Origin of the sequence: Methanobrevibacter sp. TLL-48-HuF1 (genome assembly GCF_023617305.1) — an archaeon.
Taxonomy (GTDB): Archaea; Methanobacteriota; Methanobacteria; order Methanobacteriales; family Methanobacteriaceae; genus Methanocatella; species Methanocatella intestini.
This window is the reverse complement of record NZ_CP081485.1, coordinates 114,696-345,381: the sequence shown is the minus strand read 5'-3', so window position 1 is coordinate 345,381 and position 230,686 is coordinate 114,696. Positions and strand designations below refer to the sequence as shown.

Genomic DNA, 230,686 nt, shown 5'->3' with positions numbered 1-230,686 from the left:
CTCTTCAGCTTTCCTTAGTGTTTCCTGTGAGGTTTTGTATAATTTTTCAGGATTTTTAAAGTTTTCCAGTCTGATAACCTTTATCCGTTTAAATAAATCCCTGTTGTCCAGACGGGTAATCATATCCCGTACAAATGGGTTTTCGCTGTTTCTGTAAATGCTGACCATATCCATATCATCATATTTGTACATGTCATTTTCGTCTATTTCTTTTGAGTTTATTAGCTTTTTTAAACCTCTTCTAAACATTGAATTGGCAATACGTGTTGTATGATGTTGATATACACTTGGATACATGAAATATCTAGATACTAAAGCTCCTTCAGCAGCCTGAACTCCTTTTATATCTAATACTAAGTTTTTGGTTAGTTTCAGATTAGAGATTATTCTTTCATAATCAATGACTCCGTAAGCTACTCCGGTATTATATGAATCCCTTAAAAGATAATCCATTCGGTCTACATCCAATTCTCCAGACACAATCGGACCTAATTTGCCTTCTCCGGAGATTATCTTATTTATTTCTTTAATATCAAATTTTTCTTCCAGATAATCTCGCATTGATGTTTTGGAAATAACATACTTTGTTAATTCTTCATGAGGAAATGACAATACTCCTTCAGACACATGTGAAAAAGGACCATGTCCAATATCATGAAGCAGAGCAGAGATTCTAACAAGTTCAATTTCATCTTTACTTAGCTCTAATTCGTTAGCTAATTTGGATCCAAGATTCATTGTTCCGATTGAATGCTCAAAACGGGTGTGATTTGCACCAGGATAAATTAAGTTAATTAATCCTAATTGTTTAATTCTTCTTAAACGTTGGAATTGAGGCATGTCCAATACTTTTTGTTCAAATTTGTTTAAGCTAATGTCTCCATAGACACTATCTCTAATGAATTTCTTTTTTTCACCCATTATAATCACCAATTTGAATATTCATTCCATAAATCACTTAAATTTTCTTTTGTATTATTAAAAATGTCAGTAATATTTGTATCATCAATCCAATTTGTTTTGTTGGTTAAATTAGTATCATTAATAATTTTAGGTTTCGGGATGTATGTAGGAACATAATCCACTTTTTGAGGTGTGAAATTATCATCTTCAATAGCTAGCAGAGTATTGTCATTGGGATTTTCTATTAAAATAATATTTGCAGCTATTGAACTTGCAGCAAATGCAATAATTGCAACAATAAAAAACACAATTAATTTTGCTTTTGTTTGCCCTCTCATAATAACACATTTTTTCTTTTTGAATTTGCAAATTTAAAGTTTTCTTTTATTTAATTTTAAAGATTAACTGTTATTTATTTATATATTTATATATTATTAATATTTTTTATTGAATTTTTTTAAAGCATCATATTTTTTTGAGATCCATTTTACCAAAACCTTTATATACCTGTAAGTTCAACTACTATATATCGGAAGAAGGATTCCGACTTCCGACTTCCGTTCAATCAAAATTCATAAAAATTTAAAAAAATAATTTTGATTTATTGTTATTAATTTATTTAAAAAGAGAAAAGATATAATGGATATATTTAGCGCAGGAGATACAGCTTGGGTTCTTGTTTGTAGTCTTTTAGTACTTTTAATGAGTATTCCGGCTGTCGCATTCTTTTATGGTGGTTTAAGTAAACGTAAAAATGTTTTAAATACTATGTTTTTAACCTTTATCGCATTTTCAATTGTAAGTGTTATTTGGGTTATCTTCGGTTATCAGTTTGCCTTTGGAACTCCGTCACTAGGAGGATTTATAGGAAGCCCTTCCAATTTCTTCTTAAGTGGAATCGGACTTGATGATTTAAGCGGAACTATTCCAACACTATTGTTTGTTATGTTCCAACTTGCATTTGCAGGTTTAACAGCAGCATTGATTTCTGGTGGTGTTGTTGGAAGAATGAAAACAAAAGCTTGGGTAATTTTCATCCCGATTTGGGCTTGTCTTGTCTACATCCCTATTGCTCACTGGGTATGGGGTGGAGGATGGTTAATGAATATGGGAGCACTTGATTTCGCAGGTGGTACTGTTGTACATATTAATTCAGGGGTTTCTGCATTAGCTATCGCACTTGTATTAGGTAAAAGAAAAGACATTTCATTATTACCACATAACTTAGGATATGCAGTATTAGGTGCAGCACTTCTATGGTTCGGATGGATGGGATTCAATGGTGGATCCGGTTTAGGTGCAAATGGTCTTGCAGCAAATGCAATTATTGTTTCAAACGTTGCAGCTGCAGCAGCTTTAATCGTCTGGACTATATTAGATACAATTGTTGTTGGTAAACCAACTGTTCTTGGAGCAATTTCTGGAGGAATTGCTGGTTTAGTAGCTATTACTCCAGCAGCAGGATTTGTTGATGTTCCTGGAGCATTAGTAATTGGTGCAGTAGCTCCTTTAGTATCTTACTTTGCAATTTACTACTTAAAAGCAAAACTTGGTTACGACGATGCATTAGATGTATTTGGTATACACGGTATGTCCGGTATATGGGGAGCAATTGCTACTGGTATCTTTGCAGCACCATACATTAATGAAGCAGCAGGATTATTATATGGAAACCCATATCAGGTTGTAATACAAATAATAAGTGTAGTAGCTACTATTATTTACGCATTTGTAATAAGCTATGTCTTAGCTAAAGTACTTGATAAAGCTATGGGTGGTATCAGAGTAGAAGACGAAGATGAAGTTGTTGGATTAGATGCAAAACTTCACGAAGAATCTGCATATAATTTTAACTAGAAGGTTTTAAAATGAAAAGTATTGTTGCAATTATTAGACAGGAAAAGTATCAGGACGTTAAAAATGAACTTACAGCTGTTGGCTGTCAGGGGATGAATGTTTCTGAAATTAAAGGAAGAGGCAGTCAAAAAGGTATCAAAGAATCATATAGGGGATCCAGTTACTGTATTGACTTAATTCCAAAAACACGTATTGAAATTGTCACAAAAGATGAAGGTGTAGATACTATTGTTAAAGCCATCCAAAAAGGTGCAAAAACAGGTAACATCGGTGATGGTAAAATCTTCATTTACCCGATTGACAATGTAATAAGAATCAGAACCGGTGAAGAAGGAGACAGTGCTGTATAAGCACTTTTCCTATCCTTATTTTTTAATATTTTATAACTACACCATAAATATCACTTGAATCAACCCATGTACTTATTCCTTTTGTTTCATATAGAACACCATTGATTTGACTGTATTCTACATTTTTATTATCACTTACAAGGTGAATTTGATTATCATTAACCTGGTCAACTCTTTTTATAATGTTTCCATATTCTGAAGAATTGGCAACTACAATATCTCCAATATGAACATTTTGTGTTTTATTAACTAAAACATCTTGTCCGTCCTGCAGGGTTGGAAGCATGGAAGTTCCATCAACCTGAAAAATAACAGGAACATTATTTTCGCCTAAAGAAGAATCAATATTGATATTGGAGGTATCAAGGCCATGACTTAAGCATATGTCATGAATTCCTGATTTTAAAGTATCTATATTTGTGTTTGGCTGGTTCATTGATTCAAGAGCATAGTTACAAATTTCATTGTTAAGTTCATCAGTATTAATTTCAGTGTTTAATCCGGGATGTGTTGATGCAGTTACATTTTCTCCATCTATATAAACATCAACAGATCCGTTATCTTCTGTTAAAAATATTCCTAAAAAAATAGCTAAGATAACTATTAAAATAAAAGCTAAAATACACTTTTTAGCCATTTTAATCACCTATTCTATAAGATTTAAATCCATATTAAGCAATGATTTCATAGTTTCAATATCAATTTGCCCAGGAGCTGTAACATCTGTTCCTGCAGCAAAAGTAATTGGGGAATCAAATTTGGAAGCCATAACTCTGGTGTAGCTACCTAAATCACTCATTGAAATAGCTATTGTATTTTCACAATGTGAAAGAATAGCTAATATTTTTAAAGTATCATCCAAATCATTAGGCATAAATGCCACTTTAGCTATGTCTCCAAGTTTATGTTCTTTTTCAACAATATACATGATTTCATTAATTTCAGGAGTTTTATGAAAATCATGATATGAAACAATGGTAGTTACTCCGGTATCATGTATCTGTTTTATATATTTATCATCACTTTGAAGTTCAATGTCCACATAATCAACTAAAGGAGCACATTTTAATAAAATATCAATTCTTTCTTCTTCTGTTCCTTTAAAAGAACCGCCTTCAGATGAAATTCTATTGGTAGCTATCATTGGAAAGTTGATTTCTTCAATGATTTCCTGTATATCTTTAAAGTTAGGATTGTCCAGTGCATCTATTCTAAATTCAAGTACATCAGCACCTTTTTCAATACAATCTTCAGCTACTTTAATTACATCTTCCTTTTTTGCTTGAAAAATGGGTATTGCTATTTTAGTTTGTGGATACATTAATTATATTTTTTGAGTGATGTTATTAATTAATTTTTTCAATTTTAAAAAAAAGAATAATAGGGTTTTAATAACCCTTTTTTAAGATATTTTTATTGTGTTTCCTGTTTGGAAGTCATTCCAGTAGGAAGTTATGATGTATTCGCCGCTCATTAATCTGATTCCTAAGCTTGCTATACCGTCTTTATTAGTAACTTTGTGATAGAATACACCGTTTACGTTAAATGATACGTTTTGGTTAGCTAATGGTTTACCTTGACCGTCTAAAGTTAAAGCAGTGAAATTGCTGCCGTCAAGGTACTTCATGGAGAGATCTTTTGTTACTAAAGTTGGCATGACAGTGACTTTGTTTCCAATATCCAATCCGTCATACATTGTTGTAATAGTGTAGTTTCCTGGTCTTAAAGCTATTCCTAAGCTTGCAACACCATTTTCATCTGTTTTTTTGTGATAGAACACACCGTTGATGTTAAATGTTACTTCTTTGTTTACTGCTAAAGATCCGTCTTTGTTGTAGACAGTTGCTTCAAATCTGGAAGCATTTAAGTAATATTTGGTTAAGTCATTTTGCATGATTAATGATTTTACAGTTATGTTAAATCCTTTTTCTTCGCCGGTTACAGGGTTGTAAGCAGTTAAAATGTAATTTCCAGGTCTTAACATAATGCCTAAATCAGCCATACCATCTTTATCAGTCTTTTTGGTATAGAAAACACCATTAATATTAAATTTGATTTCCTTATTAGCTATTGCTTTTCCAGTGCTGTCAGTAAACTTAGCATAGAATCTGGTATCATTCTGATACATTTTAACTAAATCTTTACTTATAATAGTCGGATTAATAGTTACAGTAATATTCTTACTTACTTTATCATGTATTTCTGAACCGTTATATGAAACAGTAACCTGATAAACATTAGATACTAAGTTTAATCCCATGGAAGCAGTACCGTTAGCATCAGTGGTTTTATTGTAAGTTTGACCATTGATGGTAAAGTATAATGTAGCATTGACTATTGCTTTTCCTTTGAAATCTGTTAATTTAGCAACTAAACGTGTTCCGTCATGATAAATCATTACAACATCATTAACATCTAAGTTTACATTTACATTTGGAATTACAGTTATGTTTCCTTTTTTAGTTATGGAATCATATTTAGCATCACCAGAGTAAGTTGTAGTGATATTATGATTTCCAGCACTTAATCCAAAAATATTTACTTTTGCAATTCCATTAGTTACATTTGCAGTGTATTTTTTACTGTTGATTTCAACAGTGACTGTTCCAGTTGCATCTTTAGGTAAAACCACACTAATAGTGGAGTTTACTCCTTCTTTAAATTCAGGAACAGTAATGTTCATGTTATAGTCTGATATTTTGGATACTGTGAATTTGGTTGTGTTTTGATTAGGATTATAATTGTTGTCTCCAGCGTATTTAACAGTTACAGTGTAATTGTTTGCTTTAAGATCAGCTATTGTTTTAACTGCTTTACCATCTACAATAGCTACAGTGTAATCTTTACCGTCAACAGTAATAATTACATTGCCGGTGGCATCAGAAAGTATATTTACGGTTACTGTTGCGTTTTCACCGACTTTTATGTCATTAACATTAACAGTGATATTTGAATCTGCTTTAGCTACAGATATATTTTTAGTAATTTCAATAGGTGTGTATTTGTTATTACCTGTATATTTAACAGCAATTGTATAATTATTAGCAGTTAAATCTTTAACAACTTGTGTAGCTTTACCATTTTTAATAGTTACTGTGTAATTTTTACCGTCAACTGTGATAATTACTTCACCAGTAGCATCAGCAGGTAAATTAACTTCAACAGTTAAATCTTCACCAAATATTATATTATTAACTGTGATATTTAAATCTGGAGTTAATTGAGAAACTTTAAATACTGCAGTAGCCATACCCTGAGCTTCATCCCCTACAAATGATGCAGTAACATTATAAGTGCCTACTGCCAAATCAGAAATGATAAATATAACAGTTCCGTTAACATTATGTTTAGTGTAGTTTTTATTATTTACATTAACAGTAACATTACCAGTTACGTTCGCCGGTAAAATTACACTAACAGTAGCATTTTCACCACAAACAATATCATTGGCTGTTATGTTAAATTTTAAATCAAGTTTGTCAACTGTAAATGTTAAATTATCTTTAGAGGGGATATAGTTTTTATCTCCTCCGTATCTTACTTTAATGTCATAAGTTCCCGGCATTAAAGTAAGTTTTAATGTTGCTTGTCCATTTTCTATTTTTTTTAGATATTCTTTTCCTTGGAATGTAAATACAACATTTCCAGTTGCATCGGGGTTAATTGTTGAAATAATAGTTACATCGGTTTTATTTATTTCTTTTACACCTAGTGTAAGTGTTGTGGTGTTTCTAGAAGTTATTGTTATGTTTTTGGAAGTTTTGTATCCTATTGTTGAAATTATATGGATTAATGTTTCTTTTTGAGTTATATTTAATTTAAAAGTAGGTTCGGGTCCAAATTCCTTTTCAAATACTTCATTTACATATAATTTGTAAAATGTTTTATTTAGAATATCTTTGTCATATCCATCAGGATTTTCCAGTTCTATGATTACTTTAAATTCACATTCTTTGTTTATTTCAATGTTTGAATGAGTTGGAACAATATTGAATGTTTTAAGTTTGATAGTTGAATTTAAGTAAGTGTTATTTTTAAGAATTGCAGTTGTATTTGTACCGGTTTTTAATTTTATTGTTAATGTGTCTGCAGCACTAGTATGATTTATGAATGTATTGTTGATTAATTCAATGTCAGGATCATCACCATATCCTTCTACATAATATGCACATATTGCCTGTCCAATTGGGGCGCTGTTATTGATAAATTTTGTATTATGTATTGTTAATCCTCCTTCATCCATAACAGATATTGCTCCTCCACGTCCGGTATTTTTACATATGTTGGCATTGTTTTCAAAAAGACTGTTGTTTATGGTTATGTAATATTTTGTAAGATAATCACATGCTCCAATTGCTCCTCCACCATTGTTGGTTGTACAATTGTTGCCTGTAAATGTTGTGTTGTAAATTTGTAAGTAACTGTAGGTGTATAATGCTCCACCGTTCCAACCTGCCACATTGTCTGTGAAGTTGGAGTTGTATATTGTTGTATTTGCTCCACCGTGAGTATGTATTGCTCCAGCCCACCAAAATGCACTGTTTTTGTAAAATGTGGAATTTTTAACTATTAATTGTCCACAATTGTTGATACATCCAGGTTCTACATGTGCATAGTTGTCTTCAAAGTAGCAGTTTTCAACTAACATTCCTGCAGTTGTACAGTTTTTTGTAGGGTCTTCTGCCGGGTCGTATATGCTTAAAACTCCAAACTCAGTAGTTATGTTTTTAAAACTGCAGTTTTTTACAGTTGCATATCCGCGTTTTAAATAATAAACACATCCGTGACCTGTTCCACTGTTAATATTATAAAATGTAGAATTTTCAAGTAAATTATCCTTTGAATTTCCTCCCATTTGTATAAACATACCACTTTCGGCAGGTATATTTTTTTCAAGATCCATCCATTTAAAAGTAGTATTTAATATTTTTAAACTGATTTTAGAATCATCTTCAGTTACTATTGGTGTATAGTAAATGGATATTGGGTTAGGGTTTGTGTCTCCAAAATAGGACCCTTCGCTACCGATGATTGTAACATTATTTTTAACTATAATTTGTTGGCTATAATCAGTTCCATTATCCGGATAAAAATTAGTATTTTCTTTCAGATGAATTATATAATTTTTATCTGATTTTTCACAATATGTTTTTAGTTCGTTCCAATTATTTGCATAAACTGTGTTGCCGGTATCTGTTAGAATACTCTGATTTTCATTATTTATGCCTGTGATTTCAGCAGAATATGTTTCCATATCTGTATCGTTGCTTAAATCACTTGCACTTGCACTGCTTATTCCACAGATAAATGCAAATAATATAAGTAATATTAATAAGGGCTTATATCTCATTTTTATCAGCTTTTTTAATCTATTTCTTTATAAAATACATTTTAATTATCTTAAATTATATTTTATATATAATATTTTATAGTTTGAAGTTTATTTAATCTTTTCTCTTTTAATGGCCGAATTTTATTTTAAAAATTGTTTGGTTTATTTTTTCTAGTTTAAATGGAAGTGTTTAAATAGGATTTATTTTCATATTATTAATTAGTACATCATATTTTAATTTTAATAAAATTAAACTGATGTATTGTCTTTGGTGATTAAAGATGAAATTTAAGAAATTTATTTTAATCACAATGATGTTTTTAGTCATGTTATCAGTAGGTGCTGTTAGTGCTGTTGATGATGTAAACTCTACAGACAATGTCTTTGTAGATGGAACTAATGATATTAGCTGTGATTTACAAAATGAGTATAATGATGTTGAACAGGTAAGTAATGATTATATGATTGTAGATAGTTCAAATTATTTAAGATACTTTGATGAGAACGGAACTTTAAGGGAAAATGTTGATTTGTGTTTTATGGGTAATTTCAGCAATCTGAGGTTTAGTTCTTTTGTAATTGATAAGTCTATTGGTCTTGATTTTAATAATGCTAATTTTAATAATATTGGTTTTACTCTAAAAGCGAATGATTTAACTTTAAAAAATGCAGTTTTTAATTATGATGTAAGTGGAGGTACTGTTATTTCACTAGAAGGTACATCAAATGTAATTATTGATAATGTTACAATTGATTATAAAACTTCCTCTGATTCTAATTCATATGCTGTTGATTTAATTAATTCCAATAATGTTCAATTATTGAATAATAATATTCGTTATTTTACTAATGTTACCAATACAAATGTTTATAATTATGTTATTAAAGTGGTTGGTGGTAGTAATAATTTAGTTAGGGGAAATAAAATTAATGCATTTCTTCCTTTGAAAGATTGTGATTTTAGCATACCTTTCCCAAATACTGATATTGATTTAGTTGCAGGTGTTGCTGTCCAGTCATCAAATGGATTTAAATTTTTAAATAATGAATTAAATGTATCAGTTAGTGCAAGAGACAGTAATTTGTTTTATCCTACTTTAGACTCTTTTTTAATGGTTGAATCAAACAATTCTGTTGTTGCAGGTAATAATATAATAGAATTAGATTCAACAACAGAAACTGGGTCTGCTAATTATTTGTATGGTATTGATATTTATAAATTAAATAATATTTCAATTTGGAATAATACTGTTAAAATGAATACTAATGGTGGAAGTATTATTGTAAATGGATCAGGTAGTGCATATCCAGTTCAAATTACAGGACCTATTAATGATTGTAATATTTACAATAATACATTAATTACATACAATAATGGTCCTAATCTGGGAATTTATTCTCAAAATTTCTATGGTGCAACTTATTTAAATATTTATAATAATTTTATTAATGTAACTGGAAGTGCTGCTCTTCATAATTGGGCATTAGTTTCAGGTATGGAATTACAAGACACCTTTGATATAGTTCATGATAATATTATTTATGTTACAAATAATGGTGATTATGCTGACTCCAATAATATTTATGGTATTAGTTATTCCCAATCAACTTCTTCATCTCATTCTTTTGATGTATATAACAATACTATTTTTACAAATGGTAATTATGCTGTTTATTTAAATGGAGTATCCAATACTAATGTTACAAATAATGGATTGTCTGCTTATATTAAAACTGGAAATGATGCAGTTTATATTGCTGGAAGCAATAATAACATAAATGGCAATTATAATCCTAATCCAACTCCTAATAGTGATGTTTTAAATTTACCTATTTTGAAAGCTAATTTTAGAAATGAAATTATTTCAGAATCTGAAAATAGTGAAAAAATAGTGTATGTTGCTGTGAATAAAAACATTACTGCAGATGGAGGTAATGGAAGTATAGACAATCCATTTAATACTTTAAGAGCACTTTCTAATTATATTAAAAATAATCCTGCAAATTATATTATATATTTTATGGGGGGAAATTATATAATTAAAGCGGGAGATGCGTTGATTCCAGGTGATGCAATTAAGGGATATAATGTTACAATTAAACCATATAATAATGAAAAAGTAATTATATTTAATGATGAGTCTAATGGTTATTTCATTGAATTCAGCTTTGTGAATAGTTTTAAAATTTCAGATATATGTTTTGAAAATATAGGTAACGGTTTTATAGAGTTTAGTAAGTATGGAACTAGTTATGTTGATAATTGTACTTTTAAAAATTCCAAACAAATCTCAGTATTTAGTGCTAGAAATAAACTGATTGTAACAAACTGTAATTTTATTAATCATTCTGGTTCAGAATTTATGTTTTCCATGGTTTCTAAGGCAAGTACTGATAATATTACAATGAACTATTGTAATTTTATTAATATAACCACCCGTACTTGGTTTGATACAACTGGAAAAAATTTTTTAAATTTAAATAATTGCTGGTTTGGTTATAATAATGTTAATATTAATAATGCTAAAGTAATTGTTTCCAATAATGCTTTATTTAGCATATCTGAAAATCAAATTGCACCTGGATTATTTGAAATTACTGGTAAATTGATGTGGAATGATACTACAATGGATGGTATTGATAAGTTAGGTTTAAAAACTGTTTATCTGTCATCTCCTTCTGGAAATTTCAGTGACAACAATCCTGTTTTGAAAAATGGTACTTTTACTGTAATTTATAAAAGTGATTCAACTGCCCATAATATAACTGCTGTTTTAGATAATGAAGTTCAAAATTTATTATTTAATGAAATTAACATGTCTGTAGAAACAACTGATATTGTTTGTGGTGAAAATGCTACTGTCAGTGTAATTTTACCGGCGAACGTAACTGGTAATGTTACTGTTAATGTAAATAATAAAAACTACACTAAAAATAATGTTAACGGAACTGTTATATTTACCATTTCTGATTTGGCAGTAGGCACTTATAATGTTACTGCATCATTTGTAGGGGATGAAGCTCAGGGTATGGCTACTGCAGTATTTAAAGTTTCCCAATTAACTCCAGATTTAAATATCACAGTTAATAATATAATATTTGGTGAAGATTTAACTGTTGAAGTTAATTTACCTGCTGATGCTACTGGTGAAGTAATTATCACAGTTGACGGCAAAAATTACACAGTAACTATTAAAAATGGTAAAGCTACACAAGTTGTTAAAGATTTAACTGCTAATAATTATACAATTGCTGTTAAATATACAGGTAATAACAAATACACACCTATTGAAATTACTAAAAATATATCTGTAGCTAAAGCAGATGCAAATCTTGATGTATCTATTGCAGATGTTGATTACAAGAACATATTCACTATTGAAGCTGTTTTAATGGGTATTAATGGTGTTAAATTAACTGGTGATGTAATTATTAATATTAATAATAAATTATACACTGTTAAAGTTGTTGATGGAAAAGGCACTACTGCAGGTGATGCATTAGCTGCAGGTACTTATAACTTCACTGCTACATGGACAGGAAATAACAACTATAACAATATTAAGTCTGAAGGTGTTTTCAAAGTTAACAAAATAGATTCAAATATAACTGTTAATGCTGATGATATTAAAGTCGGTGAAAATGCAACAGTAACCGTAAATGTGCCTTCTGATGCCACCGGCAATGTAATTATTACTGTTGACGGTAAAGATTACACTGTAGCTATTGTAGATGGTAAAGCAGTTAAAACAATAGCTGATCTTAAAGCAAACAATTACACTGTAACTGTTAAATACGCTGGAGACAACAATTATAATCCTAATCAAAACACAACCAAATTCACAGTATCCAAAATATCAGACTATAACATGAACATTACTGTTCCTGAATTTAAAGAAGGAGTAAACTCCACTATTAGTGTGGTTTTACCTAAAGATGCAACTGGAACAGTCACTGTTGAAATCAACAGTAAAAAATACACTGCAAATGTAACTAATGGAATTGCAAAAGTAAATATTTTTGGATTAAGTGCTGGAAATCATAATATCACTACAACTTACTCTGGTGATGCTAAATATGATTCCATAACTAAAAAAGGAAACATAACTGTAATTCCAAATGTAAATGTAAACTTAGATGTTAATGATGTTGTAATGATTTATCATGACGGAACACGTTTAGTTGCTAAATTAACAGATTTCAAAGGAAAAGCAATAGTCAATGCTACATTATACTTTACCATCAATGGTCAAACTTACAATAAAACCACTGATGCTAACGGTACTGCTTCCATGGGATTAAACTTAGCGTCTAATGTGTACAAAGCTACTGTTTCATATAAGGGTTCAGATAAGTATAATGCAGTTTCTAAAAACATTACTGTAACTATTAATCCAACTATTATAAGTAAAGATTTAGTTAAAATGTATCAGAATGATACCAGATTCTATGCTAAGTTTACTGACAGCACTGGAAAAGCAATAGCTAATAAGGAAATCAAATTTAATATTAATGGTGTTTTCTATACCAAAAAGACTGATAAAGATGGTATGGCTGATTTAGGCATTATGTTAAGACCTGGAAATTACATTTTAACTGCTTACAACCCTGTAACCGGCGAAGAAAAAGGATTTAACATAACTGTAAAATCATTAATCATGCAAAATGACTTAACCAAATATTACTTAAATGCTTCCAGATTTGAAGCAACTGTCTACAACAAAGACGGATCTTTAGCAGTAAACAAAGAAGTAACATTTAACATCAACGGTGTGTTCTATCACAAAAAAACAGATGAAAATGGTGTTGCAAGCTTAGGAATAGCTTTAAGACCAGGAAACTATACCATTACAACAATGTATGACGGATTGGATATTGGAAACAAAGTTAATGTATTGCCAACTTTAGTAACTAAAGATCTCTCCATGAAGTACCTTGACGGCAGCAATTTCACTGCTTTAACTTTAGATGGTCAAGGTAAACCATTAGCTAACCAAAACGTATCATTTAACGTAAACGGTGTCTTCTATCACAAAGTTACTAATAAAGACGGTATAGCAAGCTTAGGAATCAGATTAATGGCTGGTGAATACATTATAACTTCCTACTGGAATGACTTCCAAACAGGAAACACAATAAAAATCAGTTCTTAAAGAGAATTCACAATTCTCTTACTTTTTTTCTTTTTTAACTACTTAAAATTAACAACTTCTTTTAAAAAGGAGTATGCTTTGATTTTTTAATATTTTTTTTTGACATACGATTTTTTCGGTTTTAAAGGCAATAATATTAATTGTTTTAACAATAAGATTTTTGGGTACATAGAGAGTCAAAATATTTCAAGCTTTTTGATTTTGTATTATATTTTTTTGAATTTCATTAATCTGAAAATCCTTTCATCATTCCTTAAATTATATATTAAATAAAGGACATAATATATAACAATAAAATAAAAATTATTTTATTTATTTTTATAATCAATTATAAAAGGTGTTATTTTGAAAATTACAGCTATAGGTGCAGACATTTCTAGGAATGACGTGTCCTGTAGTAATACATTAGTAGAAAATATTGAATCTGACCTTTACAAACTTAAAGCTTTAGGTGCTAGAGATGCTGCCTTAACAAATGTAACTGGTGATGATGTAGTTATCAGTGCATTTGTAGAAGATGATTTACTTGAAAATGTTAATGAAGGTATTGTAAATATATTAAAGGACAATGCTGAAAATTTAGGTGACCTTTCAGGAATATCTCAAAGTCCGGATACTGCCGGTGAAGGCATATCTTATGCTGAAGCTAGTATTCGTCAAGACAGATATCCTGATGCTATCGTTTTAGGTTTTGATACCTATGGTGGAGAGTCATTTGTAGGAGATGCTGCCAATTCAGCTATTGAAGCAGCTAAAGGAATGAAAAATATGACTGATGTTTCTGATTTAATAGAACCTAAATCCAAAAAAATTCCAGGTGTAGGTTATGTTTCACCGGAAACTGATGATCCTGTAATAGTAGCTACTGTTGAAAATATAGAATCAGTTAGTGTAATAGCGGGTGCAATGATTGGAGCAGCACTTGGAAATAAAAATGTATATCTGGTTAAAAGAGGCACTAACTGTAATGTATTGCCTGGAAGTGTCATATTTTCTGCTACGGCTTTTATGAATGGAAATGTAATTGATTTAGCAGTTCCATTTGAAAACAAAACAAGAATTTTACGTTAAATAGGTGGTTGTTTTATGATTTTATTAGATAATGATACAAAATGTTTGGTTCAGGGGATTACTGGAAAACAGGGATCTTTTCACACTGAACAAATGTTGGAATATAATACAAATATTTTAGCAGGTGTAACTCCTGGAAAAGGCGGTCAGGACTTTTTAGGTGTTCCTGTTTTCAATTCAATTGAAGAAGCAAAAGAGGAAACTGGTGTTAACTCTTCAATTATTTTTGTACCTGCAAAATTTGCAAAAGATGCGGCATTTGAATCTATAAGACATTTGGATTTGGTTGTTATTATTTCAGAACATATTCCTGTTCATGACAGTTTAAAAATAATGAATTATGCTCGTGAAATGGGTACTACAGTTATAGGTCCAAACACTCCGGGAATCATAACTCCAGGTGTTGGTAAACTGGGAATTATGCCGACTCATATTTTTAAAGAAGGTAATGTTGGAGTAATTTCAAGAAGCGGAACTTTAACTTATGAAGTAGCCAGCCAGCTTACCCGTGGGGGAATTGGTCAAAGTACCTGTGTTGGTATAGGTGGAGACCCTGTAATCGGTACAAATTATATTGATATTCTTAAAAAATTTGAAGCAGATGAGGACACTGAAGCTATTGTTTTAATTGGTGAAATCGGAGGTAATGCTGAAGAAAATGCAGCAGAATTTATTAAAGACAATATCTCCAAACCGGTAGTTTCATATATTGCAGGTAGAACTGCACCACCAGGTAAAAGAATGGGGCATGCAGGAGCTATTATTCATGGAAGTTCAGGTACTGCAGAAAGTAAAATTAATGCATTAACTGATGCCGGTGTAAGTGTAGCTAAAATGCCATCAGAAATTGTAGATTTAGTAAGGAAGTCAATTTAAATGAATTCTAAAGAAATTATTGATAAACTGTTAAATGGTGAAATGAAATTATACCAGGTAGACAAATATGTTTCACCAAAGGAAGCCACAGATATCAGAAGAGAATTTATAGAAAAAACAGCTGGCTGTGAATTGCCACATATGGCTAATTATTCTCTGGACATGGAAAAGGCATCTGCAAGAAACATTGAAAATCCGATTGGAACAATCCAGCTTCCTGTAGGTGTAGCAGGTCCGTTAAAAATCAACGGAGATTACTGTAAAAGAGAGGTTTATGTTCCCTTAGCTACATCTGAAGGAGCACTTGTAGCATCAATTAACAGAGGTGCATCAACAATTACAGCATCTGGAGGAGTAAACGCTCATGTTATTTCAGATATTATGACTAGAGCACCGGTAATCAAAACCTCTTCAGCAACTGATGCTTTAAAAATTAAACAATGGTTTATTGATAATTTTCAGGAACTTAAAGAAATTGCAGAATCTACCACTTCTCATGGTAAGCTTTTAAAAATTGATCCGATTTTAATTGTTGGAACTTATGTTTATCCACGTTTTGTTTACTCTACTGGAGACAGTATGGGTATGAATATGGTTACTATTGCTTCAGAAAAGATTTTGGATAAATTGGCAGAAGAAACAACCGGAAGACACATTGCATTAAGTGGAAATGTTTGTGTTGATAAAAAGCCTGCAGCAATTAACATGATTGAAGGAAGGGGAAAAAGTATTGTTGCAGATATTTTAATTCCTGAAGAAATAGTAAATAAAAAACTTAAAACAACTGCTGAAGCTATTGAAGAAGTGAATATAGCTAAAAATTTAATAGGGTCTGCAGCAGCAGGTTCTATGGCATATAATGCTCATTATGCAAATATGGTTGCAGCAATCTTTTTAGCAACAGGTCAGGATGCTGCACATGCAGTAGAAGGTTCTTTAGGTATTACAACAGCTGAAAACAGAAACGGGGATTTGTATTTTTCAGTAAACCTGCCTGATGTACCAGTAGCTACTGTTGGTGGTGGAACAAGTTTGGAAACTGCTCATGAAGGTTTGGATATTCTTGGTGTTGCAGGTTCCAATAAGGCTCGTGAATTTGGTGAAATTGTTGCAGCTACTGTATTGGCTGGAGAATTATCTTTAGTTGGTGCTCTTGCAGCAGGACATTTGGCGAGAGCTCATCAGGAACTTGGAAGAGGATAATATGGATGAAAATATATTTTATCCAGAATTAACTTTGGAAACTGATGATATTATAATGGAATTGGCTATAAAAAAAGATTATTCTAAAATCAGAGATTCAGATAAAAGAAAAGAAGAGTTTATAAAAGATTTGCATGACTTTATTGATGAATTCAGTCAGGCTGATGAATCTTTGGACTTTATAAAATATTATGATGATTAGTATTTGGAATCCAGTTTTTCAAATACTTTTTTAATATCTACTTTTGTTTCAAAACAGCCTGTTTTAGAAAGTAAAACTCCTTGAGGGCAATAATCAGAAAGCAGCATCATCATCTGATTTAAATCTTCATGACAGGCCACTCCAATAACTGCTTTAAAGTTGTTTTCTTTAACTATTTTTTTAACAAAGCTGGATCCTGGAACTATATATAAACTGTATCCCAATTTGTCTGCTTTTTTCTTAATAACTCCAATGGAACATTTACCGCATTCTGTACATATCACTCCTTCTTTTTGAAGTGCCGCCTGACAGTCCCTGTGTCTTAAACAGTGAGGTAAAAATATTAAAGTTTCCTCTGCAGGTATTTTTTTAAATTTTTCCCTATTTACATCATCTCTAACTTCGATGCTGATTCTGTCAATCATGTCATCGTCTATTTTTAACAGTCTAGCTATTGTTTTAAAAGGTGAGTAAAATACATCTACAACAAAAAGAATGAATCTTGGAAATAGAATTATGTTCTTTTTAAGCAGAATTTTACCAAGAGTAATAGCTATTATAAATAATATAATAATTAATATGATTATAAAGACTATTCCCTGTCCCAGTATTGTGTAAATAAAATCTAAAAGTTGCATTTTAATCTAAAACTTTTCAATTGTGTAATTATCAAATTCTTTGTTTAATTTAATCCCAGTTTCTGTTTTATCAATTTCTAAACCGGATAGTGAATCACAAGAACATAAAACGTCCTGTTCAGGGTGTGTTCCAGGGGTAATATTGCAGTTTAGACAGACTCTAGCACCTACAGATAGAACAGTTTCTAATCGTTTAGTAGATGGGTGATTTTTGTTTAGAATTACAAGTGGTGAATTTTCCACACGAGTTAAATATGCCTGAGAGCGAATAGCTCGCCTGTCTTTTTTAAAGTTAGATACAGCTATTAAGTCATCTTTTTCTAAGAATTGGACAATTTCTTCATTGTCCTGTGTAGCTATAAATAACATTTTATTTTCCTGTGCTACTTTTATAATTCCTACAATTCCAGTTTCCCCTTCCAGAAATAGAATTTCATCATTATTAAAATCAATAATCAAAGTACCACCTAAAAAATAAAAATAGAGTAAACAATTGCAGGTTTACTCTTTACATTCAACATTGTCACTTTGGCAGGATGGGCAAATTACTTTTCTGCCAAGGCCTTTGAAATCGTTTCCACAATCTAAACATCTGTATCTTTTTGTTTTTAATTTTTTCAAATCAATGTCCGCCATTGGACCTCCTGTAGAACACATTGTAAATCACCTATTATTTCAATATATATAATATATGTTATTATGTTACTATTTATTATTTGCCATTTTAATTTAATCAATGTAAATAGTATTATCAGATATATATTTATTTGTGCATTCTAGATGTTTTGTTAATGTCCCATTAATTATTAATATAATTACGAACAGAATATATCTTGATAAATTTATATTTAGGTGATTTTTTTATGAAAGCAGATGCTACTAAAATTACTGATGGAGTATATTGGGTCGGTGTATTAGACTGGGATTTAAGAGATTATCACGGTTACAGTTTAGATGGAACTACATACAATTGTTATTTGGTATTTGGTGAAGATAAAGTAGCTTTAATTGATAACGTATATCCTGGAACCTCTGCACAGTTATGGGGTAGAGTAAAAGATGCATTCCAGCAAGAAGGAAGAGAATTTAAAATAGATGTAATTATTCAAAACCATATTGAAAACGATCACAGCGGTTCCCTTCCTGAATTTGTTAAAAAATTCCCGGATGTTGAAGTTTATTGTTCACAGATGGCTGTAAACGGATTAAAAAATCATTTACCCTCTTTAAAAGACTATGATTTTAATGTTGTAGGAACTGGAGACAGTTTAGATTTAGGTGGAAAAACTTTAGCATTTGTAAATGCACCAATGCTTCACTGGCCGGACAGCATGTTTACATTATTAGTTGAAGACGGAATATTATTCTCTAATGATGCATTTGGTCAACATATCTGTTTTAGTGAAAGGTTTAGTGATGAGGTAGAAGAAACAATCCTATTAAATAATGCACAAAAGTTCTATGCTAATCTGGTTGTTAACTCTTCTTTAATGTATAATAATAAGATGAAAGAATTAGCTGATCTGGATTTAGTCAGTAAAGTTAAGATGATTGCACCTTCTCACGGTCAAATCTTTAAAGATCCTTCATTAATTATTAACAAATATAATGAATGGGCCAACGGTGTATGTAAGGATAAAGTAACTTTAATTTATGACACTATGCACCATTCAACCCAAAAAATGGCTAAATCTATTGCAGAAGGTATTATGTCTGAAGGATTTGAAGTTAAAATGTACTTCCTGCATGAAGATGACAGAAGTGATGTTGTAACTGATGTTTTAGACAGTAAAGCAATCTGTTTAGGTGCACCTACCATTATGAACAAGGCATATCCAAGTGTTGGAGACATTATTTATTATTTGGATGCTCTTAACTTTAAAGCAACGGGATACACCAAAAAAGCAGTAGTATTTGGTTCTAAAGGATGGGGTGGAGGAGCTAATAAAAAAATGAGTGCTGAATTGGAAGCTGCAGGTTTTGATGTTGTTGATCAATTTGACACTATTTTCATACCTGATGATGATGTTTTAGATCAATGTTATGATTTAGGTAAAAAATTAGCCCAATCTTTAAAAGATGAATAATTTTTTTTTATTTGTCTTTGAGGATGTGACACGAAATCACATTTTTTTCTAATTTTAATTGACTAATTTTTCTTTAATTTTATATACTATGAAGTATAATCTTTTATTATAGATATTAATATTTATGGTTGTTTTATTCATGGTTTTAAAAGATGATAATATTAATCAGACTATGTTGGTCCCTATGGACTTGCGAAATTTGATTCCTGAAGATCATCCGTGCTATTTTATTAAAAATGTGGTTGATTTAATTGATTGTTCAAAAGCAAACCAGGAATTTCGTGGAAAGCCTGGTGAATCTGCTTATCCTCGAGAATTATTGCTCAGGCTCATTTTAATGAGCGTATTTGATGGTGGATTGTCTTCAAGAGAAATAGAGAGAAAAACAAGAACTGACATTGCATATATGTATCTTGCAGCAATGGAAAAACCATCATATCGGACAATTGCACGATTTAAAGTCGATTATACTGATTTAATCGACGAAGCATTTAAAACAACGATCAAAATTGCAAAGGAAAATGATTTAATAAAAATACATCATTTGAGCTTGGATGGAACTAAAATCAAAGCAAAAACATCAATTAATAAATTAATCGATGAAAACCAAATCAAAATCATGAAAGAACACTTCAAAAAAAGTATTGAACTTGATCAACAAGAAGATGAGGAACTCGGAGATGAATCTGGAAATTCAGTTCCAGAATCATTAACAGACAAAGAAAAATTCAAAGAAACAGTAAAAGAAATTCAAGAATCTTCTAAAAATAATAGAAACAAAGATAAATTGCGTTCTTCAAGTTTAAATCTTTTAAAACAAGCAGAAAAAAATCCAGAAAAAGTTTTAAAAAAACTCAACGAACTCGAAGAAAAAGTAAAAGAATCACCAAAAGATGTAATAAGCATTAACGACCCAGATGCTCGCTTAATGATGAATAAAAAAGGCAAATGGGAATGGGATTACAACGCACAAATCATCGTGGACGAATACAAAGGAATAATCCTATCTTCATACATTACACAAAATCCAACCGACCATTTCGAGCTGATTCCATCAATAGAACAATTAGAAAACAATTTAACCAGAATTTATGATGAATTGCCCTCCAATTTCCAATTCAGTGCCGATAATGGATATTCAACAGATGAAAACACAACATATCTTGAAGAAAAAGGCTTAGACGGATACATATCCACCAGAAAACTCTCAAGAAAAGAAAAAAAATATAATCTATGGGAAAAACCATTCCAAAAAGACAATTTCTGCTACGATGCAGAAATTGAAACCTATATCTGCCCTTTGGGAGAAAGTTTATATCGAAGAAGAACATACGAATACAAAAACAAACAAAGAATAACCTACTGGACAAACGAATGCAAAAACTGCATCATGAAAGAAATCTGCTGCAAGAAAAAGAACTACAGAACAATCCAAGACTATGGAAACCCTTCCAAAATCAGAATGCAACGGAAAATGGAAACAGACTGGGCACAAAAAATCTACAAAAAACGATCAAAAACAGCAGAACTACCATTTGCACACATAAAACAAAATATGAAACTCCATGAATTCACAACAACAGGAATAAAAAACACAAACACAGAATTCAAACTATATACAATCGGACACAACCTAAAAAGAATATACAATGAAATAAACACAAAAAACAACTAAAATAAGAAAAAAAATTATAAAAAATCAGAAACACAAAATTCAACTAAAAATTTTGCGTCACATCCTCTCTTTATACTTTTTTTAAAAAAATAAGAATGAAAGTTTTTATAAACTTTCAAAATTTAATTTTATTTTATAGTTAACCAATAATAAAACGTTTAACTATAACAGTTTGGGAAACAAATGATTCTCCGAATGTTGCAGTACATATATGGTATGTAGTTCCCCAATCTGCATTAATATATATGATGGCATCGATTATACCAAATTTGTTAGTAGTGCCTTTATAAATGATTCCATTTATATTAAATGTTATTAGTTGATTAGCTAAGGGGTTTCCTTTTTCGTCAAGAGTTGTTGCTCTGCATTGAGCATAAGCCTTTCCATCACCAATAGACATTACAGGTATAACATATCCCCCAGGCAGTATTACATTTGATGCATTATTTAAATCTAGCAGTTGTATTCTTGACACTACATTAATGTTATTGGATTTTTCTTCACCTGTAACCAGGTTGTAAACCGTTACAATATAGTTTCCAGGATCTAGGTTAATATTTAACTGAGCTACTCCTTTTTCATTGGTTTTACGTTCGGAGAATATTCCATTTATATTGAAACGCACGGTTTTATTAACTAAAGCTTTTCCAGTTTTATCATACAATGTAACTGAGTATTGTGTTGCATTTTTAAAGTATTTTGTAAGGTCGCTACCGTTAATACTTGATAGAACAGTTATATTATTAGTTATTGTTTCATTGGTGGTTGGATTGTATGATATTATTGTATAGTTACCTGATTCTAAATTAATATTTAATTTGGCAGTACCCTTATTGTCAGTTGTTTTAATATAGCTTACTCCATTAACACTAAAAGTTATATTTTTATTAGTTAGTGGAGTTCCATTTTCATTATAAAATGTAGCACAGAATCCTTTATCATTTTTATAATATTTCTCTAAGTTATTTGAGATTATAGATGATTTATTTCTAAGTTCATTAGATGGGGCTATTGATTCATCTATTAAAACTTCATTTAATGGATTAATATCGTTTGTAGTATTAACATCAATATTTTGTGCACTTACACTTGAAATGGAAAATAGTGCTAATGTTAATAGCAATATTAAAACTATTTTCTTAAGTTTCATAATAATCACATTTTTTAATGTAAATTAATTTTTACATTATGTAATGTATATATTACATTTTATATTATATATATGTTATGCAATTTTGAATATGCTAAAGTTTTTATATAACCTCAAACTCATTATTAATATATAAAACTTTTTGATTTTATATTGTTTTTTTATAGAAATTTATTAATTAAGGTGATATGATGGCAAATCAACCAATATTCATTCTTCCTGAAGGTACTGAAAGGTATTCTAAAAGAGATGCTTTAAGAATGAATATTACAGCAGCTAAAGTTTTAAAAGATATTGTAAGAACTACTTTAGGTCCTAAAGGAATGGACAAAATGTTAACTGATTCATTAGGTGATGTTATTGTTACTAATGATGGTGCAACTATAATGAGAGAAATGGATATCACTCAACCTGCTGCTAGAATGCTTGTAGAAACAGCTAAAAAACAAGAAGACATTGTTGGAGACGGAACCACTTCCGTTGTTGTAATAGCTGGTGAATTATTAGTTAAAGCTCAAGAATTATTAGAAGATGGAATTGCAACTTCTGTTATTGTAAAAGGTTACAGAAATGCAGCAGCTAAAGCTATTGAAATTTTAAACAATGTAGCTATGGATGCTGATGATAGGGAAACTCTTAAAAAAGTAGCTATGACTGCTATGACCGGTAAAGGATCAGATTATGCTAAAGATAAATTAGCTGATTTAGTAGTAGATGCAGCTTTAAGAATAGCTGAAGATGGTGAAATCGATATTGACAACATCAATATCCAAAGAATTTCCGGAGATTCAGTTGAAGATTCATTTTTAGCTGAAGGTATTGTTATGGATAAAGATCCAGTATCTAAAAACATGCCTACTGATGTTGAAGATGCTAAAATTGCTTTAATTAAATATCCTATTGAATTAAAAGAAATCAACACTGATGCTAAAATTGATATTACAGACCCTGCACAATTTGAAGCTTTCTTAAACAATGAAGAAGAAATGATTAAAGATTTAGTAGATAAAGTTGTTGCATCTGGAGCAAATGTCTTATTCTGTCAAAAAGGTATTGACGATATGGCACAACACTACTTAAACAAAGCAGGAATCATGGCTTATAAAAGAGTTAAAAAATCCGATATGGAAAGAATCAACAAAGCTACTGGTGCTCAGTATGTAACTGATATTGAAGATTTAACTGCTGACAAATTAGGTTCTGCAGGTCATGTATATGTTGATAAAATATTCGACCACAAATTAACTTTCATTGAAGAATGTGAAAATCCAAAAGCATCTTCAATTGTACTTAGAGGAAGTACTCGTTATGTAACTGAACAAATTAGCAGAGCATTAGATGATGCTTTAGGTGTTGTAGCAGCTACTATTGAAGACGGTAAAGTTCTCATTGGTGGAGGAGCTTGTGAAATTGATTTAGTAAAAGGATTAAGAGCATATGGTGAATCTGTAAGTGGAAGAGAACAATTAGCTATTTTAGCTTATGCAAATGCAGTTGAAGTTATTCCAAGGACTTTAATTGAAAATGCTGGTTTGGATACCATTAATTTAATTGCAGAATTAAAAGCTGCTCATGAAAACTCTTCAACTACTGGTATTAATGTATTTACCGGTAAACTTGTTGACATGGAAGAAGCTGGTGTTATTGAACCACTTAGGATTAAAACACAAGCTATTAAAGCTGCTAGTGAAGCTGCTGAAATGATATTACGTATTGATGATATGATTGCAGCTAAAAATGCATTAAACTCTCCAGGTCCCGATGAATCTGGAAATGATGCTAGCGGAATGCCTCCAATGGGTGGTATGCCTGGAGGTATGGGTGGTATGCCACCTATGATGTAAAATTATTTACATCTTTTTTTATTTTCTATTTTTCTTGCTTATTTTTCAATTTACTAAATTTTTTAGTTTGTTTTTTTATATAATTCAATTCAAATTAGTTTTTTTATTTTTTATAAATTGTTTGTCATTTTATTTTAATTTAAATGAAATTTTCATAATCTTTTATAATTTCATAATCTTATAAAACTTAAAAGATTACTTGTTGTAATTTTAACTTATTATCCTTTAAATCAATATAATTTTTATTAATTTCTTAATATTCTGGGGTTTTAATACTTAATTTTTTAAATTAGAACTATTTAAGCAGTTTTATTAAATAAATAGATTTATATACAATATTCTTAATATAATTAAGTACTGAAAATAATTTTTTAATTTATAGTTAAATTAAATTTATAATGGAGGTAAATGATTTTGAAAAAACGTGTAATAATCTTTGCACTGGTGATTCTAACTGTATTTTTGTCAGTTAGTGCAATCTCTGCAATGGATGTAAATACTGTTGACTCAAATTCTACAGTATTAACAGCTCCTGATGATTCTATATCTGTTAATGAATCAAATAATAATGTTGTTTCTTATAGTAATGTTATTGAAGAAAATAGCAATAATGTAATTGGAGAGAGCAACCAACAAAAAGCTGTTAATTTAGATGCTCCTAGTATAGAAATGTATTATAAGAATGGTACTAGGTTCATGATTAATTTAACTGATGAAAACGGAATTGGATTAGCTAATCAATCTATAAGTATTGTAATTAATGGTGTTACTTATAATAAAGTCACTAATGAAAGTGGTTTAGCTTCTATGGGTGTAAATTTATACTCTGGTTTGTATAATGTTACTGTGAATTACAAAGGAACAAGCGAATATGCTCCAGCTAGTACTACTTCACTTATTAAAGTAATTCCAACTATAAATGGTGATGATATTACAAAGTTCTATAAAAATGGAACTCAATATTATGCTACTTTTTTAGATGGTTATGGCAATCCTTTAGTTAATACTACTGTTAAATTTAATATTAATGGTGTATTTTATACTCGTGATACTAATGATAAAGGTGTAGCTCGTCTTGGTATTCAACTTCGTCCTAACACTTATATATTAACTGCATATAATCCTAATGATGGTTATGAATGTGCAAATACTGTTAAAGTATTGCCTACCGTTGTAGCTGATGATTTAAATAAATTATATTTAGATGAAAATCAATTTTATGCTACTTTCTTACATGGTGATGGTACTCCTTTAGTTAATACAAGTGTTGCTTTCAATATTAATGGTGTACTTTATCATCGTGATACTAATGACAAAGGTGTAGCTAAACTTAATATTAAGTTATATCCTAAAACATACATCTTAACTGCATACCATCCACTTGATGGATATGATGTAGGTTACACTATTACTGTTGTTGATTCTGTTAACACTATTATTAAAACACAACACTATGATTTTATAGCTGATGATAATAAAGTTGTAAGTATTACATTATATGATCAGTTTAATCATACTGTAAGTAATCAAAGTATCAGTCTTAATGTTGGTGGTGTTACATATACAAGCACTACTGATAGTAAAGGTATAGCTAAATACAATATTAACTTAGCTACTCCGGGTAATTATACTGCAACTTATAACTTTAATAAAAATGGTGGGTATTTAGCGTCTAGTACATCAAGCACTATTTCTGTTTATGAAGGTAAAGATGTAGTTTTCACACCTGAAGATAATGTAGTATTAAAAGGTGATGCATTTTCAGTTTTAGTAAAAGATGAAGATGGTAATTTAGTAATTAATAAAAATGTCTACTTTAATATAAATGGAGTTAATTATTTAAGGGTAACTGATAAAAATGGTGTTGCTAGTATAAATCTTAGATTAGATGTTAAAGTATACAGCATATCATATACATTGAATGATACCGGTTACAAAAAAGTCACTGGATCAACTATTGTATCTTTAATAGATACTAATAAAACAGTTATTCATGGTGATGATATTACTGTAGGTAAAAATGCAGGTCAAAAGTTCAATGTTTTATTGACTGCAGGCGGAGTTCCTATAGTTAATAGAAATGTAATTATTAATATAAATGGTGTAAATTATACTAGAACTACTGATAACAAGGGTATTGCTAGTTTAACTATTAGTTTAAATACCGGTACTTATTATATTACTTATTCATTTAAAGGAGATTCTAAATTAGCTCCAAGTAATGGTGAGGCATATTGTATTGTTGTAGATAGAAAAGATTCATCATTTACTGTTAATAGTGGTACTGTATTTACTCAAAATTCAAATGATGAATTTAAAGTTTTACTTAAAAATGGTGATGGCAATCCAATATCAAATGAAAAGGTTATATTTACAATTAATGGTGTAAATTATACCAAAACAACTGATGCTAAAGGAATTGCTAGTTTAAATATAAAATTAGGAACTGTAGGTACATATGAAATATCATATAAATTTGCAGGAAACAATGAATATTTAGGCTGTGAAGGCACTAGTTCAATTGTAATAACTAAATACATTAATAATGGAAACGGATACTGGGTTCAAGGAGCTAATATGTATAATGTAGACTTAACTAGTCTAGCAGCTTCTGGAACAGGTAATATTTTCTTAAATTTCTATGCATTCACTAAATATGGAGAATCTAGTGTATTATCATGGATTAAGCAAGCTAATTCTTATGGTATCAAAGTTCATATATGGATGCAGGTATTTTATGATGGTGGATGGCTTTCTCCATTAAATAGTGACGGATCCATGAACACAGCTTTATTCAATGAGAGAATAGCTGAAGCTAAAAAATATGCTGCACTTCCTGGTGTGGCTGGTGTTCACTTTGATTATTTAAGATATCCTGGTACTGCATATAAACATCCTGGTGGAACTGAAGCTATAACTGAATTTGTAAAATTAGCTACAGCGGCTATACGTAGTGTTAATCCTAATTGTTTAATTTCTGCAGCAGTAATGCCTGAGAAAAATGATGCATATGTATATGGTCAGGATATTCCAGTTATCAGTAAGTATTTGGATATTATAGTTCCTATGGCTTATAAAGGAAATTATAATTCAGGAACCAGTTGGATTTCATCAATCACTCAATGGTTTGTTGAAAATTCTAATGGAGCAGCAATTTGGGTAGGTTTACAAACATATGTCTCTGATAATGATATTACAAAGTTGTCAGCCTCAGAGTTGTCAAATGATGCTCAAGCAGCATATAATGGTGGTGCAAGTGGTGTTATGATGTTTAGATGGGGTGTTTGTAACTTTATTGATTTCAATAAATTAAACACTCATAATGTTACTCCATCTTATGGCGATTCTGTATCTGTAAGTTCTATTGTAGGGGCTTCAGCATCCTTAAAGAAATATATTGAAGCTAATGGTGTATTGCCAAAGTTTATAACTATTGGCAATTCTAATTATACGATGCCTCAGTTTTTATACTTAATGACTAAAGCTACTGAAGAAATAGGCAACAGTGATTCCAAAGCAATTACTGCTATTTTAGTTAATGCTTCATCTAAAACTTCTGGTGATGTAATCAATAAGCAGTTAGTAAAATCTGAATTTGTATCATTAGCTAAAACATTAGCTGATTATATTGCTGCAAATGGTGTAGCTCCAGGTAATATTTCAAGTACTTTAGGTGATATTAAATATGAATCATTAATTTATGCATATGCAAGGATTTTATCATATTATAACTCTAACAGTGCATTTCCTAACTTTGTCTTTGTTACAAATTTATTGGACAATTATTCCTTAACAGTTACAATGAAAGTAAGTGCTGGAGGCACATCTTACAATCCTGGTGTGTTCTACACTACTGTTTGGTTAAATTATTGTCCTCAATGCGGATATTACGGAACTTTATTAATTAATCCAAAAGGTACTGCAGAAGGAGAGCTTACCTGTGCATACTGTGACTGTGATTACTGTGGTGTTTCTGGTAAGGAGAAAATTTCATCTTCTACTAATGTGTTAACTAGATTAACTGAAAGTATTCCAGAATCTTCAGGTAAAGTAGGGGATAATATATCTATAAATGCCATATTGTCTGCGGCTAAGGTTTTAAAAGCACATATTCAAGCAAATAATGCATTGCCTGATTATGTAATTTTAAATGATGAACAGTATACTTTATCTCAATTCTTATACTTGATGAGTAAAGCTATTGTGAATATTAATGGTGGTAATTTAGGAGATATTGCTGTTGTTGGAGCATCCAGTCCGTCTACTCCAAGTGGTGACAGAATAACAAGTAACCTTAATAAAACTGAATATTTGGATGTTGCATCTAGAGTTTCTCAGTTTATCATTAACAATGGACAAGCTCCTAATTATGCATCTTCAAGTGCAGGTAAAATAAGCTATTCTGAATTATTAGATGCATTTTCAAGAATATTGGCTTATTATGCTGATAATAGTAAAACATTACCTAATTCAGTATTTATTAATAATACTATGGATTCTGGAGCTTCAGTAAAAGTTGCTGATAAAGCAAAAGATTTGGTCAGAGGTATAGATTCTACATGGGATAAGGCAGATGCTTTATTTAAATTTGTTAGAGATAACATTGCCTATAAAATGTATTTTGATACAGTTTATGGTGCTGAAGGTACTTTAATTAAAGGTTATGGAAACTGTTGTGACCAAGCACAATTATTGGTGGCAATGGCAAGATCTGTTGGTTTAACTGCTAGATTTGCTACAGGTAAATGTGTATTTACAAGTGGATTGGATGTTGGTCATGTCTGGGTTCAATTTTACATTGATGGAAAATGGGTTGTTGCTGATCCAACAAGTACCAGAAACTCTTTAGGCGTAATTAAGAATTGGAACACTAATTCTTACATTAACAAAGGAACTTATGATGTTTTACCTTATTAACTCAATTTTTTGAGTTAATACTTCTTTTTTTTATTTTTAAAATTTTTTTTAATATTATATTTAGGCTATCCCAAACTTTTTATACTCTTAATTCCAATATATAATTGTTTAATCTAGGTGAAATCTTATGGCAAATGATGGAATTAGTGAAAATATTGAAGAATATTTGGAAGTTCTTTATCGTAATGGTAGTAATAAAGAACAAATCTCTACTACAACTTTATCTAAGGAATTAGAGATTGCACCTGGTAGTGTAACTCAAATGCTTAAAAAATTAGAAAAGTTAAATTATGTTAATTACATTCCATATAAGGGAGCTTCTTTAACTGATGAAGGGATGAAGATTGCTCAAAAAATAACAAGGAAGCATAGGATTCTTGAAAAATTTTTAATTGAAGTTTTAAATATTAAACAAGAAAATGTACATGAACAAGCTTGTAAAATGGAACATACATTATCAGATGAAGCTGAAAGAGCACTTTGTACAATGTTACATCATCCAGATTTAGGTCCTAGTGAGAGTATTATCCCGGCCTGCGATTTGGAATTCAGTAACTGCAGTCAGTGTTTCTCAGTAAAGGATTTTGATCAAGTTATAAACAGGAAATTTAATTTATTATCTATTTCAGAATTAAATTCAAGTACGGAAGGTATTGTATCTTTTATTCGTGGAAATTCTGAACTTTTAGATAAAATTTCTGATTTAGGAATATCTGTTGGGTCAGATATTTATTATCATGATTATCATGATGATTCTGATGTTTTCGTAGTGTCTATTGGTGATAAAAACATTGAATTATCAAGGGACATGGCAAATAATATTTTTATAAGAGTTTAGCTCTTATTTCTTTTTTTCTAAAGATATATATAATATCGTAACCATAAATAACTCCATTAAATATAATTTTTTTCTTTTGATGGTGTTTTAATGCGCGGAAATTTATCTAATGATATTGTATCTATAAAAATTGAAGAAGGTAGTAAAAGACCGATAGCTTTACATGAAAAAAGTCTATTTGGTAAAATTGAAGCAGATACTTTGAATCTTTCTTTAATTGAAGCTTGTTATTTACTTGAAAAAGGTCGTTTAGATGTTTATGAAGATGAAATTAAATGTAGTTTAGATTATTTTATTGACCTTTTGAAAAATAAGGAGATTTATGGAAAATACATTGTTTTTCGTGATTTAAAAGACCGGGGTTATGTTATTAAAACCGGATTTAAATATGGTTCAGATTTCCGTTTGTATAATAGGGGAGGAGGTCCAGGAAAAGGGCATTCTGACTATTTGGTTAAAATTATTTATGAAACTTATGAGATTAATGCACTGGATTTCTCAAGTTATGTTAGAGTTTCTCATGGTGTTAATAAGAAACTTCTTTTAGCTATTGTAGATGATGATTTGGATATTACATACTATAATGTTGAATGGACAAGACCATAAGTTTTAATTAAAGAAATGATTTATATTTTTATAGGTAATTAGATTTACTATTATAATTTTTAATTATATATTTAATTTAATGTAGTTATTGGAAGTAAGGTGATTTATTTGATAGATCCATGGGCATCATCAAGTGTAGATTATGATAAGTTAGTTAATCAATTTGGAATTCAAAAATTTTCAGACTTAATTAATGATGTAGAAAATCCTCACAGATTAATGAAAAGGGGAGTAATTTTTGGACATAGGGACTTTGATAAGGTCAATAATTTAATTAATAAAAAGGAAGACTTTGCAGTTGTTGGCGGAATGATGCCAAGTGGACAAATGCATATTGGCCATAAAATGGTTGTTGATCAATTGAAATGGTATCAGGACAAAGGTGCAATGTTGTCTATTTTAATAGCTGATTTGGAATCATATGCAGCCAGAGACATGAGTTTTGAAAAGGCAAGAGACATAGCTGTCAATGAATATTTAACTAATTATATTGCATTAGGTTTGGATTTGGAAGAAGATAATGTTAATGTTTATCTTCAATCTAAAAACGATACTCTTAGAGATTTAGCTTTTAAAGCTTCTAAAAAAACTAATTTCAATGAATTAAAAGCTATTTATGGATTCAACCAGTCAACAAATATTGCTCATATTCAGGCACCTCTTGTTCAGGTAGCGGATATTTTACTTCCTCAACTTGAAGAATTTGGAGGTCCTAAAAGGGTTGTAGTTCCTGTTGGGGTAGATCAGGATCCTCATATAAGGCTAACAAGGGATATTGCACATAAACTTAATGATGAATATGGATTTTTGCCTCCGTCTTCCACTTATCACAGGTTCCTGACTGGTTTAAGTGGAGATAAAATGAGCAGCAGCAAACCTTCTACAGCAATTTATTTAAATGAGGACAGTAAAACTGCAGCTAAAAAAGTTAAAACAGCTAAAACCGGTGGTAGGGAAAGCTTAAAAGAACAGCAGGAATTAGGCGGTCAGGTAGATAACTGCGTAATTTATGAAATGTTTGTATATCATTTAATAGATGATGATAAGGAACTTGAAAAAATACGCCATGACTGTTTAGACGGATCTTTACGCTGTGGAGACTGTAAAGCAAAAGCCAGCGAATTAATGGTTGAAATGTTTGACGAAATTCATGACAGACAGGATGAAGCTCGTGAAATAGCTAATAATCTGATATAATGTTAAATATTAGAAATGAAATTAAATTAGCTTTTTTAGAAAATAAGACAGCTATTTATATTTCAGTTATCCTTTTACTAGGTACTTTAATTGCAGGTTATATATTGCACCCTTATTTGCAGAGCATATTTGATCCGGTTGTAGATAAGTTAACTGAAGATGTAAAAACTGGTGTTATAACTTTAACATTTCAAACAATTTTTACAAATAACATTTTAATTGTTTTCAGAATGTTTTTATTGGGAATATTCTTCTGTTTTTCAGGAGTTATTCTTGCATACAACGGTTTTTTTGTAGGTTATTATATAGCTGATTCTCAAAATCTTTTTAAGGTTTTATTATACATTATACCTCATGGGATTTTTGAATTTTCCTCATGTATAATAGCTACTGCATCAGGATTTGTACTCTTCCATTTTTTATTCAGACTGATGTATAATATAGCAAAGCCTGATTTTGATTATGTCAGATTGGAAGATAAATTTTATAATTTAACATTTAAGGATAAATTAGTATACTCACTGGAGAAAAATTATGACAAATTAAAACAGTCATTGATTTTACTTGGTGCTGCGGTTATTTTAATGGCAATAGCTGGTGTTATTGAAGTTTATTTAACTGTACCAATTGCAAATTTTATTCTTTCAATTTTTGGTTAAATTTTTATATTGATGATTATTAAAATAATATGTAGTGATTTTTTATGATTAGATGTGTTTCATGCGGAGAAGAATATGATAATGATGAGATAATTTACACTTGTGAAAAATGTGGATCTGTTCTCGAACTTGTTAGTGATTTTGATGTTTCTAAAGATATCTTTGACGGCAGAAAAGATACTTTATGGAAATTTAAAGAATGTATACCTGTTGATGAATCTAAAATAGTTTCCCTTAACGAAGGAGGAACTCCATTTTGCAAATGTGACAAATTAGGTGATGAATTAGGTATCAATTTATATGTTAAAGTTGAAGGATCAAATCCGACAGGAAGTTTTAAAGACAGGGGAATGACTGTTGGTATGACTAAAGCTATGGAATTGGGAGTTCACACTGTCGGATGTGCTTCAACTGGAAATACTTCAGCATCTCTTGCAGCATATGCAGCTAGAGCAGGTTTACGTTGTATTGTATTTTTACCTTCTGGAAAAGTAGCTTTAGGAAAATTGGCACAGGCTATGTTCCATGGTGCTGAAGTAATGTCTATTAACGGAAACTTTGATGAAGCACTTGAAGCTATGACTGCTCTTGCATTAGAAAAACATCTTTACTTGTTAAATTCAATTAACCCTTACAGACTTGAAGGTCAAAAAACAATCGGATATGAAATATTAAGGGATTTAGGTTGGCAATCTCCAGACAGAATTATTTTACCTGTTGGAAATGCAGGAAATATTTCAGCTATCTGGAAAGGTGTTAAAGAGTTTTACGAAGCAGGTTTTGTAGATAGTGTACCTATGATGACTGGAATTCAAGCTGAAGGTGCATGTCCAGTTACAAATGCATTTAAAAAACATGCTGACAGAGTTGTTCCAGTAGAAAATCCGGAAACAATAGCTACTGCAATTCGTATAGGTGCTCCTGTAAGTGATATTAAAGCTTTGAGAGCTATTTATGAATCTGACGGATATTCTGAAACAGTCAGTGATGAAGAAATATTGGACGCTCAAAAATTATTAGCTAGAAAAGAGGGAATTGGTGTTGAACCTGCTTCTGCAGCTTCAATTGCAGGTCTTAAAAAATTATGTGATGAAGGTGTTGTAGATAAGGGAGAAACAGTAACTTGTGTTGTTACTGGCCATTTACTTAAGGATCCGAATACTGCAATTGATGCATGTACCAAACCAAAACAGGTAGATGCAGATATTGACACTTTAAGGAAAATTTTAATGAATAAATAGATTTATAGCTATTTAAATCTTTTTTCTCTTTTTTTATTTTTAATTTTTTTATAAATACTTTATATTTTCATATTTTTATCTGATTTTTTATTTTGATTACTCTTTGAAAAACATTTTACTTTTCAGTAAGTAGCACCTTAAAGATAGGATAGTTCACTTTATTATATTGAAATTTTGTAAATTTAAGGAAAATATACCAATATATTTATATATGGGAAAGTTTAAACTATCTATATAAAAAAATGAGGTGTTAATTATGGAATTACCAATTGCTCCTGTAGGCAGGATATTAAAAAACGCTGGTGCTCAAAGAGTCAGTGATGACGCAAAAATCGCTTTAACCGAAGCTATCGAAGAATGTGGAAACGAAATCGCTCAAAAAGCTGTTGGATTTGCACGTCACGCAGGTAGAAAAACTGTTAAAGCAGAAGATATTAAATTAGCTATCAAATAGATTTGTTAATTAAGTATCTGTTTTAGATAGTAATTTTTTAATTGCTATCTTCTTTTTTATTATATTGTTTTATTTTTGTACTTTTTTTCTAATTTTCACTGATTTTAAAAATAAATAAATGTTTTTTTCCCATCTAAAAACACAAATTGTATACAATATTAATTATTTTTTTTATGATGATTTTTGTTGGATTAATTTGTTATCCTGTCAAATTTGTGGTGGTGTAGATGTACTATCCTTGAAAATAAGAATTTAATTGTTGTTAATTTGAAATTATGTCTGCAAAAAATATTCAGCATGGAAATTAGTTAATAATATTAATATTAATTAATAAAATTATATATTGATTGTATGAATGAAGAAGAATTTTTGTTATTAAAAAACATTGCATCATCTTTAGAAAGAATTGCTGATTCATTAGAAAAGAATGAAAATAATGAAGTTAATGATAAATTTGATGTGGCTGTTGAATCTAGTGAAGATAACCATGAAAACGCAGATATGGACTCTGGTTGCAGCATCAAAGAAATTGATGTCAGTATATTGATTGATAAACTGCAGGAGAAAAACATCACTGTTAAAACGTACGTTGATTCTTTTCAGGAAAACACTTCACTTGACAACATCGCATATTTTATGGGAAATCGGTACAAAGATATCAGAAAAGTTTATGAAACTATCAAACGTCATTTAAATAAACCTAATGGATTTCATTTAGATTTAAAGAACTCAACACAAAGCGAAATTTCAGCTTCATGCCAGCTATGCACCACTCTTTACGATATAGCATTTTTATCAGAATACAAATACGATAAGTCACCAAGATATTTTATTCATGCAACACCAAATAAAATTCCGATTGCAATTAATTTTCTTACCGGGCACTGGCTGGAGGTCTTTATTCGAAAAACAATACAGGATTCATTAAAATCATTACCTGTAGCTATTGAATATACATATTTAATTAATCCTCAGATTATTCTTCCAAATGGAAATGATTTTGAATTAGATGTTGTTTTTTTAATAAATGGTGAAATATACTGGGTTGAAGGAAAAACCGGAAATTACCAGCATTATATCAACAAATATTCTCATGTGGCAAATATGCTAAATTTGGATAAAAATCATTCATTTTTGGTTTTAACTGATGTAATTAACCCAAACACTATCTATATTTTGAGTAAAACTTTTGACATGACCATAATTCCTGTTGAAGAATTTGAAGAAGAAATAAAATATGTTTTTCATGAAAATTTAATGCCATAACTTTTTTTTAGATTTAAAAAGTGTATGGATATTTTTTAACTGAAAAATGCATTTAATCTTACTAACAGAGATTATTGGGAAAATACTAAAGACAGTTAAAATAAAAAAATCTGATTCATAAAAAACACAGGAAAGTGAAAAAAAATATTTTTGTCTGTGTCTATGAATCAATAGCTGTTTTACACTTATAATTGGGATTTTTTTGTATTTTGGATTGTCTCAGTTTTTTTAGTAATTTAGTTTACACTAGATTCAGGAAGTTTTAATTCAGATGAATTGATTTTCCCTTTTAATTCTTTGCTTCTTTGTAATATATAATATTCCATTTGATTATTGAATTCGGTTTCATCTTTATAGCTTCTATAAATGATATATAGGGCATAGATTCCTAAAGTTATAACACTAACAAACCATGTTATAATCATTTTTCCTACTTTTCCGTTTAAACCATAAAATAAACCTGCAATAAATATGCTGGTCCACCAGTATTTTTTTTGGTTAGTAGTTCTTATATAATTTAATTCATCCATATCTTCGGCATTTGCAATTTTTTCTTTTAACAATGTCAATTCTTCATCGAAAATCATATAATCACATCTATATATCTATAATTTAATGCTTTAATCAGATATATAATTTTTGTAAGACATAATAAAGTAAAAAGTCATGTTAATTTGTTGCTGTTAGTGAAAAATAGATAAAAAAAGAAAGGTTTTAAAGTTTATTCAATAGTGATACATTCATTTGGACAGATGTCTGCACAGCTTTCACAGTAACTACATTCATCAGGTTCATTTATGGTTAATTTTTCATCTTCAAGAATTAAAACTTCCATTGGACAAACATCTGCACAGTCACCGCAATTATCACATTTATCATTGTTTATTATAATATCAGCCATTTTTTAACCTCCAATAAAAATAAAAATGAGCATGTTTTAGCATACTCTGTGGCCACAGCATTTTTTAGGGTCATGTGGGGTATTTGGATTGTGGTGGTCAGGATGTGGTTTTCCACAGGTTAACGGTCCTCTTCCACGGGCAGAACCGCAGCATCCACCCATTCTTTTATTGTGGTTTAATATGGAATCAATATCCAAATCTTTTACTTCACCAATATATTCAATTGTTTCGCTGTGGCATTTTGGACAGATATGGTGCTCACCATTTAAGGTTATCCAATTGAAACCGCATTCTTTACAAACATATTCTAAATTATCAGCCATTTAAATTATCTCCTTATTGCATAATCTTCTTTGTAGTGATGAACCGCATTTGGGACATATTTTAGTTCTGCATGGTATTCCCCTAATTTTTGCTTCACTGTAACTGCAATTAGGACAGCTGCAGGTGTCATCTGATACATTATTTTTATTATTTGCATTTAATTTACGAATATTTGTTGATTTGCAATCTGGACATTCTTTGTATTCTTTTTCTGGATTTGACCATTGAAAACCACAGTCTTCGCATAAATATTTATTTGGATCAATCATTGTATCACCTTTGACAATAACTATTGGTCGGCCTTCAATCAAAGAAGTAGACAGTTTATGTCTTGCAGAATTTAGAATTCTGTGGAATGTTGATTGTGAAATTCCCATGAACTCTGCAGATTCTGTCTGTTTGATGTTATGATAATCTTTGAATCTGATAGCTTCAAATTCATCTACAGACAGTTCTATCGGTTTTAGATTTTTATTTAATTCATGTCTGTGACATGTAACTACTCTTCTCATTCTTTTAGGTCTTACCATGATTTTGTCCCCAAATGTCTTTAGGTATTATGAATATATATTCATAACTTTATATAAAGGTTAGCTTTTGCCGGTGAAAATTAAATTAAAAATTTTTAAGATCTGAAATTGCAGTCTTTGATGGCTTTAGGATTAGCTTTTTTCAAAAGTATTAAAAAGTATAGATTACTATTATTAAATTGGTAAACTTATTTTTAGGAAAAAGTATGGAAAACATTTATATGTAATAAAAACATACTTAATACTGTCTAGTTCTCTAGAATTATTTCATTAATTACTAAATTTTTATTTTTAGTTTTGCTAAAAATTATATGAAATTCAGAAGTATTTGTATTGAAAGTTTAATCCCTCTTTTTTTTATTAATGGGATTATATTTAGTGATATATGAATGTATTCAAGAATTAGTATTATTAAAAACTATAAAATTATTCGCTCATTGAATAATTTGAGTAATTTCTATAGTTAAAATAATATAACTATATATAATTACGAATATTATAATTCAAGGAATTATAATATCTGCCGATGGATGGCATAGCCAGATGAAAAAGGAGGTATATATTATGGCAAAAGCAATTTATGTAAAATTTGATACACCTGAAGAATTAGCTAATCAAGCTGAAGAAGCATTAAAAACCGCACAAAACAGTGGTAAAGTAGCAAAAGGAACTAACGAAGTAACTAAATTTATCGAAAGAGGAGATGCAGCACTTGTTGTTATCGCAGAAGATGTTGATCCTGCTGAAATTGTTGCACACATTCCTGTTCTCGCTGATGAAAAAGAAATTCCTTACATTTACTTACCTACTAAAGAACAAGTTGGTGGAGCTGCAGGTTTAACTGTTGGTACTGCATCTGCTTGTATTGTTGACGCTGGAGATGCTGAAGGCGACGTAGCTGAAATTGTTGAAAAAATCGCAGAATTAAAAGAATAGATCTTCTTTTTGAAGATTAAAAGGTGATTTATATGGAAGAAGCTACTCCTGCTGAAGTCATTAATGTTTTAAAAAGAACTGGTATGACTGGAGAGGTTATGCAAATTAAATGCAGAATCCTCGATGGTAGAGACAAAGGAAGAATTTTAACAAGAAACATTATGGGTCCTGTAAGAGAAGGAGACATTTTAATGTTACTTGATACTATTAGAGAAGCTAAGGAAATTAAAACTCCTTAAGAAGGTGTAAGAACATGAGGACTTGTTCATTCTGTAATAAAGAAATAGAAGAAGGTACAGGAAAAATGTACGTTAAAAAAGATGGTTCTATTTATTTCTTTTGTAGCAGTAAATGTGAAAAAAACATGATTAAACTTGGTAGAGTTCCAAGAAAAGTTAAATGGGTTAAAGAATGATTCAAAAAAGTTTTGTAATGATGAAACCAGACGCAGTTCAAAGACGTCTTATGGGTAAAATATTATCCTGTTTTGAAGAAAAAGGTCTTCAAATCGTTGCTGTAAAGTTAATGCAAATTAATGAAGATTTAGCAAAAACTCATTATGGAGAACATGCAGATAAACCATTTTTCGGTAGTTTAATTGAATACATTACATCTTCCCCATCTCTTGCTATGGTAATTGAAGGAGAAGAAGCTATCAGTACTATCAGAAAATTAGTTGGAGCAACCAATCCTTTAGAAGCAGATCTCGGAACAATTAGAGGAGATTTTGCTATGGATACAGGTAGAAACATTATTCATGCTTCTGACTCTCCAGATTCTGCAGAAAGAGAAATCAATTTATTCTTTAATGAAGATGAAATTTGCGATTACGAAATCGTTGATAACAAATTAATTTACGAATAATTATTATTTAAGATAACATGAAAATCAGATCCCCAATTGTATCAGTTTTAGGACATGTAGACCACGGTAAGACCACTTTATTGGATTATATCAGAGGAAGTACTATTGCAGCTAAGGAAGCTGGAGGTATTACTCAGCATATCGGTGCTACTGAGATTCCTAATGATACTATTGAAAATATCTGTGGAGATTTCATATCCAAATTAGCTATTAAAGATTTAATTCCTGGTTTGTTTTTCATTGATACTCCGGGACATGCAGCATTTACCAGTTTAAGAAAACGTGGTGGTGCATTAGCTGATTTAGCTGTATTGATTTTAGATGTTAATGACGGATTTAAGCCACAAACTTATGAAGCATTAAACATTCTTAAAATGTATAAGACTCCATTTATTGTTGTAGCTAATAAAATCGACAGGCTTTTTGGTTGGGAAGTTCATGAAGGTGCCTCTTTTAGGGAAACATTTTCCAATCAGGCTAAAAGTGTTCAGCAGGATTTAGACAATAAAATTTATGAAATTGTCGGTGAACTTCATAAAGAAGGATTCCAGTCTGAAAGATTTGACAGAGTAAGTAACTTTGCTTCCCAGATTAGTATTATCCCAATTAGTGCTAGAACTGGTGAAGGAGTTATAGAAGTTTTAGCTATGCTTTTAGGACTTGCTCAAGAATATTTAACTGAACAACTTGAAATCGATGAAAATGCTCCAGCTAAAGGTACAGTTTTAGAAATTAAGGAAGAAACTGGTTTAGGAGTTACTCTTGATGCTATTATTTATGACGGTGTTTTAAGAACCAATGATGAAATAGCTTTAATGCTGTCTTCAGAAGATGTATTGGTAACTAAAATCAGATCTATTTTAAGACCTCTTCCTCTTGAGGAAATGAGGGATTCTAAAAAGAAATTTAGAAAGTTGGATGAAGTTGTTGCAGCAGCAGGTATTAAAGTAGCTGCACCTCATTTAGATGATGTTGTTTCTGGTTCTCCCCTTAGAGTTTTAAGTGAAGATACTGATGTTGAACAGGAGATTTTAAATGAAATTGACAACATTACTATTGATACAGAAGATGAAGGTATTTTAGTTAAAGCAGATACTATTGGTTCACTGGAAGCTGTTGTTAAGCTATTAAGGGAAATGAATATTCCAATTCGTGCAGCGGATATTGGTGATGTAAATCGTAGGGATATTATTAATTCTTCAATTGCTTATGATGAAAATGAACTTCATGGAGCAATTATTGCTTTTAATGTAAATGTTCATCCGAATTCTGAAGAAGATCTTAATAATTCTGAAGTCAAGCTCTTTTCCGGAGATGTAATTTATCAGATTATTGAAGAGTATGAAGAATGGGTTAAGCAAAAACAGGAAGATAAGAAAAAGTCATTTTATGATGTTATTATTAAACCTGCAAAATTTGTGTCACTTCCAAAATTAGTGTTCCGTCAAAGTAAACCTGCTATTATAGGTATTGAATCTTTAAGCGGAACTCTTAAACAAGGTCAACAGTTGATTAATAAAGATGGCCATGTTGTTGGTTCAATAGCTAGTATGGAAGATAAAGGTGAAACATTACCTGATATTTCCAGAGGTCAAAGGGTGGCTATGGCTATTAAAGATGCTATAGTTGGAAAAGACTTTGAAGAGGGAGACGAGCTATATGTTGATATTCCTGAAAAACATTACAAATACATTGAAAGGGAATTTAAGGATAAATTGACTGAAGATGAATTTGAAACCTTATATGAGTTTTTGGAAATTAAACGTAAGCAGGATCCTGATTGGGGAAGTTTTGGTCTTTTTGAATAATAAATATTTTTTTATAAAACAATTTAAAGGAGGAATACCATGGCATTCAAAGTAGTTGTATCTCAAAAAGAGGTAACTCATCAGATTGAAGTTGAAGATGGCAAAGCTCTTAATGGTTTAGCTATCGGTGATGAATTTGATGGTGGAATCGTTGGTTTAGACGGTTACACTTTAAAAGTAACTGGTGGTGCTGATAAAAATGGATTTACCATGAAAAAAGACGTACCAGGTACTAGAAGAATCAAAAGTTTATTAAGTGGTGGTATTGGTTATCATCCTAAAGCTGACGGTGTAAAAAGGAGAAAAACCGTAAGAGGAAATACCATTGCTGATGATATCGTACAAGTTAACACTGTTGTTGTTTCAGCTGGAAGTAAAGCTATAGCTGATATTCTTGGTGTTGGCGATGAAGAGGAAGAATAGTTTTACTATTTTTCTTATTTTAACTTTTAAGTTAAATTTAAAATTATAATAAAAAGGTGGTTATCTGTGAACATACAGTCAGATGTAAACATAGGTTTAGTTGGTCATGTGGACCACGGTAAGACTACTCTTACCAAAGCATTGTCAGGAATATGGACTGATACTCACAGTGAAGAAACAAAAAGAGGTATTTCAATCCGTTTAGGTTATGCAGACATTGAATTCAGAAAATGTCCAGATTGTGATGAACCTATGTGTTATACTACTTCTAAAACTTGTGAAAACTGTGGAAGCGAGACAGAATTAGTTAGAAAAGTATCATTTGTTGATGCTCCAGGTCACGAAACCTTAATGGCGACTATGTTATCTGGTGCTGCAATAATGGATGGTGCAGTTTTAGTAATTGCTGCAAATGAATATTGCCCACAACCACAAACTAAAGAACACTTAATGGCTCTTGATGTTATTGGTGTTAAAGACGTTATTGTAGTTCAAAATAAAATTGATATTGTTTCAAAAGAAAGAGCTATTGAAAGTTATCATGAAATTAAAGAATTTGTAAAAGGTACTTGTGCAGAAGATGCTCCAATTATACCTGTATCTGCTCAACAAGGAGCTAATATGGATATTTTAATTGAAGCTATGCTTAAAAGAATCCAGCCACCAGAAAGAAGTTTGGATAAAACTCCTTTAATGCATGTTGCAAGATCTTTTGATATTAACAAACCGGGTTCCGGTGCTGCTAAAATCAAAGGTGGAGTTATTGGTGGAACTTTGGTTCAGGGTACTTTCAAACTTGGAGATACTATTGAAATAAGACCTGGAATTACAAATAACAATAAAAGAATAACCTTAAAATCTGAAATTATTGGTCTTGAAGCTAATGGAAAAGATGTTGAAGAAATAGGTCCTGGAGGACTTATTGGTGTAGCTACAAAATTAGACCCTTCATTAACTAAAGCTGATTCATTATCTGGTTCTGTTGCTGGTGCAGTAGATACCTTACCTGATGTTTTAGACAGTTTTACAATGGAAGCACATTTACTTGATAGAGTAGTAGGTACAAAAGAAGAACGTGATGTAGCTCCAATTAAACTTAAAGAACCTTTAATGATTAATTGTGGTACTACAACAACTATTGGTGTTGTTACTTCTACTAAGAAAAAGAATATTGAAGTTGCTCTTAAATTGCCTGTTTGTGCCAGTCCCGGAACTAGGGTAGCTTTAAGTCGTAGAGTAGGAGCTCGTTGGAGATTAATTGGTTATGGAATTATTATATAGAGGGAAATAATGGAGTCTAAAGAAGTTGTGATTGATACCAATTTTTTTATGGTTCCTTTTCAATTTAATGTTGATATAATCGACGAACTTGAAAAAGCACTGCCTTCATATAAATTAACTACTCCAAGCTTTGTTATTAATGAACTGAAAGGTTTAAAAAGAAATAATAAAGGTAAAATTAGGCTAAATGCAGATTTAGCTCTAAAGTTAGCTAATTCTTCCAATATTGAAATAAAGGATATTTCATTAGAAAATAATGAAACTGTGGATGATGCGTTACTTAGAGTTTCAGAAGTTTTAGCTACAAATGATATTGAATTAAAAAAACGTGCTAAAAAGAAAGGTATAACAGTAGCATATCTAAGACAGAAAAAGTATATAGCTATTGATGGAAAAATATAAAAATTAGACTTATTAATTTATCATAAAATTAATTATAGGTGATTTAAGTGAATTTATGGAGTGAAATTGAATCAGGTTCTGATATTCCTGATGTTGTAACAGCAGTTATTGAAGTACCTAAAGGTTCAAGAAATAAATACGAATATGATAAGGAAAAAGAAGCTTTCATGTTAGATAGAGTATTGTACTCTCCTGTTGTTTATCCGGCAGATTACGGTTTTATACCTAAATCTATATATGATGATGGCGATCCTATGGATATTCTTGTTCTTATGGAACAACCTACATTCCCAGGATGTCTTATTGAAGCAAGACCTATTGGAATTATGGGTATGATTGATGGTGGAGATAAAGATTACAAAATCTTAGCTGTACCAGAAGATGATCCACGTTTCAGTGATGTTCAAGATATTAGTGATGTTCCATCTCATTTATTAAAAGAAATTGAACACTTTTTCTCAGTTTATAAAAATCTTGAAGGAAAAGTTGTTGAAACTAAAGGCTGGGAAGATAAAGAATCAGCTAAAAAAGAACTTTTAAGATCTTTAGAAATGTATAAAGAAAAATACGAATAGAGGGATTGTTTTGTATTACATGACTAAAATTGAGGATACTGTAAGAATACCACCTTATAGATTTGAAGATCCTCTTGAAGAGGTAGCTATTCAAACTTTAAATGATACATATAATGGCCGTTTAGATAAAAAATTAGGTTTACTTATTTGTGTTAATGAAATTGAAGAAATTGGTGAAGGTAGACTCATCATGGGAGATGGAGCTTCTTACCATAATGTTGTGTTTAATGCAATATTCTTCAAACCTGAACAGCAAGAAGTTATTGATGGTGAAGTAATAGAAATAGCTGAATTTGGTGCTTTTGTCAGAATTGGACCTATGGATGGTTTGGTTCATGTTTCTCAAGTCACTGATGATTATATTAATTATGATTCTAAAAGAGGAGCACTCCTTGCAAAAGAATCTAATAAAACTTTAGATGAAGGAGATTTAGTTAGAACAAGAATTGTAGCTATCAGTCTTAAAGACAACTCTACTAAAAATACTAAAATAGGTCTTACTATGAGGCAAAATAATTTAGGTAGATTTGAATGGATTGAAGAAGCTAAAAATAAAAGTAAGAAGGCTAAATCATGAATGCATGTACAGTTTGTAAATATATTACTAATAATGAACGTTGTCCAGTTTGCGGTAACCCAACTTCAGATAACTGGAGCGGTCTTTTGATAATTACAAAACCTGAAGAATCTGAGTTAGCTAAGGAATTGAATATAGATTTAGCTGGCGAATATTGTTTAAGAGTAAGGTAGAAGGTTTTATTGTGTTACGTTTAGATGCAGAATTAAATAAGGATACTATTTCAAAGCTTAAAAAACCATTAGGTAAATTATATCCTGACTTTGAAGATGCTATTGAAGAAATTAAATCTTCTGAGTTTTTAATTTCTGTTGGTGATGCAACTTTTAATAATCTTACTAAATATGAATTATATCCTGATATTGGTATAATTGATAATTTAATTCAAAGAAAAAATCATAATCATGAAGTTATCAAGGCAGAAAATATTTTAAAAGCTAAAAACCCTGCAGGAACCATTACAGATGATCTATGGGAAACCATAGGCCAAGCTATGGAGTTATCTGGCGATGGAAATTGTCATGTAATTGAAGTAGACGGGGAAGAAGATCTTGCAGTTCTTCCTTGCATCTTAATGGCTAGTGATGAGACTACTATCTTGTACGGTCAGCCAAATGAAGGTTTGGTACTTTTAAAAGTTTATGATGCTAAAGATTATGCTCAAAATCTTATTGATACCTTTATTAAAGAATAAAAATTTAAAAGAGGGTTAATTATGGAAATTGATATTTTTGAAGATAAGGAAAATAAAGTTTTTAACAGAAGAGAAGTAAAATTCTATGTTGAATATGAAGGAGAAGCTACTCCAAAAATTATTGATATTAAAAGTAAATTAGTAGCTTTATTAAATTCTAAAAAAGATGCTACTGTTGTAGATAATGTGCAACCTCACTACGGTGAACCTAAAGCATTAGGTTATGCTAAAGTTTATGACACTGTAGAAGATTTAGAATACATTGAAACTAAAAGTGTAATAGCTAAAAATACTGAAGCTTCTGAAGAAGCTGAAGAAGACGAAGAATAAGGTGATTTTAATGGTAAAAAAATCTGATCTTTACAAAGTAGACGGAGATAAAATCGAAAGAAAAAACCCAGTATGTCCTCGTTGTTCTGATGGTGTATTTATGGCTGATCATGGTAATAGATATGCATGCGGTAAATGTGGATACACTGAAATGAAAAAAGATTAAATAATCTTTTTTTAACTATTTTTTTTATAAAATTTATTTTTAAGAAGGGAGTCTTGTGAATTTAAGAAGTGGTAGACTTAAAACAGAAATGACTGATGAAGCTGCTGAATATACTTCATCACTTGAATTTGATAAAATTATTTTTGAAGCTGATATTAAAACCAATTTTGCACATACTTTAATGTTAAAAGAAGAAAATATTATTGATAGTGAAATAGCAGATAATATTTTAGGTGCTCTTGACCAATTAAAAGAAGATGGCTATAATGAGCTTGTTTTCGACCCTTCTGTTGAAGATATTCACATGGCTATTGAAAATTATGTTACTGATAAAATAGGTCCAACTGCAGGTTTTATGCATACAGCCAAATCACGTAATGACCAGGTAGCTACTGATGTCAGATTAGTTCTTCGTGATAAAATTACTGAAACCCAAATCGGAATTTTGGAATTTATGGAAGGATTAGTTGAAAAAGCAGGTGAGCATTTGGAAACTGTCTTTATTGGTTATACTCATCTTCAGCATGCACAGCCAATTACAATAGCTCATCATTTAATGGCTCATGTACAGGCACTTAAAAGGGATTATGAACGTTTGGAAGACACTTATAAACGTGTTAATTTAAATCCTTTAGGTTCAGCAGCTATGACTACAACCAGTTTTCCTATTAACAGGCAGTTAACTACTGATTTGCTTGGTTTTGATGCTTATCTTGAAAACTCAATGGATGGTGTTTCTTCAAGGGATTTCATTTCAGAAACAGTTTTTGATTTGTCTGCATTATGTACAACCTTATCCAAAATCTGTGAAGAACTTATTTTATGGAGCACTTATGAATTCGGTATTATAGAAATGGCTGATGAATATTCATCTACATCATCTATTATGCCTCAAAAGAAAAATCCGGATGTTGCTGAACTTGCAAGAGCAAAATCAACAATTGTCAATGGTGAACTTGTAACTATTTTAACTATTTTAAAAGCAATTCCTTACACCTATAATAGGGACTTACAAGAAATTACTCCACACTTATGGAATGCAGTTAAAGTAACTCAGGACACTTTATCAATAGTTACAAAAATGTTGCTTTCTGTTAAATTCAATGAAGAGAGATGTTTGGAATTAGCAGGAACTAATTTTGCTACAGCTACAGATTTGGCAGACATTATGGTTCGTGAAAAACAGATTCCATTTAGAACAGCTCATAAAATTGTTGGAAGGATAGTTAATGAAGCTACTGCCAGCGGTTTAAAAGAATCAGACATTACATCAGAATATATTGATGATATAGCTTCAGAACTTGGTTTTGAAAAATTAGGTCTTGAAGATGATTTGGTTCAAAAAGCTTTGAATCCTTTGGAAAATGTTAAAATGAGAACTGTTCCGGGTGGTCCTTCTCCTGCTATGGTTGAAATAGCTAGAGATAATATTAAAGAATTTTTAAATGAAGAATTTGAGAAAAAAGGAATTTAATCTTTTTCCAACTCTTCATTTTCATCTGTGTTTTCCTGAGGATGTTTTTGTGATTCAAGATATGCTTCACGTATTTCTTCAGATAACTCCTCATTACCTTCTATAATTGGGCCTGTGTAATCACAGTCATAACATTCCCATGTTGACCAGTTTTGAGGAATAATCCATTTCACTCTTTTTGATCCACAACGTGGACAGATTTTAAATAACATATTCATTAATTTTAACTATTCCATATTTAATCTTTTGTATTATAGAAACTCCAGATTAAATCAAGAGCTTCCCCTACTTCCAGAGCTGAAGACCTTGTTTCTCTTAATATTCTTTGAATAGAATATTTTTTTAAATATGGATATTTTCTATGGACTTCATATAGTAGAGGACATCCAAATCCGCTAAATGACTGTAAATTAAATTGCTGTGACAGGGATTTGTTTTCCTGTTTTCCAACAGCTAAACTGGCAGGTAAATTAAGGCGATACAGGTCTTTTTCTTGCAGGGTTATACATTGTGTTCCTGTTGAGAGCATATCTCCAAATATGGCTATTGGAATATTATTGTTTATTGCATATTGGTTTATTAGCTCTTCAGTATGTTTGGAGCATCTTCCGCAGGGGTGAAATCTTCCATTTAGTGATTCTCGGATTATTTCACTGTAATCGGCTTTGATATATTCATGGTCTACATTTAATTCTTCAGTTAATTTTTTAATGTTTCTTTTATATTGATTTGGTAAAATGATAGTTCCAGGATCAATTGTAATAGCTATTGGGTTAAATCCAAGGTATTTTGCTAAAATTAATGAAAAGCTGCTGTCAACTCCACCTGATAGTGCAACTACTGCTTCTGTTTTTTCAGATTCTTCAAATGTATTGTTTTTAAAATAGCTGTTATAATCAAAGCTGTAGATGTTTTCTAATTTAGTATTTAGAATTTTTTTCAGGTTTTGGATTCCTGTTAAATTAGAGCTAAAGTTATCTAAAGTTTTTTTGGAAAGTTTAAGTTTGTATTCTTTAGTTAGGTAATCTCCGTAACTTTCTACATGGATGCTGTTTATTTTTAATTTTTCTTTTAGTTTTCCAACTACCCATCCGCCTTTTCCAATAATTGCAGATTTGTCTGGTCGGTCTTGTGTTATTATCCATAATTCCTTTTCTTTTTCGTTGTAATAAATGTCTTTAATATGAATTTCAAGTTCTTCATGACCTATTTCTTTTCTTACCTGATTTATTTCTTCTAGCAATTTTTCTTTAGTATACAAGTTTTTCACCAAATTTGCAATATTTTCTTGATTATCTAGTAAATAATATATACTAAGATGTTATTAAATATAGTTTAATAGATATCATATTTTTAAATTAAATAAAGGTGCGATAAAATGGTTAAGTTTTTAGGAGGATTGGGTGATAATCGAGTAAGAAATGTAGAAACACCTACTTTTCTACCTGAGGACAATATAAGATTTGGTGTAGAATATTCTCCGGACTCCAGGCCTCCAGTTATTGGAAGAAATCATACAATTCGTTCTAATTCAATTATCTATAATGATGTTGTAATTGGAGATAATTTCAGAACAGGACATAATGTTGTTATTCGTGAAAATACTAACATTGGAGATGATGTTTTAATTGGAACAAACACTGTAATTGAAGGTGATGTTATAATTGGAAATGATGTCAGCATTCAGTCTAATGTTTATATTCCTACTAATTCAGTAATTGAAGACAATGTTTTTATTGGACCTTGTGCTTGTTTTACTAATGATAAATATCCTGTAAGAATTAATTATGAATTGCAGGGACCAAAAATAAGAAGAGGAGCTTCTATTGGTGGCAATACTACATTTTTATCTAATGTTGAGATTGGTGAAGGATCTATTGTAGCTGCTGGTGCTATTGTTATTCATAGTGTCCCTCCGTTTTATTTAGCTATTGGAACTCCTGCAAGAATCAAGCCTCTTCCTGATCATTTGAAAGTTCCAAACAAATTATAGTTTGTATATTTTCGAACAAATTTCGAAAAGATTATATAGTAGTTTTAATAACATAAATAATTGTTTAAATTGAATAATTTAAATTGGAATAAATTTTAGAAAGGAGATATTATGTCTAAATGGAAATGTAGTGTATGCGGATATATTTACGACAGTGAAAAAGGCATACCAGAAAAAGGCATTGAACCAGGTACTGAATTTGAAGATTTACCTGATAACTTTAAATGCCCAAGATGTGGTGCTGGTAAAGCGTTGTTTAAACAGTTATAAGTTTAGACGAAAGAATAAATTCTAAATAATTTAAGGAGGAGTTATTATGGCTTACGTATGTAAAGTATGTGGATATGTTTATGAAGGCGACGATTTTGAAGACTTACCTGATGACTGGGTATGTCCTCTTTGTGGTGTGGGAAAAGACCAATTTGAAGAACAATAACTATTTATTCTTCATTTTATCTTTTTTAAAACCTGCTTATTTTTAAAATTAACCTTAATCTTATTGTGGAATTTTTCAAATATTTCTTTTATATTCCTATTATTTTTGGAAACTAAATCATAGCTAATTTTATCACTGAAATCTTTTTGAATAATTGTTAACTTGTTGTTTCTGATTTCTCTTTCAATATCTTTTAAATCAGAATAATTAAATGTAATATTATAAACATCATAATATTCAACTTCAATTATTTCGCTGGCTTCAATAGCTTCAAGAACAGATTTGCTGTAGGCACGAACTAAACCTCCTGCTCCAAGTTTAATTCCTCCGAAATACCTTGTAACAACTGCTGTAACATTATGCAAATCATTTTTCCTTAAAGCATTAATCATAGGTTTGCCTGCAGTTCCGCTTGGTTCACCGTTGTCATCATAACCTTCACCGTCATTTGTAATGTATGCTGTGCAGTTATGGGTAGCATCATGATATTGCTGATTTAACTTTTGAATAATCTCCTTACTTTCCTTTTTGGTTTTAGTTGGAAATAAAGAGCAGATAAACTGGGATTTTTTAATATTTATTTCACTTTGAACAGCTTTTTCAATAGTTTTCATAATATCAAATACTTTTATATATTTTTGGAGACATAATTTAAGTTAATTAATTATAATATTAAGGTGGTATTTTGTCAAGTAAACCTGCTACATTATTGGTAGTTTTTGTAATATCTGTTGCGGCATTTTGCATAGCTAGTGTTTTTGGAGCTATGACTGGTGAAATAAACATTTTACCAAATGAAACAGATTTATTAAATTCATCAGATAATATTACAGATAATGCATCTGTAAGTGATTCATCATCTTATGATTCTGGAAATGATTATAGCTATTCATCAGGTGATTCAGGAGCTAGTTCATCTCAAAGTTATGATTCAGGATATAGTCATGATTCTTCTTCAGGTACTCATGATCAGCTTCCAGATGGGAGTCCTTCTGAAAATCCGGATGAGGGTTCTTCTAATTCTGGTGGAAATGAAGAGCATAACTAACTCATTTCATTTCTCTTTTTTTTAAAAATCCAAAAGCTTTTCAACATCAAATACAACAGAGTTAATAGCTAAATCAAAGAGTTGTTTTCCATAGACTTCATCAACATAAACTCCATTTTCTTCAACATCTCTTGCACCTTCTTCAATGTTAGGGTCATTTTCACGGGCTTGCTTGAAACCATATAGACCAACTTCTTCATATTTACTTAAATCTGTCTGGTTTTTAATTTCAGCTTCATTGACTATTCCTAAAACCTTTGCCATTGAAAGTTCGCCGCTGCCTCCATGGGGACCTTCTGTTGAAATAATTTTATTATTAAAAATAATAGTCAAACCTGTTTCATCTTCAATATCATACAGTTCAGTCATTAAAGGAATATTTCCTCCATGTGAATTTACAATAACGATTTTTTCAATATCCAAATATTTTTTAGCAGAATTGAGAGTTTTAATTACATTTCCCTTTAATTCATCTAAAGAAACATGCACTCCATGATCTATTTCATCTAATTCATAAGCAGGAAATATTATTCCCAAAAATTTAGCTCCGCTTTCAAGTGATGCCTGAAATGCAATGTGAGCACCGATTTTAGCATCAGTATCTATAGGTAATGCAGGACCATGATTTTCCAAGTGTGATCCAAGAGCTATTATTCCAATTTTATGAACTCCGGGATTTTTAATTTTTCCTGCTCTGTATCTTAATTCTGCCATTTAAATCACCAAATTATAATTCAAAGTTCCAAATGTCGTCTCCAACATAATGTTTTGTTTCAATAGCTTTACCAGAATCATTTTCAACCATTTCTTCACCAGTAATTAAGCTTATTCCAATAGCTAATGGTTTTCCATGTGTTTCATCAATAATTAAAACAATGTCTCCAGGATTGATGTTTTCATCAGCAGCTACAATTCCCGGACTCATAATATCGGCACCATTACTTACAAAACGGATAGCACCCATATCTACTGTTACTTTTTTTCCATGGATTTCATTAGCCAGTGCAGCTTTTAAGGTTGGAAATGGCTTTTCATCAATTAATATGATGTAAGGTTCACCATCAACTAAAATAAATGAATCAGGTTCGGCTTCAAGTATTTCTACATTTTTCTTATTTTGCAGCAGTTCACCATATTCTTCTAATTCTTTTTTAATTTCTTTAATTTTCTTTTTTTTCAGGAAGTTTCTTTTTTTAACTTTTATAGTCATATTTTTTCCATACCTTAAATTTTGATATGATGTATTATCTGATTTTTATTTATTATATTCTTTGGTTATGAATTCAGTTAAATTTTTTAATGACTTTGTTTAAAATAAATTTAGATGTCTTATATAGTGTAAATTACGGTTAAATTAGTGATTTATATTATTTTTTGGGCTTAAGGGTGTCCGCCAAAATTGATTTTTGATTTTTCGTCAAAAAAATTTTTGGGCTTAATTTTTATTATTTTTAATATATTTCAATTAATTTTTGTTTATTTTATTTTATTTGGTTTAATTATTTTTTAAATTATTGTTTAGTTTTATTTTATTCTTATTTTTGATTTTTAATGGTTTTAAGACAGTTAAGTTTATATACTTTGTTGTACATATTTTATATTAGATATAAGTTGTTTTGGTGTTGTTATTTATGGTTAAAAGAAAGTTTGATAGGAATCAGGCAAAATTGGGCATTAATACTCTTGATTGGAATGTTCCGGAGAATCATATTTCTCGTTTTGTTGTTGAATTTGTTGAAGAAGTTTTTCCACTTTTAAATATCAAAGAACCCAAGAAAAAGAAAGGAAGAGACTCCCTTCCAGTGGATTCCATGTTAAAATTGCTTATTTATGCCAAAATCCAACATATTGATAGAACATCAATAATTGCAGATATGGCGCGATACCATGATATATTTAAATACGTGTGCGATGATATTAGACCTTCTGAAAGATCAATCCAAAGATATCGAAGAGAATATGGCCATTATTTTGAAGTATTGCTGCAAATGACATTAAAAAAGGCCTTTGATGAAGGATTCACTGAATTTAATCACGTTGCCATTGATGGAACCATCAAAAAAGCATACAATTCCAACAACAACACCATTACAAAAAAAGAAACTCAAATATTGATCGATTACTACGAAGGACGACCTATTGACCCTGAATGTCTTGAAAAACTTCACAAACCTGCTCAAAGATTATTGGAAAAGAAAGACATAGATGATGAAGATAAATTAGAACTATTATATGGAATAAAAACACAATTTACATTCACAGGACAGGATAAAATTCCAGTAAATGATATAGAAGCAAGATTTATGAAAGGAAAGAAAGGAAACTTCATGGTTGCTTATAATATCCAATCTGCAGTCGATTATGATACCAAATTAATCTGTGCAATAAACGTCACACAAAACCCGACAGACCACTACGAACTACCAATAATCGCAGAAAGAGCAATAAGAAACATTAACACCACACCAAAGTATATAAGTGCCGATACAATATACTTAAACCAAATATCACTATCATACTTAGCAGATAAAAAAATAGATGGTTTAATACCAAATAGAAAGCAAAGTAAAGAAAAAATAGGAAAATTAAATCCAAATCCATACCATAAAGACCATTTTGAATATGATTATGAATTAGATGCATTCAAATGCCCAAAAAATCAATATATGCACTTTTTCGCAAAATACATCGAACCACACAAAGATCCAGAAAAACCAGACAAAATAAAAAGACTCTACAACAATTATGAAGCCTGTAAAAACTGCAAAGCACGAAACAAATGCTTAACAGGCAAACAAACACACAAAACCATCACAGAATACGGATCAGAAATGCAAAAAGCAATGAACGAAAAAATGGAAAAACAGGAATATAAAGACGAATATAGCAAAAGATCAAGCGTTGAAGGACCATTTGGAATATTCAAAGAACAATTCCAAATAGAAAAAGAAGTAGTCATCGGAATGGTAAAAACAGAAGAAAGAATAAACTTAGATGCATTAGCATATAATTTAATACGACTACACAACATAAAACAAGAAATAAAAAACACAACAGAAGATTTAGAAGATTTCTGCGAAAGCACATCCATTAAAAACCAATTAAAACTTGATGTAACAATATTTTAAAAAAAATCAACAAGTCAGCCAAAATTCAATTTTGGCGGACACCCTTAAATCAAACTAAACATTTATATAGTAGTAAAAGCATATAATTTAATATTAGTTTTAATTAGGTTTTGTCTTATCTAAACTTGATTATATTATGTCTAATATTTAAGAAAGTGATTATTTCCAATTGCTTTTAAATTATAAAATACAATAAAAAATTATAGTAATATAAGGTGATAAAATGAGCGGACAAAATGTTCAAAGACCACTTGATGCTTTAGGCAAATCTGTAAACTCTCCTGTTTTAATAAAACTTAAAGGAGATCGTGAATTTAGAGGAATACTTAAAAGTTTTGATTTACATATGAACTTAGTTCTTAATGATGCAGAAGAACTCCAAGACGGAGAAGTTACTAGAAGACTTGGTGTTGTGCTCATTAGAGGAGACAATATTGTCTATATCTCACCATAAGTACTATTTTAATTCTAATATTTGTAATAAACGAACTGATTAATTAGGAGGTGTATCAGTGTCAAAAGGTACTCCATCAATGGGTAAAAAGAATAAAAAAACCCATATAAGATGCAGAAGATGTGGAAGAAACACTTACCACATACATAAAAAAGTTTGTGCTTCTTGTGGATTCGGTAAATCTAAAAGGATTAGAAGATACAGCTGGCAAAACAAAAAACCAACTACTAGAAAAAGATTAGTTTAAGTTGGTAAAATCTGAAGATTATTTATTTAATCTTCATCAATTCTATTTTTCTATTTTTATAAAAACTTATTTAGCGATTTATTGGATTATTTTTTATTAATTAAAATTTTTATTTTCAAAATAATTTTTAGGATTTAACGCATGTCTGAAAGGGAAGTTTTCATAGCAAAAGAATTAGGCAGTGAAATAAAGTGACCATTTAATTAGAAATCTTTTTAAAAATTTAAATAAATTTGACAGAGTTATAATGAATTTTGAAGATGTTAATGTTATAAGTTTATCTCCAGCTTATGAATATGTACTTCAGAGAGTGGCTGCTGAATTTGAAATTGTTGAGATTAATGTTCCTGAAAATATTCAGGGAATATTTGACATTGTTATACCATTTCATAATCTGAATACTGTTGCTGTTAAACAGGAATTAAGTGAAATTGAAAACTGGCCGGATATGAAATATAAATTTTCTGATTTTACTGCAGAAGGAAAGCGAAGAGAGGTAAATAAGATTTCTCAGGAATTAAGGGCAAAACAGGAAGAACTGGTTCAGGTTAATTATGCACTTGATGCTCAAAAGTTAGGGTTTTATGATCCGGAATATGTTTCGAAAAACTATGGGGATTTTAAAGATAAATTAAATTTAATTCGTAAAAAACAGAAGGAATTAGTTTTTGATAATCAAGCTACTGTAATTAATAAAAATAAGGAAATCAGAGGACATTCATTAACTGGCAATATATTTTATTCTTCTATTGTAAAGCTAATGATTAGAAATTTCAATATTGAATCAGAAATGATTATTAGCAATGTGAATTATTTAAATAGATTAAATTCTATAAAAAGATTGGAAAAATCTTTTGATTATATAAATGGATTACATAGAGTATTTAACATTGCATTATCTAAAAAATATCTTGATTTAAAGATTCAGGAATTAAATCTGGTTTCTGATTTTAAATTAAAAGCCAGTGAAGTTGATGATAATTTTACTGGTGATGAAGTATATCATAATTTAACTTTGGAGCTGATTGACAGCAAGTCTTTTAAATTTCTAATCAGGGGATTAACTAAAGATGAATGGTATCAATGTAAAAACAGAAGGTTAGATGACGGAATTGCAATTGAGCGATATGTCTGTGAAAAATGTTTATTGAACTTTGATAAAAAACACTTACCTAAAAATATCTTTGATTTATTGCCTGTAGAAACAATTGAAGAAATTTTTAATTTAATCTGCAATTTTTCAGGAATCTGGCCATAATTTTTGTGTACCTAAAAAATAGTTACATTTATAAATAAGTTATGTAATAACATCATGCAATGGAATAAGTTATTTCATTAAATTTCATAGGGGGTTTTTAATTATGACTCAATTAAAAGAGATTGTTAAAAAAGAAAACATAAACTTAGATGAATATGTAACCTTTGTAACAGATAATCAGGAAGTATTGGCAGCTAATGTTAAATATGTAAAGATTAAACAAAGGCAAGATCATTTAATGGGTATAACATTTACCATAAACCCTAAACAACTGAAAGATGTTAATGAATTTTTTGATTCATTAACTTCCGGTGAAAGAATTTATTACAATATTAGTCAAACTGGCTATATTCCTGTAAATTACAGGGGAATGTTGCCGATTTCTAAAAATGTAACACATAATCCTGAGGAAACATTTTCAATAACTGTCATGGTAGACCCAGCTATTAATATCCCTAAAGATACTTATGAAGAGCCTACCTGCGATAATTGTGTGTTTCATCATATAAAATAATAGGTGTAAAAGATGGATGATAACGAGATAAGCCCTTATATAACAATGACTAAAGTTCGTTCTGGTGAAAAACTGCAGATTGAACAGAAATATGTTAAAATCAGAGAGGGACAAAACAAATTAATGGCCGTTAGTTATCAAGCTCCAATTTATGAAATGGTTGAACTTGAAAGGTTTTTTGAAGATTTTGCCCCTTCTGAAAAAATAAAATTTAATATTGGTGGAACTGGAAGCATTGGCGTAAATTTCAGAGGCATTATTGAAGGAGGTCAAAAGAATTTCAGCAAAAATATTGACCATAAAATAATACTTTTGGAAGAGTATAAATGTCCTAAAAAAGATGAATATGCTATTCCTAAAAGGTCTTCCAAGTTTGTACCTAAAGTAGCTCAGAAATCCAAATAATATGATAATTTATTATTCTGCAACTGGAAACTGTAAATATGTTGCAAATAGAATAGCTAGTAAAAAACACGAGATATTGCAAAATCTATGATTGGATATAATGATTCTGTTTATTTGGAAAAAGACGAGTCTTTAGGTATTGTAGTTCCTACTCACTTTTGGGGCCTTCCCACATTTGTTGAAGGGTTTTTATCAAAGATTAATATAATATCTGAAGATAAAAATCCTTACATTTTTTTTAATTGCTACTTTTGGAACAAGTCCAGGGTACTGCTGCTGATATCTTGCTGAGTTAATTGAATCTAAAGGGTTTAATGTATCTGCTAAATTCAGTATTCTAGTGGTTGATACATGGACGCCGGTTTTTAATTTATCAGATAAAGATAAAATTAATAAACAGACTTTAAATTCTGATAGGCTGATTGAAGATGTAATTTCTAAAATTGCAAGTAAAAATCAGGGGGATTTTGTTAAAAGAAAGTTACCTAAATTTGTCTGTGATATTTTTAGAAAAATCAGCAAATCCGGCAGAAAACCGGTTATTTGCATATTGATGAAAAATGTATTGGATGGGGATTATGTAAAAACAACTGTCCAGCTGATGCTATTGAATTACAGATGAAAAAACCAGTATGGATTAAAAATGAGTGTGTTATGTGTTTGAGGTGCCTTCATCTGTGTCCCAACTTTGCAATTCAATATGATAATAGAACCAAAAATCATGGACAGTACTTAAATCCACATATAGATTCTCTGGATTAATCGATTACACTTGGAACTTCATCTTCTACAGCATCCCATAACTCTGTAGCCCATCCCTGTGAACCGTCAATTACCATATCCAGGAGTCTTACTTTCCCATCTTTGAAACGGAATAGTCTGTAGTCCTGCTGAGATTTTTTAGTAGTTCCTTCTTTATTGCAATCAAGGTATAATCCTTCATCATATTCTTCTTCAAAGTCCCCTGCTTTTACAAAGTCTCCAACAAGTGAATATCCGTTTTTTACTGTTTTATCTAGTTTTTCAACAGTTTTTAACCATCCGCCCTGTGCTCTAAATTTTATATCAGGGTCAATTCTTTTTATTTCTTCGAACCAATTTAATTTCATAATTACCAAATCCTGTTATTTCTAATATTGGTTATTTTTGCATTATAAAAAGAAAGCAAGAGCATTTGAAAAATAATATTTTTTTATAACAATAGTTATATATACTTCTTTTTACAACTATATATTTATATAAACCTAAAAACAAAATTTATTAACATATTTAAAGAAATCTGGTCTTATTATGAATTTATTAGAAAAATTTAACATAGTCCCAAAGGATAAACATCTCTATGATGTTGCATTTACTCATGGGTCTTACGGAACAAAACACGGTTTGGATTATACATATGAAAGATTAGAGTTTTTAGGAGATTCTGTTTTGAATATGATTGTTTCAGAATATTTATATAAACAATATCCTGATTATGAAGAAGGTAAATTAACTAAACTGCGAGCAAATTATGTTTGTCAGGCAGCATTAATTTATTATTCCCATGAATTAGGTTTGGATAAGCATATCAAAATATATGGTGATGACAGCAAAATAACTGAAAATGAGGTTTTGTCAATTACTGCAGATGTTTTTGAATCATTTTTAGGAGCAATATTTTTGGATCAGGGTATAGAATTTGCAAAAAATTATATTTCAAAAATAATATTTCCATATATTGATGCAAAAAAAGTATTTTTCTTTGATTATAAATCAGTAATAAAAGAATACGGTGACGCTCAGGAAGTGGATATTGAATATAAAATACTTGATGAGTGTGGTGTGCCTCATAATAAAACATTTATAATATCTATATTGATTGATGGAAAGGAAATGGGTGTTGGTAAAGGTAAAAATAAAAAAGAAGCTGAACAGGCCGCTTCAAAACAGGCTATGAAAAAACTGAAAATACAGAAATATTAGGTGTTTTAAATGAAAAAAGAATCAGTTGGAGTTGTTCAAACAAAGTATTATAATATTGAAGAGCCAATTGAACTAGAAAGTGGAAAGACTCTTGATAACATCACAGTAGCTTATGAAACTTATGGTGAACTTAACAAAGAAAAGGATAATGCAATTTTAATATGTCATGCATTATCTGGAGATGCACATGCAGCAGGATGGCATGAAGGAGATAAAAAACCTGGATGGTGGGAAATAGTAATAGGTCCTGGAAAAGCTTTGGACAGTGAAAAGTACTTTATAATTTGTTCTAATGTATTAGGTGGATGTAAAGGAACAACAGGTCCATTATCAATTAATCCAAAAACGGGTAAAGAATACGGTCTGGATTTTCCGGTTATTACAATAAAAGACATGGTTAAGGTTCAAAAAAGATTGATTGATGCATTTGGAATTGACAAGTTATCTGCAGTTGTTGGAGGTTCAATGGGAGGAATGCAAACCTTGCAATGGCTTGTTTCATATCCTGAAATGATGAAAAAAGCAGTTGCAATAGCTACAACAGCACGATCTTCACCACAGCAAATAGCATTTAATGAAGTAGGTCGCCAGTCAATAGTAGGTGATCCAAACTGGAATGGTGGAAATTATTACGGAACAGGTAAAATTCCAAAAGAGGGACTGTCAGTAGCTCGTATGATAGCCCATATTACTTATTTAAGTGATGAATCAATGTATCTTAAATTTGGTAGGGATTTGCAGGATAAGGATGAAATTACATATGATTTATCAATGGATTTTCAGGTTGAAAGTTATCTTCATCATCAGGGAGCAAGCTTTGTAAAACGTTTTGATGCAAATAGCTATTTATATATTACAAAAGCAGTAGATTTATTTGATCTTGCCCAAAACAACTCATTAATTGATGGTTTTAAAGATGTTAAAGCAAAAGTTGAAATTATTTCAGTAGATTCAGACTGGTTATATCCTGTTGAACAGGGAACAGAAATTCTGACTGCTCTTAATGCAAATGATGTTGAAGTAAGCTTTTCAGAACTTAAATCTAATTACGGTCATGATGCATTTTTACTTGAAAAAGGTCAGCTTAACTATATTTTATCCAAATTCCTGTCAGATAATATAGTTGAAGATTTAATGCTTACAGATGTAGCTACAATCACAGAACAGGCACAAATAGAAGAAGCTGCAAAATTAATGTTTAACCGTAATGTTACTCATATTCCAGTAGTTACAAATGATAAAAAACTGATTGGAATAGTAACCAGCTGGGATTTGTCTAAAGCAATAGCTACAAATTCAAATGATTTAAAGGAAATAATGACAAAAACAGTTAAATTCTGTCATGCAGATGACTCTATTGAATCAACAGCACGTAGAATGAGAAAATTGGATATTTCATGTCTTCCAGTTGTAGATGATGATTTCAAACTAAAAGGAATTATTTCTACTGATCAAATAAGTCATTTAGTATCAGAATATAGGTAGAAAGGTAAAAATCCTTTCTAGCTAACTGCTTTTTTTAATGCCTGGTCAATATCAGCTATCAAATCTTCAGCATCTTCAATACCTACAGACATTCTGATAAAGTCGGGTGTAATTCCCCCTTCAAGCTGTTCTTTTTCACTCATATTGGAATGAGTGGTACTGGCCGGATGAATAACTAAAGATTTTGCATCACCGATATTAGCTACATGACTTAAAAGCTCAACACTTTCAATAAACTTCTTACCTTCTTCCAAGCCACCTTTAATTCCAAAACCAACAATTCCACCATAATTGCCGTTTAAGTATTTTTCAGCCATTTCATGGTTTTCATTATCTTCAAGACCAGGATAATTAACCCAGGAAACAGCTTCATGATTTTGCAGAAATTTAGCTATTTCCAAAGCATTTTTACAGTGCTGATTAACTCTTAAGGAGAGAGATTCAATACTTTGCAGGATTAAAAATGCATTAATCGGACTTAAAACAGTACCTAAATCTTTCATTAAATGCACACGGGCTTTGGTGATGTAGGCTTTATTTCCAAAAGCTTCACTATAAATTAAACCATGATATGCTGGATCTGGTGTAGTGAACTGTGGAAATTTACCATTTGCCCAGTTAAAAGTACCTCCATCAACAATAACTCCACCCATGCTGGTTCCGGTTCCTGATAAGAATTTAGTGGCAGAATGAACAACAATATCTGCACCATGTTCCAAAGGCCTGATCATTGTAATAGCTGAAGTATTATCAACAATCAAAGGCAAATCATGCTTATGAGCTATTTTAGCTATTTCTTCAAAATCAGGAATGTCTAATTTCGGATTGCCTATAGATTCGCAGTAAATTGCTTTGGTATTTTCATTTATTGCATTTTCATAAGCTTCCAGATCATGTGTAGGTACGAAATTTACTTTGATTCCCCAGTTAGGCATGGTATTTTTAAATAATGTAAATGTACCTCCGTAAAGATTATTTGATGCTACAATTTCATCTCCTGAGTTAGCTATATTTAAAATAGCCAGTAAAATTGCACTCATACCTGTTGACTGTGAAAGAGCTCCAACACCTCCTTCAATTGCAGCCACTCTTTTTTCCAAAACATCTAATGTAGGATTTGATATTCTGGTGTATAGATAACCTTCTTCTTCAAGAGCATATAATTTTTTAGCTTTTTCAGCACTTTCAAAAGCATATGAGCTGGTATGGTATATAGGTGTAGCTCTGGCGCCGGTAACAGGATCCACTTTTTCACCTGCATGAACTTCCAGAGTTCGTTGTTTGTATTTTCTTTGTTTATTCATATTATTCCTCAACTTTTATTTTTGTTAATCAATTATTTAATTAATTAGGGTATAATTTATGGATTATTAGGTGAACTTAATATTCTGAACGAATTTTATATGCATTATCTTTTTTGTTAAACATTTCATAATTATTTTTCATATTTTTTAGCTATAACATAATTGAATATTATTGTTATTTTGAATAATATGCAGTTAAAACTGATTATGTATGGTATTTTTGTCATATTGGGGGGGGAAATTATATATTGTTTAATTGATTGAGGTTATTTATAATGCTTCATATAATTAACTTTTTTAATTATAATATTTTGTATAGCTGAATAGAAACATATATACATCATATGTTCCAAATATAATCCTGTAGAATTTTCATGTTCACATAATAATTTACATGAGAAAATTTTTTGAATTCTATAATTGGTGAGTTGATAAAATGGTTAAAAAGATATTTGCTGTTGTTGGATCGGCTTTATTATTCTTATTAATAATTGGAGCTAGTTCTGCAGCAGACATTGATATAAATAATGATGGAACATTTAGCGATGTTCAGAATGGAATAAATCAGGCTCAGTCTGGTGATACAATTTATTTAAACAATCACACGTTCACAGGATCCGGCAGTGAGATTTCTGTAGCTGGCGGATGGTTTTCTAATAAAGATAAGATTACTATTGACGGTTCTATTAATCCAAACAAAGGTGGAACTGGTAATGAAATGTCTACATTAGATGCAAAATCAAGTTCCCGTGTGTTTAACATTGGAGCCAGCAGCATAACTCTGAAGAACATTATAATAACTAATGGTAAATATTCAGGACGTGATGCAAATGGTGCTGGTGTTTACAGTTCAGGTTCTAATCTTGTTTTGGAAAACTGTGTTATCAGTAACTGTGAAGCATCATCTAGCTCAAGAGGAGATGTTCATTCTGCATTATATTCAGAAAATACAGTAACATTATCTCGTTGTACTTTGGTTAACAATAAAGCTACCAGTACTTACAATACTGTAACAAATAGTTATGTTGTCAGAACTGCAAGTTTTGACGGGTCAATGACTGACTGTATTGTTCGTGATAATTATGTTTCTTCTATAGGGGCAATGGCTATTGGAATTACAATTGTTGGTTCCAGCAGCAATAAAGTAAGTAACACTAAATTTATGAACAATTATGCCACATCAACAAAGGGAAATGCCTTTGGTGCTGCATTACAGGTATTGGGTACAGTTTCTAATTGTACATTCGAATATAATCATGCAAATTCGGATGTTAATAACTCTCATGCAGGTGCACTTTGTTTCAGACCGGGAAGTACTGTTTATAACTGTACTTTTATAGGCAATATTGCATATAGGGGAGCGGCTACCACTTTCCATGCAAACGGTGAATTGAAAGATTGTATCTTTATTAACAACACTGCAACCGGTTTTGGTGGTGCAATCTCTACCGGATATGACGGTACTACAGGTCAAAATGTAAAAATTTCAAATTCTTATTTTGAAGGAAACGCTGCACCTATCGGTGGTGCTATTACTACTCATGGTAATGATATAACTGTAGATAACTCCACATTCCTATCAAATAAAGCTGCTGATAATGGTGGAGCTGTTTATGTTGTTGATGATGGAATAACTGTTTTAAATTCTAATTTTGGAAATAACTCTGCTAAAAATTATGCTGGAGCTATTTATGTAAAAGGAAATAATGTTAAAATTCAAAATGCAACATTTGTAAATAATTCTGCACACTTCGCAGGTGCTGTGAGGGTGGAAGGAAGTTATGTTAATGTTTTGAACGCTACTTTTATAGGAAATAAAGCTATTTCTGATGGTGTTTCAAAATCTCAAGCAGGAGCTTTAGGAATCAGTGGAAATAATGTTAATATAGACAGTTCTTACTTTGCAAATAACACTGTAGAAGGTGATGCAGGAGCTATAGGTGTAAAAGGAAGTCATATAAAAGTAACCAATTCACAGTTCTACTCCAACCATGCTAATCCATTTAACAATGATTTAAATACTGGTTTAGGTGGAGCTATATATACTATGGGTAATAATGTAACTTATGATAATGCAATATTCAGATATAATACAGCTGTTAACGGTTCTGCTTTATTTGTAGACGGTGTAGCTTCTCTTAAAAATATTGTATTTTACAGAAACCAGGCTTATACTTATGCATTGCCTATTATTGTTCAAAATCCGAAAAATCCTTATGGAGTAACTGTTAATGTTACTGTAGTGATTATTGGTGGAAACAATATTGCAAATGCAATACATCATGTAGGTCAGCTTAATGATATTTCATTTGATAATGTAACTTACTTATTTAATGTAAACGGAACAATCATGAACAGAACAACCGGAGCAGATGAACTTCATCCGGTTGATGGTGTGGAAAACAGTAAAAACGGTACTTTAATCTATAGGGATGAACGTGAAAATACTCAGTCAATCAATCCGATTGTTATTTATGATGAAGACGGAAACATTATTTACAATGAAACTTTAATCTCTTCAATTTATGGTGATGTCAGGTTTTCATTAAGCGGTCTTGCTCCTGGTAATTATACCATTAAAGCAGAACATCCTGAAGATCTCTTCTATAAAGCTATCAAAAATGAAACTAATTTTGAAGTAGTTGGTTTTGTTGATTTGGATGTTGATATTACAACTGATAAAAATTATTATGGATTGGACGAGGAAGTTGAATGGACTATTAGTTTAACTAACCATGGTCCGCATACTGACAATTATTGTTATGTAAATGGAATTAAACTTGATGATATTGTTGGTTTTACTCCTTCAAAAGGTACTTTTGATGTAGCTACAGGTATATGGAAAATAGGAAAATTAGCCAAAAATGAAGTTGTTACTCTTAAAGTTAAAACAAAAACTACAAGTCTCGGTACTGTTACTCTGACTGTTAATGCAGTAAACAGTACTGAAGATACTAACATAAGTAACAATGTAGCTACTAAAACCATATACATACAAGAACTGCCTAAGGTAGTTCCTACAAAGGATGTAAATGTTACAAACCCTAACTATGGTGATAAAGTTAAATATACAATAGTGGTAAGTAATGTTGGTAAGATTACTGCTGATGTAACTTTAACAGATACTCTTGATAAAGGTTTAATATTTACTGGTGCTAGTGGTAATTATGAATATGATTCTACCACACGTACTGTTACATGGAATATTGATGGTTTAGCTGTAGGTCAAAACTTAACATTCTATGTATATGCTACTGTAGATGCTTATGGTGTTTTAAACAATACAGTTACTGTTGGAGACAATACTGTTATAAGAAATGTAACTGTTCCTGAAATTACTCCTGATAAAACTATTGATAATGATTCACCTAACTTCGGTGATAAAGTATCATATACTGTCACTGTTACCAATGGCGAATTTGAAGCTAATAATGTTATTGTTAAGGATGTTGTTGGGAACGGATTAACCGTTACTGATATTAGTGATAACGGTCAATATGATCCGATTACCCGTACTATTACATGGATTGTTGATTTAGCTAAAAACGAAGTAAAAACATTCACTGTTGAAGCTACTGTTTCAGGCTATGGAAATATATCTAACAAAGTTGTTGTTGGAAATAAAACAATCTTTAAAAATGTGGATGTACCTGAAATTACTCCTAAAAAAGATGTTAACAATACAACTCCTAACTTCGGTGAAAATGTAGCTTATACTATTGTTGTTTCTAATGACGGCATTAGTGATGCAAAACAAGTTGTAATAACAGATACTCTTGCGAAAGGTCTTAAATTCCTTGGAGCTAATTATAATGGTGTTTATGATGAAAATACACATACTGTAACATGGACTTTGGATATTGATGCAGATAAAACTGTAGAATTAAAAGTAAATGTTACTGTGGAAGATTACGGCGTTTTAGTTAACAGGGTGACTGTTGGAGATAAAACAAGTTCTGTAGATATTGCAGTTCCGGAAATTATCCCTGATAAAACAGCTAATGTAACTGATGCTAACTTTGGTGACAATGTAACCTACACTGTTACTGTTACTAATGACGGTGATGTGGATGCTAGTCAGGTTGTCATTGTTGACCAATTAGGTAACGGCCTTAAATATGTCAGTTCTTCAGATGGTGGTGTTTGGGATGAAAAAACCAACACTGTTACTTGGATTGTTGATTTGGCTGCAGGCAAAACCAAAACATTAAATGTTGTAGCTACTGTGGTAGGGTATGGTAATGTAACCAACTCTTTAGCTGTAGGCAATAAAACTTCTAAAATAAACGTTAATGTTCCTGAAATTACTCCAAATAAAACTGCAGATAACAAAAACCCTAATTTTGGCGACAATGTAACTTATACTATTGTTGTTTCTAACGATGGTGCTGCTGATGCTAAGAATGTTGTTGTAAAAGATATTCTTGCTCCTGGTTTCAAGTTCATTGAAGCTAATTATGGTGGTGTTTATGATGAACTTACCCGTACTGTAACCTGGATTGTAGATGTTAATGCTAAAGGTCATGTTGATTTAACTATTAAGGTTATTGTTGAAGATTACGGTGTTTTAACCAACAATGTAACTGTCGGAAATAAAACAAGTTCTGTAAACATTACAGTTCCTGAAATTATTCCTAACAAAACTGCAGACATTGAAAATCCTAACTTTGGTGATGAAGTAACATACACTGTTAACATTACAAATGTCGGCAAATCCAATGCTGTCAATGTAGCTGTTCGTGATGTTTTAGGTGAAGGTTTAGAACTTATTTCAGCAGACGGAGGAGTATATAATCCGATTACCCGTACTATTACATGGACTGTTAATCTAAATTCAGGTGAAACCAAATCATTTAAAGTAGTTGCTAAAGTAATCGGATATGGGAATGTAACCAACTCTTTAGTTGTAGGTAATAAAACCTCTGCTGTAGATGTTAATGTTCCTGAAATTATCCCAAGTAAAGATGCTAATAATAAAGCTCCTAACTTTGGTGATAGCATAGATTACACAATTACTGTTAATAACATTGGTAAAGCAGATGCTAAAAATGTTGTTGTTGTAGACCATTTAGTTAAAGGATTGAAATATATCAGTTCTTCTCATAATGGTGTTTATGATGCAGCTACTCATACTGTTACATGGGTAATTGATATTGCTGCAGACAGTTCATTTGATTTGACTGTAACTGCTGCTGCTAATGAATATGGTGTTTTAACCAATATTGTATCTGTTGGAGATAAAAGTGCTTCTGTAGATGTAAATGTTCCTGAAATTATTCCTGACAAAACTGCAGACATTGAAAATCCTAACTTTGGTGACAATGTAACATATACTGTAACAGTCACTAATGGCGGAAATGCAGATGCTAAAGCAGTTGTTGTTCATGATGTTTTAGGTAAAGGTCTTAAATTTGTTTCAGCTACTGGTAATTACACCTTTGATGAAGCTACTAACACTATTACATGGATTGTTGATGTAGCAGCAGGTAAAACAGAAACATTTAATGTTGTAGCTACTGTTATCAATTATGGTAATGTAACTAACTCTTTAGTTGTCGGTAACAAAACATTCAGTAAAAATGTAACTGTACCTGAAATTACTCCGAACAAAACAGTAGACAATGAAAATCCTAATTTCGGTGATACTGTAACTTATACCGTTACTGTTAAAAATGAAGGAGATGGAAATGCTGCTGATGTAGTTATTGTTGATACTCTTGGTAAAGGTTTAGAATATATCAGTTCTACTGGTAACTATGATAATAAAACCAATACAATTACCTGGAAAGTTAACCTGGCTTCTGGAGAAACTAAAACATTTACTGTTGTTGCTAAAATCGTCGGATACACAGATGTAACCAATGAAGTAACTGTTGGTAATAAAACAGCTATTGTAAATGTAGATATACCTGAAATTATTCCTACTAAAGATGTTAACAATACAACTCCTAACTTTGGAGATACAGTTGAATACACTGTAACTGTTAACAATAATGCAAATACAGCTGCAAAACAAGTTGTCATAGTTGATACTCTTGGTAAAGGTTTAAAATTCATTAATGCAAGCCATAACGGTAAATATGATGAAGTTACAAGAACCATTACATGGATTGTTGATCTGGATGCTGGTGAAAGTGTTGTATTTAGTGTAAATGCTACTGTTGAAGCATATGGAAACATAAATAACACAGTAGTTGTAGGAAACAAGTCATTTACTAAAAATATTACAGTGCCTGAAATTACTCCAATTAAAAAAGTTGAAATTACTAATCCTAATTTCGGTGAAGAAATAACCTATTTCGTTTCTGTTTTCAACAGTGCTGTTGTTGATGCTAAGAATGTAGTTGTTGTGGATCATTTGGATAAAGGATTGAAATATGTCAGTTCCTCCAATAATGGTGTTTATGATGCAGCTACTCATACTGTTACCTGGATAGTTGACATTGATGCAGACAGTTCACTTGACTTGACTGTAACTGCTGTTGCTGAAGCTTATGGTGTTTTAACCAACATTGTATCTGTTGGAGATAAAAGCGCTTCTGCTGATGTGACTGTTCCTGAAATTATTCCGGGTAAGTCTGTTGATGTTGAAAATCCTAATTTCGGTGATACTGTAACTTATACTGTTACTGTTACCAATAATGGTGTTGGTGATGCTAAACAGGTTGTTGTTAGAGATACTCTTGATAAAGGATTGAAATTTGTTAAAGCTACTGGTAAGTATACTTTTGATGAATCTACTAATACTGTTACATGGATTGTTGATTTGGTTAATGGTGAGTCTCAAACTTTCTATGTGACTGCTGTTGCTGAAGCTTATGGTGTTTTAACCAACATTGTATCTGTTGGAGATAAAAGTGCTTCTGCTGATGTGACTGTTCCTGAAATTATTCCGGGTAAGTCTGTTGATGTTGAAAATCCTAATTTCGGTGATACTGTAACTTATACTGTTACTGTTACCAATAATGGTATTGTTGATGCTAAACATGTAGTTGTTGTGGATCATTTGGATAAAGGATTGAAATATGTCAGTTCCTCCAATAATGGTGTTTATGATGCAGCTACTCATACTGTTACCTGGATAGTTGACATTGATGCAGACAGTTCACTTGACTTGACTGTAACTGCTGTTGCTGATGAGTATGGTGTTTTAACTAATGATGTAACTGTTGGAGATAAAACTGCGTCTGTTGATGTGATTGTTCCTGAAATCACTCCTGATAAAACAGTTAATATTACTAATCCTAACTTTGGCGATAAAGTGGAATACACTATCACAGTTAGCAATAATGGTGTTGGTGATGCTAAACAGGTTGTTGTCGTTGATACTTTAAATGAAGGATTAACCTTTGTAAGTGCTTCTGATAATGGTGTTTGGAATCCTTTTAAACGTACTGTTACTTGGACTGTTGATTTGGCTAAAGGTGAATTTAAAGTATTTAATGTGATTGCTACTGTTTCAGCTTATGGAAACATACTTAATACTGTTGTTGTTGGAGACAAATCAAGTTCTGTAAATATTGCAGTGCCTGAAATTATTCCGGGTAAGTCTGTTGATGTTGAAAATCCTAATTTCGGCGATACTGTAACTTACACTGTTACTGTTACCAATAATGGAATTGTTGATGCTAAGAATGTAGTTGTTGTGGATCATTTGGATAAAGGATTGAAATATGTCGGTTCTTCTAATAATGGTGTTTATGATGCAGCTACTCATACTGTTACCTGGATAGTTGACATTGATGCAGGCAGTTTTATTGATTTGACTGTAACTGCTGTTGCTGATGAGTATGGTGTTTTAACCAACATTGTATCTGTTGGGGATAAAAGTGCTTCTGCTGATGTGTCTGTTCCTGAAATTACTCCTGCTAAAACAGTTAATATTACTAATCCTAACTTTGGCGATAAGGTAGATTACACTATTAAAGTTACTAATGATGGTATTGGTGATGCTAATAATATAGTTGTCAAAGATGTTTTAGGTGAAGGTCTTAAATTTGTTTCAGCTACTGGTGAGTATACTTGGGATGAAGATAGTCGCACTATTATCTGGATTGTTGATTTGGCTAAAGGTGAATCTAAAATTTTCCATGTAATTGCTGTTGCTGAAGCTTATGGTGTTTTATCTAACAATGTATTTGTTGGGGATAAAAGTGCTTCTGCTGATGTGACTGTTCCTGAGATTAATCCTGATAAAACAGTTAATGTTGCTAATCCTAATTTCGGTGATGATGTGACTTATACTGTTACTGTTTCTAATGATGGTATTGGTGATGCAAACAATGTTGTTATTGTTGATAGACTTGGTGAAGGTTTAACCTTTGTAAGTGCTTCGGATAATGGTGTTTGGGATCCTGTTAAACGTACTGTTACTTGGATTGTTGATTTGGCTAAAGGAGAAAGTAAAGTATTTACTGTTAATGCTACTGTTAGTGGTTATGGAAATGTTTCTAATTCTTTAGTTGTTGGTAATAAGACAGCTTCTGTTAATGTGACTGTTCCTGAGATTATTCCTGATAAAACAGTTAATGTTGCTAATCCTAATTTCGGTGATAATGTGACTTATACTGTTACTGTTTCTAATGATGGTATTGGTGATGCAAACAATGTTGTTATTGTTGATAGGCTTGGTGAAGGTTTGACCTTTGTAAGTGCTTCTGATAATGGTGTTTGGGATCCTGTTAAACGTACTGTTACTTGGATTGTTGATTTAGCTAAAGGAGAAAGTAGAACTTTCTATGTAAATGCTACTGTTAGTGGTTATGGAAATGTTTCTAATTCATTAGTTGTTGGTAATAAGACTGCTGGTGTTAATGTGACTGTTCCTGAGATTAATCCTGATAAAACAGTTAATGTTGCTAATCCTAATTTCGGTGATGATGTGACTTATACTGTTAGCGTTTCTAATGTTGGTATTGGTGATGCTAAAGCTGTTGTTGTTCGTGATGTTTTAGGTGAAGGTTTAGTTTTCGTTAGTGCTTCAGATGGTGGAGTATATGATGAAAATACACGTACTGTTACTTGGATTGTTGATTTAGCTAAAGGTGAAAGTAAAGTCTTTACTGTTAATGCTACTGTTAGTGGTTATGGAAATGTTTCTAATTCTTTAGTTGTTGGTAATAAGACTGCTGGTGTTAATGTGACTGTTCCTGAGATTATTCCTGATAAAACAGTTAATGTTGCTAATCCTAATTTCGGGGATAATGTGACTTATACTGTTACTGTTTCTAATGATGGTATTGGTGATGCAAACAATGTTGTTATTGTTGATAGGCTTGGTGAAGGTTTGACCTTTGTAAGTGCTTCTGATAAGGGTGTTTGGGATCCTGTTAAACGTACTGTTACTTGGATTGTTGATTTGGCTAAAGGAGAAAGTAGAACTTTCTATGTAAATGCTACTGTTGATGCTTATGGAAATGTTTCTAACTCTTTAGTTGTTGGTAATAAGACTGCTGGTGTTAATGTGACTGTTCCTGAGATTAATCCTAACAAGACTGTAAGTATTGAAAATCCTAATTTCGGTGATAATGTAACTTACACTGTTAGCGTTTCTAATGATGGTATTGGTGATGCTAAAGCTGTTGTTGTTCGTGATGTTTTAGGTGAAGGTTTAGTTTTCGTTAGTGCTTCAGATGGTGGAGTATATGATGAAACTACCCGTACTGTTACTTGGATTGTTGATTTGGCTAAAGGTGAAAGTAAAGTCTTTACTGTTAATGCTACTGTTAGTGGTTATGGAAATGTTTCTAATTCTTTAGTTGTTGGTAATAAGACTGCTGGTGTTAATGTGACTGTTCCTGAGATTATTCCTGATAAAACAGTTAATGTTGTTAATCCTAATTTCGGTGATAATGTAACTTACACTGTTAGCGTTTCTAATGTTGGTATTGGTGATGCTGAAGGTGTTGTTGTTCGTGATGTTTTAGGTGAAGGTTTAGTTTTCGTTAGTGCTTCAGATGGTGGAGTATATGATGAAAATACACGTACTGTTACTTGGATTGTTGATTTGGCTAAAGGTGAAAGCAAAGTATTTACTGTTAATACTACTGTTAGTGGTTATGGAAATGTTTCTAATTCTTTAGTTGTTGGTAATAAGACTGCTGGTGTTAATGTGACTGTTCCTGAGATCATTCCTGATAAAACAGTTAATGTTGCTAATCCTAATTTCGGTGATAATGTAACTTATACTGTTACTGTTTCTAATGATGGTATTGGTGATGCAAACAATGTTGTTATTGTTGATAGGCTTGGTGAAGGTTTAACCTTTGTAAGTGCTTCTGATAAGGGTGTTTGGGATCCTGTTAAACGTACTGTTACTTGGATTGTTGATTTGGCTAAAGGAGAAAGTAGAACTTTCTATGTAAATGCTACTGTTGATGCTTATGGAAGTGTTTCTAACTCTTTAGTTGTTGGTAATAAGACAGCTTCTGTTAATGTGACTGTTCCTGAAATTAACCCTAACAAGACTGCAAATATTGAAAATCCTAACTTTGGCGATAATGTAACTTACACAGTCACTGTTACTAATGATGGTATTGGTGATGCAAACAATGTTGTTGTTAAAGATACTCTTGGTAAAGGATTGATATTTATTAGTGCTACTGGTAATTATACCTTTGATGAAGCTACTAACACAATTACATGGATTGTTGATTTAGCTAAATGCGAATCCAAAACATTTAAAGTAAATGCTACAGTTTCAGAATATGGAAATGTAACAAATACTGTAATTGTTGGCAATAAAACATTTAACAAAAACGTAACAGTTCCTGAAATCAATCCAAACAAAACAGTTAACAATGAAATTCCTAATTTCGGTGATAATGTAACTTACACTGTTAGAGTCACTAATGATGGAATTGGCGATGCTAACAATGTAGTTGTCTGCGATATTTTAGGTAAAGGATTAAAATTCTTAAATGCAGATGGAAATTTCACATATGATGAAAAAACTGGTACAATTACTTGGATTGTTGATTTAGCTAAAGGCGAAACTAAAACATTTAATGTAAATGTTACTGTTTTAAGCTATGGTGATTTATCTAACAAAGTAGTTGTCGGAAATAAAACAGTTATCAAAAACATTACAGTACCTGAAATTAACCCAGGAAAAGAAATTAACATTGAAGTTCCAAACTTCGGTGATAATGTAACATACACTGTAATTGTAAACAACACCGGAAAAGTCAATGCCACTAATGTTGTTGTAGCTGATAAATTAGGTGAAGGTTTAACTTTTGTTAATGCTTCAGATGGTGGAGTATACAATGAAACTACCCGTACAATCACTTGGATTATTAACTTAACTGCTGGTGAAACCAAATATTTATATGTAAATACCACAGTTTCAGCATACGGCAATATAACTAACAGTGTAATTGTCGGTAATAAAACATTTAACAAAAACGTAACAGTTCCTGAAATAATCCCTGTAAAAGAAGTTAATTCCTCTGATATCCATATTGAAGATGAAATAACTTACACTATTGCTGTTTCAAATCCTGGAAAAACCAATGCAACAAATATCGTAATTAAAGATGTACTTCCTGAAGGATTAAAATTCATTAATGCTTCAAATGGCGGAGTATATGATCCAGCTACTGGAATTATTACATGGATTGTAAACATTACAGCTAATTCAACTGTTGATTTAACTGTTGTAGCTAATGTAACTAAATCAGGAAATATTACAAATACTGTAAATGTTGGAAACAAAACTGCTAACTGCACTATTGAATCAAAGGATATTGCTGATTTGGAAATACACATAGTTGCTGACAAATCTGAAATATACATTGGGGACTCTGTTGTCTGCACAGTTACTGTCATAAATAATGGACCAAGCGATGCAATAAATATAATTGCTAATGTACTTGTACCAAATACTTTAAGCATTATTTCATATAATGCAACAAAAGGAACATTTGACATAACTTCTGGCAAATGGTATGTAGGAAACTTAACAAATGGTGAAAAAGTCGTATTAACATTTGTAGCTAAAGCATTAAATGAAGACAATTCAACAGTATATGTCAATGTAACAAGCGAAACATTTGAGGTAATCTTGGAAAACAACTACGACAATGTAACTGTTAAAGTCCTTAAAAAAGCAGCTCCAATCGGTCCGGATAAACCAGTTCATCCAGACGATTCATCTTCAGCTGATGATGGTTCATCTTCAGATGCAGGTAGTGAATCTGTAAGCTTACCAAATACAGGAAATCCACTAGCAATATTGCTCTTATGTATTTTAAGTGTAATATTCGCGGGATCTAGAAAAAGAAAATTATAATTTTCTCATGATTTGGGTTTAATTACTCAAATCAGCTTTTTTTTATTTTTTTAAGATTAGCTATTTTTTCATTTGCTATTAATGGATTGCTCTTATTATTTTCTTAGAAATTAACAGTAACTTGTATATAATCAGCACAACAAATATTAAAAATAATTTAAGTATTGTTGTGATAATATGGCTAGTCAAAGTGAAGCAGCTTTAGAAAATAATTTAATTAAAACTTTAGTTGATGGAGGTTATGAGCAAGTTTTAATTAAAGATGAAAAAGAGTTAGAATCTAATTTTAAACAGCAATTGGAAAGATTTAATAACACTACTTTCACTGATGATGAGTTTAGAAAGATTCTTATTCATTTGGAAGGAGGTTCTATTTTTGAAAAAGCTAAGAAGCTCAGAGACCAATATGAACTTTCTCGTGAAGATGAAACATTCTATGTTAAATTTTTAAACAAAAAAGAATGGTGTAAAAATATTTTTCAAGTTGCAAATCAAATTACAATGGAAGGAACATATAAAAATCGTTATGATGTAACTATTCTTATTAATGGTTTGCCTTTAGTTCAAATTGAACTTAAAAAGAGAGGTGTTGAACTAAAACAGGCTTTTAAACAAATTCAAAGATATCAGCTACATTCATTCCATAATCTTTTTAATTATGTACAGATTTTTGTAATAAGTAATGGTGTAAATACTAAATTTTTCTCAAATAACTCAGAACTAAATTATAACTTTACATTTTTCTGGAAAGATAAAAATAATAACAATATCAATAATTTAGAAGATTTTGCAACTACATTTCTGGAAAAATGCCATTTATCTAAAATGATTTCACAATACATTGTTTTAAATGAAACAAAAAAATCACTGATGGTTTTAAGGGCATATCAGTATTATGCTGTTGAAGCTATTCTTGAGAGTGTTTCAAATAAATCTAACGGATATGTATGGCATACAACAGGTTCTGGTAAAACTTTAACTTCATTTAAGGCTTGTCAAATATTAACCAGTAAAGAAGATACAGATAAGGTAATGTTTATTGTTGATAGAAATGATTTGGATTATCAAACAACTAAAGAGTTTAATAGTTTCTCAGCAGGAGCAGTAGATGGAACAGATAATACAAATGCTCTTATTAAACAATTAAAAGGTAAAAATAAACTTATTATCACAACAATACAAAAGCTGCATCGTGCTGTAAAAGGTAGGGCAAAACAATTAGAAAACTATAGAAATCTTCGTATGATTTTAATGTTTGATGAATGTCACAGATCCCAGTTTGGAGATATGCACAAAGACATTACAAATTTCTTTACTAATATTAACTATTATGGTTTTACAGGAACTCCAATTTTTGCTGAAAATGCAAATAAATCAAGAACTACTGAAGATTTATTTGGAAAACGCTTGCATTCCTATTTAATTAAAGATGCTATTCATGATGAAAATGTTTTAGGATTTGCAGTGGATTATGTTGGAACATATAGGAGCAGGGTTAAAACTGATATTGAAGTTGAAGCTATTGATACAAGGGAAGTTATGGAATCTGAAGAAAGATTGGAGAAAATTGTTGATTATATTATTAAATATCATAACAATAAAACATATCACAAAGAATTTACAAGTATGTTTTGTGTTTCATCAGTTCCCGTTTTAAATAAATATTATAAGATTTTTAAAAAGAAAAATCCCGATTTAAAAATTGCAGCTATTTATTCTTATGGGGATAATGTAGATTTGGAAGAAGGCAATAAACATCCTCGTGATAACTTAGAAAGCCATATTGCAGATTATAATAAAATGTTTGGAACTAATTATTCAACAGATGATTTTGGTTCGTATTATGTTGATGTAAGTAAAAGAAGTAAAAACAAGCAAATTGATATTCTTTTAGTTGTCAATATGTTTTTAACTGGTTTTGATAATCCTTTATTGAATACATTATATGTTGATAAGAATTTGCAGTATCATGGTTTAATTCAAGCATTTTCAAGAACAAATAGGATTGATAATGTTAAAAAAACACAGGGAAATATTGTCTGTTTTAGAAATCTTAAAAAAAGAGTTGATGAGGCAGTTAGACTTTTCTCAGATACTAATGCTATGGGTTATGTAATAACTTTACCTTATAGTGAATATGTTGAAAAATTTAATTCCTGTGCAAACAGACTTTTAAAGTTAGTGCCAGATGTACAGGATGTTGATAGTTTAGAAGATGAAAAAGACATTGAAAAATTTGTTTTAAACTTTAAAAATATTCTTAGGGTTTTAAATAGGATGACTACATTTGCAGAATTTAGTTATGATGATTTAAAATTAACAGAACAAACTTTAAATGACTATAAAAGTAAATATTTGGATTTATATGAAGTGCTTGGTCGTAGTGAGAGTCCTAAAAAATCAAGTATTTTAGACGACATTGATTTTGAAATAGAACTTACAAGGCAAGATAACATTAATGTTTCATATATAATAAATCTTTTAAAAGATTTGGATCCAAAAGATTCTTCATTTAAGAAAGATGTCAGATTAATTCATGATTTAATGCAAGCTTCACATGAACTTAAAAGTAAAGCAGAGCTTATTGATAAGTTTATACATGAAAATATTGTAGAAGCTAATGGTCAAATAGATATTGATGAAGAATTGCCACAATACTTTGAAAAAGAGAAAAATAAAGAAATTGATGAAATGGTAGCTTCTGAAAACTTATCTAATGAGGAAACTAGGAAAATCATTGAAGAGTATGAATATAGTGGTAAATTACGTGATGATGATATTAAACAGTCATTCAATGAAGATATTGGATTTTTAGAACGCAGACATAAAGTTAACTTGTTAAAAAGTAAAATAATTGATTTGGTAGATAAATTTGCATTGATTTAATTTTTCTTATTTTTGTCCTAATTAATTAGGACAGAAACATTTATATGGTAAGAAGTGTAAATTATAATTTGTCCTACAAAAATAGGACAAAATTAATTTAAGAATAAAAAAACTTGCCATGTAAATATGACAAGTAAATTGATTGCACTTTAATCTATTTATTTCAACATTATTAAATCTTTGTTTAATCATGGAATTCAAATAGAAATATAAAATTTGTTTTCATATTTACAGGCAGTTTTTTTCTAAATAAGAAAACAAAGGTCTTAAAATGAACAAACAAACTACTCAACAAAAAGTACAAGAATTAAATGATGACGGAATAACTTTTGATAGATTTAATGATAAATTAGTAATTCATAACAATAATCAGGAATATCTAATTTCTGATAATGTATTGGAGGTTATTATACAACATGGAATTAAAAAAACTGTACTTAATGAAAAAGATATATTCAATCTCTTCAGAAAATATGAAATATATGAACCATTAACAATTGCAGACTATGAAAGGGTATTGGAAGAACATGAAATTCTTAAAAATGAAATACCAAATGCTGAATCAATAGAAAACAGTGATGCTGTAAAATTTGGATTAAACTATTTCATCAACCATGAATATGATAATGGGGGATTATACCAAACACTGAAAATCATCGATAGTTATGATGAAATTTCTGTAATGCCATTAATAGGATTTCAGTTTGAAAACAATTATCGGGCTAAAATATTAGAAATATTTGGAATAAACGATTTTGGAAATTTTTCAAGAAAATTATATAATAAACAATATGTTTTACTTGAAAGTGAATTTGATAAACTGTTACTGACAAGAAATAAATATGCAAGGGTTGTAAATGGAGTTAGATATAATGGAATAGATGAAGTTCCCTTACACAAGATAATGGAGTACGGGGAAATTTATAATAATATTTATCGTAACCTTCGTGTGAAATGCGGATATAAATTTAATCAAAAACCTTCAACATACAAATTAATAAATCCCTTATCTTTAGTTAAATATGCTAAAATAGAATATCATGATAAGGTTGGTTGTGAATTCAGACCTATGGGATTAAAATGTTCTATATAAAAAATTTGGGGGAATTTAAATAGAAATAAAAAGATTATCACAGATAGCTGATGTTTTTTCAGGAGTTAGATTATCTAGATATGGTGATGAGCATGGAGAATCACAAGTTGTGGTTCACAAAACCTACTCTGATAATTTTTTAAAGTTTGACTGTGAATCTAAAACAGTTTCAGATAATTATCTTAAAAAATTTGAAAAATACTTTTCAAAAGAAAATGATATTATTGTTCATAGTTTTGATCTAGATAAAGTAACTAAAATTACAAAAAAGGGAATCATAATTCCAAGCGATTATATAATCATAAGATTACATGAAAATATAGATTCTGATTTTATGGTTTTTCTTTTAAAAAGTAGTATATTCCCGCGTGAACTAAATAAGTTAAGAGAAGGTTCAGCGGGAAAATGGATTAAAATTAATCATATGAGGGAAGTTAAACTACCAATTCCAGATTACAATAATCAAAAAGAGTGTGGTAAATTATTAAGATTATTAGAAGATAAAATTCAATTAAAATTAAAATCAGTAGAAAACAATAAAAAAGCACAAAAAGCAATATTGGATAAATTAGTGGGGGATTAATAAATGTCAGACAAACAACAAAATTTAGAAACAAAATTATGGGCAGTAGCAGATGTATTACGCGGAACAATGGATGCAAATGAATTTAAAAATTATATTTTAGGATTTATTTTTTACAAATATTTATCTGAAAAAATTGAGTTAAGATTAACAAATGAATTAAAACAGGACGGTTTAACTTTTGAACAGGCATATGCAATAGATAAATTCAAAGAAGATTTAAGACAGGAAGCTATTGAAAACTTGGGATATTTCATAGAACCTCAGGATCTTTTTTCAAATTTAGTTAAACAGGCCAGTGTTGGAGATGAGGACTTAATTCAGAATGTTGAAAGGGCATTTAAAAAAGTGGGAGATTCTTCAATTGGTGGAAAAAGTGCTCAGGATTTTGAAAATCTTTTTGATGATGTGGATTTACAGTCATCCAAACTTGGAAGAAAAGTATCCGATAAAAATAAGTTAATTGGACAAATAATAAAACACTTGTCTGAAATAGATTTTGAACTTGAAAATGATGAAAATGACATTCTTGGAGATGCATATGAATATCTGATAAGTCAATTTGCATCAGATGCCGGTAAAAAAGCAGGAGAATTTTATACTCCTCAGGAAGTAAGTAAAATTTTAGCAAAATTAGTTACAGTAGGTAAAAGCAGATTAAAATCTGTTTATGATCCAACATGTGGTTCAGGTTCACTTTTGCTTCGTGTAAGTAAAGAAGTAAGAGTAACAGACTTTTATGGTCAGGAACTAAACCAAACAACTTATAACTTAGCTAGAATGAACATGATTCTTCATGATGTAAACTTCAATGATTTTGATATTCGCCAGGGAGACAGTTTAGAGGAACCTTTGTTTATTGATGAGCGATTTGAAGCAATAGTAGCGAATCCACCATTTTCAGCAAATTGGAGTTCAGATAAAAAATTCTTGGATGATGAAAGATTCAGTGCAGCAGGAAAATTACCTCCAAAATCAAAAGCAGATTATGCATTTGTAGAACATATGATTTATCATTTGGATGAGAACGGAACAATGGCAATAGTATTACCTCATGGAGTATTATTTAGAGGAGCAGCTGAAGGAACAATTAGAAAATTTTTGGTTGATGAGAGAAATTACCTTGATGCAGTAATAGGATTGCCCGCTAATCTTTTTTATGGAACAAGTATTCCAACATGTGTTTTAATATTTAAAAAATGTCGTGAAGAAAATGATGATATATTATTTATAGATGCATCTCAAGAATTTGAAAAGGTTAAAAATCAAAATAAATTAAGGGAATCAGATATTGATAAAATAGTTAACACATACATCAATCGTGAAGAAATAGACAAATACTCACACAGAGCTTCACTTGAAGAGATTAAAGAAAACGATTTTAACTTAAATATTCCTCGTTATGTTGATACTTTTGAAGAAGAAGAACCAGTAGATTTAGATGAAGTATGCAAAGAACTTGAAAAGATTTCTGAAGAAATGAAAGAAGTTGATGCAGAAATTAAGAAATATTGTGATGAATTGGGTATTAAAGCACCATTATTTTAGGGATTGATTTTGTATGAGTGAAGAAAAATTAGTTCCTAAATTGCGATTTAGCGGATTTACTGATGAATGGAAAAAATCTAATTTAGGAAATATTTCATCTAATGAAATGTATGGCATGAACTCTGCGGCAAAAGATTATGATGGATTTAATAAGTATATTAGAATTACAGACATATCTGAAACATCAAATAAATTCATTCCAAATCCATTAACCTCTCCTGATGGAGATTTGGAAGATAAATATAAATTAAAGAAAGGAGATATAGTTTTTGCTAGGACTGGTGCAAGTACTGGAAAAACTTATCTTTATGATGATAATGATAGAAATTTATATTTTGCAGGTTTTTTAATTAAATTTCATATTGATAATGCTAATCCAAAGTTTATTTTTTATAACACTCTGAAGGAGGAATATTTAAATTGGGTAAGCATAATGTCTGTACGTTCAGGTCAACCAGGTATTAATTCTAATGAATATAAAAAATTACCTATAATTTTACCTTCTTTAGATGAACAAAATAAAATTTCAAATTTTTTAACTTCGATCGACAAGAAAATTGATTTATTAGAAAGGAAGCATCAATTTTATCAAGAATTCAAGAAGTATTTGATGCAACAGATTTTCACACAGAAATTAAGATTTGCAGATAGTGATAGCTGTTGGAAAGAAATTTCATTAAAAGATATTGGAACCTTTTACAGAGGACACTCTTATAATTCTACTAATGTTGCAGATGAAGGATTATTAGTATTAAGGTCAAATAATATCCAGGGCAATGTTTTAGATTTTTCAGAAGATGGACTTCAATTTGTTGATAAAGATTGTAAAAAAGAATTAGAATTACAGAAAAATGATATTGTGATCTGTATGAGTAATGGAACTAGAAGATTAGTTGGAAAATCAGCAGAATACACCGGCAATTATGAGAATAAAGTTACTGTTGGAGCTTTTTGTAGTATTTTCAGAACTGAAAATAAATTAGCAAAATATTTATTCCAAACAGAAAGCTATAAAAAAAATTTATATTTAATTTTAGCTGGAACTAACATCAATAATCTTAAAAATTCTGATTTAGAAAAGTTTAAATTTAATATACCTACAAATGAATCAGAAATCAATAAAATACATGATTTATTTGTTTCAATTGATAATAAAATTGATTATAATAAAAAACAATTAGAAGAAATAACATTATTTAAAAAAGGTCTTCTCCAGCAAATGTTTGTTTAAATTTTATTTATGGATAAAAATTAAATTATAAAATAGAACTATTAGGACTTTAAAATCTTAATTCTATTTTATAAATCTTTTTTTAACTTAAATATTTTCTATGTGAGTTTTTCACATTGTTCTGATTAACCATAGCATAGTGCATTGTTGTATCTATTTGTACATGTCCTAATAGTTTTTGTACTTGTTCTATTGGCATTCCTTTGTCAATTGCATTTGTTGCCATAGTTCTTCTGAATTTATGGGGGTGGACTCTTTTGATATTGGCTTGCTTTCCAAGTTCACGTATTCTTCGCTCAACACCATTTATTCCCAAACGATTGTATGGTTTTTTAAATGAGACAAATAATGCAGGATTTTCATCTTTACGTGTTTCTAAATAGTTCATTAAATGTATTTTTGTTTTAGCATCAAAATATACAGTTCTTTCACTATCACCTTTTCCCAAAACAATACATTCACGTTCATTAAAAAATACATCATCTATATTTAAGTTTACAAGTTCTCCAACACGTATTCCAGTTGAATTTAAAAGTTCAACCATTGCAAGATCTCTAATATTATTACAGGTGTCTCTTAATATTTCGAAGTTTTCATCAGTCAAAACTTCTTTTACAGTTTTTCTTGTTTTTATTTTATGAATACGTCTTACAGGATTTTTGACAATATAGTCTTCGTCTTCTAACCAGCTAAAAAAGCTAGATAAAACTCTTCTTACATTGTCGATGGTTATTTTGGATGAATTTGTTTCTTTTTTATAGTTTGCAAGATAGGTTCTTAAATCGTCTGTTGTAATATGTTCTATTTTCTTTTTAATTTTATCAAGCATTTTTATTATTGTTGTCCTATAATATGTTACTGTTCTTTGTGAGCAGCCTTCTACTTGTTTTGCTGATAGAAAATTTAAAACAAGGTCTTGATTTTTCTTAGATTCAATTGATGTTAAAATTTTGTCTTTTTTTATTACATCAAAATGTTCTAAATTTTGTTTTAAAGTATTTTCTAATTTTTTCAGCTGGTTTTTATCTAAAAAAGGTTTCATGTCTGTTTGAATATTGGTTATAATTTTAGTTTTCATTAAAACACCATTTTTAGATATGTTTCTTATTTTGTAATAATGATAAAATTAATTGTACAACAAACATTTGCTGGAGTAATCCTTTTTTAAATTCTTGTGTTATATTAATGCAATTATTAATATTTTCCAAAGTTTTATCGGCATCTACTAATAATTTTCCAATTTGTTGCTGTTCAGGCAAACTAGGGACATTTACTTTCTCAATACAATAATCTTTGAAATAAATATGGGGAATAGATGACCCATTAACATATTTTAACAAATTTAATGTTTGTAAAAGATAATAAAGAAAATGAATATCAAAATTCTTTTTAGGCAATAGATATTGGGAAGTATTCACAATAGATGAATTCTTTTCATGATAACTTAAATTTCCAACTCCTGAACCATCTTTAACAATAGAAATATAATCGGTTTCCATTTCACAAAAATCAATATTCTTTAAAAATCCACTGGCCCCATATAATGGATAGGTTCCAGTATTATCCTCCAATTGATTAATTGAAATACTAGATGATTTTACACTTAATAAATCTTTTAATTTATATTGTTTCCATTCATCTTTAAAATCAAATCTTAATTTTTGTGCAAAAATCTGTTGCATCAAATACTTTTTGAAATCTTGGTATGATTCATATTTTCTTTCTAATATTGTTATTTTTTTGTCTATTGAAGGGTGTCCGCCAAAATTGATTTTTGATTTTTCGTCAAAAAAATTTTTGGGCTTAATTTTTATTATTTTTAATATATTTCAATTAATTTTTGTTTATTTTATTTTATTTGGTTTAATTATTTTTTAAATTATTGTTTAGTTTTATTTTATTCTTATTTTTGATTTTTAATGGTTTTAAGACAGTTAAGTTTATATACTTTGTTGTACATATTTTATATTAGATATAAGTTGTTTTGGTGTTGTTATTTATGGTTAAAAGAAAGTTTGATAGGAATCAGGCAAAATTGGGCATTAATACTCTTGATTGGAATGTTCCGGAGAATCATATTTCTCGTTTTGTTGTTGAATTTGTTGAAGAAGTTTTTCCACTTTTAAATATCAAAGAACCCAAGAAAAAGAAAGGAAGAGACTCCCTTCCAGTGGATTCCATGTTAAAATTGCTTATTTATGCCAAAATCCAACATATTGATAGAACATCAATAATTGCAGATATGGCGCGATACCATGATATATTTAAATACGTGTGCGATGATATTAGACCTTCTGAAAGATCAATCCAAAGATATCGAAGAGAATATGGCCATTATTTTGAAGTATTGCTGCAAATGACATTAAAAAAGGCCTTTGATGAAGGATTCACTGAATTTAATCACGTTGCCATTGATGGAACCATCAAAAAAGCATACAATTCCAACAACAACACCATTACAAAAAAAGAAACTCAAATATTGATCGATTACTACGAAGGACGACCTATTGACCCTGAATGTCTTGAAAAACTTCACAAACCTGCTCAAAGATTATTGGAAAAGAAAGACATAGATGATGAAGATAAATTAGAACTATTATATGGAATAAAAACACAATTTACATTCACAGGACAGGATAAAATTCCAGTAAATGATATAGAAGCAAGATTTATGAAAGGAAAGAAAGGAAACTTCATGGTTGCTTATAATATCCAATCTGCAGTCGATTATGATACCAAATTAATCTGTGCAATAAACGTCACACAAAACCCGACAGACCACTACGAACTACCAATAATCGCAGAAAGAGCAATAAGAAACATTAACACCACACCAAAGTATATAAGTGCCGATACAATATACTTAAACCAAATATCACTATCATACTTAGCAGATAAAAAAATAGATGGTTTAATACCAAATAGAAAGCAAAGTAAAGAAAAAATAGGAAAATTAAATCCAAATCCATACCATAAAGACCATTTTGAATATGATTATGAATTAGATGCATTCAAATGCCCAAAAAATCAATATATGCACTTTTTCGCAAAATACATCGAACCACACAAAGATCCAGAAAAACCAGACAAAATAAAAAGACTCTACAACAATTATGAAGCCTGTAAAAACTGCAAAGCACGAAACAAATGCTTAACAGGCAAACAAACACACAAAACCATCACAGAATACGGATCAGAAATGCAAAAAGCAATGAACGAAAAAATGGAAAAACAGGAATATAAAGACGAATATAGCAAAAGATCAAGCGTTGAAGGACCATTTGGAATATTCAAAGAACAATTCCAAATAGAAAAAGAAGTAGTCATCGGAATGGTAAAAACAGAAGAAAGAATAAACTTAGATGCATTAGCATATAATTTAATACGACTACACAACATAAAACAAGAAATAAAAAACACAACAGAAGATTTAGAAGATTTCTGCGAAAGCACATCCATTAAAAACCAATTAAAACTTGATGTAACAATATTTTAAAAAAAATCAACAAGTCAGCCAAAATTCAATTTTGGCGGACACCCTGAATTAATAAAGTTAGAAATAACTTTTTGTTCATCAACAGAAGGTATCTGAATAGGTATTGAACGAATTAATTTTAAATTTAAACCACCACGACCTCCATCTGAACTTGATAATGCTCTAAGATAATCATATTTAGATTCAAGATAATAGAATAAAAATTTGTAATACAAATTATCATTAGGAATAATTGACGCTATTGATTGATTTGTACATAATTCAATTTTATTTATTGCTACAGTACCTCTTGTTTTTCCTTGACCTGCTAAAGCAATTAAAACTGAATTTTTTGGGACTAATTTAGTACTTGAATTATTATATCCTTCAGAAGTAATAAATTTATCAGTGAAATAGACATATTTCTTATGAACTTCACCTGAAGATAACCAAGGTATATTTCCCCCATCCCAATATTCTTCTACTGATGTTTTAGGAGTTGCTCCAGCAACAACATTTTCAACCAATTCCCCTAATTTGTATTTTTCAAAATCAGAATGTTCGAAATCAAATCGCAATATTACTTTTAACTATTATTTAATAATCATTAAAAAAACTATTTTTATATATGGGATTATAAAAGAAACTAGTGCTGAATTTTTTAGTTTTCGGATATTTTCTGTTTTTTAGTTGAATCCATATGCTGATTTGGATTTCTAAAAACACATTTGAATTTCATAATAAATGTCATATATTTTAATACAATCATTACTATAACTATTAATATTGATTGTAGGTGAATTCATGTTCAATAAAAAGTATTTTATTTTAGTTTTTTTTGTTTTTCTGATAGCTATAACTTCAGTCAGTGCGCAGGATGATGCTGTAGCTAGTCAGGATTTAAATGAATTGTCATTTAATGATAATGTGGTGTTGGATACTAACACTGATGCAGAACACTATGCAGACGGTGCCGTAAGACAGGACACAGGTCAGACTGCTGATGATTTGATTAATTTAAGTGAATGCAGTTCAGCTGTTCTTCAGGTAAGTGATAATGAAGGAGTTATTTGTGTCAGGCGTGATGCTGCAAATGCTGCTGATATTTATATTGAAAGCGGTAGCTGGGGAGATATTGGTTATCTGAAGCAATATAAAACCAGTGGTGATTATTTTTCACATGCAATTGTCACATCCAACGGATGGCTTATTGGTAATGGCGGTGTAACTGACGGTTCGGCATTTCGCCAGATTGAAAGCATAGCTTCTGAAATGGTTGTCACCAATCAGATTACAAATGATTATCTTTCAAGAATTTATAAGATAATGTCCAGATATTCTTTAGGTCATTTTGTAATTAAGGCGGCTGACGGAACCTATGGTGTTGTTTTCAGTAATTTGTATCATGTTTCTAAACTGCAGCCAGGACAGTATGTTTTATGTCCTAATGTTTATTCCATGTCTCAAAAAGGCAGTTATGACAGCAGTCTGAATCCGGTTGATGCTGCTATTAAAAAAGTTTATACTGACAGCTATGGTGTCAATAGGAGGAATATAATGACTTATCACTGGAAGCTGACTGCTTCTTCTGATGGACTGTCCTATGGAGTAGATTCCTATGCATCAAATGATGACGGTAGAGGTGTTGGCCGATCAACATCCCATATGGCAGATAATGTTTATTACTTCAGTAATTTCCATTCAAGAAATTCCCTTCCCTTAGCCAGGGATAAAGTGTTTTTGGGAACTCATGTTTTTGGCGGCAGTATTGAAGTTTTCAAATTACTGACTCCTGTCAGTTCATGTCTTGTTGGAGATAATATTGAGCTGAAATATCAGGTTAACTATATTGCTCATTCAAGTCCGATAGTTCAGTTTGATATTCCTGAAGGATTTGATTTTAATAATGCAACTGTATCTAAAGGAAGTTACCGATTGGATTCTGGTCGCATTGTAGTTTGGAATTTAAATGACTGTGATATGAATAATTACATCACAATTTCTCTTAAGGCACTTAAATCAGGACAAGTTGATTTATACCATTCACTGGATAATAATTTTGTCGGAAGCGATAAGCTATTTGCAAATGATTATGGTGCCGTACTTTGGGTAAATGATGTAAACAAATATTATAAAGGTCCTGAAAGGCTTAATGTATACTTAAAAGATGTTAATGGTAATCCTATTGCTGGTGAAAATGTTATCATTAATATCAATGGTGTTGATTATAAAAAAGTTAGTGATGATAAAGGCGCTGCTTCACTGGCAGTTAATTTGGAGTCTGGGGAATATCCGGCTAAAGTAACTTATAATGGACGTTTCGGCAGTGATTCTAAAGAAGTCAATATAAACGTATCAAAAACTATTGAAAGTAAGGATATTGTAAAGATGTTCAGAAATGCAACACAGTATTATGCAAAATTCATTGATACTTCAGGAAATCCTTTAGCTAACAGGGCAGTTACATTCAATATCAACGGTGTGTTTTACACAAGAAACACTGATGATTCAGGTTATGCAAAATTAAACATTAACTTAAGACCAGGAACCTACATTTTAACGGCATACAATCCTGTAAACAATGAGAAAAAAGGTTTCAACATAACTGTCAAAGCACTTATCTGTGAAAACCATGATATAGTCAAATATTATAAAAACAGCACACAATACACAGCAAAAGTCTATGATAAAGACGGAAGCTTAGCTGTTGGTAAAACTGTAACATTTAACATAAACGGAGTATTTTATAACAGAACAGTTGATGAAAATGAAACAGTAACACTAAACATCAATTTGAATCCCGGAAAATATATTGTAACTGCAATATATGAAGGATATGATGTGGGAAACAATGTGGTTGTTAAAAGTGTCCTGCTTACTGATGATTTGTCCATGAAGTTTAAGGACGGCAGTAAATTTAATGCAACTGTTCTTGACGGTCAGGGAAAACCCTTAGCTAATCAGACAGTGATATTCAATGTAAACGGAGTATTTTACAATAAAACAACAGCAGATAATGGTGTTGCAAGTTTAAATATCCGACTTCTCAGGGGAGAATATATCATCACTTCAATATGGAACAGTTATCAGATTGGAAATAAAATTACAATCAGTTAGGAGAAATCTTCTCTTAACTCTTTTTTTATTTTTATTAACTTATTTCAATAATTTAACCATTCCAAAACCCATTGAATTTTTCTCACCTATTCCGACATCATAAGCAAATTCAATCAGGTCCAGGTCACCTTCTAAAATAAGATCATTATAATCCTCCAGGAGGATGGAAATTTGATGTATCTAGTTCCACTATATTTAATACATAATTTGAATGCATTTTAATACTGCCGCAACTATTTCCATTATTATCTTCAAGTATCGCATATATAGTATCGGCATCATAATATTTGTATTCTACTATATGACAATCATATTTTTCACAATATTTCTCAACAGTCATGCCATGTTGTGTTTGGATATCTGCATAAATATAAATGCCTATTCCTACAATAGCTATTACTGCTATTAATCCGATTACAATTAATTTTTGAGTTTTCATTTTTTATCAAATCACTTATTATTTTTTTATTTCACTTTACTGTGTAAGGTAATTGTGTAGAATATTTGAAACATCACAATCCTTATTTTAATGGATAACACTTCACAGTATACAATCCACTAGCCATTTATATTATTTCTGTAGTGGGGATTTTATAAAAATTATTTAGTCATGAATATTAAATGGATTGATAATCTTCAAATATGCAATCATTTAGTACAACATTGTATAGCTCTTTTATTGTTTCATAATATAAATCTGTTTTCGATGGTAATTATTTCTTATTTCTTCAAGTATTTTTTTAAAGATTACTTTATTTTCTAATGTGTTGAAATAATACTACCTTATTAATATGTCTATTAGAATGGTAGAAAATTTTAGTTATCTTATTTTATTATCAAATTCCCTTACAAAGTATTTTTCTAATGTATCTAAATATTCTGATTTTGCATATTTAATAAATTTATTTGCATAGTTATATACTCTTTTAATACCCTTAGGTTCCACATATACTGATATCACATATGATTATCCAAATTCTTTTTGTATTTGTGGATATGATACATATTTTCTTGCATTCCTAACTCCAAACTTCTATTATGTTATTTAATAATTGTTTTGCTATTTGTTGTTTATTTATTTATCTGAAGAATATAATAAAGTAATTTTTCTAGGGTTTTTAGTTACTCCAACATAAATTAAGCTAATAGTATCAATTCCAAATGAATCTCCAAGTATTTTAGTAAGATTTATACTATTTATTAACAAAATTATATCCTATGGAATACTCATAAATTAATTTTAATAATATGTGCTATAATTGGCTACTCATAATTGTGGTGAAGAATAAAACTATAAATCCCTATACTTTCTTCCTTCAGCTCCAGTTATATCTTTCTTAACTTCATATAACAGCTTGTTTGATATATATGTTTTATTATATCACATTAGCCACTGTCAAACAGTGAGCAGAATTATGTATAACTTGATTTTACATTAATTGTACTGGGTAATGAGTAGTTAAACAAAAATGTTTATTTATTTAATAGATTATAATAGTAGTATTAAAAGGTAGTAATGGATATTAAGGAGTGAATTTTAATGTTGGATGATTTTGATTTTGATAAGGAAAGTCCGTTTCAACCAGGTCATCCAGTCAGTCCATATTATTTTAAAGGAAGAACTAAAATAGTTAAAAAAATTTTAAGATACTTGAATAAAGCAGAAAAAGGTGATGTTCAGCATTATTTTATCACTGGGGAAAAAGGTATGGGTAAAACATCTTTAGCAAGATATGTTCAGGACTTTGTTCAAGACAAAATGGTGGGAGTATATATTTCAAATAAAGGAAATCATTCTTTAGAAAATTTAGTAAAACAAATTTTAGAAGAGTTGATTAACTCTGCACCAAAAGATTCCATAAAATCTAAAATTAAAAATATTTTTGGAGATTATGTTGAAAGTATTGAAGTTAAAGGAAATAAATTCAATTTTAAACTAGATGAGTATGCTTCTAGAGATATTGTTGATAATTTTTTATATTATTTGAATAAATCATATGAAGAATTATGTACTGAAAAGGGTATTTTTTTAATTATTGATGATATTAATGGTTTATCTGAATCAAAAGAGTTTGTCGATTGGTATAAAAAGTTTGCAGATTCTATTGAAATGAAAGATTATAATATTCCATTATATATTCTATTAGCCGGATATCCTGAAAAATTTAATAGTCTTGTAAATCAGGATGAATCTTTTTCAAGAATTTTTCATTATAATCATATTGATTATTTAAATTCCAAGGAAATTACTGAGTTTTTTCAGGATACTTTTGATAGTGTAGGAATTAAATGTGATGATGACTCTTTAAAGTATATGGTAACTTTTTCAGAGGGTATTCCTTTGATGATGCAGGAAATAGGAGATTCTGTTTTTTGGGAAGTTGAGGAAAATATTGTTAATAAGGAATATGCAATTAAAGGTATTGTTGAAGCAGGTAGATTAATAGGTAAACGACAGATAAAACCAGTTATGGATAAATCTATCCGTAGTAAGAATTATGAAAGTATTTTAATGAAATTAGGTGATAAAGGATTTGACTCATTTAAGAAAAGTGATTTTGAAAAATTCTTATCAGCTTCTGAAAAAAAAGTTTTTTCGAAGTTTCTTCAAAGAGCAACAGAACTTCATATTTTAGAATCTATTGGTAAAGAAAAAAGCGGTGAATATAAATTCAGCAATAGATTATATTTAGTTTATTTCATGATTTTAAATTTAGAAAAAGAATATAATTTAAATGGATAAGGAAGTTAAAAAAGATTAATGAGTTCATTACACTTAATAAATGGTTTCCAAGTAAAATTCACACAACTTTTTGCTTGCAAATAAATAAAGAGAAATAAATTGAATTATAATAAATAACTGTTAAATTAATATTATAAAAAATAGGATATGTAAGGTAATATGTGTTCAATAGTTGGTCTTCAGGGTAATTTCAAAGCTAATGATTTAATAGCTATGTTAAAAACCTCAAAAAGTAGGGGAAAAGATGCTTCCGGAATATTTTTAGACGGTAAAATACAAAAAGGGATTGATTTAAACGATTTTGATGATAACAACACTTATTCTTTAGGTTTAGGTCATAATCTGCTGGCTGTCCATAATTTGGAAAACAGGACTTCTCACACTCAGCCAATAGCTAAAAACAGTTTAACTTTGGTTTTCAATGGTGAGATTTATAATTATTCTTCTCTAAAGAATTTGCTGGCTAAATTAACAAAAAATAAAGATATTTCTTCTGATTCTGAGTTATTGCTTAATTTAATTGATTTTTATTATGGGGATGATCTGCTTCAGGCAGTTGAAAAAACAAATAATCTCTTAGACGGGGATTATGCCTATGCTGTTACAGACGGCACTAACCTGGCTGTCTCAAGAGATCCATTAGGTGTCAAACCTTTATTTTACACACAAAATGCTTTTGCTTCTTCAAAACAGTGTTTGAAAGGAGATATCAAAACATTAAAGCCGGGGCATATACTTTACAACTGGAAAGAAATAGCTCCTAAAACGGATATTTTCCAGAAGAGGTTTGAAACCGACAACAGAAAACTTGAAAAGCTTCTTAAACTGGCTGTTTTAAAAAGGGTTGAGGATTTGAATGAAGTTGGAGTAATATTTTCAGGAGGTGTTGACAGCTCTTTGATAGCTTTGCTGCTTCGGGAAATATCTTTAAATAAAAATCTTAAAGTTACTTTGTATGCTGTCGGTAAAAAGGATTCCAAGGATGTAGTTGCTGCTAAGTGTGTAGCCGAGTATTTGGGTCTTCCTCTAAAGGTTCATGACATTACGGAAAGTATTGTAAAGGACAGTCTGAAAGATGTTGTTCAGGCAATTGGTGAAAATAATCTGATGAAAATCGGAGTTGGAATGACTGTTTATCTTGCTTCTAAAATGATAGCTGAAGATAACATTAAGGTAGCTATTTCAGGTCAGGGTGCTGATGAGCTGTTTGGTGGATATAACAGATATCTGAATAGCTATATGGAAAATACTTTAGATGATGAGTTAAGACATGATCTGGCTAATATGTATCATGTTAATCTTGAACGAGATGATGCATGTTCAATGGCAAATGGCGTTGAGCTGCGTCTTCCTTTTTTAGATAAAAATCTTGTTGAATTTGCTCTTAATATTCCGGTCAGATATAAGATTTCAGGTTCTGATGATAAGCTGCGCAAAAATATTTTAAGAAAACTGGCTTTTAACTTGGGACTGGATAAGCAGATTGCTTACAGACCAAAAAAAGCAGCCCAGTACGGTACCGGAATTGATAAGATTTTAAGAAAAAAAGTTTTAAGGGATATTGATATTGGGGAGTATTTAAAATAGAGTTTAAAACTCTATTTAAGGACAGTTACTCCATACCCCATATCTAAGCCTGTTACCGGTTCAATAGCTGTTATGATATATTTTCCAGGCATCAGATTTATATTTAAAGTAGCCAAACCGTTATCATCGCTCTGGCAGATATAGAAAACACCGTTTATGTTAAATGTTACATTTGTATTAGATAGCGGATTACCGTTTCCCTTAACAAAGCTTGCATTGAATTGTGATGCATTTAAATATGTTGTTAAGTTTTCAGCTATAATTGTAGGTAAAACTGTAATGTTAAATCCTATATCCAATCCGGTTTCAGGATTAGTAGCTGTTAGGGTGTAATTTCCAGGTCTTAAGTTTATATTTAACTTTGCAACACCGTTACTGTCAGTTTCACGGGTGTAGAAGACTCCATTAATATTAAATGTTACATTTGTATTAGCTAGTGCTTCTCCATTGCCTTTAACAAACCTGGCATAAAACTCTGTTCCGTTTTTATAATATTTAACAAGATTATCTCCAATAATTGCAGATAAAACAGTTACTGTGTTTGTTTTATTTATTCCGTTGAAGTAAGTTGTAATATTATAAGTTCCAGGTCTTAAGTTAATATTTAGGTAAGCTGTTCCATTTTCATCACTGGTTTTTGTGTAATTGACTCCATTTATGTTAAATGTCACATTTACATTAGCTGCGTTAACATTTGCACTGAATTTTGAAGCATTTTTATAATATTTTACCAAATCGCTGCTTTTAATTGAATTGGCTATTGTGTAAACTTTCAAACAGATTATATTTTCAGATGTATTCCATATTTTGCCGTCGGCACTTATAAATGATGTATAACCGTCATTGTGTACTCTGGTATTTATTGATAATGGAACATTTACACCTTTAATTACAGCTCTAAAAAGGTCTCCTTTGTTAACTGGAATGTAATTATTTAATTTAATAGTTGAAAAACCGCTAAATGCGCTTATTCCACTTTGTGTGTGTTTTAATATATCATTTACATAGATGCTGATTTCGTATTTTTCACCACTGTTGTTGAAGTAGGTTCCAACTGCAGCTATCAAATCATTTTCAAGGGCTTCAAATTCATTGGCATAATAAATATGACTTAAATTGAAGTTTTCATATTTGTCCATTCCGCTAATATCAATCTGGTAGTTTTTATTATATGAAACAGTGTTGTTTACAATAACACCTATTGCAGGATAACCCGTACAAATTGTATCATAATATGAAATGTATAAATATCCTTCGTCACCAAAATCAGTTCCCCAGCTGTTTTTAAGGATAAATGCACCGTCTCCAGGTGGAGTTATCATGAAGTTGTCTTTGCTGTAACTGTCATCCCATCCGACAAGAAGAACTGCATGGTTTGCCTCTTCAGTTCCATTATAATATTGTGCTGCGGTTTTTGAATTGTAGTATGGGGCTTGCTGCTGAGCATTGTAGGCAACCCAAAGTCCGCCATATTTAATTAAAGCATCTTTCAGCTGATTGTTGTCAGTTGAATTCATACGTGGGTGAACAAAAATCATGTCCTGAACATGAATGTCTTCGTTAGTGGATATTAATGGGGATATTTTTCCAAGTTCATCATAGGAGTCGTATCTGCTTGGAAACATTCCAAGCCAGCTTAATAAATATCCTGCTCCCATAAATTCGGTTCCGCCTTCATTTTCTATGGTATGACCGTAAAGGGAGTATTTAATCATACTGTTTTGAACATTGTTTTCAGAAAAATCATATTCAGTATCTGTTGCTTTAAGAAGAGCTGATTCTAAAGATCCGCAGGTTCCGAATGTCCAGCATGCACCTATTGCACCCTGATTTTTAACTGAACTTACCCATCCGAAGTCACGTAAATCAAATCTGGAAGGAAGTTTAGTTAAAGTTATTGTATTGTTTACTAAAGTTAATGTAATTCCGGAGCCGTCAACAATTGTTGCATAGATTGTATTATTTAATGAAATGATGTCATCAGTAAAATTGCAGTTTAGTGCAGTGTAGTTTTTATCAAATGCAGAAAAAATTCCTGTTGTGTTAAATTGGGAATTATTGGTGAAATAGTTTTTATTCATAAATAATGATGTGTCATAGGTGTATATTGCCCCGCCGTCAAATGCAGCAAAGTTATTTGTGAAACTGGAATTGGTTATTGTTGCATTTGTCATGTCCAGATATAAGCCGCCTCCATTTGATCCCCTGGCATCATCATTTAATCCGCGGTTGTCTGCAAAATTGTTATTGTTTAATTTTAAATTAACATATGATGCATATATTGCTCCGCCATCATAAAAAGCGGTGTTCTGTGTGAAATTACAGTTTTCAACAGTTAAACTGCCTTCAAGCTGAAGTATAGCTCCTCCAAATTCTGCATATGAGTGTGTAAAAGTTGAATTTGAAATTTCCACATTTTCAACTAAATCAAAGTATAGGCTTCCTCCGTTTTTTTCGCAGCTTATATTTTTAAATTCAGAGTTTTTAATTATAACTTCTTTTGATTCTTTAGATCCGATAGCTCCTGCAGTTTTGTTGGATTTTAAGTTGGTGAATTTGGATTTGTCAATCATAACTTTGGAACCTGTAGCATAAACTGCACTGGCATAATTTGAGTTTAGATTAACAAAATCAGTATTGGCAATATTTGCATTTGCACCTATAAGATACACTGCACCCCAGTCTGAATGGGATGTTCTGATTTCGCTATTGCTTATTTTAATATCTCCGTAAGCTCCAAAAACAGCACTTCCTTTTTCGGAAGTTGTATTTATAAATGAGGAATCTTCAATAGTTAAGCTTCCCCCACTTATCAGACATGAGCCTGCCTGAGTTGAATTCATGTTTTTAAAGGTTACATTATTTAAAATAATATTGGAATCTTTGGCATATATTCCTGAACCGTATGATGATAATCCGTCAGTTAAAATAAGATTGTTTATTGTTAGATTACATTGAGTTACAAGAAGTATTCTTGCATGATTGGATCCGTCAACAGCATATCCGTTCCCGTTAATTACAAGTTCTCTGTTGTTTATTGTAATTCCCTCAGAATATTTGCCGTCGGCAGTGTCATTATAAACATAATTATGATTTATGTTTAATTCATTACCTGATTCATCTATTGCTGTTTGCAAATCTGTAAATGTATTGCTTTCATTAGCCGAAACACAAGTTAAAGATAACAGCAAAACAAAAGATACAACTAAAATACTTAGTTTGGTTTTATTTAACATTTTACCCACATTTTTAATTTTTTTTTAGTTCTTATGAACATTAATATAATATTAATTTATGATTATTAAATGATGTCGCCAATACAAATAATATTTTTTACACAAAATTGTGTTTTGTCTAAGAAAAGTGATGATATAATTTTAAGTTGGCAAAAAGCCCAAGTTTTAATAAACATTTATTAATATTAAAAAACAAAATTATTTTTATTATTATTGAATTAATCATAGGAGATTTATTTATGAAAATTGAAAAAGATGCAGAAAATATTTTAAACAAGTTTTCAAAAACTTTAGAGGATATTCCAGATCTTGAAGAAACTTGGTATATTACTGATAATTTAAATCTTACTCGTGAAGATAAATCTCATGAGAAACATCCTGAAAAAATTTTAAGGAATGCTCATATTGACAAAGAAGGTAAACTTGTTGTTAAAAGAGCAGATTGGGTTAATTAGGGGAATTTTTTATGAAAATGGATTTGGTTTTAGAACTTATGGATGTTCCGGGACAGCTAGTTTCTGTTTTGGATCCGATTAGTGGCCTTGGTGCAAACCTGGTTACTGTAATCCATAAAAGAGATTCTAAAAATGAAAAAGGAATGATTCCGGTTCAGCTTACTCTTGAAGGTGAACGTGATAGTCTTGACAGGGTTATTGAAAGATTCAAAGAGTTGGGAGTTTCCATTATTGCAATGGACGGAGTTGTTAAAAAGGAAGTTGTAAGCACTATTTTAATTGGCCATATTGTGGATAATGACATTAGAGACACTATGGATAAAATTAATTCTTTGGAAGGTGTTTATGTAGTTGGATTTGATATTAAATTAGATGGAGAATCTAAATCTTCTGCTTTAATTAATATTGAAACAGACTTTGGCATGAAAGAATTTGTATTTGATAAGATTGGTAAAATAGCTGCAGAAAAAGATTTACTTATGATTAATGAAGTTTAGGGATAATATGAAAGAATGTAAAGTCATAGTAATGGGATTTGGTGCAGTTGGTCAAGGTGTGGCTAGGGCAATCTCATTAAAAAAAGACATGATTAAAGAAAGATTTGATGTAGAATTAAAAATAGTAGCTGCTGCAGATTCTTCATCTTCTGCAATTTGTGCTGACGGATTAGATGAAGAACTGCTTGTAAATACTAAAAATGAATTTGGAAAGTTATCCAATTATCCGGAATATGGCAGTACTATTTCAGGTTTGAATGTGTTGGATGCTGTGGAATATGACTGTTTGATGGAAGCAACTCCAACCAATATAACTGATGCAGAACCTGCACTGTCTTTAACTTTAAAAGCATTTAAAGCTGGAAAAGATGTTGTAACCTCCAATAAAGGACATTTAGCTTTAAAATTCAAAGAAGTTGTATCTGAAGCTGAGAAAAACAATGTTGAATTTAAATATGAAGCCAGTGTTGGTGGAGCAATGCCTATTATTAATTTCACAAAAGAAACACTTTCATCCTGTGGAATCAAATCAATTGTAGGAATATTGAACGGTACCACCAATTACATTTTATCAAGAATGGCATCAGAAGGTTCCTCCTATGATATAACCTTAAAAGAATCTCAAGAGTTAGGAATAGCTGAAACAGACCCAACTCAAGATGTTGAAGGTATTGATGCAGCTTGTAAAACTGTAATTTTAGCTAATTCACTTTTAGGAATTGATGCTACTTATGATGATGTTGATGTTGAAGGTATTTCAAATATTACTTCACAGGCTATGGATTTGGCCAGAAAAGAAGGTTATTTAATTAAATTAATAGCTGAAGTTTCTAAAGATAAATTACAGGTATCACCACGTTTAATTAAAAAAGGCAGTGCATTTGACTTAAGCGGAACTTTAAACATGGCTACTGTTCGTACTGACCTTGCCGGTGATGTTAGTGTTATTGGACTTGGAGCAGGATCTCTTGAAACTGCTTCTGCGATGTTGACTGATTTGATTAGTATTTTAAAAGTTAAATACTAATTTACTTTTACTTTTTTTGATGATAATATGAAATATGTAATTTTTATCCCTGACGGTTCAAGTGACTATCCAATTGACGAATTAGACGGTAAGACTCCACTTATGGAGGCTGATACTCCAAACATTGATAAAATGGCAAAAGCGGGTTTTGGAGGTTTAACCAATAATGTTCCTGATGCATACACTCCAGGTTCTGATGTGGCCAATATGAGTATTTTCGGATTTAACCCTGCAAATTATTATACTGGTCGCGGACCACTGGAAGCAGGCAGTATGGGTATTGAAACTACTGATAAGGATGTAATTTTCAGATGCAATACCATTACCCAGAAGGACAACCATATGGATGATTTTAATGCAGGTCATATTACTTCTGGGGAAGCTGAAATACTTATGGACAGCTTAAATGATTATTTCAATGAAAAATATGATGATTTTAAAGGCAGATTCTATTCAGGAGTCAGTTACAGACATCTGTTTGTATATTCCTGTGACAGTGCTGAAGATGCTGAGCTATTGGCTGATTTGAAGACTATGCCTCCTCATGATATTGCAGGTGAAGACTTAAATGAAAATACTTCAGGCGACAAATGGGATGAAAAATTACTTGATTTCATTAAAAAGATTATGTGGGAATCAGGAGAAGTTCTTGAAAATCATGAAGTCAATAAAAAAAGAGTAGCTGATGGCAAAAAACCTGCAAATATGGTATGGCTATGGGGTCAGGGAGTAACACCAACTTTACCTAATTTTAAAGATGTTTACGGATTGGATGCAGCAGTAATCACTGGTGTTGATTTGTTGAAAGGAATTGGTGCTTTTGCAGGCTTTGACATTATTGATGTTCCCGGAGCTACCGGATACTTTGATACTGATTATGAAGCTAAAGGAAAATATGCAATTGAAGCTTTAAAAAATCATGATGTAGTCTTTGTACACATTGAAGCTCCTGATGAAGCAGGACATGCATCAGACACTGCTGAAAAAGTTAAAGCTATTGAACAAATTGACAAGCATATTGTAGGTCCGGTTTTAGACAGTTTAAAAGGTCAGGATTTTAAGGCAGCTATTTTGCCCGATCATCCAACACCGGTTTCAGTTGGAACCCACACAAGAGATGATGTACCTTTAATAATATATTCCTCTGATAAAACAGGTGATGAGAGTGAATCATTTGATGAACAGAGTGTTCTTAAAGGTAGTTTGGATAAAAAAGAAGGATATAAATTAATGTCCAGACTAATTAATGATGATTTTTAGATAAATCATTTCCTTAATCATTTTCTTTTAATGTTGTTAATCGCAACAGTTATATATCTGGAAATTTATAATTTATGTTGTAATTTACAACAATAATTTTATTTTTTATGGTGTACCAAATATGGAATCTTTAATTAAAACCCCGAAACATTATTTATTTTCCAATAAAGCATTATTTGCTTTGTTTTTACCGTTGCTTATTGAGCAGGGACTTGAATTTTTTGTAGGGTTTGCAGATTCTGTAATGGTTGCATCTTTAGGTGAATCAGCAATTTCAGGTGTTTCATTAGTTGATTTTCTAATGCAGCTGCTGATTTTCGGATTTTCTGCACTGGCTACCGGAGGAGCAGTAATAGCCGGTCAGTATTTAGGAAACAATAAGCCAAAAAAAGCTAGAGGAGCATGCAATCAGCTTGTATGGTTTTCCGGAATTTTATCAGTTTTTTTAATGCTATTTGTTTTAATAGCCAAATCCTTTTTAATAAGCACTTTATTTGGTCAGATTGAAGCAGATGTATGGAATTATGCAGATACATATCTGCTGTTTATGGCTTTTTCAATACCGTTTATAGCTATTTACAATGCAGGTGCAGCAATTTACAGAACAAGCGGAAATGCAATTCTGCCAATGAAAATAATGGTTATCTGTGATATTTTAAATGTTATAGGTAATGCATTCGGTATTTATTATTTGGGTTTAGGTGTTGAAGGAGTAGCTGTTCCCACTGTACTTTCAAGACTGGTTGCAGCAGCAGCTATAATGCATTTCACATTAGATGAAAACTTCAAACTGCATATTAAAAGAACTTTAAAACATAAATTTGATTGGAAAGTTCTTAAAAAAGTGCTGAATGTAGGTATTCCCTACGGTATTGAAAACGGTTTATTCCAGTTTGGCCGTGTGCTGGTTTTAAGTTTAGTTTCAACTTTTGGAACAGTCGCTATTGCAGCTAATTCTGTAGGTTATGCAATTGGAGTATTTTCAGTATTGCCCGGTTTTGCAATTAATCTTGGAATGACTGCAGTAATCTCAAGATGTGTTGGAGCAAATGATTATGAACAGGCCAGATATTACAATAAAAAGATTATTTTAATTGTTGTTGTCTGTCATATTATTGTTAATGCATTAATATTTGCCCTATTGCCGGTTATTTTAGGTCTTTATAATTTATCTCCTGCTACTGCAGCACTGTCTGCTAAAATGATTATCTGGCACGGTACACTTGGAATTTTAATTTGGCCAATAGCATTTACACTGCCTAACCTGTTTAGAGGTGCTGGTGATGCAAAATGGGCAATGGCAGTAAGTTTAACAGTAATGTTTACCTGCAGAATAGGTTTGTCTTACATTTTAGCCATAAACTTTAACATGGGAGTATTTGGAACATGGGTAGCTATGTTTATTGACTGGTTCGTAAGAGGCGGATTATACATCTACAGATACTTCAGTAATAAATGGACGGAATATAGGGTGGTTACATGAATCTGATTATATATTTTTCAGCTGAAGGCCATACAAAAAAAGCAGCCTTTAAATTACATGAATTAATAAGCAGTGAAATTTTTGAAATTAAAACGGAAATTCCATATCCTGATGACCATAAAAAACTTTTAGAAGCAGCTAAAAAGCAATGGAAAAACCGCGAAGTTGTAGAACTGGAAAATGATATAAATATAGATAAATTTGATACAATATATTTATGTTATCCCAATTGGTTCGGAACACTTCCATTAGCTGTAGCCAGCTTTTTAAAAAGTCATGATTTTACAGATAAAAAGATAACAGCTATCTGTACTCATGGTGGCAGTGGACTTGGCAACAGTCTGAAAGATATTAAAAAATTAGCTGCAGGTGTTAATATTAAAGGCAGTTTAGCAATTTATTCAGAAGATATAAAATAAATTTATATATTAAAAACATTAAAAATTATGTTGTAATTTGCAACAGTTTGTGATATTATGGTATTGTTTAGAGGAGATATTAAGTGCAAGTCACTTCAAAGAAGAACGTCAATCAGTGTAATTTTACCTGCAGACAACATACATTACTTGCAGGGTACTGAAGAAATAGTAGAAAAGCCATATAAAACATTATACCTGCTGCATGGGCTTTTTGGTAGTGATGATATATTTTTGGCAAACACTACGATTCAGAAATTTGCAGAAGACCATAATATTGCAGTTGTCTTGCCAAGTGGAGAAAATAGCTTTTATGTAGACCAGAAGGACTCTCACAAGTATTACGGTGAGTTTATAGGTCGTGAACTTGTTGAAATGACAAGAAACATTTTCCCCCTGTCTCATAAAAAAGAAGACACATATCTTGCAGGTTTTTCAATGGGAGGATATGGAGCTATTAGAAACGGATTGAAATATCATGGTACTTTTGGATGTATAGGTGCAATTTCTGCAGCTCTGCTGAGTGATGATTTGCATAATTGGGGCGAGGGAGATGATTTACTCTCTTCAAGATCTTTTGCCCAGTCCTGTTTTGGTGATTTGGATAAAGTAATCGGAAGTGACATGGATCCCAAATTTTTAATCGATGATTTGATAGCTAAAAATATTGAAATTCCAAAGATTTTCATGGCAGTTGGAGATAATGACTTCTTATATAATGAAAATATGGATTATTATAATTACTTGAAATCAAGAAATGTTGATGTAGAATTCAGATGCTCTTCAGGAGAACACACCTGGGAGTTTTGCAATGATTATATTAAAGAATTTATAGAATGGCTTCCATTATAAAAAAGAGATGATAATATGAAAAAATTCGGTTTTGGATGCATGAGATTACCATGTAACAGTGACAATCCTGAAGATATTGACATGCCTCAGGTATTTGAAATGGTTGATAAATATATTGAAAGCGGATTCAATTACTTTGACACTGCATACGGATATCATGAGGGATTAAGTGAAGTGGCAATTAGAAAGGCAGTTATTGAAAGATATCCGAGAGAAGATGTAATAATAGCTGATAAATTACCTGTGTACATGCTTAAACCTTCACATAACCTTGAAGAAATATTCAATGAGCAAAAAGAAAGATGTGGTGTTGAGTATTTTGATTATTACATGCTGCACAATCTTACAAACAATTTCTACAATGGAATTATTCCTCAGTTAAATTGTTTTGAGTTTGCAGAAAAGTTAAAGGAAGACGGATTTATCAAACACCTCGGAATTTCATTTCATGATGATGCAGACACTCTTGATAAAATATTAAAGGAACATCCTTCTATAGAATTTGTGCAGTTGCAGATAAACTATCTTGACTGGGACAATGAGGGAATTCAGTCAAGAAAATGCTATGAAGTAGCCAGAAAATACAATAAGGATATTATTGTAATGGAGCCTTTAAAAGGAGGATCACTGGTAAATATTCCAGATGAAGCAGGTAAAATACTGACAGATTCAAATTCTGATTTGTCACTTGCATCATGGGGAATCAGATTTGCAGCCGGTCTGGAAGGTGTTTTAACAGTACTGTCCGGAGTAAGTACATTGGAACAGCTTGAAGACAATTTAAGCTATATGAAAGATTTCGCTCCATTAACTGAAGATGAACAGAAGGTTATTGGAGATGTTGTTGAAATTATTAATGATTCAATAGCTATTCCATGTACTGGGTGTGATTACTGTTTGGACGCATGTCCTACAAACATTCCAATTTCAAAGTTCTTTGCTCTTTACAATGATGTTAAACAATCTATTGAACTTCAGTTTTTACATTATTTCTACTATGATAATTTAGCAAGGAAAAATGCACCTGCATCTTCATGTTTGGAATGCGGGGAATGTGAAAAAAATTGCACTCAGCATATAAAGATTGCTGATGAACTTAAAAAGGTTAAAGACTTGCTGGAAGTTGATTTGGAATCTATGTTATGGGCTCTGTCAAGGACTTTGGTGATTTGAATTTTTAATTTTTAATTTCAAAAAATTTTTTAAATGCTTTTTTGGGTTTTATTTTTTAAAATAAGATAGTAAATTTAATATATTAAGTGGAGCTAATATATTAATATGAATAAAGACAATACAAAAGCTCCATGTTCTATATTGGAGGATAAACAACTTAAACTTTTCGATTTTTTTGAAGAATTTTCTGAATATGAATCTTATGGGGAGAAATTAAGCAATGGATGTTTAAATTCGGATGATAATTTAATTAGGCTTACTAAACATGGTAATTTTTATTTTAAATATAAATATGCATTTTGTCCTGATTGTTATTCCTCAAATGTTGTTAAAAATGGGAATTATGTTCGTAAATTGTATTTTTTAAATGTTGGAGAACAAAAATGTATTATTCAGAAATATAAATGTAAAAAATGTGGTAAAATTTTTTATACTGATATTAAATCTATTGTTGATGAAAATTGCAATATTACAAAGCCTGTAATAGAATATATCAATGAAATATACTCTGTTTCTGGAAATAGTATTTATAAAATTCAGTATATGCTCAAAAGATTCTTCAATGTAGATATTTCACATCAAAGTATTGAATCTTGCATAATATCTGATGAAAATGATGATATAAGTGTGAATGAATCTTATTCTGGATATTATTTGTTTGATAGTCTTTGGACTAAAATTAACGGTGTTTGGAACTATTTTTTAGTCTTATTTGATGTTAAATTGAATTCTGTTGTTTCTATGGATCTGGTGGAATCAGAGGATATTGGAACTATATATAAGTTTTTAGATGATTCCCTACGTAATCAGCCTAAGATTTGTATTGTATCTGATTTAAAAGATGAGTATCATCCAGCAATTGAAAAAGTTGGGGTTAGACATCAATTCTGTATGTTTCACACAAAACAAAAGATAAACAGGAACATTAGAGAGGATAAAAAAAGAAATAATTATTCTGATGAAGAATTGGAATACTTAAATTATTGTAAACAATTAGTTTTTGATGTTTTAGATGCTAATGATTTAGAATCTGCTAAAAAAGGTAGAGATTATCTTATTAGTATACAAAACAATTTGCCGAAAGTTATTTTTAATTTATTGTGGTTTTTCATCATTCCTTACTTTAAAACAATAACATTTCATCTTGAAAATAGTAATGTTCCAACTACAAGTAATAAAATTGAAAATTTCTTTCAAAAAGTTTTCCCTAAGCATATTAAAAAAACATTAAGAACTTTTGAAGGAGCTAGGACAAGATTTTCTCTCAAAACCAAATACTGGGTGCAGAGAAACTTCCGAGGCATTCATCACCAAAGTTATTGACAGTGCCATGTTATGATAGCAAAGTATTTATAAATAATGCTATAAATGTTACTATCGGAAGAGTTTTACTCTTTCTGATTTTTGTTTAAAAGAATTTATCTGAGGTGATTGGTCATTCCACCACCCAACCCGATGGCTGATTGCCGGAATTCTTTTAGGTAAAAATTAGGTAGCTATACAATTACACCACCCAAGTATAGCTACCATAATTTAATCTAATTTTTTTCAAATTATTATATATATTATGAATAACTAAACTATAAATGTATATAATTTTATTTTTTTATAAAAATGGAGAGGATTTTTCTGACAAAGTATATTATTATAACTGGTGGGGTAGTTAGTTCTATTGGAAAAGGAATTACTTCTGCATCTATGGGTCGTATTTTAAGATCTTATGGTTTAAAAGTAGCTGCTATTAAAATAGACCCTTATTTGAATTGGGATTCAGGAACATTAAACCCTTATCAGCATGGTGAAGTTTTTGTAACTAATGATGGAATGGAGACTGACTTGGATTTAGGTCATTATGAAAGATTTTTAGATGTTGAACTGCCTGGTTTATCTAACATTACTACAGGTAAAGTTTATAAATCTGTTATTTCTAAAGAAAGGGAAGGTAAATTCTTGGGGGCTTGTGTTCAAGTTATTCCACATATTACTAATGAAATTAAAGAAATGATCAGGTTAATCTCTGATAATGGAGATTATGATGTTGTTTTAATTGAGTTAGGTGGTACTGTTGGGGATATTGAAAGCCAACCTTTCCTGGAAGCTTTAAGGCAACTTAGAAATGAAGAAGGGCATGATAATGTCATGTTTGTTCATGTTACATTTATTCCATACCTGAATGCTGCCGGTGAATTTAAAACCAAACCAACACAACATTCTACAAAAGAATTAAGAAGTATGGGTATTAACCCTGATGTTATTGTATGCAGATCTCAGGAACCGATTGATGATGCTTTAGAAGGAAAAATAGCTCATTTCTGTGATGTGAATCAGAAAGCTGTTGTAAACACTCCTGATGCAAGTACTATTTATGAGGTTCCATTGGTTTTAGAGGAAAATAACATTGGTGAATTAATTGTTAACAGAATAGGATTGGATATTAAACCGGATTCCTCAAAACTTGATGACTGGCGTAAAATTGTAGAATCTCTTAAGATTGAAAGTCCTGTTGTGAATATTGGAATTGTCGGTAAATATGTTGAGCTTGAAGATGCATATATCAGTATCAGAGAATCTCTGCAACATGCTGCAGCTAGTGCAGGTGTAAAAGCCAATATCATTTACATAAGTTCTGATGTTGACAAGTTGGATGAAGGTGTTATGGGCAATCTCCATGGTATTCTTATTCCTGGAGGATTTGGAGAACGAGGATTTGAAGGCAAACTTGATGCTGTAGATTATGCTATTGAACATAATGTTCCACTCTTCGGTATCTGTTTAGGAATGCATTCTATTGTAACCCAATTTGCAAGACGCAACGGATATCCTGAAGCTAACAGTGCAGAATTTGACAGCAATAATCCTCACCCAGTTATTGACATGATGGAAGAACAGAAAAAAGTTAAAAACATGGGTGGAACTATGCGTTTAGGTTCTTATGACTGTAAGCTTATTGAGGGAACTAAAACATATGAAGCTTATAATAAGGAAGATATTGCAGAACGTCACAGACACAGATTTGAATTTAACAATAATTACAGGAAAGATCTGGAAGACAAAGGTTTGATTATTTCTGGAGTTAGTCCTGATGACTTCTTAGTTGAAATTGTGGAATTGCCAAATCATCCATGGGCTGTCGGCTGCCAGTTCCATCCGGAATTTAAATCAAGACCGAATAGGCCACATCCATTATTTAAATCATTTTTAGAAGCTATTTGTGAGTATTCTAAAAACTGATTCTCTTCATTTTTTCATTTTAAAAACAATTTTACACTCTTATTTTCTAGCTAATTAATATATTTCTTAGTTTATACTAGAATTATGGATTTTAGTATTATATTTTTAGTTCAAATTATAGTTACATCTTTATTTTGTTGTTTGGCTGCAATTTTTGATGTTAAAACAGGAATTATATCTAATAAGCTAAATTTCTCTCTGCTTATTTTCGGATTAATTTCTAACCTGTTTTTGTCAGTTCTTTCTACTAACATTAAATACATTTTATGCTCAATAATTTCAATGTTTGTAACATATATAGTAACTTTGCTTTTTTGGAAATTAAAAATTTGGGGTGGGGGAGATGTAAAATTACTCACAGCTATTGCTACAGTTATACCATTTGGCATAAATGTTAACTTTTTAAATATTTATCCTCAGCTATCAGTTTACCCCTTTTCATTTACAGTAATTATAAACAGTATTTTAGTAGCATTTCCATTTCTGCTGATTTTTACTGGTTATCTGGTATTAAAAAACACAATATTTAACTCAAATAAGGATATGTTATTTTCATTTTTAAATATAAATTCCATATCTCTATTTTTAAAGTTAAATCTAAATAAATTAATACTGGTTAAAGACCTGAAGGAGGGAATGATTGTCAATGACTATTATTTTAATAATGAAAAGATAGCTATTTTAATTAATGACATCAACGGCAATTTAAAAGTTTATAAAACAAAAGATAATCCGGATTTTGACTACTACTTCAAATCCCAAAGTGCAGGGGGAATAACCCTTCAGGATATGTATTTGTTAAAGATTATGAATGCTCAAAAAATCATATCCAACAACATTTCAATAAAAATAGGATTTCCATTTGCACCAGCAATACTTGCAGGATTTTTAATATCTGTTATTTATGGTGATTTGATGATGCTGTTTATAAAAAAGTTCTTTCTGGTGATGTGATGCTTAAAGAAAATAACGGCCAAATTTCAGTTGAATATCTCTTTATATTTGCAATAGCTTTAATTCTTTTAACTGTTTTTACTCTGCCTTTAGCTAATCTGGCTATTGAAAAAACAACAGACATTTCAGATACCATAAATGTCAAATCCCAGTTATATAAAATAGCTGATGGAATTAATCAGGTATATGGTGAAGGTCAGGGTGCAAAACAAAGTGTTAATCTGGAACTTGATCAAAGCATTAATGTCAATATCTACAAAAAACATCTATCAGCAGGTGTAAAATTCAATGACCATTCATCTAAGCTGATTAAGGTAAATCATGATGCGGATGTTATCAGCGGAATTCTAAATTTAAATAAAGGTAAAAATACTATTGTTATTGAATGGCCTGCTGAGAGTGAAAATATATTTATCTCTAAAAAGTAAATTAATAATGTATGTGTGAGGTTAATTTATGAGTAATCTAGATAATGCTAAACTTAAAGAGTTAATGAAAATTGAACCGGAATCTATGAGTAAAGAAGAATATGAAAGTTTTGTATATGAATTTAAAAATGCACAACTTTTACTTCCTGTTGAAATATATTCTAAAACTCAAAGTGATAAAATAAATGAACCTCTTAGATTTAAACCTGTTACAATTGAAGAAAATGGGTGCAAATGCATTCCATTATTTACCGACAATGTTGAACTGAAAAAAAACAATCCTCCAGTTTCTGTAATAGCTATTTTCATGAAAGATTTAAAGGATATGCTGGAAGATTCATCAGAAATTGATGAAATCATGATAAATCCGTCTAGTAAGGATACAGTTTGCATTGATTTGGATTCATTTTTTGACTTATTTGCCATAAAGAATAATTCTAATGATTGGATTTTTGAAAAGGCCCGACCTTTAAATCAGGAAGTTAAAGTTTATTATCGTGAATTCGAACCTTTAATGAAAAAACAGGCTATTGACGGTGTTTATTCTTCTAAAAATCCATTTAAAGCCAGTGTAAATATGCATTTTGAAGATCATATTCCTTATTTAAATGTTTTAATACTTCCAAAAGACACTAAAACTGTTTATTTGGGAGGTATGATGGATCCTGAAATGAGTTGCGATATTCTTCTAGCTCCTGAAACGGAATTTAAATTTATAAGTCAGGAAGACGAACATACAATGATTTGGAAGTGTGTTAATCAGAAATTTTATGATTGATTAATTCTTATTTATTCTTCTTTTTTTAATGGGATATAATCCATTATTCTATCCAAAACTTATTTAAATCACTTGTTATCTTAAATAGTAATATTTATTAATTGGCGCGTGAATTTATGGATATTTTAATTGCTATTGTATATGTTATTTTATTCCTTATACTGATGGTATTTGTTTTTTCTATAGGAATGTTAAAGCCATTTATGCCTAAAAAAGAAATAGTCCTTGTTCTTGTTGTAGCTTTTCTTATAGGTGCTATTGGTGGGGCATTTTTCTTGGAACCTTTATATGAGGAGTTTCCATCGGTTGTAGGCGAACTTGAAAAGAATGTTCCAGGAAATGAAGAAACATTATATTTGGATTTGTCTTCTGCCACAGATGTAGGTGAATTGGAACAGAATTTATCTAAAATTGAGGGTTTTAAGTCATTTAATGAAACTGGAATAACCTTTTTCTTATGGAGTTTTAATGACCGGGAATTATCTTATTTTAATAGTGTAATAGGCAATATTGATTCTCATTATGCAAATTATACAGTTGAACCTTCTGGTAGAATTAATATTACTTTAGAACCGGGTTACACATCTAGTTCTGCATTGCAATCATTTTCTGATTGGTATAAATTGGTTTATGGTGATTCTATTGCTTATGCTCAAATACATGCTAAGTTAGTTGTATCATCTGCTTCTTTAGAGGAATTTGAAAATGCTTTATTGGAAAGAGGAATTGTTGCAACTCATATTGAAGGACCAACACAGGATGTTATTAATCAGACTAATCAGTCTATGTTATCTGATAATGAATTTATAGCAGTTTCAGGGGTTGTTGGTGTAATTGTTTCTATTGTTGGAATTTACTTCGATGCAGTTGTTGTCAGTTATAGGAAATTCAAAAAGTTCCTTAATAAAAAGGTTAAAAGGTAGTATTTGATGAAAGTAGCTGTTTTATTTTCTGGAGGCAAAGACAGTACTATGGCATTATATAATGCTTTAGAAACAGGGGAAGATGTTAAATATCTTCTTTCTATGAAATCTGTTAATGATGAATCTTACATGTTTCATGTTCCGAATATTCATATAACAGATTTGCTTGCAGAAGCATTGGATATTCCAATTATTACTGCACAAACTCAGGGTATTAAAGAAGAGGAACTTGAAGATTTAAAAATGGCTTTTATAAAACTTAAAGATTTAGGTGTTGAAGCTATATATACTGGTGCACTTTATTCAGTTTATCAAAAATCAAGAATTGAAAAATTAGGCGGTGAAGTTGGACTGGAAATTATATCTCCGTACTGGCATGTAGATGAACTTGAATACATGCGAAAGATAGTTTCTTTAGGTTTTGAAGTTATAATAAGTGGTGTTTTTGCTTATGGCCTTGATGAATCATGGCTAGGTAGAAAAATCGATGATAAAGCTATTGATGAATTAGTTGAAATCAACAAAAAAGTTGGTATTAATTTAGCTTTTGAAGGTGGAGAAGCAGAAACACTAGCTATTGACGGTCCAATCTTTAAAAAAAGAATTAATATTTTAAAAGATAAAAAAACATGGCATTTGGATAGTGGTTTGTATATTATTGAAGAAGCAGATTTAGAAGATAAATGAATTTAAAGTGTGGTGTTTTCTTTTAAAAATTCATTTATTTCTTTTTCATAGCTTTCAAGATCTTTTTCATTAATAATGATTTTATCAGATAATGAGATTACAGTTCCAATACCGAAATCCAATTCCATCTGGTCTCTTTTTAGGAAGTCTTCATAATTTTTAGAGTCATCTTCTCTGTTTCTTTCCTGCAATCTTTTAAAACGTATTGCAGGATTTGCAAAAATAGAAAGAATTATAAAATTATCAAAGTTTTCTTTAAACATTTTTACTTCAAAAGGGCTTCTGATTCCTTCTACAATAATTGTTGTAGCTAATTTGTCTTCAATCATTTGTTTGATTTTTTCAATAGTCAGCTGTGCTACAATATATTTTCCATGCTCTTTTCTAAGGTTGGTTGCAGTTTCCTTTGAGCTTTCTCCTCTTTTTTTAGCTTCTTCACGTATTATGTCTCCCATACTTACAACTACTGCTCCTTTTTTAGTTGCAATTTCAGACACTAAACTTTTTCCAGATCCAGGCAATCCTGATATTCCCATTATTTCCATTTTATATTCCTCGTTTTAATTATTTTTAAATAGTTTTAGTGATTCTTTAAGGTTTTCCTTGTTGTCAAAGTCATTTACCATGTTTATTAAAAGCTGTTTGTCCTGAGTTTTCAAGTCTTTAGCAATTTCTGTCATAAACGGAAATGCACGTACAACATTGTCTACAATTGAAATGTTTGAAGTTTGTGAAGTTCTAGATAAAGGATTCAAATCGATAGTGATTGTTTTTTTACCTGTTTTACTTAGAATTTCTGCTCTGTCTCCATCCTCTAAAGGTACAAGAACAGTGTCTGCTGAATAGATACCTGTTTTGCTGGCTGAAGCTCTTTCATTTTTAATGCTTTTCAGGTATTTGATGTCGTCATCTTTTGTTCCAAGTATTTGGCTGTATCCATGTTTCTTGTAGAGCTCAGTTATTTTTTCTACTCTTTCATCAGTTCTGTAAAACAAGTTGATTTCTATTTTGGCATTTACGGTTTTTGCAAATTGAATTACTTCATCAATAGCTAAAGCAGTTGTATTTCCATTTACGGATATGACGGGATTTTCAGATAATAATATGGTAGCTACTGCCGCATACATTGCTCTTTTAGCGGGGAATGTGGTTTTTTCACCAAGAAGATAGTCAAATGCTTCTCCTCTCCCATGTGCAATCATTGCAGAATCTGCCAAATATCCTTCCTTTTGGGCTTTAACTATTTTGTCTCTTAAAACTAATGATTCATAACGTGGATGTGATTTAGGTATCATATTCAAACCTCTTTATTTTAAATCTATTTCCATTTGTGCTAGATAACCTAGTAATGTAGTTGTAATGAGAGTTAATATAATCATAGAAATTACATGAATCGGATAATCGTCAATCAGGATATTTGTTTTATTGCGAAGTATAAAAAATACAAAATCACAAATAACATCCATTAAAATAAAGATTATTCCAATTTTAAATCCTTCAATAACTTCATTTTCATTTATATCTCTAATGTAGAGGATTCCAAAAAAACCGGTTACTACGATAATAGCTATTGGAGCAACAATATTGATGTATGGAATGTTGTCACTTATCAAGGGGCTAAATATTGCTGTAATTAGATATACAAAAAACCATATTAAAATTCCGTAGATTATACCTAATTTTAGCTTCATTATTGCAACCTTAATATTTTATATATTAACTAATTTTAATATTAGTTTTAAAATATTATTATAGTTTTCTAAAGAATTTTTTTTTTAAAAATAGTATTTTTTGGGATTATAAGGCAAGTATTTGAGAGTTTCCTTGCCTTATAATGTGTTTGTTTTTACAAGTTTTTTAGAGAAATGAATTTTAAAATTGGCTGTTTTTTTATCTATCTCTGACTACTAATAATTGCTGAAGTTATTAGTAGTCAATTTACTATTGTATCAATCTACTATATAAACTTATTTGTATTTTATTAAAATTCAATTATACTTTAATTAATAATATATACAATAAATGACTAAATTAATGTAAATGACACAAAGAGAAGAACACGAAAGGTATTTGTTGGAAGCAATATTGTCAAATTCAATATCTTCAGATAACCCTTCTGAAAAAGCTAAAGAAAAAGCTAGGAAAACTTCACCATCTTATTTTAAAGCATTGGAAGAAAATCTGCTAGTCAAATATGAAAATAAAAAGCTGTCAGATATTAACGGAAGTAAAATAATAGATACTGATGCTGGTGAAACATTATGTATAACTGAAAGTGAAAAAATAAACTTCAAATTAGCTGAAAATAATTTTAAACAACAGATGAACCACAATCTTAAATTACTTCCAAGAATAGGTGTTAAAACAGAACAAAACCTAAAAAATGCAGGATATGACACTATTGAATCTCTTGCTAGTCATGACAGATACAGATCATATGCAGACAGATTCATAGCCAATATTGAAGAGATGTCATTTAAGGATGTTTTGGGATTACTGAATAAAAACAAGTACGGTAAAAAGTGCAGAGATAATTTAATTAAATGTGCAAGTATTCCTGATGCAGAAAACTTTAAATTTATGGATATTGAAACATTAGGTTTATCAAATGTTCCGGTTATTCTGATTGGTGTAGCTGAAATTAAAAACAATAAAATAACCTCTTCACAATATTTCTTAAGAGACATTTATGAGGAACCTGCAGTTTTGGAAGCTTATCTGTCTCATTTGGATGAAGATTCAGTTCATGTAACATTCAACGGATCAATGTTCGATGTTCCATTTATTAAAAACAGATGCAGCTATTACAGAATGAATCCCCATTTGGATTTGCCACATCTTGATTTGCTGTATTTTGCAAGAAATCTGTGGAAAGACAGTCTGCCGAACTGCCAGCTTCAAACAATTGAAAAGGAAATCTTTGGAATTGAAAGAAAAGATGACGTTCCTGGCCAGTACATTCCGGGTTATTATCAAACATACTTGACTGAAAGGAATATAGGGCCGATAGTTCCGATTATAGAACACAACAGACAGGATATTGTTTCTCTGGCCAGCTTTTTGATGAAAATGTATGATATAGTAAATGAAAGCTGATGATTTTATAGATATGTTATGTAAAATAAACTATTTTTATTATAAAATATAATAAGTATCAAATGAGGAATTACAATGGGATTTTTTGATAGATTTAAAAAGAACAAAAATGCAAATAAAAAAGTAAAAAGGGTTGAAAGAAAAAGAAAAGCAATTGATAAACAGCCGGACATTGAAGAATCCCAGTTAGCTTTAAGAGAAATAGCTGTTAACAGTAAAAATAGACATGAAAGGGCACAGGCTACAGATTCAATTACAAATCAGTATGTAGCATTGGATATAGCCAAACATGTAACTGACAGAGCTATAAGATTAATAGCTGCAAATAAAATTCAGGATGAGGATCTTTTGTGGGATGCAGCTGAAAATGCTGAATTTTATGATGTCAGAAGCTTTGCTTATGAAAGATTAGGTGAAAACAACAAGTCAATAGCTGAGATTGTCATTAATCAAAAAAAGAATAGGCATGTAACTGAAATCTTTGAAAAAATCGAAGATGAGGAAACCTTAAAGGATATTGCTATTAATGCTATTGACAGGAAATTCAGAAAATTATCTTTGGAAAAAATTGACAGTCAGGAAATACTGGAAAGCATTGCATTTGAAGCTAAAGATAAGGAAATCAGAAAAATGGCAGTTAATAAAGGCAATTTTTATAATGAAGAAGTGCTTCAGAAGGTAGCTGTTGAAGATAAGGATGACGGTGTAAGAATAGCTGCTATAAATAAAATTAACGATGAAAACAAATTAGTTGAAATAGCTAAAAATGAAGAAAATACAAAAGTGAGAAATGTTCTTTTAAGTAAAATTGTAAATCCCAAATTATTGGAAGATATTGCACTTAACTCCCAAACTGCTGATATTCGTTTGGATTTGGTAAAAAGGTTAAATAATGAAGCTTTGCTTGAAAAAATAGCTTTGGAGGATAATGATACTGTTGTTAGAACAGAAGCTATTAAAAAACTTGATAATGAAGAGATTTTAACTAAAATAGCTAAAAGTGAAGCAGACCGCTTAGCCCGCCAGAGTGCCGTTAAAAAACTTACTTCTCAGGAAACACTGGTCAATATAGCTCTTGAAGATGTAGATTCATTTGTAAGAGCACATGCTATTAACAATCCTAATCTGACTGATGAGAAGTTGTTTGTTGAAATAGCTGTCAACACTCCTTTTAAAGAGACTGCTGATGAAGCTATTGAACATATCAGCAAAGAATCTTCATTTATTCAGATTTTACATAATGCAAAATTAGAGGAAGTTAGAAAAGAGACTTTATCTCATATTGATGATATTAAAGTCCTGATTGAAATAATTAAGGAAAATGAAGATACCGAATTTTCTCTAAAAGCTTTAAATAAAATCGATGATGAGGATATTTTACTTAAAGTTTATGAGGCCAATATTGCAGAGGAATTGTCTGTAAGAGCTGTTTCTAAAGTTAAAACACAAAAGCCTTTAATTGAATTAATTAAAAATGAGCCTTCCTGGAGAATTCGTGAAGCTGCTGTTAAAAATATTTCAAATAAGAAAGTTTTAAAGGAAGTTGCTGCAAGTGATGAAAACGAATATGTAAGAAGCGTTGCAAAAAACAGAATTTAAAAAAGAAAATAGCATGGCTATTTTCTATAAATAAAATTCACTTTCTTTTCTTTGGTTGAAGTTAGTTAGGAATCTTTCTTTCATTCCTTCAAATAAGTCTCCGGTAAAGTATCTTGCATCTTCAGGACATGTATATATGCAGGCAGTACATGCACTGCAAAGATCAGCATCTGTTTGTCCAGGGTCCATATCAGGAATAGCTTCTTCAGGACAAGATGAAACACACTCGTAGCAGTATGTACATAATGATTCGTCACAGATTGGAGTTAATTGAACTTTTTTATATTCGCAGTACGGTTTATTGCCCGGAACTTCAATGTCTTCAAATTCTTCAGAATCTAATTTTTCCCTGCATTTTTCTACAAATTCATTAAGCTTTTCTAAATCTTTTTCATCCGGTCTGCCTGCTGCAACATCTGTTACTATTGAGTGCTGGCTGACTGTTGCACCGGTTCCTACGATGGTAAATCCGTTTTCTTTTAATATGTCGTTTAACTCAAGGAGTGCATCTCCGATATTTATGTTTCCGTAGTTTACGACAGCTATTACAGGGATATTTTCTCCTTTAAAGTTCATTAATTTTGTACTGGCTGTTTTCGGAAGTCTTCCTGCAAAAATAGGCATTCCTACAATTACTAATGTGTCATCATCAAACTCTTTTGGAGAATTTCCACCAGCTACATTTAATAAGTCGTATTCTTCTTGCGTGCCTTCAAATTTATTGGCTATTTCATCTACTATTTTCCTTGTTGTACTTGATGGGCTAAAATAGATTTTAGCAATTTTTGTAAATGTTTTCATACTCTCACCTTTGTTTTATTAATAATAATTATGTATTATTTAAATGTGTTGTTTAAATATTATTTAATATTTTATACTATAATTGTATTTTTGTATAGTTTTATTTGGTATAAATTAGATTATCTAAACAAATTTTTGTTTTAATTTGCTTTTAAAGTATTTTGTTTAGTTTGATAAAAAACTTTAAATGATATTACGACACATATATTATATTAATATGATTATGTTAGCATAAGAGGTGAAAAATATGGGTAATAAGAAAACAGCTATGGTAGGAACTCCTTGCCAAATTTTAGCAGCTACAAAAATTAATAGATATGAAGAAAAAACCGGCGGTTCTCCTATTGATGTTAAAATAGGTTTGTTTTGTATGGAAAACTTCTCATACCAGTATCTTAAAAGATATTTAAAAAGTCAGGGTATTGAATTATTTGAAGTTAAAGAATTTAGAATAGAAAAAGGACAATTTGTTGCATATTTAATAGATGGTAATGTATTTAAAATACCAATAGCTGAAACTGAACCTTTTACTCGTAAAAATTGCCATATCTGTACTGATTATACTTCTGATGTTTCAGATATTTCTGTTGGATCTGTTGGTTCTCCGAAGTATCAGTCAACTGTTATTGTAAGAACTGAAAAAGGTAAACAAATAATTGATGCATGTATAGCTGAAGGATACATTGAAGCTGAACCGATTTCCAAAAAAGGTCAGGATTTATTGGAAAAAATAGCTAATCAGAAAATCACTAAAAATACAAGGATTTACAAGAAACGGGAAGCTATCGGAAGACCTGTTTTATCAAAAAGACAAATATCTGAAGAAGAGTTTTATGATGAATGCAGCAAATGCCAATTTGATAACTTGCAAAACGATGTAATCAGTGTAGGAGCATGTGTTTTATGCGGTGCATGTGAATATGTCTGTCCAATTGAAGCTATTCAGATAAACAACAGAAAACCGGTATCAATAAAAGAATGTGAAGAAGAATGTCATGCATGTTACTTTGCATGTCCTAGAACATTTATCAGTGATGCAATATATCCTGAAGGAATTGATGAACAGCCGTTAGGTGAATACCTTGAAATTTACTCTGTAAAAGCAGATTCAATTATGGGTCAGGACGGTGGTGTAGTATCAGCTATTTTAGTATACCTTCTTGAAAATGACATTGTTGATGAAGTTTCTGTTGTTGGTGAAGATAAAGATGCACCTTGGAGACCTGAATCTTATCTTACATCTAAAATCCAGGATGTTATTAAAGCTGCTGGAACCAAATACAGTACAACTACAATTGGATTTAAGGCATTAACAAATAAGAAGTAAATCTTCTTACTTTTACTTATTTTTTAAACTATTTATAATATAAAAAATACATTTATTTAGTGGTGATATGATGGAATTAATGAAAGAGCTTTCTTTAACTCCAGGTGTTTCTGGATCTGAAGAAAAAATAGCAAACATTATTAAAAGAGAATTAAAAGATGTTGCTGATTCTATTGAAGAAGACAGTATGGGTAATGTAATAGCTACTAAAAAAGGTGAGAAAAAAGCACCTACTGTAATGTTAGCTTCCCATATGGATGAAATCGGATTGATGGTCAGATATATTGATGAAAAAGGATATGTCAAATTCTCAACAATCGGTGGAATTAATGACCAAATGCTAATGAATCAGTCTGTAATTATTCACAGCAGCATTGGAGAAGATGTTCCGGGGGTTATTGGCTCAAAACCACCTCATGTTACAAAACCTGAAGAAAGAAACAAAGTTGTAAAAGCAGACGACATGTTTATTGATATCGGTGCAAAAGACCAGGAAGATGCAGAAAAAATGATTCGTATTGGAGATAAAATAAGTTTCAGAGCCTGGTTTGAAGAATATCCAAACGATTTAATTATGGGTAAAGCATTAGATAATCGTGTAGGCTGTTATGTAATGATGGAAGTTTTAAAAAGAGTAAACACAAGAGCTACTGTTTACGGTGTAGGTACTGTACAGGAAGAAGTAGGTCTTAAAGGAGCAAAAACTTCTGCATTTAAATTAAATCCTGATATGGCTATTGCATTAGACGTTACCTTATCCGGAGACCATCCTGGAATTAAACCTGAAGAAGCACCAGTGGTAATGGGTAAAGGTCCGGCTATAATTTTAGCTGATGCAAGCGGACGTGGAATCCTTACTCAACAATCAATTAAAGACTTGCTTATTAAAGCAGGTGATGAAAATGAAATTGATTACCAGTTAGAAGTAAGTGACGGCGGAACAACTGACGGTACAGCTATTCACTTAACAAGGGAAGGAATTCCAACTGGAGTTTTATCAGTTCCAACTAGATATATACATACTACTGTAAGTGTCTGCAGTATGAAAGATGTTGAATCAACTATTCAGTTAATTACAGAAGCTATAAACTCTTTATAGCTTTTTTCAATTTTTTTTGGAGATTATAAAAAATGTTTAAAACTACTGTCACACCAAAATTTGGAGATCTTGATGGTTTAAGGCATATTAACAACAATACATTAGGTGATTGGTTTGAAACCGGGAGAAATGAATTATTCAGAATATTCACTCCTGATTTAAAAGTTGATTATGAACACTGGAAATTAATTTTAGTTCATAATGATTATGATTACTTAAAACAAATTTTTTTAGGTCATGATGTTGAAATAAGGACCCATCTTTTAAAAATAGGAAACAGCTCTTTTACATTAGGTCAGGAAGCATGGCAAGACGGAAAATTAAAAGTTAAAGGAACTTGTGTTCTTGTTCACTTTGATTTTATGGAACAAAAATCAGTTCCAATACCTGAGGATATCAGATTGCAGCTTGAAAAACATTTAATTCCTGTAGATGAATTTGGAAAAGAATAATTATTTAAATCTGTCATCAGATTTTTGAGATTTAGCCTTTTTATGGTTATTCTCAAACCAACCTATTTTTAAATCATCAATTGTGTCTTCGTATAACTGAGGAACATAAGGCTTAATGTCCAGTAATGGTGTGTCATTCAGAACATCAATATTTGAGATGTATATGGTATTTCCTTCAATTTTATCTAATTTTACTACAGAAGAACCTATGCGGTTTGGTCTTTTGGGAGATCTTGTTGCGAAAACTCCGTGTGTGTTATTGTCCATAAAAGGTTTTACTTCCAGCAGATATCCTTCAACTTTATGGAGCAGGTAAAGCAAATGTATGTGGGAAAAATCTTCCAAATCCTTTAAACCTGCTGCATATTTTTCATCAAGTACTATTTTTCCTTTAATGCCTTTTGCACCTGTTGGCTGTATAGGCATACCTTCAATATTTTCAAACTCGGTATGTATAGTTCCAATAGATTCTAATTCGATTTTCATATTTTTTAATTTAAATTTCAATTTATTTAAAACAATCGAATCTGTATTAAATAGGAATTTTAATAATGATTCTGGCTTTTTGGTTGTAGAATTTGGATTATATATTGGTATTGGTGATAAAAAATAAGTTTGTAGGTAATTATTCTTTACCTACAATAATTTCAGTTGATTTGATGATAGCTGTTGCATCATCTCCTTCTTTTAAACCGAGTTTTTCAACGGATTCTTTGGTAATTAAAGCTGTAATTTCACCAGGTTCTTCAACTTGGATTTTAACACTAGCCATAACTCCACCAGTTTTAATGTCGGTTATTTTTCCATTCATTTTATTTCTAGCACTGATTTCCATTTTAAAATCTCCTTAGGATATTTTCAATAATATATTAACATCGAATTGCATATAAATCTTTCGTTTTATGGAATATTAAAACTTTTTACAACGATTACATATTTTTTTACATATCGATATTTAAAGTATTATTTAAATACAATATATTAATATGAATAAAAAGGTTGTATTTTTAATAAGCTTATTTTTTCTGCTGTTAACAATACCATTGGCTGCAGCTGATGATAATATAACTCAGGAAAATTTATGGTATGTAAAAGCAGGATCTGATGATGGAGACGGTTCCAGCAGCAATCCATTTAATTGTTTAGATTCAGCATTAAACAAAGCTAATGATAACGATACTATTATCGTCAATAATGGATATTACAATGGTCCTCATAATAACGGACTGGAAATATCAAAGAATAATCTGAATATTATTGGCTGTGAAAACACTGTTTTTACCGGGCAAAATTATGAAAACTTTTTTAAAATAACAGGCAATAACATAACAGTTAAAGGAATCACATTTACTGAAGGGTATGGCGGAATAACTGTAAATAAAGATGCCAGCTTAAAAATCATGGATTCAAAATTTATTGAAAACAGCGGAATCAATGGAATATGCATTGATAATCACGGTAATTTAACAGTAATTTCCAGCTATTTTTCAAATAATACAGCAATACGTGATGCAGGATGCATATCCAGTCTTGAAAGGAGCCATACAACAATAATTAACTCTACATTTGAGTTTAATAGTGCTGGAAGAAATGGAGGAGCACTTAAAATAAATGATTCTTATGCAGATATTTTCAATTGCAGTTTTATTAATAACACAGCTTCAGGTAATGATAATTATGGTGGAGCTGTTTATCACTGGACAGGAATAACAAGAATTTATAATTCATCATTCATTAATAATACAGCAGGCAAATGTGGCGGAGCAGTTTATACAAACGGAAAAAATGGATATGGGATTTTTGAAAGTTATAACTGCGAATATTTAAACAATACATCTCCGGAAGGTGGGGCAATTTATATAAGAAGTACAGGGGGTCAGATTAACTATTGCGGATTTATCAACAATACCAATACAATCTATTATGAAAATTTCAGGGAAAAAATGGATTTAAATGATAACTGGTGGGCAGATAACAATCCGAATTTCAGTAATTTAATAAACGGTCAGATAAGCATTAAAAACTATACTGCTGTAAAACTGAATATGGATTCTGAAGTTAAAGTTAATACGCCAACAGCTATTAGGTTGATATGGAACAATGCAGTTTTTAAAAGAAATGCAATATTTAAAAGCACAGGTGGGGATATAATCGGAAACATATTCCAGACAAATACTTCAGGTAAATATGTAATAACAGCTATTGTGGACAATGAAATCTTAAATACAACTGTTGATGCAGTTCAAAATGCATTTTTAAGTCTTAATGATCTTGAGATGTATTATAAAGACGGTTCCCGATTAATGGCTAATTTGTCTGATAATTTCAAAAAGCCAATAGCTAATGCTATAGTAACATTTAATATCAATGGAGGAGTTTATAATCGAACAACAGATAATGAAGGTTTGGCATTTTTAACAGTCAATTTGAAAGCTAATCACTATCTGGTTAATGTAAGTTATAATGGAAACTTCATTTACAATCCAACTGAAGCTAGCGGAAAAATAAATGTCAAATCAACTGTTTTAGCTCGAGATACTGTTTTAATGTATCAGAATGGTACAGAATTCATTGCTGAATTTTTAGATAATACTGGATGTGCATTAGCTAACAGCAAAGTTAAATTCAATATTAATGGTGTGTTTTACACTCGTGAAACTGATGGTAAAGGTGTAGCTAAATTAGGAATTAAATTAAGGCCGGACAATTATATTTTAACTGCCTATAATCCGGCAAATTCTGAAGAAAGAGGATTCAATATCACTGTAAAAAGTTTAATTGCAGCTTGTGATTTAACAAAATATTATTTAAATGCTTCCAAATTCAATGTAACACTTTATAATAAAGATGGAAGTTTAGCTATTAATAAAAATGTAACATTCAATATAAATGGAATATTCTACACCTGTGAAACTGATTTAACTGGTTCAGCTAGTTTAGCAATCAATTTAAGACCTGGAAAATATGTTATTACAACAATCTTTGACGGACTTGAAATAGGAAAGCAGGTTAATGTATTGCCGACATTAGTAACGCAAAATCTTATTATGGACTATCTGGACGGCAGCAGATTTACAGCACAGGTGCTTAACGGTCAGGGCAGACCACTAGCTAATCAAAATGTTTCATTTAATGTAAATGGAGTGTTTTATCATAAAATTACTGGTGCTGATGGTTTAGCTAGTTTAAATATTCGGTTAATGTCTGGAGAATACATCATAACCTCAATATGGAACGAATTCCAGACAGGAAATACCATAAAAGTTAGTTAATAATAAAAATAATTTTAATTATATGAAAATACCTGAGTTAAAATAGCTGTTGCATCATATCCGAAGACTGTCTGAAGTGCGAAAAATAAGAAAATCAGTGCCAGAACAACAAAAATAAACTTAATGTTTTTTACTATTAAGTAAATGACTAAAAACAGGATTATTAATTTAATAAAAAAAATTAGAGGTATAAAAATCAACCTCCAGCCAGTATTGTTTTGCTTCCATTATCTGAAATTTCTTCTTTTTTAAACTCAACATCATATTTTACTTTTTCAATTACTTCTTTTAGTGCATCAAGTGACTCTCCTCTATGGCCACCTAATACAGCAACTAAAAACAGACTGTCTCCTGTGTAAAATTCTCCAATATAATGTATTACAGATATTTCAAAAACATTGAATTTGATTTTTGCATCTTCAACAATATTTTCAATGTCTTTTAAGGTTTTTTCTTTATCGGGTGTAGTCAGTATGAGTTTTTCAAGGTTCATATTTTCTTCTTTTCCACGAACAATACCTTCAAAAGTAAAGATAGCTCCAGAATAATCTACTTTGTTTGATTTTTTCAAATCAGCTATTAAATCAGCCATTGTTACTTTATCTTCTTTTGCTTCAATAACTCTAACAACCATTTTTTTAATCTCCAAGTTCACTTATTTCTTTTATAGCTAAGTTTTTTAATCTTTCAACACCATTTATTTCTTTTACAACATCTATTGTAGCTTGAGGAACAAGTTCCTGCCAGTTTTCATCTTTAAGCATTCTTTTTCTAATTTCTGTTCCGGATAAGTTCATTCTGTCATAAAGCGGAGGATTTCTGACTTCAAACCCTTCTTCATAAAAGAGCTGTTTAACTAATGAATTTCCAGAATAAACAACAGAAAAAGGAGGCGTCATCATCTTAACATGAGCAACCCATATTGCATTAAAATTAATATCTTCCATTGGTATGATGTAGTAGCTACCCGAATCGATATTATTTTCAATTAGTGCATGATTTAACATCACTACACGTTCTCCTGCAGTAAACGGGTCTTTTAATTCATGACTTTTTTGAGCACTGCCGATTCCTATTATTATTTCATCTACTTCTTTCAGTGTTTTTTTAATGACTTCAATATGTCCATTATGGACTGGCTGCATCCTGCCGATTAATATTCCGCGAATTTTTTCCATATTAATCACTTTTTCAAATTATCTAATGTGTAAATTAGTTTTTCTGCAGTATTATGTTTTTCTTGCAAGGAATTTGTAATACAGGTTTCCATTAATAATGTGTTTATTCCTTGAGCAGCTATTGGCTCTGTAACTTTATGAGGACTTGTACCTTCTGTAAAGTTAAAATTCTCAATACTTAAATTATCCGCTATTATATGAGCATATTCATTTGATTTTGCACTATTATTTGATATTGAATAAATAAAATTGGAATATTCATATTTAGGATCAATTTCATGAACATCAATTACAACAAATGGATTATCTGCTTTTATATTGGGAACAATAAAGTCATGAGCTAAATTTTCACCAGCAGGTCTTGTGTCATCACGTGAAGTTAGATTATCATTTGCAACAACATAGTAAATTACGAATTTTTTAGTTAAATTATTCGTTCCGTTTTCTCCTGTAATATTAGCAATCGTTTTATTTACTTCTTCATGGATTTCATGTTCTCTAGGATGAACTCCAAGGATTACCCCAACAGTATCATTAGAAGAATTGTTTCCGGCTATAATTTTATAAACTGTTCCGTTTTCATTATTTCCCACAGTTGTCATATTATAGCAGTTTTCATCATCACTTTTTTTTTCAGGGTGGCTGATAACAACTGCAGTGTTTATCAGTACAACACCTATTAGAATGATTAAAATTAATTCGTACTTTGCTTTTTTATTCATAATTAACAACTAAAATTCTTTGTTTAATAAGTTATTGTTTTTAGTATAATAAAAGTTTTTGTAAAATTATATAAAACATGTTGATTAAAATTAAATTATAGTAAACTTATTAATGGAGTTTTATAATGGAAAAAAAGAATATGATGATAATAGCCGCAGTTGTTATTTTGGCTATTGTAATTGTTGTAGGTTTTATTTTTATTTCTGGTAATTCTAATGATTCATCTAAAGGATCAACTTCATTTTCTTCTCCTTTCATGGTGGGTAGTTTTGTAGGTAATGTTTCTTTAGAAAATGATTCTCTAGATTATGCTCATGCGTATAAAGATAAAGCTCATGATATAGAATATAATATTACTACAATGGATAATGCATCTGCATTAATGGAAATTTATGAATTCCAGGGTATTGGTACTCCGGAAAAAAGAACTTTCAATGGTCAGGAATGGAATATTTACTTTGGTGAAGCTGTTCCTAATAGTGGAGATAATAATTCTACAAAATCCAATGATACAATGGGAATTATTATTTGTGAAGTTCAAAAAGAAAACCAGGGTTATGTTATTAATGTAATCTTTGGAAATAATTCAGATGTTAACTTTACTAAAAATACTTATGGTGATTCATATATTGATTATGTGGAACCATTACTTAAATCTATTAGTTTAAAAGAAAGCAAGGATGTTCCATCTGTAGCTGATCAATTCGGATTGTCTCAGGATGAATTTAATCACCAAATTGATTTAATACATCAATATGAAGCAGGAAATACTTCTGTATTGGAAGGCAGTGTTTAAATGAAAATTACAGTTTTTCATGCAAATGAATGTGATAGAAAGAAATGCACTTCTATTAAAATGGAAAAATTAGGTAAATGTAAATTAGTATATAATATTAATAAAATACCTAGTGGAGCTGTTGTGTTAAACCCATTTGCCCAAAAAGCTGTTTCATACGAAGATTACAGATATGTTCACAGAAGAGGAATTGTAGGACTTGACTGTTCATGGAATGAAGTATCAAGTTCTAAAAAATTCTTCTCTTTATCTAAATATCATAGGTCTCTTCCGTTTTTAATAGCCACTAATCCTGTTAATTATGGGAAACCATGTATTTTATCTACTGTTGAAGCTATTTCAGCTACTTTATATATTACTCGTTTTAAAGATGAAGCAAAAGATATTTTAGATGGTTTTAAATGGGGACATACATTTTTAGAATTAAATCATGATCTTTTAGAATCTTACAGTGAAGCTGATACTAGTAAAGACGTTGTTCGAGTTCAAAACGAATTTTTAGAATCTAAAGAATAATTTTAGATTTTTATTTTTTTTTAAAAGCCGCTTTTTGATTTTTAAGTCAGTAAAATTACTGCAGATAATATTTTATAGTCTAAATTCTAAAACTGATATTATAATTTTATTTTAAGGATTTTTTGATTATGAAACATATGGAAAAGTTGCTTTGGTGATTAATCACCGGTAAAAAGGAGGCATCAACAGAGCTAAAATTATTAAAAAGATTAATGAAAAGCCATGTAATGCCAATCAATTAGCTGGTGAACTTAATTTGGATTATAAAACTATTAAACATCATTGATTTATATTACATTAGCTATTGCAGCTGTTGTTGGATTTTCAAGAATCTATTTAGGTGTTCATTATCCGATAAATGTTTAGGCGGTAGTGGTGTAGGTGTTTTGTCTGGTTTTGTTGCTTTAAAATTAGGAGACTATGTATTTAAAAATTTAGGTGTATATAATGGCAATTACTGAAGTTTTATCAATGTTTGTAGTTCATGTTATTGAAACATTAGGTTATTTTGGTGTTTTTATAATGATGACATTAGAAAGTGCATGTATTCCTTTTCCAAGCGAAGTTATAATGCCTTTTGCAGGCTTTGTAGTTCAGGAAGGGCAATTAAGTTTTCTTGGAATTGTAGTTATCGGAACTTTAGGAAATCTTGTTGGATCTTTAATAGCTTACTTTGTTGGTTTGAAAGGCGGAAGACCAATTTTAGAAAAGTATGGAAAATACATTTTAATTACTGAAGATAAACTGGATTTGGTTGATGATATTTTTAATAAATATGGGGCAGCAGCAGTATTTGTTGGGCGTATTTTACCTGTTATAAGAACTTTCATTTCCCTACCTGCTGGTATAGCCCGTATGGATATTAAAAAGTTTACACTTTACACAGCACTTGGATGTTTGCCGTGGACTTTAATACTTGCATATTTAGGTGTAATATTAGGTCAAAACTGGTCTGTTCTTACTAAGTATTTCCATATTCTTGATGCGGTTTTAGTTATTGCTGTTGTAGGTTTGATTTTATATTGGTGTTATAAATTTAAGAAATAATGAGGGTTTTAACTAAACATTTAAATACTATTAAAACAAAATAATTTATTAATAGTTATGATAATTAAAATTCTTATTTTTGTTTCATAACATATTTTCTTTAATTAAAATTACATTTTTCATGATTATAAGGAGGAGTTATTAATGGCAAGATTTGAAGAAGCAGAAAACAGAATGTTTAATGTTAAAATCTGTTTAAAATGTAATGCTCGTAACCCTGCTGCTGCAACTACTTGTAGGAAATGTGGGTACACAGGTTTAAGGTTCAAAGCAAAAGAACCAAGAGGATAATCTTATTCTCTTTACTTTAATTTCTTTTTTTTAAGGCTTATGTCTTTTTTAATATAATAATTACTTTATATGTTTATTTCTGATATTTTTTAGGTAAAAATCCTTGCAGTTTAGCTAATAAAATCATTTTATTAGATTTTGATTGCTTTAAGTGCTAAAATAGCTAAAACTGAGGTTAGTACAAAATACAGTTTTATGTTAAAGTTACTATTCTAACTGCTGAAGATGCTGATGTCTGCACTTTATGTTTGGATAATGTTTACTTGTTTAATAAAAGTGAGGATAATGTTTATCGTCTTGGTTTAAAGGATAATGTGCATCGTATTAGTGATTTGGATAATGATAGTATGTTGTCTGTGTATCCTAATTGCCGTTGTACTTATTTTGAGTGTCTGAGACAGTAAAACTGGAGGTAGTGTTGAGCCTGAAGTAATTAACCTAACACTATTGAATGAATTGTCTGCTACCAATAATTTAAATAATAATTACACTAAATATATTCTAACGATAAACTAGGCATTCCTAATGCAGATAGGTATGCTATTGAAGTCAAAGAATTAACAGATAAAGAATTCTTCCTTGACAAATTAAAAAAAGCAGCAGCATCACAACCACCAAATAAATCATAGAGAGTAGACATTCCCGATGATACTTCATTCTTTGATAATTGTAGAATGTTCATCACCAAGAATGGGAGTACAATAGCTATTCGTGATGATGGGGATATTATAAGTGTCTGTGCAAATAATTCCGGCAATGTAAAAGACAGTAGTAGTTCTTTATTAAAATTCGCAACAACAAAAGGCGGAACCAAACTAGACAGTTTTGCAGGTAATTATGAGTTTTATCGCCATTGTGGTTTCGAACCAGTAACTCATGTTGAATTTAATGAAGAATATGCTCCACCAGGATGGATAAAACAAAGAGATAAAGCAGAGCATGTAATATTCTTTAAATATACTGGTAGACAAAGTAGATATACTAAACCTGAACAGTTTTATGAAGCAGTTTCCCCAGTAACTGGTGACGATGCTTATGATAAAGCATATGCAATCAGGGATGAGAGCCAAAACACACAATAGAATAAGAGGAAGAGTAATAATGAAATCTGAAACTAATAAAGAATCAAAATATCCTATGACCTATGAAGAATTCAAAGAAAGAGTTATTGAATTATTTTTAGGAGAAGCTGATTCTCCAAAGGATTTAGAATTTAGAATGTATCTTCTAAATGAATATGGAGATGACATAATAAGGGGAGAATACGAAGACGCATGTTATTATTATGATGATCCTAAAAGTCCAGATAATGAATTCACTGATGAAGGTTTGCTTATGCAACCAGTCCGTATACTTGAAATGATTTAAAGTAGAAGTAATGATATTATTTTTCAATGTTTATGTATCCTTTCTTAATCACATAATCTGAATTATCATTTGGAGTATAAAAAAAAGGGGGGGTTTTTTTTGTTCTGTTTTATTTTAGTTTCTTGGGTTTCTTCTGGAATTGTATTCACCTCCTTTTAATTTATATTTATAATGTATAATCCTTTCATATAATCTATATTTTTTTTTCTAACTGTCTACTGTGAATATTGAAGAAGATTAAAATATGTATTTTTTTGGTTTTCTTCAAAAAAATATCATTTTTTTTATCGCCTAAAAAAAATAACTAAAAAAACCGGAAAAAACATCTTTTTAATATATAGTAATGGTGGGGGTGAATAGTTAACACAACCCCCCTTACTATTAAAAAAAAGATTCCTAATATAATAATGATCATGACACTTAAAAACAACCAATTCCGCGTCTACTTACCTTAACCAAAAACCAACAAACAAAATATAACTTAAACGAAGACGGGACACTAAACATAATTGGAATAGCAAGTACAACAACCCAAGAATTGTAAAAATGATATTATACAATCACCAGCTGTAAAAGCATTGAATGTACTTGTTTTATGAGGTCTGTAATAAAATATTAAAAACATAATATAGAATTATTAGATGAAAAAAGAACAGAGAGTAATAAAATCTCTAACTGATGTAATTAAACATTAATTTAATATAATATTGTTTACACAAATAGTTATATTAAGATATTTAGGGATTTTTATGGAAATGGTCGAAGAACATATTAAAGGCATATTAAAAAATAGGAAAATTCATTTTACTTTAATTGATCCGGATGAACAAACACCTCAGGAAGCTTTAAACATAGCTGAAGAAGCTATTCTTGGTGGAACTGATGGAATTATGATTGGTGGATCAACTGTTAATAATGATGAAGTTGATGAAACTTGTAAAATATTATCTGAAAATATAGAAGTTCCAATTATTTTATTCCCTGGAAATATTAATAGTGTAAGTAAATATGCTGATGCAATTTTCTTTATGAGTTATTTAAACTCTACTAATCCTTATTGGATTTATGGTGCTCAGGCATTAGCTGCACCAATTGTAAGGCAAGCAGGAATTGAAGTTTTACCAATGGGTTATATGGTTGTTCAACCTGGAGGAACTGTTGGCTGGGTAGGAGATGCTAAATTAGTACCTAGAAACAAACCAAAAATACCTGCAGCTTATGCAATGTCTGCTGAACTTTTAGGAATGAGATTTTTCTATATTGAAGCAGGTTCCGGAGCAGATAAACCAATTCCACCAGAAATGGTAGGATATACTAAAAAAGCTACTGAAGACATGATAATTATTGTTGGTGGAGGTATCCGTGATGGTGAAGCTGCATATACAGCAGCAAAAGCTGGCGGAGATATAATTGTTACAGGAACAATTGTTGAAGAAACCAATGATGTTAGAGGTAAAATTGAAGAAATTACATCAGCTATCAGAAAAGCTTCAATAGAATAGTTTTCAGACACTCTTACCTAATTTTTTTATTATTTAACTAACTTATTTTTATTAGAGATTATGTTAAATTCATTATATATTAAAGCAGCTAGTAAAAGAGGATCCATTAAAGAAATTATCCCGGAACTTGAAGGAAATTCCATTGTTTCAGATAATTGGAACGAAAAAAACATTACAGGCAGTGATGATGAATTTTCAATTGGCGCTGGTGACGGCAGTTTCAATAAAAAGAAATTTTTAGGATTTAACTTTTATGCAGTAGCTGCCGAGTCATTGATTTTTGACGGACAACTTAAAACAATTGAACAAAGTGACATTGATAAATTTCCTTATTTGTCATATTTGGATGAATTTTTAAGTAATTATATGTCTATTTTTGAGCTTAAATGCTGTTTAAGTTCTCTTGAAGAATATAATGTGGATTATTATTTAATAGACGGATCTATTTATGGAGATTTGCAGAATCCATTTCCAAGAGGTGTTGAAACATCTGCCAAGGCTAAAAAAGATTTGATATCTGCTACATTAAATGATTTTGAAGATATGGTTAAAAATCCCTCTGATAAAAGTGTTTATTCTCCAAAATTATTTAATAAATATTTTAAGATCTATCAGGAGCAAAAATATCCTTATATTTTGTATTTAACAACTATTGAAAGATTAATAGTCTTAAAAGAGATTTTAAAGAATCCTAAAAAAATGATAGCTATTTCTAAAAGTTCTTCAAATAATGATATTTTCCATAGTAATATTCCGGATATAGCTATTTTTGATAAATACACTCAAAAACAGGGTATTTCAAGAGTAATTCGTAAAAAAGTATCAAAAGATATTAATACAACTTTTCCAGTTTTTGATGAATTTTTTAAGGATTTAAAATTTACAATTTTTTATTTAAGATTAGATGATTATAAAAATGTATTGAAAGTGGAGCTTCCTTATGATGCTTCTATGGCTGAAATTGAAGAAATTGCCGCAAAACTTAAAAAGTTTTCAACAGATGGATATCCATATCTGCTTAAAAAAGCACATAATGATGTGGTTATTTCAGATAAAAACATAAAAGAGCTTATTAATATAGCTAAAGTTCGTGAAAAATCAGGTAGGGAAATGTTATAAATTAAAGGTGTGATATTGATGATTATAGGAAGATGTATAGGGGAAATTTCATTATTGGAAGTTGATTTTATTTCAAATTCAATGCCTCAGGTTGGAGAATATGTTTCCATTAAATATGACGGGAAAAATGTGTTGGGAATGATTGAAAACTTAGTTAGAGGTAATGTAGCATTAAATAGTGAAATATATGATGTAGATGACATTGAAACAATAACTAAGGTTAGCGGAAATGATTTATATGTTAAGGGAAAAGTTCGCTTACTTGGTGATGTAGATGATAATTTAAAGCTGCCAAGGATTCCTGCACCTCCAGGAACTCCGATTACAAAAGCAGATGATGAACTTCTAAAAAAAGTATTTAACTTGAAAAATCCGCTGAAATTAGGGACATTAGTTAATCAGAGTGATGTTGAAGTTAATGTGGATGTAAATTCTATTATGAACAGGCATTTAGCTATTTTAGCTATGACTGGAGCAGGTAAATCAAATACAGTATCTGTTTTAATTGATGGATTATTAAAATACAATGCTCCTGTTTTTGTTTTTGATATGCATGGAGAATATGTTGATGCCACCTTTACAAATGGTAAGGTAAATGTTATTGATCCTGTAATAAATCCTATATACATGTCCTTTTCAGAAATTAAAAATTTGGCTAATATTAAAGGTTCGGCTCATATTCAGGAAAGATACTTCAGAAAAGCATTTAATGAAGCTCGTAAGGTTATAAGCAGTGGTGGATCTAGCTCAAAAGACTTTTTAGAAATTATTTTTACAATTTTAGAAGACAAGTACAATGATGAAAACAGTAGTTCCAATGAAAAAACTAAAATCATGGATGTTATGAATAAGGTTGATGATTTAAGAGAAAAATATGATAATCTTTTCAATATAAATAAAGGCAATATTTTAGGAACTATTAAAATAGGTAAAGCCAATGTTTTGGATTTAAGTCAGGCTGATGAATCAACTGCTGAAGTTCTTGTAAGTCATATTATGAGAAATTCATTGCAGTATAGGAAAAATGCAGTTCATAAAACAACCAATAAAACCTTGGATTTCCCGGTATTTTATATTCTTGAAGAAGCACATATTTTAGCTCCTAATAAAAGAGATTCCAACTCCAAATTCTGGATTCAAAGAGTAGCAAGAGAAGGACGTAAATTCGGTCTTGGATTATGTTTGGTAAGTCAGTCTCCAAAAACAGTGGACCATGATGCATTATCTCAAATGAATAACATGATTATTTTAAGATTAGTTGAACCTGAAGATCAAAGGCATGTACAATCAGCTAGTGAAAGCTTATCTGGTGATTTGGTAAAACAGTTACCTTCCTTAAATGTTGGTGAAGCTATTTTAACAGGACTTATGACAAATGTTCCGACACTGGTTAAAATCGATGAATTTAAAGGTCGCAGACATGGTGGAGACTTGGATATTGTATCTATGCTGGATAATTTTAAGGAAGATGAAGCTGAAGAAATCAAAAAACAGGAAGAATACATTCTTAATTTAGGTTACGACTATTGATTTAATCATATTACTTTTCTAATGCTACCATAATATTAAATATTACTATTAGCTATATAATTAATTGTTAAATGCTTTAATTTTAGAGTGTTTGTTGGTTATATAAAAAATTTAAAAGGTAATATAATGAAATTTGCACATTTGGCAGATACTCATTTAGGTTATAGACAATTCGGCTTACTTGAGCGGGAAAAAGACTTTTATGAAGTATTTGATAAAATTATAGATAAAATAATCGAAGAAAAAGTTGATTTTGTAATACATAGTGGAGATTTGTTTGATTCAGCAAGACCATCACCATCTGCTCTTTTAGCTTTTCAAAAAGGTTTGCTTAAATTAAAAGGTGCAGGAATACCAATGTATGCTATTGCCGGAAATCATGATGTTGTAAATCGTAATGGAGCTATACCTCCTCAGGTATTATTTAAAAAATTTGGTTTAAAATTAATAAGCACAATTAATACGAATTATATGCATGATGATGTTTTTATTGCAGGATTGCCATTTCTTCCAGCTTCCCAAAACAAAAATCTTAAAAGCAAATTAGATGAATTGTCCAAAAAAGCAGAAAATCATGAAAAATCTATTCTTGTTTTACATCAGGGAATTGACAAATATTTCAATTTACAGTATGAATTGGAAATTGGAGATATTCCTGATAATTTTGATTATTATGCATTAGGCCATATTCATAATTATATTTGTGATGATTTTGGTAAAGGAAAACTGGTTTATCCTGGATCAACTGAAACATGGAATGTTAATGAGTTAATAGACCTTAAAAAGAATGGTAAAGGTTTTATTGTAGTGGACTTAGACGGACCAAAAATGAATGTTAAAAGAATTAAAATGGATATTCCTCGTGAATTCATTGTAAAAACTATTGATTATAGGAATTTAGGTGCTGAAATAGATTCTATTAAAAATACAATAAAAGACTTTGATAAACAGCCTATTTTAAATCTTAAAATCAACAACATTGATTCAAATATAGGGGAAATATATGAATTTATTAATAGGGAACTTGGTGATTTGGCATTAATGATCAGGCCTACATTTAATGTACTTGATAGGGAAGTGGATGTTAATGCTATTATTAATGATAAAAATGCTTTAGGTCCTAAAGAGCTTTTAATTGATGAATTAAAAGAGTATGATAGTGAAGATGTCAATAATTTAGCTATTGAATTATATGACTTGCTTTCAAAAAATAAAACAGATGAATCTGAGGATTTAGTTAATCAATTTTTCAATGAAAAATACAATATTATAAATGATGATTCTGGTGATGAAATAACTGAAAATAAACCTGAAGACGATCAGGTAAGATTTAGTGGGGCTCTTCAATGATTTTTACAAAATTAACATTAAACAATTTCAAATCCTATAATCATGAAGTTATTAGATTTGGTGATGGGATTACAGTTATTGTAGGGGAAAATGGTGCTGGAAAATCTACTATTTTAGAAGCTATTAGTTTTGCATTATTCAAACAACATACTGCTAAAAAAATTGATGATTTAGTGAGAAATGGCAGTAATGAAAACATGTATGTTGATTTGGAATTTATTTCTAATGGTAAGGAATATAAAATTCATCGTGAAAAAACCAAATCAGGTTTAAAATCAACAATTCTTAAAAAAACCACTTCTAAAGGTCAATTTATTCCATCATGTGCTGGAGATAAAGAGGTAGCTAATGAAATTCAGTCTATTTTGGATATTGATTCAGATTTGTTTTTAAATGCAATTTACATAAGGCAAGGAGAAATTGCAGAATTAGTTGATAAAACTTCCTCTGAGAAAAAACAATTAATTGGAAAATTATTAGGTTTGGATTCTCTGGAAAAAGCCTGGAAAAACTTACAGCCTATTATTAGCAATTATGAAAAAGCTCAGTCAGAACTTAAGGGTAAGTTATTTTCATCTGAAGAGTTAAAAGAGGAATATAATCATAAAAAAGCATTATTGGATAGTCTTAAAGAAAAAGGGCTTGCTTTAGAAAAACAGATTGAAGAAGTTAAAGAGATGAAAGCTGAAAAGCAAAATGAAAAAACCAATATGGAAAGAGAAAAAGAAATCTTTGATAACTTCAATAATAATTTAGATGCTGAGAAAAAAAGATTGGATTCTCTTGAAAATGATAAAAGAGCACTTCAGGATAATTTAGATGAAATAAAAAAAGCCGAAGAGCAAATTGTAAGATTGGAAAAATTTGTTAAGAAATTACCGTTATACTTGGACTTTGAAAAATCTGTTACAAGTATTCAGCAGTTGGAACTTGATAAACAAAAAATTGAAAAAGATTTAGATTCAATTGCAACACAGGAAGAACTTTTAGCATCTAAAAAAGAAGGATATAATAAATTTTTAGTAGCCGATGAGAAAATTGAAAAATTAAACAATCAAAAAATTAATCTTGAAAAAGAATTAGCTACTCTTACCCAACTTGAAAAAGATAAAAAGCAACTTCTTAAATCAATTGAAGGAAATAGAAATGAAATTGAAAGTTTTTTTTCTGTAACTAAAGATAAATTATATGATAGTGGTTTGTCTCAGGATATTTTAGCTGATGTTGATAATTTCAGTCATTTAGAAGAGGTTACCAACAACTTCAGTGAGGAAGTTTCTAATAAAGTTAAAGATTTAAGTCTTGAGATTATTTCTAAAAATGAGGAAATTGTTAAATTTAAACAAGCTATTGATACAGCACAAAAACCTTTAGATGAATTATTGGATGTTGAAAATAAATGTCCTGTTTGTAAATCTGATATTAATCCTCAAAAGAAAAATGAATTAATTGATTCTTATAATAGTGAAATTAATGTTAATAAGAAAGCTATTGTAGAAAATAATGAAAATATTCGTCTTTTGAATAAAAATAAAGATAGTTTTGAAGAAAAATATAATAAACTTCAGGATTTATCTAAAGATATTATAGGATATAAAAATAAATTTGACAATTTAGAAAAAGATTTGGTTAAACTTAATGAGATTGATGAAGGATTAGAATCTAAAGAGTACACTAATAATAAATTAGGTGAACTTATACTGGATATATCTAAAGAAAAAATTGGCCGTGAAGAAAATAAAGAAGATTACAATGCATATATAAAATCAAAAGGAGCACTAGATGTTTTAAGTAGTAAAACTGAACTTCAATATAAATTAAATCAGGTTAATAATGAAATTGATGTTCATGTTAAAAATATCAAATTAGCTATTGACCAAGATCCTCATTTAAGCGGTGATATGAGTACTGCTGATTTACAAGCACGTATTACTGATTTAAAAAATAAGGAAGAAGAATTTAATCAACTTAAAGGTTTTGTTCAAAATAAAAAAGCTTTTGAATCTCAGTTAACTTCTAAAAAAGATGATATTGGTGTTTCACTTAATCAAATTGAAATCTTGAAAAATAAAATAAATGCTTCTGTTTATGATAAAGAAAAATATGAAAAAGTAATTTACTTTTACGAAGTTTATGAAAGAAGATATGATGAGTTTACAAATGAGCTTTCAGGAATTAAAGGTCAAGCTAAAGAATTAATAGCTAATGTCAATGATTTAACAGAAAAAATATTAACTAACTATAAATTCCAACAAGAATATAAAAACACTACAGATTATATTGATTTATTGAATCATATTAGAACATTATATTCTAAAAACGGTATACAAAAAGAGTTAAGGAATCGTTCAAGGCCTGTAATTCAAAAATACACTAAGGACTTCTTTGATGAATTTAACTTTAATTATTCTGATTTAACATTGGATGAGGACTATGAAGTAACTGTATTTGGTCCTGAAGGTGAATCTTCAATGAGTATGGTTAGTGGTGGTGAAAAAATAGCTATTGCCCTTGCTTTAAGACTTGGTATTACTCAGGCTATGGCAAAAGGTGATTTGGACACTATTCTTTTAGATGAACCTACAATACATTTAGATAGCTTTAGAAGACATGAATTAATTAATCTGTTAAAAGACATGACTGTTTTACCGCAAATGATTATTGTGACTCATGAAAGTCAGCTTGAAAATGCTGCAGATAATTTGATTAAAGTAGAAAAAGATAATGGTATTTCAAAAGTATCTAGTTAGATACTTTTATTTAATTTTTTTAAGTGATTAATTTAGATTCTGCCTATTTCCTCAGCATTTTTTATTGCATCTATAATACAGTTAGCATTCCATCCTACAATTGTTGATGCTTCTTTTTCCAAGTTTTCAGGAACTTCTTCAAGTCCATGTGGTCTTACAAGAACTATGGGAATATTATAGTTTTCACTAGCTTTAATTAAATCATTAAAAGTTTCTTTATTGTAATTATATAAACCTGCTAAAAGTATTATAACATCTATTTTTTCAAAAAATTCTTTATTGGCTGTTGAATAAGACCCGGAAATAGATTCTTTCCATAAAAAATCATTTTTAGAATACATTTGTTCAATAAATTTCATATATTCCTTATTTTTGTCATAACCGTTACTAATGATAAGACGATATATTTTATTATCATTTTCCTCTTCAAACATTATTTCACCTTTTAAATGAATTATGAATGTTATAATATTTATACTTGAATAACAATATTTTATACTGTTATAAATAATAATAAAGGTATTTTTTTATGAAAGCAGCAGTTATAGGTTTAGGTGTAGAAGGAAAAAAAGCAGTTAATTCTCTTTTAAATCATGGTTGGGATGTTTATGCAACTGATTTAAATAGTAAAGTTGATTTATCAGATTTGGAATTACCTATGATTTCAATGAATTTGGTTAGTGGTGATGAAACTGTTTCTATTGTTTCTGATAATTTAACTGTTGATTTAGGTTTTTCAAATTCACATGCAATTGAAGAATGTGATGCAATAGCGATTAGTCCCAGCATGTATGGGGGAGCTTTTGCAAATAAATTGCTTGAAAAAGGTAAACTGTTAAGTAATGTTGTAACTAAGCATAAAGACCTTTTTACTATTGGCATTACTGGAACTAATGGTAAAACTACTAGTGTTCATATGTTAAAAACTATTTTGGAAAATGCTGGTAAAAAAGTTTTAGTCGGTGGAAATGGTGGTGGAGGCTTTTCAGGTTACTATGATTTAGTTTTAGAAGCCTCAAACGACGATTATGATATATTACTTGTTGAAGTTTGTGACATGACACTTGATTTTTGCAATTATTGTTTTGATTTTGACATGGTAGGTCTTACTAATATTGGTAATGATCATATGAATGTTCATAAGACAATAGCCAATTATAAAAATACTTTAGTGAGATTCTTTGAAGGAAAAACGATTTTTACAGCTTTTAATCAAGATTTCAATGCTGATTTTAAAGAAGTTGCTGATAAAACTATTCCTTTTTTTGAATATGATGAAAAGTTACAGGTTTGTGGTAGATTCAATGCATTAAATGCTGGTTTGGCTGCAGCTATAGCTACTGAATTAAAAATATCTAAGGATAGTATTATGAAATCTTTAGCTGATTTTAAAGCAGTTGAAGGTAGAATGAATGTTTATAAGATTAATAATGCTTCTATTTTTGTAGGTAAAACTGATAATTCTGATGCATTAACTTCAGTTTTAAGTGAAAATGATTTCTATGCATTATTTATAGGCACTCCTAGAGCTAATGAAGAACATAGATTAAGTATTTTAGATGAAGCAGTTAAATATAATCCTGAAGTCATTGTTCTGTTTCCGGGATTAGATGATACTATTGATATGGGATTGTATCGTTTAAATAGTCTTGGTTATGAGGGCAGAATTGAGATAGCTAACTCATTAGATGAGATAATTGCCCTTATTGCTGAATTCTCTCATGAAGATGCACTTTTCATTGGAGGTAACGGTCAGGAAGCTATTATTGAAATCCAGGAAAGAATAAGGCTCTTGTCTGAAAACCTTTAGTTTGTATTCATTGAAATGAAAATATATAAATATAATAGTAACTAAATATACTATTGTTATATTATTATTGAAGGTGTTAAATAATATGAGTTATAAATGGAGAAGTACATCTATTAAGATAATATTGGCATTATTCTTTATTTCTTTACTTTTATTCGCATTTTCTTTTGTAAATCATAATACATACACTGGTGAATCCTTTGCAAATGAATATAATTTGCCTATTGGCCAATCTATGTTTGAAGGGGATTCTATTTTAGGTGAGAATCAGTCAATTCAGGTACCTTTATTAGGTAATCTGCCTTTTATAGCTCACCAGATTACCAGTCTTGATTTGCAGGGTATATTAATAACTTTAACAACAGGAACTGTTCCATTTGACTTTGCTACAATATCTAGTGAAGGTATAGATTCTTATGGTAAAGCACAGGGCTTTGAAGGTCCAGGTTATTTAACTTATGAAGGTAATCAGTTAGCTGTTAAAGCGCCACATACTTATGTATGGGGTTACAGTGCACCTTATAAGGTTTTAACCAAAACATCTGATGGTGTTGATGTTGTAGAAAATGGTACTGTCGTTAAATCAATTCCTACTTCAGAAATTAAAAACACTGATTTTGGAAGTAAGTATTACAATACTACAACTATTCAAAATTGGTATAATTATGATTCTGACAAATCTAATTTCACATTAGAGCGAGGAATTGTTAACTTTTCTGATGGAAGAAATGATATAAGTGCTGGTAATGTATCAATTATATTTGGTAACAATGTATCTGATTATGTAGCTGCATATCCTGATGGCACTCCTATTGTATTGTATATGGGTAATGTTACAGAAGAGGATGGTGAAGTTTATTCTACTTCTTTAGGTTCTCACCCTGAATATGGGGATGGGGTAAGAGAATTTAATGCAAGATCTTTTGTAGATGCATGGAATAATACAGTAATTCCACCAAATTCAAGTGGAAATGGAAAAGCATATATTGATTTTGGTTCTGCTTCTGACAGTAATGCTCCTGGAGGTAGTGCTTCTCATGGAGTATGTCCGCCAGCTAGGGTATTAAGAGCAGCTGTTCTTGCTGAAGGATTTGGATTGCCAGTAGGTATGTGTGGAGATAATGATGCAGTATTATTTGGATTTAATCCTTCTGAAGATATTAAAGTTACAAATAATCATGATTATCCAGTTAAAATAGTGATGTGGACTGAAGGTTCAGGTCCGAGTATGGCAATTTACGGTAAGATAGAAAGATTTATTCCAAGTTGAAGATAATTATTTATCTTTTATTTTACTTTTTTTTAGTGTTTATTATGACAGTTTCAGCTATTATTACCGCTGCAGGTAAAAATTCCCGTATGAGAAAAGATCAGATTTCTAGAAATATTTCAGTAAAAAACAAACTTATTCTTCCGTTTCATAATAAAACTGTTTTAGAGACAACTATTGACAATGCATTATCTTCAAATGTAGATGAATGTATTGTGGTATTAGGCCATTATAGTGATGAAATAAAAGAAGCTATTTTTGATAATTATAAAGACTCTGTAAAATTTGTAGAAAATAATCCTGTTGATGTAGGTTTATCAGTATCTCTTTTAAACGGTTTAAAAAATATCAGTTCTGATTTTGCACTTTGCATAACTGGAGACCAGCCAACAGTATCAAGTGAAACGTTTGATGAAATGATTAATGTTTGTAAAAATTCAGATAATCCTGAAAAAACAATAGCTATTTTAAGACGTAGAAAAACAGGTTTATTAGACACTGCTGAGGGATTAGGAATGCCTTTTGTAGCATTTAAAGATAATTTAATAAAATATTTGGAAAATGAAAATGATAATTTAAATCCAATTTTAAGAAAAATATTTGATGATGGTTATACTTTTTATGGTATAAAAGAAAAAAATGAACTGGAATTATTAAATATAAATCATTATGATGATTATTTAAAGTTATTCGATAACTTTTAGGTTTGAAATAACTTCTTCTAATTTTTCACCACTAATTCCAATAGTCATTTCATTGTCTTTAATATCTGCTGCATTTCTGGAACCGTCACAGCCTAATGTGAAATTAACTCCACCAGTTATAAACGGATTAGCTAAAGCGTCACCACAAAGTGATTGGATACCTGCAAAATTAGGTCTGACTTTATCTCCTGAAGAATAAACAATAGTTTGAGCTAATTTCATTCCGCCAACAGGTTCGGTAATTATTAAAACTACATCGGGTTTGAAAGTAGCTTCGTCTAAAGGTGAATATACAATTCCCCAATATCTTTCTTTTATTATTGAAAGTTTTTCAGTAGCTGCTTTTGCAGTTTCCAAATCTTTAAATCTTCCTAATTCAAAATATTTTTCTCCACTAGCTAATTTAGGAGGCATATCTCTAAGACCAATAGCTCCAGCTCCACCTAAACAGGCTTGCTGTTCAATAGTACTATAAAATTTTTCCCCATATGATGCTTTTCTAATCATTTCACAATGTCTGACCTTTTCATCTATTAGATCATAGCCTTCAGGAAGTTCATCTTCACTAGCTAAAAGTTTAACAGCTACTGCTTTACAGGTTAGTTTAACATTGTCTTCAAGTACTTTACTATACTTTTGATTGGTTTCTAAACTACTCATAATATCACTTACTTTATATATTTATTTTAAGGAATAGTAAATTCTTTTGTTTTTGTTTTTTTATTTTTACAGAATGTTTTGAAATCACATGCATCACAGGTTCTTTCATCCCCCTGTGCTTTCCATGCATCCTGAATTTTACAGCCTTTAATTTCTTTAATTAATGATGATTCAATATTATTTACAACATTGTCAAATTCATTCAAAGCCTTTTCAATTTCATCAGGGTTAATATTGATTATTCTGATTGATCTTGCTGTTTTAAATTCGGAACTTAATTCAGGAACTTTAGCGTCTTCATCCCAGTTTTCAATTAGTGCAACATCTTCTTTAAATTCATCATCTTTCGGAATATCAGTTAGATTATTATGAATATCCTGCTGAACAACAATCAGATCTTCCTTTGAGGGAACAAGTTCATTTAAATAGAAAATAATTCCTGCAACAATTGGTTTGGCATCTGCCTGCTGGTGTCTAAGCCAGGCATATGTTAAAATTTGCCATTTGTGACGAATCCATGTTTCATCATCATCTCTTTGATTTGAAGGCCTTCTCATTCCTTTATAATCAATAATTACCTCATATTCATCACAGTCAATGTTATGCACATGCTCTTGAAATTCTTTATCATTTCTCAGATATTCGATAATCTTATTTCTATAGGAATCCAATGTTGTCTGTTGGGTATTTTCAATTGTTTCATTAATTTTTAATGAGCTTAAGACATCAATAACACCATTGATGCCATAATAATTGGAACGGCTGGTGTTTTCATCGTAATTAGGCATATTTCGAATTCCTTTTATCAACAGTTCTGCAGAATCAATTAAAGGGAATAAATGAGGACCCCAATAATTAATAGCCCTTTCAGCTCTTGCACTGGCTAATTTTTTATGGTCTCTTTCATTAACATCAACATTTTCATTACTTGGATGATTTGTTGAAAAGAAATGTTCTTTTGGAGGATAAAGCCCCCTTACCTGTAATCTTGCATCAATCATATTTTCAATAGGTCTGATGTCTTTTTTCCAGTCCCATGGAAACGGTGTTTTATTTAATTCCCATTGTAAGTAAGCTTCTTCCATTACTCCATGTATAAATTCTCCAAACCATAATTGTATAGGCATTGATGGAGGAAGAGTACCTTTATTCTGATATCTGTACTGTAAGTTACAAGTTAAAAAGGAGAGCAAATCTCCAGTTAAACTATATTCCGGAATCATATATGCTTTTGATCTTGAAGATAATTTCATTTTTAAGCCTCCTTTTTTATATTAGATATATTTCATCAAATCCAACTAATTTTTCATCTCTGCTCCAGCCAAGTGCAACATTAGGAATTTGTTTAAGATTATTGTTAACTGAATATCCGTCAAGGGAAGATATTAATCCAATAAGCAGCAGAACATTTTCAGCTCTGGAAAATGCCACAAAATAAAGTCTTGTCAAATCATCAAAGGATCTGTCTTTTTCACTTCTTTGTGATTCTCCAAGAGAGCTGAAACAACGTATACTGTCTTCAATACTTCTGTTTTCAGGTTCAATTTTTGGAAATCTTAAGTTTTGAGTATTGAAAGTGTTCTTTTTAAATTTGCTGCCGACATCAACAATTACTAATGGAAATTCCAGTCCTTTAGATTGATGAATAGACATTATATTTATTCTGTCATCAGGCAGTGTTTCAAGAAGGTCTTCGTCAATTCCAACTCCTCCGGTAGCTATTGGAATGAAAATATTCCAGATAGCTTCAAGAACTGATTCTCTTTCGGTTTTTGAATTGGTAAATACAATATTTCCGGAATACTTATTGAAAAATCCTGTTTGCTTAATTGACCTTGTAATAGCTTCCAGATACACGATTCCTTCAACATCTTCTTGAAGGTCTTCAATCCAGGTAGTTAATTTATAAGCCAGTTCCATCAGACTAGCACTTTCAGGCCATTTGTCACGATTTTTAGGGTGGCGGTTTTGCCAGGAAATTACAAATTCAGACAGTGAAACAGGTTCATTAGGTTCAGGTTTTAATTTAATGTAGTCTATTGCTCGGTATCTCCAGCGGGTCATGTTTCTATTAGCTAAATTCTGGATTTGTTTATCTGATTTTTGGATTATGCCTTGAGGATCAATACACTCTAAAATCAATCCGCAAAATATTGCAACTGATTTTATATCTTGCAGGTCTCTTCCTTTTGGATTGAAAACTTCAATAGGTTTTCTGAGTTTTTTAAGATTTTTTCTTAAGTAATAATTAAATGTTGGAGTGCTTCCTTTCATTTCTTTAGGAGAATATGATAAAATAGCTATATCTGATGCAGACCCGTATTCTTCATCTAATTTCAATGTAATATTTTCTAAATTTTTGCTTTTTTTAGCGTTATTCTGTTTTTGCTTGTTAATGATTTGTAAGTTTGAATTGCCATTTAATGTATTATAATAATCTTTATTTAATACTCTTCTGATTTTCAGTGATGTTTCTCCATTATTTATGAGATTATTAATTAGCTGAGTTAAATCTTTAGCTAACATTTCAGGGTTATTTCTAAACATTCCTAAAACAGGTATTTTATCTTTATCAAAATCAGGAGCAATGATTTTAGGTTTTTCATCTACTCTTGCTTTTTGATATTCCTTGTCTAGTTCTACAAAATGATTGCAGTGACTGATAATATTTTCACTGGACCTGTAGTTGGTTCTTAAATTAATCTCTTTAACATCAATTCCTAATTTGTCATGTGCACGTTTTTTGAAATTTGTAAACAAATCTACAGTAGCTCCTCTAAAACGATAGAGAGATTGGTCATCATCACCTACAACAGTTATACTGCCGTTGTTTTTTAGGGCAGACTGGGCTATTGTAAAGTAAATATCTTCCTGAATCAGATTGGTGTCCTGATATTCGTCAATTAGAATGATTTTTATACTGTCTAAAAAAATGTCCAGTTTATGATTTTTAAGTTTGTTTAAGAATTTGGATTCGAGCATCGGGAAATCTATAATGTTTCTATTTTGCAGTTCTGCTTCGTAATCTTTTATACAGTTAAGAGTTAAGTTAGCTCCGCTGCCTTTTTCAAATTTATCATAGATTTCATCAAAGTTCACCTGGTCATAGTACATTCTATTTTTCATATTCAAAATGATTTCTGCCATTTTTGAAGGTTCTTCCAGCTTTTCTTTAGGTGTAAAACTTTTAAGATATTCCTTTAAATTTTCATTTAAGTATCTGTTGTCTTTAAGAAGAATATTTGTCATAGCTGACTTTGTAACAAACTCTTCAATTACTAATGGCTGATTTGTTCCGGGCTCTCTATGAATTCTCAGCAAATCTTCAGCTACACTGTCAGTAGTTCCAATATTGATTTTGTTTAAGTCTATCTTTTTTTCAATGAAATTCATTAATTCCAGTTCTTTAATAGGGTCATCTTCAACAATATTTTCTAAAAGATAGTTTTTAATCTGATCTCCCCAACTTAAAATACGTGAATGTAACTCGTTTGCTGCTTTTCTGGTGAAAGTAGTTGCTAAAATTTCATCTGGAGCAATATCATCAACAAAAATATATTTAAGTATTTTAAGTACAATTACAGTAGTTTTTCCAGATCCGGGGCCTGCTACTATAAAAAGGGAGTCATTTGCATCAGATGAAATGGCTTTTTTTTGATCTTTATTTGAAGAAATGTTTCTTTTTAGTGTATTTACAACAATATCCTCAAATTCTTCATAACTAATCATTATTGTCCTCATTTTGTTAATTATTTATTATTTATATATGTTAACTATATAAACTGCTCTACAGAGCATTTGATAAGTATCATTTACACGAATAATTTAAATATTTAATTTATTCATATATTATTTTATAATAAATAACTGTTTTTCAAGATTATTATGACAAAATCAACAATTGACATGTTTAAAAATGATGTAAGGTATAGGGACAGAATAGCTCATGTAGAAACTATTCCTGCCAGAAAAGCCAGCTATAAAAAAGTTGAGAATTTAAATCCTAAAATTGTTGATTATTTAAAATCTAAAAATGCCAAATTATATAAACATCAGGCAGAAACTTATGAAGCTATTCAAAAGGATGAAAATGTAATTATTACAACGCCGACAGCTTCAGGTAAAACATTGGCTTTCAATTTACCTATTATGGAAACAATGATTGAAGATAATAAGGCTACAGCATTATACATTTACCCTGCAAAGGCACTGTCAAATGACCAGCTCCATGTTTTGGAAAATCTTGAAAAATCTCTTGATATTAAAATTAATCCACATACCTATGATGGAGACACTCCAAAATCTAAAAGATATGATATTCGTCAGAAATCAAGGATTATTTTAACTAATCCGTATCAGCTGCATCTTATTTTGTCCTGGCATCATCAGTGGAAGCGTTTTTACAGCAATCTGAAATTCATAGTCATTGATGAGTCCCATTATTATAAAGGTATTTTCGGTTCAAATGTAGCCTATCTTATTCGCAGACTGAAAAGAATAGCTAATTTCTATGGGTCTGATCCACAGTTTATATTGTCTTCTGCAACATTAGCTAATCCATTGGAACTGGCTAACAGATTAACTGGTGAAGAATTTAAATTAGTAGATAATGATACATCTCCAAGCGGAGAAAAAGATTTTATATTGTATAATCCATTTAGAAATTACAGGAGAAAAAAACACAATAACTCTGAAGCACCTTCTGTGCATATGGAAACAGAAAATATCTTTGTTTACTTAATGTTAAAAGACATTCAAACATTATGTTTCACTGTTTCACGTAAAATAACAGAATTAATAGCTATGTGGGCTAAAAAAGATATGGATAATATCAAAAGGAAATTAACTCATAGAATAACTGCATACAGGGCAGGTTATCAGGCAGATGAAAGACGTGAAATTGAAGACGGCTTAAAATCACGTAAATATCTGGGGGTTACCTGTACAAATGCTCTGGAATTAGGTATTAATATCGGTTCACTTGATGCAGTGATTATTTCAGGATATCCCGGAACTATGATTTCCACATGGCAGCAAAGCGGAAGAGCAGGAAGAAGTAATCAGAAATCATTAGCTATTTTAGTTGCTTTTGAAAATCAGCTGGATCAGTATTTTATGAATAATCCAGATTTCTTTTTTGATAAACCTCATGAAAATGTAATTATTGATTTGTCAAACCATATATTACAGGAAGCACATTTATTGTGTGCTGCTAAAGAGTTAACTCTCAAAAAAGATGAAGCTATGGATTATTTCGGAGCAGATAAAAAAGTTTTGGATAAATTAGTTTCTAAAAAAGATTTATATCAGAATCCTCGTGGAGATTATATTTATCCATATGATGACAATCCTGCAATGTCACATTCCTTGGATCAGTTATCCAATGATGAATTCAGAGTTATGAATAATGGTAAACTTTTAGAGGTTATGGAACGTTCACAGGTGTATAGGGAAGCACATGAAGGAGCTATTTTGATTAATAAAGGTGAAACATATCATGTAGACAGTGTTAATTTAAATAGTCATTTTGTAAATGTTTCTAAAAATACTGTAGATTATCATACTATGGTTTTAAATAAGGTACACATCAATATTGAGAAAAAATTATCTAAAACCCGATATGGTAATTTAAAAATCCATTTTGGTGAATTAACCGTAGAAGAAGATTATTACAGATATAAGAAAATGCATTTTTCAAAAGTAATTGGGCAGTTTAATTTAAATTTGCCTCCTTTAAAATTCAGAACAAAAGGATTATGGTTTACAATTCCAAGGGAAGTTAAAAATAAACTTGAAGATTTATATAAAGATGAAGAGGAAGTCTTTGAAGGAGGACTTCACGGTGCAGAACATGCATTAATCGGTTTATTTCCGCTTCATGTAATGTGTGACAGATTTGATATTGGTGGATTATCTACAAATTATCATGAAGATACTCAGGAAGCTACAATATTCATTTATGATGCTTATGAAGGTGGAATTGGAATAACACAAAAGGCTGTTGATGTTTTTGTTGATTTATTAAAATCTACAAGAGATTTACTTAAAAATTGTGATTGTCATAATGGATGCCCTTCATGTATTTACTCTCCGAAATGCGGAAATGATAATAAGCCCCTTCACAAAAATGCAACTGAATATATTTTAAATTATATGTGTGATTTAATCTCACAAAAACAGGAAGAAATAGTTGCTGAAAAAGTTGATGAAGAGGAGATTATTGAATCTTCTAATGATAATATGAAGCTTGAAACATTATATGAAGAAGCTTATGATTTATATTCGCAGGGAGATTATTTTAACTCAAAAGAATCCTTGAATGAGTTAGTGGATATTGATGATGAATATGCTGATGCATGGGCGTTATTTGGTAGAATATTATATGAGCAGGGTGATATGAATGGAGCTAAAATGTTTACAAAACGAGCTCTAAAAATTGACTCGGCCAATGAAGATGCTAATGAATTATGGTTAGAATTAAAATAATTTATTTTATTTTTTTCGTTTAATCTATTACAATTTTTTTGAATATTAAATGGAAATACAGTAGGAAACTTTAAATATTTTCAATGTTAATATATACATAATACGATAATTTTGTATTGGTTTTTTAATTGAATTATGGAGGGGTATTATGGTTAGTCCAATAGTAGCAGCTATTATTTCTTTCTTCTTCCCTGGTATTGGTCAAGTAGTACAAGGTGAAACTCAAAAAGGTATAATAATGTTTGTTGCAGCAATTGTTCTTTCAATTATTTTAACATATGCATTAGGCACCATTGGTAATATTATTTATTTAATATATGCTATATATGCTGCATATGATGCTTATAATATGGGATAAATTAATTTTTATCCATTTTATTTTTTTATAAAACTTATTTTTTTTTGATTTTCACATTAATTAACAATATTTATTAATCATCCTAACTATAATTATAATATTAATATTTTTTTCTGAATATGTAGGAGAAATAAAATGCATGAATTATCTATGGCTCAAGGAATAATAAATGCAGTAATAGATACTGCAGAAAGTAACAATGCAACTGAAGTTACTGAAGTTGGTATTGAAATTGGCAGATTGGCTATGATAAACCCTGAACAGTTACGTTTCATGTTAAGTGTTTTAGTTGAAAATACCATAGTTGAAGATGCCGATATTAAAATTGAAGAGATACCTGTTGAAATTGATTGTCCTGAATGTGGATTTAAAGGAGTAGCAGAACTGGATGATAAAGATCACTATGCTCCAATTGTAGACTGTCCAAAATGTGGAAATAAAAGGATATCTATTTTAAATGGAAAAGATTGTATTGTTAAAAATATTGTTATTGAGAAACCTGATGATGATTAGATAGGAGGAATTGACTATGCATAATGTAGCTGATGTAGAAGTACAAAAAAATATTATGGATGCTAATAAAAGATTAGCAGACAGGAATAAGAAAAATCTTGAAGATAAAAATATTTTTTGCGTTGATTTTGTTGGAGCTATTGGTTCTGGTAAAACTACTTTAATTGAAAACATTATTGAGAATACTGATGATAAAATTGGTGTAATTGCAGGAGATGTAATTAGTAAATTTGATGCAGGCAGAATAGAAAAACACAATGCTCCTGTAGTTGGTTTAAACACTGGTAAAGAATGCCATTTAGATGCTCATTTAGTAGGTCATGGACTTGGAGATTTGCCATTAGATGATTTGGACATGGTTATTATTGAAAATGTGGGTAATTTGATTTGTCCTGTTGATTTTGATTTAGGTTCCCACATGAGAATTGTTGTTGTAAGTGTTACTGAAGGGGATGATACTGTAGAAAAACACCCATTAATTTTCAAGACTTCTGATTTAGTAGTTATTAATAAAGTGGATTTAGCTGATGCTGTTGGTGCAGATGCTGATAAAATGGTTAATGATGCAAAACGTTTAAATCCTGATGTTCAAGTTATTAAAGCTAGTTTAAAACAAGGTGAAGGTTTATCAGAAATAATCGCTGCTATTAATAAACAAAAAAGATAGTTAAGGTGATTTCGTTGAAAATTTGGATTGATATTTCAAATGCACCTCATGTAAGATTCTTTAAGGATGTCATTAAATACTTGGAATCTGAAGGAGAAGATTTAATAATTACAGCTAGAGACTTCGGGGATATTCATAAACTAATGAATATGTATGATATAGATTTTATTTCTGTTGGAAAACATGGGGTAAGTTTATATGATAAGCTTAAGGAAAGTACTTCACGTGTTTATGAACTTGTAGATGTTATTAATAATGAAAAGGTGGATGTTGCACTTAGCAAACATTCTATTGAACTTCCGAGAATAGCATTTGGTTTAGGAATTCCAAGTTTATATGTTTTAGATAATGAACATGCATTGGCTGCGAACAAATTAACTCTTCCATTATGCAACAGGATTATCACACCAAATAAAATTGACATCTGGAAACTGATGCAGTTTGGAGCAGATCCTAACAGCATCATACCATATAATGGAACTTCCGAATTGATGCATTTTAAGAGCTTTGAATATAATGACAATATTTTCGATGATTTGGATCTTAAATTAAAATATCCAAAAACTATTTTAATGAGGCCTGAACCATCTTTAGCATCTTATTTAGATGCAGATTGTCATAAATCAGTTTTATCTCCAATTGTTGATGTATTAAAAGAATATGCTAATATATTGATATTGCCAAGATTTAAAGCACAAGCAGAAATCTTTGAAGGTATTGACAATGTTACTATTTTGGAACCTCCCGTCGATACTTCAAGTTTAATGAAAAAAGCGGATTTGGTAATTGGAGCTGGTGGAACTATGAATCGGGAAGCAGCAATATTGCAAACTCCTGTTATTTCATGTTATCCTGGTAAAACATTAGCTGTAGATCAGTATTATATAGATCAGGGTTTAATGTTTAGGTCTAATGATATTGATGAGATTATACAAAAAGCTTTGGCTTTTATTGTTAATCCTCATGAAAAAATAGATTTTAAAACTGATGATTTATTCCAGATTATTATTGATAATATTTATGATTTAGGTAATGGGAGTAAATAGTTTTTTATATTAAAATAACTAAATATTATATAATATATTTAGTTTTTATTATTATGGGCTGGTAGCTCAGATGGTAGATCGTCGCCTTGGCATGGCGGAGGCCCCGGGTTCAAATCCCGGTCAGTCCATTTATAAATTTTCAAAAAATAAATTTTAAAATTGTGATTAAATTATGATGTTAATAGCTCAGAATCATTTACAACTAATCTTAGAAGTAGGGGCAATGTTATTTGTTACATTGGTTTTTTGTCTTAATTTAATTCCATTGTCACTTAGTGTTGTAACATTTTTATCTCTCTTTTTAGCTGGTGGTTTCACACTTCTTTTTGGAGCAGATATTCTTTTATTAATTATTTCATCTAGTCAGAATGAATTTACACATCCATTTGGGCCAATTGCTTTAATGGCTATTGTTTCTGCATTTGCATCGCTGAAGGTGATGAAGAATTCGGGAGTGGATGTAAGACCTCTTAGAAAAGTTGTTTTATTATTCCTTGCAGGCATTACCCTTTTTGGTGGATTAATGCACAGATCTTTCTTAATCTTATGGATATTAGGTTTATTTGTAGGATACATCATAATATCCAAATCTTTCAGAGAAAAATCAGTTTTTACGCTTAAAAGAATTTTAATGTTTTTTGGAGCAGCTGTTGCAGGTTTCTGCGGACTTGAAATAATAGCTAGAATAACTGGAATGACTATTTTCTCTCCATTATTAAGATTAGGAAGAATTGAACAATACTCTTCATCCAGTATTAAAATGGTATTAAATAACATTCAGTTAATTGGACATGATGGTGCAGCTTCTTTCTGGGGTACTGAAGGAACTGCATTTGCTGAAGGATATATTACTTTACCTATGCAATTAATCATATTCTTTGGTTTGCCGTTTCCACTATTCTGTGGAGTCCTTGTAAATCAAAAAGATACAATTGATTATATGCTTCCAGGTATTTTCGGATATGGATTTGACTTTGGTTATTTGGGGCTTGTTGGATTAATAGTTTTTGTTTTAGGAACTATTATTATTGGTTTAAAAATATTAACCATGTATAGAGAAAAAAGAGAACATAATAATAAAAAATACTTAGGTAAGGAAGTATTATTGACTGGTGCATTAACTGCATTTATTTCACAAGCATTAATTGGTATGTTTGTGTTTAATAGGTCTATTAACGGGCTAGCATTACTTTCATTTATATTCTTAGGAGCATTAATATTAGCTAATGTTGTCACACTTAAATCAAGAACTAATAAGAATATTTAAAGAGGTTGAAAAGATGAAAGCATTAATATTATTGGGGTGTCCAGAAACCCCGTCACAAACACCTATGTCAATTTATGCAGCTTATAAATTGGCCGAAAAAGGTTATGATGTAACAATAGCTGCTAATCCTGCAGCTTCAAAATTAGTTAAAGTTTCTGATCCGGAAAAATATTATATTCATGAAATGATTGATTTGGATGATTGTTTAGCTAATATTCAGGAAGGGGAATATGATTTATTACTGGGATTTGTACATAAAGATGCAGCCGCATCTTATTTTGTAACTTTTTATCAACTTTTACAAACTAAATCTATTGCACTTGTATTTGAAAAAGATTCTGAGTTATTAAAGGAATATACAGAAACAGTTAGTGAAAATACGGATGCAAAAGTAATTTCTGTAAGAGCATTCCATAATCCAAATCCACTTAAAGTTAATTTAGATAAAGCATTGAAGGAGTTGTAGTAATATGTCTTTTTGTTTAGATACCTATCTTCAACAATCTGATAATTATGAAATTTTAGCATCACAGGCTGGTTTTAAAGATTGTGCAAGACTTATCAGATATAAATCTCCAGAAATCATTTATGTTAATGCTGGAGAAGAAATTTTAGGATCTCGTGTCATTGGTATAACTCCAATTCCTATTGGAGTTGATTCAATAAAAGGAACTGTACTTATTCCATATACTAAACCATGTTATGGTACTGCAGTTGTAGAATTGCCTGTTGATATAGGTGAAATTGAAAAGATAAGAAAATTAAATATTAAATAGATGATTTTATGATTTCTACTGTTGTTGGTAGTTTCCCAGCTGAAATAAAATCTCCAACCACTACAAAAGACAAAATATTAAAAGTATTTGGGGCTTATGATTCATTTAAACAGTCTATAAAACAAACTGTAATCTCACAACTTGATGCCGGTGTAGATATTATTTCTGATGGTCAGGTTCGTGGAGATATGGTTTCTACTTTTACTAATTTTATTCCTGGAATGATGCTGGAGGGAAATAATACAGTTATTACTTCTAAAATCAGACAGCCTACAAAAGAAATTTCTATTAATGATTTAAAATATGCTAAAAAAGTTATGAATGATTATTTTAATGGAAATATTCCTAAAGGTAAAGGAATTAAGGGAATTATAACTGGTCCTTCTACAATTGTTTATTCATCACGAATTGAGTCTTTTTATAAACATAAGGAAGATGCAATTTTAGATTTGGCCAGAAGTCTTAAATATGAAGTGGAAGCTATTGAAAAAAAGATTAATCCGGTTTACATTCAGGTTGATGAGCCATTTTTATCTACAGGGCTTGTGGATTTAAAAGTAGCAAGTGAAGCTATTGATATAATTGGAGAAAATCTCACTGTTCCATTAGCTATGCATGTTTGCGGTAATTTAGACAGTGTTTTTAAAGATTTGATTAAATTCAATATTGATATTCTGGACTGTGAATTTGCAGGAAATGATACTAACATTAAAATTTTAGAGGAAAATGCATCTTTAGTCAAAAATAAAAAAATAGGCTTTGGCTGTCTTGATACTTCTATAAATGAAGTGGATTCTAAAGAAAAAATTGAAAATCTTGTAGCTAAAGGTGTTGAAATTCTTGGAAAGGAAAATATAATTTTAGATCCTGATTGCGGGTTAAGAAGAGCCAGCAAAGATGTAGCTTTCAGTAAACTTAAATTAATGAATAATATAAAAGAGGAATATAGTTAAAAATTATCTATATTCATGTTTAAAGTTTGGATCATATAGCTTAGAAGGTGTGAAATCTCCAGGGTTTAACACATCTCCTACTACAATCATTGCAGTCTTTGTAATATTGGCATCTTTTACTTTTTGTGCAATATCCTTTAAGGTCCCTCTAATTATTTCCTGGTCATTCCAGGTTGCTTTTTTTACAACAGCTATCGGAGTGTCTTCATTGTATCCGACCAGCAATTCATCAACAACTTTATCAATCATACCAATTCCTAAAAAGATACACATAGTTGCATGATGTTTTGATAAGCTGGAAATGCTTTCACTACGTGGTTTTGGAGTTCTGCCTTCCGGACGTGTAATAATAACTGTTTGTGAAATTTCAGGTAATGTCAATTCTGTTTCAAGTACACTGGCTGTACCAAATAGGGAACTTACTCCAGGAATAATATCATATTCAATATCATATTTTTGCAGCTCTCTTATTTGCTCACCGATAGCTCCATAAATGGAAGGATCTCCAGTATGAACTCTGGCTACTAACTGTCCTTTAGAAGTTGCTTCGCGACAGATTTCAGTTGTTTCGTCTAAATTTAATACAGCACTATTGTAAACAACACATTCTTTTTTTCTAGGATTTAAAACTTCTTTGTTAACTAAAGAACCAGCATAAACAATAACATCGGCTTTTTCAATAACATTTCTTCCTTTAACAGTTACTAAATCCGGGTCACCAGGACCTGCTCCAATAAAGATTACTTTACCTTTCATAATACAATTTTTTGATTTAACTTCTATTTAATGATTATGAAACTAAAAAAGAATTTAACACCAATATTTCACTTTAATTTAAACAAAGTTTATTAATTCTTAAGATAATTAAAAAATATGAACGAAAAAGGATTTATATCAATAGAAGCCATTTTTTCTATTTTTATAATATTATTAATAGCTACATCATTATTGTTTTACGCTCAATCAAATTTGGAATCAAATAAAAATATTGAATCAACTTTTAACCATAGACTGATTTTAGATAATTTAGCTAATTGTATAAATCAGGTTAACTCAAATGGTGACGGTTTTTCTAAAAAAGTTTCGCTGCCTCAAAAAGAGTATTCTTATAAGATTACAGTTGAAAAAAGCAAATTAACAATTGAATACTCAAATAAAAAAGGTGAAGTAGCTATTTTGCCAATTGATATTAGTAGAAATTATGAGTTATACAGCAGACGGACTTATTTAATCGAAAATCGAGAAGGGGAGATTGTGATATTATGAATGATGAAAAAGGCCAGCTTAGCGGGGAATATTTACTGTTGATCGGGTCATTAATAACTGTTTTGATGATTTCAGCATTTTTGATAGGTAATGAAAACGAACTTAACATAGCTATGGCTGCTGCTAAATCAGGTGTTAGTGAAGGTGTTGCATCATCATCAAGTGCCATATATCCAAAGGAAACATTTAATGAATATGATAATATGGACGGTTTAAAACATCCTTACAGTGTAAGTGTTTTGAATATTAGTTATAATTCATCGGGAATTGATAAAAACTATGGAAAACAGAAAATACAATTTAAAGTCTATGCAAAAGCAAGTCAGGATTATAATAAAAAAGAATTAGATTCAATTGGTGATAGGATTAATTATAATTTAAGAAAATCAATAGCTATAAGTTTTAACACAACAAATTCCACAAATAAACTATATAATCCTGTATTTTCCAATAATTATGTTTTTACAACAGCAAATGTGGTATGGGTTTAAATATTATTAAAAATAATTAATCTTTATGTATAGTCAGGATGAAAAAGATGAGCTTTTAAATGAGCTGAAAGAAATGGAAAGTCTTCAGATAGATATGGATAATGAAGGTAAAATTTTACAGAATGATATTATTGACTTTCTGTTAAACGGAAAAGGAAATTTGGAAGATTTGGGAGACAGAATTGAATTATATCTTTATGAATTTAAGCTGTTTTGTAGAAAACCAGTAAGATTCGGTCAGAAGGATTTTGATGTTTATTTAAATGCTGTAGATATTCCTTTTGAAAAATTAGATGCTCTTTTAAAGGATTTGGATAAATTTAATTTGGTGATTTATACAGAAATAGATAAGGGATTTAGTGTATTAAATCTAAATCTTCTGTTAAAAGATTAGATATTAAATACTCTTTTTGCATTGTTGGTTGTTATTTCATCAACAGTGTTTAAATCCATTTCTTTAATTTCAGCTATTTTTTCACAAGCTTTAATAACATTAGCTGGTTCGTTTCTTTCTTCTTTTGTCATAGCCAGATACGGGCTGTCGGTTTCAGTTAAAACATGATCCAATTTAATGTCTTTTATTAATTCCTGATGTCTTTGTGAGTAACAAAGCATTGTGGAAAAGCTCATATAATAGTTGTCATGTTCCATTATTCTTTTAGCTGTTTTTAAACTTCCGCTAAAGCAGTGAAACACTACATATGGCAGGTCTTCGTATTCGTTAATAATATTCAGTGCTTTTTTCTCACAGTCACGAACATGCATAAGCAATGGGACTTTATAGTCATTAGCTATTTCAATAAAGCTAGTAAATATTTCTTTTTGTCTTGCTCTTAAGGATTTATCTTTTACATAAAAAAAGTCCATTCCTACTTCACCAATAGCTACAATATCATTAATATTATCAATTAAATGTTTTTGAGCTTCGTGCAGTTCTTCATTTGTACATTTCTGTGAAGTTACAGGATGAAATCCGAAAGTTGGATAAATAAATCCTTCATTTTCTTTTGATAAATTTAATACAGTTTGATTGCCTTCAAGGCTTGTTCCAGAGTCAATTACTGCATCCAGCTTTTCTTTTGCTCTTTTGATTACATCTGTTCTGTCGCTGTCATAATCTTCAAAATCTATGTGGCAATGTGTATCTATCATATTTTTTATACTCCAAATCTACGTTCTCTTTCTTGGTATGATCTGATAGCTCTTAAGAAATCTACTTTCCTAAGTTCTGGCCATAAACTTTCACAGAAGTATAATTCAGAGTATGAGGATTGCCATAGTAAGAATCCGCTTAATCTTTCTTCTCCGCTTGTTCTGATGATTAGATTAGGATCATCTAATCCTGCAGTATAAAGGTTTTTACTTATTAAATCTTCATCAACATCATCAACTGTTATTAATCCTTTTTCAACATCTTTGATGATTTTTTTAACTGAATCTACAATTTCTAAACGACCGTCATATCCAATAGCTAAATTAAGTTGTCTTTTGTTATAATGTTTAGTTGCTTCTTCGGCATCGTTAATAGCTTCTTTTACATTATCAGGTAATAAATCGATTCTTCCTACTACTTTGACTTTTACTTCGTTTTTATGGATTTTTTCATGATCAACAAGTCTTTTAAAGTTTTTAAAGAATAAATTCATCAGTCCTTCTACTTCATGTTCTGGTCTGTTAAAATTTTCTGTTGAGAATGCATATGCTGTTACTATTTCAATTCCAAGTTCTATTGTCCAGTCTAAAACTTTTTCTAGAGTGTCTACTCCAATTTCATGTCCTGTTACAACATCCATATTTCCCTGAATCTTAGAATAACGTCTGTTACCATCCATGATGATTGCAACATGTTTAGGCATTTTGGAGGATTCTAAATTTCTGGAAATATACCATTCATATATTTTATAAATAAAATTTTCACCCATAATAACTACCTGAAGTAAATAATTGTCTATTAATAAATATATATTATTTAATGCTTTTAAAGTTTGGCCAATTTATATGCTAATTCTAAGCTGCGTAAATAACCTTCTGTACTTTGATCACGGCTGGTGTCAATGTATATTTCATTAATACCAAATGTTATTGCTCCAAAGCTTGGCCATGAGTTTAATAAAACAAGGGTTCTAAAAATAGTATTTCCTACAATTCCATTTGGAGCTATTAGTATGTTACATTTATTTTTTATAGCCTGGTCAATTAATACACACTGGTTTTCAATTTTTTGATTTGTATGCTTTTCAATTAATTTGCTGAGCTTTTCAGTATCATCCAGTGACTGGTTAATTTCTTTGCTTCTGCCGTAATCTCCAGGTCTTGCATATGAAAGTGTAGCTATTTTAGGAGTTTTTTCAAGTTTTTTCATGAAATTTATACAATGAATAGCTATATTAAGCTTTTCTTCTAATGTGTTTCCCTCATCAATGCCGACAGAGCTTATTAAAAATTCATGACCTTCGCCATTGATGTAGGTGGCTCTTGATATTTTGGGATAACTTTCTTTTAGTTGTTTTAAAACATTAGATGCAGATAGTGAGCCTCTTATTGTTGCATTTATATTTTTGTCTGAAATACTTTTGGCAAGTTTTTCGTCATTTTCGATTAATTCCATATTGACATCTGGTTTTTGTGTTTTAAAAATATCACAGGCTTCTAAGATGTTTTTATTTTCTCCAACTCCAACAGCTATAGTTATCATTAATTTTAATTATTCCTTTAGTATTATTTATAGCTATTTTTTTAAAGTGTAAAAACTAAACATTTATATGTAAGTAAGCACTTACTTACATTATGGAAATTGAACTAGATAAAACAGAACAAAAAATTGTTGATGCAACAATATTTCTTTTAGATAAGAAAGGGATGAACGGCACAACAACTAAAAAAATAGCTAAAAAAGCTGAAGTTAGTGAAGTTACTGTTTTTAGAAAGTTTAAATCTAAAGATAATCTTTTAAAAATAGCTAAGATTTATTATTCAGATTATTTCCTAGAGAAAATAAGTGATATTTTCACTAATTACGAAGATACAGATTTGGAATCATTATTAAAGAATACATGGTGGAAACTTGTAAATTTTTTAGATAATAATATGGACATTATTAAAATAGCTTTAGATGAGCTAATGTCCAGTCCTGAAGAAGAAAAAATGTTTTCAAAATTTTCAGATGAAGTTCTTAAAAATCTGACCAATATTTTCCAGGAACAGATTGATAAAGGAAAAATACGTAAAATCAATCCTTCAGCAGCAGCATTAACTGTGTTTAGTGTAATTGTTGAAGGAATAATATTCTGGAAATTCGAATCAAAAGTTTCCAATGATGATACTAATAAATATCTTGATGATTTTTTAGATATATTTATTAACGGTATAACCAACTAAAACGGTGGAACTAATGTCAATAGATAAAATATTTCATATAATGAAAAAGGATTCAAAAGCAATCTTTAAAAATCCTGCTGTTGTTATTACAATAATAGCAATTATTATTTTACCATCCTTATATGCACTTTTAAATATTGATGCATGCTGGGATCCTTATGGAAATACAGATAATTTGGATTTTGCAGTAGTAAACAATGATCAAAACGCAACATATAACAATGCTTCATATAACTTTGGAGATAAGGTAATTGATAAATTGGAAGACAATGATGATTTTGCATGGGATTTTGTAGACGAGGATGATGCCCGGGACGGGGTGGAAAATGGAACGTATTATGCTGCTATAATAATACCTGAGAATTTCTCCTCAAATTTATTATCAATCAATGATCAAAATCCAAAACAAGCAGAATTAACATATTTAATAAATGAAAAAACAAATCCTGTTGCTTCAAGAATGAGTAACAATGCAGTAAATCAGATACAAAGTAAAATAAATGATGAGGTTATTCAAACTGTAAACAGTGTAGCATTTAACCAATTATCAGTAATGGGTCAAACAACACCTCAATCAAGCTTATCACAATTATCTTATATGAATTCAAGTGGTGTAGATAACTATTTCTACTCCCCAACTGAAGTTACAAAAGAAAAAATAAATCCTGTAGATAATTACGGTTCAGAAGTATCTCCGTTTTACATAGTACTTTCAATATGGGTTGGTTGTGTAATTTCAATTGCATTGATTAAAGCAAGATACTTAGGTGAATCATTATACAAACCATTAGAACTTTATTTCGGTAGAATGGGATTATTTTTAGTAATAGGATTATTGCAATCAACAGTAACAATAATTGGTGCATTCTGGTTAGGAATTGAAGTCTCTAATCCTGGACTGTTCATAGGATGTGTTTATTTAATAACATTAGCATTTATGACATTTATTTATTCATTGCTGTCATTATTTGGTAATGGTGGTAAAGCATTAGCTATTATTATATTGGTACTTCAAATATCTACAACAAATGGTATTTATCCGGTATATGTAATGAATGACTTTTTCCAAGCATTAAGTCCATATTTACCTATGACTCATGCTATAGCTTTACTTAGAAATGCATTACTTGGTGTTTATTGGCCAACATTTTTCACTGGTGTTTATGCAATGATTGGAATGATTATTGGAACATTGATTGTAACAATTATTATTAAAGAAAAATTCGATAAAGTAGCTAATAAATTTGAACAAGCATTAAAAGACTCAGGATTATTCTAATTCCTGAGCTTTATTTTTTTTAAATCTTAAATTTTTATGTATGGTAACATCCTGCATTATAATCATATGGAACATATGCTCCCATATCATTTCCTTCATCATCCATACCTGGAATATAGTGCCATCCTTTAGCAGCTGCTTCTTCACGACTAACTCCTAAACAATCATAATCAGGTCCATATCCAGTTTTATACGAATATCCGTCTTCACTCATTATGTTTTCAGTTTTATCGCTGGAACTACTTTCACTATTACTTAATGATGTGGTTTGGTCAGATATTGTTAATGATTGTGTAGTTTCACTTTTGGAATATTTGTCGTTTCCGTTGTAAATGACTTTTACAGTGTATTGTCCGTCACTGATTCTGTTAAGTTGTAGCACGCCATTGCCCATTTCATCAGTTGTTACTTGTTGATTCTTTTCATTTTCAATTATTATATCTACTTTTTGATCAGATATGGGATTTCCATTTGAATCTTTTAGTGTAATTGAAATTGTGTCTCCATTTTTTAAAGTATCCTTGCTTATAATATTTATTTCACTGGATTCCTTTCCAAAATTAGTCATTAATGTTATTAGTGTTAAAAGTAGGATAACAACAATTATTAACAGTATGACGATAAGTTTCTTCTTATCTTTTTTCATTTCATTTCCTCAATTATTTTAGTATTAATATATTGTATTAAAGAGGTTATAAATTTAGTTGTAAAAAAAGTAAAAAATAAAGAAATTAATCTTTATTAAAATCTTTGATAGCTTCATCAACTATTTCTAAAACAGATTTGGATAAATCAGGATATTTGTAATTTATTGGAACTGGTATATTGTCACAGTATACCACATCTAAACCAGCTTTTATTGAGTCTTTAGTAGCTACATCAACAGCAGCTGCTTTAAGTTCAGTAAGCATTATATCTGCTTCATCCATGTGTTTTTCTATGTCTTTTTTCAAAAGAGGTCTGTTGGATAAGTGTGGGGTGGTTCCAACGATTTCACAGTTATAATTGGTTTCCAGATAGTCAACTAATTCATGTTCAATACTTTTTGGAGCAGTTGTAGCAAACAGCACTTTTTTACCGGAAATATCTGCTAACGGTTTTGGTCTAAATACAGTTGAGATTACTTTTGCTTTTGGATTTATTTCTTTTATAAAGTGTTCAATGTATTCTCTTTTTTCTTCATTGCACATTGGTTCTTCACACATTGTTAAAATAATTAAATCACCAAGACCAATTCTATAAGGTCCAAAATAATCTATAATATTGTTTAATGGTTGATTTGCACCGATAAGTACAATATTTTTATCTGTTTTAATTGGAGGAATTGCTGCTCCACTACCTTCAAATATAGCAAATTTAGAATCTACCTGATTAGCTAATTTCGCTCCTTTTTTCATATTGGTTAAAAAGACTTCACCTGCCATTCCACCTCCACAACGTCTGCAGCCTATTGTTAAGATTCTGCTCATTAAAGCATCTTCCCAGTGATCACTAGCTGCATGAACTCCTTTTTCAGACTGTTCCAATAAAAATTCAGGGGTTATTTCAAGCTGTTCTCCGTGAACTATTTCCGGTTCTTGAGGTCCGCCTCTTCCCATGGCTATTACACATGGTTCATATCCGTTTTTATCAATTAATCTGGATACAAATCCTGAAACTGCTGTTTTTCCTATTCTTTTTCCAGTTCCGATTATTTTTATTGAAGGTTTTTCCATTATTTCATATTGTGTAACTGGATCAAATTTAAAATCAGGACCCTGATAACTTACCCCTTGTGCAAGTGTTTTACAAGCTATTTTAAATCGTTTAGGATAATCCAGGATAGGTTCATCACTTAAATCCATCACAGCATCTACATCATATTTTTTAATCATTTCTACAATAATGTCATAGGGAATATCATCATTTTTTGCAAATTGCACTGGAACACCTAAAACTTCAGAATATGATTCTTCAGAGTCATCTCTTAATTTTTCAGTTCCTCCAATGAAAACAGCAGCTACTATGTCGATATGTTCTAAGTTATTTAAAACATCGATTGATTCTTGGGTGACAGGAAGGTAATGTTCTCCGTCAACTAAACAGAGCATTTTACTAGTACTTTTCATATTAATCACTTTGGATTTTTTTGATTAATTAGTATTATGGTAAGTAATAGTATTAAAAATATTTGAATTTAAAAAAAGAAGAAAATGGGATTTAATCCATTTTTATATCATTTTGAGACCTTTTAACAAGATCTGCTAAAGAGTTACATACATTGTCCGGTATTGAATTTTTATCTTTTTCGTTTATTACCTGTGCAATTATTTTACAGAGAACAAAAATAGCATGTTTGTGTTCTGCTTTTGTTTTATGGATGTGGTGAGGGCTTATTTTAAGGGATATGTATTCGCTACAATCGTTTTTTATTTGATCGTTTTCTGCTAAATATTTTAAAATATAAACTAAAAATTGATGTAATTGTATCATTTCATCTTTGTACATATGTATCTGACCTATTATCTATAATTATATAATTAATTAAGAGTTTAAGTAAATTATTTAAATGAAATAAATAATTAGTTTTTAATTATTTATATTATATTATCATTAATCTTATTTAAATATTGCATTGACTATAATAAGTTACATATTAACCTTTTATAAATGGCAGGTAAGTCTTCATCTAAAACATCCAATCCTTTTTGTGTTATTCCGTTTTTTGTTGCAACTTTGTTAATTAATTCATCAGGTGAGTAAATATCCTCATTTAATATGTATGTTGTACTGTTTAATGTTTCCGCAAGTATTTTAAACGTTTCTTCTTTTGACAGATTGCATCTCTCTTCAAGTTTGTTTGCAAAAAGGTCTAAACTAAGAGCTATAAATGCAGGCATACAGCTGGCAGCTATTGTAGCTATTTCCAAATCAAGAGTATTGTCAACAACTTTTATATGGCTGAATTTTGAAAATAGGTCTTCAACAAAATCTTTATTTTCCGCAGAAACATTTTCATCATGCATAATAATGGAAACACCTTTTTTGGGATTGTTTTTATCGTATGTTGATGATATTGTTGGAATGACACAGCTTAAACCGTTATCTTCAAATTTTAAATCTATTCCTGCACAGGTATGTATAATTTGAGTATCTTTATTTAGGTGTGGTTTTATTTGCTCTAAAACATTTATCAAATCGGAGGTTTTTACTGAAATTATTATTTTTTCGCAGTTTCTTGCAACTTCTGTATTATCATCTGTAACTGATATGTGGGGGTCAGTATCTTTCAGGTGATTTATTTTAGAAAGTGTTCTATTTGCAATGTAGAGTTTATTTAAATTATAAAAATCATGATTGATTATGTTTTGACTGATAAGCTCTCCAATATTTCCATATCCAATAATTCCGAGGTTCATATATTTCACATCTTAACATTAAATTCTTCAGTTTCAACAATTTTTGGCAGTTTTCCAACAGTTCCTACATTATCCTGAGAAATAATTAAAACTCCATCAAATAACTCTTTATAGTTTTCACTAGCTTCAAGAGCATTTGATACTTTATCTTCACTATTTTGTCCAACAACTTCATTAGCTATTCTGGTAGCCAGTCCGTCAGCTATTGATGCCTTTTTACTTAGTACTGTAACACTGTCTGATTGACCAAAGCTTATTGAGTGTCCAATTTTACCTGATGATGTGCAGATTCCAAGAGGTGTTTTTCTTGCTTTTAATTTAAATCCAATTTTATTTCCTAATATGGGGTTATTTGAGTAAATGCCACATACTGCTTGTTTACTGTTTATAATAGCTATGTCTCCTCCATTTTCAACAATAGAATATTCTGATTTTTTGGAAATTAAATAATCAAGAGACATTTCAGATATGCATCCTGCAACACAGGCCATAGGACCTACATCACAGTAACTGGAAGCAGTATACATTCTTTTTATTATTTCACTTAAATTCTCTTCACCAGGACTGACAGGTTCTAGAGATAATTGAAAATCTTTATTTTTAGCTATATGATGTTCCAGTTCTTTTCTTAGTTTTAATATGTAATTTTTCAGGTTACTGTTTTTTAAATCAGTTGTTAATCTGATATGGGTCTGATTTAAATCAATATGTTGGAATTCCATAATAGTATTTTATTTAATTATTTTCTTTTATAACTATTGTTAGTGAATAAGTTAAAAAGTATGTAAGTTAATATACTATTAAACTAATAAATAAAAATTATAACAGATGTGATATATTGAAATCTTTTAATTTTTTACTTAAAAAAAGAGAAGAAAAACCAAGAAAAAAAGGTATAACAATGGTTCTAGACAAAGGTTTAGGATTGGAAACTGCTGAAAGTTTAATGAATATCTCTGGAGATTATGTAGATTACTTAAAATTTGGATGGGGAACATCAATTGTACATGAACAGGATATAATCAAAGATAAGGTTGCTATGTATAAATCTCATAACATAACTCCATATACTGGCGGAACTCTTTTTGAATTAGCATATATGAATGATAAATTAGAAGAATTTTTTCAGGAAGCTCATGACTTAGGTTTTGAGGCTATTGAAGTATCTGACGGGTCAACAACAATATCTCATGATAAAAAATTAGAATGTATAGAATCAGCTAAAAAAGACGGTTTTGAAGTATTGTCTGAAGTGGGTAAAAAAGATCCTGGATTAGATAAGGAACTGTCTTTAGATGAAAGAATAGATTATATGCAAAATGAATTGGAATCTGGGTCATCATTAATCATTGTAGAAGCAAGAGAAGGTGGAAAAAACATTGGAATTTATGATAAATCAGGAAATGCAAAAGAAGATGAAATAGATTATATTTTAGATAATTTCGATGGAAATAAAATCCTTTGGGAAGCTCCAAACAAAGACCAGCAAGTATTTTTCATTTTAAAACTTGGAAATGATGTTAATTTAGGTAATGTGTCAACTGATGATATTACTTCCCTTGAAACCTTAAGAAGAGGTTTGAGAGGAGATACCGTAGGAAAAATTTAAACCGTAGGAAAGTTTAAAAGAAGGTATTTAATTTGAAAGAGAGAACAATTGACCAGATTAATAAAAAAATTGAAAATAATGAAGCCAACATATACACAGCAGAAGAGTTTAAAAAACTTATAAAAGAAGACAATGCTCCAGACTTTGAAGAAGTGGATGTAGTAACTACTGGAACATGTGGAGTTATGAGCGGTACTGCAGCTATCTTTAACTTTACAGTATCAAAGCCAGGAGTATTTATGAGGGCAAAAAACATTTATTTAAATGGTGTTCCTGCAAATATCGGCCCATGTCCTAATGAATGGTTAGGTTCTGTAGATTTAATTCTTCATGGAACTTCAAAATCACTAGAAGACCCATCATATGGTGGAGGATTCTTACTGAAAGATATTCTTGAAGGAAAAGATATTGATGTTAAAGTTGAAGCAATTAATGGAGATATTATAGAATCAACAACAAACATTGATGAAATTACAAGGGCACAAATGATTGGAACACGTATGGCGTTTAAGAATTACACTGCATTTGTAAATCCATCTGCTGAACCTGTTTCATCAATATTTTCAGCTATTCCTCTGGAAGGAAACTTGAAAGGATTGACATTTTCAGGATGTGGAGATTTAAATCCACTTCAAAATGATCCAAATAATTTAATAATTGGGAATGGAACTAGAGTATTATTAAATGGTGCTGAAGCTATTGTTTTAGGGCAAGGAACAAGAAGTTCACCTGAAAAACCAAATTTAATGGTTTCAGGAAATCTTAAAGATATGGAAGCAAATTATGTTGGAGGATTTAAAACAGGTGAAGGCGGAGAAGTTTATGATACACTGGCTATTCCAATTCCAGTTTTAAACGAAGAAATATACAATAATTTATTAATTAAAAATAGTGATATTCCGTTAACTGTAGCTGATATTAAAGGCCGTCATTTACCTTTAACACAAACTAACTATGGTGCAATGTGGGATAACCATGAGCTAAGACCAAAATATGTCTCAGATAACTGTAATTGTGATATTTGTACAGTTGAGGAAGTATGTCCGACAAATGCTTTTAAAAATAAAAAACTGGATTTATCTAAGTGTTTTGGTTGTGGAATGTGTGTACATTATTGTAAAAACAATAGCTTTACAATGGATGCGGGTAATGTTGATTTGGAAATAGAAGGCAAAAAACATAATGTTCCAATTATTTGCAGGCAGTCAGATGCCTTAAGAGCTAATAAATTATCTTTAAAATTGAAGAAAATGATTAAAAATCAGGAATTTAAATTATAATTGAGGTTATGAAATATGCATACTCAAAAAATCAATGAAACACCTCTTGATTTTGCTGAAGCTATAAAAGAAGATATTAAAAGTTCAAAAGATGAAGGTGTTTTAAAATGTGTTCAGTGTGGAATGTGTACCTCAACATGTCCTGCAGCACGTCATTCTAATTATAATCCTCGTGAAATAATGGAGAGAGTCTTTGAAGGAGATGAAACGCTTCTGGAAGATGAAGATTTATGGAAATGCTTTTATTGTTATACATGTCATAGCACATGTCCTGTTGGAAACAGTGTCTGTGAAGTTAATCAGATTATTAAGCAATTTGCCATATCAAAAGGAATTGCATATGAACAGTTATATGATTATTTAGGATTTGCAGATAGCTACTTTAATGCAGCTATTGGTGCAATCCCATCTAATTTTTATGAAGAAATCAGCGAAGATGTAGAAGGCTGGTGGGACTTTAGACAGCATTTAAATGAAATTAGAGATGAATTAGGTTTAGGTCCTGTTTCACCACCTCAGGAAGTTGTTGATGAAGTTTCTTTAATTTTAACTAACACAGGCTTTAAAGATAGAATGGATAAAATAAGAAAATCAAAGGAGGGTAATGATGAAACAGGTTCCTGATAAAAATATTCTTTTGTTTAAAAGTTGTCTTGTAAGTGTTGAATATCCTGGAATAGAATCATCTACCAAATTTGTTTTTGATAAAATTGGCATAGATTATGAGATTTCAGATAAACAAACCTGCTGTACAGGTCTTGGACATTACTCTGATGTTTTTGACCAGTTTACAACAACAGCTATTGGAGCACGTAACTTTAAAGTAGCCGGTAATTTAGATAGGCCAAATTTAGTAATGATGTGTGCAACATGCTATGCAATTAATAAAAAAGTAGCTAATATTTTAAATAAAAAAGATAATGTTAGAGATAAGGTAAATGACGTTTTTGATAAATCAGATTTGAAAAATCTAAAATATGAAAAGGGTGATGTTGATTCATCTAAAAATATTTTTCATGTAGTGGATATCTTATATAGCAAACGTGATGAAATCTCTAAAAATATTAAATATGACTTAAGTGATTATACAATAGCTACTCATCATGGCTGCCATTATTGTAAAGTTCATTATGATGATACAATAGGTGGAGTTAGGGATCCTAATATCATTGATGACATAATAGAAGCATGCGGATGTAAAACAATTGGATGGTATGATCATAAACGTCAAACCTGTGGAAGCGGATTTAGACAGAGATACTCCAATAAAGACATTTCTATGGAGGTAACTGAAGATAAATTGCACTCAATAAAAGATGACGGAGTGGAAATTTTAGTTCATTTATGTCCTAATTGTCATGTTCAGTTTGACAGATATCAGAACTTAATATCTGAAAAATGTGGTGAAGAATTTAATACTATTCATTTAAATATAGCTCAGTTTGTGGCTATTGCAATGGGTGGTGACTTTAATAAGGTTATAGGTGTAAAAGCACATACTGTACCAGTAGATTCAGTCATTAAGGATTTAAGGGAGGTTGACTAATGTCTGAAGATTTAAAAGTGGGAGTTTTCATCTGTGAATGCGGAGGAAATATTTCAGATACTGTAGATATTCAAAAAGTTAAAGATTCGCTAAATGTGGAAGTTGTAGAACAGTTTGTAAATTTATGTTCTTTAAATGGAAGAAAAATCATTAGGGATGCAATTTTTGAACATCATTTGGACCGTGTTGTAATTGCAGCATGTTCTCCAATAAGTCATGAAAAAACTTTTCAGGATTATGTTCAACCGTTAAATCCTTATTTGATGGACATGGCAAATATTCGTGAACAATGTTCATGGGTTCATAAAGATAATGATAAAGCAACTAAAAAAGCTATAACTCTTATTAATGCTTCTATAGAAAAAGTAAAAAAATCAGATGCCGTTAATCCGATTTACTGTCAAACACCAAGTGAAGTAGCAGTGATTGGTGGTGGAATAGCGGGTATGAATGCAGCTTTATCACTGGCTAAACAGGGAACAAAAGTAACTATTATAGAGCAGTCTCCATCTATCGGAGGACACATGGCTAAAATAGGAAAAGTTTTCTCTCCTGTAAAAATAGCTGAAGAATGTGGAATGTGTCTGTTAAATCCTATATTGAATGAAGTTGTTTGGAATGAAAATATTGAGATTATAACAAATGCAAAGGTCGTTGAAGCAGAAAGAAGAGCAGGAACTTATAATCTGATTGTTGAGAAATCTCCAAGATATGTAGATACAGAAAAATGTATAGCATGCGGAAACTGTGCGGAAGTTTGTGAAGTGGAAGTTCCCGATGATTGGAATGACGGATTATCTAATAGAAAAGCTATTTATCGTCCTTTTGGACAGTCCTATCCTGAAGCATATGTTGTAGATATGGAACATTGTGACAGATGTGGAGATTGTAAAAGACAATGCAGTATGAATGCTATTCGTTTTAAAGTAAAACCTGAAAAGATTCCTGTTTCTGTAGGTTCTATTATTATAGCTACTGGACACAAACTCTTTGATCCGGACTTAAGACCAGAATATGGATATTCAAGATACGACGATGTTATAACTCAAAGTGAATTAGGCCGTATTACAGGAGTAAACGGTCCGACTAAAGGTAAATTAGTAAAATCAAATGGGGAGGTTCCAAAAAGAGTGGTCATGATACAGTGTGTTGGATCCAGAGATGAAAAACCGGACGGACATTTGTATTGTTCCAAAGTATGCTGCAGTGTTGCTTTGAAAAATGCAAATATTATAAAACACAAACATCCTGAAACAGATGTTGTTATCTGTTATACAGATATGAGAACTCCAAGTATGTATGAAAAGTATTATAAACATACTCAGGCCAATGGAGTAAGATTCATACGTGGAAGACCTGGAGAAGTTGTTAAAAGAAATGGTAACTTTATTGTTCGTGTTGAAGACACTCTCAAAAGGGAATTTTCAGAAATTGAAGCAGATATGGTTGTATTATCTACAGCTATGGAACCTTCTGAAGGTACTAAGGAGATTGCAAAAATCCTGAATGTCGGAACTACTGAAGATGAATTCATTAAAGAGGCACATCCAAAAATCAAACCTGTAACAACTGATATTCAGGGAACTTTTGTTTGTGGAACTGCACAGGACCCAAAAGATATTACAGAATCAATTATGCAAGCTACTGCAGCTGCATCTAAAGTAGCTGAATATAACTATGGTGGAATAGAAATTGAACCCTTCATTGCAGAAATTGACGAAGAAAAATGTATTGTTTGCGGTGAATGTGTTGAACGCTGTAAATTCAAATCAATGAGCATTCAGGATGATAAAATCTACATTGACCCAATGAGCTGTACTGGATGTGGAAAATGTTTAGTCGGATGTAAGCAGTTTGCGATTACAGTTAATGGTAATATTGATGAAAAGATAAAAGCTACAATTGATGGGGTATTAGCTAAAAAAGCACCTGGAGAACGTATGATTTTAGTTTTCCTTGATAATATAGGTTATACTGCAGCAGATAATATTGGAGTTAACAGGTTATCCTATCCTGAATCTATTCATATTATTAAAGTACTTTCTGTAAACCGTGTAAGGCCTCGTCATATTAAGCATGCTCTTGAAAATGGAGCTGACGGAATATTTATTGGCGAATTCCCAGGAGATTTAATGTATGATGAAGTTGAAAGGAAAATAGAAAAAGTCAAAGAAAGAATTAGTGAAGTTAATCAAAATCCGGATAGAATAACATTCTCAAAAGTTTATATTCCATATTATTCAGGATTGGCGAATAAGTTAAATGATTTTGATAAGAAAATTAAGGAATTAAATGAGTCTGAATAGATTCATTTAATTTATATACTTTTCATAAACCTTTTTTTAATTTCTATTGGTGTTAAATCGATAATTGGTGCTGATGAATTTCCAGGTTCTGTATTGAAGCAGATAAAGTTACATTCATTGTTGTTTATTATTTCTTTTAAGTCTATTTCTTCATAATTGTAACAGTTTTTGATACCAACACTTTTAGCCATTTCTTTTAGGTCTAAATGTTTTGCATAAGTTTCCTGATTTCCTGTTGAACCATATGCTTCATTATTAATAACAATCCATGTTAAATTACACGGATTTTGAGCAAAAATAGTAATTACTGATCCTAAATTCATTAAAAATGATCCGTCACCGTCTATAATAACAATCTTTTTATTAGGTTTAGCCAGTGCAAGACCGAGACCTATTGAGGAAACAAGTCCCATAGAACCAATCATGTAAAAGTTTTCATTTCTATCATCTATGTCGTATAATTCTCTTGAAGGAAATCCGATATTGCATAATACTAATTCATTATCGATTGCACCCATTATTTTTGCAATTGCATTTCTTCTTTTCATCAAATCACCAATATTTAATTTCTAATAATACAGATACAGGTTTGCCTTCTTCAATAGACAATTTCCATGCATTTTTAACATCTTCATATGCTGTTTCAGGATTGGTTGGTTCAAAGAAATGGAAATCCATAGCATTTAATAATCTTGGTGTGGATTCTCCCATTGGTATTTGTCCACAGATAGTTTCACCTTCAGTTCCTCTATGGCTAATGATTATTACTAATGGAAATTTATATAACTCTGTTAATGATTTAAGTGCATTAATAGAGTTTCCAAGTCCTGAATTTTGCATTAATATGGCAGGTTTGCGACCGCCCATATATGCTCCTGCACAAATGCCTATTCCTTCTTCTTCTCTTGTAACTGGAACATGCATGATTTCTTCATCTTCATCAACCATTTCCAATAGTTTACTTAAGTTAACACAAGGAACACTAACAACAAAATCAATTTCAGCATCTTTTAATCCGTTATAAATAGCTTCAGTACTATTCATATTCATCCTCTTTATAGTTTTTAATATGTAATGTTGTATTGTTCAATTATATAATTATTTTGGATAAAATATTGAATGAACTTACTATATTTTTATTATGTTTAATTTTCATATGGAAAGATATTTATTTAATTAAGTTATTATATTATTTTATGTTTGATAAACTATCTATATCTTCTAAAACAGAAAAGATTTTAACTAATTCTCTTGATGAACCAATTTCTGTTGAAGATGCAAACTATTTAATAAATATTAAAGGGTCTGACTTGTATCCTTTACTTGCAACTGCTGATTATCTCAGGCAAGAAATTGTTGGAAACAACGTTACATTTATTAATAATTGTAATATTAACTTCACAAATATCTGTACTGTAAGATGTGGTTTCTGTGCATTTGGTAAAGATGCAGATGACCCTGATGCCTATATTTTAGATGATGAAGCTATATTAAAAAAGGCTCAGGGTGCTGTTGACAAAGGAGCACATGAGTTTTGTGTCATGGGAGGAGTTTTACCTGATGCAGATGTTGAATATTATGAACATTTGCTTCAATTATTAAAAGGGGAATTTCCGAATACTTTAATTCATGGTTTTTCACCAACTATGATTAAAGATGCAAGTGTTGTATCAGGCATAAGTGTTGCAGAAGCATTTGAAAGGCTTAAAAGTGCAGGTTTGGATACATTACCTGGAACTGCTGCAGAAATCTTAACTGACAGATCCAGAGAATTGATTTGTCCTGAAAAGGTAACAACACAGGAATGGATTGATATTGTAAAAACAGCTCATGAAGTTGGAATTTCAGGTTCAGCTACAATTATGTATGGGCATGTAGAAACTCCTGAAGAACGTGTAGAACATATTGACATTATCAGAAAGATTCAACAGGAAACTCATGGTTTTACAGAATTTATTCCAATGACATTTATGCATGAGTACTCTCCAATCTTTTTAGAAGGTCAGCAAAACTTAGGAGCTACAGGTACTGAAGATTTAAAATTATATGCAGTAGCTAGATTAATGCTTAAAGATTTAATTCCAAATATTCAGGTATCCTGGGTAAAAATGGGTTTCAGATTTGCACAGGTATCTTTAACAGCTGGAGCAAATGATTTAGGTGGAACTTTAGGGGGAGATGAATTGTCTGAAGCTTCTGGAGCGCCAGATGGAGTTGAAGCATCTATTGATACTTTAAGTAATATGGTTAAGGATTTAGGTAGGAATCCTATCGAGAGAAATTCAAAATACACAGAATTTTATCCAATTGAATCTAAAAGTTCTGATGTGAAAATAGTATCAAAATAAAGTTTTAAAAGGGATAACATGAATATGACAGATATAGGATTATTGGTTTTAGTATATATTTATGTTATCATAATTTTTGTTATTTCAGAGAAGTTTTTAAAAGATAAACCTTCATTTTCCCGCCGTTTTGTTCATATTATGGTAGGAAATTGCATTTTCGTAATGCCTTTTTTCAATGACCCTTATACGTTGGTATGGTTTTTAACACTTCCGATTACAATAGCTGCATTTTTATTGACTAAATATTCTCCAATTAAAATTAAAAGCGGAGTTACAGATGCAGGTCATGATTTAGGTTTAGTTTACTATGCAGGAATATGGACATTTTTAATATTTTTACTTCCTGATAAATTATGGATAGTAGGAGTAGCTATTGGAGCTATGGTTTATGGAGACGGTTTTGCATCTTTAATAGGTCAAAAATATGGAAAACATCATTTTAACTTAACAGGTGATGTAAAATCTGTGGAAGGCTCAATTACCATGTTTATAATGGTTTGTATAATGTGCAGTGCTGTATTTTTAGTTTATGGTGCAATTGGCTATAACATTCCAAATTATAATTTTGCATTTGTGGTATTCATAAGTTTAATAGCTACCGTTTGTGAAGCTGTTACTCCAAAAGGTTTGGATAATTTAAGTGTTTCATCTGTTAGTGCTGTTTTATATTATATTTTAATGGTGTGATTTATGGACAAATTCATAGTTATAGACGGTTTGGACGGTGCCGGAAAAGACACACAGGTTAAATTGCTGGCTGAAATGTATGAAAAACAGGGAAAAAATGTTGTTGTACGTTCTCACCCATGTAAGGATAATAAATATGGTATAAAATCAAAGGAAGCACTTTTAAAAACTGGTAAAATTAATCATTTAAAAGCTACAGTTTATTTTGGATTAGATGCAATCAGATCTCTTCGCAAATATTATTATAATGATAATATTGATGTTTTAATCTTTTCAAGATATATTATGGCAGTTGTTTATCTTCCAAATGTTATTAATGTAATTATTTATAAATTTGTTTCATTTATTCTTCCAACATCAGAGTATATGTTTTTCCTGGATGTAAGTCCTGAAGAATCTTTAAAAAGAATTGATAATCGTAGTGAAGATACTGAAATGTTTGAAAATATGGAAGAACTTAAAAAAGCCAGATTTAAGTCAAAAAAAGTTACTTATGAATGGAATATTATAAATGCAGACAATAGTGTAGCTGAAGTTAATAATGAAATAAAAGAAAAACTATAATACTTCTTTTATTCCTTCAATGGTGTGAATCATTATAGAATTAAGGTTTTCCAAGTTAATTGAACTGATAGGAATATTTTGATTGTCTTCATTCATAAATAAAAGCTCTTTATCCATAAATATAATCCAATTTACTTTATGAAGTACCACTCCATTGATTATTAATTCGCTGTATTGTGGTATAAAACTATTTTCATTTATTTCCTTAAAATAAGGATTTTTACGAAAGATATCTTTTAATACTTTATCCATAAAACTTATTCTCCTCTTTCTTCAACAAATTTAGGAACAGCATCTTGCAGTGGGTCAAATGTTTCCCTATTTTTAACTTCCATACATTTCATACTTACTTTAGAATGAAGTGATGATGGGAGCCTTAATATTCTTTTTAAATCAATAGATACTTTAGCATCAATTGTAGATAAATTAACTCTTGCCATAGCTTCTGTTAAATTTTTATATCTTCTAGGGCCGATATCTCTTTTAAAATATCCCCAGTTATCATTATCTAAATGATGTCTGTATTTTATAATGTCTTTCATTAGTTTGGGATTGATTTCATCTAATTCCTCATTACCTACTAAATGCTGAATATTATATTTTAATTTATCAGTAAAAATTTTTGAGTATCCGATAGGAATGCTGAAATGTTCAAAATTAAAGCTTTTATTGGATATGTCAGGATTAAAAAAGTTGGATTTAGGAACTTCTGCACCGGCTGCATATTTTAAAACTTCTGATCGTAATTCGCTTCCGGAAGTCATCATTTCTTCATCAAGAATTCTAATATGATATCCTCTTCCGGAGTAAACTAAATGAATATTATTTAAACCTAAATCGTCTTGAAGTGTATCAATTAATGAATTGACAATTTCTAAAGCCTGTCCCAAACAGACTTCACAAACACCGTCACACTGACAGGTTCTGATTGGAATATCTTTAGCATCAACATCAAAAATATATTCTGCTTTCTGCCAGTCTTCCCGTCTTCTTGGATTATTATAGAAAGCTACAGAGATATAAGCTGCAAAGGGAGCTTTATATCTTAAAAATTTCTTTAAAGACTCTCTTCCTCTAAATACTTTATATCTATCATTAGGTCCTTTTCCATTATGGTCAAAACCAAACTCTCTTTTCTTTAAATCTTTAAGAATAAAGTCAGGCAAGTCTTTAGTGGACCATTCCTCACGGTAATACTGCCTTCTTTCTTTAAGTGTAGCTTTAGAAAACATAATAATCAGATATATTATGATTATTATTTTAAAGTATTTAATAATAGTTATGGTGTGCAAATGCACAGTATTATATAATAAATTTAACTATAATTCATATTATGAGTGATGAAGTAAGAGAAGTAATTGGTGTTGAACATTTAAAAACAGTTTTATCCACTTTAACCCCTGAAGATATTGTTAAACATGCTTATAAAGAATGGTATCCTTGCCAAAGAACAGGGCATACTATTTTAAACCTTGAAAATGGAAAAATATATGGTTTGGGGATAGAATTAAATCAGTTGCCTCTTGTTGATACTGTTTATATAGAACTGTATTCTATTGATTGGGAAGAAGATCCCATTGAAGTTGAAGAGTTGTTTTCACCTCAGGAGTATGAAGAATACCTAGAATTTAAAGATGATGAAGTTTGTGAATACACTCCGGATATTGTTTCTGATTTTTGTCAAAAAAAGGGTATTGATGAAAATGAACGTAAAATTGGTCTTTTAGCTTATAAATTTGAAAAAAATGAACAGAGCAACTACAATCAATGGGAATCAAAAATTTTAAATAAATATTATGATGTTATTATGGATGATTATAATCCGTTTAAACAGATGGATAATGATTTTTAATCTTTTTTATTATCAATTTGATATTTTTTACGCCCATAACATGATAGGGGATTATTAATTCCTTTACATGAGCTGTCAGGTTTACATAACTGAGGTAAATGAATTTTAATTTTTTCACAGCTCATTGGAGTGTACCATTTGGTTTCCCCTTCATGACTGATGTCAACTTCACTGTGCATACCAAAGCCTAATTTTGATATGATGTTGATTTTTTCTTGAGGCTGATCATCAAATAACGGTGGTGAACAGTTATCTGCAGCTTCATAAATCAATGGCAATATTTCATTTTCTGTTATTGATAAATCAGGATCAATATCAGATACTTTAATGCTTTCATCACTTGCAAATATTCTTGGATATAATCTGGCATATGATGCAAAGGAAGTTAATAATAATACAATAGCATCATTACGTCCGCCAGAGGAAACTCCTTCAATAGTATTTCTGATACATGGGGGAAATGCTTCTCTAAGTAATTTTCCACCTTTAACAGTACCGTAAATACCGCCGCTGCCTGCATAGAAAGTGTTGTATTTGCTGATTTCTTCTGGAATAAATTCTTTTAATTCCTCTCCGATTTCAGTAATGGCTGGATGGAGTTCAATTCTGGAAGACATTTCTTTGATTCTTTTGATGTATTCCTCTGTTTTTTGCATAATAAGTCTGGAGAGAATTAATTCCTTAATATTATTTCCAACTAGTATATTATACATCCTGTCGGGGTTTCTATCAGTAAATTCATCAGAATATTCCTCTAAAAATTCATCTTCTTCTAGAATAATATTTCCATGATTAATTAGTAAATCAGTTAAGGATAATCTTTTAGAAGCTATTACATCTTTTAGGGCTTTCCATTGAATTGATCCGTCAGTTTTGATATCTCTTAAGATGTCATCGATGATTTCACTTCTGCTTCCTGGAGGAATTTTAGCAAGTCTTTCTTCAATTATTTTTCCTTGAGATTCAATAAAAAGTCTGGTTTCTCTTGAAGTTACATTAAACTGAATAGCTATAGCCTGACATAATATATGGAATGTTACAACATCCTGTCTGTATAAATTACTATTTGTTAAGTACTCAAATTCACTTTGAGCATAATTTTTATTGTTTTTTTTCTCAATTGCCCATTGTATTCTTTTTATAGCTAAATCTTTATATGATTTAGGAATTAAGGAATCGTCGGATATTTTCTGATTTGCAGTATGTATTATTTCATTTACGAGTGTTTCGTCTTCATCAAAGAGTTTATTTAAGTCTCCGTACTCTTTAACAATTTGTCTTCCTTCACTGGACAATGGATTAATAAATGAAACTTCAACCATGTTTTTTATATTTTATTTCATGTTTTAAAAAATTATCTTATTTTTAAGGTCATTATTGCTTTTTTAATAGAAAATTGTTAATATTACTGATTATTAAAATAATAATTAAGATTTTTAAGGGTAGTATATATGGTATGTAGAGGTAATTTAACATTTCAGTCATTTGAATGTGAATATGATGAAGTTTATGAGGCTTATGATGTTGATGGCGACATTAAAAATGATGTTCAGATTTTAGCTGATTATTATACTTATTCTGGTTATTATACTTTTTTAAATAGCTCTTTTTGGAAAAGTCTGTTTGATTGTATTTATTGGGAGGATATAACTGGCAGGGAATTTTCCAAAACTGATTTTGAAAACCTTTATTCTAGATTTTATGAAGATATGATTCCATTCTCATGTAATATTAAAGATATTCAGGAAAGAATTGATATTTTTTCTCAAATAATAACTGTTCAAGCAAATCTTAATGAGCATGCTTTGTTTAATATGGTGAATGTAAAGGAATTAAGTTTATTTGAAGATTTTATGGAAGTTTTTTTCAATAAACAAAATAAAAAAGTCAGAAAATCTTTTCTCCATTCTCACGGTTTTAAATATCTTGATGAATATTATAATGAAGGAAGACGCTATGATTATTTTACCATGTTCAAGAAATATTTTGGTGATAAATTTTCTAAATTCATTGATGATGAACTGGAAAAATATGGAATTAATGAAAAGTTTTCTGCAATGAATGTAGTAAACTCAATTTTTTCCAAAATTTCCAAAGATCAACTATTGTCAATTATTAACAGATTAAATTTAAATAAGGAAAGTTTTAACTCTTTTAACCCATATTTAGCTTTCAATGGCCATGATATGATTTTTGTTTTCATGTGGGATGAATCTAAAAAACACTTTGATGATTTGGAAGTACTTTGGATTGATTTTTTATTAAATTCAGGTTTTGATGTTGAAATTTTTGCTTTTAACAAATCCAATAACTCATTGTCCAGATTTGTAAATAAATTTAAAGAAAATAAAATTAAATTGGAGTTATTTAATCTGGATGAAAATGGACAGGAGAACTTTAAATTAGAAAAATCAGATAAATTAATGATTGATGATTTCAGACAACTGAAAAATGAAATAAACAATTTAAATAATGAAAATATAGTAATTAAACTTGATGAAGAAGAAGTAATCTTTGAAGATATTTATGATGTATTTTTATGTACTTCAGAAAAAGAAAATAAAGGATTATCTAAAGATTACTGCTGCAGATATGGGGATTCAAATCCCAGCAAATTTCCATGTAAGTATGTTGAGGAATATTTCAGTTCTATTTTTAATGTAACTGACGGATTTGGCCATATTACTGATGATGGAATATGGAAATTCGATAAAGATAAAGTTAGGGGTAAGCTTAAGGATTTATCCAAAACAATGAAAATATGTCCGTTTTTTGATTATATGTCAAATAAAAAATCTTTAACCAAGTATCTTAAAAACATCAATCCTAAAACTATGCATCAGTGGTGTTTTGTAGATGATTATGGTCATTCATGGTACTTTTTAAGGAAAGTCTGGTTTAGTGATGAAGCTGATTTGGATTTTCCAGGATTTTCTAAAATGGCAGGTGTTAAAAAAACAGATGAAAATGTTAAATCTAAAGCTGTAGCTATTTTAGATGATAAACTTAAAAAACAGAAAAAAAGTATGAAAAAGGATGATACTGAACAGATGAGGTTTGATTTTTAATTTTTAAATTGAAAATATTATTTTTCATTTTTTAAAAAGTTTATATTTGATTTAACATTTCTGTTTAAAAAAATTAATAATTTACAGTGAGTATAATGACACATAGGGGAAATATTACAGTTAAATCTGTAGAATATGAGTATGATGAAATTTTTGAAGCATATAATGTTGGAGATGATATCAAAACTTCTGATAAAATTTTAAGAGATTATTATATCTCTTCTGATTATTTTGTATTTTTAGATTCTTTTTTCTGGAGGGAATTATTTAAATATCTTTTTTTGGAGGATATAGTTGGGGAAGAACCAAATGAAGAATATTTTGATTTGGTGTCATTTTTTTCAGATGATTTTGATTTGCCTTTTTCTTTTAATAAAGCTAAAATAAAAGATAGGTTTTTAGATGTTTTAGAGATAATTGATGATGAATATGATTATAGTAATCAGAGTTTATTCAATCTTTTGAATTTGTTTCATTTAAATATGTTTGATGATTTTTTAAAGGTTTTTTTAGATAAACAAGATGAAAAAGTTAAAGAATCATTTTTAGAAGAATGTGAATTTGATAGGAATTTATTCGATTTCAATAAATATCTTTGTTTAGATATTTTTGTAGAATACTTTGATGAAGATTTTATTAAATTTATGACTGTAGAATTGGAAAAGCATGGAATTATTAAAGAATTTTTTGAAATAAATATTCTTTTATTTATCTTTGCTGAATTGTCTTCAAAACAAACATGTTCCATATTGCACAGATTAAATTCAAACAATGAATGTTTTGATTCATTTAGACCATATTTAGCGTATAATGGTGAAGAAATTCTTTTTGTTTTTAAATGGCCGGAATTTAATAAATGGAATAATGAAGAAAGGTTATGGATTGATTTTTTATTATCCATGGGCTGTAATGTAGAAATATTTGCTTTTAATCAGCCAAATACAATTTTATCAAGATTTATAAATAAATTTAAGGAAAATACTATAAAATTAGAATTATTTGATTTTGATGATGAAGTATTGGACGACCAGGAATTTCCTAAATTTAAAAAAGTGGACAAATTCACCATTGATGATTTTAATCAGTTAAAAGATGAAATGGAGATATTAAGCCAGGAAGATAATGAAAACTTATTAATTAAAGTTAATGGTGAAGAAGTAAACTTTGAAGATATTTATGATGTATTTTTATGTACTTTAGAAAAAGAAGAAAACTGTTTGTCAAAAGATTACTGTTGTAATTATGAAAATTTCAAATCAACTGATTTTCCATGCAGATATGTAATGGAAGAATTTAATTGTGCATTTACTTGTGAAGATAATTTTGGTCAAATTACGAATAAGGGGATATGGGAATTCAATAAAGATGCTCTTGAAAATAAATTTTATGAATTAGCTAAAACAATGAGAATATGTCCATTTTTTGATTATATGGAGAATAAAAAAGCTTTAACTAAAAATTCTAGAAATGTTAATCCAAAAACTTACAGAAAATGGTGTTTTATAGATGAAGATGGTCATTTCTGGTACTTTTTTAGGAAAATGTGGTTTAATGAAGAGGCTAATATAAAATTTCCAGGGTTTTCTAAAATGGTCGGTGTTAAAAAAACAGATTATGAACTTAGATCTAAAGCAGTAGCTATTATGGATGAAAATATTGATAAAATAAAAAAAGGAAAAATTATTGAGTTTAAGAGTACTCAAAAATCATTATTTGATTTTTAATTCTTAAATTGAAAGCTGTTAGCTATTTGTACAGTATCTTCCACTTCAGGAGTTACAATTTGAATTTGCAGGTTTTTATCATTATTGTCAATTATTGCAATAAATCGTGGTTCTCCGACATATTCTCCCACATTAGCTGTTGAATTGTATATTAATACATTATCAATAACTGATGATGGATATGTTTTAATTTCATTATTAGCTAAACTTAATCCGTAATTATAATAATAGCTTCCCTGAGAAAGATTGAATACCTTTACAGTATATCTTCCATTATCTGCTATATATTCTTTAAAAGGGCCGTCAGTCTGGTTTAAAGTGAAATTCAATTCATTACTGCAATTAAAAGTTCCCACTCCAACATCCACTACTTTTACAGGTTCTGTAGTGAACATTGAATAACAAATAACACCAATTATAGCTATAATTATTATAATTAAAGCTATTATGATTATATTTTTCTTATCTGTTATGGGTTTCTTTTTCAATTTATATGAGCAATGTTTACAGTATTCATCATCTGAATCTACTTCATTGCCACATTTAGGACATTTAATCATTTTTTAACCTCTTTACAGATTCTTTCTTTATAAATATTATAATGTATGTCTTAATTTAATTAAATAGTTTCTTTATTCTTTTAAAAAAGTTAACTTAACCTAGTACTTTATTTTTCATAAGTAACAATAATTTAAACTTAATTACATAATTTTGCTTAATTTTATCTTATTTTTAATCTCAACTTATTTTAAAACATTTATAAATTGACTTTGTATATATTAATTTTATATTATATGAATGACAAAATTATTAATGCTTAAAAAAGTTAGGAGAAAAGATTAATGTCTAAAATTTTTATTTCATGTGCGCTTCCTTATGCAAATGGACCCTGTCATTTAGGTCATATTCGTTCTACTTACTTGCCTGCTGATATTTATGCAAGATATAATCGTATGATTGATAATGATGTTCTATTAGTTTGTGCTACTGATGAACACGGTACTCCAATTGCTGTTAAAGCTGATAACGAAAACAAAAAACCGATTGAAATTGCTAAAAGATATCATGATATGATTGTTCGTGATGTAGAGTCAATGAATATTTCCCTAGATAACTTTACAAGAACTACTGATGATTTACATTATGAAATTGCTCAGAATTTCTTTTTAGAATTATATAATAAGGGGTTAATTTATAAAAAGGATATTCAGCAGCTGTACTGTGAAAAGTGTAATAAGTTTTTGCCTGACCGTTATGTTGAAGGTATATGTCCTGTTTGCGGATCTGAAGCACGTGGTGATCACTGTGAAAAATGCGGAAGGGCTTTGGAACCTACTGAACTTGATGAACCTAGATGTTTAACCTGCGGTTCCACTCCAGTTATTAAGGATACTTACCAATATTTCTTTAAGTTAAGCGAGTTTGAAGATGATTTGAAAGATTATATTAACAATAATGAAAATCTTCCGGCTAATGTTAGAAATTATGCCAGAAACTGGCTTAAAGAAGGATTAAATGACTGGGTTTTAACAAGAGATATGGATTGGGGAATACATATACCTCTTGATGAAGCTAAAGGCAAAGTACTTTATGTTTGGGTTGAAGCATTTTTAGGTTATATCTCATCAGCTGCACAATGGTCAAGGGAAACTGGCATTAAATGGGAAGATTATTGGAATGATACTGTAATCCATTTCATTGGTAAGGATATTATTTATCATCATTCAATCTTTTGGCCGGGACTTCTTAAGGCATATGGCTGTAAATTGCCGGATAACATATATGCTGGAGAATTTTTATCTTTGGAAGGGGAAAAAATGTCTACCAGTAAAAATTGGGTTGTTTGGATAGCAGATTTTGTTGATAAATTTGACCCTGATTTACTTAGATATTACTTAACTATAAATGCACCTTTAAACAAAGATACTGATTTCTCATGGGATGATTTCCAGAGAAGAAATAATGATGAATTGGCAGATGTTATTGGTAACTTTTTACATAGAACCTTTACATTTACTCATAAATTCTTTGACGGCGAAATACCTGAATATAAAAATCCCTCTGCAGAAGATATTAAATTCAAAGAAACTATTGAAAAACTTCCAGATACTGTCGGAGAGTATATTTCAGATTTTGAATTTAGAGACGGATTGCTTGAGATTTATAGGGTAGCTAAAATAGGTAATAAATATTTCAATGATCAGGAACCATGGAAAGCTGTTAAAGAAGACATGCAAAAAGCAGCTAACTGTTTATATTTATCAAATCAACTGGCTAAAACATTAGCTTATGTACTTAAACCTTATATTCCAAATAAAGCTGATGCTATAGCTAAAATTATTAATCTGTCTACTCCTGATGAGTGGAAAGATGCAAAAGTCCCATTAGCTGAAGGACACAAAATAAATAAAGCTAAACCGTTATTTACAAAAATTGAAGATGATGTAATTAACAAACAAAAAGAAGAATTGCAGAAAAACTTAAAAGAAAGTGAGGATGAAAATATGAGTGATTTAATTAGTATTGATGATTTTGACAAAGTAGTTATTAAAATTGGACAGGTAAAAGAAGCTGAAAAAATAGAAAAATCTGATAAATTATTAAAATTACAGGTAGATATTGGAGATGAAACAAGACAAATTGTAGCAGGTCTTGCAAAACAGTATGCTCCTGAAGAATTAATTGACAGAAAAGTGGCTGTTGTTGTTAACTTACAACCTGCAAAATTATTCGGAACCTTATCTGAAGGAATGATTCTTGCAACTGGAGAAAGTGCAGCATTATTGTCTCCAGATGAATGTGAAGTCGGTGAAAGAATACAATAATCTTAATTTAATTCAGTGATTTTAATGGAAGAATCTGCTCTAGTTGCAAAGGCTGAAAAATATCTCAAAGAGATTTCAAATGACCGTATTAGTTTGAATAATATTGAAGAGTTTGAAAATTTCAAAAGATTATACTATAAACTAGATGACAGATTAAACAATCTACAGGAATTAAAAGAAAGTATGGATGCACAAGGATACACCACTCCTTTTACATCCTTAAATAAATATGGTACAAAAGCAATAGCTGAAGTTTCACTTGAGGAAATGAGTGAAAATAGTAGACATAATCAGATGTTTAGAATGAAAGCTAATGCTAAAAAAAATGTTCTAGACAGAGTAAAATCAGCTATTGATGCTCATAAAATTGCAATTGGACATTTGGAACAATGCGGTTATCTTAAATGTGATTCATGTTATAAGAAATATTCTCTAAGCGAGTTCAGACTTAAAGGTGAAAAATGCAGCTGCAGTCATGAAAATTTCTCTTTTAAAATAAACAGGGATGCAACCTACAGGTTGGAAATTATTCCATATTTGCCTTTGTCTGGCAATTATTTAGTGTTAATGAGTGAATTATCCGGTTATGGAAGAAATTCATTTAAAAAAGTATTAAATATTCTTAAACAGGAACGTAAAGGTCTTGTAAAAACTATTTCTTTAGTTATCCGTTTTAGAGATGAAAATGGACGTTGGATTCGTAAGAACGTAACTCTGGATTCAGAATATATCAATAATTATGAAGAGGAAGTTAGGAACAGATACGGAAAAGACGTCAGAATTGAAGTTTTAAGATTTCACAGAACCAAACCAGCTATTATTGACGATAAATATGTCAGAAATGCACTGGCTATCAGTTATGTTAAATATAGTGAAGACATTATTTCCAGCATTAAAGACTCTATTTTAAAAAGGAAACTGTCTGATTTTAAAAGAATTAACAAATATGATGCCATTCGATATAAATATGAAAATGAAATTCCAGGGTTTATTGAAGAATATGATATTGGAGAGTTAGAATCCTGGAGACAGTCAAAGATTACAGAAGAATTTGAAAAGCTTCATTTCATTGATGAATTTGGCAATTACAACCGTTCTTTAAAAAGAGATTTAAAAATAAGGGAAAATATTGAAAAAACCATATTTGAAAATATGGCTCCTACTTTAATGATGTGGGATATTTTCAGATATTACTTAACAACATCACACAATAACCGTAAGATTAGCAATGGTCCATTTCCATATATTAGAGCAGAACTTGACCGTCAACAACGTAAAGTGTTCCAGACTACTTTTAAAAAGGTTATCAAGGTTTTAAATGAGTTTACAGACTTGAAAATAATTTCAATTCCTGATATGGATCTTATTTTATATGAAAAATTCAAGTTTGAAAAACAGTCCAAAAACTCAAATATTTTATTTAACTATCCTGCTTTAGGTGCTGGTTTAATACATGAACATGGTAATATAGAAATAGAAACTATTGGAAATGTATTAAATATTAATGATTCTAAAATTAAAAAGGAACTTAAAAATATTAATCATATCAGAAAACCAAAAAGTGCAAAATCCAAGAAATTTTTAGATTTAATTAAGAAGTGATGTTTATGGATGAGGATGTTACTTCTGTACATATAACAAAAGGATTAACTTCTTCAACTATTTTGGATTTAATTGAAGAATATCCCAATCTGGAAGAGATTACCTGTTGTCCCAGTATTTTTAATAGGATTTCCAAGAATTATATTGATGCTTTGGACCAGCTTGATATTACTGTTTCTAAAAAGTATAACTGGGGAGCTAAACCTAAATACTCATCATTGGAAAAAGATGTATTGGATTTAGCTAAAAAAGGTAAAAAGGCAAAGGAGATTGCAGGTTTATTGAATATTTCTCAAAATAAAGTTTATTATCTCCTTAGAAAAAATAAACAGGGAATTAAATTCAGTAATTATTCTAAAAAACATGATTATGAGGAAGTCAAATCTTTAAAAGAAGAAGGTTTAAAACCAAAGGATATAGCTTCAAAATTAGATATTCCTCTTAGAACAGTTTATTATATTTTAAATAATAAATAGCTATTTTATTTTTTAATAATCGGAAAGGACTTGATGAAGATAAATAATGTTTAAATTATCTTAAAATCAATAGGACAACAATAACTTAATAAATATAAACTTGTTCTTCCATATATAATATTATAAATATCAGTTATGATTATTTTATATTTTGATAATTATGGGGAAATGAAAGGTTATTTAATTGATTAGTTCACAGCTATTTTAATAGATAAATATCCTGAAATAGTTTTTAAACTACTTTAATGGAGGTATTATGATGATTACATGTAATGTTTGTGGCCATCTGAATGATTCATCAAGAGCAATATGTGAAGAATGTGGATCTGACTTATCAGATAGTCTGGATTGGGGGAATGACTTTGATGACAGTGATGATTTTGATTAAGTGATTCATAAGTATATAAAATTATTTTGAGAGTCTGAATTTTTTCAGCAATGGGTATGAATGAGATATACGTAATTCATAGAGAAATTTAATAATTAAATTAAAAAATATTTAGATTTTCATTTTACGAAAGTAGGGTAAATGAATATTTTTTTGGTGTAAATATTTGGTAAAATAGTATAATAGGTTTTTTTTAGTTATTAAAAAAAGTTTTAGGAAAATAAAATCTCCCTTTAAATTAATTTAATTTGATTATTTGTGGATTTAAAAGTTTTTTATTTTATTTTCCGGATTCTGCTTTTATTTGTTTAATTGATTCAATGTTTAATTGTGTTATTTTTGCTATTTGTTTTATGGTGTAATTTTCTTTTAGCATGTTTTTTGCAGTATTTATTTTTTCTTCTTCTTTTCCTTCTTGTTTTCCGTTTTCGTAGTCTTCTTGTCTCCATTCATCTATTATTTTCATAGTATCCCTCAGTATGTTTGTTAATTTTTTGTGTTGTCTTTCATTTTTGATGAATTTTTCTACTATTAATAATTCTATTCCAAATACAAAATCACTGCTGCATTTCATTGATTTTCTTACTTCATCTAGTGTTTTTACGGTTTTTTCTATTTGTTTGTCTAATGGTTTTTTTGAGCTCATAAATGGAGCTAGAGCTAAATTTAGCATTTCATGTCTGGTTATTTTTTGATTGTTTTTTATTTTATTTTCTATATTATTTATAATTTTATCACCATCAAAGTCTTTTAGTGATACGATTGGAATTGTAAAAACACAGTCTTTGTTTATTTTATATTCCTTTATTTTTGTTTTCTCAGCAGTGCTGATGACTATTAGTATTAGTGGTTTATTGTTTCTTTTTGCATAATCCACAAGTGCCGTGTATAACCTGTATCGTTTTTCATCTATTGTTTTTACAATTGTTGACTGGAATTCAGTTAATACAATTAAATGATCTAATTCCAGTATCATGTCTGTTTTGTATATTTTAGGATCTAATTCTACTAATTCTGTAGGATTATATGTTAAATTTTCGGATTCAAAGTCTATTTCTTTTATATTTGCATTTGATTCTTTAAGAAGTTTCAATAATCCAAAGCCATCTTCTTTTGTAGCATACTTGAATAATTGATCTTCACTTTGATGAACCATTTTTTCACCTCTTATTTTTATTAGTTATATCCAGTATTATGAACTATCCAGTATTTAAAATAGTTAGTTTTTAAAAATAACAATTTTTAGGTCTTAATATAAAATTTTAAAGTCAAATAAATATTATGATTACAATATAAAAATAAAGGATGTTAAATTATTTGGAGAGATGTATGTGATTTATTGACTTAGTTGAGAAGTGAACTTTAGCTAGTTTTATCATAAATTTATTATTCTATAAGTGATAAAAATATCTCTTAAGTGATTATTATGATGTTATTCCCACAACTTCCGTTGTACGCAATAGCAATAATTTGCGGCATTTTATCTTTTTTAGTAACAAGATTATCAATGCCCAGAATTATTAGAAAATTAGAAAAGGCAGATATTGTAGGTAAGGATTTGCATAAATCATGGAAGCCTATTGTAGCTGAAATGGGTGGATTCGGTATCCTATTTGGATTTATAATAGGTATTTTTTCAGGAATATGTATGCATGACATTCTTACATTCCCATTATGTATTGTTTTAATTGTAATTCTTCTTGTAGGAATTATAGGTATTGCAGATGATTTACTTGTACTTTCATCAAAAGAAAAGTTATTCTTATTGTTCCTGGCAGGTATTCCTTTAATATGGGCAGCACCTCCAAATGTTGGAATTGTATATCTGATCTGTATTCCGATAGCTATTTCAATCGGATCCAATTTAACCAATATGTTGGCAGGTTTAAATGGAATTGAATCAGGGCTTGGAATAATTGCACTTACCTCTTTAACAATATCTTGTATTATCTTAGGAAAATATGATGTTACAATTATCAGTATGAGTATGCTTGGAGCTTTAATAGCTTTCCTGTACTTTAACAAATATCCTGCAAAGATTTTCCCGGGAGATACAGGAACCTTAATTATTGGAGCAACAATTGTTTCAATAGCTTTTATAGGTCGTGTAAAATTAATTGCTTTAATCGTGCTTTTACCGAATATTATTGATGCGGCCCTTAAATTTTACAGTGCAGGAGTTATGGAAAGGCAACAGTTTAAACCAACTCAACTGGATGAAAATGGAAATCTGGTAAGGCCAGAAGTAGGATTCAAATCTTTAATCAGGCTTGTACTGCGAAAACCGATTCCTGAAAAGCAGGCAGTTAAAATAATTTGGGCTATTGGAATTGTTTGCGGATTAATAGGTATAATTGTTGCAATAGTAATGCCGGGTGTACTTCAAAACCAGACATTGGCTAATTTCATGCAGATTAAGGAATTCTTTTATCAGTTAGGATGATTTGAATGAAACCTTATGTTATTTTAAATGCAGCTATGACATTAGATGGAAAAATAGCTACTAAAACTGGAAGTTCCAATATTTCAGGTGAAAAAGATTTGAAAAGAGTTCATGAACTTAGACGTGAAGTTGATGGAATAATGGTTGGGATCAATACGGTTATTGCAGATAATCCCAGACTGACAGTTCATAAAATCGATGCAAATCCTGAAGACAATCCTGTTCGTGTAGTGGTAGACAGCAAATGCAGAACTCCAATAGCTGCACGTATAACAAATAAAGACGCAAAAACCATAATAGCCGGAGCTAATGACTATAAATTTGATTTTATTGTAAATGACAGATATGCTAATTTCACTAAAAGGGGAATTGACTTCTTTTTCAGCGGAAATAAAAGAGTTGACCTAAAAGCTTTAATGAATTATCTTTATGAAAAAGGTATTAAAACATTGATGCTTGAGGGAGGTTCAACTCTAAACTTTTCAATGATTAAGGAAGGATTAATTGATGAAATGAGAATTTGTGTCGCTCCTTTTGTTGTTGGCGGTAAGGATTCACATACTTTATTTGATGGTGAAGGATTTGACACAATGGATGAAGGAGTAAGATTGGAGCTTTTTGATTCTTTTAAATTAGGGGATGATTTAATCCTGCAGTATAAAGTTTTAAATAAGTGATTTTTTTCATTTATTCTCTTTTTTTTTAAAATATAAATGCAAATGGCGGATTTTTACAGATGCAGTATTTGCAAAGGGATCTTCTGTCTTTTATAAATTGTGCTCTTCCTTTACAGTAATAGCTGTTATTTTTCATGTAAACTTCATCTTCTTTAGGATCATTTCCATAAGGATGCAGAGGCTTTTTAGCTATTAGTGCCAGATACAGGGAGATGTATTTTGTAAATTCTTTAGTTTCATTGTCGTTTGGAGCATATTTGTCAAAATAAAAGTTAATGTCTCCTTTTATTTTTTGAATGACTCCATCGTTTATTTTGAAATCATTTTCAAGCTCTTTTTCATAGATTTCATCATAAACTCCAGAATTATATTTGGCCAGTGATTTGGTAAGGGGATCTTTATATCTATCATCAGTTACCTTGTTTTTCAGATAATCAATCGGATAATCCTTTAGGTTTTCTCTTATTTCATTAAGTAATTTTGATGCTTTCATAAAATCCCTTTAGATTTAAGTAATTCCCGAGGATTATCAACAATAGCTGCCATAGCTTCTTTTTTACTTAATCCTGCTCCAAGAGCTATTTCATAAGATTTTTCAAAGGTAATTAGATTATCCGGTGAATGTGTATCTGTATTTACAAGTAATTTATTACCTACTTCACTGGCTATGTTGGCTACATGACCGTTTCCAAGACAATGGCCACTTCTTGCACTTATTTCCAGATAGATTCCATTTTCTTTTGCAATTTGAGCTTCTTCATAAGTAATCAAACCGGGATGGCCTAGAATGTCTACATATTCGCTGTTGACTGCAGCATAATTGGTTCCTTCAATTACAGGTTCATTTAATGTTTCACCATGAACAACAACAATTTGTGCACCTAAATCTTTTGCTTTTTTAGCTACTCCGTCAATAGATTCTGTAGGAACATGAGTTACTTCAGCACCTAAAACAACCTTGATGTTCCAGTTGGCATTAATATCGTCAATAGCTTTTTGTATTTGTGGTATCTGCTCAACATTGGAGTAATCAACATGGTCGGTAATAGCTATCACTTCGTGATTTAAATTAGCAGCTCTTCGGGCCAATTCTGAAGGCAATAATTCTCCGTCACTAAATAAACTGTGCATATGTAAATCTATTCTTTTATTCAAAGTTTTTCTCCCCAGTATAATTGTTATATTATTGAGTTATATCAAATATAATAAATAAATATTGCCCAGTATTTTTTTTAAAATGGAATATACTTAATAACTGTTTTTTATATAAATTATATTTAGATAATAAGGAGATATTTATGTCTGGAGATTTGATTTTATATTTTTCCCGTGCAGGTGAAAATTATTATGAGGGGGATTTGAAAGTAGTTGAAAAAGGAAATACTGAAGTCATTGCCGATTATATTAAAGAGATAACTAATGGAGATGTTTTTAAGGTAGAACCGGAAATCCCCTATCCTGAAGATTATATGGAATGTACTGAAGTAACTAAAAATGAGAAAAATGGCAGAGTATTAAAGGAAACCCTTGAAGATGTTGGAGATTACGAAGGGGTTTATATAGGATTTCCCATTTGGTGGGGAAAAATGCCGATTGTTTTTGAATCTCAGTTAGATAAATTGGATTTTAAAGGTAAAGTTGTAAAACCTTTTGTTACTCATGAGGGTTCAGGTTTTGGAAAATCTAAAAAACAATTAAAAAAGCTATGTAAAGGTGCAGATATTAGAAATGGTCTTGAAATTAAGGGCAGTGATGTTTTAGGTTCAAAAAACAAAGTCAAATACTGGATTAATGATAATTTATAATTTTTTTTAAAGTTTTTTTTATTTATTGCTGTTTTATGTAATATTTTTTTATAATTTAAATAATTTTAAATATTTTAAAATACTACTTTTAATTATAAAATTTATATTGTCTAATGAAAAAAAAGAAATTATTTAATAATTTTTTCAGTATAAAGAAAAAATTTCATTTAATTAAATATTTTTTCTATAGGTAAGATTTTTTTTATTAGAAATGGTGGTAAAATATGATTAAAAGAGAACATTATTTAAATCAAATAATTGATTTAATTGATAAGGATATTATTAAGATTTTAACAGGAGTTAGGCGTTCTGGCAAATCTGTATTGTTACAACAGGTTGTTAATCATTTAAAAAATAATGGAATAAAAGAGAAAAATATTATTTTCATTGATTTAGAATCACCAGACTTTCTTAGTTATTCAACAATAAATGACTTAAATGAATATATAAAAAGCAAATCTAATAAAACAGATAAATATTACTTGTTTTTTGATGAAATTCAAAGAATTGAAGGTTGGCAAAGACTTGTAAATGCATATTTTTCATTAGATAATTTTGATGTTTATGTTACAGGATCAAATTCTAAATTATTAAGTGGTGAATTTGCAACATATTTGACAGGACGTTATATTAATATTAAAATATTTCCTTTTTCATTTGTTGAATATTTGGAATATAACAAAGATTCTAATTTGTCCGAAAAAGAATTATTCATGGAATATTTAACATTTGGGGGATTTCCAGCATCATTTGAATTGAATAATAAAATCCAATATTTAAAGGATTTATTTGATTCAATTGTATTTAATGATATTATAAAAAGGTTTGATATTAAAAATGTTGATTTGTTAATTAGATTAACTCATTTTTTAGTATCAAATATAGGTCAGTTGGTTTCAGCTAATAGTATTGTTAAATATCTTAAAAAAGATAGGATAAATGTTTCTGTAAATACTGTTTATAATTATATTTCTTATCTTGAAGAGGCTTGTTTGATATATAAGGTGAAAAGAGAGGATTTAATTGGTAAAAAAATATTAAATCATTTGGAAAAATATTATGTTGTGGATTTAGGTTTTAGAGAATCTATTTTAAAAAAAGATTTGGATATAGGTCAGTCTTTAGAAAATATTGTTTATTTTGAGTTACTTAGAAGAGGATATGAAGTTAATATTGGTAAATACAATACTAAAGAAATTGATTTTATTTGCAGAAAAGGTTCTGAAAAAATTTATATTCAGGTAACTTATATTCTAGCTAATGAAGAAATTCATAAAAGAGAATTTGATCCACTTTTAAAGGTAAATGACAATTATCCAAAATATGTTCTTTCATTAGATGATTTTGATATGTCTTATATGGGAGTTAAACATCTTAATATTATAAATTTTTTAACAGGTAATGAGATTTAAATAATATTAAAAAGTAATTTTATAGTATGGATATTTCAGTTTTTGTTCCAGGTCACATTACCGGTTTTTTTAGCATTGAAAATAATGCAAATCCTTTAAAAAATGGGTCCTGTGGAGCTGGTTTTTTAGTAAACAGAGGTGTTTTAACAGATATTTCTTCTTGTGATACTTTGGAAATTGAAGTTAATCAGGGAGATTATACAGTTATTAATGAAGTTTTGAAGATTTTAAAGATTGAAAAACCGGTTAAAATCACTCAGGATATTCAGCTTCCAATTGGAGCGGGATTTGGAACATCAGCTGCATCTGCATTAGGTCTGGCTATTGCTTTAAATGAATTTTTCAGTTTAGGATATACTTTAGAGGAATGCGGTCAGATAGCTCACAGGGCAGAAATTAATTTAGGTTCCGGGTTAGGTGATGTAATAGCTCAAATGGGTAAAGGCATAGTTTTAAGAACAAAGGCTGGAGCTCCGGGGATTGGTGAAATAAAATCTTTTCCTGATGAAGAAATCATAATAGCTACTAAAACATTTGGTGAAATTGACACTGCATCTGTTATTCAGAATCCAGAATATAAAAAAATAATTTCAGATGCAGGTTTGGAGTTAAAAAACAGATTTGTAGAAAATCCGTCAATTGGGAATTTTTTAGACTTTTCTTTTGAATTTTCAAAAAAGACAAATCTGATGTCTGATGAAGTAAGTGAACTTATTGATTATTTTAATTCTTTGGATGATATTTTAGGTTCTTCAATGGCAATGCTTGGAAATACAGTTTTTGCCTTTGCATATAATGAAGATGTTTTCAAAAACTTAAACATTGAAGGTTTAGATATATATGAACTGGATAATATTGGTATAAAATATGATAAACATTAGCTATGATATAAAAGAATATAGAAAACAGCTATTTGACATAGTCAATGACGGAAATGTTATTGTTGAGCTGGGATGTCATGTAGGAAACACTACAAAACTAATTTTGGATAAATTTGACAATGTTAACATAATAGCTATTGATAATAGTCCTGAAGCTGTAGGGAAAATGGAAAAACTTGCTGATGATTATTCCAATTTAACATTTATATCTGGTGATGTAAGACGCCATGAGATTCTTCTGGAAGCTTTTAGGTTAACTCAAAAGTGTGATGTTTTATCTGTTGATTTAGGTGGAGGATATCATCCTGACACTGTTTTTAAAGTATTTTACATTTGGTCATCAACATTCAAACCAGTTCATTCAATAATTAGAAATAAGGGATTAGTTGATTTTTGTAATTCCGCTGTTGTAGGCTATGAAGATTTTAAATCTCATGAAGGCCATCTGGAATCTTACATTGATGAAGGAATTCCTCCTCAAATTAAAGAATTTGAATTATGGACACCTTCTTTAAGGAAAAAATAGCTAATTATAAATAATTTATTAACAAAAGTATATTTATTGATTAATAAGTAAATTTTTACTTGATTTTTTAAATAGGTTATTTATAGGTGCAGTATGCCAACAAATTTTGAATTTTTAAAAGAAGACTATCCTGATTTATTTGATTGGGCTCATGACATGGAAAAAAAAGTTAAACAAGACCCTAATGGAGCTATTAATTCAGGTTCTAAATTTTTTGAAAGAATTTTAAATATATTACTTGAAAATGCCAGAATTCATCCTAAAGAAACATATGTTGAAAAAATAATTGATTTAAAAAATAAGAAAGTCATTGATTCCAAATCAGAGAAATTGCTTCAAAAAGCAAGAAAATACCGTAATGATGATAGACATAGTGATTCTTCGTCAAATGAAAGAGTGGCATTAGCTTTTTTAAAAGTTATATTTAATATATCTGTATGGTTTATGGAGGATTATAATAATGAAATTATTCATAATTCTGATTTTGATACAAATATTTTAACCCAGATTGAAAAAGAAAGTCAAGTATCTAAAGAAGACATAGAAAAATTTGAAAATAAATTGTTGAATATGTTAGAATTTAAGATGGAACAAATAAATCGTAAAAAAGAAGAGGTAGTTAATCTTGTTGAAGATAATTATATTCTTAAGGAGGATGTCGGTAAAATAGTTAATGATGCTGTGAATTTGGCTATGATACAATCTAGTGAAGATAAAGCTAGTCTTGAAAATAAAATACTTAATCTTTCAAAAGAAAACGAAGAATTAAAAAGAGGTTTTGAATCTAAATTTAATGATCTTAAAATCAATTATTCTGAAAATAATAAAGAAGAATTGGTAAATTTTATTGCAGATAATTATTATTCTAAAGAAGATGTCGGTAAAATAGTTAATGATGCTGTGAATTTGGCTATGATACAATCTAGTGAAGATAAAGCTAATTTTAAAAAAGAACTACTTAATCTTTCAAAAAAATATGATTCTTCAAGAAAAAATCTTGAAGATAAAATTGACAATTTAACAATGGAATATTCTAATGCTGATTTAAGCAAGTTTGTTACAGATAATTATGCTCCAAAAGATGAAATTTATAAGATAGTTTCTAATGAAATTGAAAATTTAAAAAAAGAATCAGATGAGGATAAACTTAATTTAGAAAAAATGATGTTAATTATTAATGAGGAAAATGAATTAATGAGAAAAGATTTTGAATCTAAATTAAATAGTATTAACGAGCAAACATCGGATAAAAGTAATAAAGAGCTTGAAAATTTAATTATTAAGGATTATGTTCCTAAAAGTGATTTAAAAAAGCATATTGATTTAGCAATTAAAGAATTTGCAAAAACTCATAATATAGAAATTAGTGAAATTTACAGTCCTCCTGAAGAAATTTTAATTGAAAATCAACCTAAATTTGTTCCATCTAAACCTAAAAAACAAAAAATAAAACCTAAAAAATTAAATGAAGATCAAGAAGCAGCTGTTATGTATGATGGTAAAAAACCTCTTTTAATTGAAGCAGGCCCAGGTTCTGGTAAAACTACAGTTTTAATTGAAAGGGTAAAATATCTTTTAAATAATAAAGGTATTGATCCTGAAAGTTTACTTGTTATTACTTTTACAAAAAAAGCAGCTAATGAATTAAAAACAAGATTAAGTGAAGAAACAGATAATATATCAGAATTAGATGTTCAAAAAATGCAGATATCTACTATTCATGGTTTTTGTGCTAAAATTTTAGAAAAAGCAGGGTATGTTAATTTAAGTATTATTGGTGATGATTTAGGTGAAAAAATTAATATGTTTGTTAGAAAACATCTTGAAGAGTTAGGATTCACTGGAATAGCTTATGCTTCTAAAAGGGATGCTAAAAACATTATTAATAAATATGAGGAATATTGTACTTTTGGTGTTGATTCACAAAATCTTATAAAATATATTCAAGATAATTATCCAATTAGTCAAGATTACATTGATTTTGTAGAACAATATATGGAAGAAAATGAAGGTAAATTTCCTAAAATGGAAGTTAAGGAAAATAAGGAATTTAAACAATCTTATTACAATGCCTTGTATTTACAAGTAGCTAAATCTTATCCAATTTATAAAGAATTAATGGAAAAAGAAAATGTTATTGATTTTGGTCATATGCAACTAAAAGCACTGGAATATCTTAGAGAAAATCCAGATTCTGTTTTTAAAAATATTTTAATTGATGAATTCCAGGATACTGATCCTATTCAAATGGAAATTTTTAAAATTTTAATGAAAAATTGTGATAGTGCTACTTTTGTAGGAGATATTGATCAAAGTATTTATGGTTTTAGAGGTTCTTATGACAATTACTTTGAACAGTTATCTAATGAATATGATGTTAAAAGAATAAGTTTAAATACAAATTATCGTTCAACTAATCAGATAATTGATGTGTCTGAAGCACTTATTAAACCTCAAAGAGATGTTCATTCTGAAAAGGATTTAAAAGGTAATAGGGACATTGATTTCCCGATTTATTATATTTCTAATGAAGATAAAGATAATGAAGCAGAAAATATCTGCGAATTTATTAAATATTTAAAAGAAACTGGTAAAATTGATAATTATAATGAAATAGCTGTTTTAACAAGGTCTGTTACTAGTAATGGTAATTGTATTAAACCATTAATGAATTTACTTAATGAAAATAATATTCCTTATGCTATTAAAGGAAATAAAGATTTACTGGATAAAGATGAAATTAAATCTATTTTAACATTGATTTATTATGTTATTTCAGAAGATAAAGATCATCATATAATGAACTCCTGGGAAAAGAAATGGCTTAACTTAAAGGCATTTACTGACACTGATTTTAAAATGAAGCTCTGTAATTTGTCTGATGAAACAAAAGAAATTCTTTTTAATATTCAGGAACAGTATGAAAATGATGTTGTTGCAGCTGAAAAAGATGTGAGTATTGAAGTCACTGGTAAAAAAAGTAGAGTTAGAAGTTTTGGTGGAGTATTTAAAAAATATAATAAACCTGAATTTGAAAATGGTCAAGAAATATTAAAAGATATTGTAAATAAAGTCAGTTTTCCTTATTTAAATGTTCAAAACTTAGAAAAGTGGGGAATTAAGAATAAAGATGATTTGGCTTTTTTTGATAAATTATTTGAAATTCGTGAAAATATTTTATCTGAAGATATTGAATATAAAAACAAATTAACTATTTTGGAAATTTATATGCGATTATTAGAGATAAATGATTATTTTAATGCAGATTTCATCAATAATCCTAATAATCAAGATGAAATTAGTAATTTAGCTTTTATATCAAATACATTATATAATTATGAGCAAATGTATTATAATAAAGCTATTCGTGGTGCTTTTTGGTTTTTATATACTAATATTGAGGATTATGGATCTTCAAATGTGGATCCTAATGGTGTTCAATTAATGACTGTTCATAAAGCTAAAGGATTGGAGTTTCCAGTTGTTATTGTAGCTTCATTTTCTGATAAAAAATTCCCATCTAAATTTATAAGTCCAAATCCTGATAATGGTTATATTCATGGAAAACCTGCTTTTTTTACTCCATATGAGTTTTTAAAATATAAAGATTTTGAAAATGAGTCAGAAGAAGTTTTAATTCATGAAGAAGAAGAAAATAGGATAATTTATGTTGCAATGACAAGAGCTCAAGACATTTTAGTTTTATCTTCACTTGTTCCTCCATCAGATAAAGAAAATGAAATTACTTATAAAGGTTCTTCTTTAGTTGAAGATTTACTTATAAATAAGAATTATGCTATGTCTCTTCAAGCAAAAGAAATTGAAATTCCAAAAACCGTTTGTAAAAAACCAGATTTTGAAGAGGAATTATTAGAGTTAAGTTTCACTTCTTTAAAATCATATCTTCAATGTCCGTTTAGAAACAAATTATTAAATCATTTTCATTTTAAAATTTCTGATAAAACTCAAATTACTTATGGTAAAGTAATTCATAAAGCTTTAGAAGTAATTAATAAACGCATAAAAGCTACTGGTGAATATTTGGGTGATGATGAGGTCAAAAACATTGTTGAAAACTTGTTCTACACAAATCCCAACATTGCTTATGATAGAAAACAGAAATTAAAAACAGATAAATTAGATGATATTGTTGATAATGTTATTCATTATTATCATACATTTGGAAATAAAATAAAAGTAATTGATTCTGAAGTTCAATTTAATGTAAAAAATAAAGATTATGGTATAACCGGAGCTATTGATTTAATATATGAAACTGATGATGGTAAAATTGGTTTATTGGATTATAAATATACTAGTTCTGAAGCTAAATATATGAAATGGCATAAAAAACAGTTGTATGTTTATGTTGGTGTTTTAAAATCATTAGAGGAATGGAAAAATAAAGAAATTAGTGAACTAAAAGTTTATGCAATTAAATCAAGGAAATTAGTGGGCATTCCTGTGGATTATGATAAGATTAATGAGATTATGCAAGAAATGGATACTGTGGCAAAGAATATTGATGAAAATAAATATCCTCGTCAAAAAGATCAACATTGTAATAAATGTGCGTTTAAAAGAATTTGTGGAATAGATTATGTAAATTAAAGGAAATTCATTAATTTGGATTTCTTTTTATTTTTTTGGCTTTGTAGAAATTGTAATCTTCATTGAATGAATTAATATCATTTTCATAGTTGCATATATTATTTTTAACTTTTATTTATATTGTGTTTAACTTTGAATATTTTTTCATTTATTTTGCTTTATTTCTTTTAAAATATTAGTTTGGATATTATATGCTATTTATATTGTTAATGGGGTGTTTGTATAAAAATTTTTTAAAGATTTATCTGATTACACTTTGATAATTTTAAAATAAATTAACCATAATCTTTATATATTATTTTGACTAATATAAATTATGTATACTTTATGTGTATTTTAATTTTTAGGAGATTTTAAAAAATGAATATGAAATATTTAATAACTGCTTTAATTGTAGCTTTACTTTCATTAAGTACTGTAGGTGCAGTTGATATTGATGCTGTAAATGATGCAATTATAAGCGATAATGATAATAATACTCCAGTTATTCCAGATCATGGAAATGAATCTGTTGTAACTGATAAAAATGCAAGTACTGTAAATAATACTACTAATTCATCAAACAGTACTGATAATGTAAATTCCACTAATATAACAACTGGAAATACAACAAATGTAACTACTAATGGTACTTTAAATGTTACTAATGGAACTAATGGTACAGTAAATATTACAAATCAAAGTAATGTCACTGTAAATATTACAAATTCCTCAAATGTAACTGTTAACACTACCAATTCCTCAAATGTAACTGTTAACACTACAAATTCAACTAATACTACTGTAAATGGTACTAATACTACAAATACTACTGTTAACACTACAAATTCAACTAATACAACTGTTAACAATACAAATACAACCAATACTACAGTAGACACTGGAGATAATTCAACAAACACTACTGTAGATAATGATGATAATTCAAAAGATACAGTTGTGAATACTCCTGATTCAAATAGTGTTCATGTTACTGGTGATGGTGCTGATGATGTAGTATTTAATGATAGTCAAGCTACTACTTCTTCATCTGATTTAGCAAAAACCGGTATTCCAGTAGCTATTCTTATATTAGCATTATTCTCTATTATTGGTGTATCATTTAAAAGAGAATAAATAGAAAGTATCATTAATTTGATACTTTTTTAACTTTTTTTAACTAATGTTTTTTATATTTTTAACCTAAAATTAGCTTTTTTTATATGATGTATTAATGTTTATATAGTGCATTAAAGATAATATTACTCATAGTTATAAATGAGGTATTAAATATGATGATTGGTAAAAAGATTCGTTTAGAAAGAATCATTAACAGACATACCGGTAGAACTGTAATAGCTCCAATGGACCATGGAGTTTCTGATGGCCCAATGAAGGGTATTATAGATATAGACAAAACTGTTGAAAGCATTTCCCAAGGTGGAGCAGATGCAATACTTATGCATAAAGGTATTGTAGAACAGGGCCACAGAGGATACGGTAAAGATATTGGTCTTATTGTACATTTATCTGCAAGTACTTCCTTAGCACCAAATCCAAATAATAAAGTAATAGTTACTTCTGTTGAAAAAGCTATTCAGTTAGGTGCAGATGCAGTATCTGTTCATGTTAATTTAGGCAGTGAAACAGAAAGTGAAATGTTACAGGAATTAGGGGAAATTTCTGAAACCTGCAGCTACTGGGGAATTCCTCTTTTAGCTATGATGTACCCAAGAGGTCAGAAAGTGGAAAATGAACATGATGTAGAGTTAGTTAAACATGCTGCACGTGTAGGTTCAGAACTTGGTGTAGATATTGTAAAAACTAATTATACTGGTGATCCTGATTCATTTAAAGAAGTAGTTGAAGGAGCATTAGTACCTGTAGTAATAGCAGGAGGTCCAAAAGTCGACACTGATGAAGAATTATTGCAGATGGTAAAGGATTCTATTGAAGTTGGTGGAGCAGGTGTAGCATTTGGACGTAATCTTTTCCAGGCTGAAAATCCGGGTAAAATAACCAGAGCTATTTCAGAAGTGGTACATAATAATTTAGAAGTAGATGAAGCTTTAAAATTCTTGAAATAAGGTGATTTTGTGGAAAATAAATTCGCTTGGATAATGACTCCAAATAAACCATGGGATGATAAAAAAGAAATGATTACAACTGCATTGGAATCAGGCATCAGCTATGTCTTGGATTTGGAAGACTGTGATAAAATCCAAAAATTAGGTAATGTAAAAACAGTAGCTAACAGTGATGATGCAGACATTTATCTTGTTGGAATAAATGGTGAAGGTGACGGATCTTTAATCCTTAGTGAAGATTTGAATCAATCACAAGATTTACAGGAAGCAAAAAAAGCTAAAAGAGAAGGCAAAACTGTTTGTGCTTATGTGGAAATCACAGATAAAAATCATGAGCAATTAGCTGTCAGTTTAGGTTCTGTTGCTGATTACATTATTTTAATAAGTACTGACTGGACAGTTATTCCATTGGAAAATATTATTGCAGACTTGCAAAAAGAGGATGTGGAAATAATAGCTGCAGTAGCAGATGAAGACGGTGCTAAATTAGCTGTTGAAACTTTAGAGCATGGTACTGATGGAGTAATATTTGAAGCAAATGATTTTAATCAGATTAAAAAAATAGCACAGTTAGTTGTAGATGCTTCTAAAATAAAATATGATTTAAAAGTAGCTACTGTTACTAATGTTAAACCATTAGGTTCCGGTGATAGAGTCTGTGTTGACACTACTGACATGATGAAACCTGGAGAAGGTATGTTAATTGGATCATATTCCAAATCATTATTTTTAGTACATAGTGAGTCACTTGAAAGTGAATATGTAGCATCAAGACCATTCAGAGTAAATGCAGGTCCTGTTCAGGCATATGTAATGGTTCCAGGCAATAAAACAAGATACTTATCAGAACTTGTTGCTGGAGATGAAGTTTTAATTGTTAATACAAAAGGGGAAACAAGAACTGCCTATGTCGGAAGAAGTAAAATTGAAAGAAGACCTTTAATATTAATTGAAGCAGAATATGAAGGTAAAACAATCAGAACACTTCTTCAGAATGCAGAAACAATTAGAATAGTTGATGCTGATGATAATCCTCTATCAGTAGCTGATATAAAAGTAGGGGATGAAGTTAAAGTATATGTTGAATCAAATGCCCGACATTTTGGTATAGCTATTGATGAAACAATAATTGAACAATAAAGGTGGTTTAATGTCTCAGATCAGGTCTTTTTTAGCTATTGGTTTAGATGATGATTTTAAACCTAAAATAAATAAAATCATAAAAGAATTTAAAAAAATTGATGCAAACATTAAATTTGTTGATTTAAATAATTTGCATTTTACTTTAAAATTCTTTGGAGATATAGATACAGAAGGTATAGATTTAATTTCTGACAGGATTGAAAAGGTAGTTAATGATTTTGAGCCTTTTAATATTAAAATAACTGGCTGCGGTGCTTTTCCTAATAACAATCATATAAAAGTTATCTGGATTGGAGTTGAAAGTGATGAACTTTTAGTCCAGTTGCATGATAAATTAGATAAAGAATTTGCAGCTATTGGTTTTGATAAGGATAAAAAATTCTCAACACATCTTACTATTGGTCGTATGAAATCAGCTAAAGGAAAGAATCAGGTTAAGGATGTTATTGAAGAGTTTGAAAATGTTGAAATTGGAGAAATGAATGTTTCAGATATTGCTTTTAAGAAAAGTACTTTAAAACCTTCCGGCCCAGTTTATGAAAATTTAAAAACTTACGATTTGTGATTTAATGGATTATAAACATATTTTAAATGAAATTAAACCTTCAAAAGAGGAAAGTAGGGAAATTCTTAAGACTTCAGATAAATTAATCACTTATTTAAATGAAGTTTGTAAAGATGAAGGAATCAATGCCCGTGCTTCACTTGTAGGTTCTGTAGCTAAAAAAACTTATTTAAGTGGAAAATCAGACATTGATATTTTTATTTCCTTTCCTTTAGATGTAGATGTTTTACAGCTTAAGGAAACAGGTTTATATTTAGGATATAAATGCAGTGATTATTTTAATGGAAAAGCTAGTGAACATTATGCATCTCATCCATATGTAACTAGTCAGATTAATGGTTTTGAAGTGGATTTTGTTCCATGTTATGAAATTGAAGACGGAAGTCAGCTGAAATCTGCAGTTGACAGGACAATTTTACATACCAAATATATTAAATCTCATTTAAAACACAATCAAAACGAGGAAGTTCTTCTTTTAAAAAGATTTATGGACATGACTGGAACATACGGCTCTGAATTTAAAGTAGGTGGCTTTGCAGGTTATCTGTGTGAACTGCTGATTTTAAAATATGAAACCTTTGAAAACACTTTAAAAGAAGCTTCAAAATGGAGATATGGTCATACTATTGATTTGGAAGGTTATAATACTGCAGATTTGTTTAATGACCCGTTAATTGTAATAGATCCAACTGACATGAATCGTAATGTTGGGGCTGCATTAAGATTAGATAAAATGGCTGAATTTATCCAGTCTGCAAGAAATTATTTGGCCAGCAATAATAAAAAAGACTATTTTTTCCCGGTAGCTAATAAATTCACTAAGGATGAAATTTTAGATGAATTCCAAAAAAGAGGCAGTGATGTAATAGCTGTTAAATTTAATATTCCTGACATTCCTTTAGATACCCTTCATCCTCAGCTTAGAAAAACAACTGAGTCTTTAGCTGAGAAATTAAATGATGAAGATTTTTCTGTTTACCAATCTGATTACTGGAGTGATGAGGAAAATACAGCAGTTTTATTTTTTGAAATGAGTGTGTCCAGGTTAAACAATACAAAAATCCATTATGGTCCAAAGGTTTTTGTTAAAAAAGGCTCACAAAACTTTATAAATAAACATGGAATTGAAAACTGCTATATTTTAAATGATTTTGTAGTTTCTAAAATCCCTAGGGAATTTATAACAGCTTCTGATTTTATTAATTATGTTTTAACTTATGAGAATATTTCTTTAATAAAAGTAGGTAAAAATCTTTTAGATAATATAATTGATAGCTATGAACTGCTTTCATTAGATGAGCTGGACTTAAATAATGAAAGTTTCGTGACTTTTTTAGATGATTTTTTAAATCCCAACAAATATTTATTCAGATAACTTTTTTTTGTTTACTTTTTTATTATTTATTTAACTGTTTCAGCTATTTTAATTCTGTTTTTATAACAATATTAAAAAGGAAATGATTATATAATTTACAAAACATAAATTTAACCGTTATGAATTTAATTCATTTCAATCAATAATCTTTATTATTATGAAGGTTATTTATTAATATTGGGAGATGAAAAATGTTAGATAAGTTAAATAAACATATATTTTTATTATTAATTGCATCTCTTGTTTTAATTTTAATTCCTGCATCTTTTGCAGAGGATTTAAACGATACTCAAGTAATTGCCAATAGCAATGAAGATGTTCAGGTAATTACAGATGCTGATTTAGATAATAATATATATGTTTCAACTGAAGGTGATGATGATAATGGTAACGGATCCCAATCCAATCCATATGTATCTGTCTCAAAGGCTGTTGAAAAATATAATTCTTCAGTAAATTCAAATATTTTCATTAAAAATGGAAATTATTCATTTACTGATACTGTAATTTTAAACAAAACAATTAATATCACTGGTGAATCTTCAACTGGTGTTATTTTAAATGGAAATCATCAGAATTATCTTTTTAAAGTTAATAATAAAGCAACTGTATATTTAAGTAATTTAACTTTGATGAATGGTAATTCTACTGATAAAAGTAGTTCATACTCTGATTATCCTGCAGGAGCAATTTATTTGTCTTATGCTAATGCTCTTAATGTAGATAACTGCAGATTTATAGATAATTGTCTTATTATTCTTCTTTTACTGAAACTGTTGTAACAATTATAAATTCTATTTTTGAAAATAACAAAGGAACTTTATGGGGAAAACCAGGTCATGGTGGTGCTATTTATTTCTTTGGTCCGGGTATTTTAAATGTAGCAAATACTACTTTTAAAAATAATTTTGTTAATTCAAGTTTTGGTAATGGTGGAGCTGTTTATCTTGCTGGAAACAGTAAATTAGCTATTTTTGATAATTGTAAATTTATTAACAATTCAGGAGGTAGCGGTGGAGCTATTGGAGCTTATTGTGCTGGCGATATTATTGTTACAAATTCTATTTTTGAAAATAACACTGCATCAGATAACAAAGGAAGCTGTATTTACGATAACCAAGTAAATCCAAAATATTTAACTTTAAGTGTAGGAAATAACATTTATATTAATAACTCTCCGGCAAACAACACTATTCATACTGAAGGTAAAGTTAATTTTGTTGATTTAGACGGTACTACCAGAATAAATGCAGATAATATTGATATGGATTATGGTGATGATAAAAACTTTACAGTTACTTTAACTGACAGTGAAGGTAATCCTTTAGCTGCTCAACAAATTATTATAACTTTAACTGATTATTACAAAAATGTAACTACTTTTATGGTTAAAACCAATAGTCAGGGTCAAGCTATTTTATCACTTAAAAACCAACATCCTGGAAGATATTCTGTTGTTTCAAAATTTGAAGGAAGTGGAAAATACACTGCAATCGATATAACAAATTCTATTAAAATCATGTCTAAAGAAGACATGTCTCTTATTTTAGATAAAACTCATGTTGTAATGTCTGAAGGTGACTCTGTTATTATAACCGGTTATATGGTTGATTATTACTGGGAACCTTCCAATGCATTTGATGGCAGTGAATTCTATGTAATTTGGAAAACACACACTGGATCTACTCATTCTATACGTGGTGGAATGTTTGTAGAAGATGGTAAAATTGTATTTGATTTGTCTGATTGTCATTTAAGCAGTCAGGATGAATTATATTATGTAACATTTGTAGTAACAACTGATGACTACGGAGATTTCAATGCTACTGTAGAAGTGGATATGTCTAAAATCATGCCGCCTGTACCTGAAGATATTGATGTTATCTATGTTGCTAAAAACGGTAGTGATGTAACAGGTACCGGTAGAGAATCTAATCCATTAGCTACTGTTCAGATGGCATTATATGTTAATGGTCAGTTAGGTGGTAATAAAACCATTTTTGTAAAAGAAGGAATTTATGATATTTCCATTTACACTCTTTATGATAATGTAACAGTTATCGGACAATATAATAAAACTGTATTTAGACAAACTATGGGTAAAATGGGTATGTTCATGATTGATCAAGGAACCAGAGCTAATTTTACCAATATTACATTTATTAATGGATACACAACACCTAATCCTTATTCCTTACTTACAATAAGATATAATTCTGTAGTTAATATTGATAACTGTATCTTCAGGAATAATACTTGTCTTAGTGGTGGAGCTATAGCAGTATCTCAGGGAGCTATTGCAAATATTAATAATTCAATATTTGAAAATAACAAAGCTATTCTGATAACTTCTGAAGGTGGAGCAATATGGGTATATGAAGCTACTTTAAATGTTTATAATTCATTATTCTACAATAATACTGCATGTGACGGAGGAGCAATATACTTTGGCCATGGTTCTCTTTCCCGTATTGTAAATACAACCTTTGACAACAATACTGCATATAAAACCACTCTTACTATAGGTGGTGGGGGAGCTATTTATGCAACTTCTCAGGTAGATATTACAATAGACAATTCTACATTTGTAAATAATTACGCTGACTTAAATGCAGGTGCAATTTTCCTTGATGGCTCAAATATGACCATTACCAAATCATACTTTGAAAATAATATGGTTAAAAATGATGGTACTGCAAAAGCTACAGATATTGGTTCTGATCAGACATATCCTGTTTTTTTAAATGTAACTTACAGTGTATTCATCCCTAAAAATTCATATCTTTATCAAATTTCATTATCCGGATATGCTGATGAATATTATGTAGATATTGACGGTAATTATTGGGGAAGTAACTCAAAAGGAAGGTCTAATGAACCTATCCATAATTGGGTAATTATCCAGGCTAGCACTGATGATTCCCTTATTGAAGTTGGAGATAATGCTGTGATAACTGTTGAATTTAAAGGTAAATCTCAGGAGGGTATTTTTGATTTAAATGGAAGTGTACATGACTTTAATGTTGATTTAACTCCTAGTTTAAATAATGTAAATCCTGCAGCTGTAACTATTGTTGATAATGTAGCTAAAACTAATTATACAGCTGCTAAAGAGGGATTAGAAAAAATAAACTTTACTGATGTCAATAATAAAGTAGTTTATGTTTATTCCTTTGATGTAGAAAAACACATTGACAGGACCAATTCCACTTTAACTGCTGATAATCTTGTAATGTATTATTTAGATGGTTCTAAATTCATAGCTAAATTAGTAGATGTTAACGGTACTCCAATAGCTGATGCAACTGTTAAATTCATAATTAATGGTGTAACTTATGAAAGGATTACTGATGCAAACGGTACTGCCAGCTTAAACATAAAACTGCTGGACGGTTTGTATAATATAACTTCTGTATTTGAAGGAAACAGATATTCTTACGGATCTTCTGTTAATAACACTATTTCAGTTAAACCGGTAGCTACTTCAATGACTGTATCTGCATCTGACATTTTTGTTGGTGATGAAGCAGTTATTACAGCAAAATTAAATGTAACTGAAGGTATTGTATTATTTAATGTAAATGGAGCTACCCAGTATGTAAATGTAACTGATGGTATAGCTACTTTAAGATTAAATAATTTAGCTAACGGTGTATATAATGTAACTGCAAAATATGATAAATTCAAAGGATATTTAGGATGTGAAAATGTCACTTCATTTACTGTAAATAAAGTAAGTAACTATAAATTTAATGCTAGTGTAAATGATGTTAAAATAGGTGAGGATGTAACTGTTAATGTAGAATTACCTGTCGATGCAACTGGTGATGTTGTAGCTATTGTAAATGATAAAAATTACACAGCTAAAGCAGTTGATGGTAGTGCTAATATAACTATTTCCGGATTAAGTACTGGTAATTATAATATTGCTATAACTTATAATGGTGACGGTAAATACACTAAAAATACTATTAATAAAACTGTAAATGTTAATAAAAATAATGTTAATTTCATTGTTGCAGATTTGGAAAAATATATGGGAGGCAGTGAAAAATTAGAAGCTATCTTACTTGATGTTAATGGCAAGGCTATTGTTAATGGAACAGTTATATTTACTATTAATGGTAAAGACTATGTTAAATATACTAATGAGAATGGTAGTGCATTTATGAATATTGGTTTAAAAACAGGTATCTATAATGTATCTGTTAAGTTCAACGGAACCAAAGATTATAATTCTGCTGCTGTTAATGCTACTGTAACTGTCAAATCAACTGTTATTGGTCATGATATTGTTAAAATGTTTAGAAATGGAACTCAATATTCTGCACTATTTTTAGATGGCAACGGTAATGCTTTAGTAAACACTACTGTTAAGTTTAACATTAATGGTGTTTTCTATACTAAATCTACCAATGATAAAGGTATAGCTACTTTAAACATCCAACTGCTTCCTAAAGAATATATCATAACCAACTATAACCTTGTTACCGGTGAGGAAAACTCAAATAAAGTAACTGTCAAATCGTTACTTGTAGATAACCATAATCTGGTTAAATATTACTTAAATGAATCCAGCTATACTCTTAAAGTAATTGGTAAAGACGGTAAAGTAGCAGCTGGTCAGGAAGTAACCTTCAACATCAACGGAGTATTCTATCAAAGAGTATCTAATGATGATGGAGTTGTCAGTTTAGGTATTAAGTTACGTCCGTGTACCTACATTGTAACTGCTGAATATGAAGGCTGCTGGGTATCTAACAACATTACAGTATTGCCAACTTTAATTACTAAAGATCTTGACATGAAATACTTAGACGGTAGCAATTTCACTGCACAAACATTAGACGGTCAAGGCAAAGCATTAGCTAAGCAGAACATATCATTTAATGTAAATGGTGTATTCTACCATAAAACAACAGATGAAAACGGTATAGCTAACTTGAATATACGTTTAAATCCAGGTAAATATATCATTACTTCTATCTGGAATGAATACCAGGTTGGAAACAATATTACAATTAAATCTTAAGAAGTTTTATTCTAAACTTCTTAATTTCTTTTTTTTAAAAATTTTATCACTATAATTTAAAGTCAATTAGAAATTATTATTAGCAAATAAAACATAATTAATTAATGTTAAAGTATTTTTTACTTTATTAACTAATTAATTGAAAAGTGATAAAATTGAACAAATCAAAGGGGATTTTTATACTGGTTCTGTTAATATTAATGATTTTTAGTATTAACATGGTAAGTGCAATAGAATTTGAGGAGAGTGATAATTCGACTACTTATCAATTAAGTAGTATTGATTCTTCTCCGGAAATTACTGCTGGTGATACTGATTCTAGTTTGGAATCACCAACTTCAGGAACTGTTTATGTTTCTAAAACTGGTAGTGATTCAAATGACGGTTCAACAAAAGACAAAGCATTAGCTAGTTTGCCTTATGCTTTAAATGTTGTTCCAAATGGTGGAAATATTATAATGCTTGATGGAGCATATTCATATAGTTCTATTTCTATTCCTTCTTCTAAAATTGTTACAATTGAAGGTGAAGGAAATGTTAATTTAACAGGTTTAAGCTCATATTCTACATTCATTACAAATGAAGGGGAATTAACTCTTAAAAATATCAATATTGTAAATTGTAAAGGAGATATGATTGATAGTGCAGCTTTTAACAATAAAAACAAATTAAATGTAATAAATTCTACTTTTATTAATAATAAATTAGTATTTTATAATAATGGAGATTTATTGATTGATAATTCCAGTTTCTTCAATAGTTTAGGTTGTGTTGTTAATGCTGATGAAGATTCTAGAACAACAACTGTTACAAATTCCAAATTTATCAATGGTAAATATGGTAATTCTATTTTGTCATTTTCTAGAAATAAGTTCCCTACACTAATTGAAAACTGTACTTTTGAAAATTTTTATTCTACTGCTAATACTGGTGGAATTATTGGAGTAAGTACTATTGGAGCAGATTTTAGAATTAACAACTGCAGTTTTATTAACAATACTTTAGATGCAAAAGGAATGTTTACACCAACATCTGATAAATACGGTGTAGTTATACGTGTTGGTATTACAACAGATGTATTATTTAACATTACAAATTGTGTTTTTGCAAATAATAAAGGTATTAATGGAGCAATTGGTGTTATTCAGCAAGTTAACTCTTATATTAATGTAACTCATTCTGTTTTTGTAAATAATACAGATTACTATGGAAATACTATTGTAAATGGCGGTTCAAGAGGAACAAGCCTTTATGATTATAACTGGTGGGGAAGTGATAATCCTGATTTTACTACATTAGTTAAAGATACAAAAAATCCAGTTAATAAATGGGCTATTTTAGATATGGATTATACTCCTTCAACTAATATAAAACCTGGAAACACAATTACAGTTGCAGCTGGTTTAACCAAATATACTGATGTTGACGGAAATATACATATATTAAATGATAAACTTCCAGATTATGGAAATGTTACTTTTGAATTCCAGGATGGAACTAAAAAAGTGGTACCTATTGAAAATGGACTGGCTAAAATAGATTATGTAGTTAAAAGTGGAGAAAACATTGTCTGGGCAACATTGAATAATCAAAAAACAAATATTACAATTGTAACTAAAGATTTAGATACTATTTATGTATCTCCAGATGGTGATGACTCTAATGAAGGATCTAAATTAAGTCCGGTTAAAACAATAGCTAAAGCAATTGAACTTGCAAATACTGGTAAAATAGTTCTTCTTCAGGGAAACTATGTTGAAAACAATGTTATTGTAAATAAAAATGTAAATATAACTGGTGAAGGAAATGTTGTTGTTGACGGTAATGCTTCAGGAGTAGTTTTCACTATTAATTCCGGAAATACAGTTTATTTAAAAAATTTAAATGTTAAAAATGCAGTTAATGCTAAAGATGGTGGGGCTATTTACAATAATGGAGCTAATCTTTATTTGGATTCTGTTAATTTATATGAAAATATAGCAGGAAATGGTGGAGCTATTTACAATACTAACAAAGGAACTATTGTAATTACTAATTCTAAATTACATAATAACAATAACACAGCTAAATTCGGATGGAATAAAGGAGGATCAGCTATTTACAATACTGCTTCATCAAAAGTAACTATTGAAAATTGTGAAATTTACTCAAATAATGCTCTTAGTGACGGAACAATTCAGTCATATAATTCTGATTTAATAATCAAAAATTCAAAATTCTTCAATAACACTGCTAAATGGGGAGGAGCATTTTATGGTGAAAATGCAAATATAATTGTAGATAACTGTAACTTCTACAATAATACTGCTAATAATGCAGTTATTTATGCAAGAACATCCACTGTAAACATTACCAACTCTTTCATTCGTTTTAACAAAGCAATTAATTATCCAAGTGCAATTCAGAATTATGGAAGTAAAATTACAATTGATAACACTACAATAGCTAATAATACTGGTACTAAAGCAGCTATTATAAATCAGGATTTATCCAGTGTTAGTACTAGTTTAATTATAATCAATTCAAGAATTTATAATAATACTAATGGTGCAGTTTATAATGATAAATATTCAGATAATTCAAACATTACATTAGATATAAATAACTGTGCTATTTTTAATAATGGAGACAATCCTGTTATTCAGCATGGAACTAAATCTAGCGGTATTTATATAACTGCAAATACTAACTGGTGGGGTTCTAATAAAAATCCTGCAGATATTGCCGGCGATGGAGTTAATATTGATAACTGGATTATTTTACAGGTAACTTATGATGACAGGGGAATTCCTGTTCTTTACGACCAATTTGACATTGAAGCTAATTTAAATTACTATGTTACAAAAGACGGTAAAAATGGAACTGTTTTAAATAATCATATATTTGATGGTTTAGTTGTTAATTTTGATACAACAACCGGTTATTTAACTAAAAATAAAGCAATTATTTCTAATGGAATGGCTGTTTCAAAATACAGTGTTTTAACTCAAACAGCAAATATTATTGTTGTTAAATTTGATAATCAGACAATTACTATAGATTTAAATGCAAATTATTATAATGGAACAACTTATGTTTCTACCGATGGTAAAGATACAAATGACGGATCTATAGATTCTCCTGTAGCTTCTCTTGAAAAGGCATTGTCTATTAATAAAAATGGTAATATTATAATTCTTAATGGAACTTATATTGTCAGAAATGTAAAAATCGATGGAAATTACAATATTGCTGGTGAAGGCAGTGTAACCCTTAGCGGTGCAGATGTTGAGCGTGTTTTATATATTCTTGAAGGAAAAGTAATAATTAAAAATATTAACTTTACAAATGGAAGAACTTTAAGTGAAAGCGGAGCTTTAATTGGAAATGCTGGTGACTTAACATTAATCAATACTACATTATCCAATTCAAAGTCAAGTAAGAATGGAGGAGCTATTTATAATGCAGGTAATTTAACAGTAATTAATGCTACAATAGCTAATAACAAAGCAACAATTGGTGGAGCTATATTTATTGATAAATTCAATGATTACAATTACAATATCAAATTCCAAAATGTTGTATTTAAAGATAATGAAGCTTCAGGTGAGAATAATCATGCAGGTGGAGCTATTTATGCTCAAGCTGTTGGAGGGCAAATATTAATCGATAACTGTTCATTTATTTCAAATTCAGTTTCTAAAAACTTTGCTGGTGGAGCTATTCATGCCCTTCAGCTTATTGATGGAATAAAAATTACAAATTCCAAATTCATCAATAACACTGCAAATTCACCTGAAAATTATGGTGGGGGAGCAATTTGTTTTATTGGTGGAAACACTGAAAGAATGGGCAAATTAGATATTTCTGATTCAGTATTTGAAGACAATAAAGATAATGTAGCTGGAGCAATCTATATCAGAGGTTCAACTTTAGATATATCATACTCTGCTTTAATCAATAATGGAAACACAGCTATATACAAAGGAGTTAGCAGCTATGTCATTACCAAAATAACAGCAGATAATAATTGGTGGGGAACTAATAACAATCCGTCTGCATTTGTCAATGGTGAAATTGTTTCAAAATGGATTGTAATGACATTTACTAATGATACTCCCCTTACTCAAGGAAATAAAGTTTTATTAACTGTAGCTTTAGATACTTTAAATGACGGATCCAAATTAGATAAAGCATTAGAATTTGCACGTCCTGTAACAATTGTAACACCTACAGAAACATTCAGTAATCAGTATAATGTTGAGTACACAATCCCTGAAAAAGTAACTATTATTTCAGCTACTATAGATAATCAATCTATTTACTTATATTCAGCTAAAACAAACACAACACTTAATATAAATGATACTACTGTTAATTTAGGTAGAAATATAAATTTAACTGCTGTCATAAAAGATGCAATTGGAAATAATATTCCTATGGGTGCTGTTGAGTTTTATATTAATGATAAACTGGTAGGTAGTGCTGATGTTAAAAATGGTGTAGCTACTTTAGTTCTATCAAATAATTATGCAGAAGGCAGTTATAATATAGTTGCAAAATATGGAGATGTTAATGGTGTTTATAATCAGAGTATGGATAAAGCAGTCCTTAAAGTCATTTCAACTTCTTTAATTGTAACAAATTCAACATTTTTCAACTTCTTTGATAATGATGGTATGCTTAAAGAAAGTATTGATGCAAATGAATTAATATTTTCAGGTTTATTTAGTGGCCTTGGAGTAAATACAATTACTATTGACAGAGCTATTAAGCTTAAAGGCACTAATTCAACTACTTTAGATAATATCTTTTTAGAGTTAATCGGTAATGGCATATCTGTTGATAACTTTACAATAAATATAAATAAACAGAATTATGGTATTTATATAACAAATGTAGATAAGGTTATTGTTAAAAATTCATTAATTAATTTTAATGATGTTGGTACATCTGATGCAATGGCTATTTATGCAAATGGAGTAAGTAATTTACAGTTAGTTAATAACACAATCATATATTCTGGTCAAAGTAAAGGCAAAACTCTTAATCATCCAGTTCATATTGATGATTGTAAAGGTGCTGTAATTGAAAATAACACTATCAATGCTAAAATGCCTTCTCTTGCAATTGATTACGATAAAATTACTTATGCAGCTATAACTTACAGTGCAGCAGTCTTTATAGACAATAGTGATAATGTTAAAGTCATAAATAATAGAGTTACAAATGCATATACTACTTTCGGCGGAATGTTTGATACTATTGAAGGAATTTTAATAAGAGCTTCTAAAAATCCTGTTGTTAAATTAAATATAATTGATGTAACAGGACATAATTATACCTATGCTTTAAAATTTGTCAGTGTAATGGACAGTGATTATAATGTTGTCGGATGTTTAAACATAAATGTTGCAGACAATATCATCACTTCAAAATGTGATTATTACTATGCAAATGCTATTGAAGTAGATGGCCCTATCACAGGTAAATTATTTAATAATTCTGTTAGTGTTGAAGCTTTAGATGTTGTTTATGGAATATATTCACAAGCAATAAATGGGGCGGTTAATGTTGATTATATAAACAATACAATATTAGCTAATGCTCATACAGCTTATGCTATGGAGCTTATGGGAAATGATGAAAAGGTCACTGGAAATACAATAATCTCAAAAGGTAATATTACAATGGGTATAATGTCTTCTTCTAAAAATCTTAAAGTATTTAATAATACAATTAAATCTTTAGGAAGTGGAATTGGACCTATTACTGGTGGTGATGTTCTTGGAGGAGCAAATACTGGAATTATAATTACTGGAGATAAAAACAGTGTAAAATACTCTAAATTAGAAGCTTATAACAATACAATAATTGCTAATGGTGATTATACAGTAATGATTGATAAACGCAATACTCAGGTAAATACAGTTACAGGCAATTATTTGGTATCTGGCAAATTCCTTGGAGATAAATCTGTTAATGCTTCACAATTAAATAAAGTTTATAATAACACTCCTGATGCATTCCCAACAGTAATTGTAGTTAAAGATGATGAATTATTTATAAATGAGAATTATACAATCTCATTAACTGATATTCATGGAAAAGAATTGTCTGGAATGAATATTATAATTAAATGTGGAGATAAAGTTTGGAAGGAAGTTACTGATGAATTTGGTAATGTTTCAATACCAATAGCTAGTTTAGGTGTTGGAACTCATTTGATTGAAGTAGTCTTTGAAGGTAGCGGATATTATGCTCCGTCAAAAACACTAAACAATTTAACAGTTAACAAATTCCCGTCTGTTATAAATTTAACTTCTGAAGATGTTTATGTTGGATCTGATGTAACTATTAAAGCGGAAGTTACTGATGGTGTAACTGGAGAAATAATATTTATTGTTAATAATAAGGAATATCCTGTTTTAATAAAAGACAATAAAGCTATTTTATCTATAGCTAATTTAAGTAGTGGAACATATGATGTTATAGCTAAATATGCTGGTAATGATTTATATGGTTCTGCATCAGCTAATACAACTTTTAAAATAAATAAATATTCATCTGATATTAAAGCTGATACAAATGTTAGTGGCAATGATTTAAGTGTAAGTATTGTTTTACCTGAAGATGCTACTGGAAATGTAATTGTTAGTGTAGATGGTAAAAAAGAAAGTGTTGCTGTAAACAATGGTAGTGCTAAAGTGGTTATTAATAATTTAACTAGTGGAAATCATAGTGTTGAAATTAATTATAGTGGTGATGATAAATATGCTTCTGCTACTTTGATTAGAAACATAACAGTAATTCCTGTAGAATTTAAGTTAAGTATTAATGAACTTATTAAATTCCATGGAGGAACAGACAAGCTTATAGCTACTTTAATTGATGGTCAAGGAAATCCAATTATTAACGCATCAATTGTTTTTACTGTCAATGGTGTGAATTATACTAAATACACTAATAAGAGTGGTGTTGCTTCAATGGGCATTAATTTAAAAGCCGGAGTTTATAATGCATCAGCTACTTACAATAGCACAACAGTTAGCTCAACAGTAACAATTAAATCTACTGTTATTGGCTATGATATTGTTAAAATGTTTAGAAATGCAACTCAGTATTCTGCACTATTCTTAGACAGCAACGGTAATGCTTTAGTAAACACTACTGTTAAGTTTAACATTAACGGTGTTTTCTATACTAAATCTACCAATAATAAAGGTATAGCTACTTTAAACATCCAACTGATTCCTAAGGAATACATTATAACCAATTATAATCTTGTTACCGGTGAGGAAAACTCAAATAAAGTAACTGTCAAATCATTACTTGTTGATAACTCTGATTTGATTAAATACTACTTAAATGAATCCAGCTATACTCTTAAAGTAATTGGTAAAGACGGTAAAGTAGCAGCTGGTCAGGAAGTAACCTTCAACATCAACGGAGTATTTTACCACAGAGTATCTAATGATGATGGAATTGTCAGTTTAGGTATTAAGTTACGTCCGGGCACCTACATCGTAACAGCTGAATACGAAGGCTGCTGGGTATCTAACAACATTACAGTATTGCCAACTTTAATTACCAAAGATCTTGACATGAAATACTTAGACGGCAGCAACTTCACTGCACAAACATTAGACGGTCAAGGCAAGCCATTATCTAAGCAGAACATATCATTTAACGTAAACGGTGTATTCTACCATAAAACAACTGATGAAAACGGTATAGCTAACTTGAATATACGCTTAAACCCAGGTAAATATATCATTACTTCTATCTGGAACGAATACCAAGTTGGAAACAATATTACAATTGCTTAAAAAAGAAGATTTTAAATTCTTCTTTACTTTTTTTTCTTTTTAAGGGTGTCCGCCAAAATTGAATTTTGGCTGACTTGTTGATTTTTTTTAAAATATTGTTACATCAAGTTTTAATTGGTTTTTAATGGATGTGCTTTCGCAGAAATCTTCTAAATCTTCTGTTGTGTTTTTTATTTCTTGTTTTATGTTGTGTAGTCGTATTAAATTATATGCTAATGCATCTAAGTTTATTCTTTCTTCTGTTTTTACCATTCCGATGACTACTTCTTTTTCTATTTGGAATTGTTCTTTGAATATTCCAAATGGTCCTTCAACGCTTGATCTTTTGCTATATTCGTCTTTATATTCCTGTTTTTCCATTTTTTCGTTCATTGCTTTTTGCATTTCTGATCCGTATTCTGTGATGGTTTTGTGTGTTTGTTTGCCTGTTAAGCATTTGTTTCGTGCTTTGCAGTTTTTACAGGCTTCATAATTGTTGTAGAGTCTTTTTATTTTGTCTGGTTTTTCTGGATCTTTGTGTGGTTCGATGTATTTTGCGAAAAAGTGCATATATTGATTTTTTGGGCATTTGAATGCATCTAATTCATAATCATATTCAAAATGGTCTTTATGGTATGGATTTGGATTTAATTTTCCTATTTTTTCTTTACTTTGCTTTCTATTTGGTATTAAACCATCTATTTTTTTATCTGCTAAGTATGATAGTGATATTTGGTTTAAGTATATTGTATCGGCACTTATATACTTTGGTGTGGTGTTAATGTTTCTTATTGCTCTTTCTGCGATTATTGGTAGTTCGTAGTGGTCTGTCGGGTTTTGTGTGACGTTTATTGCACAGATTAATTTGGTATCATAATCGACTGCAGATTGGATATTATAAGCAACCATGAAGTTTCCTTTCTTTCCTTTCATAAATCTTGCTTCTATATCATTTACTGGAATTTTATCCTGTCCTGTGAATGTAAATTGTGTTTTTATTCCATATAATAGTTCTAATTTATCTTCATCATCTATGTCTTTCTTTTCCAATAATCTTTGAGCAGGTTTGTGAAGTTTTTCAAGACATTCAGGGTCAATAGGTCGTCCTTCGTAGTAATCGATCAATATTTGAGTTTCTTTTTTTGTAATGGTGTTGTTGTTGGAATTGTATGCTTTTTTGATGGTTCCATCAATGGCAACGTGATTAAATTCAGTGAATCCTTCATCAAAGGCCTTTTTTAATGTCATTTGCAGCAATACTTCAAAATAATGGCCATATTCTCTTCGATATCTTTGGATTGATCTTTCAGAAGGTCTAATATCATCGCACACGTATTTAAATATATCATGGTATCGCGCCATATCTGCAATTATTGATGTTCTATCAATATGTTGGATTTTGGCATAAATAAGCAATTTTAACATGGAATCCACTGGAAGGGAGTCTCTTCCTTTCTTTTTCTTGGGTTCTTTGATATTTAAAAGTGGAAAAACTTCTTCAACAAATTCAACAACAAAACGAGAAATATGATTCTCCGGAACATTCCAATCAAGAGTATTAATGCCCAATTTTGCCTGATTCCTATCAAACTTTCTTTTAACCATAAATAACAACACCAAAACAACTTATATCTAATATAAAATATGTACAACAAAGTATATAAACTTAACTGTCTTAAAACCATTAAAAATCAAAAATAAGAATAAAATAAAACTAAACAATAATTTAAAAAATAATTAAACCAAATAAAATAAAATAAACAAAAATTAATTGAAATATATTAAAAATAATAAAAATTAAGCCCAAAAATTTTTTTGACGAAAAATCAAAAATCAATTTTGGCGGACACCCTTAACTTTAATAATACTGTTATATTGAAGTATAGGTGATATTATTTGTTTTTATCTTCAAAAGGATTATATTGTATTAGAGCAAATATATATTATATGCATTCATATAGTTGGATAAATGGCATAATATGGATGCTAAGAATATTCTTATATATAATGGAGAGATTAATTATGAATAAAAAGATACTTGTTTTTCTTCTTGTTGCTATAGTTGCTCTTTCACTTTCAGCAGTTTCTGCTGCTGATAACACAACTGATGATGTTAGTGTATTATCATCTTATGATGATAATGCAGTTGTAAGTGAAGCAACTAATGATATATCTATAGATGTTACAGCTAAAGATATCACTTATGGTGAAAATGCAACTGTCGAAGCTAAAATAATTCCAAATACTACTACTGGTAATATTAAATTCAGTTTAGATAATAAAATCAATCAATCTGGAGTTATTGCTAATGGTAGTGCAAGTGTAATTTTTACAAACTTAGAAATTGGTAAACATAGTATAATTGCAAGTTATAATGGAACTAATTCCACCCCATTTGTATTTAATGTAAATAAAATTTCTGTGTATAACATGACTATAGATGCACCTGCTGTATTCTATGGAAATAATGTTTCTGCAGTTATAACTTTACCTGAAGATGCAACTGGTGATGTAAATATAACTATTGGCAATAAAACTTACAATGGAAAACTTGTTAGTGGTAAAACTACTATTGCTATACCAAATTTAGCTACAGGAAATACTAATGCTACTGTAGTTTACTTTGGTGATAAAAAATATGCTAATAAAACTATTAACACTACTTTCACTGTAACTGGTAACACTGTTACAAATGATACCTTTTTCACTTACTTTGGGAAAGATGGTGTTTTAAATAATGATATTACATTTTCTGATTTAATATTTGCAGGTAATTTCAGTGGACTTAATTTAAGTACCCTTACTATTGATAAAAAAATCAATTTAATTGGTGAAAAAGCTATTTTAAAGGATATTTCCCTTGTAATTAAAGCAGATAATATTTCTGTTTCTAATTTTGCCATTGTTTTAACTAACACTAGTGGTGTTGAATCAGCAATTGATGTAAGAGGAGCTAATGCAAATATAGATGCCAACATATTTTCAGTTAATAGTGCTTTTGATAAAAACAGTTTTGTAATTAATGCTGAAAATGCAGTTAATTTAACTATTAACAACAACACTATTGTTTATTCCGGTAAAACTAATGGCAATGGCATTAATAATATTATTAGAATAATTGATTCTGATAATGTGAATATTTTAAATAATTATATTTTTGCTGAAATCCCTTCAGTTCCTGTAAATTATATGCCTCCTACTTGGGCTGCTACTGTAATGTCTGCAGGTATTTATGTTGAAGGATCTGCTAATTTAAATATAGCTTCAAACAATATTGCTATCGAATATAACAATGCTAGTGGAGCTTATGATACTATTCATAATTTATACATTGAAGGTGGAAATAATGCAATTATAGAAAACAACAATATAAGTACCAAAGGTCATACCTATGTTTACGGTATTACTATTAGTGGTAAAAACTTTACAATAGCATCAAATGCTTTTTACTCTGATTCTGATAACTATTATGCTGATGGTATTCAAATATATGACAATTCAAATGGTATTTTAAAAGACAATGAAGTGTTTGTTGAATCTCCAGTTGTTGCATATGGTATTTACTCAAGTAATTGGGGTGACAAAGCCAATAACATTACATACAACAACAATAATGTTGTAGGTAACTCCAGTTACATTTATGGTATTTATGTAAGTGGAAATAATGAAACTTTAATTGGAAACGAAATAACTCTTGTTGGTAACTTTACTACAGGTGTTGCATCTAGTGCAAGTACTGTAACCCTAAATAAAAATGATATTATCACTAATGGTAATAATATAGGTAATGCAAGCAAATGCGGTGACTCTATCATTGCTGAAACTACCGGTGTTAAAATTGCTTATGGTAATGCAACTGTAACTAACTGTACTGTTAAAACTACTGGTGAATACACAGTTAATACTACTGGTGCAGGATCTGTAACTTATAATTCTTTAGTTTCAAATGTTGGTTTAGGAGATAAAACTGTTCAGGCTAATAATAATACTATTGTAGCAAATAATGGTCCTAAATTCTTAATTGATGTTCCAGAACTTGTTAAAATTTATGGCAGTGCTGATAAACTTATTGCTATTTTGACTGATTCAAGTCATAATCCTATAGCAAATGCTAATATTACATTTAATATTAATGGTAGAAATTATACAAAACTTACTAATGGAACTGGTGTTGCATCTATGGATATTAATTTAGTATCAGGATCTTACAAAGTAACTGCTACTTATGAAAATACTACTGTAGAATCTAGCATAATTGTAACTCCAACTATATTAGCTAATGATATTGTTAAATTCTATCGTAATGATACTCATTTTGTTGCAAAATTCACTGACAGCAATGGTACAGCATTAAAAGATAATACTACTGTTAAATTCAATATTAATGGTGTATTCTATAAAGCAAATATTACTAATGGTACTGCTACATTACGTATTTGGTTAAACCCTGGAAAATATGTTTTAACTGCATTCAATTCTGTAACAGGTGAAGAATTAGGATTTAATGTTACTGTATTATCAACTGTAATAACTGAAAACTTAGTAAAATACTACAAAAATGAATCACAATTTGTTGTTAAAGTATTAAATGGTGATGGAACACCAGCTAATGGTACAAATGTAACCTTCAATATTAATGGTGTATTCTACACTAAAGAGGTTATTAATGGTACTGCTACATTAAATATTAATTTATATCCTGGTGATTATATCATTACAACTATGTATGGTAAATATGCAGTTGGAAATAATGTTACTGTATTGCCAACTTTAATTACAAAAGATTTAGACATGAAATTCCAAGACGGCAGCAATTTCACTGCAAAAACTTTAGATGGTCAAGGTAAACCATTAGCTAATCAAAACATAACATTTAATGTAAACGGTGTATTCTACAACAGAACAACTGATGAAAATGGTATGGCTAACTTACTAATTAGATTAAATCCAGGTAAATATATTATCACATCTATCTGGAACGAATACCAAGTTGGAAGAACTATAACAATTGCTTAAGAGATTTTAACTAATCTCTTATCTTTTTCTTTTTTTAGAAACTTTTATTATACTGTTTTATTTAAATAATATTATGGTTAACATAAGTAAACTCACAGCAGATGTTAACGTGTCTGAATATTATGATAAATATGTTGACATAGAAAAATTTTTAGAAATCTGTAAAGAATGTGATCAGTATGACAACAATTGGGGTTGCCCTCCTTTTGATTTTGACCCTGATGAAATCTGGAATTCATATAATAAACTTAAAATAATTGCTTTTAAATTTGATTTTTCACAAGAGGAGTTAGACAGAACATATACCCCTAATGAATTGAATTTTATTATAAAAAGACTTGAGCGAATGAAAGTCAAATTAATGAATGACATATATGCATTGGAAAGTGAAGATTCTTTAGGTTTATTTATTGGGCACTGTAATTTATGTATGAAATGCACTAAAACAATTGGTATGCCTTGTAAGATGCCATTTAAGTTAAGATATTCTATTGAATCACTTGGTGGGGATGTTGACAGAACAATTGAAGATACTTTTGGTTATAAAATCATCTATGCAAAAGATGGGAAATTACCTGAATATATGATTTTTGTCGGTGGTTTACTCTATGACAAAAAATAACTTTCCTTGGAGGATAAAAAAATGAAAATTGGTATAATTGGTGGAACAGGACCTCAAGGTCTTGGAATTGCAAAACGTTTAGCTATTGCAGGTGAAGATGTAATTGTGGGATCTCGTAAAGAAGAAAAAGCTTTAACTGTTGTTGGTGAAGCTAATGAGGAAATTAAAGAGCACAATCCTAAAGAGTTAGTTGGTATGGCTAATGAAGATGCAGCAGCTGCAGCTGATGTGTTAATTTTAACCGTACCTTTACAGGCTCAAAGTGCAACTTTAAAGACTATTAAAGAAAATGCAAAAGGAAAAGTACTTTTAGATGCAACTGTACCATTGGAAACAGCTATTGGCGGACCGGTAAGTAATCCTTTACATATAAATCCGGGTTCAGCAGCAGAAAGGGCGGCAAAAATCTTAAAAGATGCAGATGTTAAAGTCGTTGCAGCATTTAACAATATCAGTAACTCTCATTTGGCAAATATTCCAGACCCAATTGAATGTGACTGTTTGATTTGTGGTGATGATAAGGAAGCTAAAGAGATAGCTAGTGATATTATTGAAAAAATACCTGGTTTAAGATCTATTGATATTGGGCCTTTAAATAAAGCTCATTTAATTGAATCTATTACCCCATTGCTAATTGGTATGAACATTAAATTCAAATCTCATTATGGCGGATTTAGAATAACTGGTATTGATTTTGAATAAAATCTTTACCTTATTTTTTTTGAATTACAATGAAAAAAGTAAAAATAACAGTTTTAAAAACAACATTCCAAGAGGATTTGGCTAAAGAATATGGTATTGATGATTTGGGAGTATGTCCGATTCTAAATGAAGGTGAAGTTTATTATGGGGATTGGGCAAAGCCTGAAGGCTTTTGTGATGAAGCATGGAAAGCAATATATCAGTATGTATTTGCATTGTCTCACGGTGTTGATGATTTATTTTATTATGGGGATTGGATTAAAAAACCAGGTATAGCTATTGTCAGTTGTAATGATGGGTTAAGGCCAGTTATATTTAAATTGGAAACTACTGATATTGAATCTACTTCAGATGATTAAAATTTTCCTGTGCTTTTTTGTAAAATAATCCTAATTCTTTTCCATTAACAAAAATATGGCTTACAGTAATAGCTACACTCATTTCATAGTTTTTATTTACTTTTCCCCAGGTTATTAATGGTTGTATTTGATTTCCAGTTAATATTCCACTTGTTATTGATTCAAAATCAACCCATGGGATACAGGAGTAATTAGCTATATTTTCACAGTCTCGTTTTTCCATTTTAACATTGAATTCATCTATTTTGCCGGATAACACATCAGCTGATGTTTTTTTAACATAATTATGCCAGTTTTCAAAGTCATTAAATGTTTCAGGTGGTTTTACTCTCATTTCTTTATAGATTTCATTGTTTTCATCCATTATTGGGCAGACTCCATCTAAATAATCATGCTCAATTACTTTATCGTTAACTATTCTTCTTTTAAGCTGAGGTATGGAGTTTACAGCTTCCATTAAACACCCTAAAGACAATACAAAAAATGAATAGTTATTTTCTTTTGAATATTTCCACATTTTTTCAACGTTGATTCTGGCAGTCATTGAATATCTTGATGACTGGAAATTAATAAAAGGATTTTCATTTAAATTAAAATCAATTTCTTTCATATTTATTTCACCTTTTAAATTGAACTTTTTTTGATAGTTACTTTTTTATACTTATATTTTAATAAATATTAATGTTAAATTCATAAATATTTTGTTAATTTGTTTAAAAAAAGGTTGTTTTAACGATGAAAGTTGTTATTGTTGGTGGGGGAGCAGGCGGAATGTCTACTGCCTCAAATATTAGGCGTTTAGATAAAGATGCAGAAATTACTGTTATAACTCGTGATGAAAATGTGGCATATTCTCCATGTGCTATTCCTTATGTATTGTCTGGAAAGATTTCTTCTTTTGACGATATTATTATGAAAACACCTGAAGATTATAAAGAAGTCAATATTGATGTTTTAATAAAATCTGAAGTAACTGCAGTTGACAGCAGTAAAAAAACTGTCACTTATGAAAATGCAGATGGTGAAAAAACTATTGATTATGATAAATTGGTTTTAGCTACTGGGGGAAACCCCTTTGTACCTCCTATGGAAGGTGTGGATTTAGAGGGTGTTTTCCAAATAAGAAACATTGAGGACGGTAGGAAAGTTCAGCAATGGGCTAAAACTTCTAAAAGTGCTGTTGTAACTGGTGCCGGATTAATTGGTATTGAAATTGTTTTTGCTCTTAAAGAATTAGGTTTAAATGTTACTTTAAGTGAAATGATGCCTCAAATTGTTCCAAGATCTCTTGATAGTGATATGGCTGATATTTTAACCAGATATTTGAAAATGGAAAATATTCATGTAATGCTTGGTGAACCTATTACTAAATTGGAAGGAGAAGGTGGAAAAGTTAAAAAAGCATATTTCGGTGACGGAAGCTGTATTGATGCAGATATGGTTATTTTAGCTACTGGTGTAAGGCCTGAATTGGAATTAGCTAAAATGGCTGGCTGTGATATCGGAAGATGGGCTATTTTAGTTAATGAAAAAATGGAAACTTCTGTTGAAGATGTTTATGCTCTTGGAGACTGTGTTGAATCTCAGGATTTAATTCTTCAAGCTAATACCATCAGTCATTTAGGTACTACTGCTGTTCGTGAATCCAAGACATTAGCTCGTACAATAACTGGTAAAAAATCTAATTTCAATCCTGTATTAAATGCTATGGTTTCTAAAGTAGGTAAATTAGAGTTTGGTGCTGTTGGTTTAACTTCCAGTTTTGCTCAGCAAAACAATATTAAACCTATTGTTGAAAAAGTAGAAGCACTTACAAGAGCCCGTTATTATCCTAATGCTAAACCTATGGATATTAAGATTATCTGTGACTGTAATGGTAGAATTATCGGTTGTCAAATAATTGCTGAAGAAAGAGTAGCTGAAAGAATTGATACAATGACTTTAGCTATTACTCAGGGCTTAAGTTGCTTTGAATTAAGTAATGTTGAATTTGCTTATGCGCCTCCAGTATCTATGGTTACTGATCCTTTAGTACTTGCTGTAGAAGAAGTTAGTAAGAAATTTAACTAACTTTTACGTGTAAACTTTTAAATACTTTTAGTTACTATAATATATTATATAAGAAATAAAATTTTTAGAGAGTGATATTATGCCAGAACATGGACATCATGGTCATGGAGGAGAAATGACTCCTGAACAACAAAAACAAATGATTGAACAACAGCTCAACCTCTCAAAAAACTTAGGACAAATTAAATATAAAATTGCTGTTATGAGTGGTAAAGGTGGAGTTGGAAAATCAACAGTAGCTGCAAATATTGCAGAAGCTTTTCAAAAAGAAGGATTTACTACAGGAATATTGGATGCAGATATTCATGGTCCAAACATACCAAAAATGTTAGGTGTAGAAGATCAGGACATTATGATTAACGAAGAACGTCATATGATGCCGGTTGAAGCACCAAGCGGTCTTAAAGTAATGTCAATGGCATTTATGTTAGACAGTATCGACACACCTATTATCTGGAGAGGTCCACAAAAAACAGGAAGTATTAAACAGTTAATAGCTGATGTAGCATGGGGTCCTCTTGATGTTCTTATTATTGATAACCCGCCGGGCACTGGTGATGAACCATTAACAGTTTTACAGACAATTCCTGATATTGATGCAGTAGTTATGGTAACTACTCCTAATGTAGTATCCCAGGAAGATGTTTTAAAATGTGTAAAAATGGTTGAAATGTTAAATGTGGAAAACATTGGTTTAGTTGAAAACATGGCTTACTATGAATGTCCGCATTGTGGTGAAAAACTCCATATCTTTGGTAAAGGTGATGGAAAAGAGTTTGCTGATGAAATGGAAATTACTTATCTTGGAGATTTACCATTAACTGAAAAAGTATCAAATTCACCTAATAAAGGTGGAGTAATGGTTACTATTGAACCTAAATCAGATGTAACTAAAAGATTCACTGAAATAGTTAATGATATTCAGGATGATTTCTTTAAAAAAGAAGATTAATTCTCTTCTTTTTAAACTACTTTTTTTATAAAATATTTAATGTCTTATAATGGCTATGTAAACTGCATTAATAAGGGCAATATCTTTAGAAGAAATAAAATATAAACAGCAACTCCAGTTATGATGATATATAGATTGGAGGCAATGTAACTACTGGAAATAACGTTGTTAATTAGCTGTTTGTGTTCCAGCAATAGCTATAAAAGAAATTAAAAATGATTTGTATGAAGTATGATTTTGACAGCATAATTAATCGTAAAAATACCAACTGCTTAAAATGGGATTTATTTGATACTAAGCTGCCGATGTGGGTAGCTGATATGGATTTTAAAGTTGCACCTGAAATATCCGGAGAAATTATAAATAAAGCTAATGAAAATCTCTATGGATATGCCATAATTCCAGATGAATGGTACGATGCATATATTAATTGGTGGAAATATTACGGATTAAATATGGATAAAAACAATTTAAAATTTGCCAATGGGGTAATGCCTGCAATAGCAACTATTATTCGTAAATTAACTAAAGAAAACGATAAAATTTTAATACAAACTCCTGTGTATCATGTATTTTTCTATGTAATTGAAGATAATAACAGAGAAATTGTGGAAAATCAGTTAGTGTATAAAAATGGAAGCTATGAAATTGACTTTAAGGATTTGGAAGAAAAATTAGCTGATGAAAATGTAACTCTGATGATGCTTTGCAATCCTCACAATCCTGTTGGTAAAATATGGTCCAGAAAGGATTTGGAAAAAATAGCTGATTTGTGTGCTAAATATGATGTAAATATAATATCTGATGAAATTCATTGTGATTTAACTGATCCAGATAAAAAATATACTCCTTTTGCCAGTATAAGCAATTATGATTCTGTTACAACAGTTTCTCCCACTAAATCATTTAATATAGCGGGATTGAATACTGCTGCAGTTTATATTGTTGGAGATAAATTAAAGGAAGATATTTTCAATGCTTTAGATGTTGAGTGGGTTAGTAGAGCCAATATTTTTGCTATAACTGGTGCAATAGCAGCATATAAAAATGGCAGGCCTTGGCTTGATGAATTACGCCAGTATCTCTATGACAATAAGAAATTTGTAGCTGATTTTATAAAAGATGAAATTCCTGAAATTAAGTTAATAGATGCAGATGCTACTTATTTATTATGGCTGGACTGTTCCAGTTTAGATATTTCTTCAAAGGATTTTGTTAAGTTTTTAAATGAAAAAACTGGGGTGCTGTTATCTGCAGGTGTTGATTTTAGTAAAAACAGTGATGAATTTTTAAGGTTAAACATTGCCTGTCCAAGAAAATTATTAATGGACGGTTTGAAAGCTATTAAAAAAGGAGTAGCTATTTATAAATAAATTTAAGTGCAGCAGAGTTTATTTCATAATAGTCTCTTCTTTTATATCCTAAATGTATTCCGCTTTTAGAGGCTCTGGTTTCCAATCTGACCATACCGTATGAAAAATCTCTCAATTTATCAATTGCATTTTCATCAATAGCTTTACTAAAACATGCATATCCTGAATTGGTTTTTATTTTATCTTTTGATGAAAACAGTTCTTCATTGTTTGTAATGTCTACATACACTCCTTCTTCATCAAAATCAGCATATTTTCCGCTAAATGCTTCTTCGTTCATAGCCAATTTAGTTACCTGATATGAAAGCAATGTTAAATTATCACTTGGATTCATTTTTATTTCAATATCTGAGTTTATTTCAGGATGTTTATCTAGGTATTTCTGATATTTTTCTTCAGCAAGATAAAATCCCCTTAAAAAATTTGCTTCAATAGGTAATTTGGGTTCTGATTGTTTTAAGAATTTTAAAACTGTTTTTGCATCTTTACTTTCATGCCAGTAAATTCCTAATTTGTGTTGCGGTTTGGCTGGTTTTTTAATTATTTTTAGAAATTCTTTAAGTATTTCTTCCAATGTTGTTTCATAAGTATTGTAATTTACTTTTACACATTCTACATGTTTTGTTTTACCTGCAGCTACTTTTTCATATGTTGGATCATGGGTTATACCATTTGCATATCCTGTTTCTGTTTGTATAACTCCATTTAATCTTGAAATGTATGCTTCCACTTCCCAAAAGCACCCTCCAGCCAGGTAGATTGTTTTAATGTTGTATTTCATAATATTTGTTTTAATATGATAAGATTTATAAATTATTCTAAATAAAAATGTAATATAGTTAATAATAAATTTTGGAGGAGAAATATGTTTTATAGTACAATAATGAAAATTGATTCAATTGATAGATTAAGGGATATTAGGGATGCATTATTAGTTGAGCAAGGTATTAATCCTACCCGTCAAGGTGAACAAGCTATTAAAGTGGTTGTTGATAGAATTGATGAAATTCAAGCTACTTTAGATAAATCTGCTTCAAGACAATAGAGTGATTTTGTGTTAAGATTTGTAACAACCAGAAGACGTCTGTTGAGAAAAGGTGTGTATAAGTATAATCGTGTTAGAACCAGACAACAGCAGTTTGTAAGGGAAAATAAGAATTTAGTTAAAACACATCAAAATCCTAAAAAAGAAATTTCTGCTACTAAAAGGCGTAAATTAAGACCAAAAAGAGAAGCAGATAAAGGATTTAAAATGTCTTATAGATATAAATATTATAGTAATTTTTCTATTGTCGATGATGAGGAAGCTGAAGAGGATGAATTATAATCTTTCTAATTCTTCTTTATTTATAATCTTTTTTTCATTGTGAATATTTACAATAATGCCTGTGAATTCATCATCTTTTTTAGCAAGGTCTTTGAATAATTTATCAGAAACTTTAATTGGTTCATAGCCACTTACTCCTAAATATTTGCAACCTTCATGATACATATCTAAGTCAGTAAATACAGCAATTTTGAAGTTTTCTGCATGACCGATAGCTATAAAATCTCTTTCATCACCTTCACCTAAAACCGGACAAATAAATTCCATATTAAAAACCACCATTTCGGTCCATCATAAAATTTTGTGAATGAGGATTAATCACCAAACCTTTAAAATTTTCATCATCATCGGCTAATTTTCCAATATCACCTGCAGATAAAACTTTACAGGATAATTTATCTAAAAATAAAGCTGATATTTTTTGTTTGCCTTCGCTATATTCGGTAATGTCTGTAAATATAGGGATAACATATTCTTTAGAACCTTGAGAAACATTGAATTTTACAAATCTTTCTGCTTCATCAATTAATGTTAAATAAACTTCTTTAGAGTATGTTTCTTTGATATTTGTTTTAACAGAGTTAAGTTCTATTGAATTTTCACTTTTGAGTTCTTTAGCTATTGTAGCATATAACTTTATAAATTCCTTTAGTTGACTTTTAGAAGCTTTCGTTCCGTCTTTTTTATAAGTTTCTAAATCTTCAGTTTTCATATATCTTTCTCCAGAGTATAATTGATTTATTATTTCATTTTTAAATTATATATAATTAATAAATTTACATTAATATTAATTCATAGATGCATTCTTGACTTTAACATGATGAAACTTCCAATAGATTCGCTGTTAAGTTACTAAACAATATTTTTATAAATTATTTTTATTTAGTAAAATTGTTGTCAGTTTATAATATTCTTTTCAAAAGCTGATCTGCTTTCAAGTAAAAGAAAGTTTAATGCTATACTTTTTTATATTATATGCAAATTGGTCATATGATTTTATGCAAAGTTGCCCAATGATTTTATGCAAATTGGTCATATGATTTTATGCAAAGTTGCCCAATTAATTTATATGTGATAAAATTAATATATGAATTAGAGGAAGTATACCATGGCATTTAAATATAAATCTCGACTTATTGATGAGGAAATTGATGAATATTTAGAAATGATTGGCGCAATTCTTATTGAAGGTCCAAAATGGTGCGGTAAAACAACAACAGCCGAACAACATGCAAAAAGCAGTATTAAACTACAGGACACAGATCAATCTGAAAATTATTTAAGATGGGCTAAAATACAGCCATCCATACTTCTTGAAGGAGAAAAACCTAGACTTATTGATGAATGGCAAATGGCACCGATTTTATGGGATGCTGTGAGAAACAGTGTTGATGAACTTCATGAAGACGGTTTATATATCTTAACAGGCTCAACTACTATTGAGGATATAGAAGTGATGCACACAGGTACTGGAAGAATCCATAGAGTTCTTATGAGAACAATGAGTCTTTATGAAAGCGGTGAATCAAATGGTAAAATTTCAATTTTAGAACTTTTTAAAAATCCTTGTATGAATATTAATGGCATTACTTCTGATTTAAGTGTTAAAGATTTGATATTTGCTGCTTGTAGAGGGGGATGGCCTGAAAGTTTAAATAAAAAATCTGAAAAAGCACAATTGTTTGTAGCAAAATCTTATGTGAAAAACATTTGTGAAATTAATGTTTCCTCTTTTGATGATGTTAAACGCGATCCTCAAAAAGTAAGAAACATTTTAAGGTCATATTCAAGAAATATTTCCACTTTAGCTTCAAACTCAACTATTTTAGCAGACATTAATGCTGAGTTTCAAAATATTAGTAAAAATACATATTATAATTATATTAATGCATTGAAGAGGTTGTTTGTCATAGAAGATGTTCCAGCATGGTCTCCAAGCATACGGTCTAAAAGTTCTATTAGGTCAAGTCCTAAAAAAGAATTTATTGATCCATCTATTGCTGTTGCAACACTAGGTTTATCACCACAAAGTTTAATGGATGATTTAAATACTTTTGGTTTTATTTTTGAAACATTATGTATTAGAGATTTAAGAGTTTATACCAGCAAGAAATGGGGAGAAATTTCTTATTATAATGATAGAAATGGTTTAGAAGCTGATTGTGTAATACATTTAGAAAATGGTGATTATGCTTTAATTGAATTTAAATTAGGTAGTGATGAAATAGAAAAAGGAGCTAAAAACTTATTAAAACTGAAGAATTTATTAAAAGAAAAAAATTTCAAAGAACCTAAATTTTTAGCAGTTATTACAGGCGGCAAATATGCTTATACAACAGAAGATGATGTAAAAGTAATTCCAATAGGTTGTTTATGTTAAATTATTTATTACATTTTATAGCATGGTTTATTCTATAATTAGCTGTTAACATTGAAAAAAAGTTTTAATATGATTTTTACCATATTCATTTTAATAACTTTATAAATTTCATTTTTTATCTAATTGAAGAAAAAGGAGAGTATATCTCCTGGTATAAATTCAGCAGCAGTCCTGGTGATCTTCAATGACATTCTGACTAAATATTACAAAGTCATATTTTGGTGGGTTAATAGCTATTCCAAGGAAAGTATCATCATCTAAGTAGGTTTCCAATATGTCTGTTGATGATACAATTTCAGTTTCAAACTCGGCTTCGCTGTCCTCTTTTTTAAATATTTCAATTGCTTCTTTTACTTCTTCATCATCTGTATATAATGGTATGAAGTATTCATCATCTTCACCTACTATTAATGAAACAATTTCTTTTTCTTCGCCGTCATTATGTGTTACAAGATAAAAATTATTGTCAAAGATTACATGGTCGATTTCGTGACCTAACTGATGTAATTCTTCATGGTTTTCTTCTGTTTCTTCAATGCTCATGTATTTTTCGATTAATTCTTTAAGGTTATTTTCTTTTATTTCCATTTAAAATCACCTATATATCTATAAATATGTTTAATTCATATATATAGAATTAAGGTTTTAACAATGTCAATTAGTTTAAAGGAAAAATTAGCCGAATTAATTTTTGAATATGATGAACTGAGGTTTCATATCTGTCCTAAAATTGAAGATATGTATCTGCTTAGTTTTGGTTTTCTTGAATGTGAAGCTTATAATTTGGATATTGAATTGGAAATGATTAAAAGATATATTGAGCTGTTTAATCAGGGTGAGGATTTATCTGAAATTGATGAAAAGCTGGATATTGAATTTGAAGAATCAGTTGGCATGTTGGAAAAATATATGGGCGAATTAGATTTAGCTATTGAACGAAAAGATATTCATTTTGAGTTGTCTAAAGATGATTTGGACAGTTTAAACAGTCTTTATTTGGATTTAATTTATAAATTGCATCCTTCTTTTAACCCTGTTCAAAGTATTTATGAGAAAGATTTGTTTGAAGAAATTGTAGATGCTTTTGAGAATTATGATTTAACTTCTATGAGATCTCTGGCTATTCTAATTCCTGAGGGCAAAACAATTTTTGAAGATGATGATGTTTTCATAAAATCAATTAGCCAAATCAATCAGGAAATTTATAATATTAAAAATAGCTATCCTTATAACAAAAAAAAGATTCTTGATGATGATGCATTATTTAAGGATTATAAGACTCAGTTATTGGATGTTGTAGCTAATGATTATTTGTTAATTGAAGAATACGGTAAAAAATTAGATGAATTAATTTAAATATATAATGAGTATTCATCCTCCTAAACACCACTAAAGGAGTAATAGCGAATACTCATTTTTAACCATCACCATTGTTCGTATTCGTAAAAAAATAAGATATATCAAAATACGAACAATACTATTTTTGTTTTTTAGATATATAAACTTTTATAATTTATTTTTAAAATATTGTTAATAAAATGTTATATATAAGTTAGTACAAATAGATTACTATGTTTTCAAAAAAGCTTTTCTTATCATTACTTTTAATTGCTTTAATAATATCTATGGGCTGTGCTAATGCAGTTGACAGTTCCAATTGGAAAACTGTAAAAATAAATGATGTTGATTTTAAAATTCCTCCAAAATATCAGGGTGGTGACATCAATAATGACCATATGAATTATCATTATAATGATTTAAATACATTTGGTATTTTATGTATTGAGGATTATATTGCAAGCAGTTACGGGTGCTGGCATAATTTCAAAGGCAAAAACCTAACTATAGGTTCACATGATGTAGCATACTTTTATCAGTACAATAACTTTGCAAAACATGATGTATCTCATGCTTATTTTTCATCAGGAGATTCAATATATTGTATATTCGGGGGCAGCGGATAAATGACTGATGAAATAGAGGAGATCATAATTAACACTCCTGATTCTTCATATGACACAAGTACCTTTTATGGAATATTAAATGAAGCAAAACAGGAGTATGATAGTGAACAGACAAATGACCAGTCATATTATGTTTCAACACCAAGTACTGAAAGAAACAATTATTACATATTTTGGTGGCGTTAAAAAGG

The 230,686-nt window shown here is 30.0% G+C and carries 216 protein-coding genes, 1 tRNA gene and 2 pseudogenes (1 of these 219 running past the window's edge); 153 read left to right on the top strand and 66 right to left on the bottom strand.

Features of this window, described 5'->3' with window-relative positions:
* Positions 1 to 921, bottom strand: the 5' portion of a protein-coding gene (locus K4897_RS01660; RefSeq protein WP_250416362.1) for an HD domain-containing protein. It extends 306 nt beyond the left edge of the window; only the first 921 of its 1,227 coding nucleotides appear in the window; its start codon is at positions 919 to 921; its stop codon lies off the left edge, out of view.
* A 5-nt stretch (positions 922 to 926) separates the two neighbouring features.
* On the bottom strand, positions 927 to 1,241 hold the full coding sequence (locus tag K4897_RS01655) for a hypothetical protein (RefSeq protein WP_250416360.1): 315 nt from the start codon (positions 1,239 to 1,241) through the stop codon (positions 927 to 929).
* A gap of 301 nt (positions 1,242 to 1,542) precedes the next feature.
* On the opposite strand from K4897_RS01655, the gene K4897_RS01650 reads away from it, so the two are divergent.
* Together K4897_RS01650 and K4897_RS01645 are read left to right on the top strand one after the other, a co-directional pair.
* Positions 1,543 to 2,760 carry an ammonium transporter gene (locus K4897_RS01650; RefSeq protein ID WP_250416358.1) on the top strand — a complete coding sequence of 406 codons (1,218 nt, stop codon included), beginning with the start codon at positions 1,543 to 1,545 and terminating at the stop codon, positions 2,758 to 2,760.
* 11 nt (positions 2,761 to 2,771) lie between these two features.
* On the top strand, positions 2,772 to 3,110 hold the full coding sequence (locus tag K4897_RS01645) for a P-II family nitrogen regulator (RefSeq protein WP_011953770.1): 339 nt from the start codon (positions 2,772 to 2,774) through the stop codon (positions 3,108 to 3,110).
* Between the two features lie 22 nt (positions 3,111 to 3,132).
* Here K4897_RS01645 and K4897_RS01640 read toward each other — a convergent pair whose 3' ends face one another.
* The 3 genes from K4897_RS01640 to K4897_RS01630 form a co-directional block, all read right to left on the bottom strand.
* A complete protein-coding gene (locus K4897_RS01640) occupies positions 3,133 to 3,747 on the bottom strand; it encodes a S24/S26 family peptidase (protein ID WP_250416357.1) in 615 nt (204 codons plus the stop codon).
* A gap of 9 nt (positions 3,748 to 3,756) precedes the next feature.
* Entirely contained in the window at positions 3,757 to 4,431 is a 675-nt protein-coding gene (gene aroD / locus K4897_RS01635; protein WP_250416355.1) for a type I 3-dehydroquinate dehydratase, read from the bottom strand.
* 81 nt (positions 4,432 to 4,512) lie between these two features.
* A complete protein-coding gene (locus K4897_RS01630; protein ID WP_250416353.1) occupies positions 4,513 to 8,460 on the bottom strand; it encodes an Ig-like domain repeat protein in 3,948 nt (1,315 codons plus the stop codon).
* 263 nt (positions 8,461 to 8,723) lie between these two features.
* Between K4897_RS01630 and K4897_RS01625 the strand changes: the two genes are divergently transcribed.
* The 5 genes from K4897_RS01625 to K4897_RS01605 all read left to right on the top strand — a co-directional run bounded on the left by K4897_RS01625 (position 8,724) and on the right by K4897_RS01605 (position 16,947).
* Positions 8,724 to 13,595, top strand: coding sequence for an Ig-like domain repeat protein (locus tag K4897_RS01625; RefSeq protein WP_250416351.1), 4,872 nt, complete (start codon positions 8,724 to 8,726; stop codon positions 13,593 to 13,595).
* Positions 13,596 to 13,940: 345 nt separating this feature from the next.
* Positions 13,941 to 14,666 (top strand): hypothetical protein, encoded by a 726-nt coding sequence (locus tag K4897_RS01620; RefSeq protein WP_250416349.1) that lies wholly within the window; start codon positions 13,941 to 13,943, stop codon positions 14,664 to 14,666.
* Between the two features lie 15 nt (positions 14,667 to 14,681).
* Positions 14,682 to 15,542 carry a succinate--CoA ligase subunit alpha gene (gene sucD / locus K4897_RS01615; RefSeq protein WP_250416347.1) on the top strand — a complete coding sequence of 287 codons (861 nt, stop codon included), beginning with the start codon at positions 14,682 to 14,684 and terminating at the stop codon, positions 15,540 to 15,542.
* On the top strand, positions 15,543 to 16,745 hold the full coding sequence (gene hmgA / locus K4897_RS01610) for a hydroxymethylglutaryl-CoA reductase (NADPH) (protein ID WP_019266203.1): 1,203 nt from the start codon (positions 15,543 to 15,545) through the stop codon (positions 16,743 to 16,745).
* A gap of 1 nt (position 16,746) precedes the next feature.
* On the top strand, positions 16,747 to 16,947 hold the full coding sequence (locus K4897_RS01605; protein WP_011953765.1) for a hypothetical protein: 201 nt from the start codon (positions 16,747 to 16,749) through the stop codon (positions 16,945 to 16,947).
* Here the strand turns inward: K4897_RS01605 and K4897_RS01600 are convergent.
* The 3 genes from K4897_RS01600 to K4897_RS01590 are packed head-to-tail and all read right to left on the bottom strand — an operon-like array spanning position 16,944 to position 18,242.
* Positions 16,944 to 17,585 carry a DUF116 domain-containing protein gene (locus tag K4897_RS01600; protein WP_019265643.1) on the bottom strand — a complete coding sequence of 214 codons (642 nt, stop codon included), beginning with the start codon at positions 17,583 to 17,585 and terminating at the stop codon, positions 16,944 to 16,946. The two genes, K4897_RS01605 and K4897_RS01600, sit on opposite strands and share 4 nt — an antisense overlap.
* Positions 17,586 to 17,591: 6 nt before the next feature.
* Positions 17,592 to 18,044 carry a hypothetical protein gene (locus tag K4897_RS01595; protein ID WP_019266201.1) on the bottom strand — a complete coding sequence of 151 codons (453 nt, stop codon included), beginning with the start codon at positions 18,042 to 18,044 and terminating at the stop codon, positions 17,592 to 17,594.
* A 42-nt stretch (positions 18,045 to 18,086) separates the two neighbouring features.
* Positions 18,087 to 18,242: a hypothetical protein gene (locus tag K4897_RS01590; RefSeq protein ID WP_004034277.1), complete on the bottom strand. Its 156-nt coding sequence runs from the start codon at positions 18,240 to 18,242 to the stop codon at positions 18,087 to 18,089.
* A 206-nt stretch (positions 18,243 to 18,448) separates the two neighbouring features.
* Here K4897_RS01590 and K4897_RS01585 point away from each other — a divergent pair, with 206 nt between their 5' ends.
* Both K4897_RS01585 and K4897_RS01580 read left to right on the top strand, forming a co-directional pair.
* Complete coding sequence (locus K4897_RS01585; RefSeq protein WP_250416346.1) at positions 18,449 to 19,672, top strand: FprA family A-type flavoprotein; 1,224 nt, start codon at positions 18,449 to 18,451, stop codon at positions 19,670 to 19,672.
* 124 nt (positions 19,673 to 19,796) lie between these two features.
* A complete protein-coding gene (locus K4897_RS01580; protein ID WP_250416344.1) occupies positions 19,797 to 21,347 on the top strand; it encodes an IS1182 family transposase in 1,551 nt (516 codons plus the stop codon).
* A gap of 139 nt (positions 21,348 to 21,486) precedes the next feature.
* Here K4897_RS01580 and K4897_RS01575 read toward each other — a convergent pair whose 3' ends face one another.
* The gene (locus K4897_RS01575) at positions 21,487 to 22,497 is read right to left on the bottom strand and encodes an adhesin (RefSeq protein WP_019268358.1); all 1,011 of its coding nucleotides are present in this window, start codon (positions 22,495 to 22,497) and stop codon (positions 21,487 to 21,489) included.
* A 188-nt stretch (positions 22,498 to 22,685) separates the two neighbouring features.
* On the opposite strand from K4897_RS01575, the gene thsA reads away from it, so the two are divergent.
* The 9 genes from thsA (at position 22,686) to K4897_RS01530 (ending at position 35,519) form a co-directional block, all read left to right on the top strand.
* Positions 22,686 to 24,341, top strand: a complete 1,656-nt coding sequence (thsA, locus tag K4897_RS01570; RefSeq protein WP_019264142.1) for a thermosome subunit alpha — start codon at positions 22,686 to 22,688, stop codon at positions 24,339 to 24,341.
* A gap of 408 nt (positions 24,342 to 24,749) precedes the next feature.
* On the top strand, positions 24,750 to 29,258 hold the full coding sequence (locus K4897_RS01565; protein WP_250416342.1) for a pseudomurein-binding repeat-containing protein: 4,509 nt from the start codon (positions 24,750 to 24,752) through the stop codon (positions 29,256 to 29,258).
* 127 nt (positions 29,259 to 29,385) lie between these two features.
* Positions 29,386 to 30,096, top strand: a complete 711-nt coding sequence (locus tag K4897_RS01560) for a metal-dependent transcriptional regulator (RefSeq protein ID WP_019264140.1) — start codon at positions 29,386 to 29,388, stop codon at positions 30,094 to 30,096.
* A 90-nt stretch (positions 30,097 to 30,186) separates the two neighbouring features.
* Positions 30,187 to 30,702 (top strand): tRNA-intron lyase, encoded by a 516-nt coding sequence (gene endA, locus K4897_RS01555; protein ID WP_019264139.1) that lies wholly within the window; start codon positions 30,187 to 30,189, stop codon positions 30,700 to 30,702.
* A 108-nt stretch (positions 30,703 to 30,810) separates the two neighbouring features.
* Complete coding sequence (locus K4897_RS01550) at positions 30,811 to 31,899, top strand: tryptophan--tRNA ligase (RefSeq protein WP_250416340.1); 1,089 nt, start codon at positions 30,811 to 30,813, stop codon at positions 31,897 to 31,899.
* Positions 31,899 to 32,558: a stage II sporulation protein M gene (locus tag K4897_RS01545; protein ID WP_250416339.1), complete on the top strand. Its 660-nt coding sequence runs from the start codon at positions 31,899 to 31,901 to the stop codon at positions 32,556 to 32,558. The genes K4897_RS01550 and K4897_RS01545 overlap by 1 nt, the downstream gene beginning before the upstream one ends.
* 44 nt (positions 32,559 to 32,602) lie before the next feature.
* Positions 32,603 to 33,799: a threonine synthase gene (gene thrC / locus K4897_RS01540; protein ID WP_004034258.1), complete on the top strand. Its 1,197-nt coding sequence runs from the start codon at positions 32,603 to 32,605 to the stop codon at positions 33,797 to 33,799.
* 256 nt (positions 33,800 to 34,055) lie between these two features.
* Positions 34,056 to 34,253: a histone family protein gene (locus K4897_RS01535; RefSeq protein ID WP_004034256.1), complete on the top strand. Its 198-nt coding sequence runs from the start codon at positions 34,056 to 34,058 to the stop codon at positions 34,251 to 34,253.
* Between the two features lie 351 nt (positions 34,254 to 34,604).
* Positions 34,605 to 35,519, top strand: coding sequence for a DUF1887 family protein (locus K4897_RS01530; protein ID WP_250416337.1), 915 nt, complete (start codon positions 34,605 to 34,607; stop codon positions 35,517 to 35,519).
* A gap of 236 nt (positions 35,520 to 35,755) precedes the next feature.
* On the opposite strand, the gene K4897_RS01525 is transcribed toward K4897_RS01530, so the two are convergent.
* The 4 genes from K4897_RS01525 to K4897_RS01510 all read right to left on the bottom strand — a co-directional run bounded on the left by K4897_RS01525 (position 35,756) and on the right by K4897_RS01510 (position 37,275).
* Complete coding sequence (locus tag K4897_RS01525) at positions 35,756 to 36,106, bottom strand: hypothetical protein (protein WP_019264135.1); 351 nt, start codon at positions 36,104 to 36,106, stop codon at positions 35,756 to 35,758.
* A gap of 134 nt (positions 36,107 to 36,240) precedes the next feature.
* Positions 36,241 to 36,420, bottom strand: a complete 180-nt coding sequence (locus K4897_RS01520; RefSeq protein WP_019264134.1) for a 4Fe-4S binding protein — start codon at positions 36,418 to 36,420, stop codon at positions 36,241 to 36,243.
* Positions 36,421 to 36,456: 36 nt separating this feature from the next.
* On the bottom strand, positions 36,457 to 36,744 hold the full coding sequence (locus tag K4897_RS01515) for a DNA-binding protein (protein ID WP_019264133.1): 288 nt from the start codon (positions 36,742 to 36,744) through the stop codon (positions 36,457 to 36,459).
* Entirely contained in the window at positions 36,745 to 37,275 is a 531-nt protein-coding gene (locus K4897_RS01510) for a DUF134 domain-containing protein (protein ID WP_019264132.1), read from the bottom strand.
* A 564-nt stretch (positions 37,276 to 37,839) separates the two neighbouring features.
* Between K4897_RS01510 and rpl7ae the strand changes: the two genes are divergently transcribed.
* The 15 genes from rpl7ae (at position 37,840) to argH (ending at position 46,805) form a co-directional block, all read left to right on the top strand.
* Entirely contained in the window at positions 37,840 to 38,211 is a 372-nt protein-coding gene (rpl7ae, locus tag K4897_RS01505; protein WP_019264131.1) for a 50S ribosomal protein L7Ae, read from the top strand.
* A 32-nt stretch (positions 38,212 to 38,243) separates the two neighbouring features.
* Positions 38,244 to 38,450: a 30S ribosomal protein S28e gene (locus tag K4897_RS01500; protein ID WP_004034241.1), complete on the top strand. Its 207-nt coding sequence runs from the start codon at positions 38,244 to 38,246 to the stop codon at positions 38,448 to 38,450.
* Positions 38,451 to 38,464: 14 nt separating this feature from the next.
* Positions 38,465 to 38,626: a 50S ribosomal protein L24e gene (locus K4897_RS01495; RefSeq protein WP_004034240.1), complete on the top strand. Its 162-nt coding sequence runs from the start codon at positions 38,465 to 38,467 to the stop codon at positions 38,624 to 38,626.
* Positions 38,623 to 39,075, top strand: coding sequence for a nucleoside-diphosphate kinase (gene ndk, locus K4897_RS01490; RefSeq protein ID WP_250416335.1), 453 nt, complete (start codon positions 38,623 to 38,625; stop codon positions 39,073 to 39,075). Before K4897_RS01495 ends, ndk begins: the two co-directional genes overlap by 4 nt.
* 17 nt (positions 39,076 to 39,092) lie before the next feature.
* Positions 39,093 to 40,883, top strand: coding sequence for a translation initiation factor IF-2 (gene infB, locus K4897_RS01485; RefSeq protein WP_250416333.1), 1,791 nt, complete (start codon positions 39,093 to 39,095; stop codon positions 40,881 to 40,883).
* A gap of 39 nt (positions 40,884 to 40,922) precedes the next feature.
* The gene (locus K4897_RS01480) at positions 40,923 to 41,306 is read left to right on the top strand and encodes a 30S ribosomal protein S6e (protein ID WP_019264128.1); all 384 of its coding nucleotides are present in this window, start codon (positions 40,923 to 40,925) and stop codon (positions 41,304 to 41,306) included.
* A 66-nt stretch (positions 41,307 to 41,372) separates the two neighbouring features.
* A complete protein-coding gene (locus K4897_RS01475) occupies positions 41,373 to 42,587 on the top strand; it encodes a translation initiation factor IF-2 subunit gamma (protein ID WP_004034230.1) in 1,215 nt (404 codons plus the stop codon).
* Positions 42,588 to 42,596: 9 nt separating this feature from the next.
* Positions 42,597 to 42,989 carry a PIN domain-containing protein gene (locus K4897_RS01470; RefSeq protein ID WP_019264127.1) on the top strand — a complete coding sequence of 131 codons (393 nt, stop codon included), beginning with the start codon at positions 42,597 to 42,599 and terminating at the stop codon, positions 42,987 to 42,989.
* 47 nt (positions 42,990 to 43,036) lie between these two features.
* Entirely contained in the window at positions 43,037 to 43,564 is a 528-nt protein-coding gene (locus tag K4897_RS01465) for an inorganic diphosphatase (RefSeq protein ID WP_019264126.1), read from the top strand.
* A gap of 19 nt (positions 43,565 to 43,583) precedes the next feature.
* Complete coding sequence (locus tag K4897_RS01460; RefSeq protein WP_019264125.1) at positions 43,584 to 44,141, top strand: DNA-directed RNA polymerase; 558 nt, start codon at positions 43,584 to 43,586, stop codon at positions 44,139 to 44,141.
* A complete protein-coding gene (gene spt4 / locus K4897_RS01455) occupies positions 44,138 to 44,314 on the top strand; it encodes a transcription elongation factor subunit Spt4 (protein WP_250416331.1) in 177 nt (58 codons plus the stop codon). Before K4897_RS01460 ends, spt4 begins: the two co-directional genes overlap by 4 nt.
* 11 nt (positions 44,315 to 44,325) lie before the next feature.
* Positions 44,326 to 44,835: a GTP-dependent dephospho-CoA kinase family protein gene (locus K4897_RS01450; RefSeq protein ID WP_019264123.1), complete on the top strand. Its 510-nt coding sequence runs from the start codon at positions 44,326 to 44,328 to the stop codon at positions 44,833 to 44,835.
* A 21-nt stretch (positions 44,836 to 44,856) separates the two neighbouring features.
* Complete coding sequence (locus K4897_RS01445; RefSeq protein WP_019264122.1) at positions 44,857 to 45,165, top strand: 30S ribosomal protein S24e; 309 nt, start codon at positions 44,857 to 44,859, stop codon at positions 45,163 to 45,165.
* 10 nt (positions 45,166 to 45,175) lie between these two features.
* Positions 45,176 to 45,331 carry a 30S ribosomal protein S27ae gene (locus K4897_RS01440; protein ID WP_004034219.1) on the top strand — a complete coding sequence of 52 codons (156 nt, stop codon included), beginning with the start codon at positions 45,176 to 45,178 and terminating at the stop codon, positions 45,329 to 45,331.
* A 55-nt stretch (positions 45,332 to 45,386) separates the two neighbouring features.
* Positions 45,387 to 46,805 (top strand): argininosuccinate lyase, encoded by a 1,419-nt coding sequence (argH, locus tag K4897_RS01435; protein WP_019264121.1) that lies wholly within the window; start codon positions 45,387 to 45,389, stop codon positions 46,803 to 46,805.
* Here argH and K4897_RS01430 read toward each other — a convergent pair.
* The gene (locus tag K4897_RS01430; protein WP_019264120.1) at positions 46,802 to 47,023 is read right to left on the bottom strand and encodes a hypothetical protein; all 222 of its coding nucleotides are present in this window, start codon (positions 47,021 to 47,023) and stop codon (positions 46,802 to 46,804) included. The two genes, argH and K4897_RS01430, sit on opposite strands and share 4 nt — an antisense overlap.
* A 20-nt stretch (positions 47,024 to 47,043) precedes the next feature.
* Complete coding sequence (locus K4897_RS01425) at positions 47,044 to 48,075, bottom strand: 7-cyano-7-deazaguanine synthase (protein WP_250416330.1); 1,032 nt, start codon at positions 48,073 to 48,075, stop codon at positions 47,044 to 47,046.
* 108 nt (positions 48,076 to 48,183) lie between these two features.
* On the opposite strand from K4897_RS01425, the gene K4897_RS01420 reads away from it, so the two are divergent.
* The 3 genes from K4897_RS01420 to K4897_RS01410 all read left to right on the top strand — a co-directional run bounded on the left by K4897_RS01420 (position 48,184) and on the right by K4897_RS01410 (position 49,234).
* A complete protein-coding gene (locus K4897_RS01420) occupies positions 48,184 to 48,798 on the top strand; it encodes an acyltransferase (RefSeq protein WP_019264118.1) in 615 nt (204 codons plus the stop codon).
* Positions 48,799 to 48,909: 111 nt separating this feature from the next.
* Positions 48,910 to 49,068 (top strand): rubredoxin, encoded by a 159-nt coding sequence (locus K4897_RS01415; protein ID WP_019264117.1) that lies wholly within the window; start codon positions 48,910 to 48,912, stop codon positions 49,066 to 49,068.
* A 46-nt stretch (positions 49,069 to 49,114) separates the two neighbouring features.
* Positions 49,115 to 49,234, top strand: a complete 120-nt coding sequence (locus K4897_RS01410) for a rubredoxin (protein WP_004034206.1) — start codon at positions 49,115 to 49,117, stop codon at positions 49,232 to 49,234.
* A gap of 11 nt (positions 49,235 to 49,245) precedes the next feature.
* Here the strand turns inward: K4897_RS01410 and K4897_RS01405 are convergent, their stop codons facing one another.
* Entirely contained in the window at positions 49,246 to 49,848 is a 603-nt protein-coding gene (locus K4897_RS01405; RefSeq protein ID WP_250416328.1) for a YigZ family protein, read from the bottom strand.
* A gap of 71 nt (positions 49,849 to 49,919) precedes the next feature.
* Between K4897_RS01405 and K4897_RS01400 the strand changes: the two genes are divergently transcribed.
* Positions 49,920 to 50,282 carry a hypothetical protein gene (locus K4897_RS01400; protein ID WP_250416326.1) on the top strand — a complete coding sequence of 121 codons (363 nt, stop codon included), beginning with the start codon at positions 49,920 to 49,922 and terminating at the stop codon, positions 50,280 to 50,282.
* A 21-nt stretch (positions 50,283 to 50,303) separates the two neighbouring features.
* Here K4897_RS01400 and arfB read toward each other — a convergent pair whose 3' ends face one another.
* The gene (gene arfB / locus K4897_RS01395) at positions 50,304 to 50,996 is read right to left on the bottom strand and encodes a 2-amino-5-formylamino-6-ribosylaminopyrimidin-4(3H)-one 5'-monophosphate deformylase (protein ID WP_094516692.1); all 693 of its coding nucleotides are present in this window, start codon (positions 50,994 to 50,996) and stop codon (positions 50,304 to 50,306) included.
* A 13-nt stretch (positions 50,997 to 51,009) separates the two neighbouring features.
* Complete coding sequence (locus K4897_RS01390; RefSeq protein ID WP_019264113.1) at positions 51,010 to 51,492, bottom strand: RNA-binding protein; 483 nt, start codon at positions 51,490 to 51,492, stop codon at positions 51,010 to 51,012.
* Between the two features lie 421 nt (positions 51,493 to 51,913).
* Here K4897_RS01390 and K4897_RS01385 point away from each other — a divergent pair, with 421 nt between their 5' ends.
* The 8 genes from K4897_RS01385 (at position 51,914) to K4897_RS01350 (ending at position 57,050) form a co-directional block, all read left to right on the top strand.
* Positions 51,914 to 53,410, top strand: a complete 1,497-nt coding sequence (locus K4897_RS01385) for a transposase (protein WP_250415666.1) — start codon at positions 51,914 to 51,916, stop codon at positions 53,408 to 53,410.
* A 223-nt stretch (positions 53,411 to 53,633) separates the two neighbouring features.
* On the top strand, positions 53,634 to 53,864 hold the full coding sequence (locus tag K4897_RS01380; RefSeq protein ID WP_004034197.1) for an LSm family protein: 231 nt from the start codon (positions 53,634 to 53,636) through the stop codon (positions 53,862 to 53,864).
* A 58-nt stretch (positions 53,865 to 53,922) separates the two neighbouring features.
* Complete coding sequence (locus K4897_RS01375; protein WP_004034195.1) at positions 53,923 to 54,111, top strand: 50S ribosomal protein L37e; 189 nt, start codon at positions 53,923 to 53,925, stop codon at positions 54,109 to 54,111.
* Positions 54,112 to 54,358: 247 nt separating this feature from the next.
* Entirely contained in the window at positions 54,359 to 55,369 is a 1,011-nt protein-coding gene (locus K4897_RS01370) for a DUF4041 domain-containing protein (protein ID WP_250416324.1), read from the top strand.
* Positions 55,370 to 55,472: 103 nt separating this feature from the next.
* Positions 55,473 to 55,883, top strand: coding sequence for a hypothetical protein (locus tag K4897_RS01365; RefSeq protein WP_019264111.1), 411 nt, complete (start codon positions 55,473 to 55,475; stop codon positions 55,881 to 55,883).
* A gap of 12 nt (positions 55,884 to 55,895) precedes the next feature.
* The gene (locus K4897_RS01360; protein ID WP_019267528.1) at positions 55,896 to 56,288 is read left to right on the top strand and encodes a hypothetical protein; all 393 of its coding nucleotides are present in this window, start codon (positions 55,896 to 55,898) and stop codon (positions 56,286 to 56,288) included.
* 340 nt (positions 56,289 to 56,628) lie between these two features.
* Entirely contained in the window at positions 56,629 to 56,910 is a 282-nt protein-coding gene (locus tag K4897_RS01355) for a hypothetical protein (protein WP_250416322.1), read from the top strand.
* On the top strand, positions 56,832 to 57,050 hold the full coding sequence (locus K4897_RS01350; RefSeq protein ID WP_250416320.1) for an EFR1 family ferrodoxin: 219 nt from the start codon (positions 56,832 to 56,834) through the stop codon (positions 57,048 to 57,050). The genes K4897_RS01355 and K4897_RS01350 overlap by 79 nt, the downstream gene beginning before the upstream one ends.
* Here the strand turns inward: K4897_RS01350 and K4897_RS01345 are convergent.
* The gene (locus tag K4897_RS01345) at positions 57,047 to 57,397 is read right to left on the bottom strand and encodes a hypothetical protein (protein WP_019264107.1); all 351 of its coding nucleotides are present in this window, start codon (positions 57,395 to 57,397) and stop codon (positions 57,047 to 57,049) included. The two genes, K4897_RS01350 and K4897_RS01345, sit on opposite strands and share 4 nt — an antisense overlap.
* Positions 57,398 to 57,578: 181 nt before the next feature.
* Between K4897_RS01345 and rnc the strand changes: the two genes are divergently transcribed.
* Both rnc and K4897_RS01335 read left to right on the top strand, forming a co-directional pair.
* The gene (rnc, locus tag K4897_RS01340) at positions 57,579 to 58,250 is read left to right on the top strand and encodes a ribonuclease III (protein ID WP_019264106.1); all 672 of its coding nucleotides are present in this window, start codon (positions 57,579 to 57,581) and stop codon (positions 58,248 to 58,250) included.
* Between the two features lie 9 nt (positions 58,251 to 58,259).
* Positions 58,260 to 59,735 (top strand): homoserine O-acetyltransferase, encoded by a 1,476-nt coding sequence (locus K4897_RS01335; protein WP_019264105.1) that lies wholly within the window; start codon positions 58,260 to 58,262, stop codon positions 59,733 to 59,735.
* Positions 59,736 to 59,752: 17 nt separating this feature from the next.
* Here the strand turns inward: K4897_RS01335 and K4897_RS01330 are convergent, their stop codons facing one another.
* A complete protein-coding gene (locus tag K4897_RS01330) occupies positions 59,753 to 61,039 on the bottom strand; it encodes an O-acetylhomoserine aminocarboxypropyltransferase/cysteine synthase family protein (RefSeq protein WP_250416318.1) in 1,287 nt (428 codons plus the stop codon).
* A 436-nt stretch (positions 61,040 to 61,475) separates the two neighbouring features.
* On the opposite strand from K4897_RS01330, the gene K4897_RS01325 reads away from it, so the two are divergent.
* The 6 genes from K4897_RS01325 to K4897_RS01300 all read left to right on the top strand — a co-directional run bounded on the left by K4897_RS01325 (position 61,476) and on the right by K4897_RS01300 (position 80,672).
* Complete coding sequence (locus K4897_RS01325) at positions 61,476 to 73,331, top strand: adhesin (RefSeq protein WP_250416317.1); 11,856 nt, start codon at positions 61,476 to 61,478, stop codon at positions 73,329 to 73,331.
* 177 nt (positions 73,332 to 73,508) lie between these two features.
* On the top strand, positions 73,509 to 76,217 hold the full coding sequence (locus K4897_RS01320) for a type I restriction endonuclease subunit R (RefSeq protein ID WP_250416316.1): 2,709 nt from the start codon (positions 73,509 to 73,511) through the stop codon (positions 76,215 to 76,217).
* 271 nt (positions 76,218 to 76,488) lie between these two features.
* Entirely contained in the window at positions 76,489 to 77,310 is an 822-nt protein-coding gene (locus K4897_RS01315) for a hypothetical protein (RefSeq protein WP_250416315.1), read from the top strand.
* Positions 77,311 to 77,329: 19 nt separating this feature from the next.
* A complete protein-coding gene (locus K4897_RS01310) occupies positions 77,330 to 77,893 on the top strand; it encodes a restriction endonuclease subunit S (protein WP_371921672.1) in 564 nt (187 codons plus the stop codon).
* A gap of 3 nt (positions 77,894 to 77,896) precedes the next feature.
* The gene (locus tag K4897_RS01305; RefSeq protein ID WP_250416313.1) at positions 77,897 to 79,441 is read left to right on the top strand and encodes a type I restriction-modification system subunit M; all 1,545 of its coding nucleotides are present in this window, start codon (positions 77,897 to 77,899) and stop codon (positions 79,439 to 79,441) included.
* 13 nt (positions 79,442 to 79,454) lie between these two features.
* Positions 79,455 to 80,672, top strand: a complete 1,218-nt coding sequence (locus K4897_RS01300; protein WP_250416312.1) for a restriction endonuclease subunit S — start codon at positions 79,455 to 79,457, stop codon at positions 80,670 to 80,672.
* 82 nt (positions 80,673 to 80,754) lie between these two features.
* On the opposite strand, the gene xerA is transcribed toward K4897_RS01300, so the two are convergent.
* A complete protein-coding gene (gene xerA / locus K4897_RS01295; RefSeq protein ID WP_250416310.1) occupies positions 80,755 to 81,750 on the bottom strand; it encodes a site-specific tyrosine recombinase/integron integrase in 996 nt (331 codons plus the stop codon).
* 13 nt (positions 81,751 to 81,763) lie between these two features.
* The gene (locus tag K4897_RS01290) at positions 81,764 to 82,354 is read right to left on the bottom strand and encodes a restriction endonuclease subunit S (RefSeq protein WP_250416308.1); all 591 of its coding nucleotides are present in this window, start codon (positions 82,352 to 82,354) and stop codon (positions 81,764 to 81,766) included.
* A gap of 317 nt (positions 82,355 to 82,671) precedes the next feature.
* On the opposite strand from K4897_RS01290, the gene K4897_RS01285 reads away from it, so the two are divergent.
* Positions 82,672 to 84,168 (top strand): transposase, encoded by a 1,497-nt coding sequence (locus tag K4897_RS01285; protein WP_250415666.1) that lies wholly within the window; start codon positions 82,672 to 82,674, stop codon positions 84,166 to 84,168.
* Between the two features lie 14 nt (positions 84,169 to 84,182).
* Here K4897_RS01285 and K4897_RS01280 read toward each other — a convergent pair whose 3' ends face one another.
* Entirely contained in the window at positions 84,183 to 84,725 is a 543-nt protein-coding gene (locus K4897_RS01280; protein ID WP_250416306.1) for a restriction endonuclease subunit S, read from the bottom strand.
* Between the two features lie 226 nt (positions 84,726 to 84,951).
* On the opposite strand from K4897_RS01280, the gene K4897_RS01275 reads away from it, so the two are divergent.
* The gene (locus K4897_RS01275) at positions 84,952 to 87,264 is read left to right on the top strand and encodes an Ig-like domain repeat protein (RefSeq protein WP_250416305.1); all 2,313 of its coding nucleotides are present in this window, start codon (positions 84,952 to 84,954) and stop codon (positions 87,262 to 87,264) included.
* A 39-nt stretch (positions 87,265 to 87,303) separates the two neighbouring features.
* On the opposite strand, the gene K4897_RS01270 is transcribed toward K4897_RS01275, so the two are convergent.
* The 4 genes from K4897_RS01270 to K4897_RS09115 form a co-directional block, all read right to left on the bottom strand.
* Complete coding sequence (locus K4897_RS01270) at positions 87,304 to 87,402, bottom strand: CRISPR-associated endoribonuclease Cas6 (RefSeq protein ID WP_256468733.1); 99 nt, start codon at positions 87,400 to 87,402, stop codon at positions 87,304 to 87,306.
* A 7-nt stretch (positions 87,403 to 87,409) separates the two neighbouring features.
* Positions 87,410 to 87,703: a hypothetical protein gene (locus K4897_RS01265; protein ID WP_004034167.1), complete on the bottom strand. Its 294-nt coding sequence runs from the start codon at positions 87,701 to 87,703 to the stop codon at positions 87,410 to 87,412.
* A gap of 381 nt (positions 87,704 to 88,084) precedes the next feature.
* On the bottom strand, positions 88,085 to 88,225 hold the full coding sequence (locus K4897_RS01260) for a hypothetical protein (protein WP_250416303.1): 141 nt from the start codon (positions 88,223 to 88,225) through the stop codon (positions 88,085 to 88,087).
* A 114-nt stretch (positions 88,226 to 88,339) separates the two neighbouring features.
* The gene (locus K4897_RS09115) at positions 88,340 to 88,471 is read right to left on the bottom strand and encodes a hypothetical protein (protein WP_256468704.1); all 132 of its coding nucleotides are present in this window, start codon (positions 88,469 to 88,471) and stop codon (positions 88,340 to 88,342) included.
* Positions 88,472 to 88,804: 333 nt separating this feature from the next.
* Here K4897_RS09115 and K4897_RS01255 point away from each other — a divergent pair, with 333 nt between their 5' ends.
* Positions 88,805 to 90,007 (top strand): ATP-binding protein, encoded by a 1,203-nt coding sequence (locus K4897_RS01255; RefSeq protein WP_019267506.1) that lies wholly within the window; start codon positions 88,805 to 88,807, stop codon positions 90,005 to 90,007.
* A 159-nt stretch (positions 90,008 to 90,166) separates the two neighbouring features.
* Positions 90,167 to 91,594 carry an asparagine synthetase B gene (locus tag K4897_RS01250; RefSeq protein ID WP_250416302.1) on the top strand — a complete coding sequence of 476 codons (1,428 nt, stop codon included), beginning with the start codon at positions 90,167 to 90,169 and terminating at the stop codon, positions 91,592 to 91,594.
* Between the two features lie 11 nt (positions 91,595 to 91,605).
* Here K4897_RS01250 and K4897_RS01245 read toward each other — a convergent pair whose 3' ends face one another.
* Complete coding sequence (locus K4897_RS01245) at positions 91,606 to 94,830, bottom strand: C1 family peptidase (RefSeq protein WP_250416300.1); 3,225 nt, start codon at positions 94,828 to 94,830, stop codon at positions 91,606 to 91,608.
* Positions 94,831 to 95,069: 239 nt separating this feature from the next.
* Between K4897_RS01245 and gatC the strand changes: the two genes are divergently transcribed.
* From gatC to K4897_RS01165, 16 genes and pseudogenes are all read left to right on the top strand, one after another.
* Complete coding sequence (gene gatC / locus K4897_RS01240; protein WP_019265636.1) at positions 95,070 to 95,285, top strand: Asp-tRNA(Asn) amidotransferase subunit GatC; 216 nt, start codon at positions 95,070 to 95,072, stop codon at positions 95,283 to 95,285.
* An 11-nt stretch (positions 95,286 to 95,296) separates the two neighbouring features.
* Positions 95,297 to 95,782, top strand: coding sequence for an amino acid-binding protein (locus K4897_RS01235; RefSeq protein WP_019264093.1), 486 nt, complete (start codon positions 95,297 to 95,299; stop codon positions 95,780 to 95,782).
* Between the two features lie 7 nt (positions 95,783 to 95,789).
* On the top strand, positions 95,790 to 96,809 hold the full coding sequence (locus K4897_RS01230; RefSeq protein WP_019264092.1) for a homoserine dehydrogenase: 1,020 nt from the start codon (positions 95,790 to 95,792) through the stop codon (positions 96,807 to 96,809).
* Between the two features lie 27 nt (positions 96,810 to 96,836).
* Positions 96,837 to 98,069 (top strand): cofactor-independent phosphoglycerate mutase, encoded by a 1,233-nt coding sequence (locus K4897_RS01225; protein WP_250416298.1) that lies wholly within the window; start codon positions 96,837 to 96,839, stop codon positions 98,067 to 98,069.
* Positions 98,070 to 98,190: 121 nt separating this feature from the next.
* Positions 98,191 to 99,552, top strand: a complete 1,362-nt coding sequence (locus tag K4897_RS01220; RefSeq protein ID WP_250416296.1) for an MATE family efflux transporter — start codon at positions 98,191 to 98,193, stop codon at positions 99,550 to 99,552.
* Complete coding sequence (locus K4897_RS01215) at positions 99,549 to 99,971, top strand: flavodoxin (protein WP_019264089.1); 423 nt, start codon at positions 99,549 to 99,551, stop codon at positions 99,969 to 99,971. The genes K4897_RS01220 and K4897_RS01215 overlap by 4 nt, the downstream gene beginning before the upstream one ends.
* A gap of 57 nt (positions 99,972 to 100,028) precedes the next feature.
* Entirely contained in the window at positions 100,029 to 100,820 is a 792-nt protein-coding gene (locus tag K4897_RS01210) for an alpha/beta hydrolase family protein (protein ID WP_250416294.1), read from the top strand.
* 15 nt (positions 100,821 to 100,835) lie between these two features.
* Positions 100,836 to 101,993 (top strand): aldo/keto reductase, encoded by a 1,158-nt coding sequence (locus K4897_RS01205; RefSeq protein WP_250416292.1) that lies wholly within the window; start codon positions 100,836 to 100,838, stop codon positions 101,991 to 101,993.
* Between the two features lie 105 nt (positions 101,994 to 102,098).
* Positions 102,099 to 103,316 (top strand): hypothetical protein, encoded by a 1,218-nt coding sequence (locus K4897_RS01200; RefSeq protein ID WP_250415713.1) that lies wholly within the window; start codon positions 102,099 to 102,101, stop codon positions 103,314 to 103,316.
* A gap of 291 nt (positions 103,317 to 103,607) precedes the next feature.
* Positions 103,608 to 105,224 carry a CTP synthase gene (locus K4897_RS01195; RefSeq protein WP_250416291.1) on the top strand — a complete coding sequence of 539 codons (1,617 nt, stop codon included), beginning with the start codon at positions 103,608 to 103,610 and terminating at the stop codon, positions 105,222 to 105,224.
* Positions 105,225 to 105,308: 84 nt separating this feature from the next.
* Positions 105,309 to 105,638: pseudogene (locus tag K4897_RS01190) on the top strand (prepilin peptidase); the annotation flags it as partial.
* A 222-nt stretch (positions 105,639 to 105,860) separates the two neighbouring features.
* Entirely contained in the window at positions 105,861 to 106,178 is a 318-nt protein-coding gene (locus K4897_RS01185; protein WP_019264084.1) for a hypothetical protein, read from the top strand.
* Positions 106,178 to 106,606, top strand: a complete 429-nt coding sequence (locus K4897_RS01180; RefSeq protein WP_019267498.1) for a class III signal peptide-containing protein — start codon at positions 106,178 to 106,180, stop codon at positions 106,604 to 106,606. The genes K4897_RS01185 and K4897_RS01180 overlap by 1 nt, the downstream gene beginning before the upstream one ends.
* Positions 106,607 to 106,634: 28 nt before the next feature.
* Entirely contained in the window at positions 106,635 to 107,384 is a 750-nt protein-coding gene (locus tag K4897_RS01175) for an SseB family protein (RefSeq protein WP_250416289.1), read from the top strand.
* Between the two features lie 116 nt (positions 107,385 to 107,500).
* Positions 107,501 to 108,307, top strand: coding sequence for a hypothetical protein (locus K4897_RS01170; protein WP_019264081.1), 807 nt, complete (start codon positions 107,501 to 107,503; stop codon positions 108,305 to 108,307).
* 6 nt (positions 108,308 to 108,313) lie between these two features.
* Positions 108,314 to 108,994 (top strand): TIGR00289 family protein, encoded by a 681-nt coding sequence (locus K4897_RS01165; protein ID WP_250416287.1) that lies wholly within the window; start codon positions 108,314 to 108,316, stop codon positions 108,992 to 108,994.
* Positions 108,995 to 108,996: 2 nt separating this feature from the next.
* Here the strand turns inward: K4897_RS01165 and K4897_RS01160 are convergent, their stop codons facing one another.
* Genes K4897_RS01160 through K4897_RS01150 form a run of 3 tightly spaced genes read right to left on the bottom strand, consistent with a single transcriptional unit; the run spans position 108,997 to position 110,685 of the window.
* The gene (locus tag K4897_RS01160; RefSeq protein WP_250416285.1) at positions 108,997 to 109,539 is read right to left on the bottom strand and encodes a nucleoside monophosphate kinase; all 543 of its coding nucleotides are present in this window, start codon (positions 109,537 to 109,539) and stop codon (positions 108,997 to 108,999) included.
* A gap of 15 nt (positions 109,540 to 109,554) precedes the next feature.
* A complete protein-coding gene (locus K4897_RS01155; protein WP_019266174.1) occupies positions 109,555 to 110,289 on the bottom strand; it encodes a 4-phosphopantoate--beta-alanine ligase in 735 nt (244 codons plus the stop codon).
* Positions 110,290 to 110,301: 12 nt separating this feature from the next.
* Complete coding sequence (locus tag K4897_RS01150) at positions 110,302 to 110,685, bottom strand: hypothetical protein (RefSeq protein WP_019264077.1); 384 nt, start codon at positions 110,683 to 110,685, stop codon at positions 110,302 to 110,304.
* A gap of 349 nt (positions 110,686 to 111,034) precedes the next feature.
* Between K4897_RS01150 and K4897_RS01145 the strand changes: the two genes are divergently transcribed.
* Complete coding sequence (locus K4897_RS01145; protein ID WP_250416284.1) at positions 111,035 to 112,090, top strand: ribonuclease H-like domain-containing protein; 1,056 nt, start codon at positions 111,035 to 111,037, stop codon at positions 112,088 to 112,090.
* A gap of 75 nt (positions 112,091 to 112,165) precedes the next feature.
* Positions 112,166 to 113,689, top strand: a complete 1,524-nt coding sequence (locus K4897_RS01140) for a flagellar protein (protein WP_250416282.1) — start codon at positions 112,166 to 112,168, stop codon at positions 113,687 to 113,689.
* A gap of 24 nt (positions 113,690 to 113,713) precedes the next feature.
* Here K4897_RS01140 and K4897_RS01135 read toward each other — a convergent pair whose 3' ends face one another.
* Positions 113,714 to 114,490 (bottom strand): 4Fe-4S binding protein, encoded by a 777-nt coding sequence (locus K4897_RS01135; RefSeq protein ID WP_250416280.1) that lies wholly within the window; start codon positions 114,488 to 114,490, stop codon positions 113,714 to 113,716.
* Between the two features lie 247 nt (positions 114,491 to 114,737).
* On the opposite strand from K4897_RS01135, the gene K4897_RS01130 reads away from it, so the two are divergent.
* The 3 genes from K4897_RS01130 to K4897_RS01120 all read left to right on the top strand — a co-directional run bounded on the left by K4897_RS01130 (position 114,738) and on the right by K4897_RS01120 (position 117,368).
* The gene (locus tag K4897_RS01130; RefSeq protein ID WP_019268347.1) at positions 114,738 to 115,817 is read left to right on the top strand and encodes a Coenzyme F420 hydrogenase/dehydrogenase, beta subunit C-terminal domain; all 1,080 of its coding nucleotides are present in this window, start codon (positions 114,738 to 114,740) and stop codon (positions 115,815 to 115,817) included.
* Between the two features lie 67 nt (positions 115,818 to 115,884).
* Positions 115,885 to 116,916 carry a M42 family metallopeptidase gene (locus K4897_RS01125; protein ID WP_004034092.1) on the top strand — a complete coding sequence of 344 codons (1,032 nt, stop codon included), beginning with the start codon at positions 115,885 to 115,887 and terminating at the stop codon, positions 116,914 to 116,916.
* 32 nt (positions 116,917 to 116,948) lie between these two features.
* Positions 116,949 to 117,368 (top strand): thioesterase family protein, encoded by a 420-nt coding sequence (locus K4897_RS01120; protein ID WP_250416278.1) that lies wholly within the window; start codon positions 116,949 to 116,951, stop codon positions 117,366 to 117,368.
* On the opposite strand, the gene tsaA is transcribed toward K4897_RS01120, so the two are convergent.
* A complete protein-coding gene (gene tsaA, locus K4897_RS01115; protein ID WP_049780167.1) occupies positions 117,369 to 117,854 on the bottom strand; it encodes a tRNA (N6-threonylcarbamoyladenosine(37)-N6)-methyltransferase TrmO in 486 nt (161 codons plus the stop codon).
* A gap of 139 nt (positions 117,855 to 117,993) precedes the next feature.
* Complete coding sequence (locus K4897_RS01110; RefSeq protein ID WP_004034969.1) at positions 117,994 to 118,203, bottom strand: molybdopterin-binding protein; 210 nt, start codon at positions 118,201 to 118,203, stop codon at positions 117,994 to 117,996.
* 208 nt (positions 118,204 to 118,411) lie between these two features.
* Here K4897_RS01110 and K4897_RS01105 point away from each other — a divergent pair, with 208 nt between their 5' ends.
* Positions 118,412 to 120,640 (top strand): hypothetical protein, encoded by a 2,229-nt coding sequence (locus tag K4897_RS01105; RefSeq protein ID WP_250416972.1) that lies wholly within the window; start codon positions 118,412 to 118,414, stop codon positions 120,638 to 120,640.
* 196 nt (positions 120,641 to 120,836) lie between these two features.
* Here the strand turns inward: K4897_RS01105 and K4897_RS01100 are convergent, their stop codons facing one another.
* The 3 genes from K4897_RS01100 to K4897_RS01090 are packed head-to-tail and all read right to left on the bottom strand — an operon-like array spanning position 120,837 to position 122,540.
* Positions 120,837 to 121,274, bottom strand: a complete 438-nt coding sequence (locus K4897_RS01100) for a molybdenum cofactor biosynthesis protein MoaE (RefSeq protein ID WP_019268346.1) — start codon at positions 121,272 to 121,274, stop codon at positions 120,837 to 120,839.
* A gap of 4 nt (positions 121,275 to 121,278) precedes the next feature.
* Positions 121,279 to 121,818 carry a nicotinamide-nucleotide adenylyltransferase gene (locus K4897_RS01095; RefSeq protein WP_019267489.1) on the bottom strand — a complete coding sequence of 180 codons (540 nt, stop codon included), beginning with the start codon at positions 121,816 to 121,818 and terminating at the stop codon, positions 121,279 to 121,281.
* A 5-nt stretch (positions 121,819 to 121,823) separates the two neighbouring features.
* Entirely contained in the window at positions 121,824 to 122,540 is a 717-nt protein-coding gene (locus K4897_RS01090; RefSeq protein WP_019264067.1) for a hypothetical protein, read from the bottom strand.
* Positions 122,541 to 122,665: 125 nt separating this feature from the next.
* Between K4897_RS01090 and K4897_RS01085 the strand changes: the two genes are divergently transcribed.
* The 6 genes and pseudogenes from K4897_RS01085 (at position 122,666) to K4897_RS01060 (ending at position 125,595) form a co-directional block, all read left to right on the top strand.
* Positions 122,666 to 123,337 (top strand): hypothetical protein, encoded by a 672-nt coding sequence (locus K4897_RS01085; protein ID WP_250416276.1) that lies wholly within the window; start codon positions 122,666 to 122,668, stop codon positions 123,335 to 123,337.
* Positions 123,338 to 123,853 (top strand): DUF367 family protein, encoded by a 516-nt coding sequence (locus K4897_RS01080; protein ID WP_019264065.1) that lies wholly within the window; start codon positions 123,338 to 123,340, stop codon positions 123,851 to 123,853.
* 161 nt (positions 123,854 to 124,014) lie between these two features.
* Positions 124,015 to 124,136 (top strand): annotated as a pseudogene (locus K4897_RS01075) (ArsR family transcriptional regulator); the annotation flags it as partial.
* A gap of 164 nt (positions 124,137 to 124,300) precedes the next feature.
* The gene (locus tag K4897_RS01070) at positions 124,301 to 124,900 is read left to right on the top strand and encodes a DedA family protein (protein WP_250416275.1); all 600 of its coding nucleotides are present in this window, start codon (positions 124,301 to 124,303) and stop codon (positions 124,898 to 124,900) included.
* 144 nt (positions 124,901 to 125,044) lie between these two features.
* Positions 125,045 to 125,191 (top strand): 50S ribosomal protein L40e, encoded by a 147-nt coding sequence (locus tag K4897_RS01065; RefSeq protein WP_004034072.1) that lies wholly within the window; start codon positions 125,045 to 125,047, stop codon positions 125,189 to 125,191.
* A 263-nt stretch (positions 125,192 to 125,454) separates the two neighbouring features.
* On the top strand, positions 125,455 to 125,595 hold the full coding sequence (locus tag K4897_RS01060) for a hypothetical protein (protein ID WP_250416273.1): 141 nt from the start codon (positions 125,455 to 125,457) through the stop codon (positions 125,593 to 125,595).
* Between the two features lie 86 nt (positions 125,596 to 125,681).
* Here K4897_RS01060 and K4897_RS01055 read toward each other — a convergent pair whose 3' ends face one another.
* A complete protein-coding gene (locus tag K4897_RS01055) occupies positions 125,682 to 125,831 on the bottom strand; it encodes a hypothetical protein (protein WP_250416271.1) in 150 nt (49 codons plus the stop codon).
* A gap of 34 nt (positions 125,832 to 125,865) precedes the next feature.
* Between K4897_RS01055 and K4897_RS01050 the strand changes: the two genes are divergently transcribed.
* From K4897_RS01050 to K4897_RS01020, 7 genes are all read left to right on the top strand, one after another.
* Positions 125,866 to 126,273, top strand: coding sequence for a hypothetical protein (locus K4897_RS01050; RefSeq protein ID WP_250416270.1), 408 nt, complete (start codon positions 125,866 to 125,868; stop codon positions 126,271 to 126,273).
* 19 nt (positions 126,274 to 126,292) lie between these two features.
* Positions 126,293 to 126,559: a hypothetical protein gene (locus K4897_RS01045; RefSeq protein WP_250416268.1), complete on the top strand. Its 267-nt coding sequence runs from the start codon at positions 126,293 to 126,295 to the stop codon at positions 126,557 to 126,559.
* 749 nt (positions 126,560 to 127,308) lie between these two features.
* The gene (locus tag K4897_RS01040) at positions 127,309 to 128,061 is read left to right on the top strand and encodes a geranylgeranylglyceryl/heptaprenylglyceryl phosphate synthase (RefSeq protein WP_094516433.1); all 753 of its coding nucleotides are present in this window, start codon (positions 127,309 to 127,311) and stop codon (positions 128,059 to 128,061) included.
* Between the two features lie 60 nt (positions 128,062 to 128,121).
* Complete coding sequence (locus tag K4897_RS01035; protein ID WP_019264053.1) at positions 128,122 to 129,180, top strand: DNA double-strand break repair nuclease NurA; 1,059 nt, start codon at positions 128,122 to 128,124, stop codon at positions 129,178 to 129,180.
* A gap of 18 nt (positions 129,181 to 129,198) precedes the next feature.
* A complete protein-coding gene (locus tag K4897_RS01030; protein ID WP_250416265.1) occupies positions 129,199 to 130,710 on the top strand; it encodes an ATP-binding protein in 1,512 nt (503 codons plus the stop codon).
* 126 nt (positions 130,711 to 130,836) lie between these two features.
* The gene (locus tag K4897_RS01025) at positions 130,837 to 132,060 is read left to right on the top strand and encodes a DNA repair exonuclease (RefSeq protein WP_250416264.1); all 1,224 of its coding nucleotides are present in this window, start codon (positions 130,837 to 130,839) and stop codon (positions 132,058 to 132,060) included.
* On the top strand, positions 132,057 to 134,810 hold the full coding sequence (locus K4897_RS01020; protein ID WP_019264050.1) for an AAA family ATPase: 2,754 nt from the start codon (positions 132,057 to 132,059) through the stop codon (positions 134,808 to 134,810). Before K4897_RS01025 ends, K4897_RS01020 begins: the two co-directional genes overlap by 4 nt.
* Positions 134,811 to 134,842: 32 nt before the next feature.
* Here K4897_RS01020 and K4897_RS01015 read toward each other — a convergent pair whose 3' ends face one another.
* Positions 134,843 to 135,244 carry a hypothetical protein gene (locus tag K4897_RS01015; protein WP_019264049.1) on the bottom strand — a complete coding sequence of 134 codons (402 nt, stop codon included), beginning with the start codon at positions 135,242 to 135,244 and terminating at the stop codon, positions 134,843 to 134,845.
* Positions 135,245 to 135,339: 95 nt separating this feature from the next.
* Here K4897_RS01015 and K4897_RS01010 point away from each other — a divergent pair, with 95 nt between their 5' ends.
* The 3 genes from K4897_RS01010 to K4897_RS01000 all read left to right on the top strand — a co-directional run bounded on the left by K4897_RS01010 (position 135,340) and on the right by K4897_RS01000 (position 138,594).
* Complete coding sequence (locus tag K4897_RS01010) at positions 135,340 to 136,620, top strand: Mur ligase family protein (protein ID WP_250416262.1); 1,281 nt, start codon at positions 135,340 to 135,342, stop codon at positions 136,618 to 136,620.
* 85 nt (positions 136,621 to 136,705) lie between these two features.
* Positions 136,706 to 137,890 carry a hypothetical protein gene (locus K4897_RS01005; protein WP_019264047.1) on the top strand — a complete coding sequence of 395 codons (1,185 nt, stop codon included), beginning with the start codon at positions 136,706 to 136,708 and terminating at the stop codon, positions 137,888 to 137,890.
* A gap of 44 nt (positions 137,891 to 137,934) precedes the next feature.
* Positions 137,935 to 138,594 carry an NTP transferase domain-containing protein gene (locus tag K4897_RS01000; RefSeq protein ID WP_019267481.1) on the top strand — a complete coding sequence of 220 codons (660 nt, stop codon included), beginning with the start codon at positions 137,935 to 137,937 and terminating at the stop codon, positions 138,592 to 138,594.
* Here the strand turns inward: K4897_RS01000 and K4897_RS00995 are convergent.
* The 3 genes from K4897_RS00995 to K4897_RS00985 are packed head-to-tail and all read right to left on the bottom strand — an operon-like array spanning position 138,577 to position 142,983.
* Positions 138,577 to 139,254 (bottom strand): DUF169 domain-containing protein, encoded by a 678-nt coding sequence (locus tag K4897_RS00995; protein WP_019264045.1) that lies wholly within the window; start codon positions 139,252 to 139,254, stop codon positions 138,577 to 138,579. The two genes, K4897_RS01000 and K4897_RS00995, sit on opposite strands and share 18 nt — an antisense overlap.
* A 26-nt stretch (positions 139,255 to 139,280) precedes the next feature.
* Positions 139,281 to 140,507 (bottom strand): PD-(D/E)XK nuclease family protein, encoded by a 1,227-nt coding sequence (locus K4897_RS00990; protein ID WP_250416260.1) that lies wholly within the window; start codon positions 140,505 to 140,507, stop codon positions 139,281 to 139,283.
* Positions 140,508 to 140,523: 16 nt separating this feature from the next.
* Positions 140,524 to 142,983, bottom strand: coding sequence for a DEAD/DEAH box helicase (locus K4897_RS00985; RefSeq protein ID WP_250416259.1), 2,460 nt, complete (start codon positions 142,981 to 142,983; stop codon positions 140,524 to 140,526).
* Positions 142,984 to 143,139: 156 nt separating this feature from the next.
* Here K4897_RS00985 and K4897_RS00980 point away from each other — a divergent pair, with 156 nt between their 5' ends.
* The 10 genes from K4897_RS00980 (at position 143,140) to K4897_RS00935 (ending at position 151,320) form a co-directional block, all read left to right on the top strand.
* Entirely contained in the window at positions 143,140 to 145,740 is a 2,601-nt protein-coding gene (locus tag K4897_RS00980; RefSeq protein ID WP_250416257.1) for a DEAD/DEAH box helicase, read from the top strand.
* 148 nt (positions 145,741 to 145,888) lie between these two features.
* On the top strand, positions 145,889 to 146,098 hold the full coding sequence (locus K4897_RS00975; protein ID WP_250416255.1) for a hypothetical protein: 210 nt from the start codon (positions 145,889 to 145,891) through the stop codon (positions 146,096 to 146,098).
* Between the two features lie 135 nt (positions 146,099 to 146,233).
* Entirely contained in the window at positions 146,234 to 146,611 is a 378-nt protein-coding gene (hypA, locus tag K4897_RS00970) for a hydrogenase maturation nickel metallochaperone HypA (RefSeq protein WP_019264040.1), read from the top strand.
* 16 nt (positions 146,612 to 146,627) lie between these two features.
* Complete coding sequence (hypB, locus tag K4897_RS00965) at positions 146,628 to 147,278, top strand: hydrogenase nickel incorporation protein HypB (RefSeq protein WP_250416253.1); 651 nt, start codon at positions 146,628 to 146,630, stop codon at positions 147,276 to 147,278.
* Between the two features lie 5 nt (positions 147,279 to 147,283).
* Entirely contained in the window at positions 147,284 to 148,324 is a 1,041-nt protein-coding gene (locus tag K4897_RS00960; protein WP_019264038.1) for a DUF354 domain-containing protein, read from the top strand.
* 55 nt (positions 148,325 to 148,379) lie between these two features.
* A tRNA-Ala gene (locus tag K4897_RS00955) sits at positions 148,380 to 148,452 on the top strand.
* A gap of 44 nt (positions 148,453 to 148,496) precedes the next feature.
* Positions 148,497 to 149,591, top strand: coding sequence for a hypothetical protein (locus tag K4897_RS00950; protein WP_019264037.1), 1,095 nt, complete (start codon positions 148,497 to 148,499; stop codon positions 149,589 to 149,591).
* A 13-nt stretch (positions 149,592 to 149,604) separates the two neighbouring features.
* Positions 149,605 to 150,057 carry a DUF1890 domain-containing protein gene (locus tag K4897_RS00945; protein ID WP_019264036.1) on the top strand — a complete coding sequence of 151 codons (453 nt, stop codon included), beginning with the start codon at positions 149,605 to 149,607 and terminating at the stop codon, positions 150,055 to 150,057.
* 4 nt (positions 150,058 to 150,061) lie between these two features.
* Positions 150,062 to 150,367 (top strand): DUF1894 domain-containing protein, encoded by a 306-nt coding sequence (locus K4897_RS00940; protein WP_019264035.1) that lies wholly within the window; start codon positions 150,062 to 150,064, stop codon positions 150,365 to 150,367.
* 8 nt (positions 150,368 to 150,375) lie between these two features.
* Entirely contained in the window at positions 150,376 to 151,320 is a 945-nt protein-coding gene (locus K4897_RS00935) for a methionine synthase (protein WP_019264034.1), read from the top strand.
* A gap of 3 nt (positions 151,321 to 151,323) precedes the next feature.
* Here K4897_RS00935 and cobM read toward each other — a convergent pair whose 3' ends face one another.
* On the bottom strand, positions 151,324 to 152,076 hold the full coding sequence (gene cobM / locus K4897_RS00930; RefSeq protein ID WP_019264033.1) for a precorrin-4 C(11)-methyltransferase: 753 nt from the start codon (positions 152,074 to 152,076) through the stop codon (positions 151,324 to 151,326).
* Positions 152,077 to 152,193: 117 nt separating this feature from the next.
* Here cobM and K4897_RS00925 point away from each other — a divergent pair, with 117 nt between their 5' ends.
* Genes K4897_RS00925 through K4897_RS00915 form a run of 3 tightly spaced genes read left to right on the top strand, consistent with a single transcriptional unit; the run spans position 152,194 to position 153,471 of the window.
* Positions 152,194 to 152,586, top strand: coding sequence for a hypothetical protein (locus K4897_RS00925; RefSeq protein WP_250416251.1), 393 nt, complete (start codon positions 152,194 to 152,196; stop codon positions 152,584 to 152,586).
* Complete coding sequence (locus K4897_RS00920; protein WP_019265634.1) at positions 152,583 to 153,077, top strand: hypothetical protein; 495 nt, start codon at positions 152,583 to 152,585, stop codon at positions 153,075 to 153,077. The genes K4897_RS00925 and K4897_RS00920 overlap by 4 nt, the downstream gene beginning before the upstream one ends.
* Before the next feature lie 25 nt (positions 153,078 to 153,102).
* Positions 153,103 to 153,471 carry a hypothetical protein gene (locus tag K4897_RS00915; protein ID WP_019264030.1) on the top strand — a complete coding sequence of 123 codons (369 nt, stop codon included), beginning with the start codon at positions 153,103 to 153,105 and terminating at the stop codon, positions 153,469 to 153,471.
* Here K4897_RS00915 and K4897_RS00910 read toward each other — a convergent pair.
* Genes K4897_RS00910 through mtxX form a run of 3 tightly spaced genes read right to left on the bottom strand, consistent with a single transcriptional unit; the run spans position 153,468 to position 155,772 of the window.
* Entirely contained in the window at positions 153,468 to 154,229 is a 762-nt protein-coding gene (locus K4897_RS00910) for a TatD family hydrolase (RefSeq protein WP_019264029.1), read from the bottom strand. The two genes, K4897_RS00915 and K4897_RS00910, sit on opposite strands and share 4 nt — an antisense overlap.
* A gap of 5 nt (positions 154,230 to 154,234) precedes the next feature.
* The gene (gene uppS, locus K4897_RS00905; protein ID WP_094516442.1) at positions 154,235 to 154,999 is read right to left on the bottom strand and encodes a polyprenyl diphosphate synthase; all 765 of its coding nucleotides are present in this window, start codon (positions 154,997 to 154,999) and stop codon (positions 154,235 to 154,237) included.
* A gap of 56 nt (positions 155,000 to 155,055) precedes the next feature.
* Complete coding sequence (gene mtxX / locus K4897_RS00900; protein ID WP_094516443.1) at positions 155,056 to 155,772, bottom strand: methanogenesis marker protein Mmp4/MtxX; 717 nt, start codon at positions 155,770 to 155,772, stop codon at positions 155,056 to 155,058.
* Between the two features lie 92 nt (positions 155,773 to 155,864).
* Between mtxX and K4897_RS00895 the strand changes: the two genes are divergently transcribed.
* Positions 155,865 to 156,455 (top strand): TetR/AcrR family transcriptional regulator, encoded by a 591-nt coding sequence (locus tag K4897_RS00895; protein WP_094516444.1) that lies wholly within the window; start codon positions 155,865 to 155,867, stop codon positions 156,453 to 156,455.
* A 13-nt stretch (positions 156,456 to 156,468) separates the two neighbouring features.
* Complete coding sequence (locus tag K4897_RS00890) at positions 156,469 to 157,734, top strand: YhgE/Pip domain-containing protein (RefSeq protein WP_250416249.1); 1,266 nt, start codon at positions 156,469 to 156,471, stop codon at positions 157,732 to 157,734.
* 34 nt (positions 157,735 to 157,768) lie between these two features.
* Here K4897_RS00890 and K4897_RS00885 read toward each other — a convergent pair whose 3' ends face one another.
* The 5 genes from K4897_RS00885 to K4897_RS00865 all read right to left on the bottom strand — a co-directional run bounded on the left by K4897_RS00885 (position 157,769) and on the right by K4897_RS00865 (position 161,854).
* Positions 157,769 to 158,380, bottom strand: a complete 612-nt coding sequence (locus K4897_RS00885) for an Ig-like domain-containing protein (protein WP_094516446.1) — start codon at positions 158,378 to 158,380, stop codon at positions 157,769 to 157,771.
* A gap of 85 nt (positions 158,381 to 158,465) precedes the next feature.
* Positions 158,466 to 159,842, bottom strand: a complete 1,377-nt coding sequence (locus K4897_RS00880; protein ID WP_019266140.1) for a 2,3-phosphoglycerate synthetase — start codon at positions 159,840 to 159,842, stop codon at positions 158,466 to 158,468.
* Between the two features lie 91 nt (positions 159,843 to 159,933).
* Positions 159,934 to 160,221 (bottom strand): UPF0058 family protein, encoded by a 288-nt coding sequence (locus K4897_RS00875; RefSeq protein ID WP_019264022.1) that lies wholly within the window; start codon positions 160,219 to 160,221, stop codon positions 159,934 to 159,936.
* A 131-nt stretch (positions 160,222 to 160,352) separates the two neighbouring features.
* Positions 160,353 to 161,132 carry a pyrroline-5-carboxylate reductase gene (locus K4897_RS00870; protein ID WP_250416247.1) on the bottom strand — a complete coding sequence of 260 codons (780 nt, stop codon included), beginning with the start codon at positions 161,130 to 161,132 and terminating at the stop codon, positions 160,353 to 160,355.
* 5 nt (positions 161,133 to 161,137) lie between these two features.
* A complete protein-coding gene (locus K4897_RS00865) occupies positions 161,138 to 161,854 on the bottom strand; it encodes a UPF0280 family protein (RefSeq protein ID WP_019266138.1) in 717 nt (238 codons plus the stop codon).
* 116 nt (positions 161,855 to 161,970) lie between these two features.
* Between K4897_RS00865 and comA the strand changes: the two genes are divergently transcribed.
* Genes comA through hdrA form a run of 5 tightly spaced genes read left to right on the top strand, consistent with a single transcriptional unit; the run spans position 161,971 to position 167,873 of the window.
* Positions 161,971 to 162,741, top strand: coding sequence for a phosphosulfolactate synthase (gene comA, locus K4897_RS00860; RefSeq protein ID WP_019266137.1), 771 nt, complete (start codon positions 161,971 to 161,973; stop codon positions 162,739 to 162,741).
* A gap of 32 nt (positions 162,742 to 162,773) precedes the next feature.
* The gene (locus tag K4897_RS00855; RefSeq protein ID WP_019266136.1) at positions 162,774 to 164,021 is read left to right on the top strand and encodes a methanogenesis marker 16 metalloprotein; all 1,248 of its coding nucleotides are present in this window, start codon (positions 162,774 to 162,776) and stop codon (positions 164,019 to 164,021) included.
* Between the two features lie 15 nt (positions 164,022 to 164,036).
* Positions 164,037 to 164,645, top strand: a complete 609-nt coding sequence (gene hdrC, locus K4897_RS00850) for a ferredoxin:CoB-CoM heterodisulfide reductase subunit HdrC (protein ID WP_019266135.1) — start codon at positions 164,037 to 164,039, stop codon at positions 164,643 to 164,645.
* The gene (gene hdrB / locus K4897_RS00845) at positions 164,626 to 165,567 is read left to right on the top strand and encodes a ferredoxin:CoB-CoM heterodisulfide reductase subunit HdrB (protein ID WP_094516450.1); all 942 of its coding nucleotides are present in this window, start codon (positions 164,626 to 164,628) and stop codon (positions 165,565 to 165,567) included. Before hdrC ends, hdrB begins: the two co-directional genes overlap by 20 nt.
* Complete coding sequence (gene hdrA, locus K4897_RS00840) at positions 165,567 to 167,873, top strand: ferredoxin:CoB-CoM heterodisulfide reductase subunit HdrA (RefSeq protein ID WP_250416245.1); 2,307 nt, start codon at positions 165,567 to 165,569, stop codon at positions 167,871 to 167,873. The genes hdrB and hdrA overlap by 1 nt, the downstream gene beginning before the upstream one ends.
* Positions 167,874 to 167,884: 11 nt before the next feature.
* Here the strand turns inward: hdrA and comE are convergent, their stop codons facing one another.
* Positions 167,885 to 168,421, bottom strand: coding sequence for a sulfopyruvate decarboxylase subunit beta (comE, locus tag K4897_RS00835; RefSeq protein WP_250416243.1), 537 nt, complete (start codon positions 168,419 to 168,421; stop codon positions 167,885 to 167,887).
* Between the two features lie 4 nt (positions 168,422 to 168,425).
* Positions 168,426 to 168,923 carry a sulfopyruvate decarboxylase subunit alpha gene (gene comD / locus K4897_RS00830; RefSeq protein WP_019264013.1) on the bottom strand — a complete coding sequence of 166 codons (498 nt, stop codon included), beginning with the start codon at positions 168,921 to 168,923 and terminating at the stop codon, positions 168,426 to 168,428.
* Between the two features lie 65 nt (positions 168,924 to 168,988).
* Between comD and cofH the strand changes: the two genes are divergently transcribed.
* Genes cofH through K4897_RS00815 form a run of 3 tightly spaced genes read left to right on the top strand, consistent with a single transcriptional unit; the run spans position 168,989 to position 171,472 of the window.
* On the top strand, positions 168,989 to 170,221 hold the full coding sequence (gene cofH, locus K4897_RS00825; protein WP_094516454.1) for a 5-amino-6-(D-ribitylamino)uracil--L-tyrosine 4-hydroxyphenyl transferase CofH: 1,233 nt from the start codon (positions 168,989 to 168,991) through the stop codon (positions 170,219 to 170,221).
* Between the two features lie 18 nt (positions 170,222 to 170,239).
* Positions 170,240 to 170,908, top strand: a complete 669-nt coding sequence (locus K4897_RS00820) for a diacylglycerol/polyprenol kinase family protein (RefSeq protein WP_250416241.1) — start codon at positions 170,240 to 170,242, stop codon at positions 170,906 to 170,908.
* A 3-nt stretch (positions 170,909 to 170,911) separates the two neighbouring features.
* On the top strand, positions 170,912 to 171,472 hold the full coding sequence (locus K4897_RS00815; protein ID WP_019264010.1) for a thymidylate kinase: 561 nt from the start codon (positions 170,912 to 170,914) through the stop codon (positions 171,470 to 171,472).
* On the opposite strand, the gene K4897_RS00810 is transcribed toward K4897_RS00815, so the two are convergent.
* Both K4897_RS00810 and priS read right to left on the bottom strand, forming a co-directional pair.
* Positions 171,467 to 171,724, bottom strand: a complete 258-nt coding sequence (locus K4897_RS00810; protein ID WP_019264009.1) for a hypothetical protein — start codon at positions 171,722 to 171,724, stop codon at positions 171,467 to 171,469. The two genes, K4897_RS00815 and K4897_RS00810, sit on opposite strands and share 6 nt — an antisense overlap.
* 5 nt (positions 171,725 to 171,729) lie before the next feature.
* On the bottom strand, positions 171,730 to 172,704 hold the full coding sequence (gene priS / locus K4897_RS00805) for a DNA primase catalytic subunit PriS (protein ID WP_019266128.1): 975 nt from the start codon (positions 172,702 to 172,704) through the stop codon (positions 171,730 to 171,732).
* A gap of 101 nt (positions 172,705 to 172,805) precedes the next feature.
* Here priS and K4897_RS00800 point away from each other — a divergent pair, with 101 nt between their 5' ends.
* Entirely contained in the window at positions 172,806 to 173,324 is a 519-nt protein-coding gene (locus tag K4897_RS00800) for a hypothetical protein (RefSeq protein ID WP_019266127.1), read from the top strand.
* Here K4897_RS00800 and priL read toward each other — a convergent pair.
* Positions 173,321 to 174,646 carry a DNA primase large subunit PriL gene (gene priL / locus K4897_RS00795; RefSeq protein WP_250416239.1) on the bottom strand — a complete coding sequence of 442 codons (1,326 nt, stop codon included), beginning with the start codon at positions 174,644 to 174,646 and terminating at the stop codon, positions 173,321 to 173,323. The genes K4897_RS00800 and priL overlap by 4 nt on opposite strands.
* A 129-nt stretch (positions 174,647 to 174,775) precedes the next feature.
* On the opposite strand from priL, the gene K4897_RS00790 reads away from it, so the two are divergent.
* Positions 174,776 to 176,392, top strand: coding sequence for an exonuclease SbcC (locus K4897_RS00790; RefSeq protein ID WP_250416237.1), 1,617 nt, complete (start codon positions 174,776 to 174,778; stop codon positions 176,390 to 176,392).
* A 95-nt stretch (positions 176,393 to 176,487) separates the two neighbouring features.
* Positions 176,488 to 178,116, top strand: coding sequence for a hypothetical protein (locus K4897_RS00785; protein ID WP_250416235.1), 1,629 nt, complete (start codon positions 176,488 to 176,490; stop codon positions 178,114 to 178,116).
* Here K4897_RS00785 and K4897_RS00780 read toward each other — a convergent pair.
* Positions 178,113 to 178,676: a zinc ribbon domain-containing protein gene (locus K4897_RS00780; RefSeq protein ID WP_019267470.1), complete on the bottom strand. Its 564-nt coding sequence runs from the start codon at positions 178,674 to 178,676 to the stop codon at positions 178,113 to 178,115. The two genes, K4897_RS00785 and K4897_RS00780, sit on opposite strands and share 4 nt — an antisense overlap.
* A 282-nt stretch (positions 178,677 to 178,958) precedes the next feature.
* Between K4897_RS00780 and metG the strand changes: the two genes are divergently transcribed.
* From metG to K4897_RS09110, 4 genes are all read left to right on the top strand, one after another.
* Positions 178,959 to 180,941 carry a methionine--tRNA ligase gene (metG, locus tag K4897_RS00775; protein ID WP_250416233.1) on the top strand — a complete coding sequence of 661 codons (1,983 nt, stop codon included), beginning with the start codon at positions 178,959 to 178,961 and terminating at the stop codon, positions 180,939 to 180,941.
* A gap of 24 nt (positions 180,942 to 180,965) precedes the next feature.
* Entirely contained in the window at positions 180,966 to 182,543 is a 1,578-nt protein-coding gene (locus K4897_RS00770) for a DUF530 domain-containing protein (RefSeq protein ID WP_250416231.1), read from the top strand.
* A 5-nt stretch (positions 182,544 to 182,548) separates the two neighbouring features.
* Positions 182,549 to 183,019 carry a hypothetical protein gene (locus K4897_RS00765; protein WP_250416230.1) on the top strand — a complete coding sequence of 157 codons (471 nt, stop codon included), beginning with the start codon at positions 182,549 to 182,551 and terminating at the stop codon, positions 183,017 to 183,019.
* A gap of 256 nt (positions 183,020 to 183,275) precedes the next feature.
* On the top strand, positions 183,276 to 183,407 hold the full coding sequence (locus tag K4897_RS09110; RefSeq protein WP_256468734.1) for a hypothetical protein: 132 nt from the start codon (positions 183,276 to 183,278) through the stop codon (positions 183,405 to 183,407).
* A 280-nt stretch (positions 183,408 to 183,687) separates the two neighbouring features.
* Here K4897_RS09110 and K4897_RS00760 read toward each other — a convergent pair whose 3' ends face one another.
* The gene (locus K4897_RS00760; protein ID WP_094516460.1) at positions 183,688 to 184,563 is read right to left on the bottom strand and encodes a hypothetical protein; all 876 of its coding nucleotides are present in this window, start codon (positions 184,561 to 184,563) and stop codon (positions 183,688 to 183,690) included.
* A 270-nt stretch (positions 184,564 to 184,833) separates the two neighbouring features.
* Here K4897_RS00760 and K4897_RS00755 point away from each other — a divergent pair, with 270 nt between their 5' ends.
* Together K4897_RS00755 and K4897_RS00750 are read left to right on the top strand one after the other, a co-directional pair.
* A complete protein-coding gene (locus tag K4897_RS00755) occupies positions 184,834 to 185,850 on the top strand; it encodes a glycosyltransferase 4 family protein (RefSeq protein WP_019266118.1) in 1,017 nt (338 codons plus the stop codon).
* A 5-nt stretch (positions 185,851 to 185,855) separates the two neighbouring features.
* Complete coding sequence (locus tag K4897_RS00750) at positions 185,856 to 186,527, top strand: 2,5-diamino-6-(ribosylamino)-4(3H)-pyrimidinone 5'-phosphate reductase (RefSeq protein ID WP_250416228.1); 672 nt, start codon at positions 185,856 to 185,858, stop codon at positions 186,525 to 186,527.
* Positions 186,528 to 186,552: 25 nt separating this feature from the next.
* Here K4897_RS00750 and K4897_RS00745 read toward each other — a convergent pair whose 3' ends face one another.
* Both K4897_RS00745 and K4897_RS00740 read right to left on the bottom strand, forming a co-directional pair.
* Complete coding sequence (locus K4897_RS00745; RefSeq protein WP_019267465.1) at positions 186,553 to 187,020, bottom strand: DUF2115 family protein; 468 nt, start codon at positions 187,018 to 187,020, stop codon at positions 186,553 to 186,555.
* On the bottom strand, positions 187,017 to 187,682 hold the full coding sequence (locus K4897_RS00740; RefSeq protein ID WP_019266115.1) for a histidinol phosphate phosphatase domain-containing protein: 666 nt from the start codon (positions 187,680 to 187,682) through the stop codon (positions 187,017 to 187,019). Before K4897_RS00740 ends, K4897_RS00745 begins: the two co-directional genes overlap by 4 nt.
* A 143-nt stretch (positions 187,683 to 187,825) precedes the next feature.
* On the opposite strand from K4897_RS00740, the gene K4897_RS00735 reads away from it, so the two are divergent.
* The 13 genes from K4897_RS00735 (at position 187,826) to K4897_RS00675 (ending at position 213,751) form a co-directional block, all read left to right on the top strand.
* On the top strand, positions 187,826 to 188,332 hold the full coding sequence (locus tag K4897_RS00735; protein ID WP_250416226.1) for a flavodoxin: 507 nt from the start codon (positions 187,826 to 187,828) through the stop codon (positions 188,330 to 188,332).
* A 224-nt stretch (positions 188,333 to 188,556) separates the two neighbouring features.
* The gene (locus K4897_RS00730; protein WP_250416225.1) at positions 188,557 to 189,744 is read left to right on the top strand and encodes an ATP-binding protein; all 1,188 of its coding nucleotides are present in this window, start codon (positions 188,557 to 188,559) and stop codon (positions 189,742 to 189,744) included.
* Positions 189,745 to 189,770: 26 nt separating this feature from the next.
* Complete coding sequence (locus tag K4897_RS00725; RefSeq protein ID WP_019263990.1) at positions 189,771 to 190,625, top strand: pantoate kinase; 855 nt, start codon at positions 189,771 to 189,773, stop codon at positions 190,623 to 190,625.
* Complete coding sequence (locus tag K4897_RS00720; protein WP_250416223.1) at positions 190,612 to 191,151, top strand: trans-aconitate 2-methyltransferase; 540 nt, start codon at positions 190,612 to 190,614, stop codon at positions 191,149 to 191,151. The genes K4897_RS00725 and K4897_RS00720 overlap by 14 nt, the downstream gene beginning before the upstream one ends.
* A 93-nt stretch (positions 191,152 to 191,244) precedes the next feature.
* Positions 191,245 to 195,762, top strand: coding sequence for a UvrD-helicase domain-containing protein (locus tag K4897_RS00715; RefSeq protein WP_250416221.1), 4,518 nt, complete (start codon positions 191,245 to 191,247; stop codon positions 195,760 to 195,762).
* Between the two features lie 360 nt (positions 195,763 to 196,122).
* Positions 196,123 to 196,878, top strand: a complete 756-nt coding sequence (locus K4897_RS00710) for a hypothetical protein (RefSeq protein ID WP_011953652.1) — start codon at positions 196,123 to 196,125, stop codon at positions 196,876 to 196,878.
* A 155-nt stretch (positions 196,879 to 197,033) separates the two neighbouring features.
* A complete protein-coding gene (locus tag K4897_RS00705; RefSeq protein WP_019263986.1) occupies positions 197,034 to 197,828 on the top strand; it encodes a 2-amino-3,7-dideoxy-D-threo-hept-6-ulosonate synthase in 795 nt (264 codons plus the stop codon).
* Positions 197,829 to 197,837: 9 nt separating this feature from the next.
* Positions 197,838 to 198,968, top strand: coding sequence for a 3-dehydroquinate synthase II (locus K4897_RS00700; protein ID WP_019263985.1), 1,131 nt, complete (start codon positions 197,838 to 197,840; stop codon positions 198,966 to 198,968).
* 10 nt (positions 198,969 to 198,978) lie between these two features.
* On the top strand, positions 198,979 to 199,536 hold the full coding sequence (gene thpR / locus K4897_RS00695) for an RNA 2',3'-cyclic phosphodiesterase (RefSeq protein WP_250416219.1): 558 nt from the start codon (positions 198,979 to 198,981) through the stop codon (positions 199,534 to 199,536).
* Positions 199,537 to 199,540: 4 nt separating this feature from the next.
* On the top strand, positions 199,541 to 200,911 hold the full coding sequence (gene cca, locus K4897_RS00690) for a CCA tRNA nucleotidyltransferase (RefSeq protein ID WP_250416217.1): 1,371 nt from the start codon (positions 199,541 to 199,543) through the stop codon (positions 200,909 to 200,911).
* A gap of 191 nt (positions 200,912 to 201,102) precedes the next feature.
* Positions 201,103 to 201,693, top strand: coding sequence for a hypothetical protein (locus K4897_RS00685; protein ID WP_250416215.1), 591 nt, complete (start codon positions 201,103 to 201,105; stop codon positions 201,691 to 201,693).
* Entirely contained in the window at positions 201,657 to 205,943 is a 4,287-nt protein-coding gene (locus K4897_RS00680) for an Ig-like domain-containing protein (protein ID WP_250416213.1), read from the top strand. Before K4897_RS00685 ends, K4897_RS00680 begins: the two co-directional genes overlap by 37 nt.
* A 200-nt stretch (positions 205,944 to 206,143) precedes the next feature.
* Entirely contained in the window at positions 206,144 to 213,751 is a 7,608-nt protein-coding gene (locus tag K4897_RS00675) for an Ig-like domain repeat protein (protein WP_250416211.1), read from the top strand.
* Between the two features lie 87 nt (positions 213,752 to 213,838).
* On the opposite strand, the gene K4897_RS00670 is transcribed toward K4897_RS00675, so the two are convergent.
* The gene (locus tag K4897_RS00670) at positions 213,839 to 215,335 is read right to left on the bottom strand and encodes a transposase (RefSeq protein ID WP_250415666.1); all 1,497 of its coding nucleotides are present in this window, start codon (positions 215,333 to 215,335) and stop codon (positions 213,839 to 213,841) included.
* Positions 215,336 to 215,752: 417 nt separating this feature from the next.
* On the opposite strand from K4897_RS00670, the gene K4897_RS00665 reads away from it, so the two are divergent.
* The 4 genes from K4897_RS00665 to K4897_RS00650 all read left to right on the top strand — a co-directional run bounded on the left by K4897_RS00665 (position 215,753) and on the right by K4897_RS00650 (position 220,429).
* Complete coding sequence (locus K4897_RS00665) at positions 215,753 to 218,746, top strand: Ig-like domain-containing protein (RefSeq protein ID WP_019267456.1); 2,994 nt, start codon at positions 215,753 to 215,755, stop codon at positions 218,744 to 218,746.
* 73 nt (positions 218,747 to 218,819) lie between these two features.
* On the top strand, positions 218,820 to 219,368 hold the full coding sequence (locus tag K4897_RS00660; RefSeq protein WP_004033921.1) for a DUF2284 domain-containing protein: 549 nt from the start codon (positions 218,820 to 218,822) through the stop codon (positions 219,366 to 219,368).
* 21 nt (positions 219,369 to 219,389) lie between these two features.
* The gene (gene npdG, locus K4897_RS00655; RefSeq protein WP_004033919.1) at positions 219,390 to 220,070 is read left to right on the top strand and encodes an NADPH-dependent F420 reductase; all 681 of its coding nucleotides are present in this window, start codon (positions 219,390 to 219,392) and stop codon (positions 220,068 to 220,070) included.
* 29 nt (positions 220,071 to 220,099) lie between these two features.
* Complete coding sequence (locus K4897_RS00650) at positions 220,100 to 220,429, top strand: TIGR04076 family protein (RefSeq protein WP_019267152.1); 330 nt, start codon at positions 220,100 to 220,102, stop codon at positions 220,427 to 220,429.
* Here K4897_RS00650 and K4897_RS00645 read toward each other — a convergent pair.
* Positions 220,413 to 221,039: a CatA-like O-acetyltransferase gene (locus K4897_RS00645; RefSeq protein WP_019267151.1), complete on the bottom strand. Its 627-nt coding sequence runs from the start codon at positions 221,037 to 221,039 to the stop codon at positions 220,413 to 220,415. The genes K4897_RS00650 and K4897_RS00645 overlap by 17 nt on opposite strands.
* A 125-nt stretch (positions 221,040 to 221,164) precedes the next feature.
* Here K4897_RS00645 and K4897_RS00640 point away from each other — a divergent pair, with 125 nt between their 5' ends.
* The 3 genes from K4897_RS00640 (at position 221,165) to K4897_RS00630 (ending at position 224,824) form a co-directional block, all read left to right on the top strand.
* Positions 221,165 to 222,499, top strand: coding sequence for an FAD-dependent oxidoreductase (locus tag K4897_RS00640; RefSeq protein ID WP_019263976.1), 1,335 nt, complete (start codon positions 221,165 to 221,167; stop codon positions 222,497 to 222,499).
* A gap of 79 nt (positions 222,500 to 222,578) precedes the next feature.
* A complete protein-coding gene (locus tag K4897_RS00635) occupies positions 222,579 to 223,451 on the top strand; it encodes an Mrp/NBP35 family ATP-binding protein (RefSeq protein ID WP_019263975.1) in 873 nt (290 codons plus the stop codon).
* 215 nt (positions 223,452 to 223,666) lie between these two features.
* Positions 223,667 to 224,824: a MalY/PatB family protein gene (locus tag K4897_RS00630; protein WP_019267150.1), complete on the top strand. Its 1,158-nt coding sequence runs from the start codon at positions 223,667 to 223,669 to the stop codon at positions 224,822 to 224,824.
* On the opposite strand, the gene K4897_RS00625 is transcribed toward K4897_RS00630, so the two are convergent.
* A complete protein-coding gene (locus K4897_RS00625) occupies positions 224,811 to 225,605 on the bottom strand; it encodes a peptide-methionine (S)-S-oxide reductase (RefSeq protein WP_019267149.1) in 795 nt (264 codons plus the stop codon). The two genes, K4897_RS00630 and K4897_RS00625, sit on opposite strands and share 14 nt — an antisense overlap.
* Before the next feature lie 84 nt (positions 225,606 to 225,689).
* On the opposite strand from K4897_RS00625, the gene K4897_RS00620 reads away from it, so the two are divergent.
* Positions 225,690 to 225,869, top strand: coding sequence for a hypothetical protein (locus tag K4897_RS00620; protein WP_019263972.1), 180 nt, complete (start codon positions 225,690 to 225,692; stop codon positions 225,867 to 225,869).
* 9 nt (positions 225,870 to 225,878) lie between these two features.
* Positions 225,879 to 226,151 carry a hypothetical protein gene (locus K4897_RS00615; RefSeq protein WP_019263971.1) on the top strand — a complete coding sequence of 91 codons (273 nt, stop codon included), beginning with the start codon at positions 225,879 to 225,881 and terminating at the stop codon, positions 226,149 to 226,151.
* Here K4897_RS00615 and K4897_RS00610 read toward each other — a convergent pair.
* Together K4897_RS00610 and K4897_RS00605 are read right to left on the bottom strand one after the other, a co-directional pair.
* Positions 226,146 to 226,418 (bottom strand): hypothetical protein, encoded by a 273-nt coding sequence (locus tag K4897_RS00610; RefSeq protein ID WP_019263970.1) that lies wholly within the window; start codon positions 226,416 to 226,418, stop codon positions 226,146 to 226,148. The two genes, K4897_RS00615 and K4897_RS00610, sit on opposite strands and share 6 nt — an antisense overlap.
* Position 226,419: 1 nt before the next feature.
* Positions 226,420 to 226,863, bottom strand: a complete 444-nt coding sequence (locus K4897_RS00605; RefSeq protein ID WP_004033899.1) for a hypothetical protein — start codon at positions 226,861 to 226,863, stop codon at positions 226,420 to 226,422.
* A 396-nt stretch (positions 226,864 to 227,259) separates the two neighbouring features.
* Between K4897_RS00605 and K4897_RS00600 the strand changes: the two genes are divergently transcribed.
* Positions 227,260 to 228,531, top strand: coding sequence for an ATP-binding protein (locus K4897_RS00600; protein WP_019267148.1), 1,272 nt, complete (start codon positions 227,260 to 227,262; stop codon positions 228,529 to 228,531).
* A gap of 159 nt (positions 228,532 to 228,690) precedes the next feature.
* Here K4897_RS00600 and K4897_RS00595 read toward each other — a convergent pair whose 3' ends face one another.
* Entirely contained in the window at positions 228,691 to 229,119 is a 429-nt protein-coding gene (locus K4897_RS00595; protein WP_019267147.1) for an SseB family protein, read from the bottom strand.
* 63 nt (positions 229,120 to 229,182) lie between these two features.
* Between K4897_RS00595 and K4897_RS00590 the strand changes: the two genes are divergently transcribed.
* The 3 genes from K4897_RS00590 to K4897_RS00580 all read left to right on the top strand — a co-directional run bounded on the left by K4897_RS00590 (position 229,183) and on the right by K4897_RS00580 (position 230,681).
* Positions 229,183 to 229,887 carry a hypothetical protein gene (locus K4897_RS00590; protein ID WP_004033878.1) on the top strand — a complete coding sequence of 235 codons (705 nt, stop codon included), beginning with the start codon at positions 229,183 to 229,185 and terminating at the stop codon, positions 229,885 to 229,887.
* A gap of 215 nt (positions 229,888 to 230,102) precedes the next feature.
* A complete protein-coding gene (locus K4897_RS00585) occupies positions 230,103 to 230,495 on the top strand; it encodes a hypothetical protein (RefSeq protein WP_019267146.1) in 393 nt (130 codons plus the stop codon).
* Positions 230,496 to 230,681 carry a hypothetical protein gene (locus K4897_RS00580; protein WP_019263966.1) on the top strand — a complete coding sequence of 62 codons (186 nt, stop codon included), beginning with the start codon at positions 230,496 to 230,498 and terminating at the stop codon, positions 230,679 to 230,681. It begins immediately after the preceding gene.
* Positions 230,682 to 230,686 lie beyond the last annotated feature (5 nt).

Coding starts and splice junctions, on each gene's coding strand:
- K4897_RS01655 (WP_250416360.1), bottom strand. CDS start 1,241: ATGAGAGGGCAAACAAAAGCAAAATTAATTGTGTTTTTTATTGTTGCA.
- K4897_RS01650 (WP_250416358.1), top strand. CDS start 1,543: ATGGATATATTTAGCGCAGGAGATACAGCTTGGGTTCTTGTTTGTAGT.
- K4897_RS01645 (WP_011953770.1), top strand. CDS start 2,772: ATGAAAAGTATTGTTGCAATTATTAGACAGGAAAAGTATCAGGACGTT.
- K4897_RS01640 (WP_250416357.1), bottom strand. CDS start 3,747: ATGGCTAAAAAGTGTATTTTAGCTTTTATTTTAATAGTTATCTTAGCT.
- aroD (WP_250416355.1), bottom strand. CDS start 4,431: ATGTATCCACAAACTAAAATAGCAATACCCATTTTTCAAGCAAAAAAG.
- K4897_RS01630 (WP_250416353.1), bottom strand. CDS start 8,460: ATGAGATATAAGCCCTTATTAATATTACTTATATTATTTGCATTTATC.
- K4897_RS01625 (WP_250416351.1), top strand. CDS start 8,724: ATGAAATTTAAGAAATTTATTTTAATCACAATGATGTTTTTAGTCATG.
- sucD (WP_250416347.1), top strand. CDS start 14,682: ATGATTTTATTAGATAATGATACAAAATGTTTGGTTCAGGGGATTACT.
- hmgA (WP_019266203.1), top strand. CDS start 15,543: ATGAATTCTAAAGAAATTATTGATAAACTGTTAAATGGTGAAATGAAA.
- K4897_RS01605 (WP_011953765.1), top strand. CDS start 16,747: ATGGATGAAAATATATTTTATCCAGAATTAACTTTGGAAACTGATGAT.
- K4897_RS01600 (WP_019265643.1), bottom strand. CDS start 17,585: ATGCAACTTTTAGATTTTATTTACACAATACTGGGACAGGGAATAGTC.
- K4897_RS01590 (WP_004034277.1), bottom strand. CDS start 18,242: ATGTGTTCTACAGGAGGTCCAATGGCGGACATTGATTTGAAAAAATTA.
- K4897_RS01585 (WP_250416346.1), top strand. CDS start 18,449: ATGAAAGCAGATGCTACTAAAATTACTGATGGAGTATATTGGGTCGGT.
- K4897_RS01580 (WP_250416344.1), top strand. CDS start 19,797: ATGGTTGTTTTATTCATGGTTTTAAAAGATGATAATATTAATCAGACT.
- K4897_RS01575 (WP_019268358.1), bottom strand. CDS start 22,497: ATGAAACTTAAGAAAATAGTTTTAATATTGCTATTAACATTAGCACTA.
- thsA (WP_019264142.1), top strand. CDS start 22,686: ATGATGGCAAATCAACCAATATTCATTCTTCCTGAAGGTACTGAAAGG.
- K4897_RS01565 (WP_250416342.1), top strand. CDS start 24,750: ATGATTTTGAAAAAACGTGTAATAATCTTTGCACTGGTGATTCTAACT.
- K4897_RS01560 (WP_019264140.1), top strand. CDS start 29,386: ATGGCAAATGATGGAATTAGTGAAAATATTGAAGAATATTTGGAAGTT.
- endA (WP_019264139.1), top strand. CDS start 30,187: ATGCGCGGAAATTTATCTAATGATATTGTATCTATAAAAATTGAAGAA.
- K4897_RS01545 (WP_250416339.1), top strand. CDS start 31,899: ATGTTAAATATTAGAAATGAAATTAAATTAGCTTTTTTAGAAAATAAG.
- thrC (WP_004034258.1), top strand. CDS start 32,603: ATGATTAGATGTGTTTCATGCGGAGAAGAATATGATAATGATGAGATA.
- K4897_RS01535 (WP_004034256.1), top strand. CDS start 34,056: ATGGAATTACCAATTGCTCCTGTAGGCAGGATATTAAAAAACGCTGGT.
- K4897_RS01530 (WP_250416337.1), top strand. CDS start 34,605: ATGAATGAAGAAGAATTTTTGTTATTAAAAAACATTGCATCATCTTTA.
- K4897_RS01525 (WP_019264135.1), bottom strand. CDS start 36,106: ATGATTTTCGATGAAGAATTGACATTGTTAAAAGAAAAAATTGCAAAT.
- K4897_RS01520 (WP_019264134.1), bottom strand. CDS start 36,420: ATGGCTGATATTATAATAAACAATGATAAATGTGATAATTGCGGTGAC.
- K4897_RS01515 (WP_019264133.1), bottom strand. CDS start 36,744: ATGGCTGATAATTTAGAATATGTTTGTAAAGAATGCGGTTTCAATTGG.
- K4897_RS01510 (WP_019264132.1), bottom strand. CDS start 37,275: ATGGTAAGACCTAAAAGAATGAGAAGAGTAGTTACATGTCACAGACAT.
- rpl7ae (WP_019264131.1), top strand. CDS start 37,840: ATGGCAAAAGCAATTTATGTAAAATTTGATACACCTGAAGAATTAGCT.
- K4897_RS01500 (WP_004034241.1), top strand. CDS start 38,244: ATGGAAGAAGCTACTCCTGCTGAAGTCATTAATGTTTTAAAAAGAACT.
- K4897_RS01495 (WP_004034240.1), top strand. CDS start 38,465: ATGAGGACTTGTTCATTCTGTAATAAAGAAATAGAAGAAGGTACAGGA.
- ndk (WP_250416335.1), top strand. CDS start 38,623: ATGATTCAAAAAAGTTTTGTAATGATGAAACCAGACGCAGTTCAAAGA.
- infB (WP_250416333.1), top strand. CDS start 39,093: ATGAAAATCAGATCCCCAATTGTATCAGTTTTAGGACATGTAGACCAC.
- K4897_RS01480 (WP_019264128.1), top strand. CDS start 40,923: ATGGCATTCAAAGTAGTTGTATCTCAAAAAGAGGTAACTCATCAGATT.
- K4897_RS01470 (WP_019264127.1), top strand. CDS start 42,597: ATGGAGTCTAAAGAAGTTGTGATTGATACCAATTTTTTTATGGTTCCT.
- K4897_RS01460 (WP_019264125.1), top strand. CDS start 43,584: ATGACTAAAATTGAGGATACTGTAAGAATACCACCTTATAGATTTGAA.
- spt4 (WP_250416331.1), top strand. CDS start 44,138: ATGAATGCATGTACAGTTTGTAAATATATTACTAATAATGAACGTTGT.
- K4897_RS01445 (WP_019264122.1), top strand. CDS start 44,857: ATGGAAATTGATATTTTTGAAGATAAGGAAAATAAAGTTTTTAACAGA.
- K4897_RS01440 (WP_004034219.1), top strand. CDS start 45,176: ATGGTAAAAAAATCTGATCTTTACAAAGTAGACGGAGATAAAATCGAA.
- K4897_RS01430 (WP_019264120.1), bottom strand. CDS start 47,023: ATGAATATGTTATTTAAAATCTGTCCACGTTGTGGATCAAAAAGAGTG.
- K4897_RS01420 (WP_019264118.1), top strand. CDS start 48,184: ATGGTTAAGTTTTTAGGAGGATTGGGTGATAATCGAGTAAGAAATGTA.
- K4897_RS01415 (WP_019264117.1), top strand. CDS start 48,910: ATGTCTAAATGGAAATGTAGTGTATGCGGATATATTTACGACAGTGAA.
- K4897_RS01410 (WP_004034206.1), top strand. CDS start 49,115: ATGGCTTACGTATGTAAAGTATGTGGATATGTTTATGAAGGCGACGAT.
- K4897_RS01405 (WP_250416328.1), bottom strand. CDS start 49,848: ATGAAAACTATTGAAAAAGCTGTTCAAAGTGAAATAAATATTAAAAAA.
- arfB (WP_094516692.1), bottom strand. CDS start 50,996: ATGGCAGAATTAAGATACAGAGCAGGAAAAATTAAAAATCCCGGAGTT.
- K4897_RS01390 (WP_019264113.1), bottom strand. CDS start 51,492: ATGACTATAAAAGTTAAAAAAAGAAACTTCCTGAAAAAAAAGAAAATT.
- K4897_RS01385 (WP_250415666.1), top strand. CDS start 51,914: ATGGTTAAAAGAAAGTTTGATAGGAATCAGGCAAAATTGGGCATTAAT.
- K4897_RS01380 (WP_004034197.1), top strand. CDS start 53,634: ATGAGCGGACAAAATGTTCAAAGACCACTTGATGCTTTAGGCAAATCT.
- K4897_RS01370 (WP_250416324.1), top strand. CDS start 54,359: ATGAATTTTGAAGATGTTAATGTTATAAGTTTATCTCCAGCTTATGAA.
- K4897_RS01365 (WP_019264111.1), top strand. CDS start 55,473: ATGACTCAATTAAAAGAGATTGTTAAAAAAGAAAACATAAACTTAGAT.
- K4897_RS01360 (WP_019267528.1), top strand. CDS start 55,896: ATGGATGATAACGAGATAAGCCCTTATATAACAATGACTAAAGTTCGT.
- K4897_RS01345 (WP_019264107.1), bottom strand. CDS start 57,397: ATGAAATTAAATTGGTTCGAAGAAATAAAAAGAATTGACCCTGATATA.
- rnc (WP_019264106.1), top strand. CDS start 57,579: ATGAATTTATTAGAAAAATTTAACATAGTCCCAAAGGATAAACATCTC.
- K4897_RS01335 (WP_019264105.1), top strand. CDS start 58,260: ATGAAAAAAGAATCAGTTGGAGTTGTTCAAACAAAGTATTATAATATT.
- K4897_RS01330 (WP_250416318.1), bottom strand. CDS start 61,039: ATGAATAAACAAAGAAAATACAAACAACGAACTCTGGAAGTTCATGCA.
- K4897_RS01325 (WP_250416317.1), top strand. CDS start 61,476: ATGGTTAAAAAGATATTTGCTGTTGTTGGATCGGCTTTATTATTCTTA.
- K4897_RS01320 (WP_250416316.1), top strand. CDS start 73,509: ATGGCTAGTCAAAGTGAAGCAGCTTTAGAAAATAATTTAATTAAAACT.
- K4897_RS01315 (WP_250416315.1), top strand. CDS start 76,489: ATGAACAAACAAACTACTCAACAAAAAGTACAAGAATTAAATGATGAC.
- K4897_RS01305 (WP_250416313.1), top strand. CDS start 77,897: ATGTCAGACAAACAACAAAATTTAGAAACAAAATTATGGGCAGTAGCA.
- K4897_RS01300 (WP_250416312.1), top strand. CDS start 79,455: ATGAGTGAAGAAAAATTAGTTCCTAAATTGCGATTTAGCGGATTTACT.
- xerA (WP_250416310.1), bottom strand. CDS start 81,750: ATGAAAACTAAAATTATAACCAATATTCAAACAGACATGAAACCTTTT.
- K4897_RS01290 (WP_250416308.1), bottom strand. CDS start 82,354: ATGCAACAGATTTTTGCACAAAAATTAAGATTTGATTTTAAAGATGAA.
- K4897_RS01285 (WP_250415666.1), top strand. CDS start 82,672: ATGGTTAAAAGAAAGTTTGATAGGAATCAGGCAAAATTGGGCATTAAT.
- K4897_RS01275 (WP_250416305.1), top strand. CDS start 84,952: ATGTTCAATAAAAAGTATTTTATTTTAGTTTTTTTTGTTTTTCTGATA.
- K4897_RS01265 (WP_004034167.1), bottom strand. CDS start 87,703: ATGAAAACTCAAAAATTAATTGTAATCGGATTAATAGCAGTAATAGCT.
- K4897_RS01255 (WP_019267506.1), top strand. CDS start 88,805: ATGTTGGATGATTTTGATTTTGATAAGGAAAGTCCGTTTCAACCAGGT.
- K4897_RS01250 (WP_250416302.1), top strand. CDS start 90,167: ATGTGTTCAATAGTTGGTCTTCAGGGTAATTTCAAAGCTAATGATTTA.
- K4897_RS01245 (WP_250416300.1), bottom strand. CDS start 94,830: ATGTTAAATAAAACCAAACTAAGTATTTTAGTTGTATCTTTTGTTTTG.
- gatC (WP_019265636.1), top strand. CDS start 95,070: ATGAAAATTGAAAAAGATGCAGAAAATATTTTAAACAAGTTTTCAAAA.
- K4897_RS01235 (WP_019264093.1), top strand. CDS start 95,297: ATGAAAATGGATTTGGTTTTAGAACTTATGGATGTTCCGGGACAGCTA.
- K4897_RS01230 (WP_019264092.1), top strand. CDS start 95,790: ATGAAAGAATGTAAAGTCATAGTAATGGGATTTGGTGCAGTTGGTCAA.
- K4897_RS01225 (WP_250416298.1), top strand. CDS start 96,837: ATGAAATATGTAATTTTTATCCCTGACGGTTCAAGTGACTATCCAATT.
- K4897_RS01220 (WP_250416296.1), top strand. CDS start 98,191: ATGGAATCTTTAATTAAAACCCCGAAACATTATTTATTTTCCAATAAA.
- K4897_RS01215 (WP_019264089.1), top strand. CDS start 99,549: ATGAATCTGATTATATATTTTTCAGCTGAAGGCCATACAAAAAAAGCA.
- K4897_RS01210 (WP_250416294.1), top strand. CDS start 100,029: ATGGTATTGTTTAGAGGAGATATTAAGTGCAAGTCACTTCAAAGAAGA.
- K4897_RS01205 (WP_250416292.1), top strand. CDS start 100,836: ATGAAAAAATTCGGTTTTGGATGCATGAGATTACCATGTAACAGTGAC.
- K4897_RS01200 (WP_250415713.1), top strand. CDS start 102,099: ATGAATAAAGACAATACAAAAGCTCCATGTTCTATATTGGAGGATAAA.
- K4897_RS01195 (WP_250416291.1), top strand. CDS start 103,608: ATGGAGAGGATTTTTCTGACAAAGTATATTATTATAACTGGTGGGGTA.
- K4897_RS01185 (WP_019264084.1), top strand. CDS start 105,861: ATGATTGTCAATGACTATTATTTTAATAATGAAAAGATAGCTATTTTA.
- K4897_RS01180 (WP_019267498.1), top strand. CDS start 106,178: ATGCTTAAAGAAAATAACGGCCAAATTTCAGTTGAATATCTCTTTATA.
- K4897_RS01175 (WP_250416289.1), top strand. CDS start 106,635: ATGAGTAATCTAGATAATGCTAAACTTAAAGAGTTAATGAAAATTGAA.
- K4897_RS01170 (WP_019264081.1), top strand. CDS start 107,501: ATGGATATTTTAATTGCTATTGTATATGTTATTTTATTCCTTATACTG.
- K4897_RS01165 (WP_250416287.1), top strand. CDS start 108,314: ATGAAAGTAGCTGTTTTATTTTCTGGAGGCAAAGACAGTACTATGGCA.
- K4897_RS01160 (WP_250416285.1), bottom strand. CDS start 109,539: ATGGAAATAATGGGAATATCAGGATTGCCTGGATCTGGAAAAAGTTTA.
- K4897_RS01155 (WP_019266174.1), bottom strand. CDS start 110,289: ATGATACCTAAATCACATCCACGTTATGAATCATTAGTTTTAAGAGAC.
- K4897_RS01150 (WP_019264077.1), bottom strand. CDS start 110,685: ATGAAGCTAAAATTAGGTATAATCTACGGAATTTTAATATGGTTTTTT.
- K4897_RS01145 (WP_250416284.1), top strand. CDS start 111,035: ATGACACAAAGAGAAGAACACGAAAGGTATTTGTTGGAAGCAATATTG.
- K4897_RS01140 (WP_250416282.1), top strand. CDS start 112,166: ATGGGATTTTTTGATAGATTTAAAAAGAACAAAAATGCAAATAAAAAA.
- K4897_RS01135 (WP_250416280.1), bottom strand. CDS start 114,490: ATGAAAACATTTACAAAAATTGCTAAAATCTATTTTAGCCCATCAAGT.
- K4897_RS01130 (WP_019268347.1), top strand. CDS start 114,738: ATGGGTAATAAGAAAACAGCTATGGTAGGAACTCCTTGCCAAATTTTA.
- K4897_RS01125 (WP_004034092.1), top strand. CDS start 115,885: ATGATGGAATTAATGAAAGAGCTTTCTTTAACTCCAGGTGTTTCTGGA.
- K4897_RS01120 (WP_250416278.1), top strand. CDS start 116,949: ATGTTTAAAACTACTGTCACACCAAAATTTGGAGATCTTGATGGTTTA.
- tsaA (WP_049780167.1), bottom strand. CDS start 117,854: ATGAAAATCGAATTAGAATCTATTGGAACTATACATACCGAGTTTGAA.
- K4897_RS01110 (WP_004034969.1), bottom strand. CDS start 118,203: ATGGAAATCAGTGCTAGAAATAAAATGAATGGAAAAATAACCGACATT.
- K4897_RS01100 (WP_019268346.1), bottom strand. CDS start 121,274: ATGGTTGTTAGAGTTATTGAAGCAAAAGAAGATAAAGTAACAATGGCT.
- K4897_RS01095 (WP_019267489.1), bottom strand. CDS start 121,818: ATGGAAAAAATTCGCGGAATATTAATCGGCAGGATGCAGCCAGTCCAT.
- K4897_RS01090 (WP_019264067.1), bottom strand. CDS start 122,540: ATGAATAAAAAAGCAAAGTACGAATTAATTTTAATCATTCTAATAGGT.
- K4897_RS01085 (WP_250416276.1), top strand. CDS start 122,666: ATGGAAAAAAAGAATATGATGATAATAGCCGCAGTTGTTATTTTGGCT.
- K4897_RS01080 (WP_019264065.1), top strand. CDS start 123,338: ATGAAAATTACAGTTTTTCATGCAAATGAATGTGATAGAAAGAAATGC.
- K4897_RS01070 (WP_250416275.1), top strand. CDS start 124,301: ATGGCAATTACTGAAGTTTTATCAATGTTTGTAGTTCATGTTATTGAA.
- K4897_RS01065 (WP_004034072.1), top strand. CDS start 125,045: ATGGCAAGATTTGAAGAAGCAGAAAACAGAATGTTTAATGTTAAAATC.
- K4897_RS01055 (WP_250416271.1), bottom strand. CDS start 125,831: ATGTCTACTCTCTATGATTTATTTGGTGGTTGTGATGCTGCTGCTTTT.
- K4897_RS01050 (WP_250416270.1), top strand. CDS start 125,866: ATGTTCATCACCAAGAATGGGAGTACAATAGCTATTCGTGATGATGGG.
- K4897_RS01045 (WP_250416268.1), top strand. CDS start 126,293: ATGAAATCTGAAACTAATAAAGAATCAAAATATCCTATGACCTATGAA.
- K4897_RS01040 (WP_094516433.1), top strand. CDS start 127,309: ATGGAAATGGTCGAAGAACATATTAAAGGCATATTAAAAAATAGGAAA.
- K4897_RS01035 (WP_019264053.1), top strand. CDS start 128,122: ATGTTAAATTCATTATATATTAAAGCAGCTAGTAAAAGAGGATCCATT.
- K4897_RS01030 (WP_250416265.1), top strand. CDS start 129,199: ATGATTATAGGAAGATGTATAGGGGAAATTTCATTATTGGAAGTTGAT.
- K4897_RS01025 (WP_250416264.1), top strand. CDS start 130,837: ATGAAATTTGCACATTTGGCAGATACTCATTTAGGTTATAGACAATTC.
- K4897_RS01020 (WP_019264050.1), top strand. CDS start 132,057: ATGATTTTTACAAAATTAACATTAAACAATTTCAAATCCTATAATCAT.
- K4897_RS01015 (WP_019264049.1), bottom strand. CDS start 135,244: ATGTTTGAAGAGGAAAATGATAATAAAATATATCGTCTTATCATTAGT.
- K4897_RS01010 (WP_250416262.1), top strand. CDS start 135,340: ATGAAAGCAGCAGTTATAGGTTTAGGTGTAGAAGGAAAAAAAGCAGTT.
- K4897_RS01005 (WP_019264047.1), top strand. CDS start 136,706: ATGAGTTATAAATGGAGAAGTACATCTATTAAGATAATATTGGCATTA.
- K4897_RS01000 (WP_019267481.1), top strand. CDS start 137,935: ATGACAGTTTCAGCTATTATTACCGCTGCAGGTAAAAATTCCCGTATG.
- K4897_RS00995 (WP_019264045.1), bottom strand. CDS start 139,254: ATGAGTAGTTTAGAAACCAATCAAAAGTATAGTAAAGTACTTGAAGAC.
- K4897_RS00990 (WP_250416260.1), bottom strand. CDS start 140,507: ATGAAATTATCTTCAAGATCAAAAGCATATATGATTCCGGAATATAGT.
- K4897_RS00985 (WP_250416259.1), bottom strand. CDS start 142,983: ATGATTAGTTATGAAGAATTTGAGGATATTGTTGTAAATACACTAAAA.
- K4897_RS00980 (WP_250416257.1), top strand. CDS start 143,140: ATGACAAAATCAACAATTGACATGTTTAAAAATGATGTAAGGTATAGG.
- K4897_RS00975 (WP_250416255.1), top strand. CDS start 145,889: ATGGTTAGTCCAATAGTAGCAGCTATTATTTCTTTCTTCTTCCCTGGT.
- hypA (WP_019264040.1), top strand. CDS start 146,234: ATGCATGAATTATCTATGGCTCAAGGAATAATAAATGCAGTAATAGAT.
- hypB (WP_250416253.1), top strand. CDS start 146,628: ATGCATAATGTAGCTGATGTAGAAGTACAAAAAAATATTATGGATGCT.
- K4897_RS00950 (WP_019264037.1), top strand. CDS start 148,497: ATGATGTTAATAGCTCAGAATCATTTACAACTAATCTTAGAAGTAGGG.
- K4897_RS00945 (WP_019264036.1), top strand. CDS start 149,605: ATGAAAGCATTAATATTATTGGGGTGTCCAGAAACCCCGTCACAAACA.
- K4897_RS00940 (WP_019264035.1), top strand. CDS start 150,062: ATGTCTTTTTGTTTAGATACCTATCTTCAACAATCTGATAATTATGAA.
- K4897_RS00935 (WP_019264034.1), top strand. CDS start 150,376: ATGATTTCTACTGTTGTTGGTAGTTTCCCAGCTGAAATAAAATCTCCA.
- cobM (WP_019264033.1), bottom strand. CDS start 152,076: ATGAAAGGTAAAGTAATCTTTATTGGAGCAGGTCCTGGTGACCCGGAT.
- K4897_RS00925 (WP_250416251.1), top strand. CDS start 152,194: ATGAACGAAAAAGGATTTATATCAATAGAAGCCATTTTTTCTATTTTT.
- K4897_RS00920 (WP_019265634.1), top strand. CDS start 152,583: ATGAATGATGAAAAAGGCCAGCTTAGCGGGGAATATTTACTGTTGATC.
- K4897_RS00915 (WP_019264030.1), top strand. CDS start 153,103: ATGTATAGTCAGGATGAAAAAGATGAGCTTTTAAATGAGCTGAAAGAA.
- K4897_RS00910 (WP_019264029.1), bottom strand. CDS start 154,229: ATGATAGATACACATTGCCACATAGATTTTGAAGATTATGACAGCGAC.
- uppS (WP_094516442.1), bottom strand. CDS start 154,999: ATGGGTGAAAATTTTATTTATAAAATATATGAATGGTATATTTCCAGA.
- mtxX (WP_094516443.1), bottom strand. CDS start 155,772: ATGATAACTATAGCTGTTGGAGTTGGAGAAAATAAAAACATCTTAGAA.
- K4897_RS00895 (WP_094516444.1), top strand. CDS start 155,865: ATGGAAATTGAACTAGATAAAACAGAACAAAAAATTGTTGATGCAACA.
- K4897_RS00890 (WP_250416249.1), top strand. CDS start 156,469: ATGTCAATAGATAAAATATTTCATATAATGAAAAAGGATTCAAAAGCA.
- K4897_RS00885 (WP_094516446.1), bottom strand. CDS start 158,380: ATGAAAAAAGATAAGAAGAAACTTATCGTCATACTGTTAATAATTGTT.
- K4897_RS00880 (WP_019266140.1), bottom strand. CDS start 159,842: ATGAAAAGTACTAGTAAAATGCTCTGTTTAGTTGACGGAGAACATTAC.
- K4897_RS00875 (WP_019264022.1), bottom strand. CDS start 160,221: ATGTACAAAGATGAAATGATACAATTACATCAATTTTTAGTTTATATT.
- K4897_RS00870 (WP_250416247.1), bottom strand. CDS start 161,132: ATGAACCTCGGAATTATTGGATATGGAAATATTGGAGAGCTTATCAGT.
- K4897_RS00865 (WP_019266138.1), bottom strand. CDS start 161,854: ATGGAATTCCAACATATTGATTTAAATCAGACCCATATCAGATTAACA.
- hdrC (WP_019266135.1), top strand. CDS start 164,037: ATGCATACTCAAAAAATCAATGAAACACCTCTTGATTTTGCTGAAGCT.
- hdrB (WP_094516450.1), top strand. CDS start 164,626: ATGATGAAACAGGTTCCTGATAAAAATATTCTTTTGTTTAAAAGTTGT.
- hdrA (WP_250416245.1), top strand. CDS start 165,567: ATGTCTGAAGATTTAAAAGTGGGAGTTTTCATCTGTGAATGCGGAGGA.
- comE (WP_250416243.1), bottom strand. CDS start 168,421: ATGAAAAGAAGAAATGCAATTGCAAAAATAATGGGTGCAATCGATAAT.
- comD (WP_019264013.1), bottom strand. CDS start 168,923: ATGAATATGAATAGTACTGAAGCTATTTATAACGGATTAAAAGATGCT.
- K4897_RS00820 (WP_250416241.1), top strand. CDS start 170,240: ATGAATATGACAGATATAGGATTATTGGTTTTAGTATATATTTATGTT.
- K4897_RS00815 (WP_019264010.1), top strand. CDS start 170,912: ATGGACAAATTCATAGTTATAGACGGTTTGGACGGTGCCGGAAAAGAC.
- K4897_RS00810 (WP_019264009.1), bottom strand. CDS start 171,724: ATGGATAAAGTATTAAAAGATATCTTTCGTAAAAATCCTTATTTTAAG.
- priS (WP_019266128.1), bottom strand. CDS start 172,704: ATGTTTTCTAAAGCTACACTTAAAGAAAGAAGGCAGTATTACCGTGAG.
- K4897_RS00800 (WP_019266127.1), top strand. CDS start 172,806: ATGAGTGATGAAGTAAGAGAAGTAATTGGTGTTGAACATTTAAAAACA.
- priL (WP_250416239.1), bottom strand. CDS start 174,646: ATGGTTGAAGTTTCATTTATTAATCCATTGTCCAGTGAAGGAAGACAA.
- K4897_RS00790 (WP_250416237.1), top strand. CDS start 174,776: ATGGTATGTAGAGGTAATTTAACATTTCAGTCATTTGAATGTGAATAT.
- K4897_RS00785 (WP_250416235.1), top strand. CDS start 176,488: ATGACACATAGGGGAAATATTACAGTTAAATCTGTAGAATATGAGTAT.
- K4897_RS00780 (WP_019267470.1), bottom strand. CDS start 178,676: ATGATTAAATGTCCTAAATGTGGCAATGAAGTAGATTCAGATGATGAA.
- metG (WP_250416233.1), top strand. CDS start 178,959: ATGTCTAAAATTTTTATTTCATGTGCGCTTCCTTATGCAAATGGACCC.
- K4897_RS00770 (WP_250416231.1), top strand. CDS start 180,966: ATGGAAGAATCTGCTCTAGTTGCAAAGGCTGAAAAATATCTCAAAGAG.
- K4897_RS00765 (WP_250416230.1), top strand. CDS start 182,549: ATGGATGAGGATGTTACTTCTGTACATATAACAAAAGGATTAACTTCT.
- K4897_RS09110 (WP_256468734.1), top strand. CDS start 183,276: ATGATGATTACATGTAATGTTTGTGGCCATCTGAATGATTCATCAAGA.
- K4897_RS00760 (WP_094516460.1), bottom strand. CDS start 184,563: ATGGTTCATCAAAGTGAAGATCAATTATTCAAGTATGCTACAAAAGAA.
- K4897_RS00755 (WP_019266118.1), top strand. CDS start 184,834: ATGATGTTATTCCCACAACTTCCGTTGTACGCAATAGCAATAATTTGC.
- K4897_RS00750 (WP_250416228.1), top strand. CDS start 185,856: ATGAAACCTTATGTTATTTTAAATGCAGCTATGACATTAGATGGAAAA.
- K4897_RS00745 (WP_019267465.1), bottom strand. CDS start 187,020: ATGAAAGCATCAAAATTACTTAATGAAATAAGAGAAAACCTAAAGGAT.
- K4897_RS00735 (WP_250416226.1), top strand. CDS start 187,826: ATGTCTGGAGATTTGATTTTATATTTTTCCCGTGCAGGTGAAAATTAT.
- K4897_RS00730 (WP_250416225.1), top strand. CDS start 188,557: ATGATTAAAAGAGAACATTATTTAAATCAAATAATTGATTTAATTGAT.
- K4897_RS00725 (WP_019263990.1), top strand. CDS start 189,771: ATGGATATTTCAGTTTTTGTTCCAGGTCACATTACCGGTTTTTTTAGC.
- K4897_RS00720 (WP_250416223.1), top strand. CDS start 190,612: ATGATAAACATTAGCTATGATATAAAAGAATATAGAAAACAGCTATTT.
- K4897_RS00715 (WP_250416221.1), top strand. CDS start 191,245: ATGCCAACAAATTTTGAATTTTTAAAAGAAGACTATCCTGATTTATTT.
- K4897_RS00710 (WP_011953652.1), top strand. CDS start 196,123: ATGAATATGAAATATTTAATAACTGCTTTAATTGTAGCTTTACTTTCA.
- K4897_RS00705 (WP_019263986.1), top strand. CDS start 197,034: ATGATGATTGGTAAAAAGATTCGTTTAGAAAGAATCATTAACAGACAT.
- thpR (WP_250416219.1), top strand. CDS start 198,979: ATGTCTCAGATCAGGTCTTTTTTAGCTATTGGTTTAGATGATGATTTT.
- cca (WP_250416217.1), top strand. CDS start 199,541: ATGGATTATAAACATATTTTAAATGAAATTAAACCTTCAAAAGAGGAA.
- K4897_RS00685 (WP_250416215.1), top strand. CDS start 201,103: ATGTTAGATAAGTTAAATAAACATATATTTTTATTATTAATTGCATCT.
- K4897_RS00675 (WP_250416211.1), top strand. CDS start 206,144: ATGATTTTTAGTATTAACATGGTAAGTGCAATAGAATTTGAGGAGAGT.
- K4897_RS00670 (WP_250415666.1), bottom strand. CDS start 215,335: ATGGTTAAAAGAAAGTTTGATAGGAATCAGGCAAAATTGGGCATTAAT.
- K4897_RS00665 (WP_019267456.1), top strand. CDS start 215,753: ATGAATAAAAAGATACTTGTTTTTCTTCTTGTTGCTATAGTTGCTCTT.
- K4897_RS00660 (WP_004033921.1), top strand. CDS start 218,820: ATGGTTAACATAAGTAAACTCACAGCAGATGTTAACGTGTCTGAATAT.
- npdG (WP_004033919.1), top strand. CDS start 219,390: ATGAAAATTGGTATAATTGGTGGAACAGGACCTCAAGGTCTTGGAATT.
- K4897_RS00650 (WP_019267152.1), top strand. CDS start 220,100: ATGAAAAAAGTAAAAATAACAGTTTTAAAAACAACATTCCAAGAGGAT.
- K4897_RS00645 (WP_019267151.1), bottom strand. CDS start 221,039: ATGAAAGAAATTGATTTTAATTTAAATGAAAATCCTTTTATTAATTTC.
- K4897_RS00640 (WP_019263976.1), top strand. CDS start 221,165: ATGAAAGTTGTTATTGTTGGTGGGGGAGCAGGCGGAATGTCTACTGCC.
- K4897_RS00635 (WP_019263975.1), top strand. CDS start 222,579: ATGCCAGAACATGGACATCATGGTCATGGAGGAGAAATGACTCCTGAA.
- K4897_RS00630 (WP_019267150.1), top strand. CDS start 223,667: ATGATTTGTATGAAGTATGATTTTGACAGCATAATTAATCGTAAAAAT.
- K4897_RS00625 (WP_019267149.1), bottom strand. CDS start 225,605: ATGAAATACAACATTAAAACAATCTACCTGGCTGGAGGGTGCTTTTGG.
- K4897_RS00620 (WP_019263972.1), top strand. CDS start 225,690: ATGTTTTATAGTACAATAATGAAAATTGATTCAATTGATAGATTAAGG.
- K4897_RS00610 (WP_019263970.1), bottom strand. CDS start 226,418: ATGGAATTTATTTGTCCGGTTTTAGGTGAAGGTGATGAAAGAGATTTT.
- K4897_RS00605 (WP_004033899.1), bottom strand. CDS start 226,863: ATGAAAACTGAAGATTTAGAAACTTATAAAAAAGACGGAACGAAAGCT.
- K4897_RS00600 (WP_019267148.1), top strand. CDS start 227,260: ATGGCATTTAAATATAAATCTCGACTTATTGATGAGGAAATTGATGAA.
- K4897_RS00595 (WP_019267147.1), bottom strand. CDS start 229,119: ATGGAAATAAAAGAAAATAACCTTAAAGAATTAATCGAAAAATACATG.
- K4897_RS00590 (WP_004033878.1), top strand. CDS start 229,183: ATGTCAATTAGTTTAAAGGAAAAATTAGCCGAATTAATTTTTGAATAT.
- K4897_RS00585 (WP_019267146.1), top strand. CDS start 230,103: ATGTTTTCAAAAAAGCTTTTCTTATCATTACTTTTAATTGCTTTAATA.
- K4897_RS00580 (WP_019263966.1), top strand. CDS start 230,496: ATGACTGATGAAATAGAGGAGATCATAATTAACACTCCTGATTCTTCA.